The following is a 198,800-nucleotide window of genomic DNA, read 5'->3' on the forward strand; positions in this document are numbered from 1 at the left end:
GCTCCGCCCAACTTAGCAAGTAATCCTAATAAGATCTCACCTGCATAAATGTTACCAAATAAACGAAGACCTAACGTTAATGTGTTAGCAAACTCCTCAATAACCTTTAATGGGAATAAGAATTTCATAGGTTGGAAATAACCTTTTACGTACTCTTTCGTACCCTTCATCTTAATTCCATAATAATGGGTGAGGGTAACTACCATCACGGCTAATGTTAATGTAACTGCTGGATCAGACGTTGGTGATCTCCACCATGCAATATGTTCGCCAGCTTCAGTTGCTGAATACATGAATGGTAAACCAAGGAAGTTCGATACGATGATAAACATGATAAGCGTAACGCCAAGCGTTAAGAAACGTCCACCTGTTTTCCAGTCCATCGTACTATTGATAATCCCTTTCACGAAGTCAAACACCCATTCCATGAAGTTTTGCATCCCGGTTGGGCGAAGAGCTAAGCTGCGAGTTCCGATAACAGCGATTAAGAAAACAATAACTGCTGCTACAGTAACCATCATAACTGATGACAAATCGAACGTTAAACCTAGAAATTCAACTAATTTACCGTGTTCCACTAGTAATTCACCTCTCTTCCCTGCTCTTATACTCTAAATAAAGAAAATCTATGATCATGACAAGGTATCCTGTCAGCAATCCTACACCTAGGCCCCACATCGCGATTAACTCTTGATATTTGGCTGCAAATAAAATTAATAACCCAATCGTGGCGAATCTTGAATATGTACTTACCGCTGTTGCCTTGAACTTCACGTTTTCTCCATTTGTTACGCGATCTAGCAGCTTGTCTGTTCTACGTGCAATGATGCGCAAACTAAGAAAACTGAAAATCGTACCGATAATCAGTCCAAGAAATACATCCTTGTAAGAGGTAAATCCCCATCCTAGCACTAGAAGCGCAAGCAAGTAGTACATATATTTCTTTTGTCTTTGGACAAGTCCATGTACGTCTATCATCATTGCTCTCCCGAATAGTAATGTCGAATGAGTCGAATCATTGCGTATATCCCTGTTCCTAGTCCGAGTAATAACCCTATAATAAGAAACAACGGAAACGTTCCAACCTTATTATCAATCCACTGCCCACCAAAGATTCCAACAAGAATAGAACCGACTAATTGAGCAAGAATACCTGACATTAAAGCATAAGCTTTTATATGGCTGCGATCGTTTTTTTGCAAGGATTCATCCCTCCAATATGTAACCCTCATTCACGATGTGTTAATAATAACTCATTTTTTTGCATAAATCCTATACAAAACAAAAAGTTTACATTTTCGTCACGGAATAGATGTAATTTTGTCACTGAAAGCCCTACCATCTATCCCCGTTGTTAGCATACAATAGGGTATTAACAGTGTCAACGAGAAATCGTAAAAAATCTAAAAATTTGAGTATTAGGCATTTCCTCCCAAAAATGAAAACGTTCCCCTTCTAAATACTGGTTACATATATGCAATTTCTAACAGTTTTCTCTTTATAATAGAAGGAAATGTTCACAAGTTTGTCACTATTATATTTTCGAGATATAACGCTTTTCTTCCATAATATAGTGTTCCTCAGACGTAAGACTTCTATATTATATGTGAGGTGTATGCAACTTATGTTGTATATACGATGTATATTTATCCTCTCCCCCTCCCCTACTTGCTTACAGCAAAAAAGACGAGCTGGGGAATCTCCCCTGCTCGTCAGTTGTCTTACTTCGTTCCGAATAAACGGTCACCAGCATCACCAAGACCTGGTACTACATATCCGTGGTCATTTAATTTCTCATCTAATGCTGCTACATAAATATCAACATCAGGATGTTCTTCTTGTACTACTTTTACCCCTTCTGGAGCTGCAACGATACACATTAATTTAATTTGTTTCGCACCGCGCTTTTTCAGAGAGTTAATTGCTTCAGCCGCAGAACCACCTGTTGCTAGCATCGGATCTAGTACGATAAAGTCACGCTCTTCTACATCCGTTGGAAGTTTCACATAGTATTCTACCGGTTGCAATGTTTTAGGGTCACGGTATAAACCAACGTGTCCTACTTTTGCTGCTGGAATTAATTTCAGAATTCCATCAACCATTCCTAAACCTGCACGTAAAATCGGAATTAAACCAAGTTTTTTACCAGCGATCACTTTTGTTGTCGCTTTGCTTACAGGTGTTTCAATTTCAATGTCCTTAAGTGGAAGGTCGCGAGTAATTTCGAAAGCCATTAAGCTTGCTACTTCGTCCACTAATTCACGAAAATCTTTCGTACCTGTATTCTTATCGCGAATATATGTAATCTTATGTTGAATTAACGGGTGATCAAATACATACAGTTTTCCCATGTGAATCTCTCCTTTAGATGATATTCATGCGTTTGCACGCTTTTTTACACTATTTACGATTGTAAAGAAAACGCTACTAATATTCAAGGGCAAATTTGGCAAAATCATGATTTTACAATGAATCTATCTAGTATCTTTACCAATTATGGGAGCTGTATCCTTCATTATATCGCCAAAATTTATTCATCATTTGTATACATACTTTAAAAATAATATATGTCCAAAAAAAAGACCGCCAAAACAATTAAGTCTCGGCAGTCTTCTTCAATCTATTATAGATTTGGATACATTGGGAATTTGCTAGTTAACGCTTCTACACGCTTACGTGCTTCTTCTAATGCAGCTTCATTTTCATGATTTTTTAATGTATAAGCAATAAGTGACGCAATTTCATCCATTTCTTCTAAACCGAAACCACGAGATGTTACAGCTGCTGTACCGATACGTACACCACTTGTTACAAATGGGCTTGCTGTTTCAAATGGAATTGTATTTTTGTTCACTGTAATACCAACTTCATCTAATACGTGCTCTGCTACTTTACCTGTGATTTCTAAGTTACGAACATCAATCAAGATTAAGTGATTGTCTGTTCCGCCAGAAACAAGTGTAAGTCCTTCTTTTTGAAGACCTTCAGCTAAGCGGTTCGCATTGTTAATGATATTTTGTGCATATGTTTTGAAATCATCTTGAAGTGCTTCACCAAATGCAACAGCTTTTGCAGCGATTACGTGCATAAGTGGACCACCTTGAATACCAGGGAAGATTGATTTATCAATTTGTTTTGCAAATTGCTCTTCACATAAAATCATACCACCACGCGGACCACGTAACGTTTTATGTGTTGTCGTTGTAACGAAATGTGCATGTGGTACTGGATTTGGATGTAAACCAGCAGCTACTAAACCTGCGATATGTGCCATATCAACCATTAAATAAGCGCCCACTTCATCTGCAATCTCACGGAATCGCTTGAAATCGATAACACGAGGGTATGCACTTGCACCTGCAACGATTAATTTTGGTTTATGTTCTTTCGCTTTTGCTAATACATCATCGTAATTAATACGGTGAGAGTCAGCATCCACGCCATATTCTACGAAATTATATTGTACTCCACTGAAGTTAACAGGGCTTCCGTGTGTTAAGTGACCACCATGAGATAAGTTCATACCAAGTACTGTATCGCCTTGCTCTAAAATCGTGAAGTATACTGCCATGTTCGCTTGTGCACCAGAGTGTGGTTGAACATTTACGTGCTCTGCGCCGAAAATTTCTTTCACGCGATCACGTGCGATATCTTCTACTACGTCTACGTGTTCACAGCCACCATAGTAACGTTTTCCAGGATATCCTTCAGCATACTTATTCGTTAAAACAGAACCTTGTGCCTCCATTACTGCTTCACTTACAAAGTTTTCCGAAGCAATTAACTCAATCTTTGAACGCTGTCTTCCTAGTTCTGCCTCAATTGCAGCAAATACCTTTTCATCTTGACGTTTTAAATGATCCACCAAAATCCCCCTTTTCTGAACGAATTACATCGATTCCCAACAGTTTTTTCTTATTTATTCAGAAAAAACGAAAATTCAGGTTGTAATTCTTTCGAACCTTCATGTTTTCAACTACATTCTAACATGACTTTCTATATCATAAAAGAAAAAAAAGACCGAAAATCGGTCTTTTCTTTCTTCTATTACAAAGTCAGACAACATACCTTTTATCTTATGATAAACAGGTACTATATGACTTCCTAATTTCTCATATTTAACGGCAAGTGGTAGTCTCTTCCACTGCCGCATAGACAGCACGTGCTCCACCAATTAGTTTTCCACGTGTTTTGGCCATCGTTACATGCGCACTTCCAATTTCCTTCACACTTGTACGAACCGGAACAGCTACATGCTTTAAATGCATACCGATAAATGTATCACCAATATCCATTCCTGCATCAGCTTTAATAAACTCAACTACTACCGGATCTTTCAAATTGTGATACGCGTATGTCCCCAATGCACCACCTGCTGATCTAACAGGCGTAACTGTTACAATTTCAAATTGATATTTTATCGCTACTTCTCTCTCAACTACTAAAGCACGGTTTAAATGCTCACAACATTGAAACGCTAATTCAATACCTGTTTGCTCTTGAAATTGTTTTAACTCAGAGAAAATCGCCTCTGCTACTTCCATCGTTCCTGATGTTCCAATTCTTTCGCCTAGCACTTCGCTCGTGCTACAACCCACTACAAAAATTTGACCGCTTTGTAATGAAGCTTGTTCTTGGAAATCAGAAAGCGACATTTGTAGCTGTTCTCTTACCTTTACGATTTCTGTCATTACGCCTCTTCCTTTCACAGGTTGGTTCACCAAATTATATTTCACACTACTGATAGTTAGAATCTATTACTTTGTTTCGTATGTTTTAATTTTTCCTACGCGGTTTTCGTGACGACCACCTTCATAATCAGTTGTTAACCAAATTTTCGCGATATCACGCGCTAGACCAGCACCAATTACACGCTCGCCCATTGCTAGCATGTTAGTGTCATTATGCTCTCTCGTCGCTTTCGCGCTGAAAGTATCATGAACTAACGCACAACGGATACCATTTACTTTGTTTGCTGCGATTGACATACCAATGCCTGTCCCACAAACTAAAATACCACGATCTACTTCACCATTCGCTACCATTTCAGCTGCTGGAAACGCAAAGTCAGGGTAATCAACAGAACCAGCTTCACATTCACAACCTAAATCAATATATTCAATATTTAACTCTTCTAATAAATTTACAAGTTCTTTGCGGATATTCATACCGCCGTGATCAGATGCTATTACTACTTTCATTTTTACCCCTCCAAAGTTTCAATCAATTACCTTCATTTCACACTCGCTACCTCATATAGGAAGAAGTGATCTCCAATATCGTATTATACACGAAACATCAACCTACTGAATGTTTTTTCAGTAAAGTTTGTACAAGTTTTTCCATCTCATCTAACGTTTCTTTATAAATAGAAAGCGAGCCTCCAAATGGATCTGAAATGTCATTGCCTATACCTTCAGTTAATCCATATAACGTATTTAATTTCTTTTCAACGCTCGGATAATGCCCAAGTACAATTTGCTTATGGTTTTCTGTCATCGTTACGACAATATCAGCCCAATCAAGCAAAGTTTCATTTACTTGCTGCGCCGCATGATCAATTGAAATTCCTTTTTCAGCTAAAGCTTCCTTCGCATGTACCGATGCATCGCTCCCAGGATAGGCGAAAACACCAGCAGATTGCACTTCAAACTTATCTCCTCCGTGATGACGAAGCAACGCCTCAGCCATTGGACTACGACATGTATTGCCAGTACAAACAAATAACACTCGTTTCATTCAAACCCACCCCTATATTCGATTTCTTATCATTCATCATAACTTACATTAGAATAGAACAAAAGAAATGTGAATATACAAAAGGCGCATTTCTCTTATATTTTTTCTAAGAAAAATGCGCCTTATCCACATATATGTGAAACCCTATTTCCAAGTGCCTAGAGTATTTTAACATACATACTGAACACGCAACAAAAATAAGGAATCCATTTCATACGAAACGGATTCCTCTTATATTGCAATTATTTCATTGTAACTTTCATTACTTCTGTTGAACCTTTTGTAGCTGCTACGCCTACAGTTGTCTTAATAGACTCAGCTGCATCTGTGTTTGTAATAACAATTGGAGTAATTGTGCTTTTCGCTTTTTCACGAATTAATTCTAAGTCGAATGAGATTAATTTATCTCCAGCTTTCACAGCTTGGCCTTCAGAAACGTGAGCTTCGAAACCTTCACCTTCCATTTTTACAGTTTCTAATCCAACGTGGATTAAAATTTCTGTACCGTTTTTCGCTTTAATTCCGATAGCATGTTTTGTGTGGAATAATTGTACGATTTCACCATCAACTGGAGATACAACTACACCTTCAGTAGGATCAATTGCAACACCGTCACCCATCATACGACCAGCAAATACTGGATCTGGTACTTCTTCAATATTTTTCACTGCTCCAGTTAATGGAGCTACGATTGTTTCTTCATTTGTTTTTGAACCAAGACCGAATAATTTTTTAAACATAGGATAGTCCTCCTTATAATTTACCTAAAAGTTTATAGGGCAATCCCTAGTAAAACTCGGGATACATGTAAGACTTCATACTTCGAATATTATACTGTAAAAACGCTTTCGAAATAAATTATGTCATTACTAATAGACTCTTATTGTAGCGCTTCACAAAATTCCAGTCAATTCTGATTGTCTGAATAACAATTAGAAGTTAACTTCTATTTATATTTTCTCTTTTTTTGCCCAACTTGTCTAGAGGTCTTTACTACATTTTATTTTTTGTTGTTAATTTGTAAAATTTAATTCAAACTTTTTTCAAAATCCACTTGACTATAGTAAGTAACTATTTTATTATTACTTACATAAGGTAAGTTAATAACTTTTAGGAGGTTTTTAAAATGATGGATTTCGGTCTACTTATTATTCGTCTTATTATAGGAATTACATTCATGGGTCATGGCGCTCAAAAATTATTTGGTTGGTTCGGCGGTTACGGTTTAAAAGGAACAGGTGGCTGGATGGAGTCAATCGGTTTACGTCCTGGTGTATTTATGGCATTTATGGCTGGCGCAACTGAATTACTAGGTGGTTTCTTATTCGCATCAGGTATTTTCATTGTAGTTGGTTCATTATTTATCGTTGGAACAATGTTAATGGCTATCTTCACTGTTCACGGAAAAAATGGTTACTGGGTAACACAAAACGGATATGAATATAACTTAATGTTAATCGCTGTCGCTGTTGGTGTAGCTTTAATCGGACCTGGCGCATACGTTTTACTTTAATTTTTATCTCAAATTTGAGATTCTCGAAAAAGAACTTACTTCATTACAATTGAAGTAAGTTCTTTTTATGAAACAAAATATTATTTCCAGCAGGATTTTCTCATCGTTATCTTGTAAACAAACAATAAGTATTCATATTTAGAAAGGGGATTACAAGCATGTTATCCATTAATCCAAATGAACAAACTGAAAAAGATAATTACAAATTACTTACCGGAAGTATCATCCCTCGTCCTGTCGCATTCGTTACTTCTGTAACAAAAGAAGGTGTACTAAACGGAGCACCATATAGTTATTTCAATATTGTCGCTGCTAATCCACCACTTATCTCAGTATCTGTACAACGAAAAGCAGGAGAAAGAAAGGACACTTCCCGAAACGCAATTGAAAAAGGAGAATTTGTCGTACATATTTCTGACGAATCATATGTAGCAGCAATTAACGAAACAGCAGCTAACCTCCCGCCAAATGAAAGTGAAATTGAACTAGCAAAACTAACACCAATCGAAAGTGAAGTCATCTCTGTTCCAGGTGTAAAAGAAGCAAATATTCGAATGGAATGCGTATTAGAACGTGCAATTCCACTTGGCGGAACGGAAGACTCACCAGCTTGTGATCTACTAATTGGACGCGTCGTTCGTTTCCACGTTGCCGAACATCTATATGAAAAAGGGCGCATTCACGCAGAAGGACTCAAACCAATAAGCCGCCTAGCAGGACACAACTATGCAAAATTAGGAGAACAATTTGAATTGGTTAGGCCAGTTTAAAAGTGGAAGTGGCCCGTTTAGCTCTGACCAGCTAAGGTTCTCTCGCACAAAAGGTGCTTTTTACCTTTCGTGCGGGAGGTTCTTAGATGCGAAGAGCTGGCCACTGGAACTGGATAATATCTAAAAGCGGAAGCGGCTCGTTCAGAATGGGAGGAGGATGGAGCTTCTGACGTAGAGGCGCTTTTTGCCTCACAGGAAGACGCGAAGCCACCGACCATTCTAGCCGCTGGAGCTGGATAACATCTAAAAGCGGAGGCAGCTAGATTCCTCCCATCACTCAAATATAAAATCCCCTGCTTTTTAGCAGGGGATTTTATCATTGTAATTCTTCCTTCTTTTCCTCTAAAGTAGGCATTTTCTCTTTTTTCGGCTTCCCTAGCTTAATTACGAAGAAGTATAGGGAAAGCAATGTAATAAGAAAAACAATTAAAAACGGGTACGGAGAGTAAAAGGCACGCGCCGCCTCAGTCTTTCCCGCAACAAATTTCAATGACTCAATATCTAAAAACTCAGCAAACATTTGTACACCGAGCATACTAAACCAAAAAACAAAAAAACTAATAATAATACCAAAAACTTGCTTCAATCTCGTCATTCATCTCATCCTTTCTATATCTGTAATTTTTAGCGTAATAAATATAGTACAAACAAAATATTCACAGAAAGGAACTATCTCACCATTCACGAATTAACTTAATCCAACCTAACATCGAAATTTGCAAAATAATACCCCAAATTATAAGTCTTCTTAGCCATCGAGGAAAGAAGGTTAAAAATTTAACATACCATTCCAATAGCTTGTTCATAATTCCCTCCTACATAAAATTATATAGGAAAAAGGATATATAATCCAAACCCAACCAAAATGATACCACCTACTATCTCACCGTATGTACCGAGCATATCTTTCGCATGTCTCCCAATTAATAAACCAATCCACGCTAATAACATGCTAACAAATCCAAACAGTAAAATCGTAATAATTGTCTGTGCCCCATAAATACCAAGACTAAGCCCTACTGAGAAACTATCTATACTGACGCCAAATGCAAATACGAATAAACTAATTCCAATAGGGGCAGTTCTAGTCTCTTCATTTTGTAAAATGGTCGAATATACGATATAAAACCCTAGTCCGATTAATAAAATAGCACCCGCAAAATGTGCGATATCTCCATATTTCTCTGATAAAAAACGACCTAGTACCATTCCTATAAACGGCATAATAATATGAAATATCCCTATCGTCATACCAATATACAGGATTTGTCTTAACTTTAGGGGCATCATCCCCATACCAAGACTCACCGAGAACGCATCCATCCCTAAGGCGAATGCCATAATTATTAAAGGTATTAGCTGTTCAAACGTCATTCATGCCCCTCCTTGGACGTGCTACTTCACAATATGCTTATCCAAGGAGAAATATTCTGTTTGCTAATCTTACCTTATCATTCAATAATAATATGATGTCCTGCCGCTTTTGTTAAACGATTCATAATTGCATTCCCTATTCCTTCATTAGGGAATGACTCACTAAAAATAACATCCACTTCACTTGCATCAAATGTTCTAAGTACATCATATAATTTAGTCGCAACGCTAGCTAAGTCACTTCTAACACCACAAGATAATATAACATCTGCACTATATACATGCTGATACTCTTCTGTCGTTAATACGCCTACTTTAAATCCTTCTTTCTTTTTCTCATCCACAAGATGCTGAATAAACTCACGTGAGCCCTCGACAATACTAAGTGGTGCTTTCGGCGCATAATGTGTGTATTTCATTCCAGGCGATTTCGGTTTTTCCTTCTCATCCTTTAAAGCTGGATCTAAAGAAACAGTACCTATCACCGCTTCTAATTGTTCTTTCGTAATCCCACCTGGACGTAATATTGTTGGAACCGTGCTTGTACAATCAATTACAGTTGATTCAACGCCTACTCCAGTTGCACCACCATCAACAATACCTGCAATCTTCCCATTCAAATCTTCATATACGTGAGAAGCTAATGTTGGACTTGGACGCCCTGAACGATTCGCACTTGGTGCCGCAACAGGTACATTCGCCTCTTCAATAAGAGCAAGTGCAATTGGATGATCAGGCATTCTTACTCCAACCGTATTAAGTCCTGCCGTCACCTTCTCTGAAATTCCTTCTTTTCTCGGCAAAATAATTGTTAATGGTCCTGGCCAAAAATGCGCCATTAACTTCTCTGCAACTGGTGGAATTTCTTTCACAATCCCATCTAACTGAGATTTTGTACCTATGTGGACAATGAGTGGATTATCACTCGGTCTTCCTTTCGCTTCGAAAATTTTCGCGATTGCTTCATCATCCATCGCGTTTGCCCCTAACCCATATACTGTTTCCGTAGGGAAAGCAACCGCCTCATTTTCTCTTAATAATTTTGCTGCTTCTTGTAACTGTGGATAATATTTTTTTCTTTCCACAACATTATCCACAACCCACATATTTGTATGCATTTTTTTCCACGTCCTTTTCTAGCCTTAAATACTTGTCTATTTTTAGTTTACTATGAGATTTATCCAAAAGACAAACAAGGTTTATCCACAAAATGTGGATAAACCTAATTAATCCGTGGATAACTTTGTGAATAGCTGACAATTTAGTATTATTGCATTCTGCTCTTTTATATTTTTACAAAAATGTTCTAGCTGTTGAATTCCCTCTGGAACCTCATCCTTTTCTATAGTAAAAAAGTCAAAGAACTGAAAGATCGGTACAGATTGTGGATGATTTGTTAGTAAGTACAATTGTTGAACACTTTTTTCTTTCATATACTGCAAAAACATTTCAAAAAAATATAAGAAAGTCTGTTTATCCACATGAGGTGTGAATAAACAAGAACGAATAAGTACATCTTCCCCACTTTGTTCATAACCAATTACAGCTCGTATTTCTTCCGCCTCTTCCAAAATCATAAATTGTGCGTACAACTCATTTATTTTATCATCTTTTTTATTAGCTTGTCCGAAAAAAGAATGTAATCTTTCCACATCTGCTTTCGTAGCAAAATACACTTTCTTCATAATAAATCCCTCCTCATTTTTATATATGAGGAGGGATTTATTAATAGTACTATTTAGAGAATAAAGATGTAAAAGCTTCTACAATAAACAATTTAACTTCTGGCTTTTCTTCTTCCTCTTCTACTTTTACATACTCATTTTGCTGTTCTTGTTTTTTCTCCACAGATTTCTCCACTTTTTCCACATTTTTTGTTTCTTCTTTACTTACAGGCTGCTCTTCGACTTTTGTTTCATTTTTCACTACTTTCTTTTCAGAAGCTGTTACTTTTTTTACTGCTTCCCGCTTTACAACTTTCGTTTCTTTTACCTCATCCTCTTTTTTCTCTTCTACATTTACTACTTCTTCATTATCTATTTGTTTTACTTGCTCCTCTTCAGGAGATTCAGCCTTCACAACATGTTCTTCTTTCCTTACAGCTGTACCACTTGAAAAATCTAAGAAACACATCGGTGGAAATAATACACACCACCAGTTTGCCCCTTCACCTTCCCCAATTGTAATTAAGACTGCTTCATATTCCCCTGCCGGATAAATAAAATTCCCATATACCTTTGTAGGAAACTTTACATTCTTACTAAATTTCACTTGAAATGATTCTTTACTTCCTTCTCTTTTTAACGTATTTTCCACCGTTTTCTCGATTTCTGGAATATGACTTTGAATTACTTTGCGCGCCTCTTCAAATGAAGTTAAATCCGCTACCCATCCATCAATTTGTGCTTTTACTTCATCACGCACTTTACGCTTTAATGCCTGGTCTTTATCTGAATCACTATTTGCTAAAATTCGTAATCGAACGGCCTCTTTCGGAATAACTGAAGGCCCTTTCGCATCAGCTTTCATATATCCAAACTGCACAAGTAACTGTGCACCAATTAATAGTATAAGAAGATAAGCAATAACTTGTTTTTTCATTTCCTCCACCGTCCCTTCTACAAACAGTGTGGACAGACTTTCATCTTTCTAAACTATTAAATTCAAAATCTATATGAATTTTTCCACAAAAAAATAGAGTAAGGTGTGAACCTTACTCCATCTCTGCAAATACCATACGATCTTTTCCGTTAATATCGAAAACAACCTCAACATGAGCATGTGGAAAAGCTTGTTGTAACAATCTTTTTACATCCTCACCTTGTCCTACTCCAATTTCAAACGCCACAATCGCTTTCTTCTGCAACACATTCGGCAATTCTTCCATAAAACGGCGATAGAAATCTAATCCGTCTTCACCACCAACAAGTGCTCTCTTCGGCTCATGCTCTTTCACAACTGGAGAAAGACCACGCCAATCCTCTTCCGGTATATATGGAGGATTTGAAACAACAATATCTAGCTTTTGACCCGTTTTATGAAATGGTGACAATAAATCACCGTGATAGAACGTTACTTCTGCACCTAAAGCTTTTGCATTTTCTTTTGCAACTTCAATCGACTCTTGTGCAATATCTACTGTATACACATGAAGATTTTTATTTTCTAAAGCAAGCGTAATAGAAATCGCTCCACTACCTGTACCTATATCTGCTACATGTAGTTTCTCATCACCAAAATGGCGCTCGATTCTTTCTAATACTCCCACTATAAGCTCTTCTGTTTCCGGCCTTGGTATTAATACTTCTTCATTCACAAAGAAAGACCGTCCATAAAACATTTCATAACCAATCATATATTGAATAGGAATACCTTCTACATGCTTATGGATAAACTCCGTAAAGCTTTTCTCTTGTTCCTCAGTTATTTCTTCACGCATATTCATAAGTAATCCTGTTCTGTTCACCTTTAATACATGACAAAGGACAATTTCTCCCGCATTTTCATCTCGTCCATTTTCCTGTAAAAAAGAAGAAGCCCATTTCAGGGCTTCATAGACACGCATTACTCAGCTGCCTCCATCTTTTGAGCCTGATCTTCCATCACTAAGGCATTGATGAAATCATCTAACTTACCTTGTAAGATTTGATCTAGCTTTTGAATCGTTAAACCGATTCGATGGTCTGTAACACGGTTTTGCGGGAAGTTATACGTACGAATACGCTCTGAACGATCTCCCGTACCAACAGCTTGTTTACGGTTTTGATCATACTCAGCTTGCGCTTCTTGTCTAAACTTATCATAAACACGTGCGCGTAATACTTTCATCGCTTTTTCTTTATTCTTGATCTGTGATTTCTCATCCTGACAAGATACAACTACACCAGTCGGTAAATGCGTTAAACGCACCGCTGACATCGTTGTATTAACGCTCTGTCCACCAGGTCCACTAGAAGCGAATGTATCAACACGAACATCTTTCTCATGAATATCAATTTCTACTTCTTCTGCCTCTGGTAATACAGCTACAGTTGCTGTAGATGTATGAATACGTCCACCAGATTCCGTTTCAGGAACACGTTGTACACGGTGAGCACCATTCTCGAATTTCAGCTTCGCGAAAGCACCTTTACCATTAATCATAAAGATAATCTCTTTATATCCACCTAACTCTGTATAGCTAGCCTCAATAATCTCCGTTTTCCAGCCCTGTACCTCAGCGTAACGGCTATACATACGGTATAAGTCACCAGCAAATAAAGCTGCCTCGTCTCCACCAGCAGCTCCACGAACCTCAACGATAACGTTCTTATCATCATTAGGGTCTTTTGGAACAAGTAAAATTTTCAGACGCTCTGATAATGTTTTATCTTGTGATTCTAACTCAGAAACTTCTTCTTTTACCATTTCACGCATTTCTGCGTCTAACTTATCTTCTAACATTGCTTTCGCATCTTTTAATTGCTCACGAACATCCTTATACTCACGATACACCTCTACCGTTTCCTGTATATCAGACTGTTCCTTTGAATATTCACGAAGCTTATTTGAATCACTAATAATCGCTGGATCACTTAACAATTCATTTAACTTCTCATAACGATTTTCTACAGCTTGCAAACGATCTAACACATCATTCACCTCTACATCCTAGTATCTAATACAAATAGTATATGGTACTTACTCAAAAAAACGCAAATTATATTTAAAAGCGCAAGCGGCTCGCTCAGAATCGCAGGCCATTGGAGCTCTCGACCTTGAAGCGCTTTTTGCTTCGAGCGAGAGAGCGAAATGGCCGGAGATTCTAGCCGCTGGAGCTAGATAATATATTTAAAAGTGGCAGTGGCTCTTTCAGCTCTGACCAGCTAAGGTTCTCTCGCACAGAAGACGTTTTTTGTCTTCTCGTGCGGGAGGTTCTTAAACGCAAGGACCTAGGAGGCGGAGCTAGATAATATCTAAAAGCAGCGGATCACACCACTCACACTCTCTATTTTGAAAAAAACCCGCCTTGCGCAGCGAGTTTTACTTATCTTTGTTTGCAGGTACTGCATGACAATGACGACAACGTGGTTCATACGATTCTGAAGCTCCAACTAAAATAATTGGATCATCAAATGCCGCTGGTTCTCCATCAATTAATCGTTGTGTACGACTTGCTGGAGATCCACATACAGAACATACTGCTTGTAGTTTTGTCACATGTTCAGCAATCGCCATCAGCTGAGGAACTTGTCCAAATGGTAGACCACGGAAATCTTGGTCTAAACCAGCTACAATGACACGATAGCCACGATTTGCCAATACTTGCACCACTTCCACAATGTCCCCATCAAAAAATTGCACCTCATCGATTGCAATAACATCCAGCTCTTCTGTAATATGTTCAAATATATCCTTTGAAGCTGAAACAGGAACTGCTTTTACCTTTAATCCGTTATGTGATACAACATCTTCTTCACTATATCGATTATCAATACATGGTTTAAATACAATTGCATGTTGTTTTGCAAATTGCGTACGGCGCACACGGCGGATTAGCTCTTCTGACTTGCCAGAAAACATACTACCGCAAATCACTTCAATCCAGCCATTTTGATTTATTAAGTACATGAAGCTCTCCTTTCATCTACTTTTCAGTTAAAAGTAGGGTAAAGGTATAATATTTTCGCAAAAAAAACAGACAAGCGAATACATACACTTGCCTGTTTTATGTTTTTATTACTTAAGACCGTATTTCTTATTGAAGCGGTCAACGCGTCCGTCTGCAGTAGCAAACTTCTGACGTCCAGTGTAGAATGGGTGAGAATCAGAACTGATCTCAACTTTTAGTAATGGATAAGTGTTACCATCTTCCCACTCAACAGTTTCGTTAGATCCTTTAGTAGATCCGCTTAAGAATTTGAAGCCTGTGTTTGTGTCCATGAATACAACTTTCTTGTAATCTGGGTGAATTCCTGCTTTCATTCTTTTCATCTCCTTCCGCCCTGAATCATTTTCGAAACAGAGTTTTTCATCTTCAGCTGCATACACAACTATATTGATGAAACACATATGATGAAATTATAACAAGGCTAACTTCATTTTGCAACTACCTGTTTTTGTCTTTTGAAATTAAAAGTGTAGACGGCTCGTTTAGCTCTGACCGGCTAAGGTTCTCTCGCACAAAAGGTGCTTTTTACCTTTAGTGCGGGAGGTTCTTAGACACGAAGAGCTAGCCGTCGGAACTAGATACAATTTAAAAGCAGAAGCGGCTCGTTCAGAATGGGAGGGGGATGGAGCTTCTGACGTAGAGGTGCTTTTTACCTTGTAGGAAGACGCGAAGCCACCGACCATTCTAGCCGCTGGAGCTGGATATTATCTTAAAAGTGGAGGTGGCTCGCTCAACTCTGACCAGTTAAGGTTCTTTCGCCCTAAAGGTGCTTTTTACCTTTCGGGCGGAAGGTTCTTAGATGCGAAGAGCTAGCCACCAGAACTGGATATTACTTAAGAATCCAGGACACTTCGAACTCTCGATCTTGAAGCGCTTTTTGCTTCATGCGAGAGAGCGAAATAACCGGAGATTTTAGCCGCTGGAGGGAGCTCATCCAGCTCTGACTAGCTCAGGTTCTTTCACTTATTTCTCTCTTTAATATCACCTAAACAGCATAAAAAACTCGCTTACTATAAAATAAGCGAGTCTTGATTTTTTCCCTTTACTTAGTTGTTACATACCTTTTCGAGTCTGCAACAATGTTTTGTAAAAACTCTTCATTTGTCTTCGTTTGACGAAGCTTACGTAAGAAACTTTCAACAAAGTCTGGTGTATCACGCATTGTCTTACGAATGCCCCATAACTTGTCTAAATGTTCTTTTGGAATTAATAGATCTTCTTTACGTGTACCAGAACGACGAATATCAATCGCTGGGAAGATACGACGTTCAGCTAATGAACGATCTAAGTGAAGTTCCATATTTCCAGTTCCTTTAAATTCCTCGTAAATAACATCGTCCATACGTGATCCTGTATCAACAAGGGCTGTTGCTAAAATTGTTAAGCTACCGCCTTCTTCAATATTACGTGCAGCTCCAAAGAAACGCTTCGGTCTATGGAAGGCAGCTGGATCGATACCACCTGATAATGTTCTACCACTTGGTGGAATAACGAGGTTGTAAGCTCGAGCTAAACGGGTAATACTATCCATTAAAATGATAACATCTTTCTTGTGCTCTACAAGACGCATCGCACGTTCTAACACAAGCTCAGCTACTTTAATATGATTTTCTGGTACTTCATCAAAAGTAGAACTTACAACATCTCCTTTAACAGAACGTTCAATGTCTGTTACTTCCTCTGGACGCTCATCAATTAAAAGTACAATTAGTTCTGCTTCCGGATGATTTGTTGTAACACTGTGCGCGATTTCTTTTAATAGACTTGTTTTACCAGCCTTTGGAGGCGCAACAATTAAACCACGTTGTCCAAATCCAACTGGTGCGATTAAATCCATGATGCGTGTCGGTAACTTTTTCGGTTCCGTTTCCAATTTCATTTGGCGATCTGGGTATAATGGTGTTAATGCAGGGAAATGCACACGCTCTTTTGCTGAATCTGGATCATCTCCGTTTACAGCTTCAACTTGTAATAACCCAAAATAGCGTTCATTTTCTTTCGGAGGTCGTACTTTACCAGAAACCTTATCTCCATTACGTAAATCGAAACGACGAATTTGCGAAGCTGAGATATAAATATCTTCTGAGCTTGGAGAATAGTTGATAGGACGTAGGAATCCAAATCCTTCTGATTGAATAATTTCTAATACGCCTTCCATGAAAAAGAAACCTTCTTTTTCTGCTCGAGCTTTCAAAATAGAAAAAATCAGCTCTTTTTTCGTTAACTTGCTATAATACGAAATCTTAAATTCTTTCGCAAGCTCGTATAACTCTTTTAATTTCATGTTTTCTAATGCTGCAATTGACAAATTCATTCAGACACCACACTTTAACGTTATTCTCTTTTTTCATGGGTAAAGGGAAAAAATACGGAAGGCAAATAATTAATAATGAAAGGCAATAAGTTCAAGTAGGGTAATATTCACTATTGTAACCCTTTTATCTAGTTTTAATCAATACGTTGGAACACAAATACAAGAAGCGAAGACAAGAAAATTTGTCTTCGCTTCTTATTTAATTTAGTTCCAGCTCCGATAGTTAGAAAGATCGACCATTTTAACCTTTCTGAAGGAGCTGCTTACGCTTTTTATTTAATCTAGCTTCAGCAGCTAGAATGGTCGGTGGCTAGAAGGGTCAGTCATTTCACCCCTTCTGAGCAAGCCACCTCCGCTTTTTACTTAATAACCAAGTTTGGTTTTTTATTTAAGCTATGACGACCATCTACGAAGCGAACTGTGCCTGATTTTGCGCGCATAACAAGGGATTGCGTTGTTCCTACGCTACCTTTAAATTGAACACCACGTAATAGTTCTCCATCTGTTACGCCTGTTGCTGCAAAGATTGCATCGTCACCTTTTACTAAGTCCTCCATGCGAAGGATACGATTAATGTCTTCTATGCCCATTTTTTTACAACGTGCTAATTCAGCTTCGTTTTGTGGCAATAGTTTTCCGTGAATTTCTCCACCTAAACATTTTAAAGCAACTGCTGCTAATACACCTTCAGGTGCTCCACCAGATCCAAATAAAATATCTACACCTGTACGATCAAACGCTGTATTAATCGCTCCAGCTACATCTCCATCATTAATCAATTTAATGCGCGCACCAGCTTTACGAATTTCTTCAATAATTTCTTGATGACGTGGACGATTTAAAACTGTCGCTACAACATCTTCAATATCTTTATTTTTCGCTTTCGCAACTGCACGTAAGTTATCAATAATAGGCGCATCAATGTCGACCGCCCCAACTGCTTCTGGGCCAACCGCGATTTTATCCATGTACATGTCAGGGGCATGTAACAAATTACCGTGGTCTGCAATTGCAATGACAGCAAGAGCATTCCAGCCACCAGCTGCTACGATGTTTGTCCCTTCTAAAGGATCAACCGCAACGTCTACACGTGGTCCATATCCTGTACCTAATTTCTCTCCGATATATAGCATTGGTGCTTCATCCATCTCACCTTCACCAATTACAACTGTACCTTTCATCGGAATTGTATCAAATACATCACGCATAGCTGATGTTGCTGCACCGTCTGCCTCATCCTTTTTCCCGCGCCCCATCCAACGCGCTGATGATAAAGCTGCAGCCTCTGTTACACGTACTAACTCCATAGATAAACTTCTTTCCACGATAATCCCTCTCCTTTAAGCCTTTATATTTCTGCCGTATTTTGTGAACCGTGTTTTTCTATAAAGTGTACTTCCGCAAGTAGTGATGCTTCGCTTCCCCCTTGCGGAAGTATCACTTATGCGTTCTTCATTTCTTCAATTTCTTGCTTTGTCATTTGTTCTCGCCAAATGTTTGCACCAAGCCCTTTAAGCTTGTCCACTATATTCTCATAACCTCGATCAATATGCTCAAGTCCTGTTACTTCTGTAATTCCATCTGCCATTAACCCTGCAATAACAAGTGCCGCTCCTGCTCGTAAATCACTCGCCTTCACTTTTGCACCTTGCAGTAACACAGGACCAGTTACAATTGCCGAACGACCCTCTACTTTAATTTGAGCATTCATACGACGTAATTCATCAATGTGTTTGAAACGGGCACCGTAAATTGTATCTGTTACAACTCCCGTCCCGTGTGCCTTTGTTAAAAGCGTCGTAAACGGCTGTTGTAAATCCGTTGGAAAACCTGGATATACAAGCGTTTTGATATCAACTACTTTTAACTTTCTATTACCGTTCACCGTAATTTGATCATCGTTCGTTTCAACTTGAACACCAGCTTCTCTTAGCTTTGCAGTAACTGATTCTAAATGCTGAGGAATAACGTTATCAACCGTTACTTCTCCTCCTGATGCAGCTCCTAGAATCATATACGTACCAGCTTCAATACGATCTGGGATGATAGTATGGTGACAACCATGTAAAGAGTCAACACCATCTATTCGGATTACGTCAGTACCAGCACCTTTAATACGTGCTCCCATGCTTGTTAACAATGTAGCTACATCAATGATCTCAGGCTCTTTCGCTGCATTTTCAATAACAGTTCTACCTTTCGCTCGTACAGCTGCTAGCATAATATTAATCGTAGCTCCTACACTAACAACATCTAAATAAATACGTGCCCCGCGTAGCTCATCTGCTCTTAAATAGATGGCACCTTGTTCATTCGTAACATGTGCACCTAGCGCTTCAAACCCTTTAATATGCTGATCAATCGGCCTCGGTCCTAAATGACATCCACCCGGAAGCCCAATAACAGCTTTTTTAAAACGGCCAAGCATTGCACCCATTAAATAATAAGAAGCGCGCAATTTTTTCACTTTTCCATTTGGCAAAGGCATTGCAACCATGTTAGAAGGATCGACTACCATCTCTTCCTCCTGTCCATAAGTTACTTTCCCTCCAATTTCCTCTAGTAAGTCCCCTAACATTTTCACGTCCGAAATATTAGGGACACCACCAATAGTTACTGGAGTATCTGCTAAAATTGTCGCTGGAATTAATGCAACGGCACTGTTCTTTGCACCACTTACTCGAATTGTTCCATTTAAAGCTCTTCCGCCTTCAATTAGCAATTTTTCCATATTGAGCTCCCTTCTTGTGAATGTATTTACTTTCTATCTTTTTATAGAAAGCTCCCCTTAAGAATCTCAATTACTCTTTCCATCCCAAAACTCAATAAATAGGAAACCATTATCTTCATTTCTCCTGTAGCACGAATAGATAAAGATCAACTATTCATCGAATTCACTTTATCAATTTAGATACGTTATCACATTTATTAATAGGACTATGCACATTATTTTCTATTTAAAAACCAAAAATGATAAAATCTTTAGACTTGTTCACGCTTTCATTATACAACGAAAGGAAACCGTCTAAAAGACTAGACGGTTTCCAAAACGGAATTTTATTCTTACGCTTTACCGTTAGAACCGAATTCGCGAATTTTACCAATAACAGTTGCTTTGATAGCGTCGCGGCCAGGTCCGATAAATTTACGAGGATCGTAAACTTCTTGGTCTTTGTTTAATACTTCACGAACAGCTTTTGTAAACTCGATTTGGTTCTCAGTGTTTACGTTGATTTTTGAAGTACCTAAAGAGATAGCTTTTTCGATATCAGCAGTTGGGATACCAGTACCACCATGTAATACTAAAGGTACGCCAGTGAAGTCACGAACTTGTTCCATTTCAGCGAATCCTAAGTTAGGCTCACCTTTGTAAGGACCGTGTACAGAACCTAAAGCTGGAGCTAGGCAATCGATACCTGTTGCTTCAACAAGGTGCTTACACTCTGCTGGGTCAGCGTAAATTACGCCTTCAGCGATTACGTCGTCTTCTTGTCCGCCAACTGTTCCAAGCTCAGCTTCAACAGATACGTTACGAGCGTGTGCGTATTCTACTACTTGTTTAGTAGTTTCAACGTTTTCTTCGAATGGGTGGTGAGAAGCGTCGATCATTACAGATGTGAAACCTGCATCAATTGCTTCTTTACATTTTTCGAAGCTTGAACCATGGTCAAGGTGAATCGCTACAGGAACAGTGATGTTCATTTCTTCGATTAAAGCTTTAACCATAGCTACAACTGTTTTGAAACCAGTCATATGACGAGCTGCACCCTCAGATACACCTAGGATTACAGGAGATTTTTCTTCTTCCGCAGCAGCTAAGATAGCTTGAGTCCACTCTAAGTTGTTCATGTTGAATTGACCAACTGCGTATTTTCCTTCTAGTGCTTTGTTTAGCATTTCTTTCATAGAAACTAAAGGCATGGTGAATCCTCCTAAAAAACGTTTTTTGTATCCGATAAGTTCTTATCGCTGGTAGTATGACCAGAATAAGGTAAAATATGTATATCTACATACCGGACTTTTTTCTACACTCAATAGGATAACAACTTGTACTCAAAAACTCAACCGTATTCACCTGCACAATAGTCCATGTAAACGCTTTTTTCCATATTTTTTATAAAAAATTCATTTTTATGCCTCTACAGCGAGCTCATTTCTCACAGCTTGACGAATTTCATCAATATCAAATGGTTTAGCAAAATGCATTAAAGCTCCTAAATCTTTTGCTTCTTGGATCATATCAAGCTCTCCATAAGCAGTCATTAAAATTACTTTAATACTCTCATCAATTTCTTTTACATGCTTTAAAATCTCTATACCATCCATGCCTGGAATTTTCATATCTAACACTACTAAATCTGGATTATCTTTTTTCACGATATCTAAAGCTTGAAATCCATTCGCTGCTTGGAATGTCTGATAACCTTCTTTTTGGAACACTTCATGTAATAACACACGAATCCCATATTGATCATCAACGATTAAAATTTTACCTTCCATAATTCCCAACCTTTCTGTGTAAGTACAAGATTTAAAGCTTCTTATATCTTAACGATTTAATTTCGCTATTCTTTGGCAAATTCCTTCCTATTCTTTCTTATTTTACCGTTTCCTATTTTGTTATGCTACCCTACGATTTCACCTTTCTAAAAAAATAAATTATAATGAAAGCCGGCAAACACGTACGAAGGGAGTAACATTATGTTAAAAATTTTTTCAACTCAATTAAGTGGTTATTTCTCCAGAGTTTCTCAAAAAGAAGAAATGAATATAGAAGATAGCGCTCGTTTACTTGCTCAAGCACTAGTTGGCGATGGTTTCATTTATTTACATGGTACAAATGAAATGGAGGGCGTTGTTGCCGAGGCACTATTCGGTGCTGAACCAATGAAGCAAGCAAAACGCTTATTTGAAAATGGTAAAGAAGCAGAAGTAACCTCTGCGGATCGTGTACTTCTTATTAGCCGTTTTTCAACAGATGAAGCGGTTGTAGAAATTGCAAAAAAACTACAAGAAGAGGGACACTCTATTGTCGGCATTTCTGCTCTTCAAGAAGGTACGGAATCACTCGAACGATATACAGACGTACATATTGATACAAAACTGTTAAAAGGTCTTATTCCAGACGATGAAGGTAATCGCTACGGATTCCCAAGTTTAATAGTAGCCTTATTTGCTTATCACGGGATTAAATTTACAATCGATGAAATGTTAAATGAATATTAAAAAAAGCGCCTTATTTCAGGCGCTTTTTTTATTACTTGCTCTCTTTATTCGTAATAGAAGCTCTTACGAAGTCATGGAACAATGGTTGTGGACGGTTTGGACGAGAAACAAGTTCTGGGTGGAACTGTGCTGCCACGAACCAAGGATGATCTTTTAATTCAATGATTTCAACTAGACGACCGTCTGGGCTTGTACCAGAGAATACAAATCCTTCTTTTTCCATATCCGGACGGAACTGGTTGTTGAACTCATAACGATGACGATGACGTTCATATACAACCGGCTCATTATAAGCATTGTAAGCATTTGTTTCTTCAGCAAGCTTACATGGGTATAGACCAAGACGAAGTGTACCACCTAGGTCCTCTACATCTTTTTGTTCTGGTAATAAGTCGATGATTGCATATGGTGTGTCAGGGTTGATTTCAGAAGAGTTAGCACCTTCTAAACCTAATACATTACGTGCGAATTCGATTGATGCAAGTTGCATACCTAAGCAAATTCCTAAGAATGGAACTTTGTTTTCACGAGCATATTGAATCGCAACGATTTTACCTTCTACACCACGATCACCGAAGCCACCTGGTACAAGGATACCATCTGTATCGCCAACTAATTCTTTTACGTTTTCTGCTGTTACGTGCTCAGCATTTACCCATTTTACTTCTACATCTGTGTCGAATGAGTAACCAGCATGACGAAGTGCTTCTACAACAGAAATATAAGCATCTTGAAGTTCTACATATTTACCAACAAGAGCGATTTTTGTTTTCTTAGAAAGATTACGCACTTTGTTAACTAGAGCAGTCCACTCTGTCATATCTGCAGCTGGATTGTCTAATTTTAAGTGGTCACAAACGATTTGGTCCATATTTTGTTCTTGAAGAGATAATGGAACCGCATATAAAGTATCTGCATCGCGAGCTTCGATAACTGCTTTTGTATCAATGTCACAGAATAACGCAAGCTTGTCTTTCATATCTTGAGAAACAGGCATTTCTGTACGAACAACGATAATGTTTGGTTGAATTCCTAAGCTACGAAGTTCTTTAACACTATGTTGTGTTGGTTTTGTCTTCATTTCACCCGCTGCTTTTAAGTACGGGATTAACGTACAGTGAATGTACATTACATTGTCACGACCGATGTCGCTCTTAATTTGACGGATTGCTTCTAAGAATGGTAGAGACTCGATGTCACCAACAGTTCCACCGATTTCTGTAATAACAACATCCGCATTTGTTTCACGACCAGAACGATATACGCGTTCTTTAATTTCGTTAGTAATGTGAGGAATAACTTGAACTGTTCCTCCTAAATATTCACCGCGACGCTCTTTTTGAAGAACTGAAGAGTAAATTTTACCTGTTGTTACGTTGCTGTATTTGTTTAAGTTAATGTCGATAAAACGCTCATAGTGACCAAGGTCTAAGTCAGTTTCTGCGCCATCATCTGTTACGAATACCTCACCGTGTTGATATGGGCTCATAGTCCCTGGGTCTACGTTAATGTATGGATCAAACTTTTGAATCGTTACGTTTAAACCACGATTTTTTAAAAGTCTTCCAAGAGATGCTGCTGTAATACCTTTTCCTAAAGACGATACTACACCGCCTGTTACAAAAATATACTTAGTCATGAAAAAGCTCCCTTCTATTTTGCTGTTATATAATCACCGTTGCAAAGCGCAACGTATGTAGATAACACTGTATCCATCTTATTGTTAGACTCTTTTTATTTTCTAAACAAAAAACAAAAAAGAAAATTGCTCCCCTCATCACAAAAAGTAATAAGTAGGGAGCAATTTTCTTTTATATTTACACTTTAAAAGTATTATCGTCCTTTTTTAAAGAGCCCAAAAATGATTCTACATGGACGATAATGAAAAGTCAAGAACTACAGTTCTTCCTCTTCTTCTTCTTCTTCAGTTTCGTCATACTCAAGTTCTTCTTCAGCGAAGTCGTCGTCATCTTCGTCTAAATCATCAAGATCGTCGTCATCTCCGTCTTCTTCTTCAAGAACCTTGTCCAAATCTTCTACATCATCATCTTCGTCTTCATTTACATCTGCATCGTCGAAGTCATCTTCATCTTCTTCAATGTAGTCGTCAAAACCGTCTTCTTCAACTTTACGTTTCTTCTTCGGTTTTGGTTGAGGCAAGATTTCTTCATCAATTTGCTCGTATGGGTACCAGCTGCGTAGCCCCCAACGATTTTCTCCTAAATTAATGAAACGTCCATCGATGTTTAAGTCTGTATAAAATTGTGCGATTTTCGCATTAACTTGCTCTTGAGATAGTCCCAGCACTTGAGCGATTTCTTGAACCAACTCGTTGAATGTCGTTGCTTGTTTTTTATCCCCTAAAACGCTATGTACAACTTCAATCATTGAACATTCTTTTAGCTCTTCTGGTGAATATTGCTTAAAATCCACTTATGCGGCACTTCCTTTCATCAAATATAACCTTATATATAACGGCCTGCTTAAAAAAATCCATACTATTCATTATAAACAAAAGTCGCACAAATATGCTACAAAAAAAACGGGAAACTTTTATAGGGTAGTAAAATTATAATTTGTCTGTTCCTTATTTCGGAAGCATATGGGCCCCTTGCAATACATACCTAATTTGCATTTCTGTATATTCTTCGAGCGTATACAGTTTTTGCAGCGCCCAGCGTCTAAATCCCCACATCTGTCCTTGTATAAAAATATTATGGGCAAGAAGCTGTATTTCTTTTTTATTTAATGTAAATGTTCCATTTTCCGTACACTGTTCTAAAATATTCTCGAACATTCCTACCATTTGAAACTCCTTTTCTAATACATACGGAAGTGATTCTTTCGGTAAAAAGCGTACCTCTTGATACATTATCAATACTTCTTCCTGTAATTCATCCATCACTTTAAAGTAATTCGTTATTGCTATCTTTAAACTTTCTACACTCCCTTTTTCTGTACAAACTACTTCCTCTAATCTTTCTTTTACATGTTCATAAATACTATCACAAACTAAATACAAAACATCATCTTTTGTACGAATGTACTCATAAAGTGTCCCTATACTAAATCCAGCCGCTTTTGCAATTTCTCTCGTTGTTGTACGCGGAAATCCTTTTTGTTTAAACAGTTGCACCGCACCTTTAATCATTTGCTCACGTCTTAACGCAACTAATTTTTCATCTTTCACCGATGCATGTACATTATGTTTAACCATTCCCTTCACCTCTCTCTATTATTTTTTGGAAGGAAAAAGCGTAGGAAAATACCTACGCTTTCGTTCCTACTTCGTTAACATACGAGAAATTACAAGCCTCTGAATCTCTTGTGTTCCTTCATATATTTGTGTAATTTTTGCATCTCGCATATAACGCTCTACTGGATAATCTTTCGTATAACCGTAACCACCAAATACTTGCACCGCTTCAGTCGTCACCCTCATCGCTGTATCTCCTGCAAATACTTTTGACATCGCTGACTCTTTTCCATACGGAAGCCCTTCTGATTCAAGCCAAGCCGCTTGATATGTTAAAAGGCGTGCCGCTTCTACATCTGTTGCCATATCCGCAAGTTTAAAGCCAATCCCTTGCTGCGCCGCAATTGGTTTTCCAAATTGATGGCGCTCCCTTGCATATTCTACAGAAGCATCTAAAGCCCCTTGTGCAATACCAACAGCTTGCGCCGCAATACCGTTACGACCTCCATCTAATGTTTGCATCGCAACTTTAAACCCTTGCCCCTCTTCTCCAAGTAGATTCTCTACAGGAATACGGCAATCTTCAAACATAATTTCAGTCGTTGGTGAAGAGCGAATCCCTAGCTTGCTCTCCTTCTTCCCAACTGAAAATCCCGGTGTATCACTTTCTACAATAAATGCACTCGTACCGCGCTGCTTTGATTCAGGATCAGTTAGCGCAAAAACAACGTAAATATCAGCAATACCGCCATTTGTAATGAAAATTTTTGATCCATTTAAAATATAATGGTCTCCATCTCTCTTTGCGATTGTCTTCATTCCACCAGCATCCGATCCAGATCCTGGCTCCGTTAAGCCGTATGCACCAATTTTCTTTCCTTCAGCCATCGGTCGTAAAAACTTTTGCTTTTGCTCTTCCGTCCCAAATTTAAAAATTGGCCATCCCGCAAGTGAAGTATGCGCGGACAGTGTTACGCCTGTTGAAGCACAAACGCGGGATAATTCTTCAATAGCGATTACGTACGCTAAGTAATCGCTTCCAATTCCACCGTACTCTTCAGGCCACGGAATACCGGTTAAACCAAGCTCTGCCATTTGATCAAATAATTCTCGATCAAATCGCTCTTCCTCATCACGCTCAGCTGCTGTTGGTGCCACTTCATTTTTAGCAAAATCTCGAACCATTTTTCTTATCATTTCATGTTCTTCTGATAGTTTAAAATGCATCTCCGTCTCCCCCTCGCCCTTTTATAAAGCACGGCTAATAACAAGTTTCTGTATTTCACTTGTTCCTTCATATATTTGCGTGATTTTCGCATCACGGAAAAATCGTTCTACTGGATAGTCTTTCGTATAACCGTAACCACCGAACACTTGCACCGCCTCAATCGCGACTTCAACCGCTGTCTTAGAAGCAAATAATTTCGCAATAGATGCTTCTTTACCGCATGGTAATCCCTGTGCCCTAAGAGATGCCGCTCTATATACGAGTAACCTTGCTGCTTCGACACTTGTTGCCATATCTGCAAGCTTGAAGCCAATCCCTTGCTGCGCCGCAATTGGCTTCCCGAATTGCTCTCTTTCTTTTGCATAATCAATTGCACAGCCAAGCGCCGCTTCAGCAATTCCTAACGCCTGCGCACCGATTCCAATTCGCCCAACATCTAAATTCGCCATTGCCACCTTAAATCCTTGTCCTTCTTCCCCAAGTAAATTCTCAGCTGGCACTTTCATATCTTCAAAAGTAAGTTGTACTGTACGAGAACCGAGAAGTCCCATCTTATGTTCATCTTTTCCAATGATTAAACCAGGTGTATCTTTCTCTACTATAAATGCAGAAATACCACTTTTTCCTGCCTCTGGATTTGTAGAAGCGAATACAATGTATGTACTTGCTTCACCACCATTTGTAATAAACACTTTCGATCCATTAATAATATAATGATCACCTTTTTTCACAGCTCTTGATTTCAAACTCCCTGCATCTGATCCTGCATTTGGCTCTGTTAAAGCAAATGCACCTAAATATTCCCCAGTTGCAAGTTTAGAAACATATTTTTTCTTCTGTTCTTCTGTTCCGAAATATAAAATCGGATTCATTCCAACTGACGTATGTACAGCTAAAATTACACCAACTGTTGCACTTACCTTTGAGATTTCCTCAATTGCTAGAATGTAAGATATAAAGTCCATTTCTGCCCCACCGTATTTTGCAGGCGCTGGAATACCCATTAATCCAAGCTCACCCATCTTTTGCAAAATCTCTTTCGGGAACACCCCTTGTTCCATACTAGGAACAAAGGGAGCTATTTCCTTCTGTGCAAAATCCCGAACCATTTTCCTCATCATTTGCTGCTCTTCATTAAAACGAAAGTTCATATATTCCGCCTCCATTTGCTATATATCCTTTAAATAATTTGGTAAGACCACTATGTTGTAACAAAGGGGGCATTTATTCGTAAACGTAGAATCCACGACCTGTTTTACGCCCTAACCATCCTGCATTCACATACTTACGTAATAACGGACATGGGCGATATTTACTATCTCCTAATCCTTCATGCAACACTTCCATAATGTATAAACACGTATCTAAACCGATAAAATCGGCGAGTGTCAAAGGCCCCATCGGATGGTTCATACCAAGCTTCATGACTTCATCAATTGCTTCTTTCGTCGCTACACCTTCATATAACGTATAAATTGCTTCGTTAATCATCGGTAGCAAAATACGATTTGATACAAAACCTGGGAAATCATTCACTTCAACTGGTACTTTCCCAATTTTTTTCGTAATATCTTCAATTGCTTCATATACCGCATCATCGGTAGCCAAACCACGAATAATCTCAACAAGCTTCATAACTGGAACTGGATTCATAAAGTGCATACCGATTACTTTTTCCGGACGCTTCGTTACCGCTGCAATTTCTGTAATTGGCAGAGATGACGTATTCGTTGCTAAAATTGCGTGTTCTGGAGCAATTTCATCTAGATTCGCAAAGATTTTCTTTTTAATATCCATTTTCTCAACAGCTGCTTCAATAATAAGATCCGCTTCTTTCACACAATCTAAATCAAGCGTTACTGTAAGACGATTTAATGTGGCTTCCTTCTCTTCTTCCTTCATACGTCCTTTTTCTACTTGCCGTGCTAAGTTTTTCGTAATGATAGCCAATCCTCTATCTAATTGCTCTTGCTTTAAATCTTGTACCTTCACGTCATATCCTGCCATTGCACATACTTGTGCAATTCCTGATCCCATTTGCCCTGCACCAATTACAACAATGTTTTGTACACCCATTTTTTCTTCCCCCTTAATTGTTAATAAATTTTATACCCTCGAACTTTAATTAGTGAACTTCAATCATCACTGCGTCCCCTTGACCGCCACCGCTACAAATCGAAGCAATTCCAATTCCGCCGCCGCGCTGCTTAAGTGCATGGATTAGTGTAACGATAATGCGCGCTCCGCTTGCTCCAATTGGATGTCCCATCGCTACCGCGCCGCCATTTACATTCAATTTTTCCGGATCAATTCCTGCGATTTCTGTACTTGCAATTGCTACCGCTGCAAAGGCTTCATTAATCTCGAATAAATCAATGTCTTCAATTGTCTTTCCTGTTTTTTCAAGCAATGCGTTAATTGCATAACCTGGAGTTCTTGGGAAATCTTTAGATTCCACTGCAATTGCTGTATGCGCCAAAATTGTCGCTAATGGCTTTCTTCCTTCTTGCTTCGCTCTGTCTTCGCTCATTAATACAAGTGCTGCACCACCATCGTTTAGTCCCGGCGCATTACCAGCTGTCACCGTCGCTGTCTTATCAAATACAGGTTTTAACTTTGCTAACTTTTCAATCGTTGTATCTTCACGTGGCGCCTCATCCTTTGCAACGACAATAGGATCGCCTTTTCTTTGCGGAATCGTTACTGGCACGATTTCCTCTTCAAAACGCCCTTCTTTATGCGCTGAAACCGCACGCTGATGGCTACGATATGCCCATTCATCTTGCGCTTCACGAGAAATTCCATCTTCCTTTGCAACTTCTCCGCCATAAACGCCCATGTGTGTACCTGAAAATGCGCATGTTAAACCGTCAGCTACGTTTAAATCAATAACTTCGTTGTTGCCCATTCTGTATCCCCATCTTGCTCCACGTAAAATGTAAGGACTGTTACTCATCGACTCCATACCGCCAGCTACAATCAGTGATTGATCGCCAGTACGAATAATCTGATCCGCTAACGTAACCGCACGAAGCCCTGATGCACAAACTTTATTCACTGTTTCCGTCTGCACTTCCCAAGGGATTCCAGCAGCCCTCGCAGCTTGGCGCGATGGAATTTGTCCCTGCCCACCTTGAATAACCGTTCCAAATATAACTTCTTCAACATCACTAGCCGCAACATTTGCTCTTTCAAGTGCTGCTTTAATTGCAATTCCTCCAAGTTCCGTCGCTTTTACATCCTTTAAAGATCCTCCAAATTTTCCAACTGGTGTTCTTGCAGCACTTAAAATAACTGTTTTACTCATGTTTCTTTCCCCCATTTCATTTTTTAACACTGAGCGCTCGCTCGGTATCCCTACGTTGAGAAGAGGTGCAATCATTGCACCTCCTTCTAAAGTTGTATACATTCTTACAAACTACATTGCTTCTTTTTTCTGTCCGATAACAGATCGTTCTAAAATCTCTGTCACATCAAGAGTTTGAACTTTCTCTTCTACCTCTTTCGCTTTCGTTCCATCACTGATCATCGTTAAGCAATATGGACAACCTGTACCGATAATGGATGGCTGTACAGCTAATGCTTGTTCTGTACGAGCAACGTTAATACGAGAACCTGTTGTTTCTTCCATCCACATTAAGCCACCACCTGCGCCACAGCACATTCCAGTTTCACGGTTACGTGCCATTTCTACAAGATTCACTCCAGGAATCGCTTTCAAAATGTCACGTGGCGCTTCGTACACTTCGTTGTATCTTCCTAAATAACAGGAATCATGGTACGTAACTGTTTCTTCAATAGCGTGAACAGGCTTTAAGCGCCCTTCTTTCACCCACTGAGCTAACAATTCTGTATGATGATAGACTTCTGCTTGCAAGCCAAAGTCCGGATACTCATTTTTAAATGTGTTATAAGCATGAGGATCAATCGTAACGATTTTCTTCACTCCTGCCTTTTCAAATTCTTCGATATTCTTTGTCGCCATCTCTTGGAATACAAATTCATTTCCGAGGCGGCGTGGTGTATCTCCAGAATTCTTTTCTTTATTACCGAGAATTGCGAATGAAATACCTGCTTCGTTCATTAACTTCGCAAACGATATCGCAATCTTCTGACTACGATTGTCGTATGATCCCATTGAACCAACCCAGAATAAATACTCGAATTCCTCCCCAGCTTTTGATTTTTCTTTTACAGTTGGAACTGTTACTTCGTCATCACCTTGGCGCCATGTTTCACGCTCTTTACGGTTCAGACCCCACGGATTCCCTTGACGCTCGATATTTGTCATCGCGCGTTGTGCTTCCGCGTCCATTTTTCCTTCTGTTAAAACGAGATATCGACGTAAATCAATAATTTTGTCAACATGCTCATTCATAACTGGGCATTGATCTTCACAGTTACGACACGTTGTACATGCCCAAATCTCTTCTTCTGTAATAACATCTCCGATTAAACTCGGATCGTAAGCGAGCGTTGTAGACGCTGATTCTTGTTGTCCTTTTCCAGCTGCCATCATCGCTAACTGATTTCCTTGTGTATTATTGAAGGCAACTACTGGAACCCACGGTGCTTTTGATGTTACCGCAGCTCCTTTATCAGTTAAATGATCGCGAAGTTTTAAAATTAAGTCCATCGGCGATAACATTTTTCCTGTTCCTGTTGCCGGACACATATTTGTACAACGGCCACACTCTACACAAGCGTATAAGTCAATAAGTTGATTTTGTCTAAAGTCTTCAATTTTACCAACACCAAATGTTTCTTGCGTTTCATCTTCAAAATCAATCTTTTCAAGCTTCCCTGGGTTTGAAAGACGACCGAAGAATACATTAGCTGGTCCTGCAATTAAATGCGCATGTTTTGATTGTGGAACATACACTAAAAACGTTAACAAAATTAGTAAATGCACCCACCAAGAAAAATAGAACACTGAAATGGCTACGGTTTCATTTATCCCGCTAAAAACGTAAGCGATTGCAGAAGCAATTGGTTCACTCCATGAAAGCTCCTCGCCATGCCAGATAAGTCCCATACCGTTACCAAGTAGCACAGAAATCATTAAGCCACCGATAAAGATAAGAACAAGACCTGATTTGAAGTTACGTTTTAAACGAACAAGCTTTTCTACATAACGTCTATGAAAAGCCCAAAATACTGCAATTAAAATAACAAGTGTGACAATTTCCTGGAAGAATGTAAATGCAGGGTATAGTGGTCCAAGTGGAAGATGTGATCCTGGTGCGAGTCCTTTCCAAACGAAGTCAATTGCTCCAAATTGGACAAGAATAAATCCGTAAAAGAACATAACGTGAATGATGCCGCTTTTCTTATCTTTCAGCAGCTTTTTTTGACCGAAAACATTGACCTTAAGGAGATCCCAACGCTCTTTAAAACGACGGTCAAATTCAATTTTTTTTCCTAATTGTATGTAGGCCATTCTCGTCCGTATAAGATATACAAACAAATATCCTGCATAAGCAATAACAGCAATGGCAGCCAGCCAATTAATGATCAGTAAGCTATTCATTTTTATGCTACCCCTCTCTTTGTAAGCCCTCTTTCTTTTTTGAATCTTCAAAAATATATAATTTTCTGAATTATATCCCCTATCCCCATTATATAATGAGTGAGCATTCAGTCAACAGTTTTTTGTTATAGAACAACACATTTTTTCATAAAGCTGTTTATTTCGGTGAAACTATAAAGTGAAACTTTAATCAGCAGGGGTGGTTCATCCCCCGCTGATTATTAGTTGAACCAATCGGGCTTTTACGGGCAGTTGATTTCCAAACTAGCTTCTGCTTATTCATCAATTTTTGAAATAGGAAGCTTACTGCCCGTTAAAACGGGATAAAGTGAAACTTTAACCAGTACAAGATCTATCCTCTAAAGAAATTTATAATAACAGCCGTGCTACCCGTATCATTTGTAACACACTGAAGGTGAAAAGAATGCGAAGGAGGGAATTCACTAATGCTCTACTTATCTCTTTTGTTAATATCCGTTGCTCTTTGGATTACAATTGACCTTTCATACGGGAGACTTCTTCATTTAAAACGAGTAAGCTCTCGCACTTTCCCTTTACGTCAAAGTGATTTTCACCTTTATACATACGGGAAAGATTTGTATGACGCTTTATTTACTGATATAAAACAAGCACAGCATCACATTCATATTTTATTCTTCATTGTAAAAAACGATAAAATCAGTCGTGAATTTTTAAAATTGCTGATTGATAAGGCTCAGGAAGGAATTGAAGTACGACTTTTACTTGATCGATTTGGCAGCCATTCTTTATCAAACGAAGCTATTCGCTCCCTGCAAAAACATGGTGTATCTTTTTCATTTTGTCATAAGGTAAAATTTCCTCTGCCTTTCTTTTCTGCCAATCAACGAAATCATAGGAAAATTACAGTGATTGATGGGAAAACCGGCTATATCGGGGGATTTAATATCGGTGAAGAGTATCTAGGGCATAATGAATATTTAGGATTATGGCGAGACTACCATTTACGTCTTACAGGAGAAGGGGTTCAAGATTTACAAAAGCAATTTTTGCATGACTGGTTTGATGATACGAAACAAAATTTATTAGATGCTTCTCTTTATTTTCCAAAACAAAACCCAGGTACCATCCTGCATCAATTTATTCCGACTGATGGGGCTTATTTACAGCATACTTTTTTACATTTAATTAACGCGGCAAAAAAAGAAATCTGTATCGGTACACCATATTTCATTCCTGGAAAAAAAATTATGAATGCCTTATTAAAAGCAAGAGAAAGAGGGGTTCAAATCACAATTCTTGTTCCAGAAAAAGCTGATCACCCTCTTGTTCGAGAAGCCAAATTTCCGTACTGCCGAAAATTAATACAGGCTGGTTGCAATATTTATGCATTTCAACAAGGTTTTTTTCACGCCAAAATTATTATAGTAGACGATGATATTTGCGATATCGGAACAGCAAACTTTGATATGAGAAGTTTATATATTAACCATGAAATAAACTGCCTGTTATATAATAAACATTTCATTCAAACAGTAAAAAAGAAATTCCATGAAGATCTAGAGAATGCATCTGTACTTTCCTATAGCGATGTAAACCCGCCTTCTCTTATCGATAGAGGAAAGGAATGGATTGGAACAATGTTTGCTTTCTTTTTATAGGAAAGACAATGAATAAAAGAGGTGTATCTCATATGCTTATACGGTTTGGATATGTCTCACATGCAATGGCACTCTGGGACTGTTCTCCTGCCAAAACAATGACGTTTACAAGCTTTAAGAAACTCAGCAAGCAAGAGCGAGAAGACAAACTGTACCATGTTATAAGGCAAAATTTAGAGCACACAATACGTATCCTTCATTACAATATAGCGCATGAAATCCCACTATATCGCCTATCGTCTTCCATCGTCCCACTTGCAACACATCCCGAAGTCGAGTTTGACTATATTGGGGTATTCACACCACTTTGGCGTAAAATAGGGGCTTTAATTAAAGAACACAATTTACGAATAAGTTTTCATCCAAATCAATTTACGCTATTTACAAGCGACAAGCCACATATTACTACTAACGCTATTACGGATATGACTTATCATTATAAAATATTGGATGCTATAGGCATTGCAGATTCTTCTTACATTAATATTCATGTAGGTGGAGCCTATGGAAATAAAGAAAAGGCAATTGAGCGCTTCCATGAAAACATAAAAAAACTTCCTACACATATAAAAAAACAAATGACTCTTGAAAATGATGATAAAACCTATACAACCGCTGAAACTTTATCAATTTGCCAAAAAGAAAATATTCCATTTGTATTTGATTATCATCATCATATGGCCAATCTTTGCGAGGAACCACTAGAAGAGTTGCTTCCTGCAATTTTTGAAACTTGGTCACATACAAATATCTCTCCTAAAGTTCACATTTCCTCCCCGAGATCGGAAAAAGAATTTAGGGCTCATGCTGAATATATCGATTTAGAGTTTATTAAGCCTTTCTTACACATTGCAAAAAAACACAATCATAATTTCGATATTATGATTGAAAGTAAACAAAAAGACTTAGCACTATTCCAATTAATAGATGAACTTTCTGCTATAAGAGGAATTAAAAGAATAGGTGGTGCAATGTTACAGTGGTAAATTGTAACTTTGCACCATTTTTTCAAAAAAGTAATTTTTATAGTAAAAAACATCCTATTTTATATGCTATTATTTAAATTAGCATTCCCTCGAGATTCAACTTTATTGAAACGGAGTCATAATATGATTAATCAAAAAAAATATGTACAATTTGTCATAATATACATATCTATATTTGCTCTTTGGATACTCTTTATTCCAAATGAATCGCATATAAAGGAGATTGGAATTCTTTTCTTATTCTGTTTCGCTGCACTTTTTTCTTGTCACTGTTTATATAAAGCTATTAAGAGAATGAAACGCAGCGATAAACTATTTTGGATTTTATTACTATGTACTTGCCTATGTGGGTTAGTTATGGAGATAACCCTATTTCTTAGTTCACTTTCTATACATGATCAATCTATATTTTCATATAAAGCATTACCTTTTTTTATCATACAATATATTTTGCTCTTTGTTGGATTTGCTATAAAGTTTATAAAAAATTATTCTATTAAGGGGCTTTCTCAATTTTCATTCGATAGCATCTTTATTATTATTATGAACATTTATTTCACCTTAACTTTTATCTTAGACCTTTCAAGCTTCCGCATGTTAACAAAGGATACTTGGATTTTAATTGGGTATTTCATTGCACAATCATTAGTAATTTACGCCGTTATTAGCCTATATAGAAGAGAACAATATTCTTCTAGTAGAATTGCATTAATTATCGGTTTCACTATTATACTCGTATACGGTTATATTCATCTGTTTCAATTGAATTTTGGGATGAAAACTTCTGCTGAAATTAATTATTTAATACACACTGCTTCTATTTTATTAATTGGACTTTCTTCCATACTATATATTTTAGATAAACCAATGCAGCATGAAACGAAAACAAAATATTATCGATTCGATTATGTACGTTTTATACTACCTTATTTTAGTATAATTATTACTTTTTCTTTTATTATCATTCAACCTTGGGATGATAAATTCATGTTAATCGGTCTCGTATTATCACTTATTTTGTTATTCTTGCGGCAACTTTACATGTGGAAAGATAATCAAGCACTAATTCATACATATGAACAGTTGACTACACAACTAGAGGACGAAGTTGAAGAAGGTGCATTTGCATTATCAAAAAGTGAACAACGTTATAAATCTTTATTCGAGGACCATCCCGATGCCGTTTTCTCTTTAAATATGAATGGCATTTTTCAACAATCTAATAAGGCGTGCGAAAGCTTATTTACTGCCTATTATTGCGAAGTGGCAAGCTATTCTCTGGTACACTTCATTGATTCAAAAGACCACGAACTACTAAAGAAGGCTTTACAAATTACAAAGGAAGGTAGGCCACAAACGTTAGAAGTTCGTACAAAAGAACAAGAAGGCTATTATTATTATCTCCATATTACACTTATCCCTACTTTTATAAACAAAGAAGTGGTCGGAATGTTTGGGATAGCACGTGATATTACCACCTTATATGAAAAACAAAAACAAGTAGAACATTTAGCCTTTCACGATGCACTTACTGGATTACCAAATCGTCGAAAGTTCGAAAAAGATTTAAAAGCCATTTTAAATACAGCCCAAACTAACGCAAATGATGTCGCCGTCATATTCCTTGATTTAGATCGATTTAAAAAAATTAACGATAGACTTGGCCATGACGTTGGAGATTTATTATTAATTGAAGTAGCAAAAAGATTACGCGGTTGCTTGCGTTCAAAAGATATCGTCGCTCGCCAAGGTGGAGATGAGTTTACAATTCTATTACCAGAAATGTACTCAGAAAAAAGTGCAATTTTTATAGCTGAACAGATTTTAACTATTTTAAACAAACCATTCTTCATTCAAGGCGAAGAACTCTCTATTACACCAAGTATCGGAATTGCGATGTACCCTGATTATGGAACTGATGTAAATGAGTTAATGAAAAATGCTGATATGGCTATGTATCGTGCGAAAGCAAATGGAAAAAACAGATTTGTTTTCTTCTCAAAAGAAATGAGTATCGCTCAAAATGAAATTCAATTCTTAGAAGGTGAGCTTTCAAAAGCATTACAACAAAATGAATTTTTCCTTGAATACCAGCCACAAGTAAGCACAAAAACAAAACAAATTATCGGTTTTGAAGCATTAATACGTTGGAAGCATCCAAAACTCGGTATCGTATCTCCTGCCCAATTTATCCCTCTAGCAGAGGAAACTGGTTTTATTATTGAACTTGGCAATTGGATTTTACGTACTGCTTGTTTAGAGGCAAAAAGATGGCATAATCAAGGTTTCTCTCACTTAAAAGTTGGTGTAAATTTATCTGTTGTTCAATTTAACCATGCAGATTTAATCCCAACTATTTCAAAGGTATTGGAAGAAACAGAACTGAAACCAGAAGCACTAGATATTGAAATTACGGAAAGCATCGCAATTAATCAAAATCAATCTGTAGTTGCAAAACTAGAACAACTTCAAAATCTCGGTATTCAAATTTCAATCGACGACTTTGGAACTGGTTATAGTTCTTTAGCTTATTTAACAAAATATCCAATCAACACATTAAAAATCGCTCGAGAGTTTATTTGTGGAATTACAACTAGCCCTTTAGAAGAAGCAATTGTCTCTTCCATTATTACACTATCAAAACAACTAAATTTAGAAGTGATTGCAGAAGGTGTAGAAACGGAAGAAGAATGGGAATTTTTACATAAACAAAATTGTGATCACATTCAAGGATTCTTTATTAGCAAACCTGTTTCTAGTAAAGACGTTTGGATGTTACTCCATAAAAAAACAACCGCCTAAGTAAGACGGTTGTTTTTTAATATTCAAAAGGTAAATCTTTAGCTAATTGTACCTCTTGATCGTTATGAGAAATTATATGGCTTTTCTCTAATGCCGTATCGCCTAATGAAATACCCCATGCCATCGCTAACGTTAATAAACTACCAATAAGTAATTTCTTCATATTCCATCACCCACATTTTTTATTTTAATATATCATGAAAATTTATCTCTATTATATGCAATTATGCATACCCATTTTTTAGGATATTTATCTACTGATTTTATTTACGAGAGCTTCTTTATATGTATGCATTTCTAATATATCAAAAAAGAAGCTTGCCTTTTTATATGCATCTTCAACCTCTGCCCCATCGTACTCCAACTTCCCTAGGCATTCACCTCTTTGATAATATAGCTGTCCAATTAATGCCATACTATTAATTCGGCATGATATTTCAATCGCTTTATTTACTTGATAAAGTGACTCTTCATATTGATTATCTAAATATAATGCTTTCGCATGATTATATCTTACCTTCACTTCAAATTCTTCATTATCATGCAATACCTCTAATTGTTTTAATATATCTTCAAATAACTCAATACTCTTCTTAAAATAGCTATTTTCAGCATAAATATTTGCAATCGCATTTTCTATATAAAGATTTTGGTATACGTCTATTCCAGCTAACTGTTGATTTAACAATTTTTTTAATTCTAAAATACAATATTCGTAATCGATTTTCTTTAATATGTAAGCTGCTACATGATATTGCCATTGAAGAAATTGCTGGAATTCAGGATGATATTCTTCCTTTTTCAGCTCATTCCATACTTTATTATAAATTTCTTTATATCTTTTTTGCTTACAAAGCATAATGATTTGATCTTTAAACTGTTTTTTTCTTTCAATATCGGAATAAATGAGTACCTCATAAAAATGAATAATAGGAACTTGTAATTTTGCTGCGATACCTTGCAATATATCCATACTTGGGTATACCGCACCCGATTCAATTCTACTCACTTCCGATTGATGACATATATTATCGGATAACTGTTTCTGTGTTAATCCTCTCATCACCCTAATTTTCTTAATTTCACTTCCTAATTTTTCTGCGTGCATACTTACTCACCATCCCATTAGAACAATCTAATTTTTTGAGTTGTCATACCACTACAATAATGTGAATTCGACAATTTTTGATATGAAATAATGCATAATATATATAAAATTCGGCAAATTTTTCATACAATTCATCTCACATACAATAATAGATTAGGAGTGTTATAGATGAATTATAGAAAACTTGCTAGTGCTTTCGTTACATTCGGTCTTCTTTGCCCTTTATCAACAGAAGCTATTCATGCTCAAGAATTAGACAAAAGTGCAGTCAAGGTTGAAATTGCTCAGCCTGGTTTAACAATCGGGAAATTAACACAACCTCAAAATGATACGAAAGAAAATATTGCTAAAAAGTATTTAAAAGGTGAGGTAAATGGGGCGAAAGCTCAACAAGAACAAGTCACTACTGAAAAAAATGTAGATTTCCAACCTACAAATAAAGAAACCAAAGAAAATCAAACCGAAGTTCGCCTTGCACAAACATATAAAAACTATAAAGTATATGGCCAAGATCTCATTGTAAAAGTAGATAAAAATGGAGTAATCACAACTGTTAGTGGTAAAGTTGTTCAAAATTTAAATCAACAACCTAATCTTACTATAACAAATTTTTTGTCGAAAAATGAAGTAAAATCTAAATTACGCGATATAGTTCAAATTCCAAGCGATGCAGTTGAGACAGAATTCTCTAGCGAAACCGTTGTTTATAAGAAAAAAGATGGCTATTATACATTCGCAACTGTTATTACATTTACTTATGAAAACAATGAACAAATTATAAACGGCAATGCTATCGTTGATTTAAAAACTGGAGAAGTACTTTTCCAAGAAAAGTTCATTAAAAACAAAGAGAATAAGACTATAAATCAAGTAACATCACCTAGATTATCCCCTGCAAGTGAGCAAGGAACTGGGAAAAATGCACTTCAAGAAAACATCTCTTTCAATATTGCCAAAGGAACTGATGGAAAATTTTATTTAGCGGATTTATCACGCGGAAATGGTATTTATATTTATAATGCAAACTACGCCGATTCCCTTGGAGGATATAGTCAAGCTGGTTATCCAGGGACACTAATTTCAAGTAGTACTCCTAATTTTGCAGATAAAGAAGCCGCGGGCGCTATGAAGAACATGAGTGATATTTACGATTACTTTAAGAAAGAACATAATCTAAAAAGTTACGACAATAAAGATTCAAAAGTTGTTGCTAGTGTACACGGTTTTGATTCTACTGAAGTTAGTGATGGTGTAAAAGAAGACTATGTAAATGCATTTTGGCATCCCGCTTGGAACCAAATGGTATTTGGTGATGGTTTAGACGGAAAACTAACATCCGCTCTTGATGTAACAGCTCATGAATTTGGACATGCTGTATTCAGTGGCACGACGAAAAATAAAGTCGTGAGATATCCAAGCGCTGAAACATCTGCACTAAACGAGGGATTAGCGGATTTCTGGGGTACACAAATCGAATATTACGTAAAGAAAGATAAAGGAAACTGGATTATGGGCGATACATTAGGTGGCCTAACAATTCGTGATATCCCAAGGAAAATTGGTGACGGCGGTCATAAACTATATACAAATTTACAAGATTTCTATAACGATGGTAATAATCAAGAATCACACGTGAATTCTGGTATTATCAGTCACGTATTATATCAATTAGCTGAAGGTAAAACATATAACGGTGTTGCTGTTCAAAAACAAGGAAATGAAAAAGTAAGTAAAGTTGTTATGCGTGCATTGCAAAATTATGCAACTTCCGCTGAAGACTTTGAATCACTTCAATCTCATATCGTACAAGCTGCCAAAGATTTATATGGCACTGCCGTATCAAATGAATTTGCAAAGGCATTTGAAGCACACGGTTACAAACCGTTACAAAAAGTAAATCAAGTAATAGAAGTACAATAATTATAAAAAGAAGGTTACCTCTCATAGGTAACCTTCTTTTTATATCCAACCCTTTTCTTCCGCAATTGTAATTGCCTCAATTCTATTTTTCGCATCAAGCTTCGCTAATACTTCAGAAATATAATTACGTACTGTACCCGGCGAAAGATAAAGTGCCTTCGCAATTTCGTTTGCCGTCTTTCCTTCTTTCGCAAGCAACAGTACTTCCTTTTCGCGATCTGACAACGGATTTTGCTCCTGCCATAAGCCAAACATTAAATCTTGGGAAACCTCTCGTTTCCCCTTCATTACATTACGAATTGCTGCCGCTAAATCTTCACTTGGGCTATCCTTTAATAAATAGCCGTGCACACCAGCTTTCATTGCTCTTTCAAAATATCCCGGCCGTGCAAATGTTGTTAAAATCATTACTTTGCATGATGATTTTTCTTTCTTTAAAGTCTCAGCGACATCCAATCCACTTTGAATCGGCATTTCAATATCCATAATACTTACATCTGGCTTTAACGATTCAATTAATTCTAACGCCTCTTCCCCGTTCGCAGCTTGCCCAATTACTTCGATATCATCTTCTAGATCAAGCAGGGCCCCTAATGCACCACGAAGCATCCGCTGGTCTTCTGCAATAATAATTCGAATCATGCCCTCACCTCATCTTTTCCTGTTCTAATAACAACTGGAACTTTTACCGTTAATAACGTCCCTGGATTGATTGTACCTAGTTCAACAAATCCATCAATAAGAGCAATTCGTTCTTTCATGCCGCGAATACCATTTCCATCATGATTTTGATCTGTTAAACCGATTCCGTTATCTTCTACTTTCAAAATCAGTTCACCTTGTGATTCTAATACAGAAACTGCGCACCGCGTTGCCTTACTATGTTTTACAACATTTGTAACGGCCTCACGTAAACACATCCCGACAATATTTTGTTCAATTGGTGATAACGAGCTCGATCTTGCTTCTTGCCTCACTTCTAATTCAATATTAGCTGCTTGTAAGATCGCTTTTATTTGCTCTAGCTCTTCTTCTACCGTAATCATACGCATATCAGAAATTAATTCTCTCAGCTGTTTTAAGGCTGTACGAGACGTTTGTGTAATTTCCTTCGCTTCCGCACTTGCACGCTCTGGATTTTTCACAATTAACTTCTCTACAAGCTGGCTTTTCAAAGTAATAAGAGATAACGTATGCCCTAATGTGTCATGAAGATCTCTTGCAATCCGCTGCCGTTCTTCACGTTTTACTAATTCTTTAATTTGCTCGTTCGCCTGATCCAATTGATTTCTTAACATCTTTTTCTGATTAAAATTGCGCATACCAAATGGCGTAAGAAGCATTAAAATAAACATTGGAACGATATTTACTAAACTTGTAGTTGTTAGTTGATTCATATTTACAAATAAAAATGCTCCAAGCATGATAACTAACGAACATAACAGCACTCGAAATACTTTCTTATTTGGCGCAAATCCCATCGCACTTGCTGTGAAAAAGCCAAAAAATATCATAAAAGGATTATAAAATAAAGCAAATAAAAAGATGAGTACCATTTGAATACACGCCCAAAAAACAAACGTCCTCTGAACAAAATAAAGCTGACGGTATGTGACGATAAAAATTATCAACATACCGCTTCCTATTACAAGCTTCCATCCTGATGCCTGCGCTAAGTGATAAATTGGAAATAATAGATAAACAAACCACATATACGGGAAGAATCCCATATGTTTCGGAAAAATCTCAATCCTCTTCTTCTCTATCATTTATACCGCTTCCTGTCTTTTTCTTATATATATTGATACTACAACAAATATAAGGAAATAACCTCCTAATACCGCGATATTTTCCCATCCAATTGATTTTCCAGCTACAATATCCCACGCACCACTTCCGAAATGGTATGTCGGTGTCCATTCACCAATCGTTCTTAATATTTTGGGGAATACTTCAATCGGCATCCATAACCCGCCAACTATAGCTAAACTCATATTTAAAATATTTGCTAAGCCAGCAGCTGCGTCCGCCTTCTTAATGGAACCTATTACTGTTCCTAACGCTAAAAATGGTGTTACCCCTAACAATAACCATAATCCCGCACCAATCCATTGCCCTACCGTTAACTCAACATGATTAATTAGTATCCCTGCAATAAAGATAACTAATATTGAAAAAGCATTTACTACTGTTTGAGCGATAATTTTTGCTGTTAAATATGCTCCCTCTGGAAGCGGTGTAATTTTTAGAAGATGTGTCCATCCTTGCCCTCTTTCCTGAGAAAGTCTCACACCGAAACTAAAGAGTGCAGTCCCTACAATACTGAAAGTTGCCATCGAAATTAAATAATGTGCTTTCCACGCATCTCCGTTTTGTGGTACTTGAACAACATTTGTGAAAATGTAGTAAAACATAACAGGCATTAATAATGAGAAAAAGATAAATAATTTATTGCGGAATGTACGTAAAATTTCTATTTTGCATTGCATCCATAATGCTCTCATGCGATTTCCTCCTTCTGATTTGCGACAAACTGTTCGAATGCTTCATCAAGACTTCCACGTTCAACTGAAACATCTGTTACAGGTAAACTCTTTTGATAAATGGCTTTTAAAGTTGCATCCGTATCCTCCGTTGTTAAAATGAAGCGTCCTTCGCTTGACTTTACTTCTGTTACATTTGGTAATTCCTTTAGTAATTTTGTAGGAATGCTTTCCTTCGAGTAAAATGTGATTGTTTTTCGCGAAATCGTCGCTTTCATTTCGTCTGGTGTACCATCTGCGATAATCTTTCCGTTCGCAAATAATAAGATACGATTTGCTAAAGCATCTGCTTCTTCTAAATAATGCGTCGTTAAAATAATTGTTTTCCCTTCACTTGCTAACTTTCGAATCGTTTCCCAAAACATTCTTCGAGACGTAATATCCATTCCGACTGTCGGCTCATCTAAAAATAACAAATCTGGATTTCCCGCAAGTGCAAGCGCAAAATTCAACCTTCTTTTTTGCCCACCTGATAACTTCTCACATCTTTGCTTTCGCTCTGGTTCTAAATTTGATAACTGCAGTAACGTTTCTTTCGCTATAGGATTCGTATAATAACTACGGAATAACTCGATTGCCTCTTCCACCGTAATACTATCAATGACACTTACTTCTTGCAGCATCGCACCGAGGCTATTACGAACATCTCTATGCTTTGGACTCTTTCCAAATATAAAGACCTTACCTTCTGTCGGGTCCTTTAATCCAAGCATCATCGACATCGTCGTTGTTTTCCCCGCACCATTCGGACCAAGTAACGCTACTATTTCCCCTTTATTTACATGAAATGAAACATTATTTACTGCGTTTTTATGTTTAAATGTTTTAGAAACACCATTTACTTCAATAATCTTTTCCATCTCTCCACCCCCGCTGTTTCTTATATTTACATTGTATTACTTGGAAAACTTAGGAAACAGTATGATGCGTCATGACATCGATATGACAATTGTCATGTATTCTTTATGAGAGGAATCAACCCGCATACCGCAAGCGAGTAGCAGGACGAAAATAAACATGATACAATCGGATAAGATATATATTCGAGGAAGGACAGTGGTTTTCATGATTATTCGTAATGAACAAGATTTAGAAGGCTTACGAAAAATCGGCCGCATCGTTGCGCTTGCACGTGAAGAAATGAAAAAACAAGCGAAGCCAGGTATGACAACGAAAGAGCTTGATTTGATCGGTAAAAAAGTATTAGATGAGCATGGTGCTATTTCTGCACCTGAAAAAGAATATGATTTCCCAGGTGTAACTTGCATTAGTGTAAATGAGGAAGTTGCTCATGGTATTCCAGGAGATCGCGTATTAAAAGAAGGCGACTTAGTAAACGTCGATGTATCTGCTGCACTTGATGGCTATTATGCAGATACAGGTATCTCATTTGTTCTTGGAGAAGACGAAGCAAAAGAAAAGCTTTGCCAAGCAGCGGTTGATGCATTTTGGGCAGCAATGAAAAAGGTTAGAGCTGGCTCAAAACAAAATCAAATTGGTCGTGCTGTTTCAAACTTCGCACATAAAAGTGGATACAATGTTATTCAAAACTTAACTGGTCACGGCATTGGTCTTAGCTTACATGAAGCACCAAATCACATTTTAAGTTACTATGATCCAATGGATAATGCGCTTCTAAAAGACGGTCTTGTTATCGCTGTAGAACCGTTCATCTCTATGAAAGCTGATCATATTATTGAACGTGGTGACGACGGCTGGACATTCGTTACACCCGATAAAAGTCTTGTTGCACAATGTGAACATACGGTTGTCGTAACGCGCGGCGAACCAATAATTTTAACAGAAATCTAATACCAAAAACGGCTGTTTTGTAGATTTATTCCACATAAAACAGCCGTTTTTATTTTTGGGAAAATATGTGAACTACTGTTGAACTCTTTATCATTTAAGTATATAATCTTTAGCGGAGGTTACTTAAGCTTATCTTTACTAAAAAGATATTGTAACTAAAAACACCTTCTTTCTTATTGTTTAAACAGTCTCAAAAATGACCGTAGTAACGTGTTAGTCGAATATTCTGTAATCCTTATATTCCTCTAACAATGTAAGAAACTATCATCTTTCAACTTCGGTCCACTAATCGCACAACTCTCTTTAGACAAAATAAATGACTATTTTCAAAGTACGTATTGTCTTCATTCTGACCAAAACCAACCCTATCTAGCTTTTTATCTCCACATAACTTTAAGGCAAAAATAAGCCTTCACAAAGGGATACACTACATTGGTTAGTATGTATCGTAAAACTTACCTTTATAACCATTCTTTTTTACTAGATATACATGAAAACTATCTCACATATAAAGGTCTGATATCATTCTTTATATCAGTATTTTTTTCGACATTTTTTGTCGAATTGTGTATATTTCCATAGAACTGTGTAAATATACATTTTGTTTTACGTTAAACAATTTTACTTTGAACATAATCCTGTTTGTCTGAGAACGCGTATAGAAACGGAGGGATAGCAAAAATAAATAGCTTATAACAAATACTTTTAATATTCCATTTGTTCATGTGGAATAAGTCCCCAATGGACAAATGAATGTTCAGAGGAGGAAAAATGAAAAAACTTTTCAATGTATGTTTAATTGTATTCGTACTATTTTCGCAACTTGCTAGTTTTCCATACAATCAAGTAAAAGCGGAAACCTTAACAGGAGATTCCTTATTTGACACTGTTGAAATGAAAGATGCAACGAATCATATTATTGACGAAGCATTAAATCCTAAAAACTTAATAAATGCAGGATCAATCATTCACCTAGAATATGCTTGGTCAATAAAAGATCATCAAATTGCACAAGAAAAAGATGCAACAGTTCTTCAAATACCTAACGCATTAAAAGTAAAAAATGACCAACAAGGAAACTTGATGGCAGATCAACAAATTATTGGTCAATATTTTGTTACGGCAAACGATAACAAAATGAAAATAGTCTTTAACAATTCAGTAAAAGATTCAAAAGGTGTTAAGGGAAAAATTAAATTTGACACTGTATTCAATCCAGATTTAAAACCTGGCATAAAAGCCGTCCCACTCACTTTCCCTCTAGGTACAGTAGCTAAGACTATCTCAGTTCCTGTTCAAGTAGATAACCCTACTTCACCTACTATTAATAGTGATGATGCTAAGCAGACTACCGAAGAGCAAATGAACGGTGACGCACAGCAACCTACTGAACAGCCAAAAGATGGTGAAACACAGCAGAAACCTGCGGAACAACCAAAAGATGGGAATCCTCAGCAGCCTGCGAAACAGTCAAAAGATGGTGAGACACAGCAGAAACCTGCGGAACAACCAAAAGACGGGAACACTCAGCAACCTGCGGAACAGCCGAAAGACGGGAATCCTCAGCAGCCTACTGAACAGCCAAAAGATGGCGGGACACAGCAACCTACTGAGAACCCTGGTGATAACACAACAGGGCAACCTGTTGAAAATCCAGACCCATCACCTAAGCAAATTAAAGAAAATATTTTAACAAGCGTAAAATTAACAGATAAAGACGGAAAACCATTTAATGATACAGATAATCGTCCAAATCCTGATTCTGCTGCCAATATCGATTTTACATGGGAAGTTTTAGAATCATTAAAAGTAAAAAAGGGAGATTACTATATTTTCCAACTTCCGGAATATTTTATCGTCCACAACACCATTACACAGCCTTTAGTTGATGGAACAGGACATGAAATTGGGACGTTCGTTGTTGACTTAAACGGAAAAGTAACTATGACTTTTAACGAGTACGTTGAAGACAATCCTAATATAGATGGTCATTTAAAAGTTGGTACGGAATTCAATAAAACAAAAATTAAAGGGACTACGGAACAAAAAATTCCTTTCCCAATTAAAGAACAAGACGTTATTATCGAGCTTGATTTCAAACCTAATGTAAAGAAATCTATGAATAAAAAAGGTATACCTGATAGACCGATTAATACGAATCAAATCAATTGGACAGTCGAAATGAACAAAACAAAAGACATTCTTACAAACGCTGTCTTCCAAGACAATATTCCAAATGGAGCCAGTCTCAATGAAGATTCTATTAAGGTTTATGAGTTAGAAGTAGATATTAACGGGAAAACGACTCGTGGAGCCGAAGTTAGTAAAGAAGAATATACACTCACTTCATCCTCCGATAAATTAAATATCGCTTTTAAAAATGAAACGAAAAAAGCATATCAAATTGAATATGCGACAAAAATTACTGACGAAAGTGTTACTAGTTTCAAAAATGAAGCAAAAGTATCCAGCAAGAATCAAGGAGATGTATCCGCAAATGCAACTGTAACTGTTTCACGCGGTACACATCTAGAGAAAACTAGTAAATATAATCCAAAAACACAAACAATTGAATGGACAATTACTTTCAACGGTGACCAAAGAGATATTAAACAATCTGATGCGCTTTTAAAAGACATCTTGGACAAATCTCATAAAGTTGATGCAAGTTCTATCGTGGTTAAAAATGCTTCTTATGATAATAACGGAAAACTTGTTACAGGTGACAACGCCACAAACTTTACTGTAAAAGAAACCGATGAGGGATTTGATTTACAATTTAATGAAGATATTAATAGTGCCTATGTGATTACTTATACATCGAAAGCCAAGAATGATGTTATACAAGATGGCGAAATCGAAAATACAATTATTGCAGATGGAAAATGGAGTAAAACAAACAAAGTTACATTACAACAACAAAACATCATAAAGAAACATAATAAAAATGCAAACGATACAGATTACAATAAGAAAACAACGAAATGGACAATTATTGTAAATGATAACAATTACGTGTTAAATGATGCTGTTATCACTGATACGTTTGACTATAGTGGACTTACATTACAAAAAGATAGTTTCAAAATTACTGATGGATCAACTGAACTGAAATTAGACTCTGATTACACACTTGATGTAACAGCTGACGGATTCAAAGTAACACTAGCTGGTAGTTATAAGTCTAATATGGATAAAACTTTAACCATCACGTACACAACAGACTTTAATTACGAGACTCTATCTAAAAAGGATGATAATAAATCATTCAAAAATACAGCTGAGTTATCATGGAAAGATATAAATGGGAACGATAAAAATAGTAAATCTCATGATAGATTCAATCCTGACGGCTATACAAAAGGAAACGGATTTAAATACGGTTCTTACAATGCCCAAACGAAAGAAATCAAATGGGACATAGGGTTTAACTATAATAACAGGACTATTAAAGACCCTTCTATCGTTGACGTACTAGAAAACAATCAAAAACTTATACCAGACTCCATTGAGATTCATCATATGGAATTAACTGGTGGTGCAGACGGTTATAAATTAGGGGCACTTGTTTCCCCTGACGAATATACGGTAGAAAATGCAACGAAAGATAATAAAAATACATTAACGATTCATTTTAAAAATGAAATTAAAACAGCGTACCATATCAGCTTTAAAACTTCACTTGCAGGTGAAGAAATTAATAAGCGCTATGATAATTACGCCAAATTAAAAGATGGATCGGAAACTATCGCCAATATTCATGGTGCATTCGAGATCAAAAATGGTGGTAGCGGCGTTACGAAAAAAGCAAAACAAAATGACAAGTACATTGATTGGAGCGTTTCTATTAATGCAAGTCAATCAACGATTGAAAATGCTGTCGTAACAGACGATCCGACAGACAATCAAATTCTCGATGAAAAGTCATTCCACCTATATGGGACAACAGTAGCCGTGGATGGCACTTTAACGAAAGATACAACAAACGAATTAAAAGAAGGAAAAGACTATAAACTCAAAATAACAACAGACAACAATACGGGGAAACAACAATTTACAATTGAATTTCTTCATACTATTGATCGAGCTTATATTTTAGAATACCGTTCACTCATTAATGCAGATAATAATGAAAAGGTAAGCAATAAAGCGAAGATTACTGGTAATAGTTTGAAATTAACAGAAACTGAAAAAATTGAAGAAATAGTAGTTAAAGTATCTTCTGGATCTGGAGGCGGTTCTGCTACTAAGGGACGCGGAAACCTTCAAATTAAAAAAGTAGATAATGCAGATCCAAATAAAATTTTATCTGGCGTAGTATTTACTTTATTCGATCGCACAGGTACAACTGCTATTCGAACAATTACAACAGACAAAAATGGTATCGCTCAGTTTAACAACTTAAAACGCGATGAATATCTGCTCAGAGAAATGAAAACTCTTGATGGCTATGTCATTAGTAAAGAATTAAAAGCAGGTAAACTTGTTAAGCTTGGTGCAGAAGAAACTACAACATATACTCTTAAAAACGAGAAATTTGTTGGAAAAGTAGTACTTACAAAGACTGATGCTCATAACAAAGAAAAGCTTAAAAATGCAGTTTTCTCTCTGCTTGATCAAAACCATAATGTCATTCCTGAACATAAAGAATTAATAACAAATGATAAAGGACAAATTACTGTAGATAATTTAAAACCAGGAACTTACTACTTAAAAGAAATAAAGGCTCCTGAACATTATCAATTAGATGATCGACTTATTGAATTTACAATCGAGGAAGATCAAACAACAGTAATTAATAAAGAGGCCCAAAACAACTTGATTAGAGGCTCAGTTATCCTAACAAAAGTTGATAAAGAGGGTAATACTTTAGAAGGTGCAGTATTTAGTGTACGGGACCGAAATAACAAAAGAATTCCTGGTTATACCAAATTAACGACAAATGGTAACGGACAAATCGAAGCGAAAAATTTACTTCCTGGAGAGTACCAATTTGTTGAAGAAAAAGCACCTGAACATTATGAAATAGATAAAAAACCGCTTAAATTTACAGTTGAAAAGAGCCAACAGAAAGCACTTACTGTTACAGCGACAAATCACCTCATTAAAGGTGGTGTCACTTTAACGAAAGTCGATGATGTCGATGGTACTGCCCTTGAAGGTGCTGTATTTAAAATTGTCGATGCGAATGACGAGAAACAAGTAATTCGTGAAAATATAAAAACAGGTTCAGATGGAAAAGTTACCGTTAAAGATTTAGAGCCTGGTGCTTATAAATTTATCGAAACAGAAGCTCCTAAGGATTATACGTTAAGTACAAACCCTATCGAGTTTACAATTGATAAAAGCCAACAAGCTCTTGCTACTGTTACGGCAAATAACAGCTTAAAAACGGGCGAGGTTGAATTATTAAAAGTTGATGAGTTTGGTGAGAAAAAACCACTAGAAGGTGCGGTATTCAAACTTGTCGATACAAATAATAATGACGTTTCCCCTCACACTAACTTAACTACTGATAAACACGGTAAAGTTAAAGTTAGTAACCTACGTCCTGGTACGTATAAATTTATTGAAATAGCTGCTCCTGAACATTACGTTTTACGAGCAGAACCTATTGAATTTACAATCGATAGAAGTCAGAAAGAAACTCTACTTGTGAAAGCTGAAAATGCTTTAAAACCAGGAGATGTTGAATTAACAAAAGTTGATGATATCGATGGTACAGCTCTTGAAGGTGCTGTATTTAAAATTGTTGATGCAAATGATGAAAAGAAAGTTATTCGCGAAAATGTAAAAACTGGTGCGGATGGTAAAGCTATCGCTACTGGCTTACGCCCTGGCGATTATAAATTTATCGAAGTAACAGCACCGAAGTATTACGACAAAAATACAAAACCAATTAAATTTACGATTACAGAAAGTCAAACAACTCAGGCTACTGTTACCGCTAAAAACAGCTTAACAAAAGGCGGTATTGAGTTAACAAAAGTGAATGCTGCAGATGAAAAGGAAACACTTGAAGGTGCAGTATTTAAAATCGTTAATAGAGATACTAATGAAGATGTTCGTACGGACCTTGTTACGAATAGTAAAGGAATGCTAGTTGTAGATGACTTACGTCCTGGTAACTATAAGCTTATCGAAACAAAGGCTCCAACTTATTACGATGTAAATGTAGAACCAATTGAATTTACAATCGAAAAAGGACAACAAAAACTCCTTCCACTTACATTTAAAAATAGTTTAACGAAAGGAAAAGTTAAACTTATTAAAGAAGATGATGTGGAAAGTAGTAAAGCTCTTGCCGGCGCTGTATTCACATTGCAAGATGCAACTGGCAAAGAAATTATGAAAGATTTAACAACAGATGATTACGGAGTATTAGTTATTCCTGATTTAGCACCAGGGGATTATCAATTTATCGAAACAAAAGCCCCTGAACATTATAAATTAGACAAAACACCTATTAAGTTCACAATTAAAAAAGGTAGTAAGGAAGATCTTCCTATCCCTGTTACTGTAAAAAACAGTTTACTTACAGGTGGCGTCACTTTAACAAAAGTTGATGATGTTGATGGCACTATTCTTGAAGGTGCAGAATTTATAATCGTTGACGCTCATGATACTAAAAAGGTAATTCGCAAAGGTTTAACGACTGATAAAAACGGTAAAATTTCTGCTTCTGATTTACGTCCTGGAGACTATCAATTTATTGAAGTAAAAGCTCCAAAAGACTATACCTTAAGCAAAGACCCTATTCCATTCACTATCGAAAAAAGTCAAAAAGAGAATATTACTGTTACTGCTACTAACAGTTTAAAGAAAGGTGCAGTAACATTAACAAAAATTGACGACATCGATCGTACGATGCTCGAAGGTGCAATCTTTAAGATTGTTGATATGAATGGTAAGGAAGTTCATACGAATCTTGTTACAGATAAAAACGGTAAAATTTCTGTTTCTGATTTACGCCCTGGAGACTATCAGTTCATTGAAACAAAAGCTCCTGAGCACTATGTATTAGATGAAACAACGATTCCATTTACAATTGAAAGAAGTCAAACGAAAGAGATCAATGTTACAGGCAAAAATGCTTTGAAAAACGGTAGCGTTGAACTAACAAAGATTGACGATATTGATATAAATACAAAACTTGCTAACGCCGTATTTAATTTATTAGATGCAGACGGAGAGCTAGTTAAAGAAGGCTTAAAAACAAATGATGAAGGTAAAATTGTTGTTGAAAACCTACGTCCTGGTACGTATCAATTCGTTGAAACAATTGCTCCTGAACATTACGATTTAGATAAAAGACCTATCGTATTTACAATTAAAAAGAGCCAAACTGAAACTCTTCATGTCACTGCTACAAATACTTTAACAAAGGGTGCAGTTAAACTTTCTAAAGTTGATGATGTTGATGGCACTGTTCTTAAAGATGCAGTATTTAAAATTGTTAATATGAATGGTGATGTAGTTCATAAAGACCTTGTTACAAATGAACAAGGAATAATCGAAATTAACGACCTACGTCCTGGTGATTACCAATTTATCGAAACGAAAGCTCCGAAGCATTACGTTTTAGATGAAACACCAATCAAATTCACTATTGAAAAAGGACAGAAGAAAGCTATTTCTTTAACTGCTACAAATAGCTTAAAACAAGGTATTATCGAATTACTTAAAGTTGATGATTTAAACACTCAAACAAAACTTGCTGATGCGGTATTTAATTTACTGGATCAAGATGGCAAAGTACTTAAAACAGATTTAAAAACAAACAGCGAAGGTAAAATCGTTATCGAAAACTTACGTCCTGGTACGTATCAATTCGTTGAAATAACGGCTCCTGAACACTATGATTTAGACAAAAAACCAATTATATTTACAATTGAAAAAAGCCAAAAAGATATTGCTACCGTTACTATGAAAAATAGTTTAACAAAAGGCGGCGTGGAACTTTCTAAAGTGGATGACGTCGATGGCACTACTCTTGAAGGCGCAGTATTTAAAATTGTGGATATGAATGGTACTGTAATTCGCAAAAATCTTGTTACGAATCAACAAGGTAAAATTAGCGTTTCTGACCTACGTCCTGGTGATTATCAATTCATCGAGACAACGGCTCCGAAACACTACGATTTAAACAAAGAGCCGATTCCATTCACAATTACAAAGAGCCAAGCTGATCCTATCTCCGTTACAGCTACAAATAGCTTAACGAAAGGCGCTGTGGAACTTTCTAAAGTGGATGATGTAGATGGTACTGCTCTTAAAGATGCGGTATTTAAAATTACTGATCTGAATGGTAACGACATTCGTACTGAGCTTACAACAGATGTACACGGAAAAATTTCTGTTTCTGATTTACGTCCTGGGGACTATCAGTTTGTTGAAACGAAAGCTCCTGAACACTATAAATTAGATAGTACACCTATTAAGTTTACAATTAAGAAAAGCCAAAAAGAAAAGCTCCAAGTTACTGCTACAAATAGCTTAACTGAGGGTGCTGTAGAATTAGTAAAAGTGGATGATATAAATCCAGATACAAAACTTTCTGATGCAGTGTTTAACATCATCGATGCGAAAGGTAAAATTGTTCGCACTGATTTAACTACTGATAAAGATGGGAAGATTACTGCTACGAACTTACGCCCAGGAGACTATCAATTCATTGAAACGAAAGCTCCGAAAGATTACGATTTAAATAAAACACCTATTAGCTTCACTATCGAAAGAAGTCAACTAACTCACGCTTCTGTTACTGCTAAGAATGGCCTAACAAAAGGTGGCGTGGAATTAACGAAAGTTGACTCTATAGATAAGAAAGAAATGCTAGAAGGTGCGATATTTAAAATTACTGATCTGAACGGTAACGACATTCGTACGAATTTAGTTACCAATAAAGACGGAAAAATCATCGCTAAAGACTTACAACCAGGAGACTATCAATTTATTGAAACAAAAGCTCCTAAACATTACGACTTAAATGAAGAACCAATTAAGTTCACAATCGAAAGAAGTCAAACAAAGCATGTCTTCGTTACAGCTATTAATAGCTTAACGGAAGGTAGTGTTGAGTTAATTAAAGTTGATGATGCCAAGCAAAACACAACACTTGAAGGTGCAGTATTTAAAATTGTTAATAAGGATGGACACGATGTTCGTACCGATTTAACTACTGATAAAAACGGCCGTTTAGTTGTGGGTGAATTACCGCCAGGAGACTATGAGTTTATCGAAACGAAAGCTCCTGAACACTATGACTTAAACAAAACACCTATTAAGTTCACAGTTAAAAAAGGCCAAGAAAAAATCGCCTCTGTTACTGCTACGAATAGCTTAACTAAAGGCGCAGTTGAATTAACTAAAGTTGATGACATCGATGGTACTACTCTTGAAGGAGCAATCTTTAAAATTGTAGATATGGACGGCAAGGATGTTCGTTCTGATTTAACTACTGATAAAGATGGGAAGATTTCTGTTTCTGATTTACGTCCGGGAGATTATCAGTTCATTGAAACGAAAGCTCCAACTGGCTATGATTTAAACATTAAACCAATTCCTTTCACAATTACGAAAGGACAATCTCAGATTACCTCTGTTACAGCTTTAAATAGTTTAACAACAGGTTCAATTGAGTTAACTAAAGTTGATATTGATCACCATGGAACACTTGAAGGTGCCATTTTCAATATTTTAGACCAAGATGGAAAAATCATCCGAGAAGGTTTAAAAACAGACCAACACGGAAAAGTAATCGTAAATGATTTGAAACCTGGTAATTATCAATTAGTAGAAACACAGGCTCCTAAAGGCTATCAATTAGATGCATCACCAATAAACTTTACAATTGATAAAGCCCAAGCTACACCACTACAAATTACAGTTTCAAATAAAAAGATTGAATCTTCGTCAGGTGGAGATGACAAGCCAGTTACTCCTCCAAATAAAGAAGAGAACAAAGGCAATGAAACATCTGAGAAACACGAAAACGGAACTTCCGAAGAAACATCGAATAAAACAGATAACAAACAGCAAGATGATCGAAATACGGATAAACACCTTCCAAATACAGGTCATAAAGAAGACCCTACACAAACAGTAGGTATCCTTCTTCTACTAGCTGGATTATTAAGTATTTTGGCTACAAAACGCAAAAAAAATTATTAATAATTTTTTCACATCCAATCAATCTCTCAATTGATTGGATGTTTTTTTATACAAAAAGGACGATACATAAAGTATCGTCCTTTTAACGGGGTGAGGCTGCCCAAAAGTACGGAAAACCTTTGAACAGCCTCTTATTTTCATATGGATGCCTTACATATATCACTGATAATAATTATGAAATGCGGAAACATAATTACCATCAACTGATTCAAACATGAGAAATGAAACCCTACAGTGGTTCCATTTCTCTACATAATCTAAAGTTTGGGTACACTAGATTCATGCAATGTAGGAGCTTTCAGAGTAGAAAGCGAACCTTCGTTTAAAATGATAGCATACATATCTTCCTCAAAAATATGCAAATATGCATATATTGTTTTTATTTCTCAATGTCAGAATATTGAAAAACAAAAGACTCGAAGGTAAAATAAAGTCATTATCCGTCTTCTTTTGTCAGTCACAGAGAATAGAAGAATAGGAGAGGAAAAAATGAGAAAATCATTGAAACAAAAAATAGTAAGCTCTTTGCTTGCTGTATCACTCGCTGTTAGCTTAGCTCCAATTGGGCAAGCAAAAGCGGATTCCACGTCAGAGGTTACACAAACTCCATCTATTACAAAACAGATTGATCCAAACCGCGCGATTGAACATGTTCGTTTCTTATCTGAAACAATTGGTCCTCGCCCCGGTGGAACAAAATCCGAAGAATGGGCTTCTCGTTACATTGGTATGCAGCTTAAATCAATGGGCTATGACGTAGAATATCAACCATTTCAGGTGCCCGATCAATACGTTGGATTCATTGAATCACCACTATCAACAAAACGTAATTGGCAAGCTGGTGCTGCTCCTAATGCACTCATTTCTACAGAAGCTATTACAGCCCCCCTTATCTTTGTTCAAGGTGGGACAAAATTAGAAGATATTCCAAATGAAGTAAACGGTAAAATTGTTTTATTTGAAAGAGGAACGACAGTTACAGACTATAATAAACAAGTTGAAAATGCTGTTAGCAAAGGTGCAAAAGGTGTTCTTTTATACAGTTTAATTGGCGGACGCGGAAATTATGGACAAACCTTCAATCCCCGCCTAACGAAAAAGCAGTCTATCCCTGTCTTTGGTCTTGCTTATGCGCAAGGAAATGCATTTAAAGAAGAAATCGCTAAAAAAGGGACAACAATTCTTTCCCTAAAAGCGAGACATGAATCTAAATTAACATCTCTAAATGTTATCGCCAAAAAGAAACCAAAAAAGAGTACAGGTAATGAGAAAGCAGTCGTTGTAAGCTCGCACTATGATAGTGTTGTCGGAGCACCTGGCGCAAATGATAATGCTTCTGGAACTGGATTAGTATTAGAACTAGCTCGTGCTTTTCAAAATGTAGAAACTGATAAAGAAATTCGCTTTATTACCTTTGGTTCTGAAGAAACTGGATTACTTGGTTCGGATTATTACGTGAATAGTCTATCCCAGAAAGAACGCGACCGTATTTTAGGTGTCTTTAACGCCGACATGGTTGCAACAAATTATGATAAAGCAAAGAATTTATACGCTATGACACCTGATGGCTCTACAAACTTTGTAACAGACGCTGCCTTGCAAGCAGGTAAACAACTAAATAATGACCTCGTCCTACAAGGTAAATTTGGTTCTAGTGATCATGTTCCATTTGCTGAAGCTGGTATTCCTGCTGCTCTATTCATTTGGATGGGTGTCGATAGTTGGAATCCATTAATCTATCATATTGAGAAGGTATACCATACACCTCAAGATAACGTATTAGAAAACATTTCACCTGAACGAATGAGAATGGCATTAGACGTTATCGGAACAGGAGTTTATAACTCGCTTCAAAAACCTGTTCCTCAAACTGAACAGAAAGCTGCTTAATCATTTAAAAGACCACTGATTTTATCAGTGGTCTTTTATTGAGAAAAAATATATATGCATAAAAGCATATTTTATCCTACCCATTATCGTATACAATATTAATTGTAACAACACCGATTACAACTAATAAGGAGGCTTTTTCTATTATGAAAAAAATGATTTTAGCAGGTGCATTAACTTTAGCAGGAATTACTGGAGCTACTGCGTTTATTCCTGAAACAAAAGTCGCTGCTGCCGCTCAAGAACAAAGCTTTACAAAATTTTATTCTTTGCAAACTGGAGGTAGTTCTGAACAAGAACCTATTTTCCTTCAAAAAGGACAAGAACTAACAATTCATCCTAACAGCAAAACTCCTAGTTACAGTGTTTATGACTCAAATCATAACCTAATTGGACGTTATTCTGATGGTTACGGCCGAATTTTCACTGCAAAAACAGATGGAAATATGTATGTTCAATTTCATGCACCTTACGTTTACTATAGTCCTGTTAGTTTTTCTGTTACTTATACTATTCAATAAAAAAGAGGTCCTTTATAGGGCCCCTTTTATTTCTCTTGCCAATTCACTTTTACGAATCCATCTTTCACTTTTAATCCACTTATATTCAATACATACTCTTCATTTGCTTTTAAAGTAACTGTAAAACTACCTTTTTTCGATTCACAGATTTCCTTTAACTCTTTTATACCTTCTCCTCGTCTTTCATACACGCTAAAGCATAAGTTCCCTCGTTTTGCATCTGTCTCATAAGAAAATGTCACTTCTGTGTCCTTCTCATACTGAAGTTCAATATCTTTACCGGCAATATCCCATGATGAGAATTTCGCCTCGTAACTTGTCTCCCCTTGCTTCTCATTTTCTAAATATATATCTCCTGCTTTCCACGCGTCATCTAACGTTTGTGCAAAAGCAAAACCACTAAGTAATACAAACATTGTACTTGCCAATATCGCAACTAATGTTACTTTCTGTTTTTTAACAAAGTTCATCTTATATTCTCCTTCAACTTTCTTTTTACTTCTTCTTACCATATATAACAAAAAACCGATAAAAAATGGAAATATAACCGCTAAGACACTCCATCCTTTACTCATTTGATGTGCTTTAGCATCTGTATATACCCATGATGCAACACATATTAAAAGTGCTATAAAAGCTAAAAACATCGTCACTCCAGCTACTTCAAATAGTACAAACGGATTAGCGAACTCATTCATGTAATTTATACTCCTTCTTTAAAAATGACTGTATTACAACATATATCGGAATGTATACATGCATCATAATCACAATGGCTATTAACATAGGAATTTTATAATCCAAATGAGTGACAAATTGTTCTATAACAATTGTTAGCAAAACAATCCAAATGGTATGAATACAAATCATCCATTTCCTCTCTAACTTCTGAGCCTTTCGCACGCCCTGCTTCGTGTTATTTATTAGCTCTTCGCTTGGAGTTATCCCTTCTGCTAAACTGCTCTTTATTTTCTGTTCAAATTTATCTTCCTTCATGAACGAACCCCTCCAAATGTTCTCGCATTTTCTTTTTCCCATAATTAAGCCGATACTTTACCGTACCAATCGGTATATTTAATATTTCGCTCATTTCTTTATAAGAGTATTGTTCATAATAGTAGAGTACGAGCACGGTTTTATATTTTTCATTCAATAGCTGTATAACTTCCCGTATCATTTCCGCTTCCACTTTTTGAATAAATTCTTCTGATATATTCACATCATCTGCGAAATCTATTTCTCCACCATCCTCTTTATGAAACAAATCCAATATTCGATCTTTCCACCTTTTTTTCTTACGATAAAAATCATAAAACGTACGAACACAAATTGTAGTAATCCATTTTTTATAATTCTCCACGTAAGAAAGTTGGTGCCGCGATGAAAAAACTTTTATCCATGTCTCTTGAAAAATATCTTCCGCGTCTTCTTTCGTCTTTGCTAACTTATAGCATAAGGAATATATTTGCTTCTTATATATATCAATTAATTCTTCTACCTTTTCTTCCATCATAAGCCTCCTGTCATTTATATAAGACGACGCAAATTCCCTTTTTGTTTGATAAAATTTTATTTTTTATTATCTCCACATAAAAAGGCAATCACAACATCGTGTGATTGCCTTTTATTTAAAAACGAAAGTCCGCTTCCGCTTTTCTTTATGTCCAGCTCTGCCTCCTAGCCCCTTCTGTCTAAGAACCTTCCCCACTAGAAGATAAAATGCATCTTCTGTGGGAAAGAACCTTAGCCTTCGGGACTAAACAGTCGGCTCCGCTTTTCTTTATTGCCTAGCTCCAGCGGCTAGAATACTCGGTGGCTTCGCGCCTTCCTCCGAGGCAAAGTACGCCTCTCTGTCAGGAGCTCCATCCCCCTCCTATTCTAAACGAGCCGCTTCCGCTTTTCTTAATTACATTTTTTCTGGTGCAGATACTCCTACGATTGCTAATGCATTTTGAAGTGTAGTGCGTACTGCTTTCATTAACTCGTAACGAGCTTTACTTAATTCTAAATTATCTTGGTTTAATACTTTTTCTGCATTGTAGAAGCTGTGTAATGTTGCTGCTAATTCAAATGCATAGTTTGTAATACGGTGTGGTAGACGTTTTTGTGCTGCATCCGCAACTACCGCTGGGAATTCACCAAGTTTTTTCAGTAACTCTACTTCTTTTTCAGAAGTAACAAGTTTGTAGTTAACGTCTCCGCCTGTAGCTAATCCTAATTCTTCACCTTGGCGAAGGATGCTGCATACGCGAGCGTGAGCGTATTGTGCATAGTATACTGGGTTTTCATTAGATTTTGATACAGCTAAGTCCATATCGAAGTCTAAATGAGAGTCACCGCTACGCATTGCGAAGAAGTAACGCATTGCGTCCACGCCTACTTCTTCCATAAGCTCACGAAGTGTAACTGCTTTACCCGTACGCTTACTCATCTTCATTTTTTCACCATTTTGGTATAGTTGTACCATTTGGATGATTTCTACTTCAAGCGTGTCTTTATCGTAACCAAGTGCTTGAATAGCAGCTTTCATACGTGGGATATAACCGTGATGGTCAGCACCCCAAATGTTAATTAACTTATCGAAACCACGCTCTAATTTATCACGATGATACGCGATATCTGGCGTTAAGTATGTGTAAGAACCGTCATTTTTAATTAATACACGGTTTTTATCGTCACCGTAAGTCATTGAACGGAACCAAGTTGCACCGTCTTCTTCAAAGATCTCGTCGCGCTCTTTTAATACAGCAAGTGCTTGATCAATTTTCCCGTTTTTGTATAATGATGTTTCTGAGAACCATACATCAAATTTAACGCGGAAGCTTTCTAAGTCTTTTTGAAGTTTTGCTAATTCATATTTTAAACCGTACTCACGGTAGAATTCATAGCTTTCTTTTTCATCAGCTTTCGCATAACGATCACCGAATTCTTCTGCTAAACGTTTACCAATTCCAATGATATCCGCACCATGGTATCCGTCTTCTGGCATTTCTTTTTCTAAGCCTAAAGCTTGCATGTAACGAGCTTCAACAGAAAGAGCTAAGTTATGAATTTGGTTACCAGCGTCATTAATGTAGTACTCACGAGATACATCGTATCCTGCTTTTGCTAATAGGTTACATAAAGTGTCACCTACTGCCGCACCTCGTGCATGTCCTAAGTGAAGGTCACCTGTTGGATTCGCAGATACGAACTCAACTTGTACTTTTTCACCTTTACCAGTATTCGTTTCACCGTAAGCTTCACCAGCGTTTACGATTGTTGGAATTAAATCTGTTAAGTAGCTATTATCCATATAGAAGTTAATAAAACCAGGACCAGCGATTTCGATTTTTTCAATAGAAGCTTTTGCTTTATCGAAGTTTGCAACTAGTTCTTCTGCAATCATACGAGGTGCTTTTTTCGCAACGCGTGCAAGTTGCATTGCCATATTTGTAGAGAAGTCACCATTTGTTTTATCTTTTGGAGATTCTAATACAACGTTTGGAATTTGTTCTTCTGTCGCTAATTCTGCCTTTAATACAGCAGCCTGAATTTCTTCTTTAATCAATCCTTTTACCTGTTCTAAGGAATTCATTATTTTGCCTCCTTCAAATTAATTGTAATAGTATATCTGCCAGCTTCTTGTTCACTTAGAAGCAATGCGTACGTTAAGAAGAGTTGTCCTTTTTTCTTTTCATCCGACCATTTAAAAAGAACGTTATCAGTCTTTGTTTGCAATGCAAACGTACCAAGTTCACTCGTATACGTACCAGTTGTCCATTCACCTTTCACATGCGTCTGACGCATAGAAACAGCACCTGAACGCATAATGAGAACTTGTTCATCTTGAATTTTAATAATTGTTTTCACTTCGCCTTGTTCGTTCGGCTCCTGGAATGTTACATATGTACCTTGACCTTTTACATAGTATTGACCATTTGCTTCAAAAGCAACGGTTTCCTTCCTCGCCCCTTCACGGATTTCTGTTACGAAATGAACGTGTACCGGCAAGCCTGCAAGTTGTTTCTCCACGTCTTGCACACCTTTCAAATGTTATAGATATTAAATACTACTTATAATAAATCACTTTTCCTATCATATCAAAAAAAGACTCTGTCTGTCTGCTGAAAAATCAGGAAAACTCCATTTCAAAAAATAATTCACTTCTACTTTATTTCATATGATAAAATATTTTTTAAATCTAAATATTCTTTCAATTGAAGAGGTGAATGTAGTGATACCAACAAAGTTAAAAAAGGGTGCTGAAATACGAGTGATTTCACCATCGTGTAGTTTAAGTATTGTTTCAAATGAAAATAGAAAACTTGCTATAAAAAGATTAACTGACATGGGCTTTCAAGTTACATTCTCAAAATATGCTGATGAGATAGATCGATTTGCTTCCTCCTCTATTTCTTCCCGCATTCAAGACCTCCATGAAGCATTTCGAGACTCTAATGTAAAAGCTATTTTGACTACACTTGGCGGATACAACTCAAATGGTTTATTGAAACATCTCGATTATGATTTAATTCGTGAAAATCCGAAATTTTTCTGTGGTTATTCTGATATTACTGCCTTAAATAATGCAATTTACGCAAAAACAGGGCTTGTTACATATTCAGGACCCCATTTCTCTTCGTTTGGAATGGAGAAAGGGCTCGGGTATACAACCGATTACTTTTTAAAGTGCTTAACTTCTAATGAGCCTATTGAAGTCCTTCCATCTGAAACATGGAGCGATGATTCTTGGTATATAGATCAGGAAAATCGAGAATTTATTAAAAATGAAGGATATGTTTCAATTCAAGAAGGAGAAGCTACGGGAGATATTATCGGTGGCAATATGAGCACATTTAACTTACTGCAAGGTACACCATATATGCCAAATTTAAAGGAGAAAATTTTATTTATTGAAGAAGATAGTTTAACTGGAACATCTACTCTTAAAACTTTTGATCGTTATTTACATTCCCTTATGCAGCAGCAAGGTTTTGAATACATAAAGGGAATCGTTATAGGAAAGATGCAAAAAGGTGCAGAATGTACGATAGAAGACATTCAAGAAATGATTGCTTCAAAACCTGAACTTGCACATATCCCTATCATTGCAAACGCAAGTTTCGGGCATACAACCCCGATTTTCACTTTTCCAATTGGTGGACATGCAAAAATTATTTCTCACAAAGAGAAGACATCTATCACTATTTTAACGTACTAAAAAAGGAGCGAATGAGTCGCTCCTTTTATGGTTTTTCTATTTTTTCCAACGCTTTTTGCGGAATGGATTCTTTCGGGATTTCAGCCCATCCTTTTCCTTGCATACCTTTTGCATAAATTTTTATAAACGCCCCCGTATGCAATTCACGGTTCATCATTCTTTTAATAACTTGTAACTTTCCATCTTCTGTATACCCTTTAAAAGTATACAAGTATTCTCCGTCTTTTTTCTCACCTTTATCTATAACCGCATAATAATCTTGTATTTCTTTATTTGAAAAGAAGTTGTCTACAAAAGCATGTACACCTTCTGTTTTTGTGTTCAAATAATACGCTGTTCCACCTAGAATAATGGCGAATACAGCTAAAACTTTAATTACCAATTTCATACATGAACCTCCTGTTTGCACTTCTTTCTCGCTAGTATTATATCTATACTTGTATTATACGGAAAAGAGCATACTATACTCTATCTAAAAGTCTTACACTTTCCTTACATTATTGTAAGGGATTTTTTCTTACAACCAGTTCCCAAGAAAAAATTTTTCCGTTTCATACACTTTTATATTATTATTGAATGATACGAATTTTTATTACAAAAATCAAAGGAGACAGTTTTCAAATGGCTATCTTGCAAGGTTTAGCACTATTACTTGTTGTACTTTGTCTATTTACACTTTTCAGTTACCGTGCGCCTTACGGAATGAAGGCGATGGGCGCTTTAGCTAATGCAGCAATTGCAAGTTTTCTTATTGAAGCATTTCACCGTTATATAGGTGGAGAAATGTTTCATAATGACTTTTTACAATCAGTAGGAGAAGCTTCCGGTAGTATGAGCGGTGTCGCAGCAGCGATTTTAGTCGCATTAGCAATCGGTGTTTCCCCCGTATATGCTGTTTTAATTGGTATCGCTACTAGTGGATTTGGTATTTTACCAGGATTTTTCGCTGGATACGTTTGTGCCTTCGTCGTGAAATTTCTCGAAAAGAAATTACCAGCTGGTGTGGAATTTTTAGCAATCCTATTTATCGCTGCACCAATCTCACGCGGAATGGCAATGCTTATGGATCCGCTCGTTAACGCCACACTTGGTAAAATCGGTTCTATGATTTCAGTTGCAACTACAGAAAGTCCTATCATTATGGGTATTATGCTTGGTGGATTAATAACAGTTATTTCTACCTCTCCACTGAGTTCTATGGCACTAACTGCAATGCTTGGATTAACAGGTTTACCAATGGCAATTGGTAGTCTGGCTGTAGCAGCTTCAGCCCCAATGAACTTTATTTTCTTTAAACGCTTAAAAATTTGTTCAAAGAAAGATACAATTGCTGTAGCAATCGAGCCTTTAACACAAGCCGATGTTGTTTCAGCAAATCCGATTCCAATTTATGCGACAAACTTCGTTGGCGGTGCACTTGCTGGTATTATTACCTCTCTGTTCCAGCTCGTTAATAATGCACCAGGAACAGCATCACCAATCCCAGGACTTCTTGTCTTATTCGGATTTAATGACGTTGTAAAAGTAACAATTGCTGCTATATTATGTGGGATCGTTACCACTATTGTCGGATACATCGGATCTATTGTGTTCCATAAATATCCGATCCGCTCTGCTGATGAAATTCGCGGAGTTACTTCGGAAGAGAAGGTTGCATAAGAAAAAGAGCTATTCCCATCGTTTAGGAATAGCTCTTTTTTGTGTCGCGTAACAGTAAATGAAATTATATCGGCGGTTTTTTAATATATCAGCGCAACTCGAATTATATCGGCGATTTTTTTAATATATCGACTTACCGACACATAACGAAAAAATAAGAGCCCTCTAATCATATAGAGGGCTTTTATTTTATCTAGCTGCAGTGGCTAGAATGATCGGTGGCTTCGCTTCTTCCTTCGAGGCAAAAAGAGCCTCTACGTCTGAAGCTCCATCCCCCTCACATTCTGAGCGAGCCGCTTCCGCTTTTATTTCTATCCAGTTACGCCTCCTAGACCCTTGCGTCTAAGAACCTTCCCTGCCAAAAGGTAAAAAGCACCTTTTGCAGGAAAGAACCTTAGTCACCGGGTCTAAACAGTCGGCTTCACTTTTATTTTACCCAACCGAGCAGCATTTCCCGCACGAATTTGCTTGCTGCGACTGGTGTTTGATCACTATGGTCGTAGACTGGAGCTACTTCTACCAAGTCTGCTCCAACTACATTTATATTTGAATTTGCAATTGCTACGATGGAATCTAATAATTCTTTAGATGTGATACCGCCAGCTTCTAACGTTCCTGTTCCTGGAGCGTGAGCTGGGTCTAATACATCAATGTCGATTGTGACATAGACTGGGCGGCCAGCAAGTTTCGGTAATACTTCTTTTAACGGTTCTAATACGTCAAATTTGTATAAGTTCATACCTACTTCTTTCGCCCATTCAAATTCTTCCTTCATTCCAGAACGAATTCCGAAAGAATATACGTTTTCCGGACCAATTAAATCACACACTTTACGAATTGGTGTAGAGTGGGATAAAGGCTCCCCTTCATACGATTCACGTAAATCAGTATGAGCATCCATGTGGATGATTGCTAAATCCGGATATTTTTTTGCCATTGCCTTAAAAATTGGCCAAGACACTAGGTGCTCACCGCCGAGACCTAGTGGAAACTTATCGGCATCTAAAAGTTTTGATACATACTCTTCAATCATGTCTAAGCTGCGTTGTGCGTTTCCGAATGGTAATGGGATATCACCCGCATCAAAATATTTTACCTCTTCTAGTTCACGATCTAAATACGGGCTATATTCTTCAAGACCGATTGATACTTCACGAATACGTGCAGGGCCAAAACGAGATCCCGGACGGTAACTTACTGTCCAATCCATAGGCATCCCATAAATAACTACCTTTGACTCTTCAAAACTTGGATGACTTTTAATAAATACTTTACCTGAATAAGCTTCATCAAAACGCATATTCTTTTCCTCCTTATGTGGAACTTAAGGTATCCCAACCTTTCACTATTTCTCAAATTTGGAGCGAATTGCTCCTCTTTCTCGATTTACCGGGTCTTCTTTTTAACAACAAGAAGACGATTTTCTCTACAGAAGTGTAAGTAGCTAGCATGTTCAAGTCTTCTGGACAAACACCTTAAATGAGCTACTTACACTTTATTTGTTTGATACAATTCTCTTACTTAATTAAATCGCCAACAAATTTCGGTAATGCGAATGCTGCATTGTGTAATTCTTTTGTGTAGTATTTCGTTTCGATTTCGTGGAAACGCTCTTCACTTACTTCTAATGGATCATGTTTTTTAGATCCAATTGTGAACGTCCAAAGACCACTTGGGTAAGTTGGAATGTTTGCTGTGTATAAACGAGTGATTGGGAAGATCTCTTTTACGTCTTTAAACACAGTTGTAATTAACTCTGGTGTGAACCAAGGGTTGTCCGTTTGTGCAACGAAAATACCATCTTCTTTTAACGCTTTTGAAATTCCAGCGTAGAAGCCTTTTGTAAATAGGTTTACTGCTGGTCCTACTGGCTCAGTAGAATCTACCATAATTACATCGTATTCATTTTCGCTTTCTGCGATATGTAGGAAACCGTCTCCTACTTTTACTTCTACACGCTCATTATCTAATGCGCCTGCAATTGATGGTAAGTATTGTTTAGAGTACTCAATTACTTTTCCATCGATTTCAACAAGAGTTGCTTTCTTTACACTTGGGTGTTTTAACACTTCACGAATAACACCACCATCACCGCCACCAACAACTAATACGTTTTCAGGGTTTGGATGTGTAAATAAAGGTACGTGCGCTACCATTTCGTGATAAACGAACTCGTCCTTTTCTGTTGTCATAACCATGCCATCTAAAATAAGCATGTTTCCGAACTCTTCCGTTTCAACCATATCAAGTTTTTGGAATTCTGTTTGCTCCGTATGTAATGTGCGGTTAATACGCGCCGTAATCCCAAAATGTTTTGTTTGTTTTTCAGTGAACCATAGTTCCATCGTACAATCACGCCTTTCAATGCAAATTTATAATAGGGACATCATTAATGTCCCCTAACAAAAATAAAACAAAACATCCAAAATGTATAGTTAAAAGTACAAAAATACCGAAAATATATTTTAGTCAGAGGGTTCTAACATATGTGCGGAAAGGGTTTGCACCGTAAAAGGAAAGAAAACCCTTTCTTAAGAAAGGGCTTTTGTCTCTATTTCTACTGGTTTACGAATTGGAATTAGGATCATAATACAACCAACTAACACCACAATTCCACCTACTAAAAACGGACTTTGTGGTGAAACAGTATGACCGATAATTCCTGATAAAATCGGAGCAATCGCACCACCTAACCAACGAACAAAGTTATAAACACCTGACGTAACAGATCTTTCATAAGGTGAAATATCCATTACATAACTTGTGTATAATGCATTGTTTAAGCCAGACGCCAATCCTGATAAAACGATAAGAGTAATTTGTAACCACATAATTTTCACAAAGAATAGTGCAATTAAGAAAATCGCAAATACGAGTAAACTACCCTTCAATAATGTTTTTGGTTCATATTTCCCTTCTAGCTTATGTGCTAAAATTGCAGAACCGTAAGCTAACGCGAGTCCCCATCCGCAAAATACAAAGCCTAATTGAATAGCTGATAAATGCATAATAAGTGGTGAATATGCTAACACGACAAAAAATCCGTAGTAGTATAGCATCCCTGAAATGGCACCTTGCATAAATGGTTTATACTTCACCAGGTTAAGTAATTCCCCTACGCCAGCAGCCTTACGCTTCACTTTTCGTTCTGGTTCTTTTACAAAAAAGAATACTAAAATAAATGCTAAGAAAATTAAAATACTCGTCGCGAAAAACGGATAACGCCAAGAATGACCACCTAATATCCCACCTAATAACGGTCCGCCAGCCATACCTAAGCCGATAGCTGCTTCGTATAATCCTACTGCTTCATGAACTTCTTTACTTAATGCAATCAATAAAGTCATCGCCGTCGCGAAGAACATCGCATTCCCTAATCCCCATCCAGCGCGGAAAAGAGATAATTGAGCAATCGTTTGTGACATACCACATATAAACGCAAATACAGTCACAATCGCAAGACCGATTGTCATCATCCGTTTATCACCAAATCTCGATGCAAATATACCAGCTGGTAACATCATAATTGCCATCGTTAAAATATAAGCGGTAAATAACATTTCAACTTGCCAATGCGATGCACCAATTTTCTCTGCAATAATCGGCAAAATTGGGTCGACTACTCCTATACCCGAAAAGGCAAGGAAGGTAGCCACCACTGTAATCAATCTCCCTAGTTTTTGTTTGCTCTCCATTTTGATTACTCTCCTTTTGTGCTCTCTAAAAATGTTATTGCACGATGTAAACTATCTTCTAGTTCTGCCTTTACACGTTGCATTTGCTCCATTTTTTCGTCTAACGTTTGCACTTGTTTTTCAAGCATATCTTTAATTTCTTGAATCACTTCACGATCACGAGGATTTTCGCTATTTCTTCTTTGCTCCATTCTTTCTTTTAGTGATAAGAAATGCTGCATTTCTTGAAGTGTGATTCCTAGCACTTCTTTCGCTTCTACAATTCTTTTAATTCTGGCAATATCCTCATCCGTATACAGACGGATATTTCCCTCACTACGTTCTGGGGGATGAATTAAACCAATTTCCTCATAATAACGAAGTGTACGTTTTGTTAAACCGACTTGCTTTGTTACTTCATCAATTTTATACATGTTTATTCCTCCCTTCACTTGATTATTACATTTTACGTTAACGTTAACTTTTCTGCAACTGTTAGACTTTTGTAAATGTTTGTCATATTCAATTGTATTTTCCCTAAAGCAGTTTCATAATAAAAGAAAAGAGATAATAAGGAGAATTTCACATGAGTAAACCACTTATTTTCGCTCACCGCGGAGTAAAAGGAACACATCCCGAAAATACGATGATTGCCTTCCAAGAAGCAGAACGCATTGGTGCTCACGGAATTGAACTCGATGTCCACTTATCAAAAGATGGTGAACTTGTCGTAATTCACGATGAAACCGTCGATCGTACAACAAATGGCGTTGGACTTGTTTCTGAAAAAACGGTAGAGGAACTACAATTATTGGACGCTGGTAGCTATAAAGACCCTTCTTTCCATGAAGCAAAAATCCCAACGTTGCGTGAGGTTTTCATTTGGCTTTCCACAACGAACTTACAACTAAATATTGAATTAAAGACAGATGTTATTCATTACCCAAATATTGAGGAAAAAGCTGTTGCACTTGTGCGTGAATATCATCTTTCTAATCAAATTGTATTTTCATCATTTAACCATGACTCTGTTTCATTATTAGCAGAAATTGCTCCTGAAATCCCAAGAGCAATTTTATATGATACACCACTTACTGATCCAATTTCCGAAGCAAAACATAGAGAAGCAAGTGGATTACATCCAAACTTCCAGTTATTAACGAAAGAATTTGTGCAGTTAGCACAAGAGCAAGGATATGTTTTCCGTCCATATACAATTAACGAATACAAAGATTTACAAACTATGATTGATTATGGTGTAGATGTCATCATTACCGATTGGCCAGCACGTGCCTTTGAGCTCCTTTCTTAATGGAAGGAGCTTTTTATTTTCGAAATTTCATTGTTTAAAATAAACGAAAACCCTCAATACTAATACAATAACGCTTGTATTAATGAGGGGCTGAAAAAAGATGGATCAAACTATGAATCCAAAACTTAAAAAATATAAACGTCTTTTCTTCACCGCAATGTTTTCGTGCGTCCTTTTCTTCGTTTTTTCTTTTTTTGTTATTATTATAGTTGCAAAAATTATGGGACCTCCTCCTGTTGCGGTTCCGCAAACAAGCGTCTTTTACGCAAACGATGATACTGTTATTGGACAAAGTAACGAAATTCAAAAACGTTACAATGTCTCTCTTAATGAAATTTCACCTTATGTAAAAGAAGCGACCCTTTCTATTGAAGATCAAAGATTTTATAAACATCACGGCTTCGATGTGAAACGGATTGCAGGTGCAATTGTTGCTGATTTAAAAGCGATGGCAAAGGTACAAGGAGCTAGTACAATTACACAACAATACGCGCGTAATCTGTATTTAGATCATGATAAAACGTGGAAACGAAAATTATTAGAGGCAATGTACACTATCCGCCTTGAAGTAAACTATAATAAAAATCATATTTTAGAAGGATATTTAAATACAATTTATTACGGACATGGCGCTTATGGCATCGAAGCTGCGTCCCGTCTATATTTCGATAAAACGGCAAAAGAGTTAACATTAGCAGAAGCTAGTATGCTGGCAGGTATCCCGAAAGGGCCAAGTGTCTATTCTCCCTTTTTGAAAGAGGATCGCGCTAAAGGACGACAAGCTCTCATATTAGATGAAATGGTGAAGCAAGGATATATTACGAAGCAACAAGCAACCTTAGCGAAGAAAGAGACACTAACTTTTGCCTCATTAGATACGAAAAAAGTAGCAGAGGTCGCACCATATTTCCAAGATGCTGTACAAGCTTCGCTTCTTCGTGATGTTGGATTAGACGAACAAGCTTTACAACGAGGTGGCTTACGAATTTATACAACGCTAGACCCTAAACTACAAGCTGTAGCAGAACAAGCTGTAAAAGATCATATACCTGACACAACAAACATACAAACTGCTCTCGTCTCTATGAATCCAACGACAGGTGAAGTGGCTGCTCTTGTTGGTGGAACTGATTATAATATGAGTCAATTTAACAGGGCTACACAAGCTGTTCGTCAGCCTGGTTCTACATTTAAGCCATTTCTATATTATGCGGCATTAGAACGAGGATTCACGCCTGCTACGCGCTTAAAAAGCGAATATACTGTATTCACCCTAGGTGACGGCGTTTCAAAGTATAAACCGAAGAACTATAAAGATTATTATGCAGATGATTTCGTAACGATGGCACAAGCTCTCGCAGTCTCTGATAACATTTATGCTGTGAAAACGAATTTGTTTTTAGGAGATGACACGCTAGCAAAAACAGCGAAACAATTTGGAATTAAAAGTGCATTAAAAGATGTGCCTTCTCTAGCTCTCGGTACATCACCAGTAAAACCAATTGAAATGGTTAACGCTTATAGCATGTTCGCAAACGGTGGAAAAGAAGTAAAACCTACTTTCATTCGCCGCATTATGGATCATGAAGGAAATATATTATACGATGCTCATTTAGAGAGTAAACAAGTTCTCGACAAGAGCAAAGCGTTTGTAATGGAAGAAATGATGACTGGTATGTTTAATAAGAAACTAAGCAGTTATGCTGCTGTAACTGGCCAATCGATGTTATCAAAATTATCAAGAACATATGCCGGCAAATCTGGTTCTACTGAAACGGATAGTTGGATGATCGGATTTACTCCGCAAATCGTAACAGGTGTATGGGTCGGATATGATCAACCTAAATCTATTTCAAATGTAGCAGAACAGGGGTATGCGAAGAAAATATGGACTGATACGATGGAGAAGGGCTTAGATGGACAGCCTAAAAAAGAATTTAAACAACCAAGTGACGTCGTAGCGGTTAATATCAATCCAGAGAACGGTAAAATTGCTACAAAAAATTGTCCTATTTCTGTGAAAATGTATTTCGCTAAAGGTACCGAACCGACTGAATATTGTATGGATCACGTCGATGATAAAGAAGAATTTGAAAAAACGACTGAAGAAAAGAAAAAAACAAGTTGGTGGAAAAAATATCTTCCTTGGTAAAAAAAATAGCTGACGGGCATCCGTCAGCTATTTTTTATTCACTTAATAATGCACGGCGCAATTCTTCACTAGATTCGTTCCAAATCGCTTCATTATGTTCTTTCAAGAACGTACCAAGTACCTTTTTAGATGATTCATCCATATGGTCAACCATAATGTGACGCTTCAATGATTTATCCATTTTATTTACGTGTTCTGGAAGTGATTTATATCCGCGGCGAATCTCACGGTCAACTGTCATTTCACAAGCTGTTACACCTGCATAATACGCACCTGTCGCAGTTCTTTCAATTGTTACCCAAACAAGCCAAAATGGTTTTCCATTTGGAACTTCATCTTTATTTGTTAAAAACTTAATACCTTTTTCTACTGTACTACGCGCATGCATCGCACCGATATCAACGAATGCAGTCTTCTCTAGTACATCAACAAATACAGGTGAAATGTTTTCTAAGCTTAATGCTCCAACACCAAATCCACCATGTCCATCTGTTGAATCATTTTTCACGATATTAAAACCGATTTTTTTCTTTTTCTCTGTCATATGTAAAATCCTCCTCACTTAAAAATTATAAAAGGCCAAAAATAGGCGCAATGATGCTGTCTAAAAATACAAATACATGCGGAATAACTACCTGGAAAATAGGTTGAATTGTGTAATTACTAAGCGGTGTAATAACGAGAATTAATAACGCAATTGCCCCGTATTTTTCATACTGTGTCATTTTTGCGCGAATATTTGCTGGCGCTAAATCTTCCACTACGCGATACCCATCAAGTGGCGGGATCGGTAATAAGTTAAATACAAGTAAAACGATATTCAGCATAATAAAAATCTGGAAAAATTGAGCTAACGTATCTGCCACTGCAGATGGAATTGAGTATAATACACCAAATTTTAATAAGCTATACCAAATAATTAAACCAATTGCACTCAAAATTAAGTTACTAATCGGCCCTGCAATTGAAACTAATATACCTGCCAGACGCGGTCTTTTAAAGTTATATGGATTAACAGGAACTGGTCTTGCCCAACCGAATCCAAGAATTAATACTGCAATCAAACCGATAGGGTCTAAATGGGCCATCGGTGATAACGTTAAACGCCCTTGTCTCTTTGCTGTATCGTCCCCAAATTTATATGCAACATATGCATGTGCAAATTCATGAACGGATAGTGCAATAATAATTGCCATTGCTACTAACGGAATTTCGTGCAATGGATATCTAAATAACTGATCCATACTTCATCTCCTCTTCCATATGTCAAAAAAAGAAATTATTTGTTTTTTCGATTGTTCTTCCCCATAATCCGCTATAATAAGAGTGTAACTTACATAAAAGGAGCGATTGTACATGCCATACGTAACAGTGAAAATGCTAGAAGGACGCACAGAAGAACAAAAGAAAGCTCTTGCTGAGAAAGTAACAGCAGCAGTAAGCGAAACAACTGGTGCTCCTGAAGAAAACATCGTTGTTTTCATCGAAGAAATGTCTAAAAACCATTATGCAGTTGGCGGAAAACGCTTAAGCGACAAATAATTTCAAGTTTTTTCATAAGAAGCAGCCATTAGCTGCTTCTTATTTCTTTCCTTCTAACAACTCAATAATTCTCTCTTTATATTTTCCTTTTCTTCCATCTTCATAGATTAAATCATGTGGATAGAATAGCTTTTGATCCGTTCTTTTCTTACCTGTAATCGCCTCAACAATATCCGACTCACGTGAAAGCTCTCTAAGCTCTCCGTTTGGCATAAGAAGTAGGATTGGTAGACGCTCCTCTTCTTCTCCTGCACGATAAAAGTCATACGGTAAGTCTGATGTTGAATCAACTACTAAATAATACTCCGGATCAAGTCCAATCTTTTTAAATAAACTACTTAATTCCATCCAATTATCTAAACCGTGTTTATCTGTAAACTCTACATATTTAAATAGATTTCGATTCATAAAACGGCGGCATAAATCGCTTAAAATTGGATCTTCTTCTTCCTGCCATACTTGGAAGTAGTAATACATAACGTTCTCGTCTAACTTTAAATAATCCTCTACTGTTACTTCTTCTTCAAATAAAGAATAGAAATGAACAGGATGATTTTTGAATGTATAATACTTCTCGTGCAGTGATTTCGCACGGTGTAAAATCTTCGTTAAAATAACTTCTGCACTTCGTGTTACTGGGTGGAAATATACTTGCCAATACATTTGATAACGACTCATAATGTAATGCTCAACAGCATGCATACCACTATTTTTAATGACTACTTGATCCCCATACGGGCGCATTACACGCAGTATACGTTCCATATCGAAGTTTCCGTACTTTACGCCTGTAAAATAAGCATCTCTTAATAAATAATCCATACGATCCGCATCAATTTGGCTCGAAATCATACTAATTGCTAATTTATTAGTAGACGTTTTTGCAATTACATCTGCTACCTTTTGTGGAAACTCCTTATCAACACGACTTAATACATCATTAATCTCCGTATTGCCAACAATAATCTTTTGCGTAAATTTCTCATGATCTAATGAAAATACTTTTTCAAACGAGTGAGAAAATGGGCCGTGACCGACATCATGAAGTAATGCCGCACATAAACATAACAATCTATCTTCAGCATTCCAATTTGGTCTGCCATCAAACACATCATCAATCATACGACGAATAATTTCGTATACACCTAACGAATGAGTAAAGCGACTATGCTCTGCACCGTGAAATGTAAAAAATGTCGTTCCAAGCTGCTTAATACGGCGCAAGCGTTGAAATTCTTTCGTTCCGATTAAATCCCAAATAACACGATCACGCACGTGCACATATTTATGTACTGGGTCTTTAAACACTTTTGTTTCGCTGAGTTTGTCGTTTAAATATACCACTTTCCGACATCCCCCTTTCTTTACTACATTCTTACTTTATATTATAAACGAAATGAGAAACAGAAAGAAATGAAAGACTGTATTAATTCCCTTTATAAAAAGAAAAAATCACCTTTACCGAAGTAAAAGTGATTTCCTTTATACATTATTTACCTAAAACGAATTCAGCAACTTCGTCTAAGATCATATCTTTCCCTAATGGGAAGTAACCTTTGTTTAAGTCTTCATTTTTAATTGTGAATACGTGGTTGTTTTTAACAGCGTTCATGTTTTTCCAAATTGATTCTTCTTGGAATTCTTTCAAGCGCTGAGAACCGTCACCAGTTGTAAATACGAATAAGTAATCTGGGTTGTAATCGATTAAAGCTTCTTTTTGTACTTGTACTAGTGGTTTATCAGTTGGTGTACCTTTAACTGCTGGTAGTTTTAAGTCATTAAAGATTACGCTACCGTAACCGTAGTCACCGTATACGCGGAAAGCATTTGGATATGCAGCCATTTTCATAAATGTTGCTTCACCAGTTTTAGCGACGATTTTGTCATGTAATTTGCTTGCTTTTTCATCATACTTTTTGAACCATTCTTTTGTTTCTTTTTCTTTACCGAAGATTTGACCTACTTCTTCAAATTTTGGACGCCATTGATCTAATGGAGTGTTTAACATAACTGTTGGTGCAATTTTAGATAATTGATCATAAATCTTTTCTTGACGATTATTTACAAGAATTAAATCTGGTTTTGCAGCAGCTACTGCTTCGATGTTAATTTTATCGCCCCAAGCAGAACCAACTGGTTTAACGTCTTTTAGTTTCTTTTCAATATGTGCATCAATTTTTTCTTGAGATGTATTAGCAGTAATAACCGGTTTCATACCGAAAATTAATAATTCTTCTGTTGAACCACTAAGGTCAGCAATTTTCTTTGGGTTTGCAGGAATTTTAATTTCCCCTTTTGCATGTTTTACAGTGCGCTCTTCAGTCTTTGCATCTGCTTTCTTTTCTTCTTCTTTGTTAGAACAAGCTGCAAATAGTACAGAAGTCACAACTAGTACCATTGCTAATAGTGCCATTTTAAAATTCTTCATGTTCCCACTCCTTCTAGCTGTATTTATCTTATAAGTTACAACGAACTATAAGAAACAAAGATAACAAATAATTAATATATATTTATTAATTGTTGTTAATAACCCATTCTAACGGGCGTTCAACTTCCCATTCTTATATAAGAAGCTCAACGTCCATTAGAAGTCCCCCTCTTCACGAGGGGGTTCTACTTATGCTTTTTTACGCAATTGATTACTAATCATCGCTAAATCATATGTTAAACAAATTGGCTTACAGTTTACTGGACATGGAACGATTTGAGCTTCAATCTCAAATACGTTACGAAGTGTTTCACTTGTCATAACTTCATCTGGCGTTCCTTGTTTCATTAACTTACCTGCTTTTAATGCAATCATATGATCGGAGAAACGAGAAGCGTGATTTAAGTCATGGATAACCATAACAATCGTTCTACCTTCTTCTTCATTTAACTTTTTCAATAAGTTTAATACTTCTAATTGATGAGCCATATCTAAGTACGTCGTTGGTTCATCCAATACAAGTAATTCTGTTCCTTGTGCAAGAGCCATTGCAATCCAAACACGTTGACGTTGACCGCCTGATAGCGCTTCTGCTGGACGATTCGCAAATTCTTTCATTCCTGTCACTTCAAGTGCCCAGTTAATATAGCGATAATCCTCTTCTTTCAACGTGCCAAACCCTTTTTGATGAGGGAATCTTCCATATGACACAAGCTCAAATACAGTAAGACCCGTTGGCACTTCTGCAGTTTGTGGTAAAATCGCCATTTTCTTTGCAATTTCTTTCGTTGGCTGTTTCTCAATTGCTTTTCCGTCAAGATAAACAGTACCTTGCTTTGCCTTCAAAATACGAGACGCCGTTTTTAATAATGTGGACTTCCCACAACCATTTGGTCCAATAATTGTTGTAATTTTCCCTTCCGGAATTTCAACTGTTAATCCATCAATAATTAAACCTTCATTATAGCCAACCGATACCGCATCCACCGCTAAAGTTGCCATACGAAAAGCCTCCCTTTATTTTGTCCTCATAAGTAAATAAATAAAATACGGTGCACCAATTACAGAAATAACAAGACCGACTGGTATTTCTGAAGTTGTTAGTACACTTCTTGAAATTACGTCTGCGAATAAAAGTAAAAACGTTCCTATTAGCGCAGCTGTGGGCAACATAATTTGATGTTTACCACCAACAAGGCGCCTTGCTAAATGCGGGGCCATTAAACCGATAAAGCCAATTCCGCCGGCAACAGCAACAGATGCCCCTGCTAAACAAACTGCAATAAATAATAATTTACGTCTTTCTTTTTCTACGTTTACACCAAGGCCAACTGCTGTAGAATCGCCTAGGTTCATTACATTTAATATGTGTGCTTTACTTATAGCAAGCGGTAAGAAAATAACCATCCATGGAAGTACACTTAATACGAATTTCCAATCTGTACCCCATAGACTTCCCGCCAGCCAAATCGTAGCAAAACGAAAATCGTTAGATGTCATCTTCATAGAGAAAATTAAACTAACAGCTCCAAATCCAGCTGCAACGGCAATACCGACTAGTATTAATCGAGTCGATGAAACGCCGTCTTTCCATGCTAGTAAATAAATAATTACCGCTGCTAATATTGCTCCAACTAGTGCGAAGAATGGGAGAATGAATACAGATAAAAATGTACCAGTCCCTACTTTCCCGAAGAAGAAGTAGACGAATATAACAACTGTTAATCCCGCTCCAGCATTAATACCTATAATACCTGGATCAGCAAGAGGATTTCGTGATAAACCTTGCAAAATCGCGCCTGACATAGCTAAAGCAGATCCGACTAGTATAGCAATTACCATACGCGGCATACGGAATTCAAATAAAATAACAGACTGATCTTCAGCCCCTAGTCCAACCAATGACTTTAATACGTCCATTGGCGGGATTTTAAAAGTTCCTGTATTTAAACTAATAAGAAATATAGAAACGATTAGTCCTACTAAAATCGTTAATATAGAAATGTTCTTTTTTGTTAAGACACTCGTCCTCACATCTTTCCTCTCCCTTCATTACGTGCTAAGTAGAGGAAGAATGGAACCCCAATTAGCGCTGTAATTGCTCCAATTGGCGTTTCAAATGGCGGGTTAATAACGCGAGATAACATATCTGCACATTCAATTAACAGCCCACCTAAGACCGCAGAACATGGAATAACCCATCTATAGTCCGAGCCTACGAGGAAACGAGTCATATGCGGAATTACAAGACCAACAAATCCAACTGATCCTGCCATGGAAACTGCGGAACCCGTTAAAACAAGAACAAGTACTGTTCCGATAAATTTAATCAATGTCGTATTTTGACCAAGTCCAATCGCAATTTCTTCACCGAAGCTCAAAATTGTAATATATCTCGACATCATAATTGCGATAAAAAGACAAACAAGGCCAATTGGCACTAACATATTAATACTTTGCCATTTCACTCCAGCGACTCCGCCTGCATTCCACATACTCACCTCTTGGGCAAGATTGAAATACAATGCGATTCCAGATGAAATTGCCCCTAATAAAGCACTAATAGCTGCACCTGCTAAAGCTAATTTCACAGGTGTTAATCCACCTGGTGAAGAAGATCCAATTCCATATACAATGCTTGCACCAAACGCAGCTCCAATAAAAGATGCGATAACAAACATTAAATAAGGTGAATTAGGGAAAAATGCATACATAATTGCAATTCCAAATACAGCTCCATCTGTAATCCCCATTAACGATGGTGAAGCAAGTGGATTTCGCGTCATACCTTGCATAATTGCTCCTGATACCGCTAAAAAGGCACCTGCAACTACGCCCCCTATTGCTCTAGGCATGCGAAGCTCTTGAATTACGTTATGATGTGTAATAGATCCATCAAACTGAAATACAGCTTGCCATACAGTCTTTAAACTAATATCTGCAGCCCCAAAAGAAATAGAAACTGCCATGCTTAAAGCTAACAAAATTGTACCCGCTACTAAAATAATAGAAGCGATGAGCGGTCTGCTCTTAATCTCTTTAACATTCTCTTCTTGCTGTTCTATACTGCTTGCGCTCGCTTCCATCCCTCAACCATCCTAACCAACAACATATATTTATTGAAATGAAATTTATTCTCAAATAGTAATAAAAAAATTAGGTGAATTGTTATTTCCCTGATAATGATTCTCAGAATCAGACACTTCTATTCTACCTATCGCTTTAAAAGACTGTCAACCATTATTTTGAAATATAAATTTATACAAATTGGTATTTTAATACAAAAGTTATGTTCATCCTTTAGAAAATGTTCGTCCACACAAGAGTACTTTCGCAGAATAAATCATTCCTCTTATGGGCATAAAAAAAGAAGAGTAATCTTTTCACTCTTCTTTTTCTTACTTATTTAACTTTGCTTCAATTTTCACGATTAACTCATCTTCTGTTGGAGCCGCAACTGGACGGTTATTTACAAATGCGAATGATTTTTTACGACCAGGACCACAGTAAGACTGACATCCAACTTCAATCGTTGCACATGAATCTACTTTTTTTAACTTCGGAACTAACGTTTTAATGTTCGTTGCCTGACAGTCATCGCACACGCGAAACTCGTTTCCCATTACATAACACTTCCTCTATTTTAAACTTTTCTCAAGTACATTTAAAAATAAACACTAAATGGTATTTTACCGCTCTTTGAAGCTCGTTGCAAGTTTCCCTACAAAGCCTATTCTCTACATAATGATATATATTTATATGCTCTCCTACAGAAGCGCTCACCATTCATGGGAAAATTTTTACCTTTCATCGAAATCTACCATATTTTTAAAAGCTTTGTATAAAAGTTTATTTTTTTGCCCATTATAAAAATAGGAAGTTCATAAAAAGAAAGGGAGTTGAATCTATGAAAGTAAGACAAGATGCTTGGACAGATGAGGATGATTTATTACTTGCTGAAACGGTACTTCGTCATGTTAGAGAAGGAAGTACGCAATTAAATGCATTTGAGGAAGTAGGGGATCAGTTAAATCGTACATCTGCTGCTTGTGGTTTCCGCTGGAATGCTGTTGTTCGCTATAGCTATGAACAAGCTCTTCAACTAGCAAAAAAACATCGTAAAGATAAAATGCGTGCTGCAAGCGGTGAACAAGCGAAAAAACGTTTACTTTATACACCACCAGCTTCAGATTCGATAACTGATTATGAAGAATTAGTACAAGAAGAATCAATCGTACAATATAAAGAAGCTATTCCATATCAAGAATCTACTGCTCCTGCTGCAAGAGGCTCTATGACAATGCAAGATGTTATTTATTTTTTACAAACAGTCGGATCTTCAAATATAAAAGTGACAGCTCTTGAAAACGAGAATACGAGATTGAAACAAGAAATTAAAGCACAAATCCTTCGGAATGAGGAACTAGAAAAGAAACTAGAAAAATTAGAAAAGCAATCTCATACTGTACAAGAAGATTACGAAACACTTATGAACATTATGAACCGTGCTCGTAAATTGGCAGTCATGGATGACGAAGAACGTTCTCAAACATCTTTCCGAATGGACCGAAACGGTAATTTAGAAAAAATTGCAGAATAAGAAGGATGCATGCAATGCATCCTTTTTATTATTTCACCTTTAAGCTCCCCCTTTATATGTGAGAAAACTCCATTCTTCATTTTTTGCTATAATAGAGATTGTCATTTTAAAGATAAGGGGTTAGTTATATGAGCAATTCCCGTTCCATTTTATCTCAGCCAGAGTGGCGCATTGTAGATCAGTCTAGTTTGGGACCAACATTCCATGCACTTCAGTCATTCGCAATGGATGACACATTATGCACAAGCATTGGAAATGGCAAGTCAGCCGCAACAATGCGTTCTTGGGTTCATCACAATACAATTGTCCTTGGCATTCAAGATTCACGCCTTCCGCATTTAGAAGAAGGTATTTCTTTTTTAAAACAACACAACTTCAATGTTATTGTTCGTAATTCTGGCGGGCTTGCAGTCGTGCTTGATGAAGGTGTTTTAAACGTATCACTTTTATTCCAAGAAACAGAAAAAGGTATCGATATTGATCTTGGATACGATACAATGTGGCATTTGATTAAGGAGATGTTAAAGGATTACGACGTTACTATCGAGGCAAAAGAAATTGTTGGCTCTTACTGTCCTGGTAGTTATGACTTAAGTATTCGCGATCAAAAATTCGCTGGTATTTCACAACGTCGTATTCGCGGGGGGGTCGCTGTCCAAATTTATCTCTGTGCTACCGGAAGTGGCTCTGAGCGTGCCGCACTCGTTCGTGATTTCTACAACCTAGCAATTCAAGGAGAAGAAACACGCTTTACGTACCCTGAAATTGTACCAAGTACGATGGCCTCACTCTCAGAATTACTTGGCGAAACCATTACAGTACAAGATTTAATGATGCGTCTTTTAAAAACATTGCAGCAATTCGCTTCAAAGTTAACACCATCTCAATTAACAATAGACGAGATTCCTTTATATGAGACGAATTTACAACGTATTATTGATCGTAATAATAAAGCACTTGGCTTAGAAAAATAAAGACCGTCGCTATTATAGCGACGGTCTTTATTTCAATTCATTATAGAATTAAAGTGCTTGAGCTGCTGTAATTAAAGCTAACTTGTACACTTCTTCTTCGTTACATCCACGAGATAGATCATTTACAGGCATGTTTAAGCCTTGTAAGATTGGTCCTACTGCTTCGAAGTTACCTAAACGTTGAGCGATTTTGTAGCCAATATTACCAGCTTCTAAGCTTGGGAATACGAATACGTTAGCATCACCTTTAATTGTAGAACCTGGAGCTTTTTTCTCAGCTACAGATGGTACGAATGCAGCATCGAATTGGAATTCTCCATCTAAAGTTAACTCAGGAGCCATTTCTTTTGCAATGCGAGTTGCTTCTACAACTTTTTCTGTTTCTGGAGATTTCGCAGAACCTTTTGTAGAGAAGCTTAACATAGCAACGCGTGGATCAATGCCGAATAACTCAGCAGTTTTCGCACTTTCGATACCGATTTCAGCTAAATCTTGGCTGTTTGGTGCAATGTTAATTGCGCAATCAGCGAATACATATTTCTCTTCTTCACGTACCATGATGAATACGCCAGAAGTTTTTGTAACGCCTGGTTTTGTTTTAATAATTTGAAGTGCTGGACGAACTGTATCAGCTGTAGAGTGAGCTGCACCACTTACTAAACCGTGTGCTTTGCCCATGTATACAAGCATTGTACCGAAGTAGTTTTCGTCTTTAAGGATTTTGCGAGCGTCTTCTTCAGTTGCTTTACCTTTACGGCGTTCAACGAAAGATGCTACCATTGCATCCATTTCTTCGTATGTAGCTGGGTCGTAAATATCAACGCCTGCTAATGTTAAATTCATGCTAGCAGCTTTTGCGCTAATTTCTTCCTTATTACCAACTAAGATTGGTTTTACTAACTCTTCTTTCGCTAAACGCTCTGCAGCGCCTAAAATTCTTTCATCAGTTCCTTCAGGAAGTACGATAGAAATGCCTTTTCCTTGAACTTTTTCTTTTACTGTTGTAAATAAGTTGCTCACGAATAAACCCTCCTACATATGTTAAAAAAACTCTATCTTTAAGAATACTGCTTTTCTTCTATATTTTAAACTTATAGCTCCCAAAAAATAGATAAAATAAAAATGATTATATTTTCATAAAATTCAGCCGTTAAATTCACCTTGCTTAAACACTTAAATGTGACAATTTTATGCGCCAAGGTTTTATATAGATGATTTTAAAACTATATATGCTATAGTTAACGTGTAAAACTATCATTAACTGAGGTGAATAGAATGAGTGAAGCAACAACAACGTTAGATGGCTGGTATTGTTTACATGATTTACGTTCTATTGATTGGGCTGCATGGAAAACATTATCTAGCGACGAACGCGGACAAGCAGTGTCTGAATTTTTAAATGTCGTTGAAAAATGGAACGAAGTAGCTACTGCGAAAAAAGGTAGTCACGCAATGTATACAGTTGTTGGCCAAAAAGCTGATATTATGCTTATGATTTTACGTCCAACAATGGAAGAGTTAAATGAAATTGAGACAGAATTGAATAAAACAACTTTAGCTGAATATATGGTTCCTGCATATTCTTACGTATCTGTTGTTGAATTAAGCAACTACCTTCCAGCTGATGAGGATCCATACCAAAACCCGCAAATTTTAGCTCGTTTATATCCTGAATTACCGAAAGCAAATCATATTTGCTTCTATCCAATGGATAAGCGTCGCCAAGGTGATGACAACTGGTACATGCTTCCTATGGAAGAACGTAAAAAAATGATGTACAGCCATAGTAAAATTGGTCGTCAATACGCAGGTAAAGTACGCCAAGTGATTTCAGGATCTGTTGGATTCGACGATTTCGAATGGGGCGTAACATTATTCGCTGACGATGTTCTTCAATTTAAGAAACTTATATACGAAATGCGCTTCGATGAAGTAAGTGCTCGTTATGGTGAATTTGGAACATTCTTCGTTGGAAACATTTTACCAGACGAAAAAGTAGAGAAATTTTTACACATATAAATGGTGAAAAGGAACGAAATTCGTTCCTTTTTTTATTCTTCTCTATATTTATCCTCAAAAATCTCCTTTTTTCTACACTTTTGAAGAAAAACCAACATTTTTTCAAATTTCTTGTAAAATTGTAACCTTTTTATATGTAAAGATATGCTAAAATGATACGAGCTATATGCTAAATAACGATGCGAAGGTGATAATCTATATGAAAAAAATCTTGTCTATTTTACTATTGCTTGTATTGTCAATTTCTTCCTTAGGAGTAACAACATCCCATGCGGAAGAAAAAATACATATTGAGGCGGCTGCTGCACTTTTATTTGATGCAGATACAGGAAAAATACTTCACGAGCAAAATCCAGATGAATTGCTAGCTATTGCTAGTATGTCAAAATTAATTGTTGTTTACGCTGTTTTAGAAGCAATTAAAGAAGGAAAAATCACATGGGATACGAAAGTAAATATTTCTGATTACGCTTATGAAGTCTCTCGTAATAATGAATTCTCTAATGTACCGTTCGAAAAAGGACGTCAATATACTGTAAAAGAATTATATCATTCTATTGTTATATTCTCTGCAAATGGATCTAGTATTGCTTTAGCAGAACTTCTTGCAGGAAGTGAGAAAAACTTCTTAAATCTTGCAAATGAACATGCTAAAAAGCTAGGATTAAAGAAATATAAATTTGTAAACGCTACTGGCTTAAATAACGCTGACTTAAAAGGAAAACATCCTGAGGGTACTGATCCAAATGCAGAAAACTCTATGTCAGCTCGTGATATGGGTATGCTTTCAAAAGCAATGATTACAAAGTATCCAGAAATGCTAGAGGATACAAAACAAAGATTTAGAAACTTCCCAAACAATCACCCAAAACCAATTCGTATGGAAAACTGGAATTGGATGTTACCAGGAGCTGCTTTCGCTTATGAAGGTACTGATGGTTTAAAAACCGGAAGTTCTGATACAGCTGGATACGGATTTACCATTACTGCTAAACGTGGTGATGTACGTCTTATCTCGGTTATTATTAAAACAAAATCAATGGATGAACGTTTCACGGAATCTCGTGAATTAATCGAATATGGATTTAATAACTTTGAAAAACAAAAACTAAAAGTTAATAAAAACAATACAATCTCTGTAGTAAAAGGGAAAGAAGACCAAGTAACTGTTGCACCCGAAAAAGAAATAACAGTAATTGCGAAAAAAGGTAGCAAAGAGCCTTATAAAATTGGAACTGAATTAGATAAATCTCTTTCTGAAGATGGACATTTAGTTGCCCCTATTAAGAAAGATACCAAAGTAGGCTCAATTACTTTAGAATCAACTGATAAATATGGTTTCTTAGACGGTAGTAAAAGTATGAAAGTTACTGCAAAAACGACAGAGGAAGTTGAAAAAGCAAATTGGTTTGTGTTAACAATGCGCTCTATTGGTGATTTCTTCTCAAACTTATGGTCTAAAATTTTTTAATAAAAAAGCTGGCTCACGCTAGCTTTTTTTATTTTCCACTCTCAATGTAAAACTTCGTTTGGTTGTCATATCTGAGTCCTTTTTCTCATACGTATGAACTAGTAATTGTTACACACTTCATCTAGAAATAAAGTGAAACTTTAATCAGTGGGGGAATCCCCCGCTGATTATTAGTTGAACCAATCGGGCGTTTACGGGCAGTTTGATCTCCCATCTAATTTCTTTACTTCAACCAAATTTTAGGGCAGGAGTCTTACTGCCCGTTAATGCGGGATAAACCTCTTTCCAAAAGGTATTACAAAAAGAGAGGTGACACATAATGGGCGTTATTGCTTATAACGAAGAAGATGTAAAGTTGTTGGCTAGACTGATGCGTGCTGAAGCCGAAGGAGAAGGGCAACAAGGAATGTTAATGGTCGGAAACGTTGGAGTAAATCGTGTCCGCGGAAATTGTTTAGATTTTAGAAAAATACGTAATTTACGTCAAATGGTTTATCAAAATCCTGGTGGTTTTGAGGCAACACAAAAAGGGTATTTTTATCAAAGAGCCAGGGAACAAGATATCGCCTTAGCAAGGCGAACTATTCAAGGACAACGTTTTTGGCCCGCTAACTTTGCCTTATGGTTCTTTAGACCTGAAGGTCCTTGTCCGCCAACTTGGTATAACCAACAAAACTCTGGTCGCTTCAAAAAGCACTGCTTCTTCCAACCATCTGGCGAAGACTGCCCTAGCGTATATTAAGAGATGAAAATGAGGAGGGATTTTTGAATGGCACAGCAACAAAATCCGTACTATGGAACAGGTTTTTATCAACCATCTGGAACTTATGTACAACCGCAACAAATGACTCAACAACAGCAGCAAGCGATGCAACAACAAACAGCTCAAGCTGCGCAAGCTCAATATGCAATTTCTCAAGGCATGTTACCTCTAGAGCAATCCTATATTGAAAATATCCTTCGTTTAAACAAAGGTAAGCAAGCTACAGTTGTAATGACTTATGAACGTGGCAGTTCCCTTGGTACACAATCTTATACAGGTATTATTGAAGCAGCTGGCCGTGACCATATCGTTATTAGTGAACCGCAATCAGGAAAACGCTATTTACTATTAATGATCTACTTAGATTACGTAGAATTTCCAGAAGAAATTACGTATTTACCTAGTCAACAAGCAACTTATACTCCAAGACCATAAAAAAAGCTGGCAAATGCCAGCTTTTGTTTTTTATAATCCTTTTACAACTGCAGTCCCTACTAGAATCCACGCCACAATAAACGCTACACCACCAAGAGGTGTAATTGGGCCAAAGAACTTAATGCCTGTCGTACTTAATGCATACAAACTACCTGAGAACATAATAATCCCAGCTACCATTAGCCAACCAGCAGTAGTTAAAAGTGATGATTGAACCTTATCCATCAATAAAGCAACTACGAATAATCCACCTGCATGAAACATCTGATATGTAACGCCTGTTTTCCAAACTTCTAACATTTTCGCAGAAATTTTATTTTCTAAACCGTGTGCTCCAAAGGCCCCTAACGCAACAGATAGCCCCGCTGCAATACAACCTAGTAAAAAGAAAATTTTCATCTTAATTCCCCTTTTTTACCTTTATCATAAGCAATTTTTTCATATAAGCCAAACGATTTATCTCCTAAAAATCAAATAAAGAATTACCGTTTGCATCACTTTCTTTTATATATACCGGCTCCCCAGAAACAGGTGCAATTGGTTGCATAGTTGTTACTGGTTGTGATCCAATTACTTGCGATGGAATTTGCGGTTCTCTATATGTAGATGTTTCAACTTGTTCATCTAATAATAAGTCACATAAAGCACGCACAACTAATAAATGTTCTTTTGACTTTTGTCCTTCACTACTTTTTGCCTTCGCAATTTCATTCGCCATTTTATTTAAAATCTTGTCGCTAGATATTTGCATTCCTTCTCACCTCGTACTTTGTAATTCTTTCTCGAATTGCCCCAATTTCTCTACTGAACCAAATACTATTATCATATCACGTTCTTTCAATTTTTCCTGCCCTGCTGGATTATGTATAATATCCCCATTTCTTGAAATCGCTAATATTGTTACATCAAACTGATTCCTTACATTACTCTCTAGTAACGATTTACCAACTAATATTGAATCTTTTCCAACTAGAATTTCTTCAATGACAAATGACTGTTCTATTCCATACAACACTGTATCAATATAATGAACGGTTAATGGATTTGCAATACCTTTTGCGATATGAATACCCGCCATACTAGATGGATTAATAACCTTATTTGCACCGGCACGCCTTAATTTCTCTTCAGTTTCTGGCTTTTCAGATCTCGCCACAATTTTAATCGTATCGTTTAACCCTCTTGCTGTTAATGTAATAAATACATTTTCGGCATCATTTGCAACAATAGCAACTAAACCAGCTGCTTTTAAAATTCCGGCATTATGTAATACTTGATCTTCCGTTGCATCTCCATGTACAAATAAAAGCTTTTCCTGCTCCAATATACTTTCATCTTTATCAACAACGACAAATGGAATATTCTTTTCTTGCAATTCATGTACAACTTGAAGCCCCACTCTACCGCAACCACATACTATAATATGATTTTTCAACTGCGCTATTTGTTTATCCATCTTCTTCCTCCGTACTGCATGAAATAAATTCCCTTCAATAATCATAGCTGCCACTACCCCAATTGCATACGTAACAATACCTACGCCAACAGGAATAATAAGAAGCGCAAATACTTTCCCCGCTTGCGTTACAGGAACAGCATCTCCGTATCCAACAGTCAATACAGTAATCATTGTCATCCAAAATGCTTGAAACAAACTAATCTCTTCAATCGTCATAAATCCTATCGTTCCTAGAATTACAACAAAAGTCATACATATAACTGCTATCCATAATTGCTTACGTGCATTCATACCGTGTTTCAACTCTTTTCTCTATCTACAATCTTTGCCAGTGGAAATAAAATACGTATATACTAGATACGGAATCTATGAAAGAGGTTGATATAATGAAGACATTTCTTTCCGCCTTACAATGGGCACTATTTATTTTAGCTGGAAGCCTTATTGTACCAATTAGTGTCGCAACTAGTTATGGTCTTGATGGCGCTGAAGCTATCGCATTCGTACAAAGAACGTTATTTGTTCTAGGCTTTGCTGGTCTCTTGCAAGCTATATTTGGGCATAAACTTCCTATTCAAGAAGGTCCTGCTGGCCTTTGGTGGGGAATTTTCTCCCTTTACGCAAGTTTAGGCGTCGTATTATTTGGATCAAGCAATGAGACACTTAAAGTTCTTCAATATGCTTTCTTATTAAGCGGTATTATTTGTATTATTCTTAGCGTTTTTGGACTTATTGATAAACTCGTTCGCTATTTTACACCGACAGTCATTGGAACGTATTTATTTCTTCTTGTCGCGCAGCTTAGTGGCTCCTTCTTAAAGGGAATGTTTGGCCTTGATGGAAAACATACAGAAGTACAACCTAACGTATTTATTCTTTCACTCATTGTTATTTTACTATCCTTTTTCATCATGAAGCTACCTATTATTGGACAATATTCCGTTCTTTTCAGTATCGTATGCGGCTGGATATTATTCGCATGTTTCGGATTATCTAATCCAATAACACCAGTGACAGACATAATCCGTTTTCCATCCTTATTTGTTTTCGGAATGCCTCGTGTTGAATGGAACATGGTAATTACGGTCATTTTCGTTACACTCTTACTTCTAACAAATATGTTAGCAAGTATTCGCGTTGTACAAAAGGTTGTCTCTAAATATGAAGAAAACGCTGCATCAGATCGTTTTAAACAAGCTGGCATTATAACAGGAATCAACCAATTGCTAGGCGGCCTATTTTCAGCTATTGGGCCTGTCGCTATTTCTGGATCAGCAGGTTTTATTGCAACGACTAATATTTATAAACGTCTCCCGTTTATATTAGGGTCAAGCTTTATTATTGTTGTTAGTATATTTCCAAAGATTACTTCATTCTTTGCAGCAATCCCTGTTGCAGTTGGTTATGCCGCTATTTATCCTGTATTCGCAAGCATGATTGGTCTCGCCTTTCGAGAATACGAAACTGTCCAGGATAAAGAACGATTATTTAAAGTAGCCGGTCTTTCAATCTTTACAGGAGTCGGAGTTATGTTTGTTCCAGCAGGAGCATATTCCACACTTCCACCATTTCTAGCATCGTTTTTAAGTAATGGTCTCGTTCTTGGATCTGTAATGGCAATCTTGCTAGAAATACTATTTTCTCGTTCCGCTGCAAAACAAATATCGTAAATTGGAAAACTTCCATTATTGCACTCTACCTTTAGAGTTGTTACGATAAAATCAAACTTTAATCATTGGGGTTTTATTCTTCCCCAATGATTATTAACCAATATTATGAGCAACAACTCATAATAATTTATCTACTTCTTTTCAAAGAGGTTTGATGTCTTACTATTATTCCTCAACATCTTCATGAACATGTATTTTGATTTCAATTAAAGAAAGGAATTTTCTATATGACTTATAAAATGATTGTTTTAGATTTAGATGATACTTTATTACGTGATGACCATACTATTTCACCTCGTACGAAAGAAGCGTTAATGACTGCACAAGAGCAAGGGGTAAAGGTTGTACTTGCTTCTGGACGTCCAACGTTTGGTATGCGCAATGTAGCCAAAGAACTTCGCTTAGAAGAATACGGCAGTTTCATTCTATCTTTTAATGGCGCAAAAATTATTAACTGTAAAACAAACGAAGAAATCTTTAGTAGTACACTATCTCCTGAAATCGTTCACAACCTATTTGAAATTAGTAAAACTGAAGATGTATGGATTCATACTTATATGGGCGATGATATCGTAACGGAAGAAAATAATCCTTATACTGAAATTGAGGGCGATATTACTGGTATGCCAATTGTTGTAGTAGATGACTTTAAAGCCGCAGTTAAAGAGCCTGTAGTAAAAGTATTAATGAATAAAGAAGCTGAACGCCTTGTTGAAGTTGAAAAGAAACTTCAACAACAACTAGAAGGCCAATTAAGCGTGATGCGTTCGAAACCATTCTTCTTAGAATTTACAGAAGCCGGTGTTACAAAAGGAACGAGCTTAAACAAACTGATTCAAAAGCTTGGCATTAAGCGTGAAGAAGTTATCGCAATGGGCGATAGCTATAACGACCAAGCAATGATTGAATTTGCTGGTCTTGGCGTTGCAATGGGCAATGCACCTGATGATATTAAAGAAATTGCGAACTACGTAACAGATACAAATATGAACGATGGTGTTGCAAAAGTTGTAGAGAAATTCGTTTTAAAAACGGATGTACTTGTTTAATATTTTCATTCACAAAACCTATTTGAAGTCAAATACTTCAAATAGGTTTTTATTTAAATTCTCATGCTTTTGTGACTATATTTTGAACTTTGCACTATTCTCGTAGTGTAAACTTTCTTTTTGTATATAATGAAACAAAATAGACTATTTTATTTTGAAAAAGAATACAAATTTACTATATACAAGCATACGTTAAAGGAGGCTACTTTATGTTATCTACACCAATCGGACGATTAAGAGCAATTGGACTAGTTGAGGGTATTTCTTTCCTATTACTATTATTTGTAGCAATGCCATTGAAATATTTTGCAGGATTTGCAACAGCTGTTAAAATTACAGGCATGGCTCATGGTGTTCTATTTATTCTATTCATCTTTGCAGTAATTCAAGTAACAATCGTACACCGTAAATCAATTTTATGGGCACTTGGAGCATTCGTTTCATCAGTTATCCCATTTGGTACTTTTGTACTAGATGCAAAATTAAAGAACGAGCAACACTGATAATAAAAAGGTAGTTAACAACTGTTAACTACCTTTTCTATTTATAAATTTGGAATTTCCCAATCAATTTCTCTTTCGCCCATATTAGCTAAAATTGTATTTATTTTAGAATATGGCTTACTACCAAAGAAACCACGTCTTGCCGATAATGGGCTTGGATGTACAGATTCGATAATATGATGATTCGGATTCGTAATTAATTTCTTCTTCGCCTGCGCATGGCGCCCCCACAATATGAAAATAACTGGCTTTTCACGTTCGTTCAACAGTTCAATTACACGATCTGTGAAGTGCTCCCATCCTTTTCCCTTATGAGAATTTGCTTCGCCTTGACGAACTGTTAATACGGTATTTAGTAATAATACTCCTTGTTCCGCCCATTTTACTAAATAACCGTTATTCGGGATTTCATAACCATATTCATCTCGAAGTTCTTTATACATATTTAACAATGACGGTGGTGTTTTAACACCAGGTTGCACAGAAAAGCTTAAACCATGCGCTTGATTCGGTCCATGATATGGATCTTGCCCTAAAATGACAACCTTTGTATTTTCATAACTTGTATACTGAAGAGCGTTAAAAATATCTTCTACCTTCGGATAAACAACATGCGTGCTGTATTCTTCTGTCAAAAAACTGGATAGAGTAAGATAATACTCTTTCTCGAATTCTGGTGCCAATAGTGGCTCCCAATCATTCTTTAAAACATTTTCCATACTGTCACTTCCTGTCTAATTAATTCACCATATCCTGTCTTGTAAATACTACGAACGAAATAACAAGAGAAATAACTGCCCAAACAGTTAAATTCATCAAAGAAAACCCCATCGATAAACCTTGTAATGCAGGTAATTTTCCTGATAAATAATCCGTTAATGATAAATTCACACTAAAAATATATTTGGCGCCTTCCCAAGATGTTGCGAACGAGCTTAAAATACCGCCTGCAATTAATGCAGCTAGCATAACGCCCATACCAGCTGGTGTATTACGAATTAAAACAGAGACCATAAATGATATAGTTCCGACAACGATAGCAACAAACCAGGCTAGTCCATACGCCATTAAGATGTATTGCCACTGCGGAATAAGATGTACAAAGTTCGTATTTAACGTTTCCTTATCAATGACGAATCCTGTTAAAACAGGTAAATTCCATCCCGAGTACCCAAATACAAGCCCTGATAATATGTAAGCAAACAAACCTACAAGAAACAGTATGAGCGAAATGAAAAATAACATCGTCACGTATTTACTAAGGAGTATTTTCCAGCGCCGAATCGGCCGCGTAAGTAACATCTTCATCGTCCCATCACTTCGTTCTCCTGAAACGATATCAATGGCGACAATCATTACGAGAAGCGGAATAAATAATGTAATTCCTTGTTCAATAAATGCTCTGACAAAAGTCGGTGCACCCGGTGCCATCGGATTAATATTATGATCTAAATAATATTGTTGTTGCTCAACTCTTACCTTTAACCAATCACGCCATTCTTCTGGCAACCTAGAATTGTTCAACCGGTTCTGAGAATCAACAATTTGCTGTTGCAATGAAACCTTCCAATCAGTTGTACCGAGTCTTTTTTGTGTCGTTTCTATTTCACGATACTGCGCGTACACAAAAAGCGGGATCAAGATTGCTAAAATAAGCATGACAACAAAAATACGTTTCTTGCGGTAAATCTTTTCTGATTCATTTAAAACTAGATTCGCAAATTCACGCATGCTGCTCACCCCTTGTGAGTTCAATAAATAAATCTTCTAGCGTAAATACAAGCTCCTTAACGCTATGTACATCTATTTCATTTGCGACAAAGTGTTTATTCCAACTACTTATAGATGCAATATCCATGCGGCATAGTAATCGATCGCCTTCTACACTCACTTCCCTTACTTCTTCGGCCGCTTCTAGCATATCTTTCGCCTTAGAAATCGGTGTAACAATCCATTCTACATGATCACTTGCTGTTTTAATTAATTCTTCAACCTTGGCAACTGTTATCATCTTTCCTTTATGAATAATAGCAACGCGATCGCATATCATTTGCACTTCACTTAGCAAGTGACTTGAAATAAACACGCTCATATTTTCTTCTTTCACAAGCTTATGTATAAATTCCCTAAGTTCTCTAATCCCTGCTGGATCTAAACCATTCGTTGGCTCATCTAATATGAGCAATTTCGGATTCCCAAGGAGCGCCTGTGCAATTCCAAGGCGTTGTTTCATACCAAGTGAGTACGTTTTTACCTTGTCATGAATTCTTTCATCTAAATGAACCATTTCAGCAATTTCGATAATACGTTCATCTGATATATCACCTAACATACGAGCAAATTGCTTTAAATTTTCCCATCCCGTTAAATATGTATACAACTCTGGGTTTTCAACGATACTCCCAATTTGACGCATCGCTTCTCTGAAATTTCCCTTAATCGAATAACCACCGATAGAAATCGTACCTTCTGTCGCCTTAATCAATCCGACTAACATTCGAATGGTAGTCGTCTTTCCAGCACCATTTGGTCCTAAGAACCCGAACACTTCTCCTTGCTTTACATCAAAGGAAATATTCTCTACAAGAGTCTTCTTTCCAATTACCTTCTTCAAGTCTCGTACGGAAAGTATCGTCGTCATTTTACCCCTCCTTGTTCTAGTTTTAATTTACTTACAACATTTTGAACTAAACGTTCTGCCATATACGTATAACCTACTTCGTTCGGATGAAAATGATCAGAGTATAATAAATCTTTCCCGCGGTTTTGGAATAAATCAAATGTCGGTGTAATATACACATTTTTATCGTTTAGCGCTAATTTCTCTAAAGATGCATTCCAGTCCACAACAATGTTTGAAGACCCTTTTAAATCTTCTACATCTTCAAAAGGATTGTATAAACCAAGCCAAAAAATCGGACTATCTGTATTTAATTTACGAATTTCTTCTATAATTTTCTTTGCTTCATTTTGAAACGTCTCTGTGTCAGGACGATACGTCTCTAAATCTATTTTCCCAAGTGATTCCCAGCCTGGGAACAAATCATTTCCACCAATCGTTAACACAATTACATCTGCTTGCTTAATTGAATATTGAGCGCCATTACTTTCAATTTGTTTTAATAAATCGGGCATTTTTGCACCACTAACTGCTAAATTTGTTAATGCAATTTTTTGCTTATAATCTTTTTGTAAATCCTCTTTCATTCGCCCAACATAGCCAATTCCTTCTTTATCACCAACGCCACGCGTTAATGAATCACCTAAACTAACGATTTGTAACGTTCCCATTTTCTTTTTCTCTTTTGCCACTACATCGGTCTTTTTAATTAAATTTGAAGCTTTCGGATTTAATACATCATTTACACCTGAAACAAAGCCATATGCAAATAAACAGAAAGATGCAATTGTAATGAGTAGAATTACTTTTACTACTTTTGATCTCATATCAAAACCCCTTTTAGCCCTCATAGATTGTCCATAATTATACCAAACGAAATTTTGAAAAGCGATTTTCACACCTTCTCAATTATGTCGTTTCTCTATCTACTAACTCTGGTAATAACTCTATATGCTTCACATCTAATTTCTCTTCATTAATCTTTTCATATAATAATTCAAACGCTTTCACTCCAACGTTTTTACTAGAATGCGAAATCGTCGTTATACCCAATATATCTGCCACCTCTTGATCATCACACCCGATAATCGTAATATCCTCTGGAATACGAACTCCTTGTTTTTTTGCTTCTGTAACCATCCCCGCTGCAATATGGTTACAAGATACAAGGAACGCCGTCGGTTTTACTGACATATGAGCCCATTCTCTAATTACATTGCGTCCATCTTCCACTGTAAAACATCCCTCAAATTTCCAGGTCTCTAACGGTGTTACGATACTCTGTTGAAGCGAATCTTCGTACGCCTTCTTTCGTCTTTGGCTATTAACGCTATTACTTCTTCCAATACAATATCCAATACGTGTATGACCGGCATCTATTAAGCTTTTCATCCCACGTGAAAATACTTTGTAGTAATCGATATGGACACTTGAAATATACTTCGAATCTATTTCTTCACACATAACAATCGGACCGAATTTCGTATATTCTTCAAGCTTCTCCTTACTATTTGTCCGAGAACAAATAATAACCCCATCAAGCTTTTTCATTTTTAACATATTCAAAATTTCTAGTTCTCTTTCTTCGCTATAATTCGTCTGGCAAAGCATCATATTATAATTATTCTTTGCTGTCTCTTTTGATATCCCCTCGATAATAGCGCTATAATATTGATCATTTACGTGTGGCAATAAAACGCCAATTACATTCGTTTTTCCTTTCACTAAATGAATTGCATTCACGTTTTGCGTGTAATTTAATTCTTCTATAATCGCTAAAATTTCTTTTCGTTTCTGTTCATTTACGTACGGATGATTATTTAGTACACGTGAAACAGTTGAAACAGATACTCCAGCAAGTTCAGCAATCTTTCTTATATTTGTCATCTCATTTTCCCCTTCTCACAAAAATTCTTCCTTGACCTGGTAAGCTTTCCACAATATATCCTTTCCTAGCAAATACATTTAGAAAGGATATACAACTATGCTTCGATTCAAATTAGAATATATATTTTTCATTGGCGGTTTACTCATTCTTGCCATCGGTATTAATATGATGACGACAATTACTTCCTTTGGACTTAGCCCTTATGATTCCTTCTTTATTGCACTATATCAAAATTTTGGGATAAGTATTGGTTTTTGGATTTTCATGATTAACTTTGCCTTTACACTTATCGTACTCTTTTGGAATGGAAAACAAATTACAATCGGTACAATTGTAACGATGGTTCTTATTTCTCTTTTTGTTGATTGGATTGGTTCCATTACAACTATTATGGACGCTATCCGCTCTCTTCCAAAATATATAACACTTATTTGCGGAAATCTATTCGTTGGAGCTGGAATTGGTCTTTACGTCTCTACAAACCTTTGTGCAGCGCCTCAAGAAGCTTTCGTTTTAACGGTTGCCGAGAAGAAAAAATGGACGTTTAGAAGAACAGAGATTTCATTAGCCTTTTTATTTTTAACGTTAAGCTTTTTATTAGATGGACCTATCTATTTTGGAACAATCATCTTATCCTTTACAACAGGCTGGATTATCCAAGCATTTATTCAAGTTGGTACGCAGATTTTAAATAGAAAAGAGCCTATTAAGCAAGCTGCTTAATAGGCTCTTTCTGTTTTATGGTAAGAGATACTACTTAGCATCCCCTTCAATTCGATAGTTCGCTTTCAAACAATCTATTTCTTCATACCCTTGCAACGTATGTAGAATATAATCATAATCAGCAAGAGACGCACGATGCGTTACAATTACAATTTCAGCCTTTCCTTTCTCTTCAAGCGGCATTTGAATAATTTTCTCAAAGCTAACTCCGCGCTCAGAGAACAATGAAGTAATTTTTGCAAATACACCAATTTCGTCTTTTACATGCAGTCTTAAAAACTTTTTCACGACAATTTCGTCTGGCTCTTTTAATACTTTTTGATATTGTGGGACTACAGCACTATTTCCTGTTACCCCTAATCTAATATTTTGCATTACAGCAACTAAATCCGAAACAACAGCTGTCGCTGTCGGTAAACTTCCTGCGCCTGGTCCATAAAACATCGTTTCTCCAACTGCTTCACCGTACACATACACAGCGTTATATTCATTTTGTACTGCCGCAAGAGGATGTGTATTTGGAAGTAAAGTTGGTTCAACTGTAACCTCCAATTTTTCACCATCTCGTTTTGCAAGACCGATTAATTTAATTGTATAACCTAAGCTCTTACTGTATTCAATATCTTCCTCTGTGATAGAGGTAATCCCTTTTACTTTCACATCTCCAAGCTCTACATTTGTAGAGAAACCGAGGGTAGCTAAAATCGTCATTTTTCTTGCTGCATCTAAACCTTCTACATCTGATGTTGGATCTGCTTCTGCAAATCCAAGTTGTTGGGCTTCTTTTAACACGTCGTTATATGCTCTCCCTTCGTCTGACATTTTCGTCAAAATAAAATTTGTTGTTCCATTTACAATTCCCATTACTTTCGTAATAAGATCTGAAGAAAGTCCTTCTACGATACTGCGTAAAATTGGAATTCCCCCTGCCACACTCGCCTCATAGAATAAATCAGCCTTATTATCTTTTGCTGTCGCTAATAATTCAGCTCCATGTAATGCCATTAAGTCTTTATTTGCAGTTACAACATGCTTTCCGCTTTTTAAAGCTTGTAAAATATATGATTTTGCATCATCAATGCCACCCATCACTTCAATGACAACATCAATATTTGGATTATCTAAAATTTCATTTGCATCTTGTGTTAATAGAGTAGAAGGTACCTCTACCTCTCTCTCTTTCTCAATGTTTTGCACTAATACTTTCGTTACCTTCACTGGACAACCTACTTGGTGTATGAGTCGTTCTTGATGATCCGTAATAATACGAACCACACCACTGCCAACTGTCCCAAGACCTAATAACCCAACTTGAATTTCTTTCATAGTACTGTCCACCCCTCAAAAATTGTGTTTAGATGAAATTATATGAGTAAAAAATCTGAAAAACAATGTATTTTGAACATTCGGAAAAATAAAGGTTAATCTTTACAAGGAAAACGTTGCCACGTGTTACACAATCTTTCTTTACAATATATAAGGGGTTTCTTGATACACGTAATAATTCAACCAATTAGAAAACAATAAATTACCATGACTCCTCCACCTAACAAGCGGCTTTTCATCTGGATTATTATGTTTAAAATAGTTTTTTGGCACATCAATATTTAATCCCTTGTCACGATCTCGTTCGTATTCTTGTTTTAACGTCTCACAACTATATTCGCTATGTCCAAGAGCAAACACTTGCCTTCCTTCTGGCCCAATAACAAGGTGAACACCTGCTTCTTCAGAGTTTGCTAACAATGTTAATTCTTTCACTCCTCTAATATCATTCTCTCGTACTTCTGTATGACGAGAATGCGGAGCAAAAAACAATTCATCAAATCCTTGTAATAATTTCACATGTTGCTCGCAAACTTCATGTTCAAATACACCAAACATTTTTTCCTTAAGGGGATACTTTGGAACACCATAATGATAGTACAAGCCAGCCTGTGCCCCCCAGCAAATATGGAGCGTAGATGTTACATTCGTTTTTGAATACTCCATAATATGTTTAAGCTCTTCCCAATAATCTACCTCTTCAAAAGCAAGGGTCTCCACTGGCGCTCCTGTAATAATGAGCCCATCAAACTTTTCATTTTCAATATCACGAAACGTTTTATAAAAGCTTGTTAAATGTTCTTGCGTTACATTACGCGATAGATGTGATTCCATATGAAGCAAATGAACATCTAATTGTAACGGTGTGTTTCCAATTAAGCGAAGTAATTGCGCCTCTGTGTCTTGCTTCGTCGGCATTAAATTTAATATAGCAATTTTTAAAGCACGTATATCTTGTGTTTCTGCCCGCTCCTTCGTCATTACAAAAATATTTTCTTTTTGCAACACTTTGCGAGCCGGTAAATCTTTATCAATTATGATCGGCATGTGTTTTGCCTCCAACTAGAGCTGCTTCCAAATCTGCAATAATATCAGAAACATCTTCTATACCAACCGATAAACGAATTAAATCAGATGTAACACCCGCTAAACGCTGATCTTCAGCATTTAATTGTCTATGCGTCGTACTAGCAGGATGTATAACGCAAGTTCGTGCATCAGCTACGTGCGTTACAAGAGTTGCTAGTTTTACATTTGCGATAAATTCTTTTGCTGCTTCTAATCCGCCTTTAATACCGAAAGTTAAAACACCACTAGCACCTTTTTTCAAGTACTGTTGTGCTAATGAGTAATTTTCATTACTATCTAAGCCTGGATAATTCACCCATTCAATACGTTCATGATTAGCAAGCCACTTAGCAACTGCAAGAGCATTTTCACTATGACGTTCCATTCGTAAATGCAATGTTTCTAAGCCAATATTGCTAATATATGCATTGAATGGGCTCATACAATTTCCATAATCTCTTAATAGCTGAACACGTGCTTTCACAATATACGCTGCTGCACCAAAGTTTTGAACGTAACTTACACCGTGATAACTTGGATCTGGTTCAACAAGCTCAGGATACTTTCCATTTGTCCAATCAAAGTTTCCACCGTCAATTACAATACCGCCTAAAGAGCTCGCATGCCCATCGATATACTTCGTCGTAGAATGAACAATAATATTTGCCCCATGTTCAAATGCCTGGCATAAATAAGGAGTTGCTAATGTATTATCAACGATAAAAGGTACCTCTAATTCTTTAGCGGCAGCTGAAAATTCTTTAAAATTTAAAACATTCATCGCTGGATTTCCTAACGATTCTGCATAGATAAGTTTCGTCTTGTCATTAGCAAGCGCCGTGATTTCATCTGCCGTTAAATTTGGATTAAAGAACGTAACATCAATGCCAAGCTTACGTAAACTCACCCCAAATAAATTAAACGTTCCCCCGTAAACAGTTGAAGAGCAAAGTAAATGGTCTCCACTACTACAAATATTTAAAACTGCGAGCATAATAGCTGCTTGCCCAGAAGCCGTTGCAACAGCTCCTACACCGCCTTCTAAATCTGATAATTTCTGCTCAAATGCTGCTAGAGTAGGGTTTCCAATACGTGTATAAATATATCCTTCTGCCTCTAAGTTAAATAGAGCTGCTAAATCATCCGAAGTATCGTATTTATACGTTGTGCTTTGATAAAGTGGTAAAACACGTGGTTCACCATTCTTTGGCGTATAGCCACCTTGCACACAAATTGTTCCTTTTCCCCATGATTCTCCCATCTCTCATTCTCCTTTCTTTTATACAAAATAAAAAACTGCCCCTTTCCTGAAAACAAGAAAGGAGCAGTTTGAAAACACGCTCTAAAGGCTCTTTCTTATCTCTCAGGATTACTACCTGCAGGATTTGGCACAATTCCGTTATACGGCTGTTGCCAAGGTTTCATCGGGCCTGTCCCTCCACCTTTTCTTGATAAGACTATGCAATTACCGTTGATTTTATAGCAATAATTTCCTAATGTCAAACAGTTTTTCTGAATGTTCTAAAATAAATGTTAACAGTTTCATATAAAGCAACAAAAGAAATATATTCTAATCTATTTCAAAAAAGACCTTTAAAAACCTCAAATCAGTCTATAAAATTAAATAAGTAATTTAACCTATAAATTCAAATTCCCCAAAAGTTAGCCTATATGTTGAATAGGCCATCTTCTCAAAAAGATACTATATATATTCAATCCATTTTTCACTAGTATATTTCACTTTTTTCCCTACTAAGATTTACATAACGGAGGTATAACATGACAAATAAAAAAGATATGCATTACATACTTGCTCTATATGGCATTCTTCTAGGATCTATAGTAGGAGCTACAGTCTGGTTATTTTTAGTCACAATAAATATTGGAATCCACTTTATTTGGGGATACTTGCCTGAAGTTCTCTCTTTTCCCTCTTATTACACCCTTTGCGTAACAATAATTGGCGGGGTCCTTGTTGGTCTATCACAAAAACATTTCGGTACATACCCACGCCTTATGCCTGAAGTAATGGCTGAATATAAAAAAACTGGTCGAATCGAATATCGCTTTGTCCATCGGGCTACTTTAACAGCGATTATTGTTTTAATTTTCGGTGCTAGTCTTGGTCCAGAAGCCGCACTAGTTGGAATTATAGGCGGACTGTGCACATGGGTAGGGGATCGCTTTAAATTTGCCTTAAAGAGTATGAATGAGCTAACCGAGATCGGAATTGGCGCTACTTTAAGTGTCATTTTTAACGCACCATTATTCGGTTATTTAGCACCAAATGAAAATGAGGGGGAAGAAATTGCTGCTTTTTCTAAAGGAAAAAAGGCGATTGTATACTTAGCTACTACTTTCGCAGGTTTTTCTGTTTATTTACTACTGAGTAAACTTGATAATCGTGGATCCTTTATTGTTGATTTCGGGGAAGGTACACTTTCTTTCAATGAATGGATTGCATTTCTTCCACTTGCTAGTATCGGTGCTATAGTTGGTTTCTTTTATTTCAAGTTAGAATTCACATTAGAAAAGTTAATTCACCCTTTTAGAGAATACAAGCTGACACTCGGAATTATCGGTGGTATTTTATTAGGAATTGCGGGAACCTTTCTTCCGTACACATTATTTTCAGGGGAACATCAATTAAAAGAATTAGTTGTTGAATGGAGCCATTTATCTTTTTGGATACTACTTCTTTCAGGGATTTTAAAGTTGTGCATTACTGCCGTTTGTTTGAACACAGGGTGGCGAGGTGGACATATCTTCCCAATTATATTTTCTGGGTCAAGTATCGGATACGCTGTAGCATCTATTCTTCCTATAGATCCAGTAGCATCTGTTGCCATCGTAACAACAGCAATTTCAAGCTATGCGTTACGAAAGCCAATAGCTATAACATTACTATTACTTATGTTTTTCCCGCTTAATTTACTATTGCCCATGCTTGGTGCAGCTGCTATCGGGAATGCCTTTCCACTCCCAAAACATAACGAAAATAAAAATTAATAAAAATAGGCAGTGGGGACGAAAGCTCCACTGCCTATTTTTTTATTACACATGCTGCTTCAATAATGCTTCTAACTCCTCAAAATTATGCACTTCATATGTCGGTATAATCCCACTATCATTTAATTTCCTTTCTGGATTAAACCAACAAGTATCAATTCCCGCTACATATCCACCTTTAATATCAGCGCTTAATGAATCACCAATAATCAGCCCTTCTTCAGGTGCAAAGTTAGGAATCCGTTCAAAAACATAATCAAAATACTCTTTCATCGGTTTTTGAAAACCCGTATCTTCCGAAACAAAGACATCTTTAAATAATGAATGTAACCCTGCATTGCGCAAACGTTTATCTTGCGTCTTAGAAACACCATTTGTCACTATATACAATTCATACTCCCCTTGAATTTGATTTATAAATTCAAATGCACCTTGCATGAGTTGATTTCCTTCTTCTAAGTAGTTACGATAATTATTTTCGAATAATATTCCATTTACTTCTTCTCCATACTCTTTAAACAACAGAGAGAATCGTGTATTTACAACTTCATTGCGTGATAGTTCACCTTTTTCAAAAGCATCCCAAAGACCTTTATTTATTTTTTTATAACGAGCCTCTATCTCGTCTGTTAAAGGGATTCCCTTCTCTTCAAAAAGTACCCGTAAAGCCACTTTTTCAGCCTTTTGGAAGTCTAGTAATGTATCATCTACATCAAATAACAATGTTTTATATTTTTTCATAAATTCATCACACTCTCTTTTCTACAAAAACAAATTTACATAAATCGTATCATTCCTTCTTGTAAAGATAATAGGAGATATCTCATACTATACATAGGGGTGAAAATATGAAAATCAGCAAAAATGAGGAAGAAATTTATCAATACATGCGAATCCATCAATTCCATACCCTATTTTCATTTCATGTCTTGCCATATGTAGAGCTGCATTCTTTTCAAACGAAAGAGATGATATGTAGTGAAGGAAATGCTCTCCCTTATCTCTATTACTTAATTTCTGGGAGAGCCAAAATATATATGAGTCATAAAAACGGGAAGGTTTCATTAATTAATTTTATTCAAGCACCATCTTTTATCGGGGAATTAGGATTAATAGGGGTAGAAAATATTACTAAGTCCGTTGAAGTACTAGAAGATTGTGTGTGTTTGGCACTTCCTCTTAAAGATTGTCAGCAACTTTTATTACAAGATGCAACGTTTTTACAGCACTTATGTAAATTTATTGGAGAAAAGACAATTACTCGCACTGAAAATTACGCAAAAAACTATAGTTATCCTTTTGAAAATCGATTAGCTGCTTTTATTTTATTAACAGAGCAAAATAATTGTTATATAGAAAAGCATACCGAGGCCTCGGAATATTTAAATGTCAGCTACCGTCATCTTTTATATGTATTAAATCAGTTTTGCCAACAAAATTATTTAAGAAAAGAAGGCCGAACATATTATATACAAGATCGAAATACATTAGAAAAGCTTGCTGATGAACTAAAAATATAAAAAAACAGCATTAACATATAAACGTTAATGCTGTTTTTTCGAGTGACGAGTATCATTTTAATTAAAATTTACTTGCTACTTTAGCTGCTTCTTCAAGACCTGCAGCGATGATTTCTTCTGCTTTATCTGGGAATTGGTTATGCCCTTCAATAACTACTGTTTCCATGTTTGTTGCGCCGAAGAAGCCCATCATACTTGCTACATATTTAACAGCCATTTCTACCTCAGCTGCTGGCCCTTCTGAATATACGCCGCCTCGTGCATTTAATAATGCAATCTTCTTATCTCCGATTAGGCCAACTGGACCCTCTGGCGTATATTTGAACGTTTTACCAGCACGGTTTAAATAATCAATATATGTGTGCAATACTGCTGGAATCGTTAAGTTCCATAATGGGAAGCCGAAAACAACTTTATCAGCTTCTAGGAATTGATTTAAATACTTATCAGCAACTGCTACTGCTTTTGCTTCTTCTTCTGTTAAATCAAATCCTTTACCTACCTTGAATGTACCATTGATCATGTCTACGCCTACGTATGGTAATTCTTCTTTATATAAATCAAGTTCTACTATTGTATCATTTGGGTTTGCTTCTTTATAGTTTGCTAAAAATGCCTCATATAATTTTACACTAACTGCTTGTTCCGCTGGACGGTTATTTGCTTTAACGAATAAAACTGTTGCCATTATTTATTCCTCCTAGTACTCACTCTTATGTTGTTATATGCTTTCAAAAAAGGTATCCCTTGTAATTGTTGTTTTGTTGCTTACAAACATATTTTATCTTTATATAAAGACAATTTCGTCCTCACATAGACGTATTTTTCCATAAAAAAAGTCCACCTTCTAAAGGCGAACTTGGTCTTACGACTTTCGTCTTATACAATTCCATTTTTAACTGCATATAATGCCGCTTGCGTACGATCAGATAAATTCAACTTACTCAAAATACTACTTACATGCGCCTTAACCGTCTTTTCTGTAATAACTAAAACAGATGCAATTTCCTTATTGCTCATCCCTTTCGCTAATAGCTGCAATACTTCATTTTCTCTCGCTGTTAGCACATCCACTTGAATAGAAGATTCTTCTTCCTTTTCTTCTACAGGTAATGTTTGAGAGAGAAGAGCATTTGCTATATCCGGATGTAATTGAATATTACCTTTATATGCGCTTCGAATAGCCTCAACAAGCTGATCTGGTTCTACATCTTTTAAAATATACCCACTTGCTCCAGCCCTTAATGCAGGTAACACATGCGCCTGATCAGAAAAGCTAGTTAATACAATTACTTTCACATTTGGATACTCTTTTTTTATATATGCCGTCGCCTCAACACCATCCATTTCAGGCATATATAAATCCATTAATATAACATCGGGATTTGTTTCTCCTACTTTCACTAACGCTTCTTTCCCATTATTCGCTTCTCCAACTAACTCTAAATCTTCCTGTGTACTTAAGAAAAATGCTAATCCTTTTAAAACGACTGTATGATCATCAACTAACAATACTTTTATTTTCACAAACTTCCCTCATTTTCACATCATAATGGTACATTTACTTTTACGCTCGTTCGTTTATTACTACTTACAATTTTAATTGTTCCACCAACTAATTCTACTCTTTCACGCATCGTAGTCATACCTAGTGATTTCTTTTCTTTTATATTCTTTTCCACAAAGCCCTTTCCTTGATCAACTATTTCTAATGATACATTTTTCTCATTCACTGTAAAATAAATCGTCGCTTCTTTTACACCTGCATGCTTACTTACATTGTTCAGTGCTTCTTGGCCTATGCGCCACAAAGCTTCTTCTACTACACGAGGTAAATCACGAACACCCGTAACTTGCTCCCTAATTTTCAGTCCCAAATTTTCACCGTACTGCTTTAGAGCTGGCAATAATCCTTTTTCTAATCCTGCCGGACGAAGCTGCCAAATTAATGTCCTCATTTCTTTCAAAGCTCCTTGCGCAAGTTCACGCATCTCATGCAAAGATTGATCTACCTTTTCATTTTTACCTTTTAAAACTGCCTCGGCGCCTTTTGTCATGAAGGTTAATGAAAATAATTTTTGCGAAACAGAATCATGTAAATCTCTTGCTAACCGATTTCTTTCTTCCATTCGTACAAGTTCACGGCGCTGCTCGTTTAACCTCAAATTCTCTATTATTAACGAAACATGGTTCGATAATGCTTGAATTACATCTATTGTATTAGCATCAAACTCTCCATTATTCAAACTAACACATAAAACACCAAATATATGGTTTTGAATATGTATTGGTGTAGCAATAACAGCTCGATTTAGATGTACATTATGTCCTATTTGATGTTTTATTAGAACTGGTTCATCTTGTTCTAACGCCTTCTTGGCCGCCTCTTTTACATCCTCTTGTAACTCTTCCTGAACGTAAGACGCTCGCAGAGATAATTCTTTTTCCTCCCTAATAAAAAGCGCTACTTGATTCCATTGAAATACTTCACCTACGTGATTTACCACCTTTTCAGGTAGTACATTAAACTTATGAATCATTTTTAAATCTTGAATGAAACGCTCTAATTTCACATAATAATGTGCTCTTCTCTTTTCATTTTCATATAATTTTGTTCGCTTTAAAGCCGTACCAATTTGGAAGGCAACCGATTGGAGTAATACTAATTCTTCTTCTGAAAAATGTGTTTTACCCGGACTTGCAACATTTAACACCCCAAATTTTTCTCCCCCAGCTTTTAAAGGAACCGTAGCATGATGAAGAATGCCCTCCGTATCCCCCCAATTATATTCAATTGCATTATTAATTCTTTTACATTCAATAATATTAACGGCTCTCTCTAATTTTCCATCTACAAAACCTCGTAAACACCAACATTCACCTTCGCACATCGGGCGTTTATTTTCATATGTAAGTGCCTCTGGTAATTGATAATCAATTAACTTCGTATACTTCCCATTTTCATCCGCAAGAAAAATCCATCCTGTCGTTAAACCTGTTACACTTAGCAATTTCTCGAGGACAGCTTGCAATACATGATATGTATCATTTGATGTATTTAATGTTTCTGCAATTTCCTTTAATATAACTAATTCATTCGTACGATTATCTCGAAACATACTCATTCTCCTGCATACAAGATTTTAAATAGCTCTTAAAATAAATCATCTACTTTTCACTTTGTACTTATTCGTAACATTGATATAATGGTGAAAACATAGTTTTCATTATATCACTCGAGGGGGCTTTCATAATGACATTAAATAAAGCACTTACTATCGCTGGTTCTGACACAAGTGGCGGTGCTGGTATACAAGCAGATTTAAAAACATTCCAAGAACTGGGCGTATACGGAATGACATCTCTTACAACAATCGTAACGATGGATCCACATAACGGTTGGGCACATAACGTATTTCCAATCCCAGCTTCTACATTAAAACCACAATTAGAAACAACAATTGAAGGTGTTGGCGTAGACGCTTTAAAAACAGGTATGCTTGGATCAGTAGAAATTATTGAAATGGTTGCAGAAACAATCGAAAAGCACAATTTCAAAAATGTAGTAGTTGACCCTGTTATGGTATGTAAAGGTGCAGATGAAGCATTACACCCTGAAACGAACGATTGCTTACGTGACGTTCTTGTGCCAAAGGCATTAGTTGTAACGCCAAACTTATTTGAAGCTTACCAATTAAGCGGTGTGAAAATTAATTCTCTTGAGGACATGAAAGAAGCAGCGAAGAAAATCCACGCTTTAGGTGCCAAATACGTACTAATTAAAGGCGGAAGCAAACTTGGTACGGAAACTGCAATCGACGTCCTATATGATGGAGAAACATTCGATCTTTTAGAATCAGAAAAAATTGATACTACAAATACACACGGCGCAGGTTGCACATATTCTGCTGCAATTACAGCAGAACTTGCAAAAGGAAAACCTGTGAAAGAAGCAGTAAAAACTGCTAAAGAATTCATCACAGCTGCTATTCGTTACTCATTCAAAATTAACGAATACGTAGGTCCAACTCACCATGGTGCATATCGTAAATTCGTTGTATCAAAAGAACTTGTCTAATATATAAATAAAAACACTCACAAGGTTCATACATTGCCTCTGTGAGTGTTTTTTATAAGCTTTATGTCTTCCGGTCATCTTATCTTTAAGATGCAGAGCTGACCTTATTTCTACCATTTCGTTTCGAGTAGTATAACGCATCATCCGCCGCTTGAATAAATTGCTCTGATGCCCCTTCATACTCTGAAACCCCTACCGAAACTGTAATTTTTATTTTTGTTCCATCTAACAATTCAAATGAATGTTTTTCAACAGCTATACGAGTTTGTTCCCCAACATGAATTCCATAAACCATTCCTTTCCTTGGTATCAAAAGCGCAAACTCCTCTCCACCCTTTCGAAAAACCAAATCCGGAAATGCTGACATTTCTCGCAAAATATGCCCTACTTGTTTTAACACTTCGTCTCCCGCTGGGTGCCCATACGTATCATTTACATGCTTAAAATGGTCAATATCTATAAGTAGTAAACAAAGTGAATCGTTTTTCAAGTGTTTATTACTAATATGACGATTCATCTCTAAATCAAACTGCCTTACGTTTCCTAGACCTGTCAATGCATCTATCGTTGCGTATTGCTTCATCGTTTGAAATAGCTCATTGGATTGTAAAACATAATTTGCACTTATGAATGTTATGTAACCTGTAATAATACTAGAAATTAAATATAATCCCACTATGTGGATCTCTTTAATTAACCATATATATAACGCTGGGATTAGAATAGATAAAATATATGCGTGTAACCATACCCACTTTTCCCCTAAAGAAAGCTTCATACGCGAAATAAAGATACTCCCTATTCCTATCGCAATGATTGTATAAAAGGCCACTTGAGAAGCTAATGAATAATCCATAAACAACAGTCTAGTTACTAAAATCATAATAATTGTTATGGTACTCGCTATCGGCCCTCCAATAATAACAGCTAGAATAACAGCTAAGTAGCGTAAATCCAATAGGATGGTACCAACACGAACACCGAAATACATTAGTAATATACCTAGTATCCCAGTAAAAATGCCTACTACACATTTCTGCCCAAAAGAGAATCCTTCTTTTAACGGCTTATCTCTTAAAAGCTGACCTCCAACAAAAATAAAGGAAAGAATAATTGTTGTATTTACAAATAAGTCCCTTAACATAAAATGATCTCCTTACTTTTCTATCTATCCCTTTCCTTACTTTATTGTATACGAAATCCCTATAATTCCCAAAGTTTTTATTTATTTTTTGCTGTTCCACGTGAAACAGCAAAAAATAAAAAGGGCGAAAACTCGCCCTTTTTCATTAACAACAGCGTGATATTTTTCCGCCCTTTGCGTTAAATCTTGCTTCTTGTGCCTCAGCAAAAAATTGCTTTTGACATAAAACCTCTTCTTCAGGATGATGCTTTTTCATATGCTCCACATATACTTCATAACTTGGTACCCCAACGAGCAAACTAATAAAGCGCTTCCTTTCCCCCCATACTTGCCACAGCTTTTTAAGCATAGTTCCTCGACTCACTTTCATCTCTAGGAATATATGGTGCCTCTTTTAACGGCATTGGCTTATTTCTTAATACTTGTATCCAAATTCGAAGTGCTGAAATTAACACAGCGATTACAACTATCATAAAAATCCCACAAAGCGCTGCATCAATATAATCATTGAAAATAATTTGCTTCATTTGAGCGACATTTTTAGCTGGCGCTAACACTTTTCCCTCATCTAATGCTCTCTGAAATACCTTTGCATGCGATAGAAATCCAATTTTAGGATTTTCATGAAATAGCTTTTGATACCCCGCCGTCATTGTTACAATCAGCAACCCGACAGTTGGAATAAGTGTTACCCAAACGTACGCCTTTTTTCCCATTTTGAACAAAATTGTCGTTCCAAGTAATAATGCAATACCTGCTAGCATTTGATTTGCAATACCGAAAAGTGGCCATAATGTATTAATTCCACCGAGCGGATCTATTACCCCTTGGTATAAGAAATATCCCCACCCTAATACACATAATGTTGTAGCGATTACATTTGCTAATGTAGAATCCGTTTTCCCAAATGGCTTATATACATGCCCTAAAATATCTTGAATCATAAATCGGCCGACACGCGTTCCGGCATCAATCGTTGTTAAAATAAATAGGGCTTCAAAGAGAATCGCAAAATGATACCAAAATGCCATCATGGCCGTTCCACCTATTACTTGTGAGAAAATATATGCCATACCTATCGCTAATGTTGGCGCACCACCTGTACGTGATAAAATCGTTTGCTCTCCAACATTTACAGCGAGATCTTTTAGTTCATTTGGTGTAATAGCAAATCCCCATGAGGAAATAACTTGAGCTGCCTGCGAGACATCTGTACCGATAAGTGCTGCGGGACTATTAATTGCAAAATACGTTCCCGGTGTTAATACACAAGCTGCAATCATCGCCATCGCTGCTACAAACGACTCCATTAACATTGCTCCATAACCGATTGGCTGTGCGTGTCCCTCTTGCTCAATCATCTTCGGCGTCGTACCTGATGAAACAAGAGCATGGAATCCAGACACTGCACCACAAGCAATAGTAATAAATAAGAAAGGGAATAGGTTTCCAGAGAACACAGGACCAGTTCCATCAATAAATTTCGAAACTGCTGGCATTTGTAAATCTGGTGCTACAATTAAGATACCGATTGCTAACCCTACAATTGTTCCGACTTTTAAAAATGTACTTAAATAATCACGTGGTGCTAAAAGCATCCAAACTGGTAATGCAGATGCAATAAATCCATATACAATAAGCATAATAGCAATTGTTTCACCACTAAATGTGAACATACTTGCAAGTGTTGGATTTTCTGCTACATACTGTCCTCCAACAAGAGATAAAATAAGTAGGATAATACCAATTACTGATCCTTCTCCAACACGACCAGGCCTAATATAGCGCATATAAACTCCCATTAAAATAGCGATAGGAATCGTTGCTGCTATCGTAAACATTCCCCAAGGACTTCCGATTAGTGCCTTTACTACGACCAACGCTAATACTGCTAATAAAATAATCATAATTCCTAAAATACCTATCATTGCAATTAGTCCTGTAACAGGTCCAATCTCATCTTTAATCATTTCTCCTAACGATTTACCATTACGTCTCATTGAAGCAAATAAAATAACAAAATCTTGGACAGCCCCCGCAACAACTACCCCAACAATAATCCAAATGGTCCCTGGTAAATACCCCATTTGTGCCGCTAAAATCGGTCCTACTAAAGGTCCCGCTCCAGCAATCGCTGCAAAGTGATGTCCAAACAATACCCACTTATTTGTTGGAACATAGTCTTTCCCATCATTTAATGTATGGGCTGGTGTTTGCCGATTATCATCTAAATTAAAAACCTTTCTCGCTATAAATCTACTATAAAAGCGATAAGCAACTGCATATACACATACGGCAGCTACTAAGAGCCATACAGCATTAATGGTTTCACCTTGTGATAAAGCTATTACCCCAAAAGCACCTGCTCCTACTGCTGTAATAACGCCCCAAAGTAAGATCGATTTCAATGTCTTCACATACAATTCCCCCAATACTATTTCTTAGTGGAGATTGTACTAAATTTTCTGAATATTTAACTTGAATCCTCCCTATCATGAAGGATTTTCAGTTTATCATGTTAAAATACTCTCATTATCTACTATAATTCAATGTTATTTCGAAGGCGTTTTACATAATTACGACTGACTGGAATCGGTTGCTCATCATACCTATCTAAATACAAATTATACGTGCCATTATAATAAGGTTTCAGTTCTTTTACATATGACATATTAATTAAATAGCTTTTATGTACACGTAAAAAATCATATGCATTTAGCTTATTTTCTAATTCCTGAAGTGTATATGTTGAAATATACTGATTATTCGTTGTGTAAATTGAAACAGTTTTATTTTCTTTATTTTTACTTACATATACGATATCTTCTGGAAGAATATATCGTATGCCCTCTTGACTTTCTATCGGTAGTTTTCGCAAATAACTCTTTGCTTTCTCACCTTGTTCTTTACCTATTTTATATAAAAGAAATTGTAAATCTTCTTCACGAAATGGTCGCAATAAATAATAAAATGCTTGAAAACGAAAAGCTGTAATAGATTCTTCTATGTTTTCACCTACAAAAATAAATTTTGTATAGCAATTTATTTCTCGTAATAAACTTGCATATTCAAAACCAGTACCATCTAGTAATTTGGAACTTAAAAAAACAAAGTCTGGTATATGTTTTTTCATCATAAATAAAGATTCTGTTCCTGTCTTTGCTTCAAAACATTCTACATTTCTCATATTTTCAGTGAAATTTTCAGCTAACTCTCTTCTCTCTTCTGCCTCTTCCATAATCAGTAAAATTTTCATTTCTTCAACCACCTAATTCTTTGTCCATATGTCCTGTTGTATACATTCGCTTTTATAAGAAATAATCCCTTTTTCTTACTATACCATTATTTATCTAAAAAAACAGAAAAAAGGAAACCACTTCGGTTTCCTCTCCCCCTTTATCCCGTACTAACTGCCTATAAAGAGACAAGTAGTGTAGGATGATAAACGATCCAGGATACGTTTAAATTTTCACTTTATACTAATTCTCGTTGCTTCGTTTCCTGTCCAAGTATTATTACAGCGAATACACCAATTAAAATTGATCCACAGAAAATCGTAAATATTAATGATAGTGAAGCTTCTGAGGCAACTAAATATCCCACTAATAGTGGCCCAAGGATACCACCGATACGACCAAATGCTGCTGCCATCCCTGCACCTGTACCACGAATAACCGTTGGATACTGCTCAGGTGTATAGGCGTATAATGCTCCCCAAGCACCTAAGTTAAAGAAGGATAGTAGCATACCTGCCACAATTAATACTGTTAATGAATCCGCAACCCCAAACAAATAAGCACTGCAAGCTGTCCCAATTAAATACGTAACCAAAACAAATTTACGACCGAGACGTTCAATAAACCAAGCAGCGGTGAAATATCCTGGAAGTTGAGCTAATGTCATAATAAGTACGTATTGGAAACTTTTTATTAAACTAAATCCTTTTAGCACCATTACACTCGGTAACCAAAGGAACATTCCATAATAGGAAAAGACAACACAAAACCATAGAATCCATAGCATAATTGTTGCTTTACGATATTCCCCAGACCAAACTGATTTTATATTTTCAATAACAGATGGCCTTTTTTCAACTTTTTGGAACCTTGGGGAATCCGGTAAATTCCATCTTAAATATAAAGCATATAGTGCTGGAACTGCACTCAATACCATCGCAACTTCCCAACCATATTTAGGAATAACAAAATACGAGATAAGAGCTGCAATTAGCCATCCACCTGCCCAAAAACTTTCTAATAACACAACAATTTTCCCACGCTCATGCGCTTCAACACTCTCTGATACTAGTGTAGAGGCAACTGGAAGCTCTCCGCCAAGCCCCATACCAATTAAAAAGCGTAAAACGAGAAACATTGCAAGTGTTGTTGTTAATGCGGTTAAACCACTACCGATAGAAAATAACAATAATGTAATAATAAAGACTGATTTCCGCCCTATTTTATCTGATAGTATCCCAAAAATAAGCGCTCCTACTGCCATACCGATTGAGTTAATACTGCCTATCCAGCCCATTTCTTGCGTACTTAATCCCCAATCCTTTTGCAAGGCTACCATTACAAATGAAAGCATTCCAACATCCATTGCATCAAATAGCCATCCAAGCCCAGCTATACCAAGTAGTTTGCGCTTCGAAATTTCTTTTACCTTGCCCACTAGAAGTCCTCCTCACACAGGTGTCTTTACACATCATTTTACATGTGTGAATTGTATAAGTAAAATACTTTTGTGTAAAAAATTCTCCTTCATCATTCCCAAAAAGTAAAACGTCTATCCCGATTGGTGAGAGCTAATAATCAGTGGGGATGCCTCACTAATTAAAGTTTCAATTTATTAAAAATGAACAAATAAAAAAAGCAGCGATATTTCGCTACTTTTTCGAACGCATTACTTCTTTTAAAAATTCCGCTAATACTAACTGACGACGCCAGCGTGTTGGATTACTGCATAATCTATAAAACCACTCTAAATGAATCGCTTGAATCCATTTTGGTGCACGTTTTACCTCTCCAGCCCATACGTCTAAACTTCCACCCACTCCAACAGCCATTTTCGTTTCTAAACGATGCTTATTGTTTTGGATAAAGTTCTCTTGTCTCGGGAAACCAAGTGCAACAAGTAATAAATCTGGTTTTGCTTCTTGAATGCGAGAAATAATATTCTCTTCGTCTTCTTGTTTAAAATAACCATCTTGTATACCGGCGATGGATACAGCTGAATATGTCTTTGTTAAATGATCTGCTGCAGCTTGTACAACATGCGGCTTTGCACCTAATAAGAAAACAGATACCGGCTTACTATCTTCTGATAACTTCGCAAGTAAATTACACATTAAATCAAAACCTGCTACACGTTCTTTTAAAGGTGTACCAAGCATCCCGCTTGCCTTTACAACCCCAATACCATCAGGTGTAATTAAATCTGTATTCAATAATGTTTGATAGAACTTTTCATCCTTTTTTGCGCACATAACAATTTCAGGGTTTGCTGTTACTACCTGAAACGTATGGGTTCGCTCCGCTTCTAGTTGTTCTTTTAAATATTGGACCGTTTCATCCATTGTCATTGTAGAAAAAGGAACGCCTAGAATATCAACTGTTTGTACTGCCATAGTTAACTATCCTCTCTATCATTACAAGTTTTTCGCTATTAATTGCTTATATGTTTCCTTTGTATCTTCATATAGTTTTTGAAGTGAGAAGTTCATAGTAGCATGCTCATAAATATGTTTACCCATTGCTGCTAACTCTCCAGTTTTCCACTTATCATACGCTTCTTCTAAAGCTAATGCCAATGCCTTTCCATCACCTGTTGGCACAATCCATCCGTAAGTTTCATCTACGATTAATGGTTCAATTTCTCCAGCCCTAGTCACAATTGATGGTACGCGTTGATTTGCCGCTTCTAATAAAACTAGTGGGAACCCTTCACTATGGGAAGTTAATAAATTTACATGTGACGACGCAAATAATTGTTTTACATCTTGACGATGTCCTAAAAACTCTACTTTATCGTTAATCCCTTTTTCAGTAGCTAATGACTTTAGATTTTCTTCTAATGGGCCATCGCCAACTAATAATACTTTAATTTTCTCTAATTTTGTTTGTTGTAACGCATCGAATAAAACTTCATGTCCTTTGACAGGATGTAATCGTGCTACTTGGATTGCCGTAAATACATCTTCATCAATATTGAACATTTCTTTTTTATTATAACCTTCTGCTTTTTCCTTATCGTATTCAATTCCATTATAAATAACATGCATCTTTTCATTTGAAATACCTAATGCTGCCAGGCTTTTTTTCAATCTATTCGTTACAACGAAAAATAAGTCTATATTTTTTAAGGCTTTCAAATTTAATTTCGTAAAAATCCAACCTTTTAAGCCCTGTTTAGTAAAGTCTTGAAACGGATCACTATGAATAGTCGTTACCCATTTTGCCTTTATTCTCTTTTTCATTAAAGAAACATAGAAATTAGCCCTGGGGCCATGTGTATGAACTACATCAAATTTTTCTTTATTAATAAATTCACTTATATTCTTTAAAATGGATAAATCATAGCGCGATTTTTGTGAAAACACATGGACTTTTATCCCTAACTCCCTTGCTTCCTTCGCAACAATTCCATCTTCAAATACTGCTAATTCTACTTCACCAGTTGGAAACTGATCGAGAAGTGAAATAATATGTGTTTTCCCTCCCCCATCTTCTGCTCCTGCATTCATATGCAATATTCTCATATTTTTTCCTCCTTTAAATCCTCGCTACGTTTCCATCTATTTTTATTTTACTGTACTAAAAAATAAAAGCTAACAAAAGTTAGCTTTTATTTTTATCATTCAATTTCTAGGTCTACTATTAGATAAGCTAACACCACTACAAAGTAAATTCCAACTCCTGGTGCTGTTAAAATATGTCCTGCAATATAAGCAATACCTAACGCTAACAATAAGCTTGCTGAAATCATTCCATATTTTATATTAAATATGTCCTTAAATCTCGTAGCAAATGCTAGTAGAATTCTTAGCCCGTAATAAATAAATGGAATCATTAGTAATACAAAGCCAATAATTCCGAAATCATAAAACCAATCATGGAAGTCCATTTCAATTAGTTTTGGATCTGGCTGCTTTTGTTCATTGTATTTAAAGTTACCTGCATAACCCATTCCTAATAACTTTTGTGACATTGGCGCTTCTTTAAAGAACTGCTTATGTCTTTCTTCATATACTTGACGTCCACTGAAAATAAGGTTTTCTTGATTTTCTTTCTTTTGTTCTTTCTCAAGTTCTTTCTTAACTTCTACTTCTATCTTCGCTTTTTCTTCTGGCTTTTCAACTTTATGGTGATTTTCTTCTTTTTCTTTAAGTTCTTGTTCTTTTTTCAGCTTCTCTTTAATTTCTTGTTCTTTTTGATCTTGTTGTGCTACATTTTGCTCTGTTAAATAGTTATTGTGAATACCCATATTTTGCGCTAATGGTGTTTGTTTAAACGACCCAACTACACCGGCTAATAGGATAATAGCAATTACTGCGTTAAGTGCAAGAGATTTTTTGTTCGGGTTTTTTCTATCAAATAATAATTGTAGTACAATGATTCCGATTGCTGCCGCTAACGTAACACCAATTGAGCCCATTCCTACTTTCGTACCAACTTGAATTAAAGAGTAAATCATTAAAAGTGATGGAATCCAATATAAAATATGTTTCCAGCTCTTTGTTTTTTGAATAGAATATAGTACCACAATAGGGAAAATAATAGCTAAGATTGAACCTAGTTCATTCCCTGCATAGAACCAACCTCGAGAACCAACCTTCATCCATTCATAACTACCAAAGTCAGTAGATGTTGAAATAGAAATAACCATAATTGCATTAATGATTAATGTAGAATATACAATACTATTTCGAACCTTATCACTAATATTAACTGTCTTTTTCAATGATTTTAAAGCTAAAATGTATGATCCCAGCATAATATATATATATAATGCTTTCGCAACGAATTTAACTTCTTCACTAAGTACAATAGGATCCTTAACTATTTTGTTATTAATAAATCCTACCCCTAAAACTCCGGCTAATAATATAAGGTAAATTAAAAACTTTCTATTTTCCTTCTCTTTTGCCTGAATTAAAATGTAAATACCACCAACAGCCATAATAAGGAATCTTACTAAAATCCCAACGGTAGCATTTGACTTTAATAAAGTGATGCTAAGAGACGTTAATAAATCTAAAACAGGCTGTAAAATAATAAAAAAGAGCAAAAAATGCTCAAATCTAACCCTAGCTTGATTTGCTAACATTCCAAGACCTCCATACAAAATCTTAACATTATCTTTTAATCATAATTTATTATCGTTAAAACACACCTAGCAATTATAACATAACTCATATTTAAATTGAGAACTATTTTTATACCGAAACTAGCCACTCCACCTTAAGTAATAATAGAAAATATTATCCTTTAGCTATCCTTCCCTATCTCTATAAAAACTATCTAACACCCTTTCACTTATTATCAGCATTATAGTAACATTTATTAATCCTTGTATTAATATATAAAATTTAATAATTACAAAATGACATCTACTTGGCTATCCTACAACTAAAGATTAACTTTGCTTCATTTTCCCCTAAACATTTTCAAACGCTTTCTTTATGTATTTTATCCGTTTTTCTACATGTAACGAAAAGTAATTGTTATTTCCAATACTTTAGTGTATATTTTTTCTCTGGAACATCTTTAAGAGGAAGGGATTAAGGCCATGTTATTAATCGATATATTTACGTTTCTTGGCATTATCGCCGCTGCCATTTCTGGTACATTAGTTGGTTTAAAAAAAGATTTAGATTTATTTGGTGTCCTTTGTTTAGCTGTAGCTACTGCGCTCGGCGGCGGTATTATTCGTGATATCATGATTGGTAACCTGCCCCCTGTCGCATTTGTAAAACCCATTTACTTTTTCGTAAGTGTATTATCAGCATTATTTACTTGTATGTTTTTTGAGCGCATCAATAAACTTCAAGTCGTTATTATGCTTTCTGATGCTGTTGGCTTAGGCGTTTTTACAGCTATTGGTGCAAATGCGGCAATGTCACATCATGTTGACGCCTCATTTCTAGTTGTTTCAATGGGAGTCATTACAGGTATTGGAGGCGGTATTTTGCGTGACATTTGTGCTCAAGATATCCCTTACGTATTCCGAAAAGAAATTTACGCAATCGCTTCTATCTTAGGAGCAATTAGCTTCCTAATCACACACGCTATGGGGGCGCACGTATTAGCTTTCTATGTTTGTTTATTAGTAACATTCGTTATTCGTGTCGTCACTGTAATATATAATGTGCATTTCCCTGTTTTCTTTAAAACACATGCTAAAATTAATAAAGGCCATTAAGAGAATTCTAGATAGAATTCTCTTAATTTATATACTATTCAACGAACTAATATAGAGTAATTATATATAAGCATATATAATTACTCTATATTAGTTTTAAAATTGAAAACGTTTTATATACAGGGGGAAGAATGATGCTTGGGGTTTTCAAAAAAAATATTAATAAAACAAATGCCAGTATAATCGAATTAAGTAAGGACCAACAAATAACTTTTAATGTACCTACTAATTCTGAATTAAAAATTCAAATGGATATGCTACATATTTCAAAAGAAGATTTACAAGTTGTAAAAGTACTACAGCCTTTTATTTATGCAGAAATTGATTGGATTACTGAAAAATTCTATGCCAACATTACAAAACAACCTAATTTAATTACTATTATTGAGCGTTACAGCTCTATTCCAAAACTAAAACAAACTTTAAAAACACATATTAAAGAATTATTCAGCGGCAATATGCATGAAGATTTTATTGAACAGCGTGTTAGGATTGCCAAAAGGCATGTACAAATTGGTTTACATCGAAAATGGTATACTGCTGCTTATCAAGAATTATTCCGCTCTATCATGAAGATTTTACAAACAAAATTAACAATAATCGATGATTTTTCCTATTCTATAAATGTCATAAATAAATTATTCACTCTTGAACAAGAACTTGTTCTTGCAGCTTATGAATCTGAATATGAAAGAATGCAAAAAGAGCATGAGAAAGAAAAAGAATTAACTGCTATGACAATTACGCATATCGCAACAGAACTAGCTGCTGTATCTGAAAAGACAAGCTCTTCTATTCAAAAACTAACCGCTAAGTCTGAAACTATTGTAGAGATTGCTAAAACAGGTACATCATTAGCTACAACATCTGAAGAAAAAGCGAATAAAGGGAAAGAACAATTAAACCAGCAAAACAAACGAATGGGATCTATTCAAATGAATATGGAAACAATTATTACAGATACTCATGAACTTCTTGATATTTCTAACAAAATTAACGAAATCATAGATATCGTTAAATCAATCGCGGAGCAAACCAATTTACTCGCACTCAATGCTGCTATCGAGTCTGCACGTGCTGGAGAATTTGGGAAGGGGTTTTCTGTTGTTGCTGGTGAAATACGAAAATTATCAGAGCAAACGAAAGAATCTATCTTTAACGTTACAAAGCTCGTCGAAAAAACAAATGAACAAATTATCCGTGTCTCGTCTTCCGTGAAACAAATTAGCTCTCTCGTATCAGAAGGAACGGATAGTATGTCGGCAACAGATCGATACTTCGAAGAAATTGTAAAAGATATGTCTAACTCAAAAGAACAGAATAAGAAAATTGAACATGAGCTACAAGCTATTTCACAAGTAATGAAAGGAATTCAAGATGATTCCTCACAAATGGCTCTAACAGCCGATAATTTACAACTAGAACTAAATCGATAAGATAAAGTGAAACTTTAATCAGCCCTCAACAATCGGTCTTTTACAGGCGGTCCGCCCCCACCTAACTTCTTTGCTTTCGCTGATTTTGAGGTGGGGGGCTTACTACCTGGAAAATAACGGGGTGAAATTCAGGTCCGGCATACTTTCCATTTTGCACTGACTACTAAATTTCATCTTCCATCAAAAAAAAGAATCCAGAATGGATTCTTTTTATTTTCTGAAAAATATTTTTTGACAATACACATAACTCATATAAACACCAAAGCTCTGCAAAATAAACAATGCCGGCATAATTACATTGTAATATACCATATCTACTTGGAATAACTTTAACAATACGTAGCCACTAATTAAAAATAAGAACAACATATATCCCTCATTTTGTTGTTTCTTAATAAGGAAGTGTAATAGAGCTATAGTCATAAACAATGTTACGGCTATATATATCAGTTTTTCACATTTGAAAAGAATAGAATTTATTCCCTCATCTGAAAACTGATTTATCATCGGTTCTAAAAGTTTAAATCTTTCTCCCTCAATCTCTTTTAACTTTTGATCAATATGCTCTGTTACACTTTGATTTTTCGATATTTTTTCTTCATATTGCGTTTTTCCAATTAAAACAGATTGAACATACGTCTCATTCGCAATCGTATATTGTGACATTCCCATTGTCTTAATTCCATAATTCACACCAAAATGGGCACTATAAAATAGAATAAGTATCCCTATCATCTTTAGTAACACCTTTTGTTTCGTTGCCGATTGAAATACTTCGATTAATAATACATATACCGTGATAAAAATAGGAAGAAATAATCCCATTGGAAAAATCATATTACTAAATACAAATAAAATCGCTGAAAACACCCACATATAAGGATGATCTAATCCTTTATATAAAAGTATGTAACAAGCAAAATAAAATAAAAATATTGCAAGTGACTCAGGAGTTAATACGGGACTCATGAATATATTGGGAATATACAGAGCATAAAATATAGAAGCAATACGCCCGCATTCTTCTCCAAAAACCGTTGCTGCAATACGATAAATAAAAAATGCAGTTCCTGCGCAAAATAACACATTAAATAGTTGTAAAGCGAATAATGTATCACCAAATATACGAATAATTACTGACTCATATATAATAAAAGGCAAATGAGTGACAGTCCCTATATTATTACCAATTGCAATCTGCTTTGCAGACTCATACATCACTTTCATATCACCAATTATTGGAGCATCTACAAATAACAGCATACTAAGCCTCACAACTATAGATACACTTATAAGAAAAACAAGAAATTGTTTATCTGTGAAACGATATTGTAGAATTGATGCCACTAACAAAATGAGTATGACGAAAATTGCCAATATGATTGTTACACTTGCTGTACTTCCTCCAAAGAATTGCTTACTTGTCTCAAATGCTGCCCAACAACTATAAACAAAAAATGCGAGCATCGCACCGATCGTAATTTTATTGAAGAAAGATGAAAAATTTGTTTGTATATGATTCATATGTCCATTGCACCTCTATTTCCATTCATAACAAAACGATTCTATCATGAATGGGTACACGGCTGATAGAGAATTTCTATGACAAATACATAGTCATTACTTTTTACTTGCAATGTAAGCGAATCCTCTTTTACACTACATTTTAGATAAAATAAATTTTCTTTCAGTTACATGAATACAAATACAGAAGTTTAAATAATACTCTTTTGGACTACACTTTACTTCATTAAATATCTAATATGAGTACTAAGCTTACACATATTATTCTGATTGAAAACAGACTATAGGGGCTGAATATATGGAAAAGAAATTCATGCGAGAATCTAAAGCAATTAAGACAACACGTGTTTTTCCTAACGATTTAAATAATCACCAAACACTTTTTGGGGGGAAATTATTAGCAGAAATTGATAGTATTGCTTCAATTGCGGCTGCAAGACATAGTCGTAAACATTGCGTAACAGCATCTATTGATTCAGTTGATTTTTTAACTCCAATTCACCAAGCTGATTCTGTTTGTTATGAAGCATTCGTATGTTATACAGGGAAATCTTCAATGGAAGTTTTCGTAAAAGTAATTGCAGAAAATTTATTAGCAGGCGAGCGTAGAATTGCTGCTACTTGCTTCATTACATTTGTAGCAATAAAAGATGGAAAACCTTCGTCCGTACCACAAGTACTCCCTGAAACTCAGGAAGAACATTGGTTACACACAACCGGTTTAGAACGCGCGGAAAACCGAAAAAAAGGACGTTTAAAAAGTAAAGAGATGGCTGAAGTTTTAACTTTAAGTAAGCCTTGGAATATTTAACATAATCTTCTCATCGTACATGCACAGGCTCTTCCTTGCATGTATTTTTTATTATAAAAAATACTATCGCTTGCCTTTGTATTCAGTGGCCTCCCCCTAAAATCACCCATCAGTTTTTCCTTTATTTTCTTATACTTTTAATGGTATATTAAGTAAAGTTGTTTATAAATAACCATAATATAGTTAAATATGTAAGGGGTGGTGCGGTAATGTCTATCGAGGTACCAATTTCAATACCAAAAACTTTGATTATTATTCCAGCCTATAATGAGGAAGAAGCAATTGCAGATACATTAACAAGATTACTAGAACTAAAACAACATTTTACAGCGTTAAGCATTTGCGTTATTAATGATGGTTCACAAGATAAAACAGCTCAAATCGTAAAAAATTTCCCTGTTCATCTTATTAATCTACCATATAATCTGGGCATCGGTTCTGCGGTACAAACTGGCTATAAATACGCATATGAGAATGGATATGATATTGCAATTCAGTTCGATGCTGATGGACAACATAATCCGGATGATTTATACAAAATTATTCAGCCTATTGCTGAAGGTCAATGTGATATGGTGCTAGGTTCACGCTTTACAGAAAAAACAGCTTACAAAGGTAGTATTTCAAGAAGAATCGGTATTTTTTATTTTACTGCCCTACTGAAAGTATTAACGAAACAAACATTTATGGATCCAACTTCTGGATATCGTGCTATCAATCGAGAAGTAATTACGATTTTTGCGCACAATTATCCAAAAGATTATCCAGAGCCAGAAGTTCTTATTCATTTAAAAAAGAAAAAACTTCGTATTAATGAGATATCTGTAAATATGCAAGAACGACAAGGTGGACAATCTTCCATCACACCTCTTAAATCTGCATATTACATGATTAAAGTAAGTCTTGCTATATTGATGCAAAAAATCGTGAAAGGTTGATAGTGAATGCATATAATTACCTTTTCATTCATCTTTATTTTGTTATTATTCTTCTTAATTATTAATTCTATTCGTCGCGGGGCTTTAGAAACAAAATATGCCGTTTTATGGATTTTTGTTTGTGTTGCAATGGCTATTTTAAGTTCTACTGATAAAATTATAAATTGGATTGGAAAACTATTAAAAGTAGAATATCCACCATCCATCTTATTCTTATTTGGATTATTATTCTGTTTCATCTTAATTTTTGACCTAACAAGAAAAATTTCTAAGCTACACCATCAACTTGTAACAATAACGCAAGATTATGCGTTATTAAAGCAAAAGTTAAACGTAACAAAAACTGAAACTGATAACAAATAGCTTTCCATTCAAATATGAATATATATAAAAAAACATCTTAATTTCTTTAAAAAATTAAGATGTTTTTTTATTTCAAACTATTTTTTGCTAATTAATAATTTACTAATTTTCATAACCGTTGCCACGGTTCCTACTCCAATTATAATAAATAAAAATGGAATTAATGGTAATGCATATCTTTCATATGCGGCATAAAAACATGTCAAAGCTGTTTGCAGTAAAAGAATTGACCATAAAAATGTAGTCTCTCTCCACCTTTTTAGAAGGAAGATAAATGAAAGTATCGTACATATTAAAAACATCGTCTTAATAAAATTATGTATTTCATTCATATCTTTTGCAGAAACATTGAATACTTCAATATTATGCTCTATAGAATAATACGGTTTTTTCCACATAATTTCTGGCTTCAAGATTAAATAACTCTCTATCATGGAATTCCTATCTGTTTTCCACCATTCTTTCATTCTATCTTTCGCTATTTTTTCTTCTAATTCCATAAACTTATGTGCTTCCAGATTAGGGTACTTTGCGTTTAATTCTACTTCAAGTTCTGCCATATTCTTACCTTCTGGGTAACCTTTACCTTGATACGTTCCAAGTAATAATGGATTCCCTGCCCCAGCAGTTAGTGGAATAAACTTATCAAATTGAATGTAATTGCGGGCCCACCATGGTCCAAGTACAATAAGTCCTATTCCTATACTTATAATCGCTTGCTTCATCATAACGCGGAATGGATAGCGCTTCATTAAGAGATATATAAATAATGGTATTGGATATAAAGCAACTTGTACGCGTAAGTACAATGCTAAAAAGTAGAAAATTAATACAATTAGAAAATGTTTCGTTTTATGAGTATCAGCTAATTTTAAACTCCAATATAATAATCCCAATGAAAAGAATAGAAACGGTCCTTCTGTTAAAGTTAAATTTTCTACAACAATCTCTGGAGGATACACAGCTAATAAGAAAGCACCTATTAATCCTGCAGCGGGATTCAATAAATAAGTACCAATCTTATAAGTTAGTAAAATACTAAGTACCCCTAATAGGATAATAATTAATTTAGCTACAAAAAGACCTTCATTGCCATTTCCAAAAAAGTAAAATACAGTAGCTAAAAATGCTGGAAAAGCTGGCATAATATGAATAGTTGGTTTATCCGGCTCATGATATGTTAACATTCCTGTTTCCAATAAAATGGTTGCCGTTTTTTGATAACCTAGATCATCACTTGCTAGGGTCAAATCTGCACCATGTGTTTGTAAAGTTGCAAAACGAAGCACAAAACCAATTATCATAATAATCCCTAAAAGGATTACATTAGATTTGCGAGTAAATCGCCTTAACATCTCATCTTCTCCCTTCAAATACATAATTTTCAAATTATATTTCTATATTTTTACAAGACAATATATTCTATAATAAATACTTTTTATACAAAGTACAATAATAGAAAGTTGATTTACAAAGTTTATATGCGTTAAACTGATACAGATGTTCTTGTAATCTTCTTCCTTTCAAAAGGCTTGTATATATGGTGCAAGACATAAAAAATTTGAGGAGATAAAAATTCTATGATGGAACAAAAACAACTTGTTTCTGTTGTCATACCCCTGTATAACACAGAAAAATATATTGAAGAAACGATGCAGTCAATACTGGATCAAACATATAAAAACATTGAAATTGTAATTGTAGATGATGGAAGTAAAGATCAATCACCTTCTATCGTAAAAAATCTTGCGGAAAAATATCCGGGTCAAGTAAAATACGTTCACCAAAAAAACCAAGGTGTTTCAGTAGCTCGTAATACAGGGATTGAAAATGCTAGCGGAGAATACGTGGCTTTCCTTGATAGTGACGACTTATGGCATCCAACTAAAATTGAGAAACAAATCGAGAGTATGCATAAAAACAACATGGACGCGTGCTATTGTGGTTATATGAATTTCTACGAAGAAACAGGCGAAAAGGTTGAGCATACAACAAACTTTATTAAAGGTGATATGGCAAAAGCATTCTTAACACACCAAGTTGTTGCTCAAACAAGTACTTGGATTTTCAAACGCTCTATCGCAATGAATCATAATATCCGTTTTACACCAGGATGTAGCTGGGGAGAAGATTTGGAGTTTTTATTTAAACTAATGAGTGTGACAAATGTATGCTATGTCGATGAATACTTAACATATTATAGAATCTTATCAGAAGGAAATCTTTCTTCTAAGTATAAAGATTATGAATTAAAAACGACAAAAGAGTTGGAAGTATTCAATCGTATGAAAGATTGGGTACATAACAAATCTCAAGACTTCATTACGAAAGACCCTCAGTCACTTATTGAGATTCTTGAGACTTATTTATTCCCTTATACTGTTATCAATAATGCTTGTATATACATTAAAGAAAACTCTCAATTAAATAATGCCCAAGTTCAATTAATCAAAAAAGATATAAAGAAATATTGCCATAAAATCTATTCAAAAAACGGAAAGCGTAGTAAAAAACTATATGCAATGCTTTGGTTTGTACGAATTAAATTTCTGTTTTCTTAAACTGAAAATATAGTACTCACCTCTCTTTCCGTAAACAAATCAAATTTACAAATAGGACAAACGAAAAAGGTCCTAAAGAATAGAAAGGTTTTTTCTCATGAAAACAAATAAGATTCTTAAAAATGCCTCCTACCTATTTGTAGGAAATATTACTGTTCGATTTGTACTTGCTATCGCGACGATTCTCTTCGCAAGATACGTTTCTCCCGGTGAGTATGGGATGTTCACAACTGCATTAGCAGTTTCCGCTGTTATTTGTTATTTCACAGATGCTGGTTTGACACATACGTTTATGCGTGAAGGAACGAGAAAGGATGCAAATATTAGCGTACTAATCAGTAGTTATTTACGCATTCGTTTCGTATTAGCTGTCGTAATTTCTGTACTCTTCGCTATTTTTGCTCAGTTCTTCTATACTGATGCCTACCTACGCGCCATGGTATATTGGGTTGTACTACCAACAATGTTTGGAGCAACTTTACAAGGCGTTGGAATGGCTTATTTCCAAGTAACAGAACGTATGCAATTTACAGCGATTATTTCTGTACTACAAGGTGTAACAGCCGCAGCTGCGCTTCTACTCGGAATGTCGTTGAAATGGTCACTTATGACGGTCGCTGCTATGTATGGGATATCTAGTCTTGTAACAGGAGTCATCGCCTTCATAATGGTACTCCGCCATACGACAGTTCATAAGGGCTGGGACAAAGGGATTTTAGATCAACTGCTGATTTTCACAATCAATGGCATTATCATTATGCTTTTACCGCAGTTAGGCCCTATTATATTAGAAAAAGTTTCGACGTACGAGCAAGTTGGATTCTTTGGAGCTGCATCAAAAATACCTGCAGTCCTTTATCAAATACCTGGTGTAATTGCAGCAGCCTTTTATCCAAAATTATTTGCGTTTGGAAATGAAAAGAATATTGATGAACATAGAAAACTATCTCAGTTTGAATTAAAACTGATGTCTTTTTTAGGAATGGGAATCTCCATTCCATTTATCGCTGATCCAAGCTTTTGGATTGTTACTTTATTAGGCAAAGAATATGCGCCAGCTGGTGATGCTCTTGCCATTTTAGCCTTTATGGTCATTTTACAATCTATTAACTATCCACTTGCTGATAATTTAACGACAATTGGTCAACAATGGAAACGCGCAACAACAATGGGAATCGGACTAGCTGTTGCCGTTATAAGTTACATCGTCTTAGGTAGTCAGTTCGGAATGATGGGAGCAGCTATTGCCGCTATCCTTACCGAGATTACGTTATTAATCGGATTCACTCTATTTGTTCGTAAAGGCTTCTCGTTACTATTTAAAGGGATTATATTCAATACCTTAGCCTTTATCATCAGCTATATTCTATACCGTACAATATTAATTACCTTACCGCCATTAGTTGCTTTAACAATTACTGGTATATTATACGGTATTATCGGTCTTGCAATCGATCCACAAATACGCGGATTGATTTTAGGATTTATAAATAAAAAGCTGGCTCGAAAATAAATAAAAATAAAAACTTCAAATCAAATTTGAAGTTTTTATTTTTATCTTCTTCACTTAGAAAATGAGCCCTTTTTCAATCTATATCTTAAATTGACTTGCCTTTCTGGAATGATTATACTTGGAAACGAACAGCACTAGATGTACAACACCTATTATTAAGGTAATTCATAGTTAATTCTTCATGTAAATATTAACTATTTACACCCTAAATTTACCACACATTGCACCAATAAACACTTTATTAATACTATTAAAAATCGCCGATTCATACACAGTTTTTCTTCATCCTAAAACGATATCCAGAGATGAAGAATGTGGCAATTGCATTTAAGGAGGCTTATTTATTTAATGACTTCAGAAGTAAATAAAAGAACATTTTTCACTAAAAGCACACTTATTATTATTCCATTATTAATAATATGTGCATTTGCTTTTCATTACTTTTTCCTAAAATCAGACAATGTATTTTCTAGTACAGGAGATGCATTATCACAATTTAGTTTCTTTACATTCCTTTTACAACACGCATTTAAAGATGGAAATTTATTTTGGTCTTGGGATTATGGCTTAGGTGGAGATTTATTCGGAGAATTTAGTTATTACTATAGTACAGCACCATTTTTCTGGCTTACGCTTCTACTTCCTAAACTAAATTTTGACCAAATCTTTGAGATGAAACTATATATGAGTATTTTAAAGAGTACATTAGCTATGTTATTCATGTATGGTTCTTTACGTTATCACAATAAAACTATTTTTTCTTCTTTCATTTCTGCCATTATATATGGAGGATGTGTAACTTTCATTCGCCATTCTTTATTATGGGATTTCATGGCAGATGCTATAGTGTTTTTACCTTTAGTAATATGGGGATTAGATAAATATATTTTAGAGCGAAAAAAAGGGTTATTCCTGTTTGCAACAGCACTTATGCTTGCATCAAATTTCTATTTCGCTTTCATTACTAGTATTTTTATCTATATTTATGCCTTTTTCCAATATTTCGCTACACAGCAGAACAAAACAATTAAAACATTTATAATTTATTATATTAGAATTGCTTTTCTATATGCTTTATCACTAGGTTTATCTGCTGTTTGCTTTATACCATCTGTAAATGGTGTATTTAGTTCCGATCGACTCGCTACAAAATTTACTATACCGTTATTGTTTGAAGGTACGTTTTATAAAAACTTAATGGAAAGTATCTTTTTCATTAATAATACAGAGGATTATCAGCTTGCATTCCCTGTTTTCATCCTCTTCCTTATTACTAGCGCGCTTCTAATACGCAATAAACTTATCACAAATAAATTAATCTTTACTGGGTTTATGTTAGTGCTATATATGCTTCCATATACGTATTCCGTATTTAATGGCTTTTCTGCCATGCAATACAGATGGTTTTACTTATTTGCATTTGTGGTTGCACAAACTGTCGCCTACATTTTAGATTGGATGCTACTCAACAAACAAAAGGTCAATTCTTTAATAGGTCCTTTGCTAGCAACAACATTATTTATTTACGCATTCTATAGAAAAGTAAATATAAATGCACAGCCGCTACAAACAATTGATAAAATTTTAATTTGCACTACTGTATTATCTATTATTACAATATTACTATGGCGCTATTTATCAAAAGTAGCCTTACAATGTTTCATTGTATTAAATGTACTCGTCAATGTAATATTTATTAATTACTTCTATTCAGATTTTGCTCTTAGTAAACACTTTAATCAAGCTGGCGTGACAAAAGAATCATTACACGGGCCAGGTCTTGATAATAAGGATGAAATTGACGCAATTCGTTATATACAAAATCAAGATAAAGATTTTTATCGAATTATCAATCCAAACAATAATTATAAAAATACGCCGATGTTGCAAGGTTATCATGGTACAAGTACTTATCAAAGCTTAGTCAATTATCATGTTCATGACTTTATGAAAAATAAGTACAATGTTTTCCAAGGATACGATAGTCCATCTATGTTCTTCCAGTTAGATAAACGATTATTCCTTGAGAACATGCTAGGGGTAAAATATTATGTACTAAGTGAAGGTGCTAATAAAACCGAAATTCCTTATGGTTATAAGCATTTACAACAAGTAGGTCCTTACAACATTTATAAAAATGAATTTGCACTACCATTAGGCTATGTATACGAAGCTGGAATAAGTGATGAAGAATTTTCAAAACTTAATTTTGCCGAGAAAGATCAACTTTTATTAGATGCTGTAGTTGTAAATGATGTTGGAAGTCTCCCACTAAAACAATTTAATACAAAACAGCTAGATTCAAAACAAATTAAGATTAATCCAAATAAAATGAAGTGGGAAAATATAGAGAAAGAGAAAGATATACTCACTGTTCATGAAAATGGGCGTATAATAGTACCTATTGATAATAACGATATGTTAGGTGATCTTCTTGTTGAAATTAAAATTAGAAATATAAACAAGGAATCATTTGGGGTTACCGTGAATGACAAATCTATGATAAAAGGTAATGAAGATGGAGCTTATGCTTATCCGCTAGAAAGATTTGTTTACAACTTAGGAAAAGATGCAAAGCCAACCGAGCTAATCATTTCTATTCCTACTCCTGGTCAATATGAGTTGAAAGATTTACAAATCAACAGTACTAACTATCAGACTGTCCCGAAAAAAGTAAATACTTTAAAAGAAAATAGCCTACAAAACATTTACTATGAAGGTAACTCCTTAAAAGGTGATATTAATTCCACTAAAGATGGATTACTATATTTATCGGTACCATATAGTAAAGGATGGTCAATAAAAGTTGACGGTAAAGAAACGGAATTTACGAAGGCTAATTCCGCCTTTATTGGCGTTCCTATTTCCAAAGGGCAACATGTAGTTGAAATGAAATACGTCACACCTTATTTCAAAATGGGTCTCGTTATTTCTATCATTTCATTTATCATTTGCATCTCGCTTCTAGTTCTTGGAGATACGAAAAGATATTCAAAATTAAAAAATCGTTTTAAAAAAAGGTATTAAAATGAAGTGAAGTAAAAGTTGAAGATGATTGCTTCACTTTTACTTCATGCCCACTTTAAAATTACACCTAAGGAGGTCCTAACATGACCCTTTCAATAGTAGTACCATGCTACAATGAAGAAAAGGTGCTTCGTGCCTTTTATTCAGAGACTTCTCTTGAAATTCATAAATTAACTACCGATTATGAATTTGTTTTTGTTAATGATGGTAGTAAAGATGATACATTAAATATTTTACGTGATTTAGCTAGTGCAGATTCATCGGTACACTATATATCATTTAGTCGAAACTTCGGAAAAGAAGCTGCAATGTTAGCTGGTTTAAAATATGCTACAGGCGATGCAATTGTTATTATGGATGCTGACTTACAACACCCTCCTACGTTAATAAAAGAATTGTTAGAAGGATATAACGAAGGCTACGACCAAGTCATTGCAAAAAGAACAAGAACTGGTGATTCACCTGTTCGCTCTTTCGTCTCTCGTCTTTACTATAAGGTGATGAATAAGTTTGTAGATATTGAATTAGTAGATGGTATTGGTGACTTTAGACTTTTAAGTCGAAGAGCAGTGGATTCTTTAGTGTCTTTAAGTGAATACAACCGATTTTCAAAGGGTTTATTCTCTTGGATTGGTTATAACGAATTAATCATTGAATATGAAAATGTATTACGTTCTGATGGAGAAAGTAAATGGACCTTCTCGAAATTATTAAATTACGGAATTGATGGTGTAATTTCATTCAATAATAAACCGTTACGTCTATCTATATATCTCGGATTACTAACAACCATTTTAGGACTTTTATACGTAATCACTACGTTCGTTCAAATCATCCTTGGTGGTGTGGAAGTTCCTGGTTACTTTACTCTCATTTCCGCTATACTATTTATTGGCGGTATTCAACTCATATTCCTAGGTGTGATTGGTGAATATATCGGTCGTATTTATTATGAAACAAAACGTAGACCGCATTTTATTGTAGCTGAAAAGAAAGTTAGTGAAGTTAAACAAAAGGCATAACCAAAAAGTTACTTCTGTAGGTAGAAGTAACTTTTTTATATACTAACATTTACAAACACTTCTTTTGAAAAAATATACATTTTGAAATGATGGCATTATATGAAAGAATTTAGTATCATGATTCAAGGTACTATTTCAAGTTGGACGGAGGATACTATGAGCTTATTAACAGTTGAAAAATTAGGACATACATTTGGCGATCGTACATTATTTAAAGATGTATCTATGCGATTATTAGCAGGTGAACACGTTGGATTAGTTGGTGCAAACGGTGTTGGTAAATCAACATTCATGAATATCATTACTGGTCAGCTTATTCATGACCAAGGTCGCGTAGAATGGACACCGGGCACACATTATGGCTACTTAGATCAGCATACTGTTTTAACGCCTGGGCGTACAATCCGTGACGTACTAGCGGATGCATTTTTACCGTTATTCGAAAAGGAAAAAGCTTTAAATGAAGTTACAGAAAAAATGGGAACTGCTACACCAGAAGAACTAGAAGAACTTCTTGAGCAAATGGCAGAAATACAAGATGCACTTGAAGCAGGTGGTTTCTATTTACTAGATATGAAAATTGAAGAGGCTGCACGTGGTCTTGGAATTGATGCAATTGGTTTAGATCGTGATGTTTCAGCACTAAGTGGTGGACAACGTACAAAAGTATTGCTTGCAAAGCTATTACTTGAACAGCCAGAAGTGTTATTGCTTGATGAACCTACTAACTATTTAGACGTTGAACATATTCATTGGTTAACAAATTATTTGAAAGAATACCCACATGCATTCTTATTGATTTCTCATGATACGGAATTTATGAATAAATGTGTTGATGTTATTTTCCATCTAGAATTCACAAAAATGACACGCTATACAGCGACATATGAAAAATTCCTAGAACTAGCAGAAATCAATAAAAATCAACATATAAACGCTTATGAAAAGCAGCGCGAGTTTATCAAAAAGCAAGAAGACTTCATTGCAAAGAACAAGGCTCGTTATTCAACGACAGGTCGTGCAAAGAGTCGTCAAAAACAACTTGATCGCATGGAACTTATTGATCGCCCAGAAACAGCGATTAAACCTGAATTCTCATTTAAAGAAAGTCGCGCAAGTAGTCGCTTCGTCTTTGAAGGTGAAAATGTAGAAATCGGATATACGCATCCTCTACTACCAAAGCTATCAATGACGATTGAACGTGGTGAAAAAATTGCTATTGTTGGATGTAACGGTGTTGGTAAATCAACGTTGCTAAAAACAATCTTAGGTAAAATTAAACCTTTAAGCGGTAAAACAAGTCTTGGTGACTTCTTAGAGCCTGCATACTTTGAACAAGAAGTTAAAGCTGATAATATAACACCAATTGATGATGTATGGAATACATTCCCTGGCCTAGACCAGCATCAAATTCGTGCGATGTTAGCAAAATGCGGATTAAAAAATGAACATATTTCTCGCCCATTAAGTCAATTAAGTGGTGGAGAACAAGCAAAAGTTCGTTTATGTAAGCTAATGGGTGAGGAAAGTAACTGGCTATTATTTGATGAGCCGACAAACCATCTTGATGTTACAGCAAAAGCGGAACTTAAGAAGGCTATGAAAGCATATAAAGGAACAATTCTCCTTGTATGTCACGAACCGGACTTCTATGAAGATTGGATCACAAAAGTTTGGGATGTTGAAGAATGGTCTCAAAATAGTAAGTAGTCTTTAAGAAAAAACTCCTTGTGTAGACAAGGAGTTTTTTACTTATTTTTATTAAGAATTTTTTATATTGTAGTATCCTATAAGGCGTAATCGAAATTCTTTTAATTCTGGATACGCCTCTAAATTTGCTAACATACCTCTAATTACCGGAATTCTTGGATTAAGCAATCGTATTTCCGCCTCTAAAACATCTAATGTAACCAACAGCTCATCATCCTCTAATTGATCAGCTAAAGTGCGCTTAAATACAATAATCTCTTTTAAAAAATGTTCTTTAACTTGTTCCTTAATAAGCTCTGATTTACAAAGGAATTCTCCAAGCTTTTCTTCATGTAAAATAGGTTCTTCCGAAGATTCTACTAAGCCATCTACTAAATTATCTACTCTTTTTAAAATAAAAGCAGCTACATACGATAAATCAATTTCTGGTGCTTGTAAAATAATTAATTCTAAATACCCACGGCATATGCCTTCTACCATAATTACTAAATCCAATAAATATGGCATAACCTTTTCACCATAAATGGACAATAAACTATTCCGATAAAATGCATGAGACTCTAACTTCATCCGCATCATAAATTCTTCTACTTCTTTATTAAACGGAATCGCATTTTCTCTCGCATGCATAATAATAAATTCTTTATGCTTTTGTATATCATTAAACTGACAATGTAATTGTTTTGCAAATTTTTCACGTGGTAATAAAGACTCTTGTTCAATATCCAGCATTTTCTTTTGGATTTTGTCATAATAATATCGAAGTGTCGCTAATAAAAGCTCATCTTTCGATTTAAAATATAAGTAAAAAGCTCCCTTAGATATACCACTAGCTGTCACAATTTCCTGCACTGATGTCGCATTTACACCCTTAGTAGCAAATAACTTCATAGCCGATTCTATAATTAAACGCTCTTTTTCTTTCATATCTTCTCTCCTAAATTTAATCTCGCATCTTATTATAAATGTATTATACCATCTCTTTTTATTGACGATTGACCAAACGGTCAGTTATATTATGTATTAGACTGACCAGTTGGTCAATATAATAAAAAGGGAGCGCAAACATGAACAAAATCATCAATTTCTCGTTAAAAAATAAGTTCGCAGTTTGGCTACTAACCATTATTGTTACTATTGCGGGGATCTACTCTGGACTCAATATGAAGCTGGAAACAATCCCTGATATTACAACACCGATTGTGACAGTAACTACGGTCTATCCTGGTGCTACACCAGAAGAAGTAGCTGATAAAGTTTCAAAGCCGATGGAAGAACAACTACAAAATTTAAGCGGTGTTAACGTTGTGAGTTCATCATCTTTTCAAAACGCATCTTCTATTCAAGTAGAATACGATTTTGATAAAAATATGGAAAAAGCAGAAACAGAAATTAAAGAAGCTCTCACAAATGTAAAACTCCCAGAAGGTGTTAAAGATCCTAAAGTTTCACGAGTAAACTTCAATGCCTTTCCAGTTATTTCGTTAAGCGTGGCAAGTAAGAATGAATCTTTAGCTACCTTAACTGAAAATGTAGAAAAAAATGTTGTACCAGGATTAAAAGGACTTGATGGTGTTGCATCTGTTCAAATTGCTGGCCAACAAGTAGATGAAGTACAGCTTGTCTTCAAGAAAGATAAAATGAAAGAACTAGGACTAAGTGAAGATACCGTAAAAAATGTGATTAAGGGATCGGATGTATCTTTACCACTTGGCTTATACACATTTAAAGACACGGAAAAATCAGTTGTTGTAGATGGCAATATTACAACAATTAAAGCGTTAAAAGAACTTAAAATCCCAGCTATACCTTCCTCACCTAACGGTCAAGGTAGTCAAAATGCTGGCGCTGGTGCACAAACGCCGCAAATGAATCCAGCTGCTATGAACGGGATTCCAACAGTTACATTAGACGAAATTGCTGACATTAAAGAAGTTGGGAAAGCAGAATCTATTTCTCGAACAAATGGAAAAGAAGCAATTGGAATTCAAATTGTGAAGGCCTCTGATGCAAATACAGTTGATGTTGTAAATGCAGTAAAAGATAAAGTAAAAGATCTTGAGAAAAAATATAAAGATTTAGAGATCATTTCAACATTCGACCAAGGTGCACCTATTGAAAAATCAGTTGAAACAATGCTGAGCAAAGCAATTTTCGGTGCTATCTTTGCGATTGTTATTATTATGCTGTTCCTACGAAATATTCGAACAACGTTAATTTCTGTCGTTTCAATACCACTTTCTTTATTAATTGCTGTTTTAGTCATAAAGCAAATGGATATTACGCTTAACATTATGACACTTGGAGCAATGACCGTTGCTATAGGCCGCGTTGTCGATGACTCAATTGTTGTTATTGAAAATATTTACCGACGTATGTCGTTATCAGAAGAGAAATTACGTGGAAAAGATTTAATTCGTGAAGCTACGAAAGAAATGTTTATCCCAATTATGTCTTCCACCATTGTAACAATTGCTGTATTTTTACCGCTTGGACTAGTAAAAGGTATGATTGGTGAAATGTTCTTACCATTCGCCTTAACTATCGTCTTCGCTTTATTAGCATCATTACTAGTAGCAGTTACAATCGTACCGATGCTAGCTCATTCCTTATTTAAGAAAGAGAGCATGAGGGAAAAAGAAGTACATCATGAAGAAAAACCAAGTAAATTAGCAAATGGGTATAAACGCATACTTGCATGGGCTTTAAATCACAAAATTATTACATCAAGTATCGCTGTCCTTCTATTAGTTGGTAGTCTTGCACTTGTACCAGTTATCGGTGTAAGTTTCTTACCTTCTGAAGAAGAAAAAATGATTATTGCAACATATAATCCTGAACCAGGTCAAACGTTAGAAGACGTTGAAAAAATTGCAACAAAAGCTGAGAAGCACTTCCAAGATAATAAAGACGTCAAAACAATTCAGTTCTCATTAGGTGGAGAGAATCCAATGAGTCCTGGTCAATCAAACCAAGCAATGTTCTTCGTGCAATATGATAACGACACGAAAAACTTTGAAAAAGAGAAAGAACAAGTCGTTAAAGATTTACAGAAGATGTCTGGCAAAGGCGAATGGAAAAACCAAGACTTCGGAGCAAGTGGCGGTAGTAACGAAATTAAACTATACGTTTATGGAGATAGCTCAGAAGACATTAAGCCTGTCGTAAAAGATATTCAAAATATCATGAAGAAAAATAAAGACTTAAAAGATATAGATTCTAGTATTGCAAAAACATATGCAGAGTACACTTTAGTCGCAGATCAAGAAAAGCTGAGTAAAATTGGCTTAACGGCTGCTCAAATTGGAATGGGACTTTCTAATCAACATGATCGCCCTGTTCTGACAACAATTAAAAAAGACGGTAAAGATATCAATGTATATGTAGAAGCTGAAAAACAAAATTATGAAACAATCGATGACTTAACAAATCGCAAAATTACAACACCACTTGGTAATGAAGTAGCTGTGAAAGATGTTATGACTGTAAAAGAAGGTGAAACATCGAATACAGTAACACACCGAGATGGACGTGTTTATGCAGAGGTTAGTGCCAAATTAACATCTGATGACGTTTCAAAAGCATCTGCTGCAGTACAAAAAGAAGTAGATAAAATGGATCTTCCTTCTGGTGTAGATGTTTCTATGGGCGGTGTTACTAAAGATATTCAAGAATCATTCAAGCAACTTGGCCTAGCGATGTTAGCTGCGATTGCCATTGTATACTTCGTTCTTGTCGTTACATTTGGTGGTGCCCTAGCACCATTCGCAATTTTATTCTCGCTACCATTTACAATTATTGGGGCTCTTGTTGCCTTATTAATCTCTGGTGAAACATTAAGTGTATCTGCAATGATTGGTGCGCTTATGTTAATCGGTATCGTTGTAACAAACGCAATCGTGCTTATCGACCGCGTTATTCATAAGGAAAATGAAGGACTATCAACACGTGAAGCTTTATTAGAAGCTGGTGCAACACGCCTTCGTCCAATTTTAATGACTGCAATTGCAACAATCGGTGCTCTTATCCCGCTTGCATTAGGATTTGAAGGTAGTGGCTTAATTTCTAAAGGACTTGGCGTAACGGTAATTGGTGGATTAACAAGTTCAACGTTATTAACACTTCTTATTGTTCCAATCGTTTATGAAGTATTAAGCAAATTTAAAAAGAAAAAAACAAAATAACAAAAAAATAACCTCGCTAACTGCGAGGTTATTTTTTATTTCCAAACAAGATTAGGAAATCGCCATAGCCTTCTTTCTCTAATTCCTCTTTTGGAATAAATCGAAGAGCTGCGGAATTAATACAGTAACGAAGGCCATTTGGTCCTGGACCATCTGGAAATACGTGCCCAAGATGTGAATCTCCTTCTTTACTTCTCACTTCTGTACGTGTCATATTATGACTCACATCCATCTTTTCTTTCACACTTGCTGACATCACTGGTTTTGTAAAACTAGGCCATCCACATCCACTATCAAATTTATCTAGAGAAGTAAACAACGGCTCACCTGAAACGATGTCTACATAAAGACCTTCCTCTTTATGGTTCCAATACTCATTTCGAAATGGTGGTTCTGTACCATTTTCCTGTGTTACATAATACTGCATCTCATTGAGTTTTTCTTTTAAATGAGCATTATCCTTTGGCCAATGTTGCTTAATAAAAGCATCTCGTCCTGAGCCTTTACGATATAACTCATAGCGGAATGTGTTTTTCTTATGGTATCCTTGGTGATATTCTTCAGCTGGATAAAATGTAGCTGCTGGTAGTATTTTTGTCGCAATTGGTTTTGAAAAGCGTCCACTCTGCTCAAGCTCTTCTTTTGAGGCCTCTGCTTTTTTATGTTGTTCTTCATTATGATAAAAAATCACCGTTTCATAAGACTGTCCGCGGTCGTGGAATTGTCCACCAATATCGGTCGGATCAATTTGTCTCCAATATATATTTAACAATTCCTCATACGGCATTTTATTTGCATCAAATGTAATTTGTACTGCCTCATAATGTCCCGTCGTTTCTGAACATACTTCTTTATACGTTGGATTCTCTTTATGACCACCTGTATAGCCAGAAACAACCTTTATAATCCCTTCCATTTCTTCAAATGGCGAAACCATACACCAGAAGCACCCTCCAGCAAATGTAGCCAATTCTACCTTTTCATTTACAGCCATTACTTCACCCCTATTCTATGTTCTGCTTACAGTATGGCATAAGAAACATCATATTATAAAAGAAAAAGCACCGAACATCGATGCTTTTTCTTTACTTCACTTTATTTTTTCCAACATCCTTCTCCATTTCATCACTTGTCACGTCTAAAACATCTAATAAGAAGATGAAGATTGGAATACCGATAATTAATCCCCATACACCTAAGAAGTGTTCTGAGAAGATTAATACCATAAATGTATAGAAAATCGGTAAATTTGTTTTTTGCGACATAAACTTCGGGTTTAATACGTAACTTTCAAGCGCATGAATCACTGTTACGATAACCAAAATATAAACAACGTACATGATACCGCCAATATTGTAAGCAATCATACAAAGTGGGAATAACGAAATGATAACCCCCGCTACTGGAATTAAGCCAAGCAAGAAAATCATTAACGCTAAACCTAATAATTGCGGGAATCCTAATATCCATAATGCGATAACTGAAAGAACACAGTTAACAACAGCAATTAAAAATTGCGCTTCGATTACCTTTCCAAATGAACGTGCAAATTTCTTTCCGAAGTACTCAATTTCAGTATAGAAAATTGCAAGCCTGCTTTCTTTAAACTTTGCAGTAAAACCGACAATACGAGATTTTTCTAATAAGAAAAACAAACTCAAAATTAAAGAAAGTAAAACTTGAAGGCCAAATTTACCAACATTCGTAATCGATTTATACAAAATGTCTACGCCTTGTCCTACATATTTAGAAAGCTCCATATGATTGACAGCATTAACTGCATACTTAATTAGTTCACTATCTGGTGGGTTTCTTAAAAATACATTGAATTGGTAAATCAGTTGTGAAATTTGTATCGTCAATACTGGTAAATATTTAAATAGCGTAATAGCAATTCCACCAATTAACATTACATATAGAAATGCTATAATAATTTTTCGATTAATAGGCATGAAATGATCTAATTTGCGTGAAATAAACTTTTGGAATCGATCCATTAAATACGTGAGAATAAACGTAATTAATATTAAATTCAACATACTTTGCAGCCCGTATAACACGAGAGCAAGTATTACTAATACGAGTAACCTCTGAAATCCTTTGCTTTGAAACAGGTTTTTTATTTGCATAATCGACGAATACTCTCTCCTGTCCTATAAACTAAAACGTTAATAAGTAGATTTCTCTCTCTTTTCTACTTTTAATTATTCATTCATATTAAGATTTTTATAAACTCATTATATGCCTACCTTACCAGGTATATAGTAGCCTACTTCTTATTTTACAATACAATGACCTAATTCAAAACGTATTCTACATAGTATTAATGAAGATTTAAGGAAACTTACATTTTTTAATAGGTCTTACCACTACTGTAACATAAAAAGCAAGCTATCAGTAGAAATCTGTTCTACAAATAGCTTGCTTTTCTTATTTTTTAAGTAAGTTTTACTATCCAATGAATGGCATGAACATTGGGATGACAACTACTGTTACAACCCCAACTACCGTTACAGCAATACTTGCCATCGCTGCCTCTACCTCACCCATTTCAATTCCTACTGCAACTCCTAATGCATGACCCGCTGTTCCAAGTGCTAAACCTTTTGCAATCGGATGTTTCACTCTAAATGTTTTTAAGAATAATGCTCCTAATGCGTATACGATAACTGCGTTGAAAATAACTGCAAACGATGTAATTGCTGGAATACCACCAATACTTTCTGAAATTGGTAACGCAATTGCTGTTGTTGCTGCTTGTGGTAGCATTGAATTCATTACTGCTGTATCTAAACCGATTGCTTTTGCAACAATGAACACGACAATTACTGAGCAAATAGATCCAACCACGATAGCCGATAAAATTTGCCACCAATATTTTTTCAACTTATCAACTTGTTTATATAGTGGGATAGCGAATGCAATTGTTGCTGGCTCTAAGAAGAAACTAATCATTTTTCCGCCAGTATTATATTCTTCAAAAGTAAAGTTACCTACCTTTAGAAATACAATCCCTAATACCATCGCTACGAATAATGGTGTAAATAGGAAGAACCCTTTTGAATGCTTGAATAATAATGTTCCGATTCCGTATGCGATTAATGAAACGACGATTCCGAAATATGGAGTCATTGTGCTTGCCATGTTCATTACCTCCCAACAATATATAAATACAATGGTTACGCAACCTTTCCGTGCTTGCGTCCTTTATTTACTACTTTCAATTCTTTTGTATCTTCTGTTTCTTTTTCATCTTTTCCTAAAATAAATTGTGCAAATAATCCTGTTACAGCGAGTAAAATAACTGTCGCTACAACAATTACAGTTAAAATTTGTACAAAGTATTGCCCCATTACACCAAGAGAATTAATAACTGAAATACCTGATGGGACGAATAAGAATCCAATAATACCTGTTAAAGCTGTTCCGAGTGATTCAACTTGCTCCAATTTAATAACTTTTAAACATAATAGACTAAATAAAATAACTAACCCGATTACCGATGAAGGCATTGGAATTGGTAAATGTGTTGCAATAATATTAGAAATTAACATAATAGCTGAAAATATGAATGCTTGTGATAAGAAACTATATACTTTTTTCGTACTCATTTTGGCCACCTCTTTCGATTTGGTACCTTTATTGTATAGAATATAACCGCCTAAGTAAGCGTTTACATAACAGAACGTCAAATATACAGAATCAGTTACAAATATAAAAGGATGAAATACAAAAGCTGCTCCTTAAATACGAAGCAGCTTCTTGAGTTCTTTTGCATATGTACGACTAACAGGTACTTTTGATCCTTCTTTCATAATTAAATTATAAGTAGAGTTAAACCATGGCTGAATTTCAGTAATATGATTAATATTTGCAATAAAGCTACGATGAACACGCATGAAACTTACTTGCGGCAACTTCTTTTCCAAAATCACAAGTGTATCGTGTGTTACATATGTTTCCCTCATTGTTTTTACTGTCACTTTTCCGTCCACAAGTCCTACATATACAATATCTTCAATATTAACAAGTACGATTGATTCTTCAATTGGTAATGCTAATTTATGCATCTCTACTGTTACATCTGTCCCCTTTATTTCGTGCTTCGTTTCTATTTGCGATTGTTTTTGTTTTTTATACTTCTTTAATGTCTGCACAATACGCTCTTCATCAAATGGTTTTAAAATGTAGTCTAACGCATCTACTTCAAATGCTTGCAGTGCATATTGATCATAGGCAGTAGCAAATACAATTGCAGGTGGATTTTTCATCTTCTTTAATATATTGGCGATTTCAAATCCGTTATCATCGGATAATTGAATATCTAAAAACACAATATCTGGTCTACTTTGCATTAGTTCTTCTAATGCGTCTTCCACACAATCAGCCTCACCAATTATCTCAACTTCTTTCGTTCTCTCTAATAAATACTTTAGTTCATCACGTGCTAACATTTCATCGTCAACTACTAATACTTTTAACAATCTGTTCTTCCTCCCCTACTTTTTTTGGAATAACAAAAGTAATCTCTGTCCCCTCATTTAATTCACTTTCGATATGAAGCATCGTTTCTTTTCCAAATAATCCAATAAGACGTTCATTAATATTATATAAAGCTGTTCCAGTCCCTTTCTTTGACGAAACTACCATCTTTCCTAATTGTTCTAAACGTTCTTCCTCAATTCCCTGTCCATTATCTTTTACTTCAAAATGAACCATACCCTCTTTTTCAAAAACATGCACTTCTACTTCACATACTGGTTGCTTCTTCGGAAAAGCGTGTCGCAATGCATTTTCAACCAATAGTTGAAGAACAAATGGTGGTACTAAAGTTGTCTTTAGCTCGTCCTCAATATACATCTTTACCTCATACTTATTTGGGAACCTTGCTTGTTCTAAGGATAGATATGCCTGTACATGGTTTAATTCTTGTTCTAGTGGAATCAATAACTGACGTGCCCCTTGCAAATTACATCGGAAATATACGCTAAGCTGTAATAATAACTTCCTTGCTTTTTCTACATCTGTTCGGCATAAAGCTGATACTGTATTAATCGCATTAAATAAAAAGTGCGGGTTAATTTGCGCTTGTAATGCTTTTATCTCCGCATCTTGAAGTAATTTACTTTGCAACTCAGCTTCTCCTAACTCTAACTGCGTGGAGAATATTTTTGCTAACCCTTCTGCTAATTCTTCTTCAACGCGACTTAACTGGTTAGGATTTTTAAAATACAGTTTTAATGTCCCTATCGTATTTCCATGCGAAGTTAGTGGAATAACAATCGCCGCTTGCAAAGGGCATCCTTCATGTTGACAATTAATGACCTCACGTGATTTTGCTTTCATTATTTGCCCTGTATGTAAAACTTCTTTCGACAAACCAGTTATTAAACTATGTGAAGGAATATGGTGATCTGATGCTAATCCAACATGAGCTAATATTTTCTCTGTATCTGTTAAGGATACCGCATCTGTTCCTGTAAAACGGTGAATAATTTGTGCCACATGCTTACATGATTCTTCTGTTAAGCCTTGGCGAAAATATGGTAACGTTTTATCTGCAATACGTAATACCTTATGAGTCTGAAGTGCCTTTGCGTTCTCTTCCTGACGCAAAATAGCTTGTATCATAGAAAGTAAAATAAAACTTCCAAAACTATTTACAAGGATCATTGGTATCGCAATTGTTTTCACAATGCTCATTCCATCCTCTACAATTAATAGGATCATAATCATTTCTAAAGAAACGATAAAAACACTTAAAATCGCTGAAAACTTAGGAGTAATTGTACGATTATACTTTTTGAAAATGTATCCAATATACCCCGTTATAACACCTGCTAAAATTGACGAGATTGCACAACTTAGAGCTGTCGTCCCTCCAAGCATATAACGGTGAATACCAGCAATTGATCCTACCCCAATTCCGACGATAGGACCACCAAGCAATCCACTAATTCCAACACCCATAATACGTGTATTCGCAATGGTACTCGATGATGAAACACCTTGTAACCAATTTTCATTCATAATCGTATTTCCTGCTATTTCAATCCCAGTGTAATTGCTTACAATTGTAAATACCGAAAAAATACAAATAAGCTTAAGCTTATCTACATAGCCATCCTGTTTATGAAGGAGGCGTCTGAAAGTTTTAATATGAGAGAGTAAAAATCCTAAAATAACTATAAGTCCGACTCGTTCAATCATCATGAGTACTAAATTTAGCATCTTTGATTCATTCCTTTTTATTTAGTTAGTTTTATTATGGAAAAATAATGAAGTCGGCGTCAAGAAGAACGAAATGTTTTTTGAAATATTTTACACATAATAACTTCCTCTTTATTTGACAATACATATAGAAGAGTGCTAAAAATAAAGTAATATAATACAGTCCTTTAACCCAACCCCGTGAGGTTGAGAAGGAAGTCGGAATACAATATACGTATGTTCTTTTCTTGGGGATACGTATGCTTTTTGGGCCTTCTCATCATATCAGGTGAGAAGGCCTTTTGTTATTCTTCCATAGCGACTGTAGAAAATAAGGAGGAGTAATAATGAACGTCACTACTGATGTACAACAAACAACAGAGGAGACAAAAGCGAAAAGATATAAAACATTATTTGGTTCTGCGCTAGGATATGCAGCAGAAGGTTTAGATATGTTGCTATTATCGTTCGTACTTGTCTATATTTTAAAAGAGTTTCACTTAAGTCCTGTTGAAGGTGGAAACTTAACTTTAGCTACCACAATAGGAATGTTAATTGGTTCTTATTTATTTGGATTTATTGCTGATTTATTTGGCCGTATTCGTACAATGGCCTTCACAATCTTACTGTTTTCACTAGCAACCGCACTCATTTATTTCGCAACAGACTACTGGCAATTATTAATTCTGCGCTTTTTAGTTGGAATGGGAGTTGGTGGTGAATTCGGAATCGGAATGGCCATCGTAACAGAAACATGGTCTAAAGAAATGCGCGCTAAAGCGACATCTGTTGTTGCACTTGGATGGCAATTTGGTGTACTGATTGCTTCACTCCTTCCAGCATTTATTGTCCCACACTTTGGATGGAGAGCCGTTTTCTTATTTGGATTAATTCCAGCTTTACTAGCTGTCTATGTCCGTAAAAGTTTAAGTGAACCGAAAATATGGGAGCAAAAACAACGCTACAAAAAGGAGCTATTGCAAAAAGAAGCTGCAGGTAAATTAACAACTACTGAAGCAGAACAACTAAAACATATAAAAAAATTTCCACTTCGAAAGTTATTTGCCAATAAAAAAGTAACAATTACAACAATTGGTCTTATTATTATGTCGTTCATCCAAAACTTCGGATATTACGGAATCTTCACATGGATGCCCACTATTTTAGCAAATAAATATAACTATACATTAGCAAAAGCAAGTGGCTGGATGTTCATTTCTACCATCGGTATGCTAATTGGAATTGCAATCTTTGGTATTCTAGCTGATAAAATTGGTCGACGTAAAACTTTTGCAATCTATTATATTGGCGGTACAGTATACTGTCTCATTTACTTCTTCTTATTCACAGATTCAACATTATTATTATGGGGAAGTGCATTGCTTGGATTCTTTGCAAATGGAATGATGGGAGGATTTGGAGCAATTTTAGCTGAAAACTATCCTGCTGAAGCTCGCTCTACCGCCGAAAACTTTATTTTCGGTACAGGACGTGGACTAGCTGGATTTGGGCCTGTTATTATTGGCTTACTTGCTACAGGTGGCAACCTACTTGGAGCATTGTCCTTGATTTTTATCATCTACCCAATCGGGTTAATTACAATGCTACTATGTGTACCAGAAACAAAGGGAAAAGTATTAGATTAAACGTAAAAGAGGAAGCATCTCATTTAAGATGCTTCCTCTTTTACGTTTTTATTTATTTTGATTTACTAGCCTTCTGAAATAAGAATGCAGTTTTATCTTCTTCTTTTACAATACCTTGTTTTAATGCTAATTCTCCCGCAACTTTAGGCGCTAACCATAGCATTGGGAATAACAAAATTGATACCGGAACTGCCGTCACCACGATAAACGATTGTAGCGCATTAATACTTCCTTCACCCATATATAAAAGAATTGCTGCAACTGCGCCCATAATAAGCGACCAAAAAATTCGCAAACTAATTCTAGGATCTCCGTCTCCAGTCACTGCCATTGAAATGGAATACGCCATTGAATCTCCTGTTGTCACTACAAATAAAATTGTTAATAAAAGAAATGCTGGTCCAATAATATTAGAAAGTGGCAATTGCCCTGTAATTGCAATCATAGCTGCCGGCATACCAGATTCACTTAATGCGTCCGAGATAGACCCAGGATTCATCAACTCATAAAACACGCCTGATCCACCTAATATAGTAAACCAAAATGTTGTAATAATAGGTGCGATAATTCCAATTGCAACGATGATTTCTCGAATCGTTCTCCCTCTTGAAATTCGACTCACTAAAATTGCCATCATTGGTCCGTATCCAATAAACCATCCCCAGAAAAAGATTGTCCAAGATCCTAACCAACTTGTATCACCACGGTATGTGCTCATCGGTATAAACTCATTTACATAAAATCCAAACGAAGAAACAAACGAATCAATAATAAATCCACCTGGCCCAAATAGTAATATGAATGCCATTAACACAATTGCTAATCTAACATTTAAATTACTTATAATTTGAATCCCTTTATCAATACCTGTTACTGCCGATATGGTAGACACGGCCACCACACAAACAATAATTGCTAATTGAGTAGTAAACACATCAGAAATTCCAAATAATTCTTGTAATCCATAACTTGCTTGTAAACCTAAAAATCCAATTGGGCCAATTGTACCTGCAGCTACTGCAATAATTGCAGCTGCATCAATTATCGTTCCAAGCAGGCTCTTTCTTAATTTTTCCCCAAAAATAGGATATAAAAGTGTTCGAGGTTTTAGCGGCATATCTTTATGATAATGTCCATACATCATAACTACCGCACTAATTGTACCTAAAATCGTCCATGCTAAAAATCCCCAATGCATATAACTTTGTGCTAAAGCAGGCATGACTGCTTCTTTCGTTCCAGCAGATATACCATCATGTATTGGTGGCACCGTCATCAAATGATACATTGGCTCTGCTGCTGCCCAAAAAACGCCACCTCCAGCAAGTAATGTAGACATAATAATAGCAAGCCATTTTGCCGTACTAATCTCAGGTTTTTCTAATCCCCCAAGCTTAACTCTCCCATATTTGGAGAAAGCCATACACATCGCAACAATAAATGTACCTAATAATAAAACTTGCCAGAAGGCACCGAAATATTTAATTGAAAAAGCGAAACTTTTATTAATCGCACTCTCTACATAATCCTTGTTCAAAAAAACTGCAATTACAAATAATAAAAGTGAACCACCACTAATAATAAATACAGGCCAATCAGTTTTTCGACTCTTCATCCTCATTTATACTTCCTCCTTCCTCAGCAATCTAAAAAAACAACTTTATTATGTTTTATTGTTTAAACCTAAAACATAATAATTATATATGCATAACATTTTATCGACTTCCCACATACTTATGTTGTCCCTAAAAATATGCCAAATCCCTTATTAAAAAGAAAAATTCTCTTCCTCTTACATAAAAAAGCAAAACAAAAGACCTTATATTTCTATAAGGTCTTCGAAACAGAAATTTGATTATAACATAAGGTACTCCATGGTTCAAAAAGCCTCTTCCAAAAATAACCGAGAGTAAAGGCTTCCATTTGCTACATAACAGTAATTAAAAAAAATATATTTTGCAGAAAAAAACTGCACTAAATATTATTTATGAAAGAAATTTGGCTTCAAAATTTCATTCGGATACGGTTTATGATAAATGTGAGTGGTAGCTGGAGATAATGGCGGAATAAGCCATACCCAATTACCTGTTACAACACGACCACAAGCAGCTTCTTGCTTCTCAAATTGCTGAAATTGTTGTGCAGCAGTATGGTGATCAACAATACTAACCCCTTGTTTTTTAAAGGAGTGTAGTACGGCAATATTCAACTCAATTAGCGCCTTATCTTTCCATAAGGTACCGTTTCTCGATGTATCTAAATCCATCATCTCCGCAACAGCCGGAAGTAAATTATAACGATCATGATCTGCTAAGTTGCGCGCCCCAATTTCTGTTCCCATATACCATCCATTGAACGGAGCGGCTGTATAAGAAATACCGCCAATTTCTAAACGCATATCTGAAATCATTGGAACACCATACCATTTTACTCCAAGTGATGAAATAGGGTATTCTGGGTGTTCAATTGGCACTTCCTTTACTTCTTCTCTCGGAATTTCTTTATATGTAGGCGCCTTCCCGTTTATAGAGAACACAAGTGGCAATACATCGAAATTCGTACCTTCTCCTTGCCAACCAAGCCCCTGACAAAGGTCCGTAAATGTAGCGGAATGAGAATCACCAATCACTCCCGTTTCTGTTTTATATCCTGCATATCGAATCAATTGGTGATTATAAATTCTTATATTATTTTCTTCACCTTGATATTGCTTAAAAATCGTAATGGTTGGTTTAACTTTCCCGTCGTTCGTTGCATATTTAATATGATGAATTAATGCATTATATACACCCTCTTCATCATTTACTTCGCGCGCATCTAATATGTGCATCTTACTCCAAAATAGTCTTCCAATACATCTATTACTGTTACGCCATGCCATTCGTGAACCATGAACAAGTTCTTCAAATGTATGCTCATATGTCCCTGTCTTCTCTATCTCAATTTGAATTTCTTTTATACGTTCTTCTATCAATTGTTCTTTATGAAGCTCCTTATAACAAATCGTAATAAAATTACTTGCTTCCTCTATTAATTGTTTCGTTTTACTCATAAACAATCTCCTTCTATTTCAACAAAACCCTGCTACTTTACAGTATAAGCAAAAAGGATAGGAGTCACAAATGAAAGTGAGAGTGTTACTTTTATTGTAATATTTTTCAGAAAATTAATGGATTTACTATTGACTTATATGGAAAATGGGTGTATTTTTGACTCAGGTAAAGTATTTTTACCTAGACCAACTTTTTAAATAGAAAGGAGGTAATGTTATGTCTTCATTTCAATTGCCAAAGCTTTCATATGACTATGATGAACTAGAGCCACATATTGATAGCAATACACTTTCCATTCATCATGGAAAGCACCATGCGACATACGTAAACAATTTAAATGCTACTTTAGAAAATTATACTGAATTACATAATAAATCTTTAGAAGAATTGCTATGTAATTTAGATACTTTACCGAAGGAAATTGTTACAGCTGTACGAAATAACGGTGGCGGTCACTATTGTCATAGTCTTTTTTGGGAAGTGATGAGCCCACGAGGTGGCGGTGAGCCTAATGGAGACGTTGCAAAAGTAATTGATTATTATTTCAATACCTTTGACAACTTAAAAGATCAACTTTCCAAAGCAGCTATTAGTCGTTTTGGAAGTGGCTATGGATGGCTTGTTCTTGACGGTGAGGAACTCTCTGTTATGAGTACACCAAATCAAGATACACCTTTGCAAGAAGGGAAAATCCCCTTACTCGTAATTGATGTATGGGAGCATGCTTATTATTTAAAGTATCAAAATAGGCGCCCAGAGTTTGTTACCAACTGGTGGCATACAGTAAACTGGGACCAAGTAAACGAGAAGTATTTACAAGCAATACAATCAAAAAAACATTAGTCGTACGTATAAGGTAAATTTGGTAATGTAAAATCAGTATTGTCGAAATCCTCCAGAATCCCCCGGATTGCCACCGGGGGATTTATGATTACTTCATTGTATTTATATAATGTTTTAAAACATTTTTCATTTCTAGTTTCAGCTCTCGGAACAAAAATCCGAATTCACGAGCCTTTCCATTATGTAATGTACAGTTAGTTACCTCATTATAAGGAGCTATATTTTCCCCAGCTTTCTGAATGAGTGCTTTTATTCCTGTCTTCTCTTCTATGAAATGAATAATTTCTTCCGTAGAAACTACCCCGTTACTACAGGCGTTAATTGGCCCTTTCACATTTTCCATTCCGCACCAAGCTAGAAACTCTCCTGCCTCTTTTTCATGTATAAATGACAAAGTTCCATCTACATGATCCACAACGATAGGTTTTTGGTTCACAATACATTCAACGTAAAATTGTAACCTTTTCGTATAATCGTTTTCTCCAATAACAACTGGAAAACGAACTGCAACAACTGGGAATGTTGCTTGTTGAAATACAACGGCTTCAGCTAATCTCTTTCCTTCACCATAATTGAAGTCATTCCTATCTCCATACGCGATTGCATAATCGTACGGATTAAAGTCTTCTTCTGATAAGCTTAGGGCAGGTTCATAGACGGCCATTGAAGATGTCATAACATATTTCTTCGTTTTCCCTCGTAACACTTCACATGTTATCTTCGCTGCATTCGAGCTATAGCATAAATTATCGTATACAATATCATAACTTTTTCCTTCTAGACGCTTTTCTAGTAGCTTTCCATCTTCTCTATCAATAATTATTCTTTTTACTGTGCTACCAAAAGAATCTTCAGTAACTCCCCTCGTCGCAATCGTTACATCGTGCCCCTCTTGCAAAAGTGCTTCTACTAAATGTTTACCAAAAAATCTTGTTCCCCCTAGCACCAATACTTTTTTCAACTTCATCATCCCCATTTTAGCAAATTGTAAAATACTACCTCTCTATTATAAGTGCCAACATATAAAAAGCATGGAATTCGTTTAACGATTCCATGCTTTTCTACAGAAAATATATTAACGTACTCGATATTTATAAATACAATAACAGAAGTACAAAATAGAAATTACTGATACATAAACCCATAGTTCATATACAAATCCCTCTCCCCACACTCCCATAAAATAAAAGAGTGAAGGTAAAGTCAATGTTACCCATGATTGTACGAAGGCAATCCTTCCAAGATATTGATTAATGTTCTTCTTTTGTGTATTTAATACAAAGAATAAATACCAAAGTAATGCCCACATAAACCACGTTAACGCATTAACAACATCATGGAATTGAACAAATGAAACAACCATATAGAATAAGGCTATAATTGCTACCCAAATACAAAACCATCCTAGACCACTACTATCCATTCCTTTTATAAAAGTAACACCTACATATAAATAAGTTAATCCAAATAAGAAAGTAGCCGCATATGAATACACTGTCCAATTGCTTTGGTCAGAAATCATGATCAAATAAAACGGAATAATAATTTGTAGTGCACCCACAAATAAATTAAAAACACCCGCACTTTTCATCTCTGCTTTCCCTAATATAACAAGACTATTTAAAAATAAAGCTGCCCCTGAAAGTAATAATCCTACATAACCCATATATATTCGTGTGAAAATCTTTACCTTTCACACTTTTAACCTCCCCACACTATAAAGTGATACTTATATTATTTTTCTTCCCATTTAAAACTACATACATAATTTTTCATTCAAATAAGTCAGACCTCCTACCTCAAAAAGGAGCGAACTTAAAACGCTTTCAATAATAAATAATCCTATTAAAACATGAACTAGGATTCCTTGATTATAAACGGACTCTAGCAATGATACAAGTGTTGGAATACTTTTCAATAATACGCTTTCAATTTCTATAAAAAATTAATAAAATAATACATTCCTCTATCTCATTCTACTACCTTCTAGCATAAGATATTGTAAAATCACATCATTTAAAACAGCGAACGCTCTTTTCTAGGTTCGCTAATAAAATTAATAAAAAATGACCTCTTGCTTTTATGCAAAGGTCATTTTTTTATATACATCATTAAACTTCTAAATAGCCATTTTTATTATTTGATTGCCATTTCCAAGAATCTGCACACATTTCTTCTAATCCACGTGTTGCCTCCCAGCCTAATTCACGCTTTGCTTTCGATGCATCAGCAAAACATACTGCTACATCACCTGGGCGACGCTCTGTAATTTTATAAGGAACTTTCTTGCCCGAAACTTTTTCAAACGCTTCAACCATCTCTAGTACACTATAGCCCATACCTGTGCCCAGGTTATAAGCATCTACTCCCGTTGTACTCAATACTTTCTCAAGCGCCTTTACATGACCATTTGCTAAGTCCACAACATGGATGTAATCACGGACTCCTGTTCCATCTTTCGTTGGATAGTCATTTCCGAATACGCTTAATTCTTTTAACTTACCTACCGCTACTTGCGTTACATATGGCATTAAGTTATTTGGGATTCCATTTGGATCTTCTCCGATACGCCCACTTTCGTGTGCACCAAATGGATTGAAATAGCGAAGTAATGCGATACTCCATTCTGCATCTGCAAATGCTACATCACGCATAATTTGCTCAATCATTAATTTCGTTTGACCATATGGATTTGTTGCACTTAATGGAAACTCCTCCGTAATCGGTGACGTTTCCGGGATACCATATACAGTTGCAGATGAACTAAAGATTATCTTCTTTACATTATGTTTCTGCATTACTTCACATAGCACTAACGTGCTTGTAATGTTGTTATGATAATATGTTAATGGAATCGCTACTGACTCCCCTACAGCTTTAAATCCTGCAAAGTGAATAACTGCTTCAATTGCATTTTCTTCAAAAATTGCGTCAAGCGCTTCGCGATTTAAAACATCTTCTTTATAAAACTTAAATTGTTTTCCTGTTATTTCTTTCACTCGATTTATAGATTCTACCGAGCTATTCGAAAGATTATCCACTACTATAACTTCGTAACCGCTATTTAGTAATTCTACACATGTATGACTACCAATATATCCTGCTCCACCTGTTACAAGTATTGCCATAATTATAGTCCTCCATATTTCATTCATTATAAACTTCTCAAAGTATATCACATATTTCTTATCCTATGTTTAACATGCGAACACAGAAACTTACATTTTATCCCATAATAAATTTATAACATATACGATTCTAATCAGGTAATAAAAAAACGCCACATAATTTTTATTATGTGGCGTTTTTTTATTAAATTACATAACAATATACACTTAGAAAATGCGCAAGACTACCTAATAATACAAAAACATGAAAAATTTCATGATGCCCCATATATTTAAACTCTAACCATTTTGGCTTTGTTCCATAAATAAATCCACCAATTGTATAAAAAATGCCCCCAAGTACTAAGAAAATAATGCCTCCTGTACTTAAATTCTCAGCTAACGGTGCAAAGAATAACACAATTAACCAACCCATCGTAATATAAATTGCTGTCGATAACCATCTTGGACAATTAAACCAAAACATTTTAAATACAATGCCACAAATCGCAGTTGCATAGACTAAACAAAATAATAGTAAACCACTTGCTGAATTTAATGTAATTAAGCAAAAGGGTGCATATGTACCTGCAATTAATATAAAAATCATAGAATGATCTAGCTTCCTAAAGAAGTAAATAACACGTTCATTGGCCACAACACTATGATACACAGCTGACGCCGTATAAAGGACCATCATTCCAATACCAAACAAAATAACAGCTGTAATTGCAGCAAATGATGGCATCTTGATAGAAACTTTCACAAGCATAGCTAATAAGGCAATAAATGATAATATTGCTCCACCTAAGTGAGTAAATGCATTAACCGGTTCCCTTACATAAGTATTCATAATAACACCCCTCATATAATTACATGTAGTTTTGATAACTACATGTAATTATATACACATTTCTTTTTAAGGTCAACATTTACAATTCATTTGTTTCGTAATACCATATTTAAAGATATATTAAACATTAAGTTCCACTAAGTTATAAAAGTGAGGGATTCTACGTGGAAAATATAAATGAATTACTTGAGACATTGCATTTAGAAAAAAACATTAAACTTGAGGATATTCCAAATGTTGACTTATATGTAGATCAAGTTGTTCAACTATTTGAGAATACTTATGCAGATACAACGAGAACTGATGATGAAAAAGTATTAACTAAAACCATGATTAATAATTACGCAAAAGGAAAACTATTCATCCCCATCAAAAATAAAAAGTATTCAAAAGAGCATATGATTTTAATTAGCCTAATTTATCAATTAAAGGGAGCTCTCTCCATTAACGATATAAAAAGTTCATTAGAAACTATAAATGACTCCTTATTAAATGATGATTCATTCGAATTAAATACGTTATACAAAAATTATCTTGCTCTTACTGAAAGCAATGTCGAAAGCTTTAAACAAGACGTAAATAACCGTGTTACAGAAGTAAATGAGATTTCTTCCTTAGAAGATACAAAGCTAGAAAAATTTCTACTACTAACATCCTTCGTGACTATGAGTAATATGTATAGACGTTTAGCGGAGCAACTAGTGGATGATTTAAAAGAATCATAAATAAAAAACTATCCACCTATTAAAGTGGATAGTTTTTTATTTACTTAATTGCTTCATGAACTTTTAGTTGTTTCCCTTTAATCGTTGTAGTCTTCATGACTTTCAAGACGAGTGGTCCTTTTCCATTTAATATTTCAACATAAGAAACATTATCTTGTATCGTAATAATACCTATATCTTCTGCTGTAACACCTTTAATTTTAGCAATTGTACCGACGAAATCTACCGCCCTAATTTTCTTTTTCTTCCCGCCATTAAAGTACAGCTTCATAATGCCTTTGTTGATGTCTGCATTTTTATCTTTCTTTATAATTGGTTTAGCATGTATCTTTTCTTCAAATGCAGCTTTCTCTTTCATAACTTCTTCTTTTGAAGGTCCAATTGCCTTTGGAATTTCAAATCCAATATACTCCTCAATCTCTTCTAAAAATCTATTTTCATATGGTGTTATAAATGTAATAGCTTTTCCACTATTTCCAGCTCGTCCCGTTCTTCCAGTACGATGTACATAGCTTTCTTTTTCAAGTGGAATATCATAATTAATAACATGTGTAATATTATCAATATCAATTCCTCTCGCAGCTACATCTGTTGCTACTAAATAACGGAATTTTCCTTTTCTAAAATCATCCATGACTTCAAAACGATCTTCTTGTACCATACCACCATGTATTTTGTCACAGGGATAGTTAGCTCGTTTTAATTGTCTATATACATGATCTACATTTTCTTGTGTACGGCAGAAAATAATACAGCTATCAGGATTCTCAATCGTTGTTACATCTTTAAGTAGTGAAAGCTTCTCGTCTTCTATCACCTCAAAAAGAGTATGTTCAATTTTATCCGTCGTAATCCCAGCCGCTTTAATTTCAATATGAGTTGGTGAATTCATATATGTACGAGACAATTTCTCAACATCTTCTGGAAGTGTTGCTGAAAATAACATCGTCATTCTTTTTGTAGGTAATTCATCAATAATTGCCTCTACTTGATCGATAAAGCCCATATTTAGCATCTCATCTGCTTCATCAATAACTAAATACTTCAAACACTCTAAAGAAAGGGTACCCTTCTCAATATGATCCAACACACGACCAGGAGTCCCAACTACAATATGTGTCTTTTGCTTTAATTCTAATTTTTGACGTGCAAATGGAGATTTCCCATAAACTGCCGCAGCCTTAATCCTTTTGAATCGACCTATATTTGTAATATCTTCTTTTACCTGTACCGCAAGCTCTCTCGTTGGTGTTAAAACTAATGCTTGTGGTTTATTCTCTTCCCACTCCACCATTTCACAAAGTGGAATACCAAATGAAGCTGTTTTTCCACTTCCAGTCTGGGACTTCACAACAAGATCCTTCTTTTGTAATGCAACTGGAATAACCTCACCTTGTACTTCTGTTGGATGATCATACCCTAACCCAGTAAGTGCCCTTACAATTTCCTTACTTAATTTATAATCAGAAAAACTTTTTTTACTCATATATTAACCTCATTTTATTCTGTATTATTTTCTTTTTTATCTTTTGTATACGTTACTATCACCCTACTTATTATACTTGAAACCTCACATAAAAGGTGAATCATGCCAGATTCATCTTTTTATATAGAAAAAAACCTTTTCATTTCATATATTGTTCAACTACTTGATAACATCTTTTGCTCGTATTGTTAGCATTAACCTTTTTATAGTATCCTACATCCAATCAAAAAAATAAAAAGAATACATACAACCTTGTATAATTATCTTAATTTTTCAACCCTTCCCATAAACGAACAATAAAAACAAAAAAATGTTTTAAATTCGTTTTTAACGTTTTTTTTCAGATGTAAAATCTACTTTTTTAAAAAATGTTAAGAAATCCTTTGACTTCTTAATAAAAATAATGTAAATTATCCTATGGACGAACATTTTTGATTAATAAAAATAAAACATTCGTATTTTAGGGGTGTAAATGATGGAAAACGTATTTGACTATGAAGATATTCAATTAATTCCTGCAAAATGTATTGTAAATAGCCGCTCTGAATGTGATACAACTGTCACTTTAGGAAAACATAAATTTAAATTACCTGTCGTGCCTGCAAATATGCAAACGATTATTGATGAAAGAATTGCAACTTATTTAGCTGAGAACAACTACTTTTATATCATGCATCGTTTCCAACCAGAGAAACGAATCTCATTCATTAGAGATATGCAATCACGTGGATTAATCGCTTCTATCAGCGTTGGTGTAAAAGAGGACGAATATGAATTCGTACAACAATTAGCTGCTGAGCAACTTACACCTGAATATATCACGATTGATATCGCACACGGTCATTCTAATGCTGTGATCAACATGATTCAACATATTAAAAAACATTTACCAGAGAGCTTCGTTATCGCTGGAAACGTTGGAACTCCAGAAGCGGTAAGAGAATTAGAAAATGCTGGTGCCGATGCAACAAAAGTTGGTATTGGACCTGGTAAAGTTTGTATTACTAAAATTAAAACAGGCTTCGGAACTGGTGGTTGGCAGCTAGCTGCACTTCGCTGGTGTGCAAAAGCTGCAAGTAAGCCAATTATCGCTGATGGTGGTATTCGTACACACGGCGACGTAGCTAAATCTATTCGCTTTGGGGCAACTATGGTCATGATCGGTTCTCTATTCGCTGGTCACGAAGAGTCTCCAGGGGAAACAATTGAAAGAGATGGGAAACTTTATAAAGAATACTTCGGTTCTGCTTCTGAATTCCAAAAGGGTGAGAAGAAAAACGTTGAAGGTAAGAAAATGTTCGTTGAGCATAAAGGTTCTTTAGAAGATACGTTAATCGAAATGGAACAAGATCTTCAATCTTCTATCTCTTACGCTGGCGGAACAAAATTAGACGCTATTCGTACTGTAGATTATGTTGTCGTGAAAAACTCGATTTTCAATGGTGACAAAGTATATTAATTCTTAAATTGACTCGAAGGACAAGCATTTTCATGCTTGTCCTTCTTTTTTGTATATGAAAATGTAAAACATTTTAATTTAACTGAATTTTCTAGTATCATGTGTTTAGATAGTCTTAATAAGGGGGAGATACGACTTGAAAAATGTAATAGAAAATCGCCTTAATCGCGCAGAGGTACCTGCTGAACTAACATGGGATTTATCCGATTTGTATAATTCTGATGCCGAATGGCATACTGCATTAAACGCATTGGAAAATGATATACAGAAACTTGATTCATTTAAAGGGCATTTACATACTAGCTCCCACACTTTATTAAATTGCCTACTTTTAGAAGAAGAGCTTTTAATGACGTTAACAAAACTGTACTCATATGCAAATTTAAAAGAAGCTACTGATCGTACAAATCCAAGTATTCAAGCGAACTCTTCCAAAATTTCTGCTTTATGGACGAAAGTACATACTGCACTATCCTTTATTCATAATGAAATCCTCTCATTCGACGAAGGAACAATTGAAAGATGTTTAACTGAAGAAACAAAACTCGAACCTTTCCGTAAATCTTTACTAGAAATACTACAAAAAAGACAGCACACACTCTCTCCTGAAACAGAAGAAGCACTTGCTGCACTTGGCGAAGTTCATAGTTCTCCATACAAAATTTACGGCATGACTAAATTGGCCGATATGGATTTCACTTCTATACAAGACGAACAAGGAAACGAACTTCCTGTTTCATTCTCATTATTTGAAAGCAGATATGAATTTTCTCCAAGCACATATATACGTCGAAAAGCATATTCATCATTTGTTTCCACACTAAAACGATATAAAAATACAATTGCCACAACATATGCTACTGAAGTAAAAAAACAAGTAACACTTTCTCGTTTACGTAAATATGAATCCGTTACTCATATGCTATTAGAACCACAAAAGGTTCCACTTGAAATGTATAACAACCAACTTGATATTATTTATAAAGAACTAGCACCTCATATGCGCCGTTTTGCAGATTTAAAAAAGAGAGTATTAGGACTCGATCAAATGCTTTTCTGTGACTTACATGCACCTTTAGATCCCGAATTTAATCCGGCGATTACTTATGAAGAAGCAGGCACGCTCATTCAAGATTCTTTAAAAGTATTAGGCGATGAATATAGTTCCATAATCCAAAAAGGATTCAAAGAAAGATGGGTAGATCTTGCAGATAACGTAGGCAAATCAACAGGGGCATTTTGCTCAAGTCCATACGGCTCTCATCCCTATATTTTAATTACATGGCAAAATACGATGCGTGGATGCTTTACATTAGCACATGAATTTGGACATGCTGGTCATTTCTATTTAGCAAATAAAAACCAACGTATCATGAACGTACGCCCATCTATGTACTTTGTTGAAGCACCATCAACCATGAATGAATTACTATTAGCTCAGCATTTACTAGCGACTACTGACGATAAGAGAATGCGCAGATGGGTCATTCTACAACTACTTGGCACATATTATCACAACTTTGTTACTCATTTACTTGAGGGTGAATATCAACGTAGAGTATATGCTCTAGCAGAAAAAGGACAGGCCCTTACAGCTACAACTTTAACTGAAATTAAAACAAATGTCCTTTCGACATTCTGGGGAGATTCTGTAGAAATCGATGAAGGTGCGGGCTTAACTTGGATGCGTCAGCCTCATTATTATATGGGTCTATATGCTTATACATATTCCGCAGGCCTCACTGCATCCACTGCAGTAGCTCAAATGATTAAAGAGGAAGGACAACCTGCTATTGATCGCTGGTTAGATGTGCTTCGTGCTGGTGGTACAATGAAACCACTTGAACTAATGAAACATGCCGGAGTAGATATGTCAAAACCAGATGCAATCCGTAAAGCTGTTTCTTACGTTGGTTCATTAATTGATGAATTAGAGCATTCTTATCAAGAATAAAAAAATAAGCCCTCGCTTTAATGAGGGCTTATTTCATATTTACTTCCCAAAACGTTTGCGATATCCACATTTCCTGCAAAGTTCTTCAACCGCAACTCTTTTCGAAAATCCATCGACAATGTTTGTTGCCCTTTCACCTTCAATAATGTTAGAAAATGAATCATTATTAATATTCCCAAGGTTAATAATCCCTTCACCATCTAAACAACAAGGAATAACTGTTCCATTCGCTAAAATACCCGCTTGATTACGAAGTCCATGACAGAATCCTTTCCCATCATCCTCTTCCTCATGTAATGCTGGCCACTGGAATTCATAGTCTTGATTAATAAAGACACGTTCTGCAATTTTTATACCTTTTCCTGGTGTAAGCTTCTCTTCAATTTGATAAGCTAGATCAAATTCATTTTCAATTATAGATAATAACTCTCTATTTTTCTGGATTTCAGCATTTGTTTTATTATCCTGAGTTAAATTCCATAACCTTAACGATACAATTAAATCTGATTGACTTGTCGCTTCCCTAATGAAGGAAAGTATACTCCTTACATAGCCCTCTTTATCTTGCGAACCTGGATGTCCATCAAAACTATGCAGTGAAAAATTCATTTGTCTTAACGCAGGCTTATTTAACAGCCTATGTCTTCTCTTATTAATTAACGTTCCGTTCGTTGTAATATTAACTTTAAATCCTTTTTCATGACTTAAGTCTAATAGTTGATCTATTTTCGGATGGAGCAACGGCTCACCCTTCACGTGCAAATAAATGTAGTCTGTGTGAGGTTTAATTTGGTCTAATCTTTTAGCAAAATCCTCCACAGAAATGAATTGCTTCTGCCTTTCCGTCGGCGGACAAAAGCTACACGCAAGATTACATACACTCGTAATCTCCAAGTAAAACTTCTTAAACTTCTTCACCTTTAATTCCTCACTTCTCTAACTACTTATACTTTTTCCTCTTCATATTACAGCATATTTTTATGGAAATAGAAACATACTTATTTTAGGAAATCTACACACCATCTAATAATATTTAAAAGACCATCGGTAATTTTTGTCCAATGGTCTTTTTATCCTTTTATATACAAAGAATAAATTTATTTATGATACGGCTCATCGTAACTATTCTAAATAAGGTTATTTTTTATTATTTTCATAATTAAATTTAACAAAAAAGGTAGTGCCTTCCGATCCTGTTTGAATTTCTATTTTTGCATTATGGCGGGCAGCAATGGCATAACATACACCTAACCCCAATCCAGTTCCATTATCTTTGGTCGTGTAAAACGGCGTACCCAGTTTCTCTAATACTTCAGACCTGATACCTTTTCCTTGATCCCGCACTGCAAGCACCACACAATTTTGACCTTCCTTGTAAGTGCTAATGGTTAGAACTTTCCCTGTATTCATCGCTTCTAAGCCATTACGATATAGATTCATTAATAATTGCCGTATCTCATTACGATTTAAAAGTAATTCTGGAATGTCATTTGTATCGACTTGAATATATTTATTTTGATTGTACGTATCAATCTTTATTAAAGGAATAATATCGCGGATAATTGAATTTAAATCTAACATCTGCAAATCCAATTTCCTTGTATTACCCATTGAGAGAAATTCAGTAATAATAGAATTGGCACGGTTAAGTTCTTCAATCATTAAATGAAAGTACTTATTATGTTTCTCATAGGTATTCTCTTCTTTTAATAACTGTAAAAATCCCAGTACTGTTGTCATTGGATTTCTAATTTCATGGCTGATACCTGCTGCCATTTGCCCTATTAAATCTATATTGGATAATCTTTTCAATTCCTGTTCATATTTCTTTTTTTCCGTTATGTTTTTAAAAATACAACAAATACCATCATCATATGGGTATGCAATAACTTCGTGCCAATATTCATCTGCAGTAGAAAGAAATTCGAAATGAACTGTAGTTCGCTCTGACATCGCACGATGAAATTCCTTATACATAACTGTTTCAATTTCACTCGGGAAAACATTCCATATATTCTTTCCTAATACATCTTTTGCTGTTTTTCTTTTCGGAAAATATTGGTGCTTATTTACGTACGTAAATTCCCATTTATTATTTAAAATAAAAAATCCATCCGTAATACATTCAATCACACTTGTAACTTTTTCATTAGCAGCAGCTAGCTCTCTCGTTCGCTCTTCCACTATGCTCTCTAGTTGATCCATATACAACAAATTCGAAAACGTAGGGGCTGTGGCATCAACGATAGATTTTGCTAGTTGAAGTTGGGAATCATCATAATTGTGAGCTTTTCCTTCTTTGCCAACGACTATTACCCCTAATACTTCTCCCATTGAAACCAATGGAATCATCAATAGACCCTTACTATCTATATTTTTTGTTTGAATAACCTCTTGGATCTTGGCTTCATAGCTTTTCTCTGTCCAATCCGCTTCTGTCCAATGACAGTCCTTACTTAATTTCGTTGTTTTAATTGTTGTTTTGTCTAGCGGATCTAGAAGATGAGCAGTCATATTTTTACTCTCTAAAATCTGTTCTAGGTAAAAAAAGCATTTATCAAAACTCTCCTGTATCGAGGAACACATCGATAAATCACGTGTAACATTTAGTAACAGTTGTTTCTCAGCAATAAGGTTTTCCTTTTGTTTTAAATTATTTGCGTTTTGAATTGCAACCGCAGCCATATTTACATAAGCTTCAACACTTTGAATTTCTGAATCTGTTAAGTTCATCGGAATTCCATAATCAAATAAAAAAACCAGACCAAATAAATCTTGCCCAAATGAGATAGGCAGAGCTAATAAGGACTTAATTTTGAATGCATTAACCGGTCTCGGATCTGGTCGATGATCCTTTGAGGTATCAGGAATATAGATGGTTCTTTTCGTTTCAATAACTTCTTTTGCCAGTAAGTCTATTTCAGGATCAATTACTTGAGTATCGAGCGTTACACCATTTATAGTCTCTGGTTTTCCTGCAAACCCTCTAAATGTTCCATCTTCCTGGGGTAAATAAATTCCAACAGCGTCGCACCTAACAATCTCCTCTGATATCGCCATTGTCACACGCTGCAATACGTCACGTAGTTCTAATTTCGTATTTATTATTTTTGTTATATTCGCGAGCCTAGAATATCTCGTCTGATCACTTACCATTCACATAGCCTCCAGTTATAGGCATAATAAAATAAATATGATAATATCAGTGTTTTATATAGAATACATCACTTATGATACGGTTCACCACGATTAATCCGAAACGCTCTATACACTTGCTCAAGCAACACTAATCGCATTAATTGGTGTGGCAATGTCATCTTTGAAAAAGAAAGAGATTCATTTGAACGCTTCATCACTTCTGAGCTTAGTCCAAGTGATCCACCAATTACAAATGCGACTTTACTCTTTCCGTATGTAGCAAGGCGATCTAGACTTATCGCGAATTCTTCTGATGACTTTTGCTTTCCTTCTATAGCTAATGCAATCACATGTGTGTCATCAGAAATTTTATCCAGTATACGTATACCTTCTTTTTCCTTTACAATTAACATTTCTGCTTCACTTAAATTTTCTGGCGCCTTTTCATCAGGCAATTCAATTACTTCTACTTTTGCGTATGCAGATAATCGTTTTAAGTATTCTGCTATACCTTGTTTCAAATATTTTTCTTTTAATTTCCCAATTGAAATAATCGAGATATTCACACGTATCCTCCACCTTACAAACATGTTATCCACAAAACTTATCCACATATCCACAAATACTACCCACATATTGTGTGAGAATCTGTGTTCGATACAACATATGTCGCCTCATTTTGACAAAATTCACATGTTTTTTTCTCTTTTTCCGAGTTATCCACATTGTTGATAACTGGCGCAACTTCACACTCATCCACAATGATATCTAACGCTAATTCAACATGCTCTAAACAACAAGGTAAATTCATTTTCTTCACCTCACTTTTCTACAATAGAAAACAGGAGGTAGGCCCTCCTGTTTTTAATACTTTTGAATGCCTAATTTCACTGTTGTTGTTACTCTTTTTGTGCCACGATAAAACGTAAGAGTCATTTTATCATTAATTTCCTTATCATATAAGGCCGTACGGAATCCAATAATATCGCGAATCGGTTTTCCATCTACCGCCACAATAACATCATGTTCTCTTAAACCAGCATCCGCACCTGGCGAAGGACTTTTCACATCCAAAATACAAACTCCCTCTGTTACAGTACCTGGTAAATGTAATGTTTTTGACCAATAATAGTTTGGAATTTCATTTAATGACCTAAGTTCAATCCCAACATATGGTCTTCTTACTTTTCCATACTTCTCAAGTTCATTCATAATCGGAACAGCTCTAGTCACCGGAATAGCAAGGCCGATTCCTTCTACTTCTTTTGCAGCAATTTTCATTGAATTAATACCAATTAATTGTCCTGCTGCATTTACAAGCGCACCGCCACTATTCCCCGGATTAATCGCTGCATCTGTTTGTAACACTTCTACTTGCCAATCATAATGTCCATCTTGATCTAAATCTACAGGGACAATACGTTCATTAGCTGAAATAATACCTTGTGTAACTGTTCCAGAAAATTGCAGTCCAAGCGGGTTTCCAATCGCAATAACTGGCTCTCCTCTGCGAACAGTATTAGAATCGCCAATTTCAATTATTTTTTTCACATGCTTTGCATCTATTTCTAATACAGCTAAGTCTGTGACTACATCGGTTCCTAATACTTTTCCAGGAACCTTCTTACCGTCACTTAGACTTACTTCAATACGATTCGCTCCAGCTACAACATGATTATTCGTTACAATATAAGCTTGACCATCTGTCTTTTTATAAATTACTCCTGATCCTGTACCGGCCTCTGAATCTGCCTCTGAAAAGTTATCTCGTTGAATATTAATAACACCCACAACAGCTTCAGATGCACGATCAACAGCATCTACAAAGCTAATCTGTTTAATCCCTTGAGTTTCGGCCATATTACTTCCGCTTGCTTCAGCTTGCAGAAGCGTATCAGCAGAATTTGAAAATAAAGGCGCTCCAAACGCGAATAAAGAAGCTCCTACAATTGTTCCCGCTATACTAGAAAGAACTATACCTTTGTGCTTCTTTTTTCCTGCACGTTTCATACGATAATTTTCTTCATCAATAAAGGACATATTTGTTCACCTATCTTCCTGAAAACAACTATATTCACCTTTATTGTTTACTAAAATGAAGAATTATACGTATTGAATTTTTGTAGGCATTTTTGGATCTGTATCGTGAATTTCAAAGGATTCACCCACTCCAAATCCTTTTTCCTCTAGTACTTGTGATACTGACATACGCGCTAGTTCTTTCATGTTATTATCTAAGCTTAAATGGGCTAAATAAATATGCTTTGTCTCATCTGTAATTACATCTGCCATCGCTAATGCAGCATCCTCATTACAAACATGCCCAACGTCACTTAAAATACGTCGTTTAATGCTCCATGGATAACGTCCCATACGAAGCATTTCTACATCATGATTACTTTCAAATACGAAAGCATTAGCTCCCTTAATAACGCCTTTCATACGGTCACTTACGTATCCCGTATCTGTAATAAGCGCTAACTTCCTATTATTGTTATGGAAAGCATAAAACATCGGTTCTGCCGCATCATGAGAAACTCCAAATGACTCGACTTCAATATCACCAAAGGTTTTCACATCACCAACTGAGAAAATAAACTTTTGTTCAGTTGGGATATTTCCTATTAAATGTTCCATTGCATTCCATGTTTTCTCATTCGCATAAACAGGTAAATCATATTTACGTGCCAGTACACCTAAACCTTTAATATGATCACTATGCTCATGCGTTACAAGAATACCTGATACATCATTTATATTCAGTTCTGCTTGTTTAAATAAAGCCTCTGTTGCTTTACCACTTAAACCTGCGTCGACTAGTAATTTTTTTTCATCGGTTCCTACGTATAGCATATTTCCTGTACTTCCACTTGCAAGTACGCTAAAATGCAACCCCATTCTTTCTCACTCCAGTATGTTCATCAACCACTTGATTTTCCTTTTCTCCTAATTCCATAACTTGTCCTTCAATTGCATTCACAAAGAAGTCCTGCTTCTGTTCCGTTTTCAAATTCCACGTTGGAGCCAGTACTTGGTTATTAGAAGTAGATGCGGTAAGAGTGGCATAACCAATTTGTGCTTCTTTAACATGCGTATTTCCATGAATTTTATTTTTTAAATACAAATTTTCTAAAGCTGTTTGAGCCGTAATAATTTCTTGCTCTTTCGTTTTTTCACCTTCGCCCATTTCTTTTAAATCAGTTAGCATTGTCTGCGTATATGAAACAAGTTCATTTTTTTCATTTAATTCCACAACAATCATCGCCTGATTATTATAGAAAATAGGCTTATCTTTATATTTTTGGAAGAAATAAATTTTAGAGTCTTTCACCGCTCCAAATTCATACTTTTGTCCATCCAATACATAGTTCTTCAAAAATTCATTATACTTATCTTTTGATAATGATTTCGTATTTAAAAAAGGCTCTTTTAGCTTACTTTCTATCTTGTACATATTTTGTATATGCACTGTTTGATTTTTCAAAGACTGTATATCTTCTTCTTTAAAGGCTTTATTTTCTGCTCTAATAAATGACTCTTTTTTCGGTTCTTTAGGGATATTTCCCATCGTAATTTTGTTTGCTTTTAATTCTTGATCTATCTTTGTTTCTGCAATAAGCTCCAATTGATTACTATCTTGCTTTTGAATGAATTGGAAAATGAGAAAGAGGTCCAAAACAAAAAAGGTCACAATAAATATGGTTTTAATCCGATCCCAATCCATTTAGTCCTCCCTCACTCCACTCATAGATTTTCTGTTTACCTGTTTCATCTTCAACAAGCTTTACATACCAAATTGGTTGTAATCGAACTACTTGTCCATCTAGTAATAACTTGTATCCAATACCAATATCCTTAATTACTTGTTTCTTTATCTCTGGATTATTTTCTAGGGATGCTATTACAACATGCCCTGACGGAAGAGTAACCTTCTGTTCTATACCTTTAGTATTTAAAGACAGCAACGGTCTTTCATATTCCATTACTTCTTCTGATCCCCATATTTGTCTCAATTCAGCTAATCCATCTTCATTGAATACTGAATATCCATCTTCATTTAAACGAAATACTGTCTCTCCTTTATTCATATAGTCCAAACGATATGAATCCAAACTTCCACTGTGACCACTTACGAATTCAAAGCTTTTTTGTAAAAGCATTAAATTATCTATCGTTTTCTCAGTTAAGACAGAAGAGTTTTTATACTTTAGCATGTGACGATCGTTTTCAATTTCCATGGATCTAATACCATCTGTAAATGTTTCTTTCGACATCTCGGTAATCGGACTTAAATAACGAGGATCACTAAACAGAGCATTCTTAAACGTATCAACTGCTAAATTAGATGAAATATATGTTATATTGTTTAACTCTGTCGTTCCATCTGGTAAAAATAACTTTTTCATATCATTAAGTTGATAATCAAAATAAGGCTTTGCTGATACTATAAATTGATTTTGGGCATTTACAATATCTTTTAAATACACGCCACTTAATTTTGCCTCGTATATTTTAAAGTTATCACCATCAGAAACAAAGTTAATTTTAATTTCTTGATCCTTACTTCGAGAAGGATCGAGGAGAATACGATTAAAATGTTTAGGCTTATCTGTACTCTTCTCTTTCATGTTAAACATGGATTTTACTGCATCAAATGGGATATCGGTAGGGAAAACAAGTTCAACTTTCCCTTCACCATGCACATATGAAAGGAAATCACCCTTAGTGATTGATATCTCTTTAAAATCATGTAGTTCCCCTACTTCCAGAGGCTTATAGATTGATTCTATATCTGCCTCTCTTCTGCTCCCATAATGATTTTTATCTTTATGCACGATGATAGAAGTAGGACGGACAACATCGGAAATTTTAGTTTGGTTCATTCCTTCATTTCCCTGCACAAATTTCGCGTTTTGCATGGATGTAGAATCTGGCACATACGTCCATAGGTTAAAAGTAAGAAATAGGCTAATTACAACTAGGTTAATTAAAACTATTGTTTTAAAGTTTTCCATACTCATTCCCAATCGTCCTCTTCATCTGCTGCCATTGGTAACGTGAAATAAATAGTTGTCCCTTTTCCTTCTTCACTCTTCGCCCAAATAGAGCCACCATGTGCCTCAATCATTTCTTTTGCAATTGCTAATCCAAGCCCAGTACCACCCATTTGTCTTGAACGAGCTTTATCTACGCGATAAAAACGTTCAAAGATTTTATCAACGTTTTCTTTTGGAATACCCATTCCTTGGTCACTTACACTAATTTCTAATAAATCACCGCGATCACGTAAACGATATGTTACTGTTCCACCTTCTGGTGAATACTTTAATGCGTTAGAAATAATGTTATACAGCACTTGAGTAATTTTGTCAGTATCCATATCAATAAATCTAGATTTCTTAGAGAAAGATCGTTTGAAACTTACATTTTGCTCTTTAGACATTTCAAAGCGATCAATAATATTATTAAAGAAATCAGTAAAGTCGACCCATTCTTTCATTAAACGATGCTCTGTACTATCAAGTTTAGATAGCTGTAACAACGCATTTACAAGTCTAATCATTCTTTCTGTTTCTTCTTGTGTAACCGTTAAAAATTGTGGTGCAATATTTGGATCCTGCCATGCTCCATCTGTAAGTGCCTCTAAATAACTGCGCATCGTCGTTAATGGCGTCCTTAATTCATGAGAGACATTCGCCACAAACTCACGGCGTTCCCGTTCTATACGCTCCTGCTCTGTTACATCATATAGTACAGCAATTAAGCCGTTTGCCTTCCCTGTTTCTTTTTGAATAACAGAAAAACTAGCACGTAAAATATATGGTTCGTTTCTCGTACTAAAATCTAATAAAACAGAATCTGGCTCTTCATATAAATGATCGAGCGTAAATTCTTCCTGTATCCCTAATACCTCTAAAACAGATTGATCGAGCGCTGTTTCACGAGAAACATTTAACATCTTTTCCGCAGGATCATTTAGTAAAATAATATCCCCTTTTCGGTCAGTAGCAATTACTCCATCTGTCATATGTGATAAAACAGATGATAATTTACGCCTTTCACTTTCTGTAGAAGAACGAGCTTGTTGTAATTTTTTTGATAAATTATTGAAGGATAATGCCAGTTGTCCAATTTCATCATGGCTATGCACTTTTACTTTTCTCGAATAATTTCCTTTTGCCATTTCGATTGCTTGTCTCCGCATATCTGAAATTGGTCTTGTAATTGTTTGAGCCAATAAAATCCCAAGTACGGCCGTTACTAATAAAGCAATTACTGTTCCCGTAGCAAAAATTTGATTTATATCCTTCATTTGTTTATATACATCTTCCATAGATGCCACAATGTAAATAACACCAAGCGCATCCTTACCGTTATCATCTAGAATCGGAGTAAGCATAACTTGAACACGATGACCTGTACTACCATCCTTCTCAATTTTCACTTCCGGCTTTTTTTGTACTAACACTCGCTGAACAGCTATATCAGTTGATGTTCGATTCACCTTATTCTGCTTTGATTCATCTGAAATAGCCAGTAACTTTCTGTGCGAATCAAATACACTTACCTCTTGTATAACTTTCTTCTGATCAGAGGCAAATTTTCGAATTGAAGTTTTAATCGTTTCATCTGTTGACTCTGTTTCTGCTTTTGTATAACTTTTTTTAAACTCTTGCTTCAAATTATATGATAATAAGTTTGTTTGCTGCGTTAAAGAATCCCTAAAACCTTGTACTAAGCTCTTCTCTAATTCCCTTACGAAATATACTCCAATAACTTGCATCGCTATTAATATTAATAGCATATATATAAGCACAAATTTTAAATGAATAGATTGAAAAAAACCAACTTTCTTCATATACTATTCCTGCTCTGGGTCACGCAAGTAATACCCTACTCCACGTCTAGTTACAATTAAAGTAGGATGGCTTGGATTATCTTCAATTTTTTCACGCAAACGACGTACTGTAACGTCTACTGTGCGCACATCTCCAAAATAGTCATAACCCCAAACTGTTTGTAATAAATGTTCGCGTGTCATAACTTGTCCTAAATGTTTCGCTAAATAATGTAGCAACTCAAATTCACGATGTGTAAGCTCGATATTTTCCTCGCGCTTCGTTACACTATATGCATTTGGATTGATCACAATTGGTCCAATAACCATTTCTGTATTTTCTTCTTTTTCCGCAGCACCACCTTGTTGATGGCGGCGTAAATTCGCCTTCACACGAGCAAGTAATTCCCTCGTACTAAATGGCTTCGTTACATAATCATCTGCCCCAAGCTCGAGCCCTAATACTTTATCAATCTCAGAGTCCTTTGCTGTAAGCATAATAATCGGCATTTCTGAGCTTTTACGTATTTCACGGCAAACCTCTAAGCCATCTTTACCTGGTAGCATAATATCTAATAAAACCATATCTGGTTGCTCTTCATTAGCCTTTTCAATTGCTTCATCACCATCATGCGCCATTACTATTTCAAAACCTTCTTTTTCTAGGTTAAACTTCAAAATATCTGCAATCGGCTTTTCATCATCAACTACTAAAATTTTCTTTCCCATCATCGTCTATTTCCTCCTTATAAAAATATGGTCAATAATCCCTAAACATATTGATGTTTACATAGTATGTCCTATATGACCGCATCCTTTGTTTAAGTATTTTCTCCTCTATTCTCATAGACTCATGTATGATCCACTTTTACACGGCATCCTATACGATCTATAGAAAAACCTCTAGCTTCAACTGCTAGAGGCTCCTCGTTCTATTTTAAAATAACTACTCAGTTTTGTAAAATTACATAAATAAAAAGGATATTAAGTGGGCCCACTTAATATCCTGAGAGTGGCTCGGGACGGAATCGAACCGCCGACACGAGGATTTTCAGTCCTCTGCTCTACCGACTGAGCTACCGAGCCAAAACTATATATAAAACCACTAATGGTGGTATAAACAAAAGTGGCGGTCCCGACCGGGGTCGAACCGGCGATCTCCTGCGTGACAGGCAGGCATGTTAACCACTACACCACGGGACCAAAAATAAGCAAAAAAAAACATGACCCGTACGGGATTCGAACCCGTGTTACCGCCGTGAAAGGGCGGTGTCTTAACCACTTGACCAACGGGCCACGAAAAATAAAATGGTGAGCCATGAAGGACTCGAACCTTCGACCCTCTGATTAAAAGTCAGATGCTCTACCAACTGAGCTAATGGCTCATACTCACCAACGTCATATTTTCGTGACGACAAGATGTATCATAACATGTATTCTGTATTTATTGCAATACTTTTTTTGTTTTTTTATAAAAGAATAAGAAAAAAACTCATGCAGACATGAGTTTTTTTTTCAAAAAATGTTAATTAAGCTTCGTATACGTTACGTACAATATTTGTTTGGTTACGATCTGGTCCAACTGAGAACATAGATATTTGAATTCCTGTTAACTCAGAAACACGTTCTACGTATTTTCGTGCATTTTCAGGAAGTTCATCTAATGATTTTACACCAGTAATATCTTCTTCCCAACCTGGAAGCTCTTCATATACAGGCTCACATTTCGCTAAAATGTTTAAGTTAGCTGGAACTTCATCAATAACTTCGCCATTGTATTTGTAAGCTACACAAATTTTAAGAGTTGGAATACCTGTTAAAACGTCGATAGAATTTAATGATAGATCCGTTAAACCACTAACACGACGTGCATGTCTTACAACAACGCTATCGAACCAACCTACGCGGCGTGGACGACCAGTTGTCGTTCCATACTCGCGACCAACTTCACGAATTTGATGACCAATTTCATCATGAAGCTCAGTAGGGAATGGACCATCACCAACGCGGCTTGTATATGCTTTACATACACCTACAACGCGAGTAACTTTCGCAGGACCAACTCCAGTTCCAACTGTTACACCACCAGCAATTGGGTTAGAAGATGTAACGAACGGGTACGTACCGTGGTCAATATCAAGCATAACACCTTGCGCACCTTCAAATAATACACGGTGATTATTATCTAATGCATCATTTAATACAACAGACGTATCACATACATATTGCGCGATTTGTTGCCCGTACTCGAAGTACTCTTCGAAAATTTCTTCTACAGTGAAACCTTCTGTATCGTACATTTTTTCAAATAAACGATTTTTTTCTACTAAATTGCGCTCAAGCTTCTCTTTAAATGCTTCACGGTCTAAAAGATCAGCCATACGAATACCAATACGAGCAGCTTTATCCATATATGCAGGACCGATACCTTTTTTCGTTGTACCGATTTTGTTATCACCTTTACTTGCTTCTTCTAACTCATCTTGTTTTAAGTGGTAAGGTAAAATAACATGTGCACGGTTACTTACACGTAAATTATCAGTACTTACACCACGATCGTGTAAGTATTTTAACTCTTCAAGTAATGCTTTTGGATCTACTACTAATCCGTTTCCGATTACACAAATTTTCTCTTTATAGAAAATACCAGATGGAATTAAGTGTAATTTATATTTAACTCCGCCGAAAACAATTGTATGTCCCGCGTTATTTCCACCTTGATATCTTGCAACTACTTCCGCATGCTCAGAAAGAAAATCAGTGATTTTACCTTTTCCTTCGTCGCCCCATTGTGTTCCTACAACTACTACTGAAGACATTATTAAAGCACCTCCGCAATTTTCAAACGATCTATTCAAACAATATAATTGTACCAAAACCGAAAGAGAAGTCAACCGAAAAGCGAACATTTTTTCACAAAAAAACTTTTTCGTTCGTAAGAATTATATATTTAACTTATGAAAGCCTTATCTTTCTTATAAAAAAAAGAAACACATCTTATTATAAGAAATGTGTTTCTTTTTTATACTGCCTTTATGCCGGTGGAGCATGTCCATCCTCAAAACGACGTTCTAAGTTAACGAACTTATTGAACTCTTTGACGAATGCAAGTTCCACTGAACCTACTGGACCGTTACGTTGTTTTGCAATAATAATTTCAATTGTATTTTTGTTTTCCGTTTCTCGATCATAGTAGTCTTCACGATATAGGAAAGCTACAATATCAGCATCCTGCTCAATACTTCCAGATTCACGAATATCAGACATCATCGGGCGTTTATCTTGACGAGATTCTACACCACGAGATAACTGTGATAAAGCAATAACAGGCACTTGCAATTCACGCGCAATCCCTTTTAAGGTACGAGAAATCTCAGATACTTCCTGCTGACGGTTTTCTCCTGATTTCCCACTTCCTTGAATAAGCTGCAAATAGTCAATCAAAATCATACCAAGACCTTGTTCTTGCTTTAATCTACGGCATTTTGCTCGAATCTCATTTACTTTAATACCTGGCGTATCATCAATATATATACCAGCATTTGAGAGACTCCCCATTGCCATTGTTAATTTTGCCCAATCATCGGAAGTTAATGAACCAGTACGAAGTCTTTGTGCATCAATATTCCCTTCTGCACAAAGCATACGCATAACAAGCTGATCAGCACCCATCTCCAAACTAAAAATCGCTACATTTTCATCCGTTTTCGTCGCTACGTTTTGTGCAATATTTAATGAAAATGCCGTTTTCCCTACTGATGGACGTGCTGCCACGATAATTAAATCATTTCGTTGGAAACCTGCTGTCATCTTATCTAATTCAGTAAACCCAGTTGGTATCCCAGTAACTTCACCCTTTTGATTATGCAAAAGTTCAATTTTGTCATAAGCATCTACAAGAACATCTTTAATGTTTTGGAATGCTTTTGCATTCGTTTGATGGGATACTTCTAATATTTTTTTCTCAGCCTCGTTTAAAAGACCATCCACATCATCTTCTCTCTCGTATCCATCCGATACAATATGAGTCGCCGTGCGAATTAAACGACGTAAAAGCGCCTTTTCAGCGATGATGCGTGCGTAATATTCTACGTTAGCTGCAGTTGGCACAACTTCTGCTAACTCTGCTAAGTAAGAAACCCCACCAACCTCTTCTAGTAACCCTTGATCAGCCATTGCTGATGTCATCATTACTAAGTCGATCGGCTCTCCCTTATCAGATAGCCCAAGCATGACTTCAAAAATCTTTTGATGTTTCGTTCGATAGAACGAATCAGGTACCAATAACTCTGATGCTGAAGTTAACGCATCTTGATCAATCAATATGGCCCCTAAAACCGCCTGCTCAGCCTCTATATTATGCGGAGGGGTACGATCAGCAAGTACATCACTCATACGCAATCCTCCTTGCTTAATTTATTTTTATTGTTCACTAACATGAACTTTTACTGTTGCTGTTACTTGTGGATGCAATTTCACAGTAACGTTTGTATAACCTAGCGCACGGATTGCATCGTCCATTTCAAATTTACGTTTATCAAGTTTAATCTTGTGTGATTTTTGCATTGCATCTACGATTTGTTTGCTTGTGATAGAACCAAATAAACGGCCACCTTCTCCAGATTTCGCCTTTAATTCTACAGTTAATTTCTCTAAAGTCTCTTTTAACTCTTTTGCATTTTCAAGCTCTGCTGCTGCATCTTTTTCTTCTTTACGCTTTTGAGCTTCTAAAGTTTTCATACTGCTATTTGTTGCTTCAGCAGCTAATCCTTGTTTTAGTAAGAAGTTATTTGCATAGCCATCTGGTACGTTTTTTACTTCTCCTTTTTTACCTTTACCTTTTACGTCTTTTAGAAAAATTACTTTCATGATTGTGTGCCTCCCTGTAAATAGTCATCAATAACAAATCGAAGCTTCTCCTCAGCTTCATCTACTGTAACATTTTTCATCTGTGTGGCTGCATTCGTCAAATGCCCGCCACCGCCTAAGTTTTCCATAATTAGCTGCACATTCACTTCACCTAAAGACCTGCTGCTAATTCCAATGAGATTCTCGCCACGTTTCGCAACAACAAATGATGCAATAATCCCTGTCATCGTTAATAACGTGTCTGCCGATTGCGCAATAAGCACTTGATCGTAGTAATCATCACTATCAACTTTAGCAATCGCAATTCCATTTTTATAAATGTACGCATTTTTTATAGCTTTTGCAACCCGTAAATACTGATCCATATCTTCCTTTAAAAGTTCTTGTACAAGTACAGTATCTGCACCATGTGAGCGTAAATAAGAAGCAGCATCAAATGTACGAGCCCCTGTCCGGAATGTGAAACTTTTCGTGTCGACAATAATACCCGCTAACAATGCCGTCGCTTCTAACATTGTCATCTTTAAATTTTTAGGTTGATACTCAAGTAATTCTGTAACCAATTCTGCCGTTGAAGAAGCATATGGTTCCATATAAACTAGCAATGGGTCTTCAATAAAATCTTCTCCACGGCGATGATGATCAATAACTACTACATTTTCAATTTTATGTAACAGTTTTTGCTCCATCACCATAGAAGGTTTATGCGTATCGACAACAACAAGTAACGACTCATCATTTGCAAATTCCATCGCTTGCTCTGGAGTAATAAAATGAGACCATAACTCCTCATTTTGTTTCACTTTGTCCATCAAACGCTTAATTCCTTTATCGGAATCATTTTCATCTAACACAATATATCCTTTACGCTCATTTAATTGAGCCACTTTTAAAATACCAATCGCAGCACCAATTGCGTCCATATCGGGAGCCCTATGCCCCATAATAATGACATTACTACTTTCTAATACTAAATCCTTTAACGCATGCGAAATGACCCTGGCGCGTACACGGGTACGTTTTTCAACCGGATTTGTCTTACCTCCATAGAACTTAACTTTACCTGTCGCTTGTTTAATAGCTACTTGGTCTCCCCCACGCCCAAGCGCAAGATCTAAACCAGATTGAGCCATTGCTCCAAGCTCTGATAAAGGTAAATCACCTGATCCGACACCCACACTTAATGTAAGTGGTATATTCCTTTTAGATGTTTCTTCACGCACCTGATCTAAAATGCTAAATTTCCCTTTCTCCATCTGCGTCAAAATACTTTCATTTAGCACAACGAAGAATCTTTCTGAAGATGCACGTTTTAAATAAGCACCATACTTAAGTGCCCATTCATTTAGTCGCGATGTCACAAGACTTGTTATATTCGTACGTAATTGATCATCTAATCCTTGTGTAACTTCATCATAATTATCCAAATAGATGACAGCTAAAACAGTCCTTTGATCCTCGTACATCTTTTCGATTTCTGTTTGTTCCGTTACATCAAAGAAATAAATTAACTTTTCTTCTTTCCTTACAAAAACGCGAAACTTTCGATTATTTAAAGAGACTATATCATCAGAAGTTTCTCCTTTAATGAAAAGAAGTAATGTTTCTGATACATCGTAAAGGTGCCATCCAGCTAATGCGTGCTGTCCCAGACATGAAGATAAATAAGGATTTGCCCAATCAATCCCATAATCCTTATTGTATAACAAAATACCAATCGGCATTTGGTTAAATGCTTCATTACTTACTTTCTTTACTCTTGTAATCATATCTGTCGTATGCTTTTCGAAATTCCTTTGAAAATTAAGTTCAAATCGTATAACGATAAAGAATACGATACAAAAAATGACAAAAGCAGCTATACCCATAATTAAATGAAAATAACAGAGAATTGAAATGAGCACAAACACAAAAAATGCCAATACATAAACAGGATATAAAAACCACTGTTTCTTATCAAATTCAGGCATGTATACAACTCCTATAAAGTAAAACTAACTTACCTTCCAGTTAGTTAAACAGATTAAAATAGTATAAGGAATATTATTTTATCCCCCTATTTTAGAACGCAATGAAATCCCTAAGTCAATTATACCTAAGATTGTCACAAGAGGAAACAGCATCGGAATAAACATGCATGCAATAAAACTAATAATAGGAACCCCTTTAGTAAAACCTTTTCTATACGCTAAAAAGGCGATAAATGTCAGACCTTGCAGTACAAGCAATAGTGCAAATATGACATTTAGGTTAGAAAATACCATATGTAAATATGATGTTGGTTCTACTTTTATAAAAGTTGCTAACAAAATAAATATAACGTAATACCAAATGATACTCTTTGGTAATTGTATATCTTTAAATTTAGGCCAAGATATAACTTCATGTTTTAACTTTTTCAAAACACTACCTGATATTATCACTGTAATCCAAGAAAAACATACTGAAACTAGCACAAGTATACTTGGAAGTAACGATTGTAATATATCATTCATTTGTGCAAGTAGCTCTTTTTGTTCCTTACTAATCGGCATACCTGTAGCACTTACTATCTTTTCGCTTTTCGCCATACTTTCACTAAACATACTTTGCATTTGCTTCATTATATCTATGTTGAAAAACTTTATACTCGCAACATAAATAAGTACAAAACCAATTAAGTATGCAAGCGTCCCCGCTATTAAGATTTCAACTGGCTTTTTTCTTGTTTTATACATATATCCTAAAACAATCCCTATCAATCCAAACATAATTGTCTTCACTAAATTCAGCGGTTGACTCACAATAATAGTAACAAAAAGTGCTGCTACAAAAACCACGAGCACATTAGATAGTTTATGTCTTATCATTAATAGTATAAATGGTAACGGCAACGCAAAAGTTACAACTGTACCCAAAATCGGAACATACATAGATATAAGCAATAAAATTGCATATATAGCTAATAATGCTGCACCTTCTGTAATAAACTTTGTTTGTTTCACATTTTAACCTCTCTTTCAAAAAGAAAAGCATAGCAAAATGCACAGTAGAGTCCGACTCTACTGTGCATTTCATACGCTATTATTCACCAACATATGGTAAAAGTGCCATTTGACGAGCACGTTTAATTGCAACTGTAAGTTTACGTTGGTATTTTGCGCTTGTTCCTGTTACACGACGAGGTAAAATTTTACCACGCTCAGAAACGAAACGTTTTAATAAATCAACATCTTTATAGTCAATGCGAGTGATGCCGTTAGCTGTGAAGAAACACACCTTACGACGTTTCGCACGTCCACCTTTGCGTCCTGCCATGTCTATTTCCCTCCATTCTTTGTTAAAACTAACAAATTTACTGTATTAGAACGGTAAATCGTCGTCGGAAATGTCGATCGGTTGACCTACATTTGAAAATGGATCGTCATTCTTCGTAAATCCAGAGTTACCTTGGTTACCTGAATTACTAGATTGACCAAATGGGTTAGAGCCTTGGTTACCGAAACCAGCTCCTGATGGTTGCTGATTAAATGAACCACGTTGCTCCCCACCGCCATTACGCGGCTCTAAAAATTGCACGCTTTCCGCAAGAACTTCTGTTACGTATACACGTTTACCATCTTGTCCCTCGTAATTACGAGTTTGAAGACGCCCATCTACGCCTGCTAAGCTACCTTTTTTCAAATAATTTGCTACGTTTTCTGCTTGTTTACGCCATATTACACAATTAATAAAGTCAGCTTCACGCTCACCTTGCTGATTGGCAAATGCGCGATTCACAGCTAACGTAAAAGTAGCTACTGCGACACCATTGGGCGTGTAACGTAAGTCAGGGTCCTTAGTTAAACGACCAACGAGGATAACACGATTCATCAATCGAACCACTCTCCCTTATATATCAATTATTTTTCTTCTTCTTTAACAACGATATGACGAAGGATGTCTTCGTTGATCTTAGCTAAACGGTCGAATTCGTTAATCGCTTCTGCGTTAGATTTCACGTTTAAGATCATGTAGAAACCTTCACGTAAGTCGTTGATTTCGTAAGCTAAACGACGCTTACCCCACTCTTTCGTGTTAATGATTTCTGCACCATTGTTTGTTAAAACACCTGCAAAACGTTCAACTAAAGCTTTTTGAGCTTCTTCTTCAACGCCAGGACGAATGATGTACATAATTTCGTACTTTCTCATTACACTTTCACCTCCTTTTGGTCTAAACGGCCCGTAATGGGCAAGGAGCAATTAATTTATAGTAATTACTCACGAGTTTAGATTATATCATAGTAAGTTATATGAATCAACTCACCAATACATAAAAAACTTGGCAAACATATAATATATTTGCCAAGTTCATATCTTTATTTTTCCTAGGAAATATTAAATTAAACGTTAAAACGGAAGTGCATAACATCTCCGTCTTTTACGATATATTCTTTTCCTTCTAAACGTACTTTTCCAGCTTCTTTTGCAGCTGTCATAGAACCGTTTGTCATTAAATCATCGTAAGAAACTGTTTCTGCACGAATAAATCCACGCTCAAAGTCTGTATGAATAACACCAGCACATTGTGGTGCCTTCATTCCTTGTTTAAATGTCCAAGCACGTACTTCTTGAACGCCAGCTGTAAAGTACGTAGCAAGTCCTAATAGGTCATATGCTGCACGAATTAATTGATCTAAACCAGACTCTTCAATTCCTAATTCTTCAAGGAATACTTTTTTCTCTTCTTCGTCTAATTCAGCGATTTCTGATTCGATTTTTGCACATACAACGATTACTTGAGAATTTTCATTTGCTGCAAATTCTTTTACCATTTGTACGTATTTATTTTCCGAAGGATCGATAATATCGTCTTCACTTACATTCGCTACGTATAACATTTCTTTTGTTGTAAGTAAATGAAGGCCTTTAACAATCTTCATCTGCTCTTCTGTAAATTCAACAGTACGAGCTGGTTTTCCCTCTTCAAAAGCTTCTTTTAAACGAACTAAAATTTCATGCTCATATACCGCTTCTTTATCTTTTTGTCTTGCTAATTTCGCAACACGCTCGATACGCTTATCAACAGACTCTAAGTCCGCTAAAATTAGCTCTAAATTGATTGTTTCAATATCATCAATTGGATCTACTTTCCCTGAAACGTGCGTAATATTTTCGTCTTCAAAACAACGAACAACTTGGCAAATTGCATCTACTTGACGAATGTGAGATAAGAATTTATTTCCTAAACCTTCACCTTTACTAGCACCTTTTACGATACCTGCAATATCAGTAAACTCGAATACAGTCGGAACAGTCTTTTTCGGCTCTACTAATTCCGTTAATTTATTTAAACGCTCATCTGGTACTTCTACAATCCCTACGTTTGGATCAATTGTACAGAATGGATAGTTCGCAGATTCTGCTCCTGCTTGTGTAATTGCATTAAATAAAGTGGACTTCCCTACGTTAGGTAATCCAACAATCCCAGCCGTTAATCCCATATTTTTCACTCCTATGTCTCAATCTTTCATCATTATAGATAGTAACGAAAAAAATGACAAGTTTCCGCCAAACGAAAAAAAGTAACAGTTACCTACTGTAACTGTTACTCTTCCTCTATTCTTCGTGCTTCACAAGTATTTTTTTCACCTTACGATCAAACTCTCTTCGAGGAATCATTACTGAATGGTCACACCCCTCGCACTTAATGCGGATATCCATTCCCATACGAATAATTTTCCAACGATTCTCGCCACATGGATGGGCTTTCTTCATTTCCACAACATCATACAAGTTATATTCCTTTTGCTCCATTCTCCAAACTCCTCTCCATACTAAATTGCTTTTCCACTAACTAATTCTTCACGATTATATAAAACCATACGTGGATATGGAATTTCAATTCCATGTAAATCAAGACGATTTTTAATCTCTTTACGAAGTGCCCTTGCAATAACTGCATGTTGCATCGGTTCTACTTCAGCAATAACACGTAATATAACTTCTGATGCAGCTAATGTTTGCACACCTAATAATTGAGGTGTTGTTACCATTTTTTCGTACTTTGAAGGTAATTCTACTAATAAATCTTCAATAACTTGCTCTGCTTTCGCAATATCAGCCTCATATGAAATAGATACATCAACAAACGCTACACTATTACTAACTGAGTAGTTAGTAACTTGAATAATACTTCCATTTGGTAAAGTATGAATTTCACCTGTCCAACTCTTTACTTTCGTTGTACGAAGTCCAATTTCTAAAACGACTCCTTCAAATTGACCGATTTTAACATAATCGCCAACTGAAAACTGATCTTCTAACAAAATAAATAAACCTGTAATAACGTCTTTCACTAAACTTTGAGCACCAAATCCGACTGCTAAACCAATTACCCCAGCACCCGCTAATAAACCTGATGCATTAATATCAAACACACCTAAAATCGCAATTAGCATAATGAACATAACAACGTACGCTACAATATTTTCAAGTAATTTCGCTACTGTAACTGTACGACGTTCTGAAATTTGAATTGGAGAACGACTCCCCATACGAAACGCATTTCGTACAACCGCCCTTGCAATTCGCACAACAACTGCACCAATTGTTAAAATAATACATATTTTTAATGTCGCAACTCCAATATGAGCCCAACGATCAGCATCTAATAAATACTGTTTCATAGAATTAAACCACTTCGCTAATAAATCCATGTACCTCTACCTCTCTAGCTAAAATTTCTTTTTAGTTACCCTTATTATTGTATCAGAAGTCCCCTAATTGCTGAAAAAATTTTATGATTTTAATCCTATTTTATCCCCGACATCCAGGTATAAAATGGAACGAATATATATATACTAGTACTATTATTTCCGTTTTCATTCACATTTTGCAAAAATTACGCACTTATAACTTTCCATTTTCCTCACCATATAACATATATTGAAAATTTATTAAAAGGATGGGTGCTTCATGAATATTGGAAGTTTTCGCTTACCATTTTTTGAGAAAGAAACTCAAAACGTTATGCACCAAGATCTAGAAGCCTCTGAAATAATCAGTAATTTCTTACTTACCCATATTCCTATTAAAACTAATATACCACTTATTCTCGTTTGTATCGGCACAGATCGCTCTACAGGTGACGCACTCGGCCCATTAGTTGGTACAAAACTTGAACAAATAGACATCCAAAACCTCCAAGTATTCGGTACACTAGATGAGCCAGTACATGCGCTAAATTTAGAAGAGAAAATTCAGAATATACAGAAAGAATATCCTACTGCATTTATAATTGCTGTTGATGCATGTTTAGGAAAGTCCCAAAATATCGGATCAATCACTACTGGAAAGGGACCTAGTAAACCTGGAGCTGCTATGAATAAGAAATTACCTGCAGTTGGTGATTTGCACATACACGGTATCGTCAATCTAAATGGGTTTATGGAGTTTTTCGTTCTTCAAAATACAAGATTAAGTTTAGTCATGAAAATGGCTGATGTAATCGCAAAAAGTATAAAAGAGACGGATCAAAAATTATCCGCATTAAAAAAAGCAAACCATCTATAAATAATAAGATGGTTTGCTTTTTAATTTTTCTGTGCTAATAGTTCTAAAATACGATTTAAATCTTCTTTATTAAAAAATTCAATTTCGATTTTACCTTTTTCTTTTTTCGTCTCTTTAATTTTCACATCTGTGCCAAACTTTTCTCTTAAGAACGTTTCACGTTCTACGAAAAATATATTTCGCTCTTTTTTCACTTTTTTTGTTTCACGTGAAACGTGTTGATTAATCTCTTGGACGATTTTCTCTAATTGACGAACATTTAATCCTTCTTTTTCAATGCGTTTCAATAAGGACTTCAATTGTTCTTCATCTTTTATCGTAAGTAAAGTTCTCCCATGAGCCATTGAAAGTTGACCATTTGCAATCATATCTTGTACGAAAGAAGGTAGGCTTAATAACCGAGTATAATTTGCAATGTAAGGTCTGCTTTTACCAAGACGTTTCGCTAATTGTTCTTGCGTTACATTTAGCTCATTCATTAACATCTGGTATGCCATTGCCTCTTCCATAGGATTTAAATCTTCTCGTTGTAAGTTTTCTAACAAAGCAAATTCCATCATTTGCTGTTCAGTTAATTGTCTTACAACCGCAGGTACTTTTTCTAAACCAGCCTCTTTTGCAGCACGAAATCGTCTTTCACCTGCAACAATTTCATATCCTTTAATACTCTTCCTAGCAATTAATGGTTGTAGAATACCGTGTTCCTTAATCGAAATTGCTAATTCCTGAATCGCCTCTTTATTAAAGTGTTTACGCGGTTGATATGGATTCGGCCTTAATTCAGTTACAAGAATCTCCTGAATTGTTTCCTCTTCTTTCACATCTAAATCAGGAAAAAACACATTAATTCCTCTTCCTAATCCTTTAGCCACCTGCAATCACTTCCTCTGCTAAATCTATATACACTTCTGCTCCTCTTGATTTAGCGTCATACTGCATAATAGGTTTCCCATGACTTGGAGCCTCGCTCAAGCGTACATTACGCGGAATAATCGAGCGATATACTTTATCCCTAAAATACTTTTTCACTTCATCTATAACTTGAATCCCTAAATTTGTACGGGCATCCAACATTGTTAACAATACACCTTGAATTGCTAAATTTTTATTTAAATGTTTTTGTACAAGTCGAACTGTATTTAATAGCTGACTTAACCCTTCTAGTGCGTAATATTCACACTGTACAGGAATAATAACAGAATCTGCTGCTGTTAATGCATTAATCGTTAATAACCCTAAAGATGGGGGACAGTCGATAATAATATAGTCATATTCATCACGAACTGGCTGTAATGCTCTTTGCAAACGTACTTCCCGGGAAATAGTCGGTACCAATTCAATTTCAGCACCAGCCAATTGAATTGTAGCGGGTAGAACATCTAAGTTTTCAGTTGCGGTTTTCTGTATAACCCCTTGAACATCTGCATCTTCCACAAGAACGTTGTAAATACATTGATCTAATTCAGATTTTTCAATTCCCACACCAGTCGTTGCATTTCCTTGAGCATCAATATCTACAAGAAGGACTTTTTTACCTACTTGCGCCAATCCAGCCCCTAAATTAACAGATGTTGTTGTTTTTCCAACACCGCCTTTTTGATTAGCAATAGCAATGATTTTTCCCATGATGTCACCTACTTTCAACCTTTCTATCTTATTCTAGTAACAATTACGTTTATTGTAACATGAAATAAAACTTTTTCTTTTACGTCCTTTATTAAACTTCAAAATTTATTTCTAAACTCCTTCTTCATTTAACAAGAAAATATAGTAAAAGAGACCTCTCCAATAGGATAAGGTCTCTAGCACGTCATTATTATTTTTTCTTTGGAATTTTAATTGTAATTTGATAGTACTCATCAAATTCTTCTTCCTCAGAATTAACATTCAAACCACTTTCAGTAACCATTTGTAAAGATTGTCTAATTGTATTCATAGCAATCCTCGTATCTCGACTTACTGCTTTTTGCTTTGCCTTACGCTTCGGTTTCGCTTCCTCTAGTAACTTCGCAATTCGTTCTTCTGTTTGCTTTACATTTAGTTGTTTCTCAACAATTTCCTGTAAAACCTTCAGTTGTAATTCCTCATTTTTTAAAGGAATGAGAGCGCGGGCATGACGTTCTGTAATGCTTTTTTCTAATAATGCACTTTTTATTTCTTCAGGCAACTTTAACAAGCGCAACTTATTTGCGATTGTAGATTGTCCTTTTCCAAGTCTTTGTGCCAATGCTTCTTGTGTTAAATTATGTAACTCAATCAGCTTTTGATATGCCACAGCTTCCTCGATTGCCGTTAGTTCCTCACGTTGCAAGTTTTCAATTAAAGCTACAGAAGCTGTCTCTGTATCATTTAAATTCTTTATAATTGCAGGAACCTTTTCCCAACCTAACTTTGTTGCCGCGCGAAAACGTCTTTCTCCAGCAATAATCTCGTACTTATCATCCTCATATTGCCTTACAACAATCGGTTGAATAAGTCCATGTGTACGAATTGTTAATGCTAGCTCATCAATACGCGCATCATCAAAAACTGTTCTTGGTTGATAACGGTTAGGGGTAATATTTACTATCGGAATTTCTTGTATTTCTTCATATACCTTTTTATCTATCTCTTCATGGCTTTCGTCTTGTAATTCGAATTCGCTCTCTTTATCTCCAAAGCCAAATAAACGAGAAAACGTATTTTTCATACATATTCCACCACCTTTTAGGCCTATTGACTATTCTCCATAAAATGTTTCCTATGAAACATTTACGTTTTCATTTATATAATTTAATCTTACGTCTAATAAGATTTATTTTTCAATAGGTAATTTATTGGGTGTTCCCGGTTTGCGTGGATATTTCTTTGGTGTCTTGCGCTTTTTCTCGATTAATAAAATATTACGTTCACTCTCTTCAAATGGCAATTGGAACGTAGACATCTCTTTCAACTCTCCGCCTAGCACCTCTAAAGCATACTTGCCATTTTCAATTTCTTCGTTTGCTGCTGCACCTTTCATTGCAATGAATGTTCCTCCAACTTTTACAAGTGGTAAACATAGCTCACTTAATACAGAAAGACGCGCAACTGCACGTGCCATTACAATATCGTATGATTCACGTACACCTTCTTTTTTCCCAAATGTTTCAGCACGATCGTGACAAAATGCAACATCACTTAATTCTAACTTTTGGGCTAAGTGATTTAAGAAATTAATACGTTTTTGCAATGAATCTACAATTGTTACTTTTAAGTGCGGGAAACAAATTTTTAAAGGAATACTTGGGAATCCAGCCCCTGCACCAACATCACAAATTGAGAATGGTTTTGAAAAATCATAATAAAAAGCAGCTGTAATGGAATCAAAAAAGTGTTTTAAATATACTTCTTCTTTTTCTGTAATAGCCGTTAAGTTCATTTTTTCATTCCACTCTACTAATGTTTCAAAGTAGATTTTGAACTGCTCTAACTGTCTAGAAGAGAGGGTGATTCCCTTCTCTTCTAGCATAGATTGAAATTGTTCTATGTTCATCTAGCAATATCTCCTTACTATTTATTGGTTCGATACGCGTGCAATTTTTCCTTGTTCTATATACACAAGTAAAATGGAAATATCCGCTGGATTTACGCCAGAAATACGTGAAGCCTGCCCCATTGAAAGTGGACGAACATCTTTCAATTTCTGTCTAGCTTCTGAAGCAAGGCTAGAAATCGCATCATAATCAATATCTACAGGGATTTTTTTACTCTCCATTTTCTTCATACGCTCTACTTGCTGTAAAGATTTTTCAATATACCCTTCATACTTAATCTGAATTTCAACTTGTTCTTTAACTTCATCACTTAATTCTACTTCACTTGGTACTAAAAGATGAATATGCTCATATGTCATCTCTGGACGACGTAATAAGTCACTTGCACGTATTCCATCTTTCAATTCACTTCCGCCAATATTGCGAATTAATTCTTGTACTTCAGGACGTGGTTTAATAATAATGCTGCTTAACCGTTCCTTTTCCTGTTCAATTTGTAATTTTTTATTTGTAAATCGCTCATAGCGCTCTTCTTTAATTAATCCAATTTCACGACCAACTTCAGTTAAACGAAGATCAGCATTATCGTGGCGTAATAATAGACGGTATTCTGCACGAGACGTTAATAAACGATATGGTTCATTTGTACCTTTCGTTACAAGATCATCAATTAAGACGCCAATATAAGCATCCTCGCGACCTAAAACAACTTCTTTTTTACCTAAAGAACGGCATGCTGCATTAATTCCAGCCATAAGCCCTTGTCCTGCCGCCTCTTCGTAACCAGAAGTTCCATTAATTTGTCCTGCTGTATATAAATTTTTAATCTTTTTCGTTTCAAGTGTTGGCCATAGTTGTGTTGGCACAATTGCATCATATTCAATTGCATAACCTGTACGCATCATTTCAACATTTTCTAGGCCTGGAATTGTTCTAAGCATGTCACGTTGTACATCTTCTGGTAAGCTTGTGGATAAACCTTGTACATATACTTCTTGTGTATTACGCCCTTCTGGCTCTAAGAAAATTTGATGGCGTGGTTTATCATTAAATCTTACTACTTTGTCTTCAATAGAAGGACAGTATCTAGGGCCTGTTCCTTTAATCATACCAGAATACATAGCTGAACGATGTAAATTTTCATCTATTAAACGGTGTGTTTCTGTACTTGTATATGTCAACCAACATGGAATTTGATCCATAATAAATTTCGTTGTTTCAAAAGAGAACGCACGTGGCTTATCATCACCTGGTTGAATTTCTGTTTTACTGTAGTCAATTGTATTACTGTTTACACGCGGAGGTGTCCCTGTTTTAAATCTAACAAGATCAAATCCAAGTTCCTCTAAATGCTCAGATAATGTAATAGACGGTTGCTGATTATTTGGACCGCTTGAATATTTTAAGTCGCCCATGATAATCTCGCCGCGTAAAAATGTTCCAGTTGTAATTACAACGGTTTTTGCTGTATATTCTGCACCAGCTTGTGTAACTACCCCTTTACATACACCTTCTTCAACGATTAAACGCTCTACCATTCCTTGGAACAACGTTAAGTTTGGTGTTTCTTCAATTGTTTTCTTTAATTCATGTTGGTAAGCGAATTTATCAGCTTGCGCTCGAAGTGCACGTACGGCTGGTCCCTTACCTGTATTTAGCATACGCATTTGAATATGAGTTTTATCAATATTACGTCCCATTTCTCCGCCTAATGCATCAATTTCACGAACAACAATCCCTTTTGCTGGTCCACCAACAGAAGGGTTACATGGCATGAATGCTACCATATCCAAGTTAATTGTTAACATTAATGTTTTTGAGCCCATTCGTGCTGCCGCAAGACCAGCTTCACATCCTGCATGACCTGCACCGATTACTATGACATCGTATGAACCGGCATTGTATCCCATTGTTTATTCCTCCTAATAATCTCTATCTTTCTACAACTTCACTATATTATTTTCCTAAACAAAATTGAGAGAACAACTGGTCAATTAAGCTTTCATGCACTGTGTCCCCAGTAATTTCACCAAGTATTTCCCACGTTCTTGTTAAATCAATTTGTACCATATCAATTGGTACACCATTTTCAATCGCCTCAACTGCATCACCGATTGTTTTTCCTGCTTGTGTTAATAATCCAATATGTCTCGCATTAGAAACATATGTCATATCTGCAGAATCGATTGTTCCTTCAAAGAATAAATCAGCTATTGCCTTTTCGAGTTCATCTATTCCTTGTTCCTCAATTAAGGATGTTGTAATAACACGATTTCCCGCGGCTAACTCTGTAACACGTTCCATATCAATCGCTTGCGGTAAATCAGTCTTATTCACAATAACAATAAAGTCTTTTCCTTGTACCGCACGGAATAGATCTTCATCCTCATTTGTTAAAGCCTCGCTATAGTTGACAACAACTAATACTAAATCCGCTTGGCTCATCATTTCTTTTGAACGTTCCACACCAATTCGTTCAACAACATCTTCTGTCTCCCGAATACCGGCTGTATCTATAAGTTTAAGAGGTACACCACGCACGTTAACGTACTCTTCAATAACATCACGAGTTGTTCCTGCAATATCAGTTACAATTGCCTTTTTCTCCTGAACAAGACTATTTAATAACGATGATTTCCCAACGTTAGGTCTACCGATAATTGCTGTAGCAATACCTTCACGTAAAATTTTCCCCTGTTTTGATGTTTCTAATATTTTTTCGATTTCCGAACGAACATGCGTCGCTTTCTCAATTAAAATATTATGTGTCATCTCTTCTACATCATCGTATTCTGGATAATCTATATTTACCTCAACATGAGCTAATGTTTCTAATATTTCTTGACGCAAAAGACCAATTAATTTAGATAATCGCCCTTCCATTTGATTAATTGCTACATTCATCGCACGATCTGTTTTTGCTCGAATCAAATCCATAACAGCTTCTGCTTGTGATAAGTCGATACGTCCATTTAAAAAAGCACGTTTTGTAAATTCGCCCGGTTCTGCCAATCGTACTCCTTGTGCTAGAATAAGTTGCAATACTTTATTTACTGAAACAAGTCCACCGTGACAGTTAATTTCCACTATATTTTCACGTGTAAAAGTCCTTGGTGCGCGCATAATAGACACCATAACTTCTTCAATAACTTGATTTGTATCTAAATCAACAATATGACCATAATGAATAGTGTGAGAAGGAACCTCTGTTAAATCCTTCCCCTTAAAAATACGATCAACTTTCTCAACCGCATCATCCCCACTTACTCGAACAATGGCAATTGCACCCTCTCCAAGCGCTGTGGAAATCGCAGCAATTGTATCAAATTCCATGTCCTTTCACCTCACTTGCTTATTTATCTCTATTTCAACATGATTATTTCTTTCACTAAATTATTAGGATACCATAACGAACCTATCTACAAAAGAAGAATAACTCATTTTATTATATCCCCATGTAAAAAACACTAAACTTATTCACAGTGGATAAGTTTAGTGTTTTTTAGTTATCCACATCTATTTTCCGCTCAAAAAAACCGGCACTCATTTGAGCAACCGGTCATTTAGGAGATATTACAACATGCCGATGTGGTTCATTTCCTTCAGAAGTTGTATTGATACCTTGATGATTTGATAATGCCTGATGAATAATTTTTCGTTCAAAAGATGGCATTGGTTCTAAAATAACTCTTTTTTTCGTATTAAATACTTGTTTCGCTAATCGATAAGAAAGTGATTCTAACGTACTTTTTCTTTTACTACGATAATTTTCAGCATCTAGTGTAATACCGATATACTGCTTCGTGTTACGATTCGCGACAAGTTTTGTTAAATACTGTAAAGAGTTCAATGTATTACCTCTTTTACCAATTAAAACACCTACATTATCACCAGAAATTGTAAATTCGATTTCGCGTCCTTTTACAATTTTACTAATCTCGACTTCCACACCCATATCGTGAATAACATTTCTTAAATATTCTTCACATTCTTGAATTGGATCTTTCTTCAATACAACTTCTACTACTGCAGGGCGATTCCCAAATAAACCTAAGAATCCCCTTTTACCCTCATCGACAATATTTATATCTACTCGATCTTTTGATGTATTTAATTGCCTTAAAGCATCCTCTACTGCCAGCTCGACTGTTTGTCCTTTAGCAGTAATTACACTCACTTGCTTGAGCCTCCAGCCTTACCAGCCTTACTAGCCTTAATCTCTGGCCCTTTAATAAAGTACATTTGAGCAATACCAAAGATATTACCAACAACCCAGTAAAGTGATAATGCAGCTGGGAAGTTAATTGCAAAGATTAAAATCATAATCGGCATAAGCCAAAGCATCATTGCCATTTGTGGATTTTGACCAGCTGTTCCTGCCATTGCAAGCTTTTGCTGAATAAATGTCGTAATTGCTGCAACGACTGGTAAGATATAGAACGGGTCTGCATGTCCTAAATCGAACCATAAGAAACTATGTTGTTTAATTTCAGCTGTTCTCATAATTGCATGATAAAAAGCGAACAGAATTGGCATTTGAATAAAGATTGGTAAACAACCAGCTAATGGATTTACACCATTTTTTTGGTATAACTGCATCATTTCTTGCTGCAGTTTTTGCTGTGTCGCTTGATCTTTAGAGCTATATTTCTCTTTTAACTTCACCATTTCCGGTTGTAACGCTTGCATCGCTTTCGTACTCTTCGTTTGTTTAATCATTAATGGTAATAACGCAAAACGAATGATAAGAGTCGTAACAACAATTGCTAAACCATAATTACTGTTAAATAAGTTTGCAAAATACGTGATTAACTGAGAAAGCGGGTATACGAAGTATTCATTCCAAATTCCAGTGCTTTTTGGTGTAATTGGCTGATTTACTTCACTACAGCCAGCAGTAATCGCCATTAATGCAATAAGCATGGCTAGTAAACCTAATTTCTTTTTCAAAGCCTACTCCTCCTTGTATCGGTATGTATATAGTGTAATTCATTTCCTTACGCTACTTTTTTATTCTTTTCATACCAGAGCGTTTAAAGACATGAATTAAGCTTTTCTTTACTTCTTCATATGTCATCTCTGCACAAGGCTTCCTTGCTATTATAACAAAATCTTTTCCAGAAGCTATCTCATCTTTTAACTCTGTAATAGCCTGACGGACCATGCGCTTAATTCGATTACGAACTACTGCATTTCCTATTTTCTTGCTAACAGAAAGGCCGATGCGAAAGTTTGGCTGTTCTTCTTTATCTAATTGGTATACAACAAACTGACGATTTGCATTTGATTTTCCTTTTTGAAAAACCGCCTGGAATTCATCATTCTTCTTTATACGATGTTTTTTCTTCATATCAATTGACACTCCTGTATTTCATCAGCGGAAATTCACTATTATTAGAAAAAAAGACCACTGAACGATCAGTGGTCTACGCAGATAATACTTTTCTTCCTTTACGACGACGAGCTGCTAGCACTTTACGTCCGTTCGCTGTGCTCATACGGCTGCGGAAACCATGTACTTTGCTGCGCTTACGTTTATTTGGTTGGTAAGTTCTTTTCATTATATGACACCTCCCTGAGGAATATCTGTTAAAGACAGTCCTATAAATTATAGTTAATTAACTAGGAAAATGTCAATGGTTCTAGAAATTTTCATCAAATATTCATTTTGAACCTATTCACATACTTTTTCACAGCACCTATATTTCCTTGTGGATAAATATTTTTTCGCGCTTTTTATATCCACAAACTTTTTTCGCACTTTTACACAGTATATCGTGTTGTGGACAAGTTTATTCCACAAGGTATTGATTTTGTGGATAACTTTCTTAAATTCATTGCTATAGCCACTTTTTTTTGATATTATAGTTGTGTTTTCACTTTGAATAAGTTTTCCACATCTTTATCTTATCCACAATTTGTGTATAACATGTGGACAGTTTTAATCACATGTGGGTAAATAGTTGTCCACATTTGCTTTTTTTGTCGAAAACCCTATCTCATATACAAACGACGTTTTTAGGTTTTAAAATACGTTTCGTATAAATATACATTTTATATTTATTAGGTTGTACATTTGTTGCGCAACCTTATTCTTTTACCAACTTAGTAAAGGAGGGACACCTTTGGAAAATATCTCTGATTTATGGAATAGTGCCTTAAAAGAATTAGAAAAAAAGGTAAGCAAGCCTAGTTATGAGACATGGTTAAAATCCACAACGGCTCATAACTTGAAGAAAGACGTATTAACGATTACAGCTCCGAATGAATTTGCTCGTGACTGGCTAGAATCTCATTACTCCGAACTAATTTCAGAAACACTATACGATTTAACAGGGGCAAAATTAGCAATTCGCTTTATTATTCCCCAAAGTCAAGCTGAAGAGGACATTGATCTGCCTCCAGTTAAGCCGAATCCAGCACAAGATGATTCAGCTCATTTACCACAGAGCATGTTAAATCCAAAATATACATTCGATACATTTGTTATTGGCTCTGGTAACCGTTTTGCCCATGCAGCTTCATTAGCTGTAGCTGAGGCGCCAGCTAAAGCGTATAATCCACTCTTTATTTACGGGGGAGTTGGACTTGGAAAGACACATTTAATGCACGCAATTGGTCATTATGTAATTGAACATAATCCAAATGCAAAAGTTGTATATTTATCATCAGAAAAATTTACAAATGAATTTATTAACTCTATTCGTGATAATAAAGCTGTTGATTTTCGTAATAAATATCGTAACGTAGATGTTTTATTGATAGATGATATTCAATTTCTTGCTGGAAAAGAACAGACTCAAGAAGAGTTTTTCCATACATTTAATGCATTACACGAAGAAAGTAAACAAATTGTAATTTCTAGTGACCGACCACCAAAAGAAATTCCAACTTTAGAAGATCGTCTTCGTTCCCGCTTTGAATGGGGACTTATTACAGACATTACGCCGCCAGATTTAGAGACACGAATTGCGATTTTACGCAAAAAAGCAAAAGCTGAAGGGCTTGATATACCAAATGAAGTTATGCTTTATATCGCAAATCAAATTGATTCAAATATTCGTGAATTAGAAGGTGCACTTATCCGAGTTGTAGCTTATTCATCTTTAATTAATAAAGATATTAATGCTGATTTAGCAGCTGAAGCACTTAAAGATATTATTCCAAATTCTAAGCCGAAAATTATCTCTATTTATGATATTCAAAAAGCTGTCGGGGACGTTTATCAAGTGAAATTAGAAGATTTTAAAGCGAAAAAACGTACAAAATCAGTTGCGTTTCCTCGCCAAATTGCAATGTATTTATCGCGCGAACTTACAGATTCCTCTTTACCAAAAATAGGTGAAGAATTTGGTGGACGTGATCATACAACAGTTATCCATGCCCATGAAAAAATCTCTAAACTACTAAAAACCGATACGCAATTACAAAAGCAAGTTGAAGAAATTAATGGTATTTTAAAGTAGTAGCTGAATAGTGTGAATAACTTACCTTGTTTTACGCACAGTCTATCCACATGTAGATAGACTGTTTTTACATCCTTTAGCGGGGTTATCCACATATCCACAAGCCCTATTACTATTACTACTATTTTTTATCTTTATTAATTAAATAAAATCTTATACTTACCGGAGGTTTTTCTTTATGCGTTTTACAATACAAAAAGACTATCTTGTAAGAGGTGTACAAGATGTAATGAAGGCAGTTTCTTCTCGTACAACAATCCCAATTCTTACGGGAATTAAAGTTGTAGCAACTGAAGAAGGAGTTACATTAACAGGAAGCGATGCTGATATTTCAATTGAATCGTTTATTCCAGTCGAAGAAGATGGAAAAGAAATCGTAGAAATAGCTCAATCAGGAAGCATTGTTTTACAGGCAAAATATTTTAGTGAGATCGTAAAAAAACTACCTAAAGACACTGTCGAAATTTCTGTAGAAAATCATTTTATGACAAAAATAAAATCTGGAAAATCAGAGTTTAACTTAAATGGTTTAGATTCTGCAGAATATCCGTTATTGCCACAGATTGAAGAACATCATGTATTTAAGATACCAACAGATTTACTTAAACATATGATCAGACAAACTGTATTTGCAGTTTCTACTTCTGAAACAAGACCAATCTTGACAGGTGTAAACTGGAAGGTATATAACAGCGAGTTAACTTGTATTGCAACAGATAGTCATAGGCTGGCACTTCGAAAAGCAAAAATTGAAGGACATAACATTGCAGATGAATTCCAAGCTAATGTTGTTATCCCAGGTAAGAGCTTAAATGAATTAAGTAAAATTTTAGATGAGTCTGAAGAAATGGTAGATATCGTTATTACGGAGTATCAAGTATTATTCCGTACAAAACATTTATTATTCTTCTCAAGATTGTTAGAAGGGAATTATCCTGATACGACACGTTTAATTCCGGCAGAGAGTAAAACGGATATTTTTGTGAATACAAAAGAATTCCTACAAGCAATTGATCGCGCTTCACTATTAGCAAGAGATGGCCGCAATAACGTTGTTAAATTATCAACTTTAGAGCAAGAAATGCTAGAGATTTCTTCGAATTCACCAGAAATCGGAAAAGTTGTTGAAGAAGTACAATGCGAAAAAGTAGATGGAGAAGAGTTAAAAATATCTTTTAGTGCAAAATATATGATGGATGCATTGAAAGCTTTGGATAGTACAGAGATTAAAGTTAGCTTTACTGGGGCGATGAGACCGTTCTTAATTCGTACAGTAAATGATGATTCAATTATTCAATTAATTTTACCGGTTCGTACTTACTAGGTAAGGAATAAGGGTTGCTAGTTTAAAGATGCTAGTGGCCCTTATTTGATTTTTGGGTATTACTTTCCTAATGCTAGTTTATTTAGTACAATGAAAGAATGAACACTTTCAGAAAGTGAGCGATTTTATGAAACGTATTAAAATTTCAACAGAGTATATTACACTAGGACAATTTTTAAAGTTAGCTGATGTAATTGATACAGGTGGCGCTGTAAAATGGTTTTTACAAGAATATGAAGTGTACGTGAACAACGAACTTGAAAATAGAAGAGGTCGCAAACTATATGCGAATGATGTTATTGAAATTCCAGGAAGCGGAACTTTCCAAGTTCAGGCATAAAGGGGGAGCCCTTTGTTTATTTCAGAAATACAATTAAAAAACTATCGCAATTATGAAAAATTAGAGCTTTCCTTTGAAGATAAGGTAAATGTAATTATCGGCGAAAATGCGCAAGGGAAAACAAATTTGATGGAAGCTATTTATGTTTTAGCGATGGCGAAATCTCATAGAACCTCTAATGATCGCGAACTTATCCGCTGGGATGAAGATTTTGGTCAAATAAAAGGGAAATTACAAAAAAGAAACAGTTCTTTGTCTTTGGAATTAAATATTTCGAAAAAAGGTAAAAAGGCAAAATTAAATCAACTTGAACAGCAAAAGTTAAGTCAATATATTGGCGTGATGAACGTTGTCATGTTTGCCCCAGAAGATTTAAATCTTGTAAAAGGAAGCCCTCAAGTAAGAAGACGCTTTTTAGATATGGAATTAGGACAAATAGCTCCTGTATATTTGTATGAATTAAGTCAATATCAAAAGGTGCTCACGCAACGAAATCACTTGTTGAAAAAAATGCAAGGGAATAGTAAGAATGAGGAAACGATGTTGGATGTATTTACACTTCAACTAATTGAGCATGGTGCGAAAATACTGCAAAAACGTTTTGAATTTTTGCATTTGCTACAGGAATGGGCAGCTCCAATTCATCGAGGTATAAGCCGTGGATTAGAAGAGTTAGAAATTGTCTATAAACCAAGTGTAGATGTATCAGAATCAATGGATTTGTCGAAAATAAAAGAAGTATACTATGAAAGTTTTCAATCTGTGAAACAACGTGAAATTTTCCGTGGTACGACTTTAATTGGTCCTCATCGTGACGATTTACAATTCTTCGTTAATAGTAAAAATGTTCAAGTCTTTGGTTCGCAAGGACAACAACGAACGACCGCACTATCCCTAAAATTAGCTGAAATTGAATTGATTTATTCAGAGGTTAAAGAATATCCAATCCTTTTGTTGGATGATGTTTTATCAGAATTAGATGATTATCGTCAATCACATCTTTTAAATACAATTCAAGGAAAAGTGCAAACATTTGTTACAACGACGAGTGTCGACGGAATTGAACACGAAACATTAAAAGAAGCGAAAACAATTCATGTAACGAACGGCACTGTAGATTGTGAAATAGATAGGGAATAACCCCTGTTTAAATGGAAAAGTAGGTGATCTTTGTGTCAATGGAACAAAAGCAAATGCAAGAAAATGCATATGATGAAAGTCAGATACAGGTGCTTGAAGGACTAGAGGCAGTTCGGAAACGCCCTGGTATGTATATTGGATCTACAAGTGGAAAAGGGCTTCACCATCTTGTTTGGGAAATCGTAGATAATAGTATTGATGAAGCACTTGCAGGTTATTGTGATGAAATTAATGTTAGTATCGAAGAAGATAATAGTATTCGTGTAACGGATAATGGGCGTGGTATTCCGGTTGGTATACAAGAAAAAATGGGACGTCCAGCTGTAGAAGTTATTATGACTGTTCTCCACGCCGGTGGTAAATTTGGCGGTGGCGGTTATAAAGTTTCTGGTGGTTTACATGGTGTTGGGGCATCGGTTGTAAATGCTCTATCAACAGAATTAGAAGTATTTGTACATCGTGAAGGTAAAATCCATTACCAAAAATACGAAAGAGGTATTCCGGTTGCGGATTTAAAAGTCATTGGTGACACCGATCAAACAGGAACAATAACTCGATTTAAACCAGATCCGGAAATTTTCCAAGAAACAACAGTATACGATTTTGATACGCTAGCAACTCGTATGCGTGAATTAGCGTTTTTAAATCGTAATATTAAATTAACAATTGAAGATAAACGTGAACATAAGCAAAAGAAAGAATTCCATTACGAAGGTGGAATTAAATCATACGTTGAGCATTTAAATCGCTCAAAACAACCGATTCATGAAGAGCCTGTGTACGTAGAAGGTTCAAAAGATGGTATTCAGGTTGAGGTTTCTCTTCAATATAACGAAGGATACACAAATAATATTTACTCATTTACGAATAACATCCATACGTATGAAGGTGGTACACATGAGGTAGGTTTTAAAACAGCTTTAACTCGTGTAATCAACGACTATGGTCGTAAAAATAGCATTTTAAAAGATGCGGACAGTAATTTAACTGGTGAGGATGTTCGTGAAGGTTTAACAGCAATTGTATCAATCAAGCATCCAAATCCACAATTTGAAGGACAAACGAAGACAAAACTTGGGAATAGTGAAGCGAGAACAATTACAGAGTCTGTATTCTCAGAGGCATTTGAAAAGTTCTTACTAGAAAATCCTAATGTAGCGCGAAAAATTGTAGAAAAAGGTACGATGGCTGCACGTGCACGTGTAGCTGCGAAAAAAGCGCGTGAATTGACACGTCGAAAGAGTGCGTTAGAAGTTTCAAGTTTACCTGGTAAATTAGCTGATTGCTCTTCGAAAGATCCAGCAATTAGTGAAATTTACATCGTAGAGGGTGACTCTGCGGGTGGATCTGCAAAACAAGGACGCGATCGTCATTTCCAAGCAATTTTACCGCTGAAGGGTAAAATTATTAATGTGGAAAAGGCGCGCTTAGATAAGATTTTATCAAATGATGAAGTTCGTACAATTATTACGGCAATCGGTACAAATATTGGTGGAGACTTCGATATTGAAAAAGCACGCTATCATAAAGTTATTATTATGACCGATGCCGATGTTGATGGTGCACATATTCGTACCCTATTATTAACGTTCTTCTATCGTTATATGCGTCAAATAATTGAGTGTGGTTATATCTATATTGCACAGCCGCCATTGTTTAAAATACAACAAGGTAAAAAAATTCAATATGCTTACAACGATAAGGAACTTGAAAAAATCTTAGCTGAGCTACCAGCCCAGCCGAAACCAGGAATTCAACGTTATAAAGGTCTTGGGGAGATGAATCCAACTCAGCTATGGGAGACGACAATGGATCCAGAAGTACGTTCGTTACTTCAAGTTTCTCTTCAAGATGCAATAGAAGCAGACGAAACGTTTGAAATTTTAATGGGTGATAAAGTAGAACCGCGTCGTAACTTTATCCAAGAGAATGCAAAATACGTGAAGAACCTTGATATTTAAATGAGTAATGACAGGAATCTAAGTATTCCTGTCTTCTACATATAAATCAATGTATGTGTAACGGAAATGTAAGAGGAGGTGCTCGTTGATGTCAGACAATCAACAACAAGCACGAATTCGAGAAATTAATATTAGTCATGAAATGCGTACCTCATTTTTAGATTACGCAATGAGTGTTATCGTATCTCGTGCATTACCAGATGTTCGTGATGGATTAAAACCTGTGCATCGTAGGGTTTTATATGCGATGAATGATTTAGGAATTACAGCTGATAAAGCGTATAAGAAATCAGCACGTATTGTCGGTGAAGTAATCGGTAAGTATCACCCTCATGGTGATTCAGCCGTTTATGAAACAATGGTACGTATGGCGCAAGATTTTAGTCAACGTTATATGCTTGTAGATGGGCATGGTAACTTCGGTTCTGTAGATGGAGATTCAGCAGCAGCAATGCGTTATACAGAGGCAAGAATGTCTAAGATTTCTATGGAATTAATACGTGATATTTCAAAAAATACAATTGATTATCAAGATAACTATGATGGTTCCGAAAGAGAACCGATAGTACTACCAGCGCGTTTCCCTAATTTATTAGTAAACGGTACAACAGGTATTGCTGTTGGTATGGCAACAAATATACCGCCGCATCAGCTTGGCGAAGTAATTGATGGTGTGCTGGCATTAAGTCATAATCCTGATATTACTATCGCAGAATTGATGGAATATATTCCTGGTCCAGACTTTCCGACGGCAGGTTTAATTTTAGGAAGAAGTGGAATTCGAAGAGCTTATGAAACAGGTCGCGGTTCCATTATGCTTCGTGCTAAGGTTGAAATTGAAGAGAAGTCAAACGGTAAACAATCTATTATCGTAACTGAACTACCTTATCAAGTTAATAAGGCGCGATTAATTGAAAAAATCGCAGAATTAGTTCGCGATAAGAAAATTGAAGGTATTACAGATTTACGTGATGAATCAGATCGTAATGGTATGCGTATTGTCATGGAAGTACGTCGTGATGCTAATGCAAACGTACTATTAAACAATCTATATAAACATACAGCGCTTCAAACAAGTTTCGGTATTAATATGTTGTCTCTTGTAAATGGGGAGCCACAAGTACTAAATTTAAAACAAAATCTATATCATTATTTAGAGCATCAGAAGGTAGTAATTCGTAGACGTACTGCTTATGAATTAGAAAAAGCAGAAGCACGTGCTCATATTTTAGAAGGATTACGAATAGCTTTAGATCATCTTGATGAAGTTATTACGTTAATTCGTAGTTCAAAAACGGCAGATATTGCAAAGCAAGGCTTAATGGAACGTTTTGGTTTAAGTGAGAAACAAGCGCAAGCGATTTTAGATATGCGTCTGCAACGCTTAACTGGATTAGAACGTGAAAAAATTGAGCAAGAATATCAAGACTTAATGAAGTTAATTGCTGAATTAAAAGCGATTTTAGCAGATGAAGAAAAAGTTCTTGAGATTATTCGTGAAGAATTAACAGAAGTAAAAGAGCGTTTCAATGATAAGAGACGAACAGAAATTACAATTGGCGGTATGGAATTTATTGAAGATGAAGATTTAATTCCTGAACAAAACATTGCGATTACGTTAACTCATAACGGTTATATTAAGAGGTTACCAGCTTCTACGTACAAAACACAGAACCGTGGGGGACGTGGTGTGCAAGGAATGGGTACGAATGATGATGACTTTGTTGAACATTTATTAACAACGTCTACTCATGATCATATTTTATTCTTTACAAACAAGGGTAAAGTATACCGTACGAAAGGATATGAAATTCCAGAGTATAGTCGTACTGCAAAAGGACTACCAATTATTAACCTATTAGGGGTAGATAAGGGTGAGTGGATTAACGCTATTATTCCGATTCGTGAATTTGGTGACGATCAGTTCTTATTCTTTACGACAAAACAAGGGGTTTCTAAGAGAACGCCACTTTCATCATTTGCAAATATACGTACAAATGGTTTAATTGCAATTTCTCTTCGTGAAGAGGATGAAGTAATATCTGTACGTTTAACATCGGGTGATAAGGATATTATTGTCGGGACAAGTAACGGTATGCTAATTCGTTTCAATGAACAAGATGTTCGTTCTATGGGACGTAATGCTGCAGGTGTTAAAGCTATTACGTTGGGCGATGAAGACCAAGTTGTAGGTATGGAAATTGTCGAAGAGGATGTAAATGTTCTAATTGTAACGAAAAATGGTTACGGAAAGCGTACACCGATTGATGAATACCGTCTGCAAAGTCGCGGTGGTAAAGGTCTGAAAACTTGTAACATTACAGATAAGAACGGTAAATTAGTAGCTGTTAAGTCTGTTACAGGTGAAGAAGATATTATGTTAATTACAGCGGCAGGCGTTATTATTCGTATGCCAGTTGATCAAATCTCTCAAATGGGACGTAATACACAAGGTGTTCGTCTAATTCGATTAGAGGAAGACCAAGAGGTAGCGACGGTAGCAAAAGCACAAAAAGATGAAGAGGAAGAAACGAGTGAAGAGGTTTCTTCAGAAGAATAAGAGAGGGGATTTTCCCTCTCTTTATTTTTTTATAATAATACT

General features: G+C 35.8%; 180 protein-coding genes, 4 tRNA genes, 2 pseudogenes and 1 riboswitch (1 of these 187 running past the window's edge). Of the genes and pseudogenes, 53 read left to right on the top strand and 133 right to left on the bottom strand.

All coding sequences use genetic code 11. From position 1 onward, the window contains the following. From atpB to ACUL40_RS18825, 10 genes are all read right to left on the bottom strand, one after another. Positions 1–578 carry the 5' portion of a F0F1 ATP synthase subunit A gene (gene atpB / locus ACUL40_RS18780; protein WP_000399871.1) on the bottom strand. The gene continues 142 nt to the left of window position 1, outside the view, so the window shows 578 of its 720 coding nt (coding positions 1–578); its start codon is at positions 576–578; its stop codon lies off the left edge, out of view. 7 nt (positions 579–585) lie between these two features. Continuing rightward, complete coding sequence (locus tag ACUL40_RS18785; RefSeq protein WP_000567600.1) at positions 586–978, bottom strand: ATP synthase subunit I; 393 nt, start codon at positions 976–978, stop codon at positions 586–588. Next, the gene (locus ACUL40_RS18790) at positions 978–1,202 is read right to left on the bottom strand and encodes an AtpZ/AtpI family protein (protein ID WP_001171222.1); all 225 of its coding nucleotides are present in this window, start codon (positions 1,200–1,202) and stop codon (positions 978–980) included. Before ACUL40_RS18790 ends, ACUL40_RS18785 begins: the two co-directional genes overlap by 1 nt. Positions 1,203–1,228: 26 nt before the next feature. Beyond that, positions 1,229–1,342, bottom strand: a complete 114-nt coding sequence (locus ACUL40_RS18795) for a DUF4024 domain-containing protein (protein WP_000232962.1) — start codon at positions 1,340–1,342, stop codon at positions 1,229–1,231. Between the two features lie 379 nt (positions 1,343–1,721). Further along, positions 1,722–2,351: a uracil phosphoribosyltransferase gene (gene upp, locus ACUL40_RS18800; RefSeq protein ID WP_000517539.1), complete on the bottom strand. Its 630-nt coding sequence runs from the start codon at positions 2,349–2,351 to the stop codon at positions 1,722–1,724. Between the two features lie 272 nt (positions 2,352–2,623). After that, entirely contained in the window at positions 2,624–3,865 is a 1,242-nt protein-coding gene (gene glyA, locus ACUL40_RS18805; RefSeq protein WP_000349805.1) for a serine hydroxymethyltransferase, read from the bottom strand. Between the two features lie 253 nt (positions 3,866–4,118). After that, entirely contained in the window at positions 4,119–4,691 is a 573-nt protein-coding gene (locus ACUL40_RS18810) for a TIGR01440 family protein (RefSeq protein WP_000136379.1), read from the bottom strand. Positions 4,692–4,757: 66 nt separating this feature from the next. Next, positions 4,758–5,201 carry a ribose 5-phosphate isomerase B gene (gene rpiB / locus ACUL40_RS18815; RefSeq protein WP_000869538.1) on the bottom strand — a complete coding sequence of 148 codons (444 nt, stop codon included), beginning with the start codon at positions 5,199–5,201 and terminating at the stop codon, positions 4,758–4,760. A 97-nt stretch (positions 5,202–5,298) separates the two neighbouring features. After that, a complete protein-coding gene (locus ACUL40_RS18820) occupies positions 5,299–5,739 on the bottom strand; it encodes a low molecular weight protein arginine phosphatase (RefSeq protein ID WP_445422777.1) in 441 nt (146 codons plus the stop codon). A 242-nt stretch (positions 5,740–5,981) separates the two neighbouring features. Beyond that, positions 5,982–6,479: a PTS sugar transporter subunit IIA gene (locus tag ACUL40_RS18825; RefSeq protein WP_000473665.1), complete on the bottom strand. Its 498-nt coding sequence runs from the start codon at positions 6,477–6,479 to the stop codon at positions 5,982–5,984. Positions 6,480–6,865: 386 nt separating this feature from the next. Between ACUL40_RS18825 and ACUL40_RS18830 the strand changes: the two genes are divergently transcribed. Together ACUL40_RS18830 and ACUL40_RS18835 are read left to right on the top strand one after the other, a co-directional pair. Continuing rightward, positions 6,866–7,252 (top strand): DoxX family protein, encoded by a 387-nt coding sequence (locus tag ACUL40_RS18830; protein WP_000968616.1) that lies wholly within the window; start codon positions 6,866–6,868, stop codon positions 7,250–7,252. Positions 7,253–7,410: 158 nt separating this feature from the next. After that, the gene (locus tag ACUL40_RS18835; protein ID WP_000949055.1) at positions 7,411–8,022 is read left to right on the top strand and encodes a flavin reductase family protein; all 612 of its coding nucleotides are present in this window, start codon (positions 7,411–7,413) and stop codon (positions 8,020–8,022) included. A gap of 316 nt (positions 8,023–8,338) precedes the next feature. Here ACUL40_RS18835 and ACUL40_RS18840 read toward each other — a convergent pair whose 3' ends face one another. The 15 genes from ACUL40_RS18840 to spo0F form a co-directional block, all read right to left on the bottom strand. Next, positions 8,339–8,617, bottom strand: coding sequence for a DUF3935 domain-containing protein (locus ACUL40_RS18840; protein ID WP_000197472.1), 279 nt, complete (start codon positions 8,615–8,617; stop codon positions 8,339–8,341). Between the two features lie 79 nt (positions 8,618–8,696). Then, complete coding sequence (locus ACUL40_RS18845) at positions 8,697–8,828, bottom strand: hypothetical protein (RefSeq protein ID WP_001037634.1); 132 nt, start codon at positions 8,826–8,828, stop codon at positions 8,697–8,699. 19 nt (positions 8,829–8,847) lie between these two features. Beyond that, positions 8,848–9,396, bottom strand: a complete 549-nt coding sequence (locus ACUL40_RS18850) for a manganese efflux pump MntP (protein ID WP_000142475.1) — start codon at positions 9,394–9,396, stop codon at positions 8,848–8,850. A gap of 77 nt (positions 9,397–9,473) precedes the next feature. Continuing rightward, positions 9,474–10,514, bottom strand: a complete 1,041-nt coding sequence (locus ACUL40_RS18855) for an L-threonylcarbamoyladenylate synthase (protein ID WP_000557353.1) — start codon at positions 10,512–10,514, stop codon at positions 9,474–9,476. A 108-nt stretch (positions 10,515–10,622) separates the two neighbouring features. Beyond that, positions 10,623–11,081, bottom strand: a complete 459-nt coding sequence (locus tag ACUL40_RS18860; protein WP_000758437.1) for a mechanosensitive ion channel protein — start codon at positions 11,079–11,081, stop codon at positions 10,623–10,625. Positions 11,082–11,130: 49 nt separating this feature from the next. Further along, positions 11,131–11,997, bottom strand: coding sequence for a stage II sporulation protein R (spoIIR, locus tag ACUL40_RS18865; RefSeq protein ID WP_000745065.1), 867 nt, complete (start codon positions 11,995–11,997; stop codon positions 11,131–11,133). Positions 11,998–12,109: 112 nt separating this feature from the next. Next, positions 12,110–12,961 carry a peptide chain release factor N(5)-glutamine methyltransferase gene (prmC, locus tag ACUL40_RS18870; protein WP_001267062.1) on the bottom strand — a complete coding sequence of 284 codons (852 nt, stop codon included), beginning with the start codon at positions 12,959–12,961 and terminating at the stop codon, positions 12,110–12,112. Then, positions 12,961–14,028, bottom strand: coding sequence for a peptide chain release factor 1 (prfA, locus tag ACUL40_RS18875; protein WP_000887064.1), 1,068 nt, complete (start codon positions 14,026–14,028; stop codon positions 12,961–12,963). Before prfA ends, prmC begins: the two co-directional genes overlap by 1 nt. Before the next feature lie 390 nt (positions 14,029–14,418). Further along, on the bottom strand, positions 14,419–15,006 hold the full coding sequence (locus tag ACUL40_RS18880) for a thymidine kinase (protein WP_000280859.1): 588 nt from the start codon (positions 15,004–15,006) through the stop codon (positions 14,419–14,421). A 108-nt stretch (positions 15,007–15,114) separates the two neighbouring features. Further along, positions 15,115–15,360: a type B 50S ribosomal protein L31 gene (locus ACUL40_RS18885; RefSeq protein WP_000643433.1), complete on the bottom strand. Its 246-nt coding sequence runs from the start codon at positions 15,358–15,360 to the stop codon at positions 15,115–15,117. A gap of 728 nt (positions 15,361–16,088) precedes the next feature. After that, a complete protein-coding gene (rho, locus tag ACUL40_RS18890; protein ID WP_001053903.1) occupies positions 16,089–17,360 on the bottom strand; it encodes a transcription termination factor Rho in 1,272 nt (423 codons plus the stop codon). Positions 17,361–17,719: 359 nt separating this feature from the next. Beyond that, positions 17,720–18,685, bottom strand: coding sequence for a class II fructose-bisphosphatase (glpX, locus tag ACUL40_RS18895; RefSeq protein WP_000442340.1), 966 nt, complete (start codon positions 18,683–18,685; stop codon positions 17,720–17,722). A gap of 116 nt (positions 18,686–18,801) precedes the next feature. Then, positions 18,802–20,091, bottom strand: a complete 1,290-nt coding sequence (murA, locus tag ACUL40_RS18900; protein ID WP_000413254.1) for a UDP-N-acetylglucosamine 1-carboxyvinyltransferase — start codon at positions 20,089–20,091, stop codon at positions 18,802–18,804. Positions 20,092–20,423: 332 nt separating this feature from the next. Beyond that, on the bottom strand, positions 20,424–21,281 hold the full coding sequence (locus tag ACUL40_RS18905) for a class II fructose-bisphosphate aldolase (RefSeq protein ID WP_001131855.1): 858 nt from the start codon (positions 21,279–21,281) through the stop codon (positions 20,424–20,426). Positions 21,282–21,491: 210 nt separating this feature from the next. Next, the gene (gene spo0F, locus ACUL40_RS18910; RefSeq protein ID WP_000398594.1) at positions 21,492–21,860 is read right to left on the bottom strand and encodes a sporulation initiation phosphotransferase Spo0F; all 369 of its coding nucleotides are present in this window, start codon (positions 21,858–21,860) and stop codon (positions 21,492–21,494) included. A 201-nt stretch (positions 21,861–22,061) separates the two neighbouring features. Between spo0F and ACUL40_RS18915 the strand changes: the two genes are divergently transcribed. Further along, positions 22,062–22,586, top strand: coding sequence for a DUF2529 domain-containing protein (locus ACUL40_RS18915; RefSeq protein WP_000912402.1), 525 nt, complete (start codon positions 22,062–22,064; stop codon positions 22,584–22,586). 31 nt (positions 22,587–22,617) lie between these two features. On the opposite strand, the gene pyrG is transcribed toward ACUL40_RS18915, so the two are convergent. The 8 genes from pyrG to ACUL40_RS18955 form a co-directional block, all read right to left on the bottom strand. After that, positions 22,618–24,225, bottom strand: a complete 1,608-nt coding sequence (gene pyrG, locus ACUL40_RS18920; protein WP_000170460.1) for a CTP synthase — start codon at positions 24,223–24,225, stop codon at positions 22,618–22,620. A 257-nt stretch (positions 24,226–24,482) separates the two neighbouring features. After that, a complete protein-coding gene (gene rpoE / locus ACUL40_RS18925; RefSeq protein WP_445422776.1) occupies positions 24,483–25,019 on the bottom strand; it encodes a DNA-directed RNA polymerase subunit delta in 537 nt (178 codons plus the stop codon). 154 nt (positions 25,020–25,173) lie between these two features. Further along, on the bottom strand, positions 25,174–25,803 hold the full coding sequence (locus ACUL40_RS18930; RefSeq protein WP_000238605.1) for a TetR/AcrR family transcriptional regulator: 630 nt from the start codon (positions 25,801–25,803) through the stop codon (positions 25,174–25,176). A gap of 66 nt (positions 25,804–25,869) precedes the next feature. Then, positions 25,870–27,009: an acyl-CoA dehydrogenase AcdA gene (acdA, locus tag ACUL40_RS18935; protein ID WP_000545544.1), complete on the bottom strand. Its 1,140-nt coding sequence runs from the start codon at positions 27,007–27,009 to the stop codon at positions 25,870–25,872. A gap of 21 nt (positions 27,010–27,030) precedes the next feature. Beyond that, the gene (locus ACUL40_RS18940) at positions 27,031–28,161 is read right to left on the bottom strand and encodes an acyl-CoA dehydrogenase (protein WP_001011179.1); all 1,131 of its coding nucleotides are present in this window, start codon (positions 28,159–28,161) and stop codon (positions 27,031–27,033) included. Positions 28,162–28,234: 73 nt separating this feature from the next. Beyond that, positions 28,235–29,086, bottom strand: coding sequence for a 3-hydroxybutyryl-CoA dehydrogenase (locus ACUL40_RS18945; RefSeq protein WP_000538874.1), 852 nt, complete (start codon positions 29,084–29,086; stop codon positions 28,235–28,237). A gap of 49 nt (positions 29,087–29,135) precedes the next feature. Continuing rightward, positions 29,136–30,419, bottom strand: coding sequence for an acetyl-CoA C-acetyltransferase (locus tag ACUL40_RS18950; protein ID WP_002195957.1), 1,284 nt, complete (start codon positions 30,417–30,419; stop codon positions 29,136–29,138). A 9-nt stretch (positions 30,420–30,428) separates the two neighbouring features. After that, positions 30,429–32,540, bottom strand: coding sequence for a heterodisulfide reductase-related iron-sulfur binding cluster (locus ACUL40_RS18955; protein ID WP_001086776.1), 2,112 nt, complete (start codon positions 32,538–32,540; stop codon positions 30,429–30,431). 446 nt (positions 32,541–32,986) lie between these two features. Between ACUL40_RS18955 and cls the strand changes: the two genes are divergently transcribed. The 3 genes from cls to ACUL40_RS18970 all read left to right on the top strand — a co-directional run bounded on the left by cls (position 32,987) and on the right by ACUL40_RS18970 (position 37,968). Beyond that, the gene (gene cls / locus ACUL40_RS18960; RefSeq protein ID WP_000966423.1) at positions 32,987–34,180 is read left to right on the top strand and encodes a cardiolipin synthase; all 1,194 of its coding nucleotides are present in this window, start codon (positions 32,987–32,989) and stop codon (positions 34,178–34,180) included. Between the two features lie 32 nt (positions 34,181–34,212). After that, on the top strand, positions 34,213–35,166 hold the full coding sequence (gene uvsE, locus ACUL40_RS18965) for a UV DNA damage repair endonuclease UvsE (RefSeq protein ID WP_002184090.1): 954 nt from the start codon (positions 34,213–34,215) through the stop codon (positions 35,164–35,166). A 123-nt stretch (positions 35,167–35,289) separates the two neighbouring features. Further along, positions 35,290–37,968, top strand: coding sequence for a DUF4084 domain-containing protein (locus ACUL40_RS18970; protein ID WP_002184091.1), 2,679 nt, complete (start codon positions 35,290–35,292; stop codon positions 37,966–37,968). Positions 37,969–37,984: 16 nt separating this feature from the next. Here the strand turns inward: ACUL40_RS18970 and ACUL40_RS18975 are convergent, their stop codons facing one another. Both ACUL40_RS18975 and plcR read right to left on the bottom strand, forming a co-directional pair. Then, on the bottom strand, positions 37,985–38,131 hold the full coding sequence (locus tag ACUL40_RS18975) for a quorum-sensing peptide PapR (protein WP_000734730.1): 147 nt from the start codon (positions 38,129–38,131) through the stop codon (positions 37,985–37,987). Between the two features lie 87 nt (positions 38,132–38,218). Further along, a complete protein-coding gene (gene plcR, locus ACUL40_RS18980) occupies positions 38,219–39,076 on the bottom strand; it encodes a transcriptional regulator PlcR (RefSeq protein WP_000542912.1) in 858 nt (285 codons plus the stop codon). Positions 39,077–39,244: 168 nt separating this feature from the next. Here plcR and ACUL40_RS18985 point away from each other — a divergent pair, with 168 nt between their 5' ends. Continuing rightward, the gene (locus ACUL40_RS18985) at positions 39,245–40,996 is read left to right on the top strand and encodes a M4 family metallopeptidase (RefSeq protein ID WP_445422775.1); all 1,752 of its coding nucleotides are present in this window, start codon (positions 39,245–39,247) and stop codon (positions 40,994–40,996) included. 39 nt (positions 40,997–41,035) lie between these two features. Here the strand turns inward: ACUL40_RS18985 and ACUL40_RS18990 are convergent, their stop codons facing one another. From ACUL40_RS18990 to ACUL40_RS19005, 4 genes are read right to left on the bottom strand one after another with little or no spacing between them, the layout of a single operon-like run. Then, positions 41,036–41,638, bottom strand: a complete 603-nt coding sequence (locus tag ACUL40_RS18990) for a response regulator transcription factor (protein ID WP_000619237.1) — start codon at positions 41,636–41,638, stop codon at positions 41,036–41,038. Further along, a complete protein-coding gene (locus ACUL40_RS18995) occupies positions 41,635–42,765 on the bottom strand; it encodes a sensor histidine kinase (protein WP_445422774.1) in 1,131 nt (376 codons plus the stop codon). Before ACUL40_RS18995 ends, ACUL40_RS18990 begins: the two co-directional genes overlap by 4 nt. Continuing rightward, positions 42,766–43,500, bottom strand: a complete 735-nt coding sequence (locus ACUL40_RS19000; RefSeq protein WP_001202431.1) for an ABC transporter permease — start codon at positions 43,498–43,500, stop codon at positions 42,766–42,768. Continuing rightward, entirely contained in the window at positions 43,497–44,399 is a 903-nt protein-coding gene (locus ACUL40_RS19005; RefSeq protein WP_050229091.1) for an ABC transporter ATP-binding protein, read from the bottom strand. Before ACUL40_RS19005 ends, ACUL40_RS19000 begins: the two co-directional genes overlap by 4 nt. 157 nt (positions 44,400–44,556) lie before the next feature. On the opposite strand from ACUL40_RS19005, the gene map reads away from it, so the two are divergent. From map to ACUL40_RS19025, 4 genes are all read left to right on the top strand, one after another. Continuing rightward, a complete protein-coding gene (map, locus tag ACUL40_RS19010; RefSeq protein ID WP_003313889.1) occupies positions 44,557–45,351 on the top strand; it encodes a type I methionyl aminopeptidase in 795 nt (264 codons plus the stop codon). A gap of 771 nt (positions 45,352–46,122) precedes the next feature. Next, positions 46,123–55,524, top strand: coding sequence for a SpaA isopeptide-forming pilin-related protein (locus ACUL40_RS19015; RefSeq protein ID WP_445422773.1), 9,402 nt, complete (start codon positions 46,123–46,125; stop codon positions 55,522–55,524). A gap of 489 nt (positions 55,525–56,013) precedes the next feature. Next, positions 56,014–57,414 carry a M28 family metallopeptidase gene (locus ACUL40_RS19020; protein WP_001232212.1) on the top strand — a complete coding sequence of 467 codons (1,401 nt, stop codon included), beginning with the start codon at positions 56,014–56,016 and terminating at the stop codon, positions 57,412–57,414. Between the two features lie 146 nt (positions 57,415–57,560). Beyond that, positions 57,561–57,935 carry a hypothetical protein gene (locus tag ACUL40_RS19025; protein WP_000738221.1) on the top strand — a complete coding sequence of 125 codons (375 nt, stop codon included), beginning with the start codon at positions 57,561–57,563 and terminating at the stop codon, positions 57,933–57,935. Positions 57,936–57,961: 26 nt separating this feature from the next. Here ACUL40_RS19025 and ACUL40_RS19030 read toward each other — a convergent pair whose 3' ends face one another. The 5 genes from ACUL40_RS19030 to ACUL40_RS19050 form a co-directional block, all read right to left on the bottom strand. Then, on the bottom strand, positions 57,962–58,633 hold the full coding sequence (locus tag ACUL40_RS19030; protein WP_001001596.1) for an ECF-type sigma factor negative effector: 672 nt from the start codon (positions 58,631–58,633) through the stop codon (positions 57,962–57,964). Further along, positions 58,626–58,931 (bottom strand): anti-sigma factor, encoded by a 306-nt coding sequence (locus ACUL40_RS19035; protein WP_445422772.1) that lies wholly within the window; start codon positions 58,929–58,931, stop codon positions 58,626–58,628. Before ACUL40_RS19035 ends, ACUL40_RS19030 begins: the two co-directional genes overlap by 8 nt. After that, positions 58,918–59,445: an RNA polymerase sigma factor gene (locus ACUL40_RS19040; protein WP_000391642.1), complete on the bottom strand. Its 528-nt coding sequence runs from the start codon at positions 59,443–59,445 to the stop codon at positions 58,918–58,920. Before ACUL40_RS19040 ends, ACUL40_RS19035 begins: the two co-directional genes overlap by 14 nt. Positions 59,446–59,841: 396 nt before the next feature. Beyond that, positions 59,842–61,512, bottom strand: coding sequence for an arginine--tRNA ligase (gene argS / locus ACUL40_RS19045; protein ID WP_001086454.1), 1,671 nt, complete (start codon positions 61,510–61,512; stop codon positions 59,842–59,844). Continuing rightward, positions 61,512–61,949, bottom strand: a complete 438-nt coding sequence (locus ACUL40_RS19050; protein WP_000414867.1) for a DUF1934 domain-containing protein — start codon at positions 61,947–61,949, stop codon at positions 61,512–61,514. Before ACUL40_RS19050 ends, argS begins: the two co-directional genes overlap by 1 nt. A gap of 202 nt (positions 61,950–62,151) precedes the next feature. Between ACUL40_RS19050 and ACUL40_RS19055 the strand changes: the two genes are divergently transcribed. Next, positions 62,152–63,138: a S66 family peptidase gene (locus ACUL40_RS19055; protein WP_000613224.1), complete on the top strand. Its 987-nt coding sequence runs from the start codon at positions 62,152–62,154 to the stop codon at positions 63,136–63,138. A 25-nt stretch (positions 63,139–63,163) separates the two neighbouring features. On the opposite strand, the gene ACUL40_RS19060 is transcribed toward ACUL40_RS19055, so the two are convergent. Then, positions 63,164–63,526: a YxeA family protein gene (locus ACUL40_RS19060; protein WP_000779921.1), complete on the bottom strand. Its 363-nt coding sequence runs from the start codon at positions 63,524–63,526 to the stop codon at positions 63,164–63,166. Positions 63,527–63,759: 233 nt separating this feature from the next. On the opposite strand from ACUL40_RS19060, the gene ACUL40_RS19065 reads away from it, so the two are divergent. After that, positions 63,760–64,797: a PTS sugar transporter subunit IIC gene (locus ACUL40_RS19065; RefSeq protein ID WP_000996316.1), complete on the top strand. Its 1,038-nt coding sequence runs from the start codon at positions 63,760–63,762 to the stop codon at positions 64,795–64,797. Between the two features lie 427 nt (positions 64,798–65,224). Here ACUL40_RS19065 and speB read toward each other — a convergent pair whose 3' ends face one another. From speB to ACUL40_RS19085, 4 genes are all read right to left on the bottom strand, one after another. Then, positions 65,225–66,097, bottom strand: coding sequence for an agmatinase (gene speB / locus ACUL40_RS19070; protein ID WP_001209831.1), 873 nt, complete (start codon positions 66,095–66,097; stop codon positions 65,225–65,227). Between the two features lie 217 nt (positions 66,098–66,314). Further along, on the bottom strand, positions 66,315–67,142 hold the full coding sequence (gene speE, locus ACUL40_RS19075; RefSeq protein WP_000424696.1) for a polyamine aminopropyltransferase: 828 nt from the start codon (positions 67,140–67,142) through the stop codon (positions 66,315–66,317). Positions 67,143–67,328: 186 nt separating this feature from the next. After that, positions 67,329–68,492: an MFS transporter gene (locus ACUL40_RS19080; RefSeq protein WP_000444228.1), complete on the bottom strand. Its 1,164-nt coding sequence runs from the start codon at positions 68,490–68,492 to the stop codon at positions 67,329–67,331. A gap of 5 nt (positions 68,493–68,497) precedes the next feature. After that, the gene (locus tag ACUL40_RS19085) at positions 68,498–68,905 is read right to left on the bottom strand and encodes a MerR family transcriptional regulator (protein WP_074047652.1); all 408 of its coding nucleotides are present in this window, start codon (positions 68,903–68,905) and stop codon (positions 68,498–68,500) included. A 152-nt stretch (positions 68,906–69,057) separates the two neighbouring features. On the opposite strand from ACUL40_RS19085, the gene ACUL40_RS19090 reads away from it, so the two are divergent. Then, positions 69,058–69,783, top strand: a complete 726-nt coding sequence (locus ACUL40_RS19090) for a glycerophosphodiester phosphodiesterase (RefSeq protein WP_000042779.1) — start codon at positions 69,058–69,060, stop codon at positions 69,781–69,783. Between the two features lie 100 nt (positions 69,784–69,883). Further along, the gene (locus ACUL40_RS19095) at positions 69,884–71,935 is read left to right on the top strand and encodes a transglycosylase domain-containing protein (RefSeq protein ID WP_000372958.1); all 2,052 of its coding nucleotides are present in this window, start codon (positions 69,884–69,886) and stop codon (positions 71,933–71,935) included. Positions 71,936–71,969: 34 nt separating this feature from the next. Here ACUL40_RS19095 and ACUL40_RS19100 read toward each other — a convergent pair whose 3' ends face one another. Further along, on the bottom strand, positions 71,970–72,479 hold the full coding sequence (locus tag ACUL40_RS19100) for a YwhD family protein (protein ID WP_000136678.1): 510 nt from the start codon (positions 72,477–72,479) through the stop codon (positions 71,970–71,972). A gap of 25 nt (positions 72,480–72,504) precedes the next feature. Continuing rightward, entirely contained in the window at positions 72,505–73,179 is a 675-nt protein-coding gene (locus tag ACUL40_RS19105; RefSeq protein ID WP_000372445.1) for a site-2 protease family protein, read from the bottom strand. Between the two features lie 112 nt (positions 73,180–73,291). Here ACUL40_RS19105 and ACUL40_RS19110 point away from each other — a divergent pair, with 112 nt between their 5' ends. Continuing rightward, a complete protein-coding gene (locus ACUL40_RS19110; protein ID WP_001147171.1) occupies positions 73,292–73,477 on the top strand; it encodes a 2-hydroxymuconate tautomerase in 186 nt (61 codons plus the stop codon). A gap of 39 nt (positions 73,478–73,516) precedes the next feature. Here the strand turns inward: ACUL40_RS19110 and ACUL40_RS19115 are convergent, their stop codons facing one another. The 6 genes from ACUL40_RS19115 to ACUL40_RS19140 all read right to left on the bottom strand — a co-directional run bounded on the left by ACUL40_RS19115 (position 73,517) and on the right by ACUL40_RS19140 (position 79,528). Continuing rightward, positions 73,517–74,821, bottom strand: a complete 1,305-nt coding sequence (locus ACUL40_RS19115; RefSeq protein WP_000262741.1) for an HD domain-containing protein — start codon at positions 74,819–74,821, stop codon at positions 73,517–73,519. Positions 74,822–74,966: 145 nt separating this feature from the next. Then, the gene (locus ACUL40_RS19120) at positions 74,967–75,905 is read right to left on the bottom strand and encodes an ABC transporter substrate-binding protein (protein ID WP_000787724.1); all 939 of its coding nucleotides are present in this window, start codon (positions 75,903–75,905) and stop codon (positions 74,967–74,969) included. Between the two features lie 189 nt (positions 75,906–76,094). Then, positions 76,095–76,907 carry an ABC transporter ATP-binding protein gene (locus ACUL40_RS19125; protein ID WP_000212068.1) on the bottom strand — a complete coding sequence of 271 codons (813 nt, stop codon included), beginning with the start codon at positions 76,905–76,907 and terminating at the stop codon, positions 76,095–76,097. Between the two features lie 15 nt (positions 76,908–76,922). Continuing rightward, entirely contained in the window at positions 76,923–77,939 is a 1,017-nt protein-coding gene (locus ACUL40_RS19130; RefSeq protein WP_001260757.1) for a FecCD family ABC transporter permease, read from the bottom strand. After that, positions 77,936–78,991, bottom strand: coding sequence for a FecCD family ABC transporter permease (locus ACUL40_RS19135; RefSeq protein ID WP_000388294.1), 1,056 nt, complete (start codon positions 78,989–78,991; stop codon positions 77,936–77,938). The genes ACUL40_RS19130 and ACUL40_RS19135 overlap by 4 nt, the downstream gene beginning before the upstream one ends. 312 nt (positions 78,992–79,303) lie before the next feature. Beyond that, positions 79,304–79,528: a DUF1450 domain-containing protein gene (locus ACUL40_RS19140; protein ID WP_000526071.1), complete on the bottom strand. Its 225-nt coding sequence runs from the start codon at positions 79,526–79,528 to the stop codon at positions 79,304–79,306. Between the two features lie 284 nt (positions 79,529–79,812). Between ACUL40_RS19140 and ACUL40_RS19145 the strand changes: the two genes are divergently transcribed. Together ACUL40_RS19145 and ACUL40_RS19150 are read left to right on the top strand one after the other, a co-directional pair. Then, a complete protein-coding gene (locus tag ACUL40_RS19145) occupies positions 79,813–80,505 on the top strand; it encodes an RsfA family transcriptional regulator (RefSeq protein WP_050229021.1) in 693 nt (230 codons plus the stop codon). 128 nt (positions 80,506–80,633) lie between these two features. Further along, entirely contained in the window at positions 80,634–81,479 is an 846-nt protein-coding gene (locus tag ACUL40_RS19150; RefSeq protein WP_050229024.1) for a lipoate--protein ligase family protein, read from the top strand. 48 nt (positions 81,480–81,527) lie between these two features. On the opposite strand, the gene pta is transcribed toward ACUL40_RS19150, so the two are convergent. Further along, on the bottom strand, positions 81,528–82,499 hold the full coding sequence (gene pta / locus ACUL40_RS19155) for a phosphate acetyltransferase (protein WP_000067215.1): 972 nt from the start codon (positions 82,497–82,499) through the stop codon (positions 81,528–81,530). A gap of 255 nt (positions 82,500–82,754) precedes the next feature. Between pta and hemQ the strand changes: the two genes are divergently transcribed. From hemQ to gerQ, 4 genes are all read left to right on the top strand, one after another. Beyond that, complete coding sequence (gene hemQ / locus ACUL40_RS19160) at positions 82,755–83,498, top strand: hydrogen peroxide-dependent heme synthase (RefSeq protein WP_001287595.1); 744 nt, start codon at positions 82,755–82,757, stop codon at positions 83,496–83,498. 199 nt (positions 83,499–83,697) lie between these two features. Further along, positions 83,698–84,969, top strand: coding sequence for a serine hydrolase (locus tag ACUL40_RS19165; protein ID WP_445422771.1), 1,272 nt, complete (start codon positions 83,698–83,700; stop codon positions 84,967–84,969). Positions 84,970–85,288: 319 nt separating this feature from the next. After that, the gene (gene cwlJ, locus ACUL40_RS19170; protein ID WP_000538169.1) at positions 85,289–85,711 is read left to right on the top strand and encodes a cell wall hydrolase CwlJ; all 423 of its coding nucleotides are present in this window, start codon (positions 85,289–85,291) and stop codon (positions 85,709–85,711) included. A 27-nt stretch (positions 85,712–85,738) separates the two neighbouring features. Then, positions 85,739–86,167, top strand: coding sequence for a spore coat protein GerQ (gene gerQ, locus ACUL40_RS19175; protein ID WP_000068652.1), 429 nt, complete (start codon positions 85,739–85,741; stop codon positions 86,165–86,167). Positions 86,168–86,197: 30 nt separating this feature from the next. Here the strand turns inward: gerQ and ACUL40_RS19180 are convergent, their stop codons facing one another. The 3 genes from ACUL40_RS19180 to ACUL40_RS19190 form a co-directional block, all read right to left on the bottom strand. Beyond that, on the bottom strand, positions 86,198–86,566 hold the full coding sequence (locus ACUL40_RS19180; RefSeq protein WP_000688315.1) for a DUF423 domain-containing protein: 369 nt from the start codon (positions 86,564–86,566) through the stop codon (positions 86,198–86,200). A gap of 64 nt (positions 86,567–86,630) precedes the next feature. Beyond that, complete coding sequence (locus ACUL40_RS19185; protein WP_001167352.1) at positions 86,631–86,918, bottom strand: YwdI family protein; 288 nt, start codon at positions 86,916–86,918, stop codon at positions 86,631–86,633. Between the two features lie 6 nt (positions 86,919–86,924). Then, positions 86,925–87,917: a potassium channel family protein gene (locus ACUL40_RS19190; RefSeq protein ID WP_000993980.1), complete on the bottom strand. Its 993-nt coding sequence runs from the start codon at positions 87,915–87,917 to the stop codon at positions 86,925–86,927. Between the two features lie 95 nt (positions 87,918–88,012). Here ACUL40_RS19190 and ACUL40_RS19195 point away from each other — a divergent pair, with 95 nt between their 5' ends. The 3 genes from ACUL40_RS19195 (at position 88,013) to ACUL40_RS19205 (ending at position 90,848) form a co-directional block, all read left to right on the top strand. Next, the gene (locus tag ACUL40_RS19195; RefSeq protein ID WP_000847034.1) at positions 88,013–89,296 is read left to right on the top strand and encodes a purine/pyrimidine permease; all 1,284 of its coding nucleotides are present in this window, start codon (positions 88,013–88,015) and stop codon (positions 89,294–89,296) included. Between the two features lie 227 nt (positions 89,297–89,523). Beyond that, positions 89,524–90,345: a Cof-type HAD-IIB family hydrolase gene (locus ACUL40_RS19200; protein ID WP_000221387.1), complete on the top strand. Its 822-nt coding sequence runs from the start codon at positions 89,524–89,526 to the stop codon at positions 90,343–90,345. Positions 90,346–90,554: 209 nt separating this feature from the next. Next, the gene (locus ACUL40_RS19205; protein WP_445422770.1) at positions 90,555–90,848 is read left to right on the top strand and encodes a DUF3817 domain-containing protein; all 294 of its coding nucleotides are present in this window, start codon (positions 90,555–90,557) and stop codon (positions 90,846–90,848) included. Positions 90,849–90,889: 41 nt separating this feature from the next. Here the strand turns inward: ACUL40_RS19205 and ACUL40_RS19210 are convergent, their stop codons facing one another. The 5 genes from ACUL40_RS19210 to ACUL40_RS19230 are packed head-to-tail and all read right to left on the bottom strand — an operon-like array spanning position 90,890 to position 95,355. After that, positions 90,890–91,567 (bottom strand): uracil-DNA glycosylase, encoded by a 678-nt coding sequence (locus ACUL40_RS19210; protein ID WP_000432519.1) that lies wholly within the window; start codon positions 91,565–91,567, stop codon positions 90,890–90,892. Between the two features lie 19 nt (positions 91,568–91,586). Continuing rightward, on the bottom strand, positions 91,587–92,579 hold the full coding sequence (locus tag ACUL40_RS19215) for an ABC transporter permease subunit (protein WP_063246326.1): 993 nt from the start codon (positions 92,577–92,579) through the stop codon (positions 91,587–91,589). Further along, positions 92,572–93,489 (bottom strand): ABC transporter ATP-binding protein, encoded by a 918-nt coding sequence (locus ACUL40_RS19220; protein WP_445422769.1) that lies wholly within the window; start codon positions 93,487–93,489, stop codon positions 92,572–92,574. The genes ACUL40_RS19215 and ACUL40_RS19220 overlap by 8 nt, the downstream gene beginning before the upstream one ends. Beyond that, the gene (locus ACUL40_RS19225) at positions 93,486–94,367 is read right to left on the bottom strand and encodes an SGNH/GDSL hydrolase family protein (protein WP_002180592.1); all 882 of its coding nucleotides are present in this window, start codon (positions 94,365–94,367) and stop codon (positions 93,486–93,488) included. Before ACUL40_RS19225 ends, ACUL40_RS19220 begins: the two co-directional genes overlap by 4 nt. A gap of 10 nt (positions 94,368–94,377) precedes the next feature. After that, positions 94,378–95,355, bottom strand: coding sequence for a LacI family DNA-binding transcriptional regulator (locus tag ACUL40_RS19230; protein WP_000181976.1), 978 nt, complete (start codon positions 95,353–95,355; stop codon positions 94,378–94,380). A 97-nt stretch (positions 95,356–95,452) separates the two neighbouring features. Here ACUL40_RS19230 and ACUL40_RS19235 point away from each other — a divergent pair, with 97 nt between their 5' ends. Continuing rightward, positions 95,453–96,079 carry a YczE/YyaS/YitT family protein gene (locus ACUL40_RS19235; RefSeq protein ID WP_065381848.1) on the top strand — a complete coding sequence of 209 codons (627 nt, stop codon included), beginning with the start codon at positions 95,453–95,455 and terminating at the stop codon, positions 96,077–96,079. Positions 96,080–96,109: 30 nt separating this feature from the next. Here ACUL40_RS19235 and ACUL40_RS19240 read toward each other — a convergent pair whose 3' ends face one another. The 3 genes from ACUL40_RS19240 to ACUL40_RS19250 all read right to left on the bottom strand — a co-directional run bounded on the left by ACUL40_RS19240 (position 96,110) and on the right by ACUL40_RS19250 (position 99,734). Further along, on the bottom strand, positions 96,110–97,405 hold the full coding sequence (locus ACUL40_RS19240) for a homoserine dehydrogenase (protein WP_000659109.1): 1,296 nt from the start codon (positions 97,403–97,405) through the stop codon (positions 96,110–96,112). Positions 97,406–97,546: 141 nt separating this feature from the next. After that, positions 97,547–98,452 carry a homoserine O-acetyltransferase MetA gene (gene metA, locus ACUL40_RS19245; protein WP_065381849.1) on the bottom strand — a complete coding sequence of 302 codons (906 nt, stop codon included), beginning with the start codon at positions 98,450–98,452 and terminating at the stop codon, positions 97,547–97,549. Continuing rightward, on the bottom strand, positions 98,436–99,734 hold the full coding sequence (locus tag ACUL40_RS19250; RefSeq protein ID WP_000504780.1) for a bifunctional O-acetylhomoserine aminocarboxypropyltransferase/cysteine synthase: 1,299 nt from the start codon (positions 99,732–99,734) through the stop codon (positions 98,436–98,438). Before ACUL40_RS19250 ends, metA begins: the two co-directional genes overlap by 17 nt. A 92-nt stretch (positions 99,735–99,826) precedes the next feature. Beyond that, positions 99,827–99,931, bottom strand: a riboswitch (SAM riboswitch). Between the two features lie 321 nt (positions 99,932–100,252). Here ACUL40_RS19250 and ACUL40_RS19255 point away from each other — a divergent pair. Beyond that, complete coding sequence (locus tag ACUL40_RS19255) at positions 100,253–101,482, top strand: chloride channel protein (RefSeq protein WP_119684156.1); 1,230 nt, start codon at positions 100,253–100,255, stop codon at positions 101,480–101,482. Between the two features lie 45 nt (positions 101,483–101,527). Here the strand turns inward: ACUL40_RS19255 and ACUL40_RS19260 are convergent, their stop codons facing one another. After that, positions 101,528–102,223: a YjjG family noncanonical pyrimidine nucleotidase gene (locus tag ACUL40_RS19260; RefSeq protein WP_000760196.1), complete on the bottom strand. Its 696-nt coding sequence runs from the start codon at positions 102,221–102,223 to the stop codon at positions 101,528–101,530. A 107-nt stretch (positions 102,224–102,330) separates the two neighbouring features. Here ACUL40_RS19260 and ACUL40_RS19265 point away from each other — a divergent pair, with 107 nt between their 5' ends. Further along, complete coding sequence (locus ACUL40_RS19265) at positions 102,331–103,002, top strand: transcriptional regulator YeiL (RefSeq protein WP_000703327.1); 672 nt, start codon at positions 102,331–102,333, stop codon at positions 103,000–103,002. Between the two features lie 61 nt (positions 103,003–103,063). Here ACUL40_RS19265 and ACUL40_RS19270 read toward each other — a convergent pair whose 3' ends face one another. The 3 genes from ACUL40_RS19270 to ACUL40_RS19280 form a co-directional block, all read right to left on the bottom strand. Continuing rightward, on the bottom strand, positions 103,064–103,690 hold the full coding sequence (locus ACUL40_RS19270; protein WP_233935698.1) for an FMN-dependent NADH-azoreductase: 627 nt from the start codon (positions 103,688–103,690) through the stop codon (positions 103,064–103,066). A gap of 191 nt (positions 103,691–103,881) precedes the next feature. Continuing rightward, a complete protein-coding gene (locus tag ACUL40_RS19275) occupies positions 103,882–104,529 on the bottom strand; it encodes a response regulator (protein ID WP_000695801.1) in 648 nt (215 codons plus the stop codon). A gap of 20 nt (positions 104,530–104,549) precedes the next feature. Then, the gene (locus ACUL40_RS19280) at positions 104,550–106,121 is read right to left on the bottom strand and encodes a GAF domain-containing sensor histidine kinase (protein WP_000488138.1); all 1,572 of its coding nucleotides are present in this window, start codon (positions 106,119–106,121) and stop codon (positions 104,550–104,552) included. 134 nt (positions 106,122–106,255) lie between these two features. Here ACUL40_RS19280 and pdxK point away from each other — a divergent pair, with 134 nt between their 5' ends. After that, positions 106,256–107,080, top strand: a complete 825-nt coding sequence (pdxK, locus tag ACUL40_RS19285) for a pyridoxine/pyridoxal/pyridoxamine kinase (RefSeq protein ID WP_000174252.1) — start codon at positions 106,256–106,258, stop codon at positions 107,078–107,080. A gap of 85 nt (positions 107,081–107,165) precedes the next feature. Here pdxK and ACUL40_RS19290 read toward each other — a convergent pair whose 3' ends face one another. The 8 genes from ACUL40_RS19290 to ACUL40_RS19325 form a co-directional block, all read right to left on the bottom strand. Further along, a complete protein-coding gene (locus ACUL40_RS19290) occupies positions 107,166–108,224 on the bottom strand; it encodes a GGDEF domain-containing protein (protein WP_017657620.1) in 1,059 nt (352 codons plus the stop codon). Between the two features lie 145 nt (positions 108,225–108,369). Beyond that, on the bottom strand, positions 108,370–108,573 hold the full coding sequence (locus ACUL40_RS19295) for a YbdD/YjiX family protein (RefSeq protein WP_000914503.1): 204 nt from the start codon (positions 108,571–108,573) through the stop codon (positions 108,370–108,372). Further along, positions 108,566–110,641 (bottom strand): carbon starvation protein CstA, encoded by a 2,076-nt coding sequence (cstA, locus tag ACUL40_RS19300; protein WP_000854314.1) that lies wholly within the window; start codon positions 110,639–110,641, stop codon positions 108,566–108,568. Before cstA ends, ACUL40_RS19295 begins: the two co-directional genes overlap by 8 nt. Positions 110,642–110,763: 122 nt before the next feature. Beyond that, on the bottom strand, positions 110,764–111,480 hold the full coding sequence (locus tag ACUL40_RS19305; RefSeq protein ID WP_000698256.1) for a LytR/AlgR family response regulator transcription factor: 717 nt from the start codon (positions 111,478–111,480) through the stop codon (positions 110,764–110,766). 218 nt (positions 111,481–111,698) lie between these two features. Next, entirely contained in the window at positions 111,699–112,898 is a 1,200-nt protein-coding gene (locus ACUL40_RS19310) for an MFS transporter (RefSeq protein WP_000521077.1), read from the bottom strand. A 214-nt stretch (positions 112,899–113,112) separates the two neighbouring features. Further along, positions 113,113–113,853 carry a WecB/TagA/CpsF family glycosyltransferase gene (locus tag ACUL40_RS19315; RefSeq protein WP_000290748.1) on the bottom strand — a complete coding sequence of 247 codons (741 nt, stop codon included), beginning with the start codon at positions 113,851–113,853 and terminating at the stop codon, positions 113,113–113,115. A 21-nt stretch (positions 113,854–113,874) separates the two neighbouring features. After that, positions 113,875–114,984 (bottom strand): glycosyltransferase family 4 protein, encoded by a 1,110-nt coding sequence (locus ACUL40_RS19320; protein ID WP_001221227.1) that lies wholly within the window; start codon positions 114,982–114,984, stop codon positions 113,875–113,877. A gap of 95 nt (positions 114,985–115,079) precedes the next feature. Beyond that, a complete protein-coding gene (locus ACUL40_RS19325; RefSeq protein ID WP_063246329.1) occupies positions 115,080–116,552 on the bottom strand; it encodes an O-antigen ligase family protein in 1,473 nt (490 codons plus the stop codon). 462 nt (positions 116,553–117,014) lie between these two features. Here ACUL40_RS19325 and ACUL40_RS19330 point away from each other — a divergent pair, with 462 nt between their 5' ends. The 3 genes and pseudogenes from ACUL40_RS19330 (at position 117,015) to ACUL40_RS19340 (ending at position 119,083) form a co-directional block, all read left to right on the top strand. Beyond that, positions 117,015–117,647, top strand: a complete 633-nt coding sequence (locus ACUL40_RS19330; RefSeq protein WP_000924371.1) for a trimeric intracellular cation channel family protein — start codon at positions 117,015–117,017, stop codon at positions 117,645–117,647. 134 nt (positions 117,648–117,781) lie between these two features. Then, positions 117,782–118,327: pseudogene (locus tag ACUL40_RS19335) on the top strand (protoglobin family protein); the annotation flags it as partial. Positions 118,328–118,381: 54 nt separating this feature from the next. Beyond that, positions 118,382–119,083, top strand: a complete 702-nt coding sequence (locus ACUL40_RS19340) for a methyl-accepting chemotaxis protein (RefSeq protein ID WP_370445139.1) — start codon at positions 118,382–118,384, stop codon at positions 119,081–119,083. A gap of 210 nt (positions 119,084–119,293) precedes the next feature. On the opposite strand, the gene ACUL40_RS19345 is transcribed toward ACUL40_RS19340, so the two are convergent. Continuing rightward, positions 119,294–120,607, bottom strand: coding sequence for an ArnT family glycosyltransferase (locus ACUL40_RS19345; RefSeq protein ID WP_445422768.1), 1,314 nt, complete (start codon positions 120,605–120,607; stop codon positions 119,294–119,296). A gap of 298 nt (positions 120,608–120,905) precedes the next feature. Here ACUL40_RS19345 and ACUL40_RS19350 point away from each other — a divergent pair, with 298 nt between their 5' ends. The 3 genes from ACUL40_RS19350 (at position 120,906) to ACUL40_RS19360 (ending at position 122,719) form a co-directional block, all read left to right on the top strand. After that, positions 120,906–121,418, top strand: coding sequence for an acyl-CoA thioesterase (locus ACUL40_RS19350; protein ID WP_000412126.1), 513 nt, complete (start codon positions 120,906–120,908; stop codon positions 121,416–121,418). A gap of 209 nt (positions 121,419–121,627) precedes the next feature. After that, positions 121,628–122,356 carry a glycosyltransferase family 2 protein gene (locus tag ACUL40_RS19355; RefSeq protein WP_000021473.1) on the top strand — a complete coding sequence of 243 codons (729 nt, stop codon included), beginning with the start codon at positions 121,628–121,630 and terminating at the stop codon, positions 122,354–122,356. Positions 122,357–122,362: 6 nt separating this feature from the next. After that, positions 122,363–122,719, top strand: a complete 357-nt coding sequence (locus ACUL40_RS19360; RefSeq protein WP_065212360.1) for a DUF2304 domain-containing protein — start codon at positions 122,363–122,365, stop codon at positions 122,717–122,719. 77 nt (positions 122,720–122,796) lie between these two features. Here ACUL40_RS19360 and ACUL40_RS19365 read toward each other — a convergent pair whose 3' ends face one another. Then, entirely contained in the window at positions 122,797–124,074 is a 1,278-nt protein-coding gene (locus tag ACUL40_RS19365; RefSeq protein ID WP_139245382.1) for a glycosyltransferase family 39 protein, read from the bottom strand. Positions 124,075–124,299: 225 nt separating this feature from the next. On the opposite strand from ACUL40_RS19365, the gene ACUL40_RS19370 reads away from it, so the two are divergent. From ACUL40_RS19370 to ACUL40_RS19390, 5 genes are all read left to right on the top strand, one after another. After that, positions 124,300–125,280, top strand: a complete 981-nt coding sequence (locus tag ACUL40_RS19370; RefSeq protein WP_065212362.1) for a glycosyltransferase family 2 protein — start codon at positions 124,300–124,302, stop codon at positions 125,278–125,280. Positions 125,281–125,377: 97 nt separating this feature from the next. Next, the gene (locus tag ACUL40_RS19375) at positions 125,378–126,793 is read left to right on the top strand and encodes an oligosaccharide flippase family protein (RefSeq protein ID WP_000856149.1); all 1,416 of its coding nucleotides are present in this window, start codon (positions 125,378–125,380) and stop codon (positions 126,791–126,793) included. A gap of 348 nt (positions 126,794–127,141) precedes the next feature. Next, positions 127,142–129,820 carry a YfhO family protein gene (locus tag ACUL40_RS19380; RefSeq protein WP_074047661.1) on the top strand — a complete coding sequence of 893 codons (2,679 nt, stop codon included), beginning with the start codon at positions 127,142–127,144 and terminating at the stop codon, positions 129,818–129,820. Between the two features lie 83 nt (positions 129,821–129,903). Further along, entirely contained in the window at positions 129,904–130,842 is a 939-nt protein-coding gene (locus ACUL40_RS19385; protein ID WP_000175826.1) for a glycosyltransferase family 2 protein, read from the top strand. Positions 130,843–130,998: 156 nt separating this feature from the next. Continuing rightward, complete coding sequence (locus ACUL40_RS19390; protein WP_000055410.1) at positions 130,999–132,552, top strand: ABC-F family ATP-binding cassette domain-containing protein; 1,554 nt, start codon at positions 130,999–131,001, stop codon at positions 132,550–132,552. Positions 132,553–132,603: 51 nt separating this feature from the next. Here ACUL40_RS19390 and ACUL40_RS19395 read toward each other — a convergent pair whose 3' ends face one another. Beyond that, a complete protein-coding gene (locus tag ACUL40_RS19395; protein WP_000659648.1) occupies positions 132,604–133,479 on the bottom strand; it encodes a TetR/AcrR family transcriptional regulator in 876 nt (291 codons plus the stop codon). Between the two features lie 140 nt (positions 133,480–133,619). On the opposite strand from ACUL40_RS19395, the gene ACUL40_RS19400 reads away from it, so the two are divergent. After that, the gene (locus tag ACUL40_RS19400; protein WP_001033491.1) at positions 133,620–136,736 is read left to right on the top strand and encodes an efflux RND transporter permease subunit; all 3,117 of its coding nucleotides are present in this window, start codon (positions 133,620–133,622) and stop codon (positions 136,734–136,736) included. Positions 136,737–136,764: 28 nt separating this feature from the next. Here ACUL40_RS19400 and msrB read toward each other — a convergent pair whose 3' ends face one another. From msrB to lytS, 7 genes and pseudogenes are all read right to left on the bottom strand, one after another. Further along, positions 136,765–137,217, bottom strand: coding sequence for a peptide-methionine (R)-S-oxide reductase MsrB (msrB, locus tag ACUL40_RS19405; RefSeq protein ID WP_224201069.1), 453 nt, complete (start codon positions 137,215–137,217; stop codon positions 136,765–136,767). 45 nt (positions 137,218–137,262) lie between these two features. After that, positions 137,263–137,730 (bottom strand): annotated as a pseudogene (gene msrA / locus ACUL40_RS19410) (peptide-methionine (S)-S-oxide reductase MsrA); the annotation flags it as partial. Between the two features lie 91 nt (positions 137,731–137,821). Beyond that, complete coding sequence (locus ACUL40_RS19415; protein WP_001166010.1) at positions 137,822–138,865, bottom strand: AI-2E family transporter; 1,044 nt, start codon at positions 138,863–138,865, stop codon at positions 137,822–137,824. Between the two features lie 322 nt (positions 138,866–139,187). Then, positions 139,188–139,880, bottom strand: a complete 693-nt coding sequence (gene lrgB / locus ACUL40_RS19420) for an antiholin-like protein LrgB (RefSeq protein ID WP_000168869.1) — start codon at positions 139,878–139,880, stop codon at positions 139,188–139,190. Positions 139,881–139,915: 35 nt separating this feature from the next. Beyond that, positions 139,916–140,347, bottom strand: a complete 432-nt coding sequence (gene lrgA, locus ACUL40_RS19425; protein WP_000104901.1) for an antiholin-like murein hydrolase modulator LrgA — start codon at positions 140,345–140,347, stop codon at positions 139,916–139,918. A gap of 132 nt (positions 140,348–140,479) precedes the next feature. Further along, complete coding sequence (locus ACUL40_RS19430; protein WP_000921843.1) at positions 140,480–141,220, bottom strand: LytR/AlgR family response regulator transcription factor; 741 nt, start codon at positions 141,218–141,220, stop codon at positions 140,480–140,482. After that, positions 141,198–142,967, bottom strand: coding sequence for a two-component system sensor histidine kinase LytS (lytS, locus tag ACUL40_RS19435; RefSeq protein ID WP_000933565.1), 1,770 nt, complete (start codon positions 142,965–142,967; stop codon positions 141,198–141,200). The genes ACUL40_RS19430 and lytS overlap by 23 nt, the downstream gene beginning before the upstream one ends. A 326-nt stretch (positions 142,968–143,293) precedes the next feature. On the opposite strand from lytS, the gene ACUL40_RS19440 reads away from it, so the two are divergent. After that, a complete protein-coding gene (locus tag ACUL40_RS19440) occupies positions 143,294–144,592 on the top strand; it encodes an MFS transporter (RefSeq protein WP_001103412.1) in 1,299 nt (432 codons plus the stop codon). Between the two features lie 52 nt (positions 144,593–144,644). Here the strand turns inward: ACUL40_RS19440 and ACUL40_RS19445 are convergent, their stop codons facing one another. Both ACUL40_RS19445 and ACUL40_RS19450 read right to left on the bottom strand, forming a co-directional pair. Continuing rightward, positions 144,645–146,213, bottom strand: coding sequence for a BCCT family transporter (locus ACUL40_RS19445; protein WP_001242442.1), 1,569 nt, complete (start codon positions 146,211–146,213; stop codon positions 144,645–144,647). Between the two features lie 360 nt (positions 146,214–146,573). After that, positions 146,574–147,644, bottom strand: a complete 1,071-nt coding sequence (locus tag ACUL40_RS19450) for a nitric oxide synthase oxygenase (protein ID WP_221818497.1) — start codon at positions 147,642–147,644, stop codon at positions 146,574–146,576. A 217-nt stretch (positions 147,645–147,861) separates the two neighbouring features. Between ACUL40_RS19450 and sodA the strand changes: the two genes are divergently transcribed. Continuing rightward, positions 147,862–148,488: a superoxide dismutase [Mn] gene (sodA, locus tag ACUL40_RS19455; RefSeq protein WP_063538266.1), complete on the top strand. Its 627-nt coding sequence runs from the start codon at positions 147,862–147,864 to the stop codon at positions 148,486–148,488. 88 nt (positions 148,489–148,576) lie between these two features. On the opposite strand, the gene ACUL40_RS19460 is transcribed toward sodA, so the two are convergent. From ACUL40_RS19460 to trhA, 4 genes are all read right to left on the bottom strand, one after another. Beyond that, entirely contained in the window at positions 148,577–149,464 is an 888-nt protein-coding gene (locus ACUL40_RS19460) for an NAD-dependent epimerase/dehydratase family protein (protein WP_017657607.1), read from the bottom strand. A gap of 99 nt (positions 149,465–149,563) precedes the next feature. Then, on the bottom strand, positions 149,564–150,154 hold the full coding sequence (locus ACUL40_RS19465) for an AmiS/UreI family transporter (protein WP_000542569.1): 591 nt from the start codon (positions 150,152–150,154) through the stop codon (positions 149,564–149,566). A 445-nt stretch (positions 150,155–150,599) separates the two neighbouring features. Further along, positions 150,600–151,616, bottom strand: coding sequence for a UDP-glucose 4-epimerase GalE (gene galE, locus ACUL40_RS19470; protein WP_000996540.1), 1,017 nt, complete (start codon positions 151,614–151,616; stop codon positions 150,600–150,602). A 184-nt stretch (positions 151,617–151,800) separates the two neighbouring features. After that, entirely contained in the window at positions 151,801–152,448 is a 648-nt protein-coding gene (trhA, locus tag ACUL40_RS19475) for a PAQR family membrane homeostasis protein TrhA (RefSeq protein WP_001099728.1), read from the bottom strand. A gap of 164 nt (positions 152,449–152,612) precedes the next feature. On the opposite strand from trhA, the gene ACUL40_RS19480 reads away from it, so the two are divergent. Next, positions 152,613–153,173: a DUF1836 domain-containing protein gene (locus ACUL40_RS19480; protein ID WP_000427879.1), complete on the top strand. Its 561-nt coding sequence runs from the start codon at positions 152,613–152,615 to the stop codon at positions 153,171–153,173. A gap of 40 nt (positions 153,174–153,213) precedes the next feature. On the opposite strand, the gene dbpA is transcribed toward ACUL40_RS19480, so the two are convergent. Next, a complete protein-coding gene (dbpA, locus tag ACUL40_RS19485) occupies positions 153,214–154,659 on the bottom strand; it encodes an ATP-dependent RNA helicase DbpA (protein ID WP_000039350.1) in 1,446 nt (481 codons plus the stop codon). A gap of 475 nt (positions 154,660–155,134) precedes the next feature. Here dbpA and guaC point away from each other — a divergent pair, with 475 nt between their 5' ends. Both guaC and pepF read left to right on the top strand, forming a co-directional pair. Beyond that, positions 155,135–156,118 (top strand): GMP reductase, encoded by a 984-nt coding sequence (gene guaC, locus ACUL40_RS19490; RefSeq protein WP_000432447.1) that lies wholly within the window; start codon positions 155,135–155,137, stop codon positions 156,116–156,118. A gap of 136 nt (positions 156,119–156,254) precedes the next feature. Beyond that, positions 156,255–158,072 carry an oligoendopeptidase F gene (gene pepF, locus ACUL40_RS19495; RefSeq protein WP_445422767.1) on the top strand — a complete coding sequence of 606 codons (1,818 nt, stop codon included), beginning with the start codon at positions 156,255–156,257 and terminating at the stop codon, positions 158,070–158,072. Between the two features lie 39 nt (positions 158,073–158,111). Here the strand turns inward: pepF and ACUL40_RS19500 are convergent, their stop codons facing one another. The 25 genes from ACUL40_RS19500 to ACUL40_RS19620 form a co-directional block, all read right to left on the bottom strand. Then, positions 158,112–158,990, bottom strand: coding sequence for a radical SAM/SPASM domain-containing protein (locus ACUL40_RS19500; protein ID WP_000713630.1), 879 nt, complete (start codon positions 158,988–158,990; stop codon positions 158,112–158,114). Positions 158,991–159,209: 219 nt separating this feature from the next. Next, on the bottom strand, positions 159,210–161,228 hold the full coding sequence (locus ACUL40_RS19505) for a GAF domain-containing sensor histidine kinase (protein ID WP_445422766.1): 2,019 nt from the start codon (positions 161,226–161,228) through the stop codon (positions 159,210–159,212). A gap of 68 nt (positions 161,229–161,296) precedes the next feature. Beyond that, positions 161,297–161,776: a 23S rRNA (pseudouridine(1915)-N(3))-methyltransferase RlmH gene (gene rlmH / locus ACUL40_RS19510; protein ID WP_001027000.1), complete on the bottom strand. Its 480-nt coding sequence runs from the start codon at positions 161,774–161,776 to the stop codon at positions 161,297–161,299. A 59-nt stretch (positions 161,777–161,835) separates the two neighbouring features. Next, positions 161,836–162,021 (bottom strand): CxxH/CxxC protein, encoded by a 186-nt coding sequence (locus ACUL40_RS19515; protein ID WP_001052827.1) that lies wholly within the window; start codon positions 162,019–162,021, stop codon positions 161,836–161,838. A gap of 53 nt (positions 162,022–162,074) precedes the next feature. Next, complete coding sequence (locus tag ACUL40_RS19520; RefSeq protein WP_326038122.1) at positions 162,075–163,250, bottom strand: S1C family serine protease; 1,176 nt, start codon at positions 163,248–163,250, stop codon at positions 162,075–162,077. Between the two features lie 63 nt (positions 163,251–163,313). After that, positions 163,314–164,108, bottom strand: coding sequence for an MBL fold metallo-hydrolase (locus ACUL40_RS19525; protein WP_000522837.1), 795 nt, complete (start codon positions 164,106–164,108; stop codon positions 163,314–163,316). Further along, positions 164,092–164,934 carry a two-component system regulatory protein YycI gene (locus tag ACUL40_RS19530; RefSeq protein ID WP_000383740.1) on the bottom strand — a complete coding sequence of 281 codons (843 nt, stop codon included), beginning with the start codon at positions 164,932–164,934 and terminating at the stop codon, positions 164,092–164,094. The genes ACUL40_RS19525 and ACUL40_RS19530 overlap by 17 nt, the downstream gene beginning before the upstream one ends. Beyond that, complete coding sequence (locus ACUL40_RS19535) at positions 164,915–166,231, bottom strand: YycH family regulatory protein (RefSeq protein ID WP_445422765.1); 1,317 nt, start codon at positions 166,229–166,231, stop codon at positions 164,915–164,917. Before ACUL40_RS19535 ends, ACUL40_RS19530 begins: the two co-directional genes overlap by 20 nt. Next, positions 166,228–168,069 (bottom strand): cell wall metabolism sensor histidine kinase WalK, encoded by a 1,842-nt coding sequence (gene walK / locus ACUL40_RS19540; protein ID WP_000755367.1) that lies wholly within the window; start codon positions 168,067–168,069, stop codon positions 166,228–166,230. Before walK ends, ACUL40_RS19535 begins: the two co-directional genes overlap by 4 nt. A 3-nt stretch (positions 168,070–168,072) precedes the next feature. Further along, positions 168,073–168,780: a cell wall metabolism DNA-binding response regulator WalR gene (walR, locus tag ACUL40_RS19545; protein WP_000971865.1), complete on the bottom strand. Its 708-nt coding sequence runs from the start codon at positions 168,778–168,780 to the stop codon at positions 168,073–168,075. A gap of 281 nt (positions 168,781–169,061) precedes the next feature. Beyond that, a tRNA-Phe gene (locus ACUL40_RS19550) sits at positions 169,062–169,134 on the bottom strand. A gap of 41 nt (positions 169,135–169,175) precedes the next feature. Continuing rightward, positions 169,176–169,251: transfer RNA gene (locus ACUL40_RS19555), tRNA-Asp, on the bottom strand. 21 nt (positions 169,252–169,272) lie between these two features. Next, a tRNA-Glu gene (locus tag ACUL40_RS19560) sits at positions 169,273–169,344 on the bottom strand. 13 nt (positions 169,345–169,357) lie between these two features. Then, positions 169,358–169,433: transfer RNA gene (locus ACUL40_RS19565), tRNA-Lys, on the bottom strand. A 144-nt stretch (positions 169,434–169,577) separates the two neighbouring features. Further along, positions 169,578–170,867 carry an adenylosuccinate synthase gene (locus ACUL40_RS19570; protein WP_000100238.1) on the bottom strand — a complete coding sequence of 430 codons (1,290 nt, stop codon included), beginning with the start codon at positions 170,865–170,867 and terminating at the stop codon, positions 169,578–169,580. Positions 170,868–171,081: 214 nt separating this feature from the next. After that, positions 171,082–172,443 carry a replicative DNA helicase gene (gene dnaB, locus ACUL40_RS19575; RefSeq protein WP_001286148.1) on the bottom strand — a complete coding sequence of 454 codons (1,362 nt, stop codon included), beginning with the start codon at positions 172,441–172,443 and terminating at the stop codon, positions 171,082–171,084. 27 nt (positions 172,444–172,470) lie between these two features. After that, positions 172,471–172,917, bottom strand: coding sequence for a 50S ribosomal protein L9 (gene rplI / locus ACUL40_RS19580; protein WP_000864228.1), 447 nt, complete (start codon positions 172,915–172,917; stop codon positions 172,471–172,473). After that, the gene (locus ACUL40_RS19585; RefSeq protein ID WP_001113785.1) at positions 172,914–174,887 is read right to left on the bottom strand and encodes a DHH family phosphoesterase; all 1,974 of its coding nucleotides are present in this window, start codon (positions 174,885–174,887) and stop codon (positions 172,914–172,916) included. The genes rplI and ACUL40_RS19585 overlap by 4 nt, the downstream gene beginning before the upstream one ends. Before the next feature lie 78 nt (positions 174,888–174,965). Next, positions 174,966–175,901 carry a YybS family protein gene (locus tag ACUL40_RS19590; RefSeq protein ID WP_000814840.1) on the bottom strand — a complete coding sequence of 312 codons (936 nt, stop codon included), beginning with the start codon at positions 175,899–175,901 and terminating at the stop codon, positions 174,966–174,968. 79 nt (positions 175,902–175,980) lie between these two features. After that, positions 175,981–176,214 (bottom strand): 30S ribosomal protein S18, encoded by a 234-nt coding sequence (gene rpsR / locus ACUL40_RS19595; RefSeq protein WP_000918873.1) that lies wholly within the window; start codon positions 176,212–176,214, stop codon positions 175,981–175,983. 45 nt (positions 176,215–176,259) lie between these two features. Continuing rightward, a complete protein-coding gene (ssb, locus tag ACUL40_RS19600) occupies positions 176,260–176,772 on the bottom strand; it encodes a single-stranded DNA-binding protein (protein ID WP_000981966.1) in 513 nt (170 codons plus the stop codon). A 26-nt stretch (positions 176,773–176,798) separates the two neighbouring features. Continuing rightward, entirely contained in the window at positions 176,799–177,089 is a 291-nt protein-coding gene (gene rpsF, locus ACUL40_RS19605; RefSeq protein WP_001233778.1) for a 30S ribosomal protein S6, read from the bottom strand. A gap of 191 nt (positions 177,090–177,280) precedes the next feature. Continuing rightward, a complete protein-coding gene (gene ychF, locus ACUL40_RS19610; RefSeq protein ID WP_000524657.1) occupies positions 177,281–178,381 on the bottom strand; it encodes a redox-regulated ATPase YchF in 1,101 nt (366 codons plus the stop codon). Between the two features lie 115 nt (positions 178,382–178,496). Next, positions 178,497–178,694 (bottom strand): DUF951 domain-containing protein, encoded by a 198-nt coding sequence (locus ACUL40_RS19615; RefSeq protein ID WP_000435485.1) that lies wholly within the window; start codon positions 178,692–178,694, stop codon positions 178,497–178,499. A gap of 20 nt (positions 178,695–178,714) precedes the next feature. Then, positions 178,715–179,596, bottom strand: coding sequence for a mechanosensitive ion channel family protein (locus ACUL40_RS19620; protein ID WP_000364814.1), 882 nt, complete (start codon positions 179,594–179,596; stop codon positions 178,715–178,717). Positions 179,597–179,855: 259 nt separating this feature from the next. On the opposite strand from ACUL40_RS19620, the gene yyaC reads away from it, so the two are divergent. Continuing rightward, positions 179,856–180,452, top strand: a complete 597-nt coding sequence (gene yyaC / locus ACUL40_RS19625; RefSeq protein WP_001020714.1) for a spore protease YyaC — start codon at positions 179,856–179,858, stop codon at positions 180,450–180,452. A gap of 20 nt (positions 180,453–180,472) precedes the next feature. Here yyaC and spo0J read toward each other — a convergent pair whose 3' ends face one another. The 10 genes from spo0J to rpmH all read right to left on the bottom strand — a co-directional run bounded on the left by spo0J (position 180,473) and on the right by rpmH (position 189,528). Beyond that, positions 180,473–181,324: a stage 0 sporulation protein Spo0J gene (gene spo0J, locus ACUL40_RS19630; RefSeq protein WP_001051832.1), complete on the bottom strand. Its 852-nt coding sequence runs from the start codon at positions 181,322–181,324 to the stop codon at positions 180,473–180,475. After that, positions 181,317–182,078 carry a sporulation initiation inhibitor protein Soj gene (soj, locus tag ACUL40_RS19635; RefSeq protein ID WP_000516114.1) on the bottom strand — a complete coding sequence of 254 codons (762 nt, stop codon included), beginning with the start codon at positions 182,076–182,078 and terminating at the stop codon, positions 181,317–181,319. The genes spo0J and soj overlap by 8 nt, the downstream gene beginning before the upstream one ends. 190 nt (positions 182,079–182,268) lie before the next feature. Further along, positions 182,269–183,141: a nucleoid occlusion protein gene (gene noc / locus ACUL40_RS19640; RefSeq protein WP_000799016.1), complete on the bottom strand. Its 873-nt coding sequence runs from the start codon at positions 183,139–183,141 to the stop codon at positions 182,269–182,271. 105 nt (positions 183,142–183,246) lie between these two features. After that, positions 183,247–183,966, bottom strand: coding sequence for a 16S rRNA (guanine(527)-N(7))-methyltransferase RsmG (gene rsmG, locus ACUL40_RS19645; protein ID WP_001019628.1), 720 nt, complete (start codon positions 183,964–183,966; stop codon positions 183,247–183,249). A gap of 21 nt (positions 183,967–183,987) precedes the next feature. Next, a complete protein-coding gene (mnmG, locus tag ACUL40_RS19650; protein WP_000541031.1) occupies positions 183,988–185,877 on the bottom strand; it encodes a tRNA uridine-5-carboxymethylaminomethyl(34) synthesis enzyme MnmG in 1,890 nt (629 codons plus the stop codon). A gap of 46 nt (positions 185,878–185,923) precedes the next feature. After that, the gene (mnmE, locus tag ACUL40_RS19655) at positions 185,924–187,300 is read right to left on the bottom strand and encodes a tRNA uridine-5-carboxymethylaminomethyl(34) synthesis GTPase MnmE (RefSeq protein ID WP_000393757.1); all 1,377 of its coding nucleotides are present in this window, start codon (positions 187,298–187,300) and stop codon (positions 185,924–185,926) included. Positions 187,301–187,526: 226 nt separating this feature from the next. Then, entirely contained in the window at positions 187,527–188,144 is a 618-nt protein-coding gene (gene jag / locus ACUL40_RS19660; protein WP_000111516.1) for an RNA-binding cell elongation regulator Jag/EloR, read from the bottom strand. Then, entirely contained in the window at positions 188,141–188,917 is a 777-nt protein-coding gene (spoIIIJ, locus tag ACUL40_RS19665) for a YidC family membrane integrase SpoIIIJ (RefSeq protein ID WP_000727734.1), read from the bottom strand. The genes jag and spoIIIJ overlap by 4 nt, the downstream gene beginning before the upstream one ends. A gap of 52 nt (positions 188,918–188,969) precedes the next feature. Beyond that, the gene (gene rnpA / locus ACUL40_RS19670; RefSeq protein ID WP_000726619.1) at positions 188,970–189,317 is read right to left on the bottom strand and encodes a ribonuclease P protein component; all 348 of its coding nucleotides are present in this window, start codon (positions 189,315–189,317) and stop codon (positions 188,970–188,972) included. 76 nt (positions 189,318–189,393) lie between these two features. Continuing rightward, positions 189,394–189,528 (bottom strand): 50S ribosomal protein L34, encoded by a 135-nt coding sequence (gene rpmH, locus ACUL40_RS19675; RefSeq protein ID WP_000831901.1) that lies wholly within the window; start codon positions 189,526–189,528, stop codon positions 189,394–189,396. 564 nt (positions 189,529–190,092) lie between these two features. Here rpmH and dnaA point away from each other — a divergent pair. The 6 genes from dnaA (at position 190,093) to gyrA (ending at position 198,758) form a co-directional block, all read left to right on the top strand. Next, the gene (dnaA, locus tag ACUL40_RS19680; protein ID WP_000428017.1) at positions 190,093–191,433 is read left to right on the top strand and encodes a chromosomal replication initiator protein DnaA; all 1,341 of its coding nucleotides are present in this window, start codon (positions 190,093–190,095) and stop codon (positions 191,431–191,433) included. A gap of 178 nt (positions 191,434–191,611) precedes the next feature. Then, the gene (gene dnaN, locus ACUL40_RS19685; protein WP_001212884.1) at positions 191,612–192,757 is read left to right on the top strand and encodes a DNA polymerase III subunit beta; all 1,146 of its coding nucleotides are present in this window, start codon (positions 191,612–191,614) and stop codon (positions 192,755–192,757) included. A 127-nt stretch (positions 192,758–192,884) separates the two neighbouring features. Continuing rightward, complete coding sequence (gene yaaA / locus ACUL40_RS19690; RefSeq protein ID WP_000821364.1) at positions 192,885–193,097, top strand: S4 domain-containing protein YaaA; 213 nt, start codon at positions 192,885–192,887, stop codon at positions 193,095–193,097. A 12-nt stretch (positions 193,098–193,109) separates the two neighbouring features. Then, positions 193,110–194,237 carry a DNA replication/repair protein RecF gene (gene recF / locus ACUL40_RS19695; RefSeq protein ID WP_000470745.1) on the top strand — a complete coding sequence of 376 codons (1,128 nt, stop codon included), beginning with the start codon at positions 193,110–193,112 and terminating at the stop codon, positions 194,235–194,237. A gap of 38 nt (positions 194,238–194,275) precedes the next feature. After that, positions 194,276–196,198 carry a DNA topoisomerase (ATP-hydrolyzing) subunit B gene (gene gyrB / locus ACUL40_RS19700; RefSeq protein WP_000435982.1) on the top strand — a complete coding sequence of 641 codons (1,923 nt, stop codon included), beginning with the start codon at positions 194,276–194,278 and terminating at the stop codon, positions 196,196–196,198. Positions 196,199–196,286: 88 nt separating this feature from the next. Further along, positions 196,287–198,758 carry a DNA gyrase subunit A gene (gene gyrA, locus ACUL40_RS19705; RefSeq protein WP_001282864.1) on the top strand — a complete coding sequence of 824 codons (2,472 nt, stop codon included), beginning with the start codon at positions 196,287–196,289 and terminating at the stop codon, positions 198,756–198,758. The last annotated feature ends 42 nt before the right edge of the window (positions 198,759–198,800 follow it).

Source organism: Bacillus sp. KNSH39 (assembly GCF_052656585.1).

Bases quoted from the DNA above. Each gene is read 5' to 3' on its own strand.
- spo0F (WP_000398594.1), bottom strand. From the start codon at position 21,860: ATGGAAGGTAAAATTTTAATCGTTGATGATCAATATGGGATTCGTGTG.
- noc (WP_000799016.1), bottom strand. From the start codon at position 183,141: ATGAAAAATACGTTTTCTCGTTTATTTGGCTTTGGAGATAAAGAGAGC.
- ACUL40_RS19120 (WP_000787724.1), bottom strand. From the start codon at position 75,905: ATGAAGAATTTTAAAATGGCACTATTAGCAATGGTACTAGTTGTGACT.
- ACUL40_RS19520 (WP_326038122.1), bottom strand. From the start codon at position 163,250: ATGTCCTTTATTGATGAAGAAAATTATCGTATGAAACGTGCAGGAAAA.
- ACUL40_RS19205 (WP_445422770.1), top strand. From the start codon at position 90,555: ATGTTATCTACACCAATCGGACGATTAAGAGCAATTGGACTAGTTGAG.
- ACUL40_RS19365 (WP_139245382.1), bottom strand. From the start codon at position 124,074: ATGTTAAGGCGATTTACTCGCAAATCTAATGTAATCCTTTTAGGGATT.
- ACUL40_RS18855 (WP_000557353.1), bottom strand. From the start codon at position 10,514: ATGCATACAAATATGTGGGTTGTGGATAATGTTGTGGAAAGAAAAAAA.
- rpiB (WP_000869538.1), bottom strand. From the start codon at position 5,201: ATGAAAGTAGTAATAGCATCTGATCACGGCGGTATGAATATCCGCAAA.
- ACUL40_RS19390 (WP_000055410.1), top strand. From the start codon at position 130,999: ATGAGCTTATTAACAGTTGAAAAATTAGGACATACATTTGGCGATCGT.
- ACUL40_RS19180 (WP_000688315.1), bottom strand. From the start codon at position 86,566: ATGAAAATTTTCTTTTTACTAGGTTGTATTGCAGCGGGGCTATCTGTT.
- ACUL40_RS19380 (WP_074047661.1), top strand. From the start codon at position 127,142: ATGACTTCAGAAGTAAATAAAAGAACATTTTTCACTAAAAGCACACTT.
- speB (WP_001209831.1), bottom strand. From the start codon at position 66,097: ATGCGTTTTGATGAAGCTTATTCAGGTAAAGTATTTATTAAAAGTCAT.
- ACUL40_RS19135 (WP_000388294.1), bottom strand. From the start codon at position 78,991: ATGGAAGCGAGCGCAAGCAGTATAGAACAGCAAGAAGAGAATGTTAAA.
- ACUL40_RS19035 (WP_445422772.1), bottom strand. From the start codon at position 58,931: ATGAAGGAAGATAAATTTGAACAGAAAATAAAGAGCAGTTTAGCAGAA.
- ACUL40_RS19165 (WP_445422771.1), top strand. From the start codon at position 83,698: ATGAAAAAAATCTTGTCTATTTTACTATTGCTTGTATTGTCAATTTCT.
- ACUL40_RS19140 (WP_000526071.1), bottom strand. From the start codon at position 79,528: ATGGGAAACGAGTTTCGCGTGTGCGATGACTGTCAGGCAACGAACATT.
- ACUL40_RS19290 (WP_017657620.1), bottom strand. From the start codon at position 108,224: ATGTTAAGGGACTTATTTGTAAATACAACAATTATTCTTTCCTTTATT.
- gyrA (WP_001282864.1), top strand. From the start codon at position 196,287: ATGTCAGACAATCAACAACAAGCACGAATTCGAGAAATTAATATTAGT.
- ACUL40_RS18915 (WP_000912402.1), top strand. From the start codon at position 22,062: ATGTTAAAAATTTTTTCAACTCAATTAAGTGGTTATTTCTCCAGAGTT.
- pyrG (WP_000170460.1), bottom strand. From the start codon at position 24,225: ATGACTAAGTATATTTTTGTAACAGGCGGTGTAGTATCGTCTTTAGGA.
- plcR (WP_000542912.1), bottom strand. From the start codon at position 39,076: ATGCACGCAGAAAAATTAGGAAGTGAAATTAAGAAAATTAGGGTGATG.
- mnmG (WP_000541031.1), bottom strand. From the start codon at position 185,877: ATGGGATACAATGCCGGTTCATACGATGTCATAGTAATCGGTGCAGGT.
- ACUL40_RS19320 (WP_001221227.1), bottom strand. From the start codon at position 114,984: ATGAGAATATTGCATATGAATGCAGGAGCAGAAGATGGGGGAGGGAAA.
- ACUL40_RS19530 (WP_000383740.1), bottom strand. From the start codon at position 164,934: ATGGATTGGGATCGGATTAAAACCATATTTATTGTGACCTTTTTTGTT.
- ACUL40_RS19615 (WP_000435485.1), bottom strand. From the start codon at position 178,694: ATGGAGCAAAAGGAATATAACTTGTATGATGTTGTGGAAATGAAGAAA.
- sodA (WP_063538266.1), top strand. From the start codon at position 147,862: ATGTCTTCATTTCAATTGCCAAAGCTTTCATATGACTATGATGAACTA.
- gerQ (WP_000068652.1), top strand. From the start codon at position 85,739: ATGGCACAGCAACAAAATCCGTACTATGGAACAGGTTTTTATCAACCA.
- ACUL40_RS19090 (WP_000042779.1), top strand. From the start codon at position 69,058: ATGAGTAAACCACTTATTTTCGCTCACCGCGGAGTAAAAGGAACACAT.
- mnmE (WP_000393757.1), bottom strand. From the start codon at position 187,300: ATGGAATTTGATACAATTGCTGCGATTTCCACAGCGCTTGGAGAGGGT.
- ACUL40_RS19005 (WP_050229091.1), bottom strand. From the start codon at position 44,399: ATGGAAAAGATTATTGAAGTAAATGGTGTTTCTAAAACATTTAAACAT.
- walK (WP_000755367.1), bottom strand. From the start codon at position 168,069: ATGAAGAAAGTTGGTTTTTTTCAATCTATTCATTTAAAATTTGTGCTT.
- ACUL40_RS19185 (WP_001167352.1), bottom strand. From the start codon at position 86,918: ATGCAAATATCTAGCGACAAGATTTTAAATAAAATGGCGAATGAAATT.
- ACUL40_RS18860 (WP_000758437.1), bottom strand. From the start codon at position 11,081: ATGAAGAAAGTGTATTTTGCTACGAAAGCAGATGTGGAAAGATTACAT.
- ACUL40_RS19535 (WP_445422765.1), bottom strand. From the start codon at position 166,231: ATGAGTATGGAAAACTTTAAAACAATAGTTTTAATTAACCTAGTTGTA.
- ACUL40_RS19085 (WP_074047652.1), bottom strand. From the start codon at position 68,905: ATGTATAAAATTGATGAAGTAACAAAGCAAGTCGGTTTAACAAAACGT.
- dbpA (WP_000039350.1), bottom strand. From the start codon at position 154,659: ATGAGTAAAAAAAGTTTTTCTGATTATAAATTAAGTAAGGAAATTGTA.
- ACUL40_RS19295 (WP_000914503.1), bottom strand. From the start codon at position 108,573: ATGCTTAAAAAGCTGTGGCAAGTATGGGGGGAAAGGAAGCGCTTTATT.
- ACUL40_RS18825 (WP_000473665.1), bottom strand. From the start codon at position 6,479: ATGTTTAAAAAATTATTCGGTCTTGGTTCAAAAACAAATGAAGAAACA.
- ychF (WP_000524657.1), bottom strand. From the start codon at position 178,381: ATGGGATTAACGGCTGGGATTGTTGGATTACCTAACGTAGGGAAGTCC.
- ACUL40_RS19190 (WP_000993980.1), bottom strand. From the start codon at position 87,917: ATGAATGCACGTAAGCAATTATGGATAGCAGTTATATGTATGACTTTT.
- ACUL40_RS19385 (WP_000175826.1), top strand. From the start codon at position 129,904: ATGACCCTTTCAATAGTAGTACCATGCTACAATGAAGAAAAGGTGCTT.
- galE (WP_000996540.1), bottom strand. From the start codon at position 151,616: ATGGCAATACTTGTAACAGGTGGAGCAGGATATATTGGTAGTCATACA.
- ACUL40_RS19020 (WP_001232212.1), top strand. From the start codon at position 56,014: ATGAGAAAATCATTGAAACAAAAAATAGTAAGCTCTTTGCTTGCTGTA.
- ACUL40_RS19200 (WP_000221387.1), top strand. From the start codon at position 89,524: ATGACTTATAAAATGATTGTTTTAGATTTAGATGATACTTTATTACGT.
- soj (WP_000516114.1), bottom strand. From the start codon at position 182,078: ATGGGAAAAATCATTGCTATTGCTAATCAAAAAGGCGGTGTTGGAAAA.
- ACUL40_RS19000 (WP_001202431.1), bottom strand. From the start codon at position 43,500: ATGAGAGCATTATGGATGCAATGCAAAATAGAAATTTTACGTACATTC.
- ACUL40_RS19040 (WP_000391642.1), bottom strand. From the start codon at position 59,445: ATGGAAGAAAAGGTAGAAGAATTAATTGATATATATAAGAAGCAAATA.
- map (WP_003313889.1), top strand. From the start codon at position 44,557: ATGATACAATCGGATAAGATATATATTCGAGGAAGGACAGTGGTTTTC.
- ACUL40_RS18785 (WP_000567600.1), bottom strand. From the start codon at position 978: ATGATAGACGTACATGGACTTGTCCAAAGACAAAAGAAATATATGTAC.
- ACUL40_RS19620 (WP_000364814.1), bottom strand. From the start codon at position 179,596: ATGGATTTATTAGCGAAGTGGTTTAATTCTATGAAACAGTATTTATTA.
- ACUL40_RS18995 (WP_445422774.1), bottom strand. From the start codon at position 42,765: ATGATAGAGAAGAAGAGGATTGAGATTTTTCCGAAACATATGGGATTC.
- ACUL40_RS19095 (WP_000372958.1), top strand. From the start codon at position 69,884: ATGGATCAAACTATGAATCCAAAACTTAAAAAATATAAACGTCTTTTC.
- ACUL40_RS18795 (WP_000232962.1), bottom strand. From the start codon at position 1,342: ATGGTAGGGCTTTCAGTGACAAAATTACATCTATTCCGTGACGAAAAT.
- metA (WP_065381849.1), bottom strand. From the start codon at position 98,452: ATGCCGATCATAATTGATAAAGATTTACCGGCTCGCAAAGTGTTGCAA.
- ACUL40_RS19145 (WP_050229021.1), top strand. From the start codon at position 79,813: ATGAAAGTAAGACAAGATGCTTGGACAGATGAGGATGATTTATTACTT.
- murA (WP_000413254.1), bottom strand. From the start codon at position 20,091: ATGGAAAAATTGCTAATTGAAGGCGGAAGAGCTTTAAATGGAACAATT.
- ACUL40_RS18885 (WP_000643433.1), bottom strand. From the start codon at position 15,360: ATGAAAGCAGGAATTCACCCAGATTACAAGAAAGTTGTATTCATGGAC.
- ACUL40_RS19240 (WP_000659109.1), bottom strand. From the start codon at position 97,405: ATGAAAGAAATTCAAGTTGGGTTATTAGGTCTTGGGACAGTTGGCAGT.
- cls (WP_000966423.1), top strand. From the start codon at position 32,987: ATGCTCTACTTATCTCTTTTGTTAATATCCGTTGCTCTTTGGATTACA.
- uvsE (WP_002184090.1), top strand. From the start codon at position 34,213: ATGCTTATACGGTTTGGATATGTCTCACATGCAATGGCACTCTGGGAC.
- ACUL40_RS19015 (WP_445422773.1), top strand. From the start codon at position 46,123: ATGAAAAAACTTTTCAATGTATGTTTAATTGTATTCGTACTATTTTCG.
- ACUL40_RS18930 (WP_000238605.1), bottom strand. From the start codon at position 25,803: ATGGTTAAACATAATGTACATGCATCGGTGAAAGATGAAAAATTAGTT.
- ACUL40_RS19355 (WP_000021473.1), top strand. From the start codon at position 121,628: ATGTCTATCGAGGTACCAATTTCAATACCAAAAACTTTGATTATTATT.
- ACUL40_RS19375 (WP_000856149.1), top strand. From the start codon at position 125,378: ATGAAAACAAATAAGATTCTTAAAAATGCCTCCTACCTATTTGTAGGA.
- ACUL40_RS19215 (WP_063246326.1), bottom strand. From the start codon at position 92,579: ATGCGTGAATTTGCGAATCTAGTTTTAAATGAATCAGAAAAGATTTAC.
- ACUL40_RS19525 (WP_000522837.1), bottom strand. From the start codon at position 164,108: ATGGGGTTGCATTTTAGCGTACTTGCAAGTGGAAGTACAGGAAATATG.
- ACUL40_RS19395 (WP_000659648.1), bottom strand. From the start codon at position 133,479: ATGAAAGAAAAAGAGCGTTTAATTATAGAATCGGCTATGAAGTTATTT.
- ACUL40_RS19445 (WP_001242442.1), bottom strand. From the start codon at position 146,213: ATGAGGATGAAGAGTCGAAAAACTGATTGGCCTGTATTTATTATTAGT.
- ACUL40_RS19340 (WP_370445139.1), top strand. From the start codon at position 118,382: ATGACAATTACGCATATCGCAACAGAACTAGCTGCTGTATCTGAAAAG.
- ACUL40_RS19030 (WP_001001596.1), bottom strand. From the start codon at position 58,633: ATGAATGAGTTCGCTAATCCGTTTGTACTATTTGAAGTAGCTGGAGTG.
- ACUL40_RS19255 (WP_119684156.1), top strand. From the start codon at position 100,253: ATGACAAATAAAAAAGATATGCATTACATACTTGCTCTATATGGCATT.
- ACUL40_RS19330 (WP_000924371.1), top strand. From the start codon at position 117,015: ATGTTATTAATCGATATATTTACGTTTCTTGGCATTATCGCCGCTGCC.
- ACUL40_RS19415 (WP_001166010.1), bottom strand. From the start codon at position 138,865: ATGCAAATAAAAAACCTGTTTCAAAGCAAAGGATTTCAGAGGTTACTC.
- rpsF (WP_001233778.1), bottom strand. From the start codon at position 177,089: ATGAGAAAGTACGAAATTATGTACATCATTCGTCCTGGCGTTGAAGAA.
- ACUL40_RS19465 (WP_000542569.1), bottom strand. From the start codon at position 150,154: ATGGGTTATGTAGGATTATTACTTTCAGGGGCAGCTTTATTTTTAAAT.
- ACUL40_RS18950 (WP_002195957.1), bottom strand. From the start codon at position 30,419: ATGTATACAACTTTAGAAGGAGGTGCAATGATTGCACCTCTTCTCAAC.
- walR (WP_000971865.1), bottom strand. From the start codon at position 168,780: ATGATGGGAAAGAAAATTTTAGTAGTTGATGATGAAAAGCCGATTGCA.
- rpmH (WP_000831901.1), bottom strand. From the start codon at position 189,528: ATGAAAAGAACTTACCAACCAAATAAACGTAAGCGCAGCAAAGTACAT.
- ACUL40_RS19265 (WP_000703327.1), top strand. From the start codon at position 102,331: ATGAAAATCAGCAAAAATGAGGAAGAAATTTATCAATACATGCGAATC.
- ACUL40_RS19515 (WP_001052827.1), bottom strand. From the start codon at position 162,021: ATGAATTTACCTTGTTGTTTAGAGCATGTTGAATTAGCGTTAGATATC.
- ACUL40_RS19210 (WP_000432519.1), bottom strand. From the start codon at position 91,567: ATGGAAAATGTTTTAAAGAATGATTGGGAGCCACTATTGGCACCAGAA.
- ACUL40_RS19105 (WP_000372445.1), bottom strand. From the start codon at position 73,179: ATGGATCAGTTATTTAGATATCCATTGCACGAAATTCCGTTAGTAGCA.
- ACUL40_RS18845 (WP_001037634.1), bottom strand. From the start codon at position 8,828: ATGAACAAGCTATTGGAATGGTATGTTAAATTTTTAACCTTCTTTCCT.
- lytS (WP_000933565.1), bottom strand. From the start codon at position 142,967: ATGCTAAATTTAGTACTCATGATGATTGAACGAGTCGGACTTATAGTT.
- ACUL40_RS18945 (WP_000538874.1), bottom strand. From the start codon at position 29,086: ATGGGTGTACAAAACATTGTTGTAATTGGTGCAGGGCAAATGGGATCA.
- ACUL40_RS19345 (WP_445422768.1), bottom strand. From the start codon at position 120,607: ATGAATCATATACAAACAAATTTTTCATCTTTCTTCAATAAAATTACG.
- ACUL40_RS18830 (WP_000968616.1), top strand. From the start codon at position 6,866: ATGATGGATTTCGGTCTACTTATTATTCGTCTTATTATAGGAATTACA.
- ACUL40_RS19060 (WP_000779921.1), bottom strand. From the start codon at position 63,526: ATGAAATTGGTAATTAAAGTTTTAGCTGTATTCGCCATTATTCTAGGT.
- ACUL40_RS19325 (WP_063246329.1), bottom strand. From the start codon at position 116,552: ATGTTAGCAAATCAAGCTAGGGTTAGATTTGAGCATTTTTTGCTCTTT.
- ACUL40_RS18820 (WP_445422777.1), bottom strand. From the start codon at position 5,739: ATGAAACGAGTGTTATTTGTTTGTACTGGCAATACATGTCGTAGTCCA.
- trhA (WP_001099728.1), bottom strand. From the start codon at position 152,448: ATGAATACTTATGTAAGGGAACCGGTTAATGCATTTACTCACTTAGGT.
- ACUL40_RS18970 (WP_002184091.1), top strand. From the start codon at position 35,290: ATGATTAATCAAAAAAAATATGTACAATTTGTCATAATATACATATCT.
- ACUL40_RS19220 (WP_445422769.1), bottom strand. From the start codon at position 93,489: ATGACGACGATACTTTCCGTACGAGACTTGAAGAAGGTAATTGGAAAG.
- prmC (WP_001267062.1), bottom strand. From the start codon at position 12,961: ATGCGTGTCTATGAAGCCCTGAAATGGGCTTCTTCTTTTTTACAGGAA.
- ACUL40_RS19250 (WP_000504780.1), bottom strand. From the start codon at position 99,734: ATGGGAGAATCATGGGGAAAAGGAACAATTTGTGTGCAAGGTGGCTAT.
- ACUL40_RS19110 (WP_001147171.1), top strand. From the start codon at position 73,292: ATGCCATACGTAACAGTGAAAATGCTAGAAGGACGCACAGAAGAACAA.
- ACUL40_RS19125 (WP_000212068.1), bottom strand. From the start codon at position 76,907: ATGGCAACTTTAGCGGTGGATGCGGTATCGGTTGGCTATAATGAAGGT.
- ACUL40_RS19505 (WP_445422766.1), bottom strand. From the start codon at position 161,228: ATGGTAAGTGATCAGACGAGATATTCTAGGCTCGCGAATATAACAAAA.
- ACUL40_RS18840 (WP_000197472.1), bottom strand. From the start codon at position 8,617: ATGACGAGATTGAAGCAAGTTTTTGGTATTATTATTAGTTTTTTTGTT.
- ACUL40_RS19260 (WP_000760196.1), bottom strand. From the start codon at position 102,223: ATGAAAAAATATAAAACATTGTTATTTGATGTAGATGATACATTACTA.
- ACUL40_RS18975 (WP_000734730.1), bottom strand. From the start codon at position 38,131: ATGAAGAAATTACTTATTGGTAGTTTATTAACGTTAGCGATGGCATGG.
- ACUL40_RS19370 (WP_065212362.1), top strand. From the start codon at position 124,300: ATGATGGAACAAAAACAACTTGTTTCTGTTGTCATACCCCTGTATAAC.
- lrgA (WP_000104901.1), bottom strand. From the start codon at position 140,347: ATGAGTACGAAAAAAGTATATAGTTTCTTATCACAAGCATTCATATTT.
- guaC (WP_000432447.1), top strand. From the start codon at position 155,135: ATGGAAAACGTATTTGACTATGAAGATATTCAATTAATTCCTGCAAAA.
- ACUL40_RS19315 (WP_000290748.1), bottom strand. From the start codon at position 113,853: ATGGCAGTACAAACAGTTGATATTCTAGGCGTTCCTTTTTCTACAATG.
- ACUL40_RS19235 (WP_065381848.1), top strand. From the start codon at position 95,453: ATGCTTCGATTCAAATTAGAATATATATTTTTCATTGGCGGTTTACTC.
- ACUL40_RS19350 (WP_000412126.1), top strand. From the start codon at position 120,906: ATGGAAAAGAAATTCATGCGAGAATCTAAAGCAATTAAGACAACACGT.
- ACUL40_RS19195 (WP_000847034.1), top strand. From the start codon at position 88,013: ATGAAGACATTTCTTTCCGCCTTACAATGGGCACTATTTATTTTAGCT.
- hemQ (WP_001287595.1), top strand. From the start codon at position 82,755: ATGAGTGAAGCAACAACAACGTTAGATGGCTGGTATTGTTTACATGAT.
- yaaA (WP_000821364.1), top strand. From the start codon at position 192,885: ATGAAACGTATTAAAATTTCAACAGAGTATATTACACTAGGACAATTT.
- ACUL40_RS19150 (WP_050229024.1), top strand. From the start codon at position 80,634: ATGAGCAATTCCCGTTCCATTTTATCTCAGCCAGAGTGGCGCATTGTA.
- rplI (WP_000864228.1), bottom strand. From the start codon at position 172,917: ATGAAAGTAATTTTTCTAAAAGACGTAAAAGGTAAAGGTAAAAAAGGA.
- ACUL40_RS19025 (WP_000738221.1), top strand. From the start codon at position 57,561: ATGAAAAAAATGATTTTAGCAGGTGCATTAACTTTAGCAGGAATTACT.
- ACUL40_RS19065 (WP_000996316.1), top strand. From the start codon at position 63,760: ATGGCTATCTTGCAAGGTTTAGCACTATTACTTGTTGTACTTTGTCTA.
- rnpA (WP_000726619.1), bottom strand. From the start codon at position 189,317: ATGAAGAAAAAACATCGTATAAAGAAGAATGATGAATTCCAGGCGGTT.
- rpsR (WP_000918873.1), bottom strand. From the start codon at position 176,214: ATGGCAGGACGCAAAGGTGGACGTGCGAAACGTCGTAAGGTGTGTTTC.
- ACUL40_RS18955 (WP_001086776.1), bottom strand. From the start codon at position 32,540: ATGAATAGCTTACTGATCATTAATTGGCTGGCTGCCATTGCTGTTATT.
- ACUL40_RS19280 (WP_000488138.1), bottom strand. From the start codon at position 106,121: ATGTTTCGAGATAATCGTACGAATGAATTAGTTATATTAAAGGAAATT.
- ACUL40_RS19305 (WP_000698256.1), bottom strand. From the start codon at position 111,480: ATGAAAATTTTACTGATTATGGAAGAGGCAGAAGAGAGAAGAGAGTTA.
- speE (WP_000424696.1), bottom strand. From the start codon at position 67,142: ATGGAACTATGGTTCACTGAAAAACAAACAAAACATTTTGGGATTACG.
- cwlJ (WP_000538169.1), top strand. From the start codon at position 85,289: ATGGGCGTTATTGCTTATAACGAAGAAGATGTAAAGTTGTTGGCTAGA.
- acdA (WP_000545544.1), bottom strand. From the start codon at position 27,009: ATGCATTTTAAACTATCAGAAGAACATGAAATGATAAGAAAAATGGTT.
- yyaC (WP_001020714.1), top strand. From the start codon at position 179,856: ATGAATATTGGAAGTTTTCGCTTACCATTTTTTGAGAAAGAAACTCAA.
- ACUL40_RS19360 (WP_065212360.1), top strand. From the start codon at position 122,363: ATGCATATAATTACCTTTTCATTCATCTTTATTTTGTTATTATTCTTC.
- ACUL40_RS18835 (WP_000949055.1), top strand. From the start codon at position 7,411: ATGTTATCCATTAATCCAAATGAACAAACTGAAAAAGATAATTACAAA.
- pdxK (WP_000174252.1), top strand. From the start codon at position 106,256: ATGACATTAAATAAAGCACTTACTATCGCTGGTTCTGACACAAGTGGC.
- dnaN (WP_001212884.1), top strand. From the start codon at position 191,612: ATGCGTTTTACAATACAAAAAGACTATCTTGTAAGAGGTGTACAAGAT.
- ACUL40_RS18810 (WP_000136379.1), bottom strand. From the start codon at position 4,691: ATGACAGAAATCGTAAAGGTAAGAGAACAGCTACAAATGTCGCTTTCT.
- ACUL40_RS19440 (WP_001103412.1), top strand. From the start codon at position 143,294: ATGAACGTCACTACTGATGTACAACAAACAACAGAGGAGACAAAAGCG.
- ACUL40_RS19585 (WP_001113785.1), bottom strand. From the start codon at position 174,887: ATGCCTGAATTTGATAAGAAACAGTGGTTTTTATATCCTGTTTATGTA.
- ACUL40_RS19450 (WP_221818497.1), bottom strand. From the start codon at position 147,644: ATGAGTAAAACGAAACAATTAATAGAGGAAGCAAGTAATTTTATTACG.
- argS (WP_001086454.1), bottom strand. From the start codon at position 61,512: ATGAATTCCTTAGAACAGGTAAAAGGATTGATTAAAGAAGAAATTCAG.
- ACUL40_RS18850 (WP_000142475.1), bottom strand. From the start codon at position 9,396: ATGACGTTTGAACAGCTAATACCTTTAATAATTATGGCATTCGCCTTA.
- rho (WP_001053903.1), bottom strand. From the start codon at position 17,360: ATGAATTTGTCAATTGCAGCATTAGAAAACATGAAATTAAAAGAGTTA.
- rsmG (WP_001019628.1), bottom strand. From the start codon at position 183,966: ATGAACATAGAACAATTTCAATCTATGCTAGAAGAGAAGGGAATCACC.
- ACUL40_RS18905 (WP_001131855.1), bottom strand. From the start codon at position 21,281: ATGCCTTTAGTTTCTATGAAAGAAATGCTAAACAAAGCACTAGAAGGA.
- ACUL40_RS18940 (WP_001011179.1), bottom strand. From the start codon at position 28,161: ATGAACTTTCGTTTTAATGAAGAGCAGCAAATGATGAGGAAAATGGTT.
- lrgB (WP_000168869.1), bottom strand. From the start codon at position 139,880: ATGGCAAGCACAATGACTCCATATTTCGGAATCGTCGTTTCATTAATC.
- upp (WP_000517539.1), bottom strand. From the start codon at position 2,351: ATGGGAAAACTGTATGTATTTGATCACCCGTTAATTCAACATAAGATT.
- ACUL40_RS19400 (WP_001033491.1), top strand. From the start codon at position 133,620: ATGAACAAAATCATCAATTTCTCGTTAAAAAATAAGTTCGCAGTTTGG.
- ACUL40_RS19230 (WP_000181976.1), bottom strand. From the start codon at position 95,355: ATGACAAATATAAGAAAGATTGCTGAACTTGCTGGAGTATCTGTTTCA.
- ACUL40_RS19080 (WP_000444228.1), bottom strand. From the start codon at position 68,492: ATGGAGAGCAAACAAAAACTAGGGAGATTGATTACAGTGGTGGCTACC.
- ACUL40_RS19570 (WP_000100238.1), bottom strand. From the start codon at position 170,867: ATGTCTTCAGTAGTAGTTGTAGGAACACAATGGGGCGACGAAGGAAAA.
- ACUL40_RS19100 (WP_000136678.1), bottom strand. From the start codon at position 72,479: ATGACAGAGAAAAAGAAAAAAATCGGTTTTAATATCGTGAAAAATGAT.
- spoIIR (WP_000745065.1), bottom strand. From the start codon at position 11,997: ATGAAAAAACAAGTTATTGCTTATCTTCTTATACTATTAATTGGTGCA.
- ACUL40_RS18985 (WP_445422775.1), top strand. From the start codon at position 39,245: ATGAATTATAGAAAACTTGCTAGTGCTTTCGTTACATTCGGTCTTCTT.
- dnaB (WP_001286148.1), bottom strand. From the start codon at position 172,443: ATGAGTGATGTACTTGCTGATCGTACCCCTCCGCATAATATAGAGGCT.
- gyrB (WP_000435982.1), top strand. From the start codon at position 194,276: ATGGAACAAAAGCAAATGCAAGAAAATGCATATGATGAAAGTCAGATA.
- ACUL40_RS19270 (WP_233935698.1), bottom strand. From the start codon at position 103,690: ATGGCAACAGTTTTATTCGTTAAAGCAAATAACCGTCCAGCGGAACAA.
- ACUL40_RS19460 (WP_017657607.1), bottom strand. From the start codon at position 149,464: ATGGGGATGATGAAGTTGAAAAAAGTATTGGTGCTAGGGGGAACAAGA.
- ACUL40_RS18880 (WP_000280859.1), bottom strand. From the start codon at position 15,006: ATGTACTTAATAAATCAAAATGGCTGGATTGAAGTGATTTGCGGTAGT.
- ACUL40_RS18990 (WP_000619237.1), bottom strand. From the start codon at position 41,638: ATGATTCGAATTATTATTGCAGAAGACCAGCGGATGCTTCGTGGTGCA.